The organism is Amedibacillus dolichus DSM 3991 (assembly GCF_000154285.1).
Taxonomy (GTDB): Bacteria; Bacillota_I; Bacilli_A; order Erysipelotrichales; family Erysipelotrichaceae; genus Amedibacillus; species Amedibacillus dolichus.
The window spans coordinates 57,672-286,915 of record NZ_DS483475.1 but is presented as its reverse complement, the minus strand read 5'-3'; the positions used below and the strand labels follow the sequence as shown (position 1 = coordinate 286,915).

Genomic DNA, 229,244 nt, shown 5'->3' with positions numbered 1-229,244 from the left:
CTTTTATAAGCAAATCATAGAATGTGTAAAAATGCTGCCTATATGGTTAGAGAGATTTAAGAATATTTTAGAATCTTATCACATTCCTTATGACTTTCATAGCTTATTGGAACGGAACTCTTTAAAGGAGGGGTCAATGTTCGTTGTTGATACGCTTTGTTCAACCTTTTCAACGGCAATGGATTACGGTGTTGCGTATTTAACCGGTTTTTTTATTTCTATTGATGTAGAGTTTTGGAAACATTGTATTTATAAAGTGTTCAAAAATGCGCATCGTTTCTCTACCTTCTATCACACAGCTAGTAAGATTATCTATCAATATCTTTTAGGAACCTTCTTAGACTTGCTTTTTATTACTGTTAGCACATGGTGTATCTTATCGCTTAGCGGTTTTCCCAATGCTTTTGTGTATGCACTGCTTTTGGCATTGTTGAATTTATTTCCGTATATCGGCGCAAGTATCGGCTTAGTTTTAATAGTCATTGTTGCCTTGTTAAGCTATGAGCATTTTCCTTTTCTTCCGATATTCCTTGTTTGGCTGTTACAACAACTAGAATCTAATGTCATTCAACCGATGATTTTTCATAAAACGATGGACGTACGTCCAATTCTAAGCTTTGCGTTTATTTTTGTATCTGATGCTTTTTTTGGTATTCCGGGAGTGATTTTATCACCGATCTTCGCAGCAATCGCACAGATAGGGTTTCGTAGTTATCTGCATGCGAAAGAAAATGATACAGTTGGTAAATGGGAGGATATTTGGTATGATTTTGATGAAGTGATGCAGGAAGAGAATATGAAAATCTAATTGCGTAATAGTCAGCAATATGTTACAATTATTGCGTTGTAATCAAGACGGTGAAAAAGAGGAGTACATATATTTGTTAGTTTAGAGAGGAAGCGTTTGGTGGAAGCTTTCCTAACGGTATGTGGAAGGCTGCTTTGGAGTCAAGCGTGTACTCGCGTTAAGAGTTAAGTGAGGGTGCCTGTCTATGCACAGGTGAACTGGGATGGTACCGCGTAGTTGATATACGTTCCTAGATATAGGAACGTTTTTTTATTGTTTTGGAGGTAATTTATGAAAGAATTAACAGGAAATCAGATTCGACAAATGTTTTTGGATTATTTTGCATCAAAGGGACATATGATTGAGCCGGGTGCAAGCTTAGTGCCACATAACGATCCGACGCTGCTTTGGATCAATGCCGGTGTTGCGGCTTTAAAAAAGTATTTTGACGGAAGTGAAAAACCTAAGAATAATCGTATTGCGAATGCTCAAAAATCAATTCGTACCAATGATATTGAAAATGTAGGAAAAACCGCACGTCATCATACCTTTTTTGAAATGCTTGGAAATTTCTCTATCGGTGATTATTTTAAAGAAGAAGCAATTCCGTTTGCATGGGAATTTTTAACCAGTCCACAGTGGATCGGTTTTCCGAAAGAAAAATTATATGTATCTGTTTATACCGACGATCACGATGCTTATCGTATTTGGACAGAGGTTTGTGGTGTCGATCCAAGTCATATTTTAAAGACGGAAGGAAACTTTTGGGAAATTGGAGAAGGTCCGGGTGGACCGGATAGCGAGATTTTCTTTGACCGCGGAGAAGAATATGATCCGGAAGGTTTGGAAGAAAAGTTATTCTTTGAAGAAATGGAGAATGATCGCTATATCGAGGTATGGAATGTTGTGTTCTCGCAATTTGACTGTAAGCCTGAACTTGATCGCAGTGAGTATAAGGAATTGCCACAGAAAAACATTGATACCGGTATGGGATTGGAGCGTTTAGTTTGTTTGGTACAGGGAGGTGAAACAAACTTCGATACCGATTTATTCCTACCGATTATTCATGAAACAGAAAAATATACAAGCTGTTCCTACCAAGTGAACGAAAACAAGATGGCATTCCGTGTTATTGCCGATCATATCCGTACGGTAACCTTTGCCCTTGCAGACGGTGCTTTGTTCTCTAATGAGGGCAGAGGTTATGTGCTTCGTCGTGTACTTCGTCGTGCGGTACGCTTTGGTAAAAAACTGAAAATCGAAGGAGCCTTCATGTATAAACTAGTACCGGTAGTTTATGAAATTATGCAGGACTTCTATCCGTATTTAGGAGAAAAATTGGATTATATTGCAAAGCTGGTAAAGGCTGAAGAAGAACGCTTTCAAGCAACCTTAAGCGATGGTGAGAAACTGATGCGAGAGGTTATGGAAAGAAATAAGGAAACGAAAACGATCGACGGAGCAACTGCTTTTAAATTGTACGATACATATGGTTTCCCATTTGAATTGACTTTGGAGATGGCAGAAGAAAGTGGTTATTTTGTAGATAAAGACGGCTTTCAAGCTGAAATGAAGCAGCAGAAGGAGCGTGCTCGTAATGCACGTGAAGAACAGGAATCTATGTCTTCTCAATCTGCTGATTTAATGAATTGTACCTTAGAAAGTACCTTTGTTGGCTATGATGCTTGCTGCTGTGATGCGAGGGTTATCGCTTTATTCAAAGATGGTGTAAAAGTAGATGAGCTTGTGGAAGATGGAGATGTGATGTTTGATCAAACTGTTTTCTATGCCGAGAGCGGCGGACAGGTCGGTGATACGGGAACAATTTCCAAAGCTGTGGAAGCAGTGGTAGAAAATACCGTTAAGGCTCCGCATAAACAGCATCTTCATCGTGTGCATATCAATGCCGGTGCTCTGCATGTCGGTGATGAGGTAAGCTTGAAAGTTGATGAAAAGCGTCGTGCGGTGATTACTTCCAATCACTCATGTACTCACTTATTACAAAGTGCTTTGAAACGTGTTGTCGGAGAACATATCGCTCAAGCCGGTTCTTTTGTAAGCGATGAGTACTTACGTTTTGACTTTACACATTTTGAAAAAGTCAGTGAAGAACAGCTAAGAAATATCGAAAATCTAGTGAATGAATTTATTGCCGGGCATTATTCAGTAAGTAAGGTGGAAATGCCGATTGAGGAAGCGAAGCAAAGTGGGGCAACTGCTCTGTTTGATGAAAAATATGGTGATGTTGTACGCGTAGTCAGCATGGGAGATGTGTCAAAGGAATTTTGTGGTGGCTGCCATGTAAACAATACACAGGAAATCGGTGTTTGTAAGATCATCAGCGAGGAGAGCATCGGTTCCGGTATTCGTCGTATTACAGCGAAAACAGGCTATGATGCGTATAAAGAATTCGCAGCTGGCGATCAAATGCTTCATGCGATTGCCGCAGATTTGAAAATGAAGGGAATTGCTAATCTTGAGGCAAAAGTGGCAAATGTTGTGGAGGAAGCGAATGAATTGAAAAAACAGTTAGCTACTCTACAATCCCAAATGCTTGCTTTAAAGGCAAATGATTTGGAAAATACAATTGAGGAATGCAATGGACACAAACTGCTATTCGCAAATCTGAGTGGTGCCGATGGAAATGCTTTGAAGGATATTGCCAATAATCTGAAAGCAAAATATGAGGATATTGTTGTTTTCTTGGCAAGTGCGAGCGAAGATAAAATCACCTTTGTTGCTGCGGCAGGTAAAGCAGCGGTTGCTAATGGTGTAAAATGCGGCGATTTAGTTCGTCAGGCAGCGATGATATGTGATGGTAAGGGTGGAGGAAGACCGGACTTAGCACAGTCCGGTGGAAAGGATCCATCAAAATGTGAAGAAGCGATGAAATTCGTTAAAAATATGCTTTCTTAATGCTTTTCAATTTTCTAAATATACGTTAAAATAGACATATAAACAAAGGAGGTAATACAATGAAAGATATTACGGAAACAATGGCCTTTTCCGCTGAAGAATTAAAAAGGGATAATATCAAGCATGTATTACGATTGGTGAAGGAAGCCTTAGATGAACGTGGATATAATTCTGTAAATCAGTTAGCCGGATATTTGATTTCCAATGACCCGGCATATATTTCTTCCCATAACAACGCTCGTACGGTAATTCAAAGCATTGAGCGTTATGAAATTATAGAAGAATTGGTACGTGCCTATTTGGAAGAGGAAAAATAAATGCGTGTTTTGGGCTTGGATTTAGGAAGCAGGACACTAGGAGTAAGTGTAAGCGATGCTTTGGGAATGATTGCGCAGCCGGTAACAACCATTCGTTTTGAGGAAGAAGATTATGACAGTGCTTTTGGACAGGTACAAACGTACATAAAAGAATATCAGATCAAAACGGTTGTCTTAGGACTGCCTAAGCACATGAACGGTGATGTTGGTATTCGCGGCGATATTTCGATTATGTTTAAGGAAAGGCTGGAAACTTTAGGTGTAACAGTTGTTTTATGGGACGAACGCTTAACAACTGTTGCGGCTCAGCGTATTTTGATTGCGGCAGATGTATCACGTAAGAAGCGTAAAAAAGTCATTGATCAAATGGCTGCTGTTCAAATTTTGCAGGGGTATTTAGATAGTCAATCATAGAGGCGTTCTAAGCGCCTCTTTTGTGAAGATGGCGATATTTCATAAAAAGATAGGAAAGAGTGTCGATTGTTAATTTGAATATGATAAACTATACAGAGGGTAGAAGGAGGATTTTGGTATGTTAGATTCAAATAGCTTGTATGTAACCGATGAATTAGGTAATGAAAAACGCATGGAGATTTTATTTACTTTTGAAGATGAGGAGCATGGAAAAAAATATGTAGTATTTGCTGATCCCGATGTAGAAAGTGAAGAGGTATTTGCATCGGCGTACGATGATGCCGGAAATTTATTGCCGGTAGAAAGTGATGAAGAATGGGCAATGATTGAAGAAGTTATTTTAGCCTTCCAAGAAGATGAGGAAGCGAGTGATGAATAAGAATTTTTGGAAACAAAAAAAAGTCTTTATTCCGATTGGAATCGTAATTGCTTTAGTTTGTATCATCATTGGATTTATGATTTATTACAATAGCTCAACTGCAGCTGTGAGTGATGAAAAAGATCCAATCGTATTTGTAGTAGAGTCTGGAGAGAGTAGTGAGGTTGTTTTAAACAAGCTTGCAGAACAGGATTTAATTAAAAATTCTTTTGCTGCGAAGCTATGTATGAAATTTAATGGTCTTTCTGATATCAAAGCCGGTAATTTCAGTTTGAATCGTTCAATGTCAACGAAAGAAATTCTAATAACCTTGAATGATATAACAAAGGCAAAGGACGATCAAATTGCGATTACCTTTAAAGAAGGTATGTGGGCGAAAGAGGTTGCTCAGCTGATCGAGGACAATATGGGAATATCGAAAGAAACATTGTTAAATTTATGGAACGATGATGACTATTTGCGATCCCTTATGGGAAAATATGCTTTCTTAAGTGAGGATATTTTAAACACTAACTATAAGGTCAAGCTGGAAGGGTATTTGTTCCCTGAAACCTATATGTTCAAGAAAGACGCAACTGCGCAAGAGATTACCGAAACCTTTTTAGAGCATTTCAATAAAATTTATTTGAAATATCAAGGGGATATCGAAGCAAGTGGATACAGCGTACAGGAGATTATAACCTTGGCTAGTGTTGTTCAATACGAGGCTGCAAAGAAATCGGATATGGATATGATTGCCGGTGTTTTCTATAATCGATTGCAAGAAGGAATGATGCTGCAATCGAGTGTTACGGTATGTTATGCTTTGTATGATGATTTGACCTCCGGAGAGGATTGTGAAGTCAATACACATATCGAATCTCCATACAACACATATTTGCATGAAGGGTTACCGATTGGACCGATTTTAAATCCTGGAGAGGAAGCGATTCATGCGGTTTTAAATCCAAAAGACAATGATTATTTATACTTTGTGGCAGATGTATATGGTGATGGAAGTGTTCATTATGCTAAGACACTTGCCGAACACGAAGCTAATGTCGATAAATACAATCTTCGTAAATAAGTAGTATTCTGTAAAGGATTGTGGTATAATACCATAGCGAATAGGAGTGAAATTATGGCTCAAGAAGAAAAGTTTTTAGTTACCAAGGAAGGTTTAGATGAATTAGTAAAAGAGCATGATCATTTGATTCATGTTGTAAGAGATGAGGTAATCATTGAATTACAGGAAGCACGTGCACAAGGAGACCTTAGTGAAAATGCGGATTACGATGCAGCAAGAGAGCATCAGGCACAGGTTGAAGCGCGTATTCGTGATTTGGAAGCGATGATTGCAAAAGCCGAAATTATCGAAGGAGATAAGAAAACTAAAAAGAAGGCAGTAACATTAGGCTCAACGGTTACGATTTTGGATATGGATTCCAATGAAGAAGAAACATATACCATTGTCGGATCGATAGAGGCGGATCCTTTAAACGGTAAGCTTTCTAATATTACACCATTGGCAGTAGCACTTATGGATCATAAAACAAACGATATTGTTGAGGTCAGTGGTGCAGAAACACCTTATGAAGTAAAAATTCTTTCTATTAAATAATCTGTGCAAACAGGTTATTTTTTTATGATTTTCTATGTTTTCATCGTATTTCCTTAGGGAGGGGTTATGATGAAAAAAATCATTGTACTGTTATTTTTGCTTATCATCTTTTATGGTGAGCTACACTATGTCGATCTTAGACAATTTCAATCAGAAAGCAAGCAGGTAGAAGTAAAGGGAGAGGTAAAAAAGCCGGGAATTTATGAAGTTGCTATACACGCAAGCGTAGAGGAAATTCTTACGTTAGCAGGTGGCTGCACGAAAGAAGGAGATACCTCTAATTTAAACCTAACATTGGATATCGAAAATCATGGTGTTATTGTTGTTGGTAAGCATCAAGCACCAAAGCTTATTTCCATCAACAGTGCAAGCTTGGAGGAACTTGATGAATTGAAGGGGGTAGGTCCCTCTATTGCACAGCGCATTATTGATTATCGTAATCAACAGCCATTTAAGACATTGGAGGAGTTGAAAAATGTAAAAGGAATCGGAGATAGAATGTTTGAAAAGATCAAGGGGCAGATTACGCTATGAATGGAAGCTATTTGTTCATAGGACTAGTAACATTGCTAGCTATATGGGTTCCTTATAAATGGCTGCTTTGTGTGTTTCTAATAGGTATGCTTATTTTTTATCTGCGTCATTTCAAAGTAAAAATAGCAATGCTTGTGTTATTGCTGTCTTTATTGCTGCCAGTGTTTCCGAAGCCTATTGAACCACTAATGAGTAAAATATTAAAAGTACACGAGGTACACACAAATTATGTGATTGCACAAGCTGGTAAGACTAAGGCTTTGGTTTATACAGATACCCCTTTGGGTTTCGATGATATAATTCAGGTAAGCGGAAACTATGAAAGCATCAATACTATACACAATATCAATGATTTTCACTTTCAAACATGGCTAGCAAGAAGGAATATCCATTATCAAATACAAAATAAGAATGTACGTATTTTAAAGGAGGGGACTTCTTTTCGTCATCGTATCTTATCCAATATTCAAAAGAAGAAAGATCAACAGGCAGCAACATGGTTGGAGGCGATGTTGTTTGGTATTCATGAAACAGAACTGTCTTATTTTATAACGTCTAGCGGAATGCATATTGCCTTTTTGATGAGTGCCCTTGAACGCTTTTTAACACGTTATATTCATCGTCAAAAAGCAATGCTATGCGTTATTGTGTTGAGTGGGTGTTTGGGTATATGTACAAGCTTTACAACGGCAATATGGCGCATTTTATGTTTTCGAGGAATACGCTTGGTGTTTGATCGCTTGTCTTATAAAGATCAAGTAGGTCTAGGAATGGTTGTACTGTTACGAATATTTCCTTATATGGCTTATGAATTAGGTTTTTTATTACCGGTGGCATTTATGCTGGTTGGCATTTTTCATCGAGCAAAGCGTCCTCGCTGGGCACTGTCCTTAAGCATTATGATACCCTTCCAATTTTTGTTTTTTCATTCCTGCAATCCGATATCCATACTTATATTCCCATATCTTCGTAAGGCTTATGCTTTTTTATATATTCTTTGTCTGCTTTACGGAATATTCCCATATCCTTATTTTACGGTCTTTTTTACATGGCTCAGCAATGCGCTGTCAACCTTTGAAACAATCGGATTTGAAAGCTTTTATCGAGTTTCTTTTCCATGGCTTCTTTTGTGGCTGGTTTCACTGATTCATTATATAGAAGGAGAGAGGAAAGCGAAATATAAGTTGTGCATTTTGTTTCTTTATACTTTCTTTGCGCCTTATCTTAATCCTTTTGGTGAAATTTATATCATAGATGTAGGACAAGGAGATTGTACTTTGATTTCGCTTCCGTATGGACAGGGCGTAATGCTAGTCGATGTTATGGGGAGTAAGTATAAAAATATCCCGAAGGATATTATTATGGAGCAGCTTCGTATGCGTGGTATTCGAAAAATTGATACGGTATTATTGACCCATGACGATTACGATCACAGTGGTGGTTTAAAGGAATTGCAGGAATGCATACCGATTACACAAATTATTACCGAAAAACAAGAAAAAGGAAGTATTCGGAATTATGAATTTCCGATAGTTCTTTATGATTATCAGCATCCAGACAGTAATGAAAACAGCATCATTACCTATTTTGATTTTTATGGCTTACGTGTCTTGTTGATGGGAGATGCCGGTGTAGGGGCAGAAGCAGAGCTTATGAAGAAATATCCGAAGCTAGAGGTTGATGTTTTAAAGCTCGGACATCACGGTAGTAAGACAAGCAGCTCATTACCTTTTTTGCATCAGCTGCAGCCTAGTCTTGCACTGATATCTGCCGGGCGAAACAATCGCTATGGACACCCACATCAAGAAGTTTTAAAACATCTAAAACAGGAACATATTACCGCTCTTATGACACCTAAAGAGGGAGGAATATCGATAAAATTCTGCAAATTTTTCGCATTTTTCAAGACGGCAAGTGGGGAATTTGGTATAATAAAACACAGGTGATGAAATGAATTATGTCTTGTATGGTACAGAGTCCTATCTGTTGAAGGAGAGCTTAGCGAAAATTTTGTTGCAGCATGGCATTCAAGATGAAATGAACAAGGTGGTTTATGATGCGAGGAAAACAGATGCTTATACGGTTATGGAAGACGCACAAACCTATCCTTTTTTTAGCGAATATAAAGCTATTATCGTACAAAATGCGAATTTCCTATCGCCTAGTGATGATACCAATTGGGATCTGCATGTTTTAGAAGAGTATTTGAAACAGCCATTGGAATCAACGATATTGATCTTTATAGGAAACTTTGAAAAGCTCGATGCACGTAAAAAAATTGTGAAAAAGCTGCAAAGTGTCTGTAAGGTTTTACAGTTTCGTAAGCTAGATGAACAGGGAAAGCGTCGTTTTGTTGATGAACAGCTAAAAAAAAGAAGCATTTCGATAGAACGCAATGCTCGGGAATTGCTGTTATCAAGAATGCCATTTGATATTTTGATGATTCAAAATGAGCTTTCTAAGCTGGAGTTATACGGAGATACCATTACCACGGAGGTTGTATCAAGTATCGTTACTCGTCCACTGGAAGATGATGTTTTTCAATTAGTAAACGCTGTAGTGGAAAAGCGAATAAAAGAAGCCTTTCATATTTGGGAGGATTTATCTACTTTGAATAAAGATGCGGTGTTTTTGATTGCGCTTTTGGCAGGACAGTTTCGTTTTCTTTATCAGGTACGAGAGCTGTTAGATGAGGGAAAACAGCAAAAGGAAATCACAGCTGTTTTAGGTGCACACCCATATCGTGTGCAGCGTTCCATACAAACGGTGATGCATTTATCAACCAATGCAATTTTGAATATATTGGAAAGGCTTGCGACGTTAGATCAACAGATCAAAAGCGGCAAACTGGATAAAAATTTAGGTTTTGAGATGTTTTTATTGCATTTAAGAGGAGTGTAGTTAATTATGAAATCATTAAAAGAATTATATCGTATCGGACCGGGTCCATCTTCTTCTCATACTTTGGGACCACAGCGTGCCACGGTATTGTTTAAACGAAAGTATGCTCAGGCAGTTCGTTATGAGGTAGAATTGTATGGTTCTTTATCTTTAACGGGAAAAGGACATTTGACCGATTACATCATTAAAAAGACAATGGAGCCAAAGCCATGTGGGATCTTTTTTAAGAATCGTGAAGATTTAAAGCACCCAAATACGATGCATTTGATGGCATTCGATGCACAGGATACTTTGTTAGGTGAATGGACAGTTTATTCAGTTGGCGGAGGGGCAATTGAAATAGAAGGTGAGGATAATGGAGAAGGAAAAGAGGTTTATCCGCACCAAAGCCTTGCGCAAATCGAAGAATATTGCAAACAGCATACGATGAAGCTATGGGAATATGTTAATGCCTTTGATGATTTAGATGACTATATGGAGGAGATTCTTTCGCAAATGCTGACAACCGTTGAACAGGGTTTGACAAGAGAGGGTGTTTTACCCGGAAAGCTAGAGCTTTCCCGCATTGCGAAAAGCTTAAAGCAGAAAGCTGATCAAGCGACATCGGCAAGTGAAAAAGAAAAGCTTTTGTTATGTGCCTATGCTTATGCGGCAAGTGAAGAAAATGCTAGTGGAAATATGACGGTAACGGCACCAACCTTAGGTAGTAGCGGCATTATCCCTTCGTTAATATATTATTTCTATAAGGATCTAGGCTATTCAAAAGAAATGATTTTAAATGGCTTGAAGGTAGCGGGATTGTTTGGAAATCTTATTAAAGAAAATGCAACCATTTCCGGTGCACAGGGAGGCTGCCAAGCGGAAATCGGAGCGGCTGTCGCAATGGGTGCAGCTATGTGTGCTTATTTTTGGGGATTGGAGACCTCTCAAATCGAATATGCAGCGGAAATCGGAATCGAGCATCATTTAGGATTAACCTGTGATCCAGTGGGGGGCTATGTGATGATTCCATGTATTGAACGAAATGCGGTAGGGGTATTGCGTGCCCTTGATGCTGCTTTGCTTGCTAAGCATATCAGTGATGTCAGAGAGCATCGTGTAACCTTTGACATGGTCGTTAATACAATGAATTATACCGGAAAGAAAATACCATTGGAGCTAAGGGAAACTTCGCTTGGAGGGCTTGCCAGAGTAGTGCCGTTAAAACGTTAAAGGGACTGTGATTTATTTGACACAGCCCCTTTTTTACATTACAAATACGATTGCGATAAAATGCAGAATACTAGCAATATTGATACATACATGCCATATTGAGTGAAAATAAGCCTTTTGTGGTTTACTATAGAAGAAAGCACCGATGGTATACATTAAGCCACCGCCGATAATTAACGCAAGAAAAGGAATGCTTGCTTTCGATAATAGGGTAGGTAAGAAAAAGATAGCGGTCCAACCCATAACCATATAAATTGTCATACTAAGTTTAGGTAGACTTTTTGTTGAAATTGCTTTTAATAATACACCACATAATACGGCAATCCACTCAATAGCTAGAATTAAGAACCCTTGCCAACCACCAATCAAAGTCAAAGCAATCGGTGTATAACTTCCGGCAATTGCAAAATAGATGCAAATATGATCTAATTTACGAAAGATATATTTATGCGTAGTATCATAAGGCATACAGTGATAAAGCGTCGAAACAGTAAACATTAAAAATAAGCAGAGAATGAAAATAGATACTCCGGCCGCTAATATCGTTCCGCCTTTTGTATAGGAATAAATAGCGCTTGCAGGTAAAGCAAATAGACATAAGAGCGCCATGATACCATGGGTTACACAGTTGGCTACCTCTTCACCAAAACGCAAATGGTACATCTCGCGCATAGAACCACTCATTGCATGCACCTCCGTTTTGCGATTATTTTAACACATACTTTCTCAAAGTACAAATGTATGATATAATTAAACACAGTTTGTAGAAAAGAAAAAAACGCATAGTAAGATGTTAAGGGGCAATGTGATATATGTTTTTGAAACGGATAGAGCTGCAAGGCTTTAAATCCTTTGCGGATAAATCGATTATAACCTTTGATTCCGATGTCATCGGTATTGTCGGACCCAATGGCTGTGGGAAAAGTAATATCAATGATGCCATACGTTGGGTATTGGGAGAACAGAGTGTAAAATCACTGCGCGGAAACAGTATGAGTGATGTTATTTTTAATGGATCTGCACAGCGTAAGCCGGTTAATATGGCAGAGGTTACACTGGTTTTTGATAACAGTCGGCATCTTTTGAATGTTGATTTTGAAGAGGTAGAGGTTACACGTCGCTTGCATCGTCATAGTGGTGAAGGAGAGTATTTTATTAACAAAACGCCTTGTCGTTTAAAGGATATTTTAAATCTTGTCATGGACACCGGTTTAGGACGAGATTCTTTGTCGATTATATCACAGGGGAATATCTCGGCTTTTGCAGATGCGAAGCCAGAGGAGCGGCGTGCTCTTTTTGAGGAAGCGGCAGGTGTTGCGAAATATCGTAAGCGTAAGAGTGAATCTTTATCTAAGCTACATCGCATGGAAGAAAACTTAGCACGCTTAGAGGATATTATCATCGAGTTGGAGCGACAGGTAAATCCATTGAAGCGACAAGCGAAGAAAGCTGAAATTTACCTTGAAAAGAAACAGGAATTGGAAACCATTGAGGTAAGTGTTTTGGTTGATGAAATCGAAACACTGAATGAAAGCATTGAAATGCTGCGTAAAAAGGCTTTTGACTTTGAAGCACAAAAGGCCATGCATGAAACAACAATTCAGGTTGCGGATACGAAAAACCAAGAGCTGCGCAATGAAATGTATCAGTTGGATCGTGAAATCAATCATTTGCAGGGGGAATTTGCGAAGCTGAATGAAGAAAGTCGTATCTTAGAAACACGTAAGGTGGAGCTTGATGAAAAGCGTAAATATGCGCTTGAATTTGCTAGCAATGCCGAAAAAGCAAAGGAATTAAAGACGATGCTGGAGGAAGCACATTACGAATATGAGGATCGAAACAAACGCTTTAAGGATTTGGAAAGGGATATTGCCTTAGCTAAGGAGAACTTGCAAAAGCTAGAAGCTGATCTTGCGTCCTGCATGCAGGAATATACACAGGCTGCAAATATCTTAAATCGTTTGGAAAATCGCAAGAGTGTATTGGAAAATTTGGTAAAGGAGCCATTCAATCATCAGCATGCTGTTCGAGCAATCTTAGATGCTAAAAATACTTTAGATGGTATCTTAGGTGTGGTATCACAGATTTTTAAACCACAGACCAATTATGAAACGGCAATATCCAGCGCCTTGGGTGGTGCAATGTATCATATCGTTACCAAAGATGAGGCAAGTGCAAGACATGCGATCGGCTTTTTGAAACGCAATCAAAGTGGACGTGCCACTTTCTTGCCACTTACGGTTATGAAGCCTAGACGTATGCAGCGTGAACATGAGGTGTTGGCACAAAATCTTACCGGCTATTTGGGAGTTGCTACTGATTTTACAGAATGTGAAGAGACCTTTTATGGTTTACGTGAATCATTGTTGGGAAATGTCATTGTTGCGGATAATTTGGTAAATGCCAATGAGATTGCCAAGGTATTGCGTTACAATTATAAAATTGTTACGTTAGAGGGAGATATCGTGAATAAGGGCGGAAGTATGACGGGTGGAAAAAATCGTAATGCTTCTACCCCAATGACACTTCAAAAAGAGCTGACACAGGTTGAGCAAAGCTTGGAAGGACAACGCTTAAAAAGTGAAGGCTTGTATCAACAGCAGCAAGCCTTATCGGCGAAAAAAGAAGCCGTCAGAGCTTCATTAGTACAAATGCAGATTTCGCATGCTCAGCTTGATCAGATTGTGAAAGCTAAGTGGTCTAAATACGAACATTTGCGTGCTGATTATGAACAGTATGCTCCGGCTGAGGAGCTAAGCGATACTTCTTTGTTGGAAAACGATCTGGTGGTACGTCTAAGTGCTCTGCATTCTCGATTAGATGAAGTTGCTGCTACGATGAAGGCAAAGCGAGAGCGCCGTATGCGTGCGGGGAGTGAGGTAGAACGCAAAGAGGCGAGTATTCGACAGCTGCGTAGAGATTTAAACGTTCTTCAAAATGAAGAACGTGAAGTTGAGGTTGCGAAGGCAAAGGAAGAAACACGTTTGGAAGCCAGTATGGAGCGTTTATCATCAACATATGAAATGACCTTTGAATATGCACAAAGTCAAAAACTGGATACGGATATGAAGGAAGCTAGAAAAAAGGTTCTTCAATTACGAGAAGAAATTTCGGCTTTAGGTAATATCAACTTAGATGCTCCTAGTGAATATCAAGAGGTACGTGAGCGTTTTGAATTTCTGACTCATCAAAAAGAAGATTTGCAGCAGGCGAAAAGCAAAATCTTAGATGCCATTGATGAAATGGACGAAATCATGGTTCGCCAATTTAAAGCAATGTTTGATAAAATCAACAGTGAACTGAATGATGTATTTCGTTCCTTGTTCGGAGGTGGAAAGGCGCGTTTGTTTTTAGTGGATCCCAGTGATATCTTAAATACCGGTATTGACATTGATGTTCAGCCACCCGGTAAAACGGTACAAAACATTCGCTTATTTTCCGGTGGGGAAAAGAGCTTGATTGCGATTTGCGTATTGTTTTCTATTTTGAAGGCAAGAACGATGCCGTTATGTATTTTTGATGAGGTAGAGGCGGCTTTGGATCAGGCGAATGTGGAACGTTTTGCCAAATATATTGCACAGTTTCGGGGAGAAAGTCAATTTATCGTTGTAACGCATCGTCCTGGCACAATGGCACAATGTGATGCCTTATATGGTGTTACGATGCAACAAAATGGGGTTTCTCAGCTTTTGAAGGTCAAGCTTCAAGATGCAATAAATTTTATTGATAAGAAAGAGGTGAAGGCATAATGGGTATTTTTTCAAAGCTAAAAAAATCATTTCAACAAAAAAGTGATAGCGATCGTTATCTCAGTGGCTTGGATAAATCAAAGCGTTCTTTTTCCGAGCGTATCCGTCGTTTATCCCTTGGCTTTCGTGGGATTGATGAAGAGTTTTTAGAGGAATTGATGGTCGCCTTATTAGAGGCTGACTTAGGAATCAAGACAGCTCAAAAGGTCGTTGACGAAGTAGAAAATCGGGCTTTGGATCGCAAGCTTTCCAGCTTTGATGAAATCAGTGAATGCTTGGTAGAGGTACTACGTGATATGTATGTTTCGTATGAAGATGAAGCTATGCATATCAATGAACAGGGAGTTACCGTTATCTATATGGTGGGGGTAAACGGAAGCGGAAAAACAACGACTACAGCAAAGCTTACCAAGTCATTTCTAGATGAAGGAAAAAAAGTGGTGCTTGCGGCTGCCGATACCTTTCGTGCAGGAGCGGTCGATCAATTAGCTACTTGGGCTGATCGCTTAGGTGTTGATTGTATCAAAGGAAGAGAAAACGGAGATCCAAGTGCTGTTATCGTAGACGCTGCACGCTTCGCAAAGGAGCATCATGCGGATTACTTGATTTGCGATACGGCAGGACGTTTACAAAATAAGACCAATCTAATGAATGAGCTTAGTAAGATGCGACGTGTCGTGGAACGTGAAATTGAAGGTGCACCACATGAGGTATGGTTGGTACTTGATGCGACAACCGGACAAAACGGTATCTCACAGGCTAAGATTTTCACTGAAACAACGAACGTTACCGGCATTATCTTAACGAAACTAGATGGTACTGCAAAGGGTGGTATCGTGATTGCGATTCGTGATTTGCTAGGTTTGCCGGTAAAATATATCGGGTTGGGAGAAACCTTAGAGGACTTACGTCCGTTTGATATTGATTCCTACTTGTATGGCTTGTGCGAAGGTTTGGTGCAGCATGATTGATGAAACGCAACGCATCAATTTATTGCTGGATCTTTATGAGCCCTTATTAACACCAAAGCAGCAGCATGTTATGGATCTGCATTTCAAAGAGGATTTTTCCCTTTCGGAAATCAGTGAGCAGTTGGGAATCAGTCGAGCAGCAGTAAATGATCATATCAAGCGCAGCACAGCATTTTTGGAGAATTATGAAAAAAAGCTGCAACTTGTTGTAAATCTCGAGAAAAGAAAGCAGATTTATGATAAAATAAAAGCGGTGAGCAACCAAGAGGTTATTTGTTTGGTTGAGCAATTAGAACAAATGGAATAACAGGAGGATATTATGAGTAAAATTATTTCAGTTAATGCCGGAAGTTCATCATTGAAGTTTCAGCTATTCGAGATGCCAACGGAAGAAGTATTGACAAGTGGCATCATTGAAAAAATTGGTTTTGAGGACGCAATTTTTACCATTAAGGTAAACGGCGAGAAGGTGAAAAAGGTTCTTCCTATTTTGGATCATACCAAAGCGGTTGCTTTATTGTTGGAAGCACTTGTTGAGCATAAAATTGTAAATTCTTTAGATGAAATTACAGGTGCAGGACATCGTGCGGTGCATGGTGGAGAAATCTTTACGGAATCTGTAGCGGTAAATGATGAAGTGGTAGAAAAATTTTCTTCATTAAATGATTTGGCACCATTACATAACCCTGCCGGATTGATTGGTTATAATGCATTTAAGGAAAATTTACCGAATTGCAAGCATGTCTTTGTATTTGATACTGCATTCCATTCTACAATGCCTAGAGAATCTTATATGTATGCGTTGCCTAGAAAGTATTATGATGAATATAAAGTTCGTCGTTATGGCTTCCACGGTACTTCACACATGTATGTTTCACAGCGTTGTGCGGAGGTTATGGGAAAGGATATCAAGGATACCAAAATCATTACCTGCCATTTAGGCAATGGGGCAAGTATCACTGCCGTAGATGGTGGAAAATCCATCAATACCTCTATGGGCTTTACACCACTTGCCGGTGTAATGATGGGAACTCGCTGTGGTGATATTGATCCTGCAATCGTTACCTATTTGATGAAGAAAACCGGAATGACTCCCGATGAAATGGACAATGTGATGAATAAGCAGTCCGGTATGTTGGGTGTCAGTGGAATTTCCAGTGATGCACGTGATATTGAAGATGGATACATGGCAGGAAATGATGATGCTGTTCTAACAACGGAAATGTATGTAAATCGTGTAATCAATGTTGTTGGTGGTTACTATGCGCAGATGGGCGGAGCTGATGCGATTGCCTTTACCGGTGGTATCGGAGAAAATGATACAAACATTCGTAAGCTTGTATGCAATCGTTTAAAGGCAGCTTTTGGAGTTGTGATTGACGAGGAATTAAATGCCAAGTCTCGCGGCAAAGAGGTTCTGTTGAGCAAACCGGAAAGTAAGGTACAGGTATGGTTGTTGCCAACAAATGAAGAATTGATGATTGCGCGTGATACATATCGTTTGATTGAAGCTTAGCAGCATGGATACAAAATTGTTATTTCAACGGATTGAGGAATTTGATACGATTACCTTATTCCGCCATGTTTCTCCCGATGCAGATGCTTTAGGCTCTCAATTCGGCTTGAAACAATGGATTGTAGATCATTATCCTAATAAGCAGGTGTATGCGTTAGGTGAAGAAAGAAGCACAAAATCAGATGCTTTTCCAGGCAGTGATTATTGCGATGATGTAACGCTTCTAAACAGCTTGGCGATCGTTTTAGATACTTCTACAAGTGAGCGTGTAGATGATCAGCGCTTTTTATCCGCAAAGCACATACTTCGTGTCGATCATCATATCAACGCAGAAAATTTTGGACAAGAAGCAATCGTTGCCGATATGTTTGGCGCTACCTGTGAGATTTTAGGCTATTTGATGATGAAGGAAGAAAAAAGCTTATCTGCAATGTGCGCACAGTATTTATACAGCGGTTTAATTGCAGATACTCTTCGCTTTTCGATTCCTACAACAGCTCCTAGAACTTTGGAGGTAGCTGCTTATCTTGTCGGTTTCGGTGTCGATGTTGCGAAAGCCAATGCGGATAATTTTTCAACTTCCTTGCGATTATTTCGTTTTGAAAACTATATTCGCTCCAATGCTACCTTTTTGGAGGAAGGCTTTGCGTATATGATCATCAATCAAGAAGATTATGAACGCTTTGGTTTAAACTTCAATGAAGCAAAGGATAAGGTGTTTGTGCTTGGTGGTGTTGATGAATTTAAAGCGTGGGCAATCTTTACCCAAAAGGAAATAGATGATGAGGGTAATCGCATTTACAATGGCAGCTTGCGCTCTAAGAATATACAAATCAATGATATTGCGGAACGCTATCATGGAGGAGGGCATCGCTTTGCTTGCGGTGTCAAAGGCTTACACGATGAAGATATTAAAAATCTCATACAAGAGCTTTGTGAGCGTATCGGTTAATCAAGACTATAAAGAGTAATTTGCATTTAGCAGGTTGCTCTTTTTTTAAGAAATAGTTTTAGTTTTTTCAGTTATAGTAATCGTTTGTTGGTATAATAATATATCCTCAGAGGAATTAAAAAAAGTTTATATAGAGAAATTTGAAAGAAATATGAAACGTTGGTAATTTTAGGTTTCCTACACGCTTTTCTTTATGCCTTATGAAGTTTATGGTAAAATAAGAGCGAGGTGAAGCGATGAGTGTTCATTTGCATGTTCGAAGTGCTTATACCCTATTACAAAGCACTTTGACAATTCCAAAAATTATAGCTTGTACCAAACAACATGGTTATCAAAGCGTTGCTTTGACAGATAAAAACGTAATGCATGGAGCCATGGCTTTTTATCATGCTTGCATAAAAGAAAATATTAAGCCAATTTTTGGAATGGAAGTCGAAGCTGCGTATGATAATGACAGTCTGGGCTTTATTTTATTAGCAAAAAATGATCAAGGTTATGTAGATTTAATGAAGCTGTCTACGCTTTTAAATACCGGTGAGCATGCAAAACAGGTAAGCTTTGAGGAGCTTTGTCTTTATACAAAGGATTGTGTTGTTTTGACGAACGGTGATCAAAACATCATGGAAACATATTTAGTGAAAGAGGAAATCGGTTTATTATCTAAGCTTCTGCAGCTATGCACACAAAGCTTTACGGATTTTTATGTGTCGATTGCCCGTAATGATTCGGGTTTGCTGAAAAGTAAAAATCCGCGACTGAAATCATTATGTAAAGAAATGAAGATTCGAACAGTAGCATTATCACGGATTTATTTTCAAGATGAAGCGGAAGAGGAAAGCTACAAAACCTTATGTGCTATTCATCAGCAGGTAAGTGTAGATGATCGCATGTTGAATTTTTCTCCCAAGCGATATTATCGCTCCCAAGCGGAAATGGCGCAATTATACGATGAGGAGGATTTGCTTGCAAGTGAGGAAATTGCTGCAAAATGCAATGTAAAAATGCAGTTTCCACAGGCAATTCTTCCTAAATTCAAAAATAAGTATGGGGTATCCAGTGAAGAATTTTTACGTAATTTATGCCATAAGGGACTTGCTAAGCGTATGCATTTTCAAGCAATCCCAAAGGTGTATCAGCAACGCTTGGAATATGAATTAGACGTTATCATCAATATGCATTATGCCGATTATTTTTTGATCGTTTGGGACTTTATTCGCTTTGCAAAATCGCAAAATATTTATATCGGGCCGGGACGAGGGAGTGCTGCGGGCTCACTTGTTTCCTATTGTCTTGGCATTACCCATGTTGATCCGCTACAATACAATTTGCTGTTTGAGCGCTTTTTGAATCCGGAACGAGTATCTATGCCGGATATAGATACAGATTTTCCGGATAATCGCAGAGATGAAGTAATTGAATATGTAAAAGGTTTGTATGGTAGTCATCGTGCATCACATATCATTACCTTTAATACCTTAGCAGCCAAACAGGTACTTCGTGATGTAGGACGAGCAATGAATATTTCTTTGCGTGAAATTGACAGCTTGTGTAAAATGGTTCCCAGTATGCCGAAGGTAACCTTGGATTATACTTATGAAAACAGTGCTCGTTTTAAACAGAAAATCAATTCCTCCCAGTTGTATCGTAAGCTTTTTGCTATTAGTAAGCAATTGGAGGGCTTGCCACGTCATGCGTCCTTGCATGCGGCGGGGATCGTTTTAAGCAACGATGCGATTTCCTCAGTATGTCCTTTGATTGATGTCGATGCCGGTATTAGCGCAACGCAGTTTACAATGGATTATATGGAGGAACTTGGTTTAATTAAAATGGATTTTTTAGGGCTTAGAAACCTTACGATTATTGATGAGGTGGTAAACCTTATCAATCGGGATCATGAAAATAAGCTGGATATTATGCATATTCCATTAAATGATAAAAAGACGTTTGCGCTTATTCAGGCGGTTGATACCGTTGGAGTTTTTCAGTTGGAAAGTGAAGGAATGAAAAATCTTTTGCGTAAAATGAAGCCGACCTGTTTCGAGGATATCGTTGCTACGGTGGCATTGTTTCGACCGGGTCCGATGGAGAATATTCCGGAATATTTAGAACGTCGTGCCAATCCGCAAAAGGTAGATTATATTCACCCATTATTAAAGCCGATCTTAGAAAATACGTATGGTATTATGATTTATCAGGAACAAATCATGCAGGTGGCTCAGGTTATGGCAGGTTTTTCCTTGGGGAAAGCAGATAATCTGCGTAAGGCGATCAGTAAGAAAAAAGGGGAAGAGTTGGCAAGGCTAAAAAATGATTTTATTCAAGGGGCTAAGCAAAAGGGCTTTGAAGAGCAGCTAGCGATTCATGTTTATGAGTTAATTATGAAGTTTGCCAATTATGGCTTTAATCGCTCCCATTCGGTTGCCTATGGAATGATTGCCTATCAGATGGCTTATTTAAAAGCCAATGCACCCTTATACTTCTTTGTTAGTCTGTTAAATAGTATGATTGGTTCAGAAAGTAAGACGAGCGAATATATCTTCGAAGCAAAAAAACGGGGAATTTCGATTTTGTTACCAAGTGTTAATTTTTCCGGTAACGGCTATCGGATAGAAAAGCGATCTTTACGCTTTCCTTTGAATGGTATCAAGGGAATCGGTAATGCTGTTTGTTCGCAGATTTTAAAGGAACGAAACAGTCATGGAAAATTTCGTGATTATTTCGATTTTGTTGCTCGTATGAGCGCTATTCATATTGGCAAGAAAACGATGGAAATTTTGATTTATGCCGGTGCTTTAGATGAGTTTAATATCAATCGCAGCAGTATGATAGCTACCTTAGAAGATGCCTTGCGTTATGGAGAGCTTGTGAAGATCGAAGATGCGGATCAGATTTTGTTTGCCTTTGAGCTTGTCAGCAAGCCGGCAATTATCAGTGTCAAGGAGCATCGTTCCATGTTAGTAGAAAAAGAAAAGGAGTGCTTGGGATTTTATTTATCCTCACACCCAATCGAGCTTTTACGTAAGCGAATGAATGCGCAGCTGGCACCACTAATCGCATTAAAGGCTCAGCGTGGGTATGTCCGTTTCCTTTGTATGATTGAAAGGGTAAAGCAGCATCGTACCAAAAACGGAGCGTTGATGGCATTTGCTGTTTCTGCTGATGAAACGAGCAAAATTGATTTGGTTTGCATGCCGAATATTTATGAGATATATCATGAAAAGCTTGTTCGAGGGAAATACTTTTATATTGAGGGTGTGATTGATAAGGAAAACTCATGCCTTGTTAAGAAAATGACACCGATTGAGGACGAGGAAGCTTAAAGCCATTCGAAATTCAGTTCGGTTATCGAACAGGGAATAGAAAAGCGTTATAGAAAAATCAAAAAATATTTGCTAATACGACTATTTTATGATAAACTAACTACGTTGTATGTCCTCTTGGATTTACAACCGCTCAAAAAAGGTATAAGTATGAGGTTCTCATCACCTTTGATGGCGAGTCTTAAATGTATAGAAGGAGGTGCGATTATGTACGCAATTATCGAAACAGGCGGAAAACAGATCCGTGTAGAAGAAGGTGCTGTAATCTTCGTAGAAAAGTTAGATGTAAATGAAGGTGAAACGGTTGTATTTGACAAGGTAGTAGCTTATTCTGACAAGACTACAAAGATCGGTACTCCTTATGTAGCTGGTGCAAAGGTCAGCGCTAAGGTTGAAAAGCAGGGAAAAGCTAAGAAAATCATCGTTTACAAATACAAAGCGAAGAAAGGTAGCTCACACCGTAAGCAGGGTCATCGTCAGCCATATACTAAGCTAACAATCGAAAAAATCGAGGCTTAATATATGATTAAAGTAGAGGTCTTGCGAGATAAGAAGCTTGTCAAGACGCTAGTTGTAAAAGATCATGCAGGTTATGCACCGAGTGGTCAGGATCTTGTATGTGCAGGAGCGTCCAGCATTGTTGTTGGAATGATGAATGCCTTGGATCTGATGCAAAGCGGTGCTTGTGAATTAGAAGTAAAAGAAGGTTACACAAGGATTCAAGTGATATGTGAAGGACATGGGGTTCAAATGTTGTTGGAGGCTATGCTGATTCAGCTGAAAACCATGGTCGAGGCATATCCGGATTATATAACAATCAGCGAGCAGGAGGTGTAAGTATGAAATTCGTATTAGATATTCAGCTATTTGCGTCTAAAAAAGGTGTAGGTTCTACGAAGAACGGTCGTGATTCAGAATCTAAACGTCTAGGAGCAAAATTGGCTGATGGACAGTATTGCCATGCCGGTTCTATCATTTATCGTCAGCGTGGTACAAAAATTCACCCAGGAACAAATGTTGGTAGAGGTGGAGATGATACCTTGTTTGCAATGGTAAACGGTGTCGTTAAATTCGAACGTTTAGGTAAAGACAAAAAGAAAGTGTCTGTATATCCTCAGGCGTAGAAGCATAAATCCCCGACAGGGGATTTTATTTTTAGAATAGGAGGTGGCAGAATGTTTGTAGATCGTGTAAAGCTACATGTAAAAGCAGGAAAAGGCGGCGATGGCATTGTTGCATTTCGTCGTGAAAAATATGTTGCCTACGGTGGACCAAGCGGTGGTGATGGCGGCAATGGCGGAAATGTTGTTTTCATGGTTGATGAAGGAAGAACAACACTGTTAGATTTACGTTATCAAAAGAAGGTGCTTGCGGAAAACGGCGGCAATGGAAAAACGAAGAAGATGCATGGTGCCAGTGGGAATGATATGATTGTGAAGGTTCCGCAAGGAACGATTGTAAAAGATGCCAAGACCGGTCGTATGATTGCGGATTTGACACGTCATGGGCAAAAAGAAATCATTGCACGCGGTGGTAAAGGCGGAAGAGGTAATTTCCATTTCAAATCAAGTAAAAATACGGCACCGCAATATAGCGAGCTTGGTGCTCCGGGAGAAGAATTCGATATACAGGTAGAACTAAAGGTTTTGGCAGATGTCGGACTTGTCGGTTTCCCATCGGTTGGAAAATCAACTCTGCTGTCCGTTGTCAGCAAGGCGCGTCCTGAAATTGCCGAATACCATTTTACGACCATTGCACCAAATCTTGGAATGGTGCAGGTGCCTGATGGGCGTAGCTTTGTTATGGCAGATTTGCCCGGCTTAATTGAAGGTGCCAGTCAAGGCAAAGGCTTGGGACATCAATTTTTACGTCATATCGAACGCTGTCGTGTCATTCTTCATGTTGTAGACATGGGAGCTAATGATGGTCGCGATCCATTGGAGGATTACCGCATTATCAATGAAGAACTTGCAAATTACGAATATCGTTTGATGGAGCGTCCGCAGATCGTTTTAGCAAATAAAATGGATCTTGAGCATGCGGAAGAAAATCTAAAGCGTTTTAAGGAAGTCTATCCTGATGTTGAGGTATTTGAAACGACGACAATTATTGCAGAGGGACTTGAGCCGGTACTTTATCGTGCTGCTGACTTATTGGAAACAACACCACAGTTCCCACTTTACAATGATGAGGAAGTCGATGCTCAAGCAGAGGGTGTCTTGTATAAATTTGAACCGGAAGCACCTGCCTTTGAGGTTCGTAATCTCGGAAATGGGCAATGGGAGCTGGTCGGTGAGGAATTGGAGCGTTCCTTTAAGATGAGCAAACTGAATAATGAAGAGGATTTCATGCGCTTTGCACGCAAGATGCGTAAGATGGGCATTGATGAAGCCTTGCGAAATGCAGGCTGTCAAGATGGCGATATCGTTTGTATCTGCGATATTGAATTTGAATTTATTGATTAAGATTTCTCGTGTAGAAATCTTTTTTATTGTTCAACAGGAAATTCAAGTTGTATTTAACTGGTATTTTATGCTTTTTTTGCGTATGATATAGCTAGATATTTGGAGGTAGTAGTATGAAGCTGGTATCATGGAATGTAAATGGCATTCGTGCCTGTATGAAAAAAGGATTTATGGATTTCTTTCAAGCGATTGATGCGGATATCTTTTGTATTCAAGAAACCAAAATGCAGCCCGGGCAGTTGGAAATAGAAACAGATGGCTATGTACAATATATGAACAGTGCCGATAAAAAAGGATATAGCGGGGTTATGGTATTTTCTAAAAAAGAACCGCTTTCGGTAAGCTATGGATTGGGAATTGATGAGCATGATCATGAAGGAAGGGTAATTACCTGTGAATATGATACCTTTTATTTGGTTTGTGTATATACGCCAAATTCCAAAGATGGATTGTTAAGGCTAGATTATCGTATGCAGTGGGAAGATGCTTTTCGTGCCTATTTACAGCGTTTAAAGGAAAGCAAGAGCGTCGTGGTTTGCGGTGATCTTAATGTTGCCCACCAAGAGATAGACTTGAAAAATCCGAAAACCAATCGCCGCAATGCCGGCTTTACCGATGAGGAACGTGAAAAGATGACGACCTTATTATCAAGTGGATTTGTAGATAGCTATCGTTACTTATATCCGGATAAAGAAAATGTATATTCTTGGTGGAGCTATCGTTTTTCTGCCCGAGAGAAAAATGCCGGTTGGCGAATTGATTATTTTTTAGTAAGTGAAGATGCGAAGGAGCGTATTGAGGAAGCGCAAATTCATACCGATATTTATGGCAGTGATCACTGTCCGGTATCCTTGAGTTTTAAAGATTTATAAGAAAGACACATCATTTACATGGGTATGTTTAAGTATTGCGTATAGTTCTTTTCTTTCTTTGTATTTCAGATAAAATCATAAAGCCTGTATATGTTCTATTTTGGAATATGTGCAGGTGTTTCTTTCTTGTGGCGCAAGAGTATGATAAAATAAATAAGGTGATAAAGTATGATAGCATTTATTAAGGGAATCATTCATAGCTATAGCAATGATTCATTGATTATAGAAAACAATGGGATTGGTTATCGCATTTATATCAGCAACCCCCAGAGCGTACGCTTGAACAGCGAAGTTATTTTATATACGTATCAGCATGTCCGGGAAGATGCCATTACCTTGTTTGGCTTTACAACCATGGAGGAGCATGATCTTTTTTTACAGCTTATTAGTGTAAAAGGCGTAGGACCGAAAACCGCGCTTGCGATGCTTGCCGTTTGTCCGGTAAAGCAAATGATTGAAGCAATTGAACATAATGATGTGAAGCTGTTGAAAAGTTTACCGGGTATCGGGGCGAAGAGTGCCAGCCAGATTGTATTGGATCTAAAGGGGAAACTGGTAGAGGAAGTAAGTGAAATACAAGTGAAGGAAAACGCTGAACTTGTAGATGCCATTGAGGCATTGAAGGCTTTAGGGTATAAAAACGCTGAAATCAACAGTATAAAAAAAGAGCTGAGTGAGGAAAGCTTTGCGACCAGCGATCAGTATATTCGTAAAGCACTTAGTATTCTAGCGAAAAGAAAAGGGGTATAACACATGGAACGAATTGTATCCGCAGATACACAGGCATTAGATGATGAAGCAACCCTTCGTCCGCAGCATCTTGATGAATATATCGGACAGCGACAGCTAAAAGAAAACCTGCAAATCTTTATTGAGGCGGCGAAGCAACGCAATGAGGCTTTGGATCATGTCTTGTTGTATGGACCACCGGGCTTGGGAAAAACGACCCTATCTTATATTTTAGCCAATGAAATGGGAGGTAATATTAAGACAACAAGCGGACCTTCGATTGAAAAAAGCGGAGATTTGGCAGCGATATTATCCACCTTACAACCGGGAGATGTGCTTTTTATTGATGAGATTCATCGCTTGCCTAAGCAGGTTGAAGAAGTTCTATATCCGGCGATGGAGGATTACTGCATTGATATTTTAGTAGGTAAGGATAGTACCACAACACGCTCCATTCGCTTAGATTTGCCACCGTTTACCTTAGTCGGTGCAACGACACGTGCGGGAGATTTAACAGCACCGCTACGTGATCGTTTCGGAATTGTTTCACAGTTGGAATTTTATGAGCTGGAGGAGCTTCAACAAATCATTGCACGAACGGCACGTGTGATGAATACCGAAATCGAAAGCAGTGCTGTTACAGAAATAGCCTTACGTTCGCGTGGCACACCGCGTATTGCCAATCGCTTATTTCGTCGTGTCCGTGATTTTGCACAGGTCATGAATGATGGTGTTATATCGAAGGAAATTGCTGCTATGGCACTGGATCGCTTGAAGGTCGATCATTTGGGCTTGGATAATGTCGATCATAAATATTTAAAAGGCATTATCGAGCGCTTTAAGGGAGGTCCGGTAGGTTTAGAAGCCCTTGCCAGCAGTATTGGGGAAGAAACGATGACCTTGGAGGACGTCTATGAACCATATCTTTTACAGATCGGATTTATCAATCGTACTCCAAGAGGACGTATTGTAACAGAAAAAGCCTATGCACATTTAGGCTATGACTTAAGAGAAGGCTTATTTAAAGAAGCCTAAACTTTTTTGCGTTTGGTGTAAACGATCATACAAACAACGATATAGGTTAAAAGCTTAGCAAACACTATCAGATAGTTAAGTGGTTTACCGACAGTAATAAACAAAGTCGGGATCGCGAGAAATAGAACCATAACGAAAGCGTGTAACAGCGCTTTTTTTTCAATATATAGTGCAAATACAGCGCCACTGATGGCAAAACATAGAAAACCGCCAATGGTACAAAGCTGTTGGAAAAAAGCAGTGGAAATGATAGCAAAATAGTATAAAGTGGAAAATAGGAGCGAAAATAATAAGGAGCTTATGAGCAGTGCTGCAAATGAATACATATAGCATGAAAGCTTGTTTTTCAAGAAAATCACCTCAATGTATTGTATGCAGCTGTTCAAATGGATATGTTAAGTAGGAGGATTGGTGGAATGGCTACGTATATCACGTTAATGGGAAAATGTTTTGTTGTATATTTTGTCATTATTTTTGCTTTGCGGTTAATGGGAAAGCGAGAGGTTGGAGAGCTTTCCGTATTTGATATTGTCATTTATTTGGTTATGAGTGAGCTATTGGCACTTTCCATAACCGAAACCGATAAAAGTATTTTGCGCTCCATGGTTCCTATTTTTACGCTCTCTTTGTTGCAGATCGTGCTTTCTTGGTGCTTGTTGAAAAGTAAAAAAACAAGGGAGATCTTTGAAGGCAAGCCGGTTATTATTATTCATAACGGACATATCAATCAAGCAGTCATGAAAAAGGAACGCTATAATATTGATGATCTTATGATGCAGATACGCAATCGGGATATTTGTTCACCGGACGAGGTTGCTTTTGCAGTCTTGGAAACCAATGGACAGTTAAGTATCTTAAAAAAGGAGCAATGTAAGGTAAGACACCCGGAGCCGCTGATTAGCGATGGTATTATCAATCAAAGTGTTTTAGATGATCTGCATCAAGATGTAGCATGGTTATTAGCTGCCTTACATAAAGAAGGGGTAGAAAGAAGCGAAGATGTTTTCTTGTGTATGCTGCAAAAAAACGGTCTTTTTGTTATTAAGAAGGAAACATCGACAAGAAATGCGTTTTTTTCTCATCATGCCTAAAGGCAAGTGTTAAGCGAATCGCGTGGGAAATCGTTGTGATCAGCATACCGCCGACAATGCCTAACATGAGCGCTTTTTCCTTTAATAAGGGAGATAATAAGAAGATACATAATATACGCATGAAAGAGCCTAAAAAGGTATCGAGAACCGATTTTTTGCTAAGTGATAGGGCATGTAAAACACTGGAAAGCGGAGCTTGCAGAGAATAAAGTGCAAAAGGCCATGCTAATTGTCGCAAGAGCAATGCCCCATTTGAGCTATGATAAAACAGTTGCAAGATTTCTTCACTATATACATAACAAACAAGACTGCAGCTAAGTCCGATAAAGAAACAACAGCCTAATATGGTATCAAACAGCTTTCTTGCTTTGGCTTGATTGCCACGTGCATAATGATACGTAAAGCTTGGTAAAAGAACATTGCTGAGGGTAACGGTAATAAAGGAAGGCATGGTAATGATTGGTAATACATAGCCATGGAGCTGTCCATAGGCTTGCATCATTCCTAAGGAATCAGCTGCACTAACTCCAGCCATCATAACGATTGGCTCAAGGAAATAAGTTAAAGAGCCAATGAAACGACTTCCCGTCATTGGAATAGATACGGAAAGCACCTCATCAAAAGCCTGACGATTCAGTTGCGAAAAAAGCTTTGGTACATGCAGAGATAACTTTTTCTTTCGTAATAAAACACAAAACATATAGAGGGAGCTGGCAATTTCTCCGACACTGATGGAAAGCATGGCAAGCTGTGCCATTTGTACTGCATGCAGCTGCGGAAGCAGATGAAAAGCAATCATTAAAAATGCGATTCGACTGGCTTCCTCATAAATGGAAGAAGCGGTTGCTTGATGATGGTATTGCATGCCATATAAATATCCTTTTAAAAGACCACTACAGGTTACACAGGGAATTAACATTAAAATCGCATGGAGTACCGGTAAAATTGCATCTTGTCGCAAAACAAGATGTGCCATGATAGGAAGTACAAAAAGAAATGCCAAACTTATGATAAGATTGTTAGCAATGGATAAAAGAATAGCTGCTTTGATAGGCTTTTTCGGTTGTGAACTTTGTGCAATGACCTTGGACAAGGCGCTTGGAATTCCCATTTGCGCTAAAGTAATAATGAACACCATGGTTGGCGATGCTAGGGTATAATAGCTCATTGCAGCTTCACTCAAGGTTCTTGCTAAAAGAATTCGTACAAGAAAAGAAAGAACCTTAGAAACCACAGAAAAGATAATCAACAGCAATGTAGAACGTAAAATTGTTTTTTTCATTCCTCTTCACCTTTCAAATTATGCCTATGGCTTTATCTGCGCTTAATGTAAGTATATGTAAATAAAAGTAACATCATTTACATCGTGCAAATATTACGAAACATGCTATAATACTTTCTATGAAAGTGGTGATGAAGGTATGTGTAATGCAGGTGAATTTGATGAAAAATACGTTCATCTGGCAATTGCCTTAAAGGTCAATGAATTAAAGCGTGAATTGTCATCTTTAACATACGAGCATGTGGAAAGCATGCTACAAGATAAATGGAAGCATAAGAAGCCTAGCAGTATTGCACAGGCTCTTGCAGATATCAATGAACTTACAGTCGGAGAGGTTGTTGCCTTCTTATCCATGCAGGCAATTATTCTCGGCTCTAAGATGAAGCTAAAGGATTTTGATGATATGTTTACACATTGAGGAAACAGGATTGCCTGTTTTTTTTATTTTGATGTACAAAAAATGGAAATATTTTGTGAATGGGCGTAAAATATAAATATAATCTTACACTGGAAAAAAGGGGATTTGTTTTATATTCATGTGTTAGATGAAATATACGCTTATAAAGTAGATCAGATTGATATTATTTTACCTGATGAAATTTCACTTTATTTACAAACGGAAGCTGATAAGGATTGGATTACCTTGATGACCTATACGACCTATGGGGTCAATACCCATCGTTTATTGGTAAGAGGAGAGCGAACCTAATAAAGCACCGGAAGAAGTGAGTGATAAGCAACAGGAGCATTACTTGCTTATATTGGCGGTAGTGGCTGTTCCTGTGATCGTTTTTGTTTTATGAAAAAGAAGGAGAGCACATCATGAATAAATGGGGGTATCGTTTGGTGATATGCTTGTGTATGCTTGGAATCGGTATTCAGTTGTATCCCTTTGTGAAGCAGTATGCGGCTAGGCAAGCCATGCAAGCGGAAATTGCAAGCTTCAATGAAAAGAAAGATAGCTTACAGACAGATGCTTTGTATGAGGAGATGAAGGTGTATAATGAAACGATTTATAAACAAAAGCAAAGCGGATTGGTTGATGCATTCAGCTATTCACAAAATCCGTTTACATTTACACAGTTTAAGGATCATCGCATTGGTTATGTAAAGATTGATAAGTTAGGGCTGAAGGTACCGCTTTATATGGGCGCAAGCTATGAAAACCTGAATAAGGGAGTGGCAGTGCTTTCACAAACAAGTGCACCGATTGGGGGAGAGAATACGAATTGTGTCATAGCAGGGCATCGTGGGGGAACCAATGGAGAACAGCTGTTTAAGCATATCGAGAAGCTGGAAAAGGGAGATGAAATCGAGGTGATCAATCCATGGGAAACTTTGACGTATGTAGTAACCCATAAAATTGTGATTGATCCTAATGACATTGAAGCAATAAAGATTATTCCCAAGCAGGATATGGTTACTCTGTTTAGCTGCCACCCGTATGCCATCAATAGTCATCGCTATGTAGTGTATGCACAGCGAAAAGGGCAACAAAAGGAAATCGAGTATCCGGAAGGGATCGAATATGAATCAAGTACAAAGGAAATAGAAAAAGAGGAGAGTATATAAAAAATTGCCTTATTTGTATCCGTATTATTGAGTGTTGTTTTGATTCTATGCAAAAGGAAAACAAAGTAAAGAAAGAAGTCAGTACGTGATGTGCTGGCTTTTTGTTTATCATCACTTTCTGCATAAGCAATTATACTTTGACATATACTTTAGCGAGGTAGATACGATGAAAAAAAGAATAATGAAACTTGCTTTGGTCGTTTTATGTTTGTCTGCGTCCTTGCTTCCGATAACAGCGAGAAAAGAGGTAAGTGATGTTGGTTTAAAGGGTGATGCGAAAAGTGTATATCTTATGGAATACACAAGTGGAAAGGTCATTTATGCGGAGCATGAGAATAAACGTCTGTATCCGGCAAGTATGACGAAAATGATGGGACTTTTGTTGATTTACGAAGCTTTGCATGATGGACAACTACAATTAGATGATATGGTTACAACAAGTGAATTTGCGGCAAGTATGGGGGGCAGTCAGGTGTTTTTAGAGCCACAGGAAACCTTATCGGCAGAAGATATGATCAAGTCGATTTGCATTGCTTCGGCAAACGATGCGATGGTTGCGATGGGTGAGCATCTAGCCGGTAGTCATGAGGCTTTCGTAAATAAGATGAATCGTAAGGCAAAGGAATTAGGTATGAACAATACACATTTTATGAATGCTACCGGCTTGCATGATGATAAGCATTATACAACTGCCAAGGATATGGCATTGTTAGGACAGGCATTGTTAAAGGAAGGAGGAGAGGAGCTTTTAAAAATTACCTCGACCTATGATGCATATATTCGAGAAGATAGTGATAAGAAGTTTTGGTTAGTAAATACGAATAAGCTTTTGAAGCAGGTAGAGGGTGTCGATGGCTTAAAGACCGGTTTTACGAAGGAAGCTTTATCTTGTATAACGGTAAGTGCAAAGCGTAAGGAACTACGTTTGATTGCAGTAGTTATGGGCGCAAGCAATGCCAAAGCACGAAATGCGATTGCTTCCGGACTATTGGAGTATGGATTTGCACAATATGCACAAGGATTACTGTATGCCAAGGGAACACGATTGGATACACTGAGTTTTGAAAACGGAAAGCCGAAGCAAGCCGATATTGTAGCTTTAGAGGATATTTCCTATGTTTTTGAAAAGGGCAAGGAACCCAAAGAGAAGCATAAAGAAATAACGATTACGAAGAAAAAACTGCCATACCAGAAAAATGAGAAAATCGGAACTGTACGGATTGAAATGAGTGATGGTTATTATATGGAGGCACCAATCGGTGTGAATCGTACAGTTTTGCCATTGGATTTTTCTGATATTCTTTTAAAAACAATGCGAAAGATAATTGCTTAATGTATAGATCTGCTGTTTTGGGATATAGCTAATCTAAAGGTTGGTGAAATGATGATATTTTGGATCGTGTTTGTCGTAGCGTTGCTGCTTATTAGTGTTGTTAGTTTTCTTTATGCACTTGCCAAGGTTGCTCATGATAGTGATCTATATGCAGGCTATGATGAGGATTTGCTGAAATGTGAATATGGTAGTGAACTTACAGAGCTTGAACAAAAGGAAGATGAGAGTGCATAAAGCGGCTTTCATCTTTTTTTGTCGGCTTTTGATAAGCTTTGTCAGATATTCCCAAAAGCAAAGAGGATCGTGCTAAGATGGTCGGGTGGAGGTAGAAGCTATGACATATACATATCAAGATGGAATTTTATATTTTTATTTTTCTGGCGACTTAGATCATCTGCACGTAAGCAGAATGAAGGAGCAATGTATTCAGCTGATTGAGAAATATCAGCCAAAGCAAGTCAAAATGGATTTTCAAGCTGTCAGCTTCGTAGACAGCACCGGTATCGGCTTTGTTTTGGCACGTTATAAGCAGCTTTCCAAATTCCAAGCAAAGCTGACATTATGCAATTTATCAAGAGCTAATGAACGATTGTTTCAAATGTCCGGTATTTTTCAAATTATCGAATTGGAAAGAAATGAGGTAAACGTATGAATGAAATGAAACTGTCTTTTCTTAGCAGATTGGAAAACGAAGCCTTTGCGAGAACAAGTGTCGTTGCCTTTTTGATGCCTTTGAACTTAACACAGGAAGCCCTTATGGAAGTGAAAACGATGCTTGCGGAAGCAGTTGTTAATGCGATGATACATGGCTATGAAAATACTATTGGAACAATCAATGTATCAGTTGCTTATGATGATACATGTATTTATATGAAAATCGAAGATCAAGGCTGTGGTATTGAGGACATCGAACAGGCGATGAAGCCATTATATACAAGCAAGGAACATTTGGAGCGAAGTGGTATGGGAATGACAATCATGCAAGCTTTTTCCGATGAATTTCAAGTGCTATCGAAGCCACAGGGAGGAACCTGTGTGAAAATAACGAAGCTGATACGACATGAACCAGCAAAGCAATGAAGCCCTGTTGGCGGCTATTCGCTATGGTGATGAGGAAGCACTTGAGCAATTCGTAGAGGCGAATCAACCGCTTGTTTATGCGATTGTCAAACGATTTCACAATCGTCGTATTTCGCAGGAGGATCTCTTTCAAATCGGCTGTATCGGGTTGATGAAAGCCATTCATAATTTCGATGCTGCCTATGAGGTGAAATTCTCAACGTATGCCGTACCGATCATTATGGGGGAAATCAAGCGCTTTTTTCGTGATGATGGAAGCATACGAATTTCACGCTCTTTAAAAGAAGGATATTTGCAAATGCTGAAGATAAAAGAACAATTAACCCAAACACTTGGTAAGGAGCCAACGTATGCACAGATTGCACAGGCGATGAATATCGAAGTAGGAGAGGTTATTTTAGCGTTTGAAGCCAACCAATTTATGTATTCTTTAGATGAGCCGATTTATGAAAATGATGGTTCTGCGATTGTACTAGAGGATCGAGTGGAGGATCCCAAGCAAACCGATATCGTAATGAAGCTCTCTTTGCGCAAAGAATTTGCACGCCTTGAACAAAGAGAACAGCTGATTCTGCATTATCGTTATGATTTAAATATGAAACAGGAAGATATTGCCAAGCGTTTGCATATTTCGCAGGTGCAGGTTTCTCGTTTGGAAAAGAAAATTTTATGGAAGCTTAAGGAGCGTCTTGTGGCTAACTAAGTAGCCATACCGGTATTCTTATGGTATAATACTTACCAATGGAATTGAGGTAGATTATATGAACAGTAAACATCGAATACAAAACTTTTGGAAATCCTTTATGCTTGTAAAAGCGGATTTACAGAAGGCGATGAAGGAAGAAAACATTGCCGAATACTCTCATATTTTAAAGGATTTAAATGAAAAACTGAAAACGGTATGTGCGTGTGGAATGGAAATTGAAATGAGCGATACCGGCTTTTATGAAATGACCTTTGATACTGCCGGTAATAAGACAGCGCAGCTATGTGCCGCATTATTAAAAAAAGATGCGCCTAAGGAGCTTGCGGAGGATTGGATCATCAACAGCTATCGTCAGCCCCTCTCTGACAAGGCGATGCATACGGTTTTGGATATTCAGGGAAAATCTTATACCGGTGCGGATTTTAAAGTGTACTATACGATTGAGGACGCACTTGGAACTTTGTCTTTAAAGGTATATTGTGAGGGATTAAAGGAATTGGCACAGGAGCGAAAAGAAAGTATTGTCGCATATATGTTGGAATTATTTATCGGTGAATTGGAATTTGAGGCACGTATTTCACATGTAGATATTCTTGATGCACCATGCGATGAAGAAAACGTCTGCTTGCTTCCGAATTTATATGAAGATATTTGTGATATTATTATTGATAAGGATTGGGTGGAATACCATGATCCGCTTTCCATCTATACAGCGTATAAGCTAGATGAAAAGCCGGTAAGTGAAACCCTGCGTAATGATCGTAAGCTTATTGTAACAACCAATGCACCTTTGCAAGAGGAGCTGATGCGTAAAGAGGACGGTATGTGTCGCGATTTTCTTGCTTTAGGCGGGGAGTATGGCTTCTTATATTATGAGGTGCTGTATGAAGATGAAAAAGAGGCGTTGGTTCGCCAGCAATTAGAAAAGGAAATCAATGATTTGTTGTATCCGATGTCGATTGCCAGAACGATGGGCGGAGCTGTCGGAGAGTATTATTCTTATATTGATATTGCCGTATTCGATAAAGATGGTTTTATGATTGCACTTGAGAAAATCAATGAGCACATGAACTTTAAAATTTATTATAAGTCCTTTCTGTGAGTGATGTTTGCATCACTCTTTTTTTGCATAAATCGACAAGCGGCTTCATATAGTAAAATAGGTGATGAAGATGTTTAGCACATTGTTTGAAATCTTGTCGAATGCATTGGGCTATGTTGGTTATGTTCATAACAATACATTTGCTCAGCCCTTAGATAAAGAAAGTGAAACCAAATATATTGCCGCTTTAGCAAAAGGGAATCAAACGGCACGTGATAAGCTGATTGAGCATAACTTGCGTTTGGTTGCACATATCGTGAAAAAGTATGATTTTAAAAAGGAGGCCACCGAAGATCTTATCAGCATCGGAACGATAGGGTTGATTAAAGCGGTTGATTCCTTTAAGCCGGAGAAGGGACACAAGCTGACAACGTATGCTTCGAAGTGTATTGAAAATGAAATCTTGATGTATTTGCGCAGCTCTAAAAATTATTTTCAAAATGTGTCTTTGAATGAACCGATTGCAACAGATAAGGACGGCAGTGAAATTATGCTTATTGATGCAATTGCATCTCCCTGTGATACCAGTATCATTGATGATATGCTAGTTGCAGATAACATTGTTAAGCTAAAGCAATATATGCATGTTTTAGATGCACGGGAATTGGAAATCATCACCAAGCGCTTTGGCTTATTCGGACAGAAAGAAGCAACCCAACGTGAAATTGCCAAACAGCTGCATATTTCTCGCTCCTATGTTTCAAGAATCGAAAAAAGAGCATTTATGAAGCTTTATCGAGAATTTAAAAAAGGCGAAAAAGCAGGTAAAAGAAGCAATAGATAAAAAAGCAGTCCGCTTCTCGGACTGCTTTGTAGACCTAGTCGTTTGTTAGATATGCGTAGAGCAGCTTAGCGGTTTCTTCTACGGCTTGAATATGGCAGCGCTCCATTCCATGAGAGGAAAAGCAACCCATACCAAAGGCCGCAGCATAGACATTGTTTCCGGCACGCACAGCAGCACTGGCATCGGTTCCATAATGATAAAATACATCAACGCTATAATTGATGTCGTGCTCTTTTGCTAAACGAATAAGCTTACCGGTCAATGCACGATCATAAGGAGTATAGTTGTCCTTCGCACAAATACTTACCTTACATTCGCTGCCGGTATGATCGGGACCAATTAAACCGATATCTAAAGCAACGTATTCTTCTACTTCACTTGGAAGATATGCACCACCATGACCGATTTCTTCATAAAGCGGAAAGGCAAACAGCGTATTATAGCGAGGCTTTTTATGCTCTTTTTGCAGTGCTTCTAAAACCGCAAAAACAGCACCGATAGCCGCTTTATCATCAATAAAACGGGATTTGATATATCCGGAAGAGGTAAAGTGATAATTCGGCTCAATGGAAACGATATCTCCATGCTCAATGCCAAGCTCACGTACCTGTTGTGCACTATAAACCGGTGCATCTAAAACAACCATCATATTTTTTTCTTCACGTGGCATGCTGCGGGCATCGTCAAAGACATGTGTGGAGTGAGCTTTACATACAAGCAGTCCGCTGTACACTTTATTTTCACGTGTGTGAATGTTTACACAGCAGCCATCTACATTGTTATAATTGATGCCGCCTAAATTTCTAACTTCAAGTGTACCGTCTGAGCAAATATGACGAACCATTAAACCGATGGTATCCAAATGAGCACCGACACAAATGGTCTTTGATGGGTTTTCTCCAGTTAGGGAAAGGTAAGCTGTGCGCTTACGATCGTAGGTAAGCGTGTAGCCAAATTCGGCAGCGGTTTTTTCTAATAAAGGGTGGATTTCCTCATAATAGCTGACCGGACTGGGAGTGTTGATCATTTCTCTTGTAATACGTTCGATAGTTTCTTTTGATATATTCATAAAATGCCTCCTTATGTATGCTTCTATTGTAACATATCCTATAATGTTTCTATACATGCTTTTAAGCAGCTTAAAAATATGTTACACTATGTGTGCTGTAAAAGGAGATGTCTATGTTAAAGCTATTTTGTCCGAATTATTATATACATAGCTATCGTGCATTAACCGCAAGCTATTTGAAGGAGCATGGAATTACCATGCTTTTGTGCGATATTGATAATACGATGGTGGCACACGATGAACCTCTGCCGGATAGAGACGTGCATACCTTTGTTGAAAGTATGAAAAATGCGGGAATACGTATCGTGTTCATCAGCAATAATGTGGAAGAGCGAGTGCAGCGCTTTGTAAGTGAACTTGATGTAGCAGGCTATTCTTTTGCGATGAAGCCTCTGCCGAAAACATATCGTAGAATAGTAAAAGATTTTGCGCTTTCCAAGCAGGAAGTGGCGGTACTCGGCGATCAGCTTTTAACGGATATGCTCGGTGCAAATCTAATGGGTTTTTATACGATTTTAAGTGCACCGGTAGTAGAACGGGATTTATCCTTTACAAAATTTAATCGGTTTTTCGAAGCTATTATTTTTCGTTTGCTGAAGCTTAGCGGACGTTTGACGAAAGGAGAATTTGATGACTAGAAAATGCAAGGGGTGTGGGGTTGTCTTACAAAGTGAAGATGCTAAGGCACTTGGCTATACACCAAAAAAAGATGCGGATTTGTGTCAGCGGTGCTTTCGTATCATTCACTATGACGATGTAACGATTTCAATGAAGCAGGGAATTGACAGCTATGAGGTACTTCAAAAAATTCAAGCTATGAATGCTTTGGTACTTTGGGTAGTTGATGTCTTTGATTTTGAGGCAAATATGCTTCATGGCATCAACCGTCATTTGTTGGGAAAGGATATTGTTTTGGTAGCGACCAAGCGCGATCTTTTACCGGCAACCTTGGGGAATGAAAAACTAGGGAAGTTTATTCTATCTCGTTTAAAAGAATTGGGAATCGTTGTTTCGGGCATTGTGATTTGCGGTGATTTGGCAAAGCATGCACATGAAGAATATAATGATAGTATCGAACAGGTAGAGCAAGCCATTGATTACTATCGAAAGGGACGTGATGTAGTGGTCATGGGAATGGCAAATGCCGGAAAAAGTACCCTGCTGAATGCGATGTGTGATAGTCGTCAGCTAACGACCTCCCGCCACCCGGGAACAACCTTAGATGTCAATGCGATTTTGCATCACGATTATCTTTTATACGATACTCCCGGACTTACACGCGAGGATTCTTTATTGACGCATGTCGATGATCGTTTATTGAAGCAAGTCATTCCTTTAAAGCCACTAAAGCCTCGAGTATATCAGCTATACGAAGCTTCTACGATGTCTTTAGGCGGTTTGGTGCGCTTGGATCTTATCGGCTGTGAACAGGTAAGCTGTGTCGCTTATTTCAGCGAAAATCTAAAGCTGCATCGCTCGAAGCAGCCAAAGGCTGAGGAGCTTTGGAAGAAGCATTACGCAGAAATGCTTTCACCGACCATTGCTAGTTTAGAGGAGCAGCAGCGCTTTGAACATCATGGTGTTGATGGAAAGCTTGATGTGGTGATACATGGTCTAGGTTGGTTTTGTATCAGCGGAAAACTTGATGAGATTGTTGTATATGTACCAAAAAACGGTAATGTAACATTTAGAAAGGCAATGATATAAGATGTTAACAGGTAAACAAAAAAGTGAATTGCGTGGTATTGCGCAGACAAGAAAAGCATTGTTTCAAATAGGAAAAGATGCAATTAGCGAGAATTTGATTAAAACGCTGCAAGATTCTTTAGAAGCTCATGAATTGGTGAAACTATCACTATTAAAAACATGTCCGATCACTCCGAATGAGGCGGCAATCGAACTTTCGGCAGCAACGCATAGCGAGGTTGTGCAAATCATCGGACATACGGTTATATTGTATCGCCGCAGTAAGAAAAACAAGTTGGAGATATAATATGCGAATTGCTATATTGGGAGGCAGCTTTGATCCGATTCATCTCGGACATTTGCAAATTGCGAAAACAGCCTTGAAGAAGTTAGCGATTGATGAGGTTTGGTTCATGCCGACCTTCAGCACTCCGTTAAAGCAGGGACAGCAAGCCTCTTTTGCAGATCGCTGTTTTATGATAAAGCGTGCGATTTATGGCTATCGACGTATGAAGGTATGTACCTTGGAACAGCAGCTGGGTGGAACCTCTTATACGATAGATACCGTAAAAAGATTAAAAAAGCAATATCCGATGCATGAATTTTGTTGGCTTATCGGTATGGATCAGGCAATTCGTTTCCCGGATTGGAAAAGCAGTGAAGAATTGAAACAAGAAATCGACTTTTATGTGTTTTCACGCGGTAGCGAAGAAATTGAAGCACCAAATGATTTTCATAAAGTCGCTATGGAACTATACGATGTTTCCAGTCAAGAAATACGACAGGGTAAGAAGCTGTATATGCTTCCCAAATCGGTACGCATGTATATCGGAAAAAAAGGTTTGTATATAGAAGGCATGGTACAGAATGTCATGAGTGAAAAGCGATATCGACATAGTGTAAGTGTAGCAAGACTATGTGTTGAACTAGCTAAGGCACATCATTTAGATGAGCATACGGCATATTTGATGGGATTGGTGCATGATGTATGCAAGGAGCTGCCTTATGAATCCGCAGCTGTGGAAATGAAATATTATTATCCACAGCTTCAACAGGAAGCGCGTGCGATTTGGCATGGGTATATCGGGGCGCATTATATACGGACACAGTATGCTATTTACGATAAGCATATTGGGCAGGCGGTCTTTCATCATGTGAAGGGAAGAAATCGTACAGATTATGATCGTATTCTCTTCGTTGCAGATAAGCTAGATCCTTCGCGTGGGTATGACTCAAGTAAGGAGATTGCGGTATGTAGGAAGGATTTAAAGATCGGCTATGAGCTTGTGAAAAAACAACAGGAAGAATATTTGGAAAAAGAGCGGAAAGGATAGCTTATGGAATTATTAGATGTAATAAAAAAAGCCATTGATGAGAAAAAGGGAGAGCATGTAATCAAATATGATTTTCGTTCCTTAAATCCCTTTATTGATAATGTGATACTTTGCAGTGCCGGAAATATTCGTCAGGTTCATGCCATTGCACAAAATGTAAAGGAGCGGGCACGTGAATACGGATATCCTGTACGTTCAATGGAGGGAAATCATGATTCCCGTTGGGTATTGGTAGATTTGGACAGCGTTGTTGTTCATGTATTTTTAGAGGAAGAGCGGAAGCATTTCCAATTGGAGAAGCTATATGCGGACTTGCCTTGTGAGGATTTCACTCTATGATGTATGGGACATTGGCTCATTATTACGATGCATTGGTAAAAGATGAAGATGCCAGCATGGCTTGGGTTGCGTTTATCGAGCAGCATGTGAAAAAGGGAAAGGTGCTGGAATTGGCATGTGGCAGCGGAGAAATTACGATTGCCCTTGCGAAAAAAGGCTATGAGATGCATGCCAGTGATTTGTCAGCAGAGATGATCAAGGTAGCAAAGCAGAAGCCGGGTGCCGACATTGTGGAGTGGAACGTTATGGATATGCGTAATATGGCTATGCAGGAATGCTATGACGGTATTTTATGCTTGTGTGATAGCTTTAATTACCTATTAAAAAATAGTGAGGTAGAACAGCTGTTTCAAGATGTGTATGACCATTTAAAAAGTGATGGCTGCTTTGTTGTGGATATGCACTCCATGGATCGATTAGCAGAGTTTACTGAAGAATATAATGAAGCAGGGCATGCCTATGATGTAGATATTCAATGGACGATTCAAAGTGAAGAGGATCGTATCTATCAAAATTTTGCTTTTTACTATCCTGATGGAACTATGGATTTGGAACAGCATATTCAACGCGTATATGAACCAAAGTATATTTTAGCGGCTTTGCGACAGGTAGGCTTTGAAGTAAGTATTTATACGGATTTTATACACAAAGGAATTTGTGAAGGAGAAAAGCAGTTTTATATTTGTAGGAGGAAGTAAGAATGATTGCAGTAATAGCAGCCATGGATTTAGAGGTAACAGCCATTACGGAAATTATGGATAGGGTATGCAAGCATACACATTCAGGAATTGATTTTTATGAGGGAAGTATCTATGATAAAGAGCTTCTCGTTATGAAAAGCGGTGTAGGAAAGGGCAATGCCGCAATGGCAACGACCATTCTTATGGAGAATTATCCAATTGATGCGGTTATCAATATCGGAACTGCCGGTGGTTTACGAGAAGAACAGGATATTTTAGATGCGGTTGTAAGTGAGCGTGTTGTTCAGTATGATATGGATACTAGTGCGGTTGATGGAGAAGAAGGAATCGGATTGTATTTTGATGCAAATCAAGAGCTTCTTGAGCGTTGTCAGCAAGCGTTGGAGCACTTGAAAGTGAAGGTGCATTGCGGCTTAATTGCTAGTGGGGATCAATTTGTGGCTAGAAATGATCAGCTGCAAATGATCTTAACCAAGTTTCCACAATCTGTTTGTGCAGAAATGGAAGCTGGTGCGATTGCTCAGGTATGCACGCACTATCATAAGCCTTTTGTTGTTATGCGCTCGTTATCTGATGTTGCGGTAAAGGAGAACTCGCACATGGACTTTTGCGAATATGCTCAAAAGGCAAGTGAACGAAGTGCGGCATTATGTAAGGAATTGTTTCGATAAGATGCTAAATGCATCTTTTATTTTACGCGCATCATAAAATAATGTATAATGAAAGCATTGGAGGTAAGTGAATGAAAATCAATTACAAATCCATTTTAATTACGGTTTTACTTTTGATAGTATTGGGCGTTGTGTTTTTTGTAGAAACCGGAATGTTTATTAGTGGTCCTCAAAGAAAATATGAAGATGATATACGTAAAATAGAAACAACCATAATGAAGAATTATCGTGGTATAAAAAATATTCAACGGCATGTATTCTACTATACGGTCTATGTCGGAGAAAACGACAAGAATATTGTTTGGTTTAATGAACTAGGTGAGGATATTGTTACACGCAAGCTGAAAACGAAGGATTTTGAAAAGGTTGAGAGGACTGTGGAAGAGCGTTATCATGCCAAGCATATAGAGGTATCACTTGGTTATGGATATGATAATCCGGTTTATGTTGTGGAATGTGATAAGGGCTTAATTCTTTTGGATTATGATACTTTAAAAGAGGTTTATTATTTAAAGGACGGAGATGTATAATGGAAAAATGGTGGAGAGAGCGATTTATTGATCGACGAGCATGGATCCTAGATCATTTGGAAGATCTATCACTTAGTAGTGAAGAAGCTATGACGATCTTGCTTATTGATTTTTTTAATGAACATGATATGCCTGTTCATCATGGCGTATTAGCCAATAAATTGAAGTTGGATATGGATCAGGTTGATGATTTGCTAGCGCGTCTAGGTGCTAAGGGATATGTAAGTATTGAAACAAATCATGGTGAGGTTCAGTTTTGCATTGATGGAATCTTTGCCGATGAAAAAGAAACAAGTAGTTTTGATTTATCTTTATTTGAGGTATTTGAAGATGATTTTGCACGTCCGCTTTCTCAAATGGAGGTAGAGCTGTTATCGCAATGGACAATGGAATATGATCAAACACTAATTGTTTATGCCTTACGTGAAGCAATGACGAAAAACAAGCGTAGCTTCGATTATATTGATCGTATTCTTTTGGATTGGAAGCGCAGAGGGTTTAGCGCTGAAGATTATGAAAGGGGAGAGCGCTGATGCATACAGATGAAATTTTGGATATTTTAGAAGCGATGTTTCCCGATGCTCATTGTGAGCTGATTCATAAAAATCCTTTTGAGCTACTAGTGGCAGTTGTATTGTCTGCGCAAACAACTGATGAGGCAGTAAATAAGGTTACTCCCGGATTATTTGCAAAGTTTCCGACACCGGAAGCAATGGCAAATGCAAGTCTTGAGGATATTGAAGCTTGTATTAAGCGAATCGGCTTGTATCGTAATAAAGCAAAATCCGTACAAGCGCTTAGTAAAGCATTGGTGGAGAGATTTCATAGTGAGGTACCTCATGCTCATAAGGATTTAACAAGCTTAGCAGGGGTAGGACGTAAGACGGCTAATGTGGTTCAGAGTGTATGTTTTGATATTCCGGCAATCGCCGTTGATACCCATGTGGAACGAATTAGTAAACGTCTTGGACTTGCAAAGGTTTATGATAATGTGGAAACTGTTGAAAAAAAGCTGAAGCGTAAGATACGTAAAGAGAGATGGAATAAAGCACATCATTTATTTATCTTTTTCGGAAGGTATTATTGTACTGCCAAAAACCCACATTGTGAAGGCTGTCCGTTTGTATCTATATGCAAAAAGGATAAGCTTGATACGTATAAAAGCAATAAGAAAAAGTGATGAGAAAGTAAAAAAACGGAGATTTCTTTTATGGTCATTTCATATAACCATAGCGGAAACTCCGTTTTTTATGTCTATTTCAAAGCAAGTAAGAACTTTGAAATGATCTTCTTTCATTACATTGCTGCATATAATGCATTGGTTTGTGCATCAACCTCTGCTTGAGAAGCATTGGGGTTGTTGTAAACAGACTGGGCGGAGGCAATCAACTGCCTTAATCGGTTTGCCCGATTAGGATCGCTTACGCTCCATTCCGCTGCTTTTCTGCGAGCGATATTGATAGCATTTGCAAGTGCACCTTTGCTTGCTTGTGAGGATTTCTTTACAAGTGCTTGAATTGCATTTTGTACTTGATTGACCGCACTGTTGATTTCTGCTTGAGAAGCGTTAGGATTTTGATAAATCTCACGGGCTTCTTCTACAACAGAAGCCAAGAAACGATAGCTATCGGCAGTATATTCGTTTGGATTTAAAGCAGCAGCTTGATTGATAACAGAAAGAAGTGTATCTTTATGAACGGTTTTTACAAGATTATTTACTGCATTTTGTAGTTTTGTGATAGCGGCATAAACCTCATCATCGCTAGCAGTATCTTCATCAAGCATTCTAGCAACTTCTTCTAAAACACTTTGGAAAGCAGCGAAACTTTCCGCTGTATAATCAGCCGCCTGATATCCTTTTACCTGATCATACAAGGCTTGTAGCTTATCCATTTCCTGTGTTTGATTTGCTTCTGTCATCGGGTTGTTTTTTGCAGCATCTTTTAAGAATTCCTGCTTGATCATACCACCACCGTAAGAAGCTATACCACCCGGATTTTGAATTTTCTGAGGGTTTTTGGAAATGGTTTCTAAAATGTGTTTATTGATCCAACCGGGAATATTCTCTAACAGCAGCTGTTCGGTAACATAGTTGTTTCCATCAGCAACTTCCTGATCAAATCCCGACCATGTTGCAATCGTATATTCACTGGTGTAATTTATCATCCATTCATCACGCATAGCAGTTTCCGGAATACCGCGATCCAAGCCATCGCTAGCCCAATCACTAGTACCGGTCTTTCCATATACCGGAATGCTCCAACCAAGACGACCCATCAAATTCCAGCCTTGATATTTGCCATGAACAGCCTTATATAACAGCTCACTGGTCATGTAAGCTGCTTGTGGAGACATTGCTTGTGTTTCTTTCGGTGTAACAGTGATTGGATCCTTCTTTCCGTCTTTAAATTCGATGGAGCGTACATAATGTGTTTCTTTTACAATTCCCTGATTGGCTAATGCTGAAAACGCACCTGCCATTTGTCGAGGGGAAGTTGATAAGGAGCCACCTAACGCATATCGAATATTGAATTGGTCGGCTTGTTCTTTGCTGAAACCAAGTTTTTGCAAATATTCCTTCATATCTTGCTCGTAACCACGATTTAGGATATCCTCCATGGTTTTCATAGCAGGGGTGTTGAGTGATTGAGCAAGTGCGCGTTCCATGGAAACCTTGCCATAGTATTTACCGTCTGAATTTCGAATAACGGTTCCATCAACGGTCATTTTTTTATCATTGTATACACGAGATGTACAATAGCCTAGATGGTCAAGGGCGTAAGCATAATCGAAAATCGGTTTTACACTGGATCCCGGCATACGTTCTTGATCATCGGCACGATTGCGATAAAATTCGCTTTCATAGTCGCTGCGTCCTGGAATCATGGCAACAATGCCTCCTGTTTTATTATCAATGACCGAAGTCGCAATTTGATAATTTTTGTTAGTATCCAAGGATACTACTTTACCCTCGGCTGCTTCATTTGCAGCAAGCTGTGCTTCTTTATCAAGATAGGTATGAACGACCATCGGTGTGGTTGCCGGATCTAAGCCCGTTAATTCCATAACCTCTTTGGTTACAGCCTTTAAATAATTATCATAAGGATCCTGTGCACTAGCACTTTCACCGACTACTTGGAAAGCCAATTGGGTTGATTTTGCCAACTCATACTCGGTTTGGCTGATATAGCCATGATATTTCATCATATATAGTGTTTCATCACGACGTTTCGTAGCCGCCTCATAGTAGTTGAATTTTATCGGTGAAAGAGCAGTAAAGGCGTGGTTTAACTTTTTTAAAGCTGCTGTTACAGCTTCTTGATTGGTGCTGTTATCTACAACAAGCTGATTTGCTTCTTCACTGGCAATTGCATAGGTCTGCCAACTTTCATCACTAAAGGAGCTGCCGGCATTGTTTGTGAAGGTAGCATACATATTAACGGATTGCTGCAAACGAACAAGATCAGCAGAAGCATCGCTCTTTGCTAAGCCTTCGTAAGCAGCTTGAAGGGCAGCTAAACCATCAGCGTAGGTAGCCTGTGATTCACTTTCCTTTTCTGCCAAGCGCTTGGCGCGATCAAGAGCTTGGACAAAGGCATTCCAGCTTTCTTGCGTATAACCGTCAGAGGATAACTGAGAATAGGTCGAGATAACAGTCGTTAGTTTTGAAAAGTTACCGATTCCTATTCCGGAAGAGCTATATCCATTATAAGGGTTAAAGGTATTTGGGGCGTTAATGCAGCCGGCTAAATAAGCAGCCTCGCTTAAGTTTAGATCTTCAACATCTTTGCCAAAGAAATATTGTGCACCACGCTGAATACCACGGGCTTTGTTTCCGAAATTGATTTGGTTTAAATAGCGTTCCATGATTTCCGCCTTCGATAGTTCCTGTTCAATTCGCATACTCATATAAATTTCACGCATTTTACTTTCAATCTTTTGCAGCGTATTTTGTTGGATTCCCTGTTCTTCCAATTCCTGCTCCTGTTTCTTGATAAAGAAATTATCAATCGTCTGCATGGTTAGCGTAGAGCCTCCCTGTGCTAATGATCCGCTTTTAAGATTTGTAAGAGCACTTGAGATAAAGCGTGGTAAATCAAATCCGTTGTGCTTATAGAAACGTGAGTCCTCAATCGCTAAAAAAGCATCGATGACTGATTGAGGTACTTGTTGGTAGCTTACATTTTCACGACTTTCTAATCCAAGTTCAGCAAATTCTTCACCGTTTTGATCTAAGAAAGTAGATGGTTCGGTATTGTTCATTTGCGAAATTAGATTATCCGTATCTGTGGTAGCTATAATATATCCGATTACAGACAGTCCGCCTGCACCACATAACAGCGCGATTGTTAAAAATACGATCACTATACGATCGAGAACGCTCAATCTGCGTTTTTTATGTTTGATTGCTTTCTTTGCTTTTTTTTCCGTTTGCTTGGAAGTTGTCTTTTTGAAATTCATTTGTCTTCCTCCTTGAAATACACCTGATCAACAGCATCTAAATATTTTAATCGCGGTGTAAGTCCTTGTTGTATGAGAACGCCGCAGCTTTTGACCGTATCATAGGAAATGGATTTACGCTTTTCGCTTTCATACATTGTGATAATGGTGTTGGCATCAATCAGAAAGGTTTCGTCATAGCTTGTAAAGCGAATAATAAAAAAGCCGATTCCCTTTTGATGTAATACGCGTTTGAGATGCAGTATTTGATGTGGGTGGATACTTTTGAAAGGGAAAGAGGTTTTTGAACGTGTTTCCTTTGCTTCAAAATCAATGGCTCTCCCTCGATAAATTCCATTGTAATCCGTTGTAGAAGGTGTTTTGTAATAGGCTTCTACGATTTTAGCAGCACTGCGTTCCGGATAATCTACCCGAACGACCTGAATAGGTGTAGGTTTTTTATGGATTAAAGCGCGGCTGCATTCGTTATAGTAGGTGTTACTGAGGTTTAAATCATGCTCAAGCGACATTCCTCGACCGCTATAACTGTGCATTTGCGAAGCTATCGGCTGCGCAGTTTGTTTTTTATTTGGATATCCAATCACATATATCACCATCTTTTATTATATACAAAATTAGTAATGATTTCCATATAAAGAGTGAAATCTTTACGATTGTAAAATACGCTAAATAAAGCATTTTTATCGAAAAAGCCCCTGTAAAACAAAACGCTTATAGCAGTATCTGTTTTATCAGGGGCAGTTTGATTCAACGAAATAAGGGAAGCTTTGCTTGAAAAAGGTCGTTTAGTTAATCATCAGAATCCTCTGATTCGGGAGTGTCTGGGTTGGGAAGCTCTTCAGGGTTCGATGGTAATGGATTATTTATGCAGTCTTGAATAGCAATATTGATTGCATTGACAGCAGCATCGATTTCAGCTTGGGTCGCATTGCTGTTAGCAGCTAATTGAATTCCGTTGCTGATAGCCTTTTGTAAAGCATCGACCTGTGCTGCGTTATATTTAGAGGTATCAACGTATGTTTTGGCTGTTTCAATCAAATTTTTTAATGCGCTATTATCGACCTTTGGAGCATTTTTCTCTAAGCTGTTATAAGCAGCTTGCAAATCACTGAGTGCCTGCTTGACATCGTCCATATCCGCACTGTCATCTTCTAACACTCTTTTTGCTTTTTCCAAAGCCTGCAATAGTCTTTCATAGCTTTCAGCAGTATATTCTTCGCTATTTAAGGCTTCAATCGTTTTGATAAGATTTTCCAGCTCTTGGGTTTCGTTTGTTGTGTTTACAACTGTTTTAGGGTTATTTTTTGCAGCGTTTTTTAAGAATTCGGTTTTGATATAGCCGCCACCGTATTCACTGATGCCGCTGGGACGAGCGATTTTTTTCACATTACTTGTTGTACATTTATCAAGCAATGCTTTATTAATCAGAGTATTAACATTCATCATGAGATAATCATTGATGTTGGTATTTCCACCTGCTACACCGTAATCGAAGCCGGTCCAGGTAGCTACGGTATATTCACTCGTGTACGTAACGGTCCATTCGTCTTTCATGGCACCGCCATATTTTGCAGCTTCCTCATCGCTCCAGTTAGTAGTACCGGTTTTTCCATACACAGGATAGCTAGAGAAATCGACCATTCCCAATAAATTATAGCCTTTGTAGCTGCCGTTAACAACCTTATACAACAGGTCGGAAACCATAAAGGCTGCTTGTTCGGATAGTGCTTTTGTTGTCTCGGTTTTGGTTTCGTAGGTCGTACCATCTTCCATGACAACCTTACGAACCATGTGTGGCTTATGGTAATTTCCTCCATTGCCAAAGATTGCATAAGCACTAGCTAATTCGATAGGGGAAAGCTGTAGACTAGAGCCGCCGATAGCATATTGGATATCGAAGGCCTCGGCTGTGGTATCAGATAAGCCAAGCTTTTTCAGATATTCGATTTGCGATTCCTTACCCTCACGATTTAAATATTCGTCCATCGTTTGTAGGGCAATCGTGTTTAATGACTGGGCTAAGGCTCTTTCCAAGGAAACATCGCCATAGTATTTTCCATCAGAGTTGGCTACCTTATGTTGAGAATCGATTGCAAACGGCCCATCGTCGGACATAACGCGAGTCGTGCACCAACCCAAATGCTCAAATGCCATTGCATAATCAAGTAGTGGCTTGGCAGTAGAACCGGGCTGCTTTGGCTCCTTGGAACGATCACGGAATTCACCGGTATCAAGACCGGAATCAATATCGGTTCTTCCGCCAATGACAGCCATGATTTCACCATTGGTGTTATTCACCATTGCGCCACCGAGTTGATAATATTGGTTGTTTGGTAAGGTAACTCCATTGCCAGATGCTAAGCTATTTGCCTCATCTTGTGCCGCAATGTTTAAGGAAGTGTAAATTTTCATAGGCGTAGTTGCCGGATCCTTACCGGTTAAATTGATAACTTCTTGCTGTACTTGGGTTAAATAATATTTGTATTTTTCGTTATCAGAGATAACGCTTGTATCGTTTAACTGAAACGCAAGCTTGGTTGATTTTGCCAAATCGTATTCAGTTTCGCTGATATAGCCATGATATTTCATCATATATAAGGTTTCATCACGACGCTGAGTAGCGGCTTCATAGAAATTGTATTTGCCATTGGATTCATCGCCGAGATAAGCACTGTATCCGTTATAGGGGTTAAAGTTGTAGGGAGCATTGATGACACCTGCTAAAAAAGCGCTTTCCGAAAGATTTAAGGCTGTTACATCTTTACCGAAATAATACTGTGCAGCCTTTTGAATACCGAGAGCTCCACCTCCAAAGTTGATTTCGTTTAAGTATTTGGTGATGATAAGCTCCTTTGTCCAATCGGTTTCGAGCTTCATGGAAAGATAGATTTCCTGCACCTTGCGTTCGATTTTTTCAATCGTATTGAAATGTTTTCCCTCCTTTGCCATAGCCTCTTCCACCGGTTTCATCTTGGCATTATCCACCAGCTGCATGGTTAGTGTTGATCCACCCTGAGCTAAGGAACCACTGCGTAAATTGGTGATCGCACTGGAAATAAAACGTGGCAAGTCAAATCCGTTATGTTTAAAATAGCGGGAATCCTCGATTGCCAAAAAGGCATCAATAACGGATTGCGGTATTTGATCATAGGTAACATTTTCACGACTGATACCGCCGAATTCACCGGCTTTTGTGGTACCGTCATCTGCATAGACAGGGCTTGGCTCCTGATTCATAATACTATCGGCTGCATTATCGCGAAGTACATCGGCGATGATGTTGGAAAGCATAAAAAAACCGGAAACACCAACAAGCAGCGTGCCTGTGATCAAGACAATCAATATTTTTTGGAACAGACTGCGCTTCTGCTTAGTTTTTTTCTTGGTTTGGGGTTTGGACACATTTGCTTTTTTTACAGACATGTGATTTCCTCCTTTGTGATTTTTTGGTTCTTTTATAGTTTAATGCATTTTGCTTATGATTTCTATATAGATTACGAAATTGTTTGTATTTTATGAAGATTTCGTAAGGAGGTACTTGCATTTTGAAAGGATTTTTGAGAAACTAATAGGCGGAAGGTGATTCATGATGGAAAAGCGCTTTAAGCTGACTGTTCAAGAGGTGTTGGATAAACAGTTTAATATTGATTTTAAAGGATATTCTTCTCATGAGGTTGATGAGTTTTTGGATTTGGTTATTTCTGATTATCAGGAGTATGATGAAATGATCGAAGGCTTGGGCAAACGTCTGCAGGAGTATGAACAGGCGAATATGGCGTTAAAAGCTAAAATTGTCGAGCTTGAAGGAAAAAACGGCAATATCGAGGAACAAACCCAAGGGAATTTGGATATTTTGAAGCGCTTAACCCGTTTGGAAAACGAAGTATTCCGTAAATAATTGACATTACAGACAGTCGCTGGCTATAAAGCTAGAGGAAAGTCCATGCTCGCACGATCTGTGATGATCGTAGTGTTTGTGCAGAATGAATACATAAGTTCTGGCAGCTGATTGCTGACGGCTGAGGGAAGCCTAAGACTTCGGTTATGGTGTACCTCTGTAAAAGTGCCACAGAAACGAGTCGTATCGGAAACGATACGAATGGAACGGGTAAACCCCGCAAGCGAGAAACCCAAATTTGGTAGGGGAATCCACTAAAGTGAAACGAAACGGCGGTGGGACGTGCATGCACGTAGATAAATGACTGTCACTCATATATATGAGCACAGAACATGGCTTATGTAATGTGATCAAAAAAGAAGCATCGCAAAGGGTGTTTCTTTTTTTACTTTTTACTGTCTGACTTCTTTATAAAATCCCGTTGAAGTAATTTACAGAATACATATTAGTTGTTATAATGATAGTAAATATGCAATTGTTCATACTATCTTTGATATAGTGTTGGAATGCGTGTGCGAAAAGAGGTGCAGCATGGAAGATTTTAGCAAGTTGTTAAAGGAAAAACGTGAGCAGGCAGGACTGAGTATAGATGATGTATGTGAAAAAACACGATTGACACAAAAACATATTAAAGCATTGGAAGATGGTAATATGGAGTTTTTTCGTGATGATCTTTCATATATGCGTTTTTTTGTGAAGTCCTATTGTGAAGCGGTTGGCATGGATTATGAAGATATAAAGGATTTGCTTCGTGATAGCATTGATGATTATACACAGACTATATCTATTTCTGCTTTAAAGGATCATGAAGAAATGGAAAAGAATATTGCGCATAGCGAAAAGCTTACGAAGGTAAGAAATACGCAGGAGCATGCACATGTCCGGACAAGCTTCAAGCAAAACAAAGATAAAAAAATTCATAAGCGGATTGACTTTTCGCTATTATCGTTTGTAGGAGCTGCTGCGGTAGTTGTTTTGGTTGTTGGAATCAGTTTATGGACACTTGGGCAATCCGATGATAAGGACAGTGAGGTAAAAAAGGAACAGCCGATTGCCGATAAGCAGGAAACAAATGAAAAAAAGGACTCTCCTACAGAGGAGAAAGAAGATAAAAAAACGCAGGATATCGAAATTACGAAGGTAGGACTATCGCAGTATACCGTGGAAAATGTAAAAGCAGGAGATGAATTGGATATTGAAATCTATTTTGGTAATGCTTCCTCGGCTTTCAGTATGAGCGTAAACGGAGAGGTGTTGAGCGATCCGGCTGCTAAAGTTTATCAATGGAAGGAAACGATTAAAACGAAGATTACAGCTAAAGAAAATATGAAGATGACTCTTTATTTTGGGTGGTTCAATCAGATTCAAGTAAAAATCAACGGAAAGATTGTGAATATAGATGAATCAATTATGAACAGTGATAGTGCTTGTAATTTAGAATTTACCATGGTGGAGGATAAGTCATGAATGTACCGAATAAGCTATCTTTGTTTCGTATTGCATTGGTTCCGGTTATAGCTGTCGTCTATTTATTTTGCGATTTCGGCAATACCGTATGGAGTGTTTCTAAGGTAAGTCTAGAGGTACCTATTAAGGATCTTGTGGTGTTGGCACTTTTTGCGATTGCTTCGTTTACCGATTTTTTAGATGGAAGCATCGCTAGAAAACGTAATTTGATTACATCATTTGGAAAATTTATCGACCCGATCGCCGATAAGCTTTTAGTAAATACGATGTTTGTGTTATTGGCAGTAGATGGAACGATTCCGGTAATTGCGACACTTTTGATGATTTGGCGTGATACGATGGTAGATGGAATGCGTATGAACGCTAGTGCTGCCGGAAAGGTGGTTGCGGCTGGTCTTTTGGGAAAATTGAAAACCGTTTTGCAGATGTTTGCAATTATCTTTTTGTTGTTGCATAATGCACCGTTTGTTTTTTTGTCAATACCGATTGATGAAATCTTGTTATGGGCAGCGGTTGCGGTATCTTTGATCAGTGGTGTGCAATACTTTATGAAGCTGAAGGATATTTTATTGGAGAGTATGTAATGGAAAGCTTGGTAGCTTTGTTAAAAAGTCGAAATTTAACGATTTCAAGCTGTGAAAGCTTAACGGCAGGAATGTTCAGCGCGGCAATTGCAGCAGTGCCGGGAGCTTCCGGTGTTTTACAGGGTGCCTTGGTAACTTATCAAAATCATATTAAAGAAGAGGTTGCGCATGTTGAAAAGGAAATTATTGATACATATGGTGTGATCAGTGCCCAATGTGCACAAGCAATGGCAATTCATACGAGAGAATTGATGCATAGCGATTTATGTGTATCGTTTACCGGAAATGCGGGACCGGGTTGTATGGAAGGCAAAGAAGCCGGATTGGTTTATTGCTGTATTGCCGGTGAAAAAGGCTTAAAAACTTACGAATTTCATCTTTCCTATGAGCGAAACAGACTTCGTGAAGAGGTCGTAAAGCGCATGGCTGAAAATGTGATATCCTATATTAAATAAGGAAAAAGGAGTACACAATGGAAAAAGTGAATGAAAAGGCAAATCAAGAAAAAAACGCATTGTTAGATGATGCGATAAAAAAAATTGAAAAGCAGTTTGGTAAAGGATCTATTATGAAATTAGGGGATCGCAGCGGTGTAGAGGTTGATGCGATTTCATCTGGATCTATTAAAATTGATGAAGCATTGGGGATCGGTGGATATCCTAAAGGAAGGATTATTGAAATTTACGGTCCGGAATCTAGCGGTAAAACAACACTTGCTTTGCATGCGATTGCGCAGGTACAAAAGCAGGGAGGACGTGCTGCCTTCATCGATGCGGAAAATGCGATTGACCCTAACTATGCGAAAAATCTCGGTGTTAATATTGATGAATTGATTTTATCTCAGCCGGACAGCGGTGAGCAGGGATTGGAAATCACCGATTTGTTAATACGCAGCGGAGCTATTGATTTGGTAGTTGTTGACTCAGTAGCTGCGCTTGTTCCACAAGCAGAGCTTGATGGTGAAATGGGAGATATGCAGGTCGGTGCACAGGCACGTATGATGTCAAAGGCGATGCGTAAGCTAAGCGGTGTTATGAACCGTAGTGAGTGTACGGCTATTTTTATCAATCAGTTGCGTGAAAAGGTGGGGGTAATGTTTGGTAATCCGGAGACGACTCCCGGTGGACGTGCATTGAAATTTTACTCATCTGTACGCTTAGATGTTCGTCGCAGTGAGGCGATTAAAAACGGCACGGAAATCATTGGGAATAAGGTGAATGTGAAGGTTGTGAAAAACAAGGTTGCACCACCATTTAAGACAGCGGCTATTGAAATCATGTATGGGGAAGGCATTTCTTATGTTGCGGAGCTTTTGGACTTGTGTGTTGATCATGAGATTGTTATGAAAAGCGGCGCATGGTTCTCTTATAATGGCGAGAAAATCGGTCAAGGCAAGGAAGCTGCTAAGAACTATATCAAGGCTCGTCCGGAGTTGATGGAAGAATTAGCGGCTAAGCTAAAAGAAAAAACAACGAATAAAGTCGAGGAATAAAGAAAGGGCAGTAACTGGGGTTGCTGCTTTTTGTTTGGGCTGGAAATGAAGCCTATCAATAAGAACCAGTGCGTATATAGAGAAAACAAAGAGGCAGCTTTTCAATAATCGTATACTTAAAAACGCTTACAACAGATTTTGAAAATTAGAGTAAAATATTTATTTTTGTTGAGAAAATCGCTAATTTCATATACAATATATACATGAGAACAAAAATCTCAAGGAAAGACGAATGGAGGATTATGTATGGAAAATACATTGATTATCTTTTTGTCTGGATTGGCAGGTCTTGCTGTGGGAATTATAATCATGATGATTGTTTCCCGTGCAGGTTTAAATAGAAATCAGCAAAAAGCCGCATTGCTTCTAAAAGAAGCGGAATCGAAGGCGGATTCTGTTGTGAAGCAGGCTGTCCTAGACGGACGTACACAGGCACACGAATTAAAAATTGTAGCAGAAAAAGAAATCAAAGAACGCAGACAGGAAATTACCGATATGGAAAATAAACTGTTGCGTCGTGAGGACAACTTAAATTTTCGTGATGAAACACTTACGAGCAAGGAAAAACAAATTGATTTAAAAAATGCACAATTAGCTGATAAAATGGCAATGCTAGACGAAAAAGACAAAGTATTACAAGCCAAAATCGACGGACAGGTAGAAGAACTTGAACGTATTGCGGCAATGACAACGAGTGAAGCAAAGGAAGAATTGCTTGCGATCACTGAAAAACGAATGGATAAAGAGCTTGTTAGCTATATCAAGGAACGTGAAGAAGAAGCAAAAGCGAAAGCAGATGAAACAGCGCGTAATATTGTTGCGTTGAGCATTCAACGGATTGCCAGTGATGAATCCGTTGACCGTACGGTTTCTGTTGTAGCGCTACCAAGCGAAGAAATGAAAGGACGAATTATCGGACGTGAGGGACGTAATATTAAGGCAATCGAACAGGCGACCGGAGTGGATTTAATTATTGATGATACGCCGGAAACGATTACGGTTTCTTGTTTTGATCCGATTCGCCGCGAAATTGCCCGACTTGCGCTTGAACAATTGATTAAAGACGGGCGCATTCAGCCGGGTCGTATTGAAGAAGTGGTAAACAAGATCAAAAATGAAATGGAAGCCAATATCATGAAAACCGGTGAAGATACGGTATTCAAGCTTGGAATCGGTAAAATCGATCGTGAAATCATTCGTTTGATCGGACGTTTGAAATATCGTTTCTCTTATGGTCAAAATGCGTTGCAGCATAGTGTTGAGGTTGCGCATCTTGCTGGAATGATGGCAGCGGAACTAGGATTGAACCAACAGCTTGCCAAACGAGCAGGCTTACTTCATGATATCGGTAAAGCTCTTGATTTTGAAGTCGAGGGAAGCCATATTGAATTGGGTTATAAATTCTGTAAAAAGCATGGAGAGCGCGATGTTGTATTAAATGCAATCCAATCTCACCATGGTGAAGTAGAACCGGCATTCTTGATTAGTAATTTGGTGATTGCTGCGGATACCATCAGTGCTGCTCGTCCAGGGGCACGTTATGAATCTTTACAGAATTATATCAATCGTTTGGAAGATTTGGAAAAGATCACAAAATCATTTGACGGTGTTGAATCAGCATACGCAATTCAAGCAGGACGCGAGGTTCGTGTTATGGCAGTGCCGGACAAGATGGACGATCTTGCCTGCCATAAGTTAGCACGCGATATTCGTGATAAGATCGAAGCGGAATTAACATATCCTGGACAAATAAAAGTAACGGTTATCCGTGAAACACGTGCCAGTGAATTGGCTAGATAATATGAATATTTTATTTTTAGGAGATATCGTGGGAGCGAGTGGAAGAGATGTTGTACGTCAGCATCTCTCTTCTTTAAAAGAGCGATATGAGATTGATTTGGTGGTTGCTAATGGAGAAAACTCCGCACATGGAAAAGGAATTACACAAAAGATTTATCGTCAGCTTCTAGATATGGGAATTGATGTAATAACTATGGGTAATCATACCTTTAGCAAAAATGATATTTTCCAATTCATTGATAATGCTGAGCGCTTAGTGCGTCCTGCCAATATGGAGCCTTTAGCCTATGGTCAGCATACAACGGTCATTGAGGTAAAAGGAAAACGTGTTGCTATCAGCAATTTGTGTGGAGAAATTTGGATGCATGATGTCGTAGATTCGCCGTTCTTTTGCATGGAAGATATTTTAGATAGCGTAGATGCCGATTATTATCTTGTTGATTTACATGCAGAGGCTACAAGTGAAAAAATTGCATTTACGTATGCTTTTGCCGGTCGAGTACAAGCAGTAGTAGGAACACATACACATGTGCAAACTGCTGATGAACGCATTGTGAATGGTACTGCAGGTATTACGGATTTGGGTATGTGCGGAGCGTATGAGAGTGTACTTGGACGTGATGTTGAAGAAATCTTGACACGTTTTACTAGCAATGAAAAAACAAAGTTTAAAATTGCACAGGGTGAAGGAATACTTTGCGGTGCATTTGTACATATTGATGATACAAGTGGCAAAGCAACACATATTGAGCGTATTCAGATACGACCTTAGGTAAGAAAGGGAGAGTCTGTGGTATACAGGCTTTCTTTTTTTGCTTAGAGTATCGTTGTGAAAGGTGAATTGATAAGGTGTATATAAAAGTAAAATAGGAACGAGCTGTTTTGGTAAGCTATCTGTCAACTTTAATAGAAAAAGAGAGATTGGATTTTCTAACGTATATCTATGTGATTTTCCATATAGAATTTGCTTTGTATATATTTGCAACAGAGAAGCATTATGTTATAATAAATGTGTTTAAAAAAGGAGGAATAAGAATGCCAGTTAAAGTAAATGCAGATACTTGCATCGGTTGTGGTGCATGTGTGGGAGTTTGTCCAGTAGGCGCTTTATCAATGAACGCTGATTCTAAATCTGAGTGTGATGAAGGAACTTGTATTGACTGCGGGTCTTGCATTTCTGCTTGCCCAGTTGAAGCAATCTCTCAGTAAACCAAGCAATGCTTGGTTTTTTTAGATAAACTACATCAAAAGATGTTATAAGATAGATAGGAGTTTTTGAATATGGTAAAAAAACAACCGGGTTGGGCATTGCCTGATTTAAAAGAAGCACAAAAAAGAAGCCATCATCAAACAGTAATTGAAAAGGCGCTGTTTGCCATACCTCCACATATTCAAATGATTGGGCAAGGTAAGAAATATTATTTGCGAACTTATGGCTGTCAAGCAAATGAACGCGATAGTGAAACTTTGGCCGGAATTTTGGAAAGTATGCAGTTTACACCTTGTAGTGAGCCGTCTGAAGCTGATGTTATATTACTTAATACATGTGCGATACGTAAGAATGCCGAGGATAAGGTTTTAGGTGAATTGGGCAGCCTAAAGCGTTTGAAAAGCGATAAGCCGGATTTGATTTTCGCAGTTTGTGGCTGTATGGCACAGGAGGAAGAAATTGTAACGTTATTGTTAGAAAAATATCGTCATGTGCAATTGATTTTCGGTACGCATAATATCCATCGCTTGCCAGAACTTTTATATGAAGTGATGAGTGAGGGGAAACGTGTTGTCGAGGTGCTGTCTAAAGAAGGCGAGGTTATTGAAAATCTACCTGTACGCCGCTTTGGAAAGCATAAAGCATGGGTGAATATCATGTATGGTTGTGATAAATTCTGTACATATTGTATTGTTCCGTATACGAGAGGAAAGGAGCGCTCTCGTGCTATGGAGGATATTTTGGACGAAGTACGCATTTTGAAAGAGGAAGGTTATAAAGAGGTTACCTTATTAGGACAAAATGTAAATTCCTATGGCAAGGACGCGGGTATTGTCGGTGGTTTTGCGAGTCTCTTAGAAGAAACTGCCAAAATAGGAATTGAGCGTATTCGTTTCACAACTTCACACCCATGGGATTTTACAGATGAAATGATTGATGTGATTGCTCGTTATGATAATATCATGCCATTCATTCACCTTCCTGTGCAGAGTGGAGATAGTGAGATATTGAAAATTATGGGACGCCGATACACAAGAGAGCAGTATTTGACCTTGTTCCATAAAATCAAAGAACGTATGCCAAATTGTGCCATTTCGACAGATATTATCATCGGTTTTCCAAATGAGAGCGAAGAACAGTTTGAAAATACGTTAAGCTTGGTAGATGAATGTCAGTTTGACAATGCCTTTACATTTATTTATTCACCAAGAGAAGGCACACCGGCTGCGCGTATGGCAGATAATGTCAGCCTAGAGGTCAAACAACATCGTCTTGCACGCTTAAATGAGCGATGGAATCAATATGCTAAGTTGAAAAATGATGCTTATTTAGGAAAAACAGTCCGTGTTTTGGTTGATGGAGCATCAAAGAAAAACGATCAGATTATGAGCGGCTATACGGAAACGAATAAGCTTGTTAATTTTGTTGCGAAAGATGCTAAAGCAGGGGATATCGTTACTGTGAAAATAACTGGCTGTAAGACATTCTCTCTTGATGGGGAACAATGTGAATAAATTGAACTTATAAGAAAAACAAGTAGGGTTGGAATAGCAATGTGTTATTTTCAATTCTGCTTGTTTATTTGTTCAAGACATAGGTAATGATGCATTTTTTGATATGGTATAAACGAAAACGATTACAATTTATAAAAAAGAAGAAATCCCTTAAAAATAGTTGCATTTTCGTGTATTTTATAATAGATAATGGTATAATATGAATAGTTTTTGTACGTATCATAAGGTGTTCATTTATAAACAATCATAATGATAACAATAATGGAGGTATAGTATATGGATCAAGTACGTATTTTTGCGCTTGGCGGATTAGATGAAAATGGAAAGAATATGACAGTTTTAGAAATTAACGATGTTATATTTGTTGTTGAAGCCGGTATGAAGTTTCCGGAATCCGATCAACTGGGTGTTGAATTTATTATTCCTGATTTTCAATATTTAATTGATAACAAGGATAGAATCGGTGGGATTTTTATTACCCATGCACACGATGATGTTGCAGCGGCATTGCCATATTTATTAAAACAGATTGATGCGCCGGTTTATACCGGTAATTTGACTGCTAATATTATTCATGAGCGATTGAAGAAGGAAGGTATCAAGCGTTCGAAAATTCATCGGTTAAAAAGAGTAAGTCGCCAGAAAATAAATGGAATCGAAGTTCGTACGTTCCCGATGACGCATTCGTTTCCGGATAACTTTGGAATTGCTTTTGGAAGCAGTCAGGGCTATATCGTATATACTGGTGAATACATCGTTGATTACGATATGCTGAAAGATGAATATTTATGTGATTTAAATGAGCTTAGTGAAATCGGTAAAAAGGGTGTTTTGTGCTTAATGAGTGAATCACAGGCTGTGGAGCGTGATGGACATAGTGCACCGAATCATCGCATTACGAATTTAATCGAACCGGTATTTGAGAGAAGCAACTCAAGAATTATCGTATCTTGTTATACGGATTCTTTATTTCGTGTCATGGAAATTATTGATTTAGCTAAAAAGCATCAACGCAAGATTTATTTCCATGATAAGGATTTACGTGATTTATTAAAGCACTTAGAGCAGGTAAAGTATTACCAAGTTCCAAAGGAAATGGAATTAACGGATAAAACGTTTCATAATGATATGGAAGATGTTATGGTTGTCATTAGCGGCAGCGGAAAAAACTTGTTCCGTAAATTATCGAATATTGCAAATAAGGAAGATGCTAAGATAAGCTTTCGTACAAGCGATAATATTATTATTGCATCACCGGTGGTATCCGGTACGGAGCTAGATTATAACAACATGGAAAATAATATTTATCGCGAAGGAGGTAAACTGATTACCTTGGATTCCAAGAAGGCATTATCCATGCACCCATCGAGTGAAGATTTAAAAATGATGATGTATTTATTCCGTCCGAAATATTATATTCCGGTAAAGGGAGAATATCGTCATTTATATATGAATGCGAATTTGGCAATGAAGGTTGGATATGGTGCTGATCGTATATTAGTGCTAGATAACGGACAGGTAGCGGTATTTGAAAATAAAATTCTTACTTCGGTATCTGAACGTATTGAGTTAGAGGATACTTTGATTGATGGAAAAGAAAACTGGGACGTAACCGGTGTGGTTTTAAAGGATCGAGAAGTTTTATCGACTGATGGAGTTATGATTGTCGGTGTTGGTGTGAACTTTAAAAATAAAGAAATTATCAATGGTCCTGATGTTCAAACAAGAGGTTTGATTTACCTAAAAGATGCCGATTATATCATTAAGGAAGTCGGAAATATGATGGAAGAGTGTATCATAGCAGCAGTTAAAGAAAAACGCTATGATAATCTGGCAGTACGTGCAGAGGCAAGAGATAAGATTACGAAGTATTTGATGAAGGAGACAGGAAAGCGCCCAATGGTATTGCCTGTTATTTTGGAAATCAATTTATAAGCATTAAATAGGGAGGGAGTACATGGCAAATACAAAAAAAAGAAAGACAAAGAAAAAAAAGCAAGGTCTGGAAAATGAAGTGCTTGTTTATATTTATTCCCTTTTGTTAATTACACTTTCCATCATCGGTGGATTGAGGATAGGCTTTATCGGTGAAATTACCACCGGATTCATTCAATATATTTTCGGTAATCTTTATGGCGTAATTTACGGGATTATCATTGTTTTCTGCGTGTTGTTTATGTTGAAAAAATCTGTACAGGATATTCCCATGAAATATATTGTCGCAGTGGGAGTACTTATGAGCGCTTGGCTACTTGCTGCGGCTGTTCCAAAGGATAGCGGATTAAAAGGAATGGATATCGTTTCTCAATATCTGGCGGATTCGGTGTTGATTTTTAAAGGTGAGGTTGCAAGCAAGGGAGGCTTAATCGGCGCTTTTCTCGTATCCGTATGTACTTTTTTGTTTGATTATATGGGAACGTGGATTGTTATCGGCGCCATGGTTATTTTAGGAGTGATTTTACTTTTGCATGGAGCTCTCTCCCAATATCTTGCGAATGGTTTTGCTTCTATGCGCAAGCCGTTTGAAGAGGCTAAAAAAAGCAATGCAAAGCGAAAAGCAGAGAAGAAACAAAAATCAATAGAGAAAAAGAAACAGCAGGAAAAAAGCAGTGAGCAAGAAACAATATTTGCTCCGATTGATTTGGAGGAGCGTATAAAGCCAGGACAGCTTTCCTTTGTCGATTTAGATGATGAATTTGATGGTGAAAAGGAAAACGAGTCTGATGAAGGAAAGGAATCAAACGACGATTTGATTATCGGCTTTGATAGTTCTAACAAAACGAATTTACAAGATGCACAGAATCAGCAGGTTATTGAAGCAACAATCGGTATGGAGGATACATTTGTTTCGGCATTTACACAAGATTATTCGAAATATCGCTTGCCAAAGCTTACACTGTTAAAAGATATTGCAAAGAAACAACGTTCTTCTAAAAATATCGCGATTGCAAATGAAAACGGAAGGCGTTTAATCGAAATTTTAGATCAATTCGGAGTTAAGACGACCTTAGTTGCAACCCATATCGGACCGACGGTCACCAAATATGAAATTAAACCGGATCTAGGCGTTCGCGTGGATAAAATCAGTAATCTTCATCGCGAAATTAAGATGGCGTTGGCTGCTAAGGATATTCGTATCGAAGCACCGATCCCCGGAAAATCGGCAGTGGGAGTGGAAGTTCCTAATATAGAAAAAACAACAGTGTCTATGCGAGAACTTTTGAAGAATGTACCACAACGTTATCAGGATAGTAAAATGTTGTTTGCACTCGGAAAAGATCTGATGGGAAACAATGTTTATGGTGAATTGAATAAAATGCCGCATTTGCTGATTGCAGGAGCAACAGGATCAGGTAAATCGGTGTGTGTGAATTCGATTATTACAAGCATTTTGATGCGTGCTAAACCTGATGAGGTGAAACTTTTGTTAGTCGATCCGAAAAAGGTTGAATTTACACCGTATAAGGAAATTCCGCATTTGCTTGGTCCGGTAATTACCGATGGAGAAGAAGCCAATCGAGCTTTGAAGGTAATTGTTCATATCATGGACGAACGTTATAAGCTTTTTGCAAAGGTCGGTGTACGTAATTTCGTTGGCTTTAACGAATATATCGAACAGCACCCAAAAGAGCAAATCAATAAGCTTGCAGCAATTGTTGTTATTATCGATGAGCTTGCAGACTTAATGCTTGCTGCTGCAAAGGAGGTAGAAGCAAGTATTCAACGTATTACACAGTTAGCACGAGCTGCCGGAATTCATTTGGTTGTCGCAACACAGCGACCAAGCGTTGATGTTATTACCGGAGTTATTAAGGCGAATATCCCATCACGAATCGCCTTTGCGGTTAGTAGTGCGGTTGATTCAAGAACTATTTTAGATGAAGCCGGTGCAGAAAAGCTTTTAGGGCATGGGGATATGCTTTACATACCAATTGGAGAAACAAATCCAATACGTGTTCAAGGTGTTTTTGTCAGCGATGAAGAAGTAGCGGAAATCAGTGATTATGTTTCCTCACAAGCAAAGCCGAAATTTGAAGATGCGTTTTTACGTTTGGAAATGCTAGATGGAAGTTCTGGCATTGCCGAAGCAGGAAGTTTGAGCGTAGATCCGCTTTTCGAAGAAGTGAAGGAGTTTATTCGTATAACACAAAAGGCTTCTACTTCATTGATTCAACGAAAATTTAGTATTGGCTATGCACGCGCTGCACGTCTGATCGATACACTAGAGGAGAACGGTTTTATAGGTCCTGCAAGAGGAAGTAAGCCAAGAGAGGTTTATCTCAGTGCAGAGAATGAAACGGATAAGGAATAAACAGCATGTTAGCGTGCTGTTTTACACTTTCAATAGGTTAAATGAAATCAATAAAAAAGCATACTTTGTATATACTAACTACAAGGAGGAATGGTTATGCTATTAAAGCAAGGTGTTGGTTTAGAGGTTTTACAAACGAAAAAATTTAAGGATATCGGTATTAGCATACGCTTTCGTTCACCATTAGACGAGAAATCAGCCTGTGTACGCTCATTATTAGCGTTAATGCTATGTGATCGATCACTTCGTTACGATACAAAGCAAAAAATGAGCATGCACTTAGATGCCTTATATGGAGCAAGTTTAAATGCTCAAACCATGGGCTATGGAGCAAGTCATGTGGTAGATATTCGTATGAAGGTCATCAATCCGAAATATTGTGATAATGTAAATTTAAATGAAGAGATTTTTGCTTTTCTGAAAGAAATTTTATTTTTTCCGGCAATCCGAGAAGATGTGTTTATTGAAGCTAAAAAGATGTTAGAAGCAAAGATTAAGCGAAATATTGATGATCCAGCACAGTATTCTATCAGCAAAGCTTTAAAATTAGCGGGAGAAGGTACACCTTTGGAAATTTCATCATTAGGAGAAAGCGAAATTTGTCAAAGTATAACACTGCAAGATGTTGAGAGGGCATATTATAGTTTAATTCATGAAGATGCTGTTGATATTTTGATATGCGGAGATGTAGAAGAACAAAAAGTGCTGGATTATGTCAAAAAGTATTTGGATTTTGCGGCAAGAGAGATAAATCTACTTACTTATTATGCTGTAAAAAGTGATGTAAAAAATCGCTTTGTTGAAGAAAACCGTAACATTTCACAAACAAATATTACAATGATATGGTTTAGTGATACAAGGATCGTTGATGATGATTATTATCCTTTGCGAGTCGGAAATGCTATTTTAGGTCAATATGCTACAAGTCTATTATTTCAAGAGGTACGTGAGAAAAACAGTCTTTGCTATTCTATTTTTTCTAATTTAATCTCTTATGACGGTGCTTTAGGGGTTACGACCGGAATTGATAAGCAACACAGTGAAAAGACAATAGCCTTAATTAAAGAACAGTTCGAACGCATGGTAAACGGTGATTTTTCTGATGAGTTATTTACGGTTAGTAAACAGATGATTGTTAATTCTCTAAGGGCGAGCAATGATAATATGGCATCGCTTATTGCCTTGGCATATCAAAATATTTTGCTTTCCAGAAGGGATACAACACAAGATATTATCACCAAGATTAATGAGGTTACAAAGCAGCAGGTAGTAGATGCAATGGCTAAGTGTCGTTTAAAAATGACATTTCTTTTAACAAAGAGGTAAAATATTATGGAAAAACATATCAATGAAAAGTATCAAGAAAGCTATTATAGTGAAACCTTAAGCAATGGCTTGCATGTGGTTTTATGGAAGAAAGAAGATTATGCGAAAAGCTTATTTATGATGTCCACACCACTTGGAGCAATGGATCTTGAACAGGTTGATGAAGCCGGAAAGCACTATTGCTATCATGCGGGAATTGCTCATTTTTTGGAGCATAAAATGTTTGAAATGGGAGAACAAGATGTTATGGAACTGTTTTCCCGTATGGGTGCGAATGTCAATGCCTTTACTTCTTACAATGAAACAGCATATTATTTTTCCACAAGCAACGACATCAAAAAGCCATTGGAATTGTTGATGAATTTTGTACAGACGTTACAAATTTCTAAAGAAAGTGTAGAAAAAGAAAAAGGGATTATCGTACAAGAACTGAATATGTATCAACAAATGCCGGATAATCGTCTTTTGATGGAAACTTTTTCTTCGCTATTCCAAAATCACCCGTTAAAATATGATATAGGTGGAGATGCGGAAAGTGTCTGTGCTACGACACTTGAAGAACTACAACAATGCTACTGCCGTAATTATCACCCAAGTAACATGGTGTTGTTTGGTATTGGTGATTTTGATGTGGAAGCAGTGATGCAGCTTATTCGTGAAAATCAAGATAAAAAAGAGTTTTCAAACCAACCTCGGTTATATCGAAAAGAAGTTGTAGAGCCCCATGAGGTTGCACGTAAGGAATATCGCTTTGCAATGGACATATCTATAAAAAAACAAGCGATTACTTATAAATTAACAGGTTTGAAAGATTCTAGTATGCGTAATCGAATGGAATGGTGCTTTAAAATCATGCTAGATGCTTATTTTTCTTCATTAAATCCGGAGTTTCAAGCATGGATTGATGGAGGCATTATCAATGATTATATTGGCAGTGAAGTAGACTTTGGTGAAGATCATGGACTGATTATGTTTTATGGAGAAAGCAATGATGAAATGCGTTTTAAAGATATTGTTGCGAAAATATGGAAGCGTATGCAGCAGGAAGCAGTGGATAAAGAAATGGTAGAGCGTTTAAAGCGTCGTTATTTCGGACAATCGCTTCGAAGCTTAAATAGCTTTGATGATATCGCCATTACGTATATTCGTAATTATTTTGAAGGATTGGATATGTTTGATGCATTGGAGTGTATCGATCATATTTGTGAAGAAGATTTTGAACAGGCAAGAGAGATGCTGAAAAATGCAGATATGGCGTATGTCGTAATAGAACCAGAAAATTCATAGTACTATTTTATGTATTTGTCATATTATACAAAAAAAGAATGGTTTTCATTCTTTTTTTGTATATATTTTTAATTGTGATATTGAAGATGACAAATACAGTTATTTGAAGATTTCATTCTTCTAAGGCATAATAGCAAGTGTAAGGAGTGATGCTTATGCGGTAGCTTGACATCACCGGAAAGGAGGTTCCTATGAATGTTGTTGCTTTTGTCGGTGAAATTGCAGAGCTTCCCGTGGTAAAAGAAACTGTAAACGGGAATAAATATGCTAATATGGTGTTGAAAGTGTCCAGGCCTTTTATGAATAATGAGGGGGTCTATGAACAAGACGAATTATCCTGCACGTTATGGAGAGGAATAGCGGAAACAACGGCTAGTGTTGCTCGACTTGGTGATTATGTTGCAATTAAGGGAAGATTACAGTCTCGAAGCTTTGAGGGGAATGATGGCAATATGCATCGAAGCATAGATATCATTGCGGAGCATGTTTCTTTTATCGGTCAAAGGAAGGCTTAAAAAAACCAGTAACGCTGGTTTTTTTATTGGTATGAGATAGAAAAGGAAATGACAGTTATCGTAATGATGGGATTATGATGAATGTATAAATAAAATAAGTCTTATCACTCACAAAACTCTCACAAATGTAAAAGTATAAAAAGAAAAAAGCCCTTAAATAAGGCTTTTTCTTCAACTATTAACGGTTGTAGAATTCTACTACCAATAATTTTATAAGCTTAATAATAGGCAGTTTTCGTGTTTTTCTTTGAATAAAACGGATTAAAAATAAGCTTATCTCTCACAAAACTCTCACAAATCAGATTAATTCAATAGCTTTTCGTAATTCTTCTATATCTTTGTGAGTGTATATTTTCTCGGTTATATCGAAAGAGGAATGCCCAATTAATTTCATGATACTGGTGCTGTTTGCCTCAGCATCATTCAATAAGGTTGCAAACGTGTGCCTACAATCATGAGGGAGGTGCTCCATTTTTAGTTTTATCATAATTTTATCAAAATAGTTATTCCGATAATTTTGATATTTCATACGTGATCCGTTCCTCTTGTTTCTTATGAAATATTTTTGCGCAGGATCATAATGGTTCATTACAAGTGGCATTATAGAAGAATGGATTGGCACGATGCGATCTTTTCCGGCATCTGTTTTAAAACCACCCTTCATCGTTTTATTTTCAATATCGATATTTTTGCAGTTTTCCATTTCTAACAATTCGTTGATTCTGAAACCGGTATAGATCATAATGAGGATCGTGTCTACATAAGGCATATCTTTATGTTCCCATAATATCCTTAATTCTTCTTTAGTAAAAGGTTGATGTAGGTCGGATTGCTTTTCATTGATAGCAGGCAAAAATGAAGCGTAATTTTTATTGATATAATCGTTCATTTCTGCGTACTTGCAAACGGAAACCATGAGGGATTTAATCTTAATTTTCGAACTATCAGACAGACTACAATCATTTATGACGTTTTGAAAATCGATAGTGCGCAAACTTTTGATTTTCCTATTTACTATTTTTTTGCAATGCTGGTATGCGAACAGATGGCCTTTGACTGTATTTTCGCTTATATCCTTTGGTAACATATCAAACCATTCTTCAAAAACATCATTGAAGGTTTTATTCTCTACTTGTTTAGCAAAATTAATATCATCAGGATTTTTGTTATATTCCAAAAGTGCCATTTGAGCTTCTTGCTTTGTAAAATAATATCCAATGGTTTTATATACCTGTCGCATACCTCTTTTAGTCTCAGCTAATTCATTTTGCATAAATACTTTAGCAACCCAAGGCTTACTTCTTCCTTTTCCTAGATTGTAAACTGTTCCTTCTCCATTCCCTCTACGATAAGTTTTTCTTTTCTTTTGCATATCATCACCTCTTTAAAAAATATACATCAGATAGCAGCTCTTTGACGTACACGTTTTGTGAGAGATAATCATATACATTTACAGCGATTTCGATTGGAACACCTTTATAAGTCCATTCCCGCATATTTCCGCCAAGCATAAGGCAAGCAAATACATTGATGTCCCTTTCTCCTTTAGAATTTTTAAGAAAATGAAACTCTCCGTTTTTATGGTCTAATAAGAAGTGTCCGATTTCGTGCCATAAGACAAACTCCTTGCATTGCCAAGGTAAAGCTTTATCAATAATGATAATAGATTTATCATCATTGATTAAAATAACACCATAAGCACTTTCTAAGGGGATAGATAGCAATTCTATGTTGTTATCTTCCATAATTTCATAAACATTTTTCCCTTCACAGTAGGAAAGGGCACTTTGAATTTTATTCGGTAACATTCCATTCACTCCTTTACGTATAAATAATAGAACATAATGTTACCGATAGGTGTAACAATAATAAAAAAAGTTGCAATTTTATATATTATTTGCAACTTAGTTAGAAAATAAACTGATTTTTGTTTCTATATCCTTCCATAAGATAGGGGTAATATCATAGTTTCTAAAGCCTTCTAATACTCCTTTATCTATAGGATTACTATCATTTATTATCACATACATTTTTTCCGTATGATTTCTTTGAGAAACTGTATCTAACCAACCGAATGATGTTATCATACAATTAGATTTAGAAGCTTTATTAATAATATTAACCCAACGTGTTGGATTATCCTTTGTCCTTTGGAAAGAGAGATCGATTTTAAATTGATAACCAGACTGCCCCATTAAAGATATATTTTCGGTGAAGTACAAATTATTTTTCTCGAAGTATTGTTTCACATCTTCATCAAAAAAACTTGCTACACTTTCTCTTGAAACATAGCATAGATCATCAATTTTTACAATACATTGTAGCAGTGAGTCTAATTTAAGACCAAAATTATTTTTATCGGTCTTAACAAATATTTCTTCATTTTCAACTTTTACTCCAAATTGTGCGCAGACACCAGCTACCACTTTATTTCTCTTGTCAGAAAAATTTAATCCGCAAGCTTTTAAATTGCTGATTGTATAGGAATCATCAGTTATTGTAATATCGTCATTATCAATGCTAACATAAACTTGAATAAAATCATTCGAATGATCAAGCAGAGGAGTGGTAATCTCGTGGTAACCATGAATCTCCTTTACTTGGATATTTGATTTTATAAAGTCATAATAATTTTGAATCAAACTATCAATCACGGTTTCACTTCCTCTCTATATTTATATTATACACAACAACATTGTGAAGTAAATACAACTAATTTAATAATAGAGCAGGCTGTTCAATTAAAACAGGATATTCTATGACATTAAATTCTTTTAGGAAAGCTATGCAATTTTCCATTAAAGAGGGGTCGTTTATATCAAATTCAATAGCATAGGGTAAGTTAGTATTTGTGTAATAATATTCTTCTTTATAAATATGCAAATGTGGTCCATTTAAAACTGTTCCGTTAGGATTTCTGTGAGGGCGCGACCCAATATCTAGTCTAAGTAAGTTTATTCCTGTATTCTTATCTCTGACAATATACGTACATTTGTTAGGATTTACAGTTCCTTTTCTTTGCATAACAAAAATAAACTTAAACTTTGGATTATTTATTCCTTTGATCTCGTATTCTTTTGATAATCCTATTTGAGGGATTTCAAAACGTTTCGTAACTAATTCTTTCAATTCGTTAATTAACACTCTTGCTTCTGCATCTGTCATGCTTGTCCCCCACTTACTTTTTCAATTCATTCGCTATTCTAATAATATCTTGTTTGCTTAATTCACTATTTCCAGCTTTTATACTGTTATACATAACATAATCATTTTGTTGCAAGACATTCATAGCCCATAAATAATCATCGAACGCATAAGGAAACGCAGCTTTTAATGTTTCGACCATTCGCTGTCTATCTTCTTGATTTACTTTCTCCATAGCCTTATTGATTTCTAGCACTTCATCGCATAGGGGAGTGCTTTTTTCGTTATCCAGTAAATAATCAATAGATACATCAAAATAGTTGGCTAATTTTATTAAAGAAAACATATCAGGATTACGGTCGCCATTTTCCCATTTTCCATAGGCAGACAAATCTAAACCTAATTCTTTACTAACATTAGATTTAGAAATGCGTCTATGTTCTTTTTGTTCTTTTTGTTTTCTTAATTTTTTTAAATTTTCCGCTAACATATGACACCTCTTTAATAAATTATACCAAGACAATCAGTCTTTTTAAATATTGCTTACTATTTTGAGACAAATCGACCAAAAATAATTGACAAACAAGACAATAGTCCTTATAATATAAATATATCAAGACAAGTAGTCTTGAAAAAAGAGGTGATAAATTGAGAGAATGGCTTATTGATAAGCGTAATAAGAAAGGCTTATCGAAAGCAGAAGTAGGTAGAGAAATCGGTGTAGATGCAACCCTTATTGGTAAATACGAGAGAGGGGAAAGAACACCAAGACCTGCTACTGCGCAGAAGCTAGGCAAGTTGCTTGGCTTTGAATGGACTAAGTTTTATTCGTGAGAAAGGAGGAAACAAATGTCCTTAAAAAATAAAAATGAACCGCACTCCCGACCAAAGTTGTAGCGATTCATTCCTAGGAATAAACAAAACACATATTTTGTTTACACTGATATTATATCAAAGAAACAGTATATTGGAATATACAAAGTGTGATAAAAGGTTTGTTTATTTCTCAAATTGAAAATAAAGATCTTTGAAAACTGAATAAGGTTGCAAAAAAGCACTCAATTAAGAGTGCTGGAGAAATGCTATAATAAATTTAATTTAGCGAGGAGAGCTTCCTGTAAAGCTTGTGAGAAATTAACGCCTTCTTTGGTCGCTTCATCATTTAGCCATTCGGGAATGCTTAAAGTTTTCTTGATTGCTTTGTTCTTATACATACGAGCGTATTTGATATCGTCATATTCGACAAGCACGACAATTTCTTTAGGGAATTGTTCCATTACTTTCGTAATAGATGATGGATCTGGAATGGTACGTTCATAAATATCATCGCTTGTATCAAGATAAAGACCTAAAGCTTCTTTGGCGTGTTCCATTGTATCTTCAATTTGTTCTCCTTGAGAGAAACACCCCGGAAGATCAGGGAATTCAACCCAGTAGCCTCCTACATCGTCAGCAACATGGAATACAGCAGGATAATAGAATTTAGACATAAATGTTAGCCTCACTTTCTTAAATAGTGCAGGAGGACTTATTTAAGTCCCGCCTGCTTGAGAATGGCTTGTTCTAAGCCTTTTCCCAATTCTTTGTTGTGATAAGGAACTATGGTAGTCCTTTTAGAAGTAGGATTATGAAATTTACGATGTCCCGTAGGAGCATGTTTCATTTCAATGAAGCCATTCTTCTTAAGGAGTTTACACATTTCCTTAGACGTCATTGGCATATGTTGTACCTCCTCATCACACTTATATTATATACGTATTATATACGTATGTCAATATATTTATACGTAAAAGTTACGTATTATATAAAAATATAGCATTTCTTCAAAATCCATATAAAAGCCTTGACTTACTTACACACCTATATTATTATATTAGTAGGCACTAAGGTACACATCTATGTGTAAGTGAGGGAAAGGAGTGAAATGGCAGGTGCTACAAAAAAGAAAATGGGGCGTCCTATTATAGGAAAACCCAAAGACATAAGATTACAGATTAAAATTGATGAAGATACAAAAAACAAACTCGATGTCTTATGTGAACAAAAAAAGATTAGTTATGCTGAACTCATCAGACAACTAATCAAGAAAGCAAAATAAAAGAGAGGCACATGAAGTAAGTTTGGCGACTAAGGTCATGTACCTCAACTACAATCTCAAGAGATTGCACAAATAGTATATCATTTTCGATATACATTTTCAAATACGAAATGTGCAACCTCTTGGGCAATTTTCCACAAATTGTGAACAGGAGGTTTTTTATATCCTAAGATGTTAATTTCAAAAATAATCCTAAGACTAATTGACAACCCAAAAAGTATATAGTATATTATGGGTAGCCAAATAGTCAGAAAGGAGGACCATGACAAACAAAACTATGGGTAGACCTAAAGTAGAAAACCCTAGGAATGAAAGGCTGAACATAAGACTGACTAAGGAAGAAAAAGAAAAGATTTTATCAAACGCAAAAAAAAGCGGAATGTCCTTAACGGATTATGTTGTTAGTAAACTACTTAAATAAAAAAGAGTAGCACCTATCGCCAAATAGTCATGTGCTACTCACAGAGCAACCCTCAACGAGGTTAAGGATTACGCTGAAATTATAACATCTTAGTGTATATTAAACAACCTCTTTGAGTTCTTTGATTATGGAAAGGAAAACAGGAGGTTTTTTATATGGAAGAAATCACTTTAACAAAAGAGCAGTTAGAAGAATTGAAAGAACAAATTAAGATAGAAATATTAGCGGAAAAGAAAATATCTGTTTATAACAAACCGCTTGTTTCTGTCCAACGTAAGTATTGGGAACAGCTAATAAGAATCAATATGGGGTCTACTTGGGAAGTTATCCGACGTATGACAGCTTATTTGCTTGGCTATAAGAAGTCAAAAGATATTCCTGAAACTAGATTTGAGGAAGCTGCCAATATTGCTGAAACGCTTTGTATCAAAGTGATAGAGGCATTTAGCAAAGGTGATGAAAGTAACCTTATTCAGACGGAGCGAAAGGAGAAGTAAATTGAATTTAATAAGAGACGCCATTTTGAAGGCGCAAGGAAAAGACAAAGACACATTTAGTGTTAGAAAGATTGCGGAAGCTTGCAGTACAAGTGAATCAACTGTTTATAACTATATGAGCGATAGAAATGCTCCACCGGAATTTGTTGTTAGCTTATCTGCTTATCTTCATGATTTGAATATGCGCGATAGATATTGCGCACAGGAATGTCCTATTGGCAGATGCAAGAACCCGAACGGGTATTGTCAAAGAGATTTGCAGACGCTTGGCTTTATGAGTGGAAAGGCTGCTGATGATATGGAAAAGGTCTTTCATGAAATTTATCAAATGTACGCAGATGGGCAACGAACAACGGAAGAAGAATTGTTATTTAAAGAAAACACACTGCCAACCCTCTATAAAATTTATGAAATTGTCAGAAATCTTATAAATGTAGGTGAAGAGTTTTGAGTACGTTTATCAAGACGAGTGAAGCAGTTGAAATATTGAATCATGAGATTACCAAAGAAACATTACAAACATGGATTCGATATGGTGATTGTCCGCTAGGTGTATATGTAGTTAAAGAGGGGAATAGTCGAGGGTTGTATTTTTGTTTCAAAGATGTGTGTGAGTATGTTAGGGATAACGGAATGTTGAAATTATTGTTGGAAAGGGAGATAAAACATGGACGTGAAAAAGGATAGAAAGATTACAGTATTAACAATATCACTTACTTGCTCTGTAGCTTTGAACTTTGGACTTGGAATTATTTCACATTCAAATGCCAATAAAGCTGCAGATGCTATTGATCAAATTATGATTGCAGAAGAAAAGGTAAGCGATGTTCGTCAAGAGTTAGCTAGTTTAAAAGAAGTGAAACAGGTAGAAGAAGCTAAATGAACTTCACTAGGCACCTTCAAAATCACGCACTACGGAGCTGATTGCATCGGTTGTAGCGGCATCACAGCAACCGGAACAATGCCACAAGAGGGCAGAACCATTGCAACGGATTGGAACATCATTCCTGCCGGCAGCGAAGTGATGATAAATGGAAATATCTATATCGTAGAAGATCGTGGTGGTGCAATTAAAGGAAATGTGATTGACGTGTTCGTCGGAACAGAAGCAGAGAGTATTGAGCGTGGAGTATATTACACAGAAGTGTATATAAAGGAGCAGCCATGAAACAAATTATTTTAGATGAAACGGAAAATAAAATTTTAAATTGTCTTAAGGTAGGCAAATCGAACGCAGTGCGACGCGAAACGATAGTTCAGCTAACAAATACTCATGATAGAAAAGTACGTTCTTGTATCGCTTCTATGCGTCGTAAAGGGGTTGCGATTATTTCTTCATCATCATGTGCAGGTTATTGGTTAGCTGAAAACGACGATGAGAAGAAAGAGTATTTAAAAATGATGGAAAGCTATGGCAAGCATTGTTTCGGTGTCGGCACTACAATGCGCCAAGAGCTTAAGAATACAGGGCAAATGTCCATTGAGGAGTTATTATGATTGATCGTCGTGATCCGGATTATGTTGCACCGAAGTATTCTGATGAAGAATTGATCGACATGAAAGCGGAGTATTTAGAAGAAATTGAAAAAGAAAGGAAGCTTGAGAATGAAAATTACAAATGAATATAATTTACCACAACCAATCATGGCAGCGGTAATGCGAGAACATACATACACACCGAAACAATATAGTGTTACAGCTTTATTGAAGGGAACGTGTCAAACTATTTTGGAACGCAGGCATGATAATGAAATAGAACAAGATGTATCGGAAATGATATGGCTTATCTTTGGAACGGCAGTGCACGGAGTCTTGGAACAATCACAGGAAACGGAAAATCAGTTGAAAGAAAATAAAATTGTTGTCGAATTGACAAACGGGTATAAGCTGAGTGGGATATTTGATCTATACGATGATAAGACGGGAACGGTAACAGATTATAAGACTGCATCGGTCAATAAAGTATTATTCAATGATTGGGATGACTATCGTAAGCAAACACTGATCTATTGCTGGATGCTGCGCAAGATCGGTTTTCATGCACACCGTGGAGAAATCGTAGCAATGTTGAAAGATCATAGTAAGACCAAAGCCTTACAAGGTGGGGATTATCCACAGCACCCTGTATATCCAATCAATTGGGAATTTACTGAAGAAGAATTTAACCAGATTGATGAATGGATTCATGACCGTTTTGAAGAATTAAGCGATTGTGAACAAATGACTGATGATGATTTGCCTGCATGTACTCCGGAAGAGCGATGGCATAAGGAAGATACCTATGCTGTGATGAAGGAAGGTCGTAAATCAGCAGTTAGAGTGTTTAAGACACATGGCGATGCACAGGCATATATTGACAGCAAGATGTTAGATAATAAGCATAGTATCGTGAAACGTGAAGGAACGGATAATCGTTGCGAGAATTATTGCAATGTAAATAAATGGTGCCCTTATTACAAGAGTAAACATGCAGCGTGAGGTAGTAGATATGGAAGAATTCAGAACATTACGCGCCGATGAAATAGACGTTAGAGTGCAATCGGTAAAAAAAGGCAAGAATGTAGGAGCAATCCTATTGCTATATAAAGATGCACGTTGTGATATGAACATTCTTGATGAAAGTGTCGGTCCTATGGGGTGGGAAAGAAAACATGAGTTGATTGGGGATCGATTATATTGCACTGTATCCATACTTGATGAAAACACAGGTAAATGGGTTTCTAAGCAAGATGTAGGAACGGAAAGCAATACAGAAGCGGAGAAAGGGCAAGCGAGCGATGCTTTTAAAAGAGCTTGTTTCAATTGGGGCATCGGTAGAGAATTATACACCGCACCATTTACATACGTAACCTTATCAGAAAATGAATTTTATGAGGATAAGGGGAAATTCAAAGTCAAGAGCGGAGTTAAATTTAGGGTTTCGGCAATTGAGTATGCTTCACGAAGAATTAGTAAGCTATCCATTGTAGATAAAGCAGGAAATCTTCGATATAGCTACGGATATCCGAAACAGGAACAGCAAAATGGCTAAGTCGATCATGCAAACGGAAAGGGAGTGTTATATAACGCACTCCACTTCCAACCTGCATAAGCATCATATTTTCGGAGGAAATGCGAATCGTAAAAAATCCGAGCAGTGGGGTTGTTGGGTTTATCTGAGAGCCGATTATCATAATGCAAGCAATCAAGGTGTCCATTTTGATAAGTCGTTAGATTTGGCTTTAAAACAGGAATGTCAAGCAAAGTTTGAGCAGCTGTATGGTCATAACACATTCATGATGGTGTTTGGAAGGAATTACTTATAATGGCAAAGACAAAAATTATCGGCAACTATAAGCGAAAGAGCATCAATGAAGAAGGCAACCTAGAGATTACTTTTGAAGTAAGTAATTACAATTATCGAAATTATTGCGAAGGGCTGGAAAAGAAAGCATATTCGCTAGAGATCAATGAAGTAAAAAGCAAGCGTTCTATCAATCAAAATAACTATTTGTGGGCGCTGATACACGAGATAGCAGGGCAACACAATGCATCTAGCAATGATGAATGGGAAATGTATTGTTACTTATTATCACAAGCCGGTGCAAAGTATGAATATATGGTGTGCCTAGAGAGTGCATTGGAGACGCTGAAACAGGAAGTAAGAGCAGTTGAGTTACTTGGATATGAACGCCGCGAGAATGGCACGCTATGGGCACGCTGTAAGGTGTTTATCGGAAGCAGCAAGATGAATAAAGAGGAAATGGGAAAGCTCATAGATACAACGCTGGAGTACGCTGAGAAGCTCGGCATTGATACGATGTATTATCGGCAGATGCTGACATGAATTGAGGTGGTTTGATTGCAACCAAACGGATTTATCAAGATACATAGGAAGCTGCGTGAATGGAAATATTATGACGTGCCTAACATGGTGGCGGTGTGGTTAGAATTGCTGCTAAGAGCTAGTTATGAGGGTACAACGTATAGAGGAGTAGAGTTAAAAAAAGGGCAAGTTGTGTTTGGAAGAAAGGAATTAGCGGAAACATTAGGTCTTTCAGAGCAGAACATACGCACATGCATAAACAAGCTAATTTCAGCCAACCAAATAACCATCGAAACAACCAACAGATTTACTGTTGCAACAATAGTAAAATGGGAAGAATATCAGTTTTGTAATGATAATGATAACCAACAAAATAACCAAATATCTAACCAACAAGTAACCAGCAATCAACCAACAACTAACCAACAGCTAACCACAATCAAGAAAGAAAAGAAAGATAAGAAAGATAAGAATAATACATTTATAGGCGCGTGCGCACAGGACGATGTATGGTCCATTCCGTTGTTGTCATTGTTTGAAGAAGAATTTGCTAGAACGATATCATCGAATGAAGCAATGCTTATATCGCAGATGGAAAATGATTACGATGATCTGCTCATACGTTATGCTTTACGCGAAGCAATGACGAGAGGAAAAAAGAGTGTACAGTATATTGACAGAATACTTGGTGATTGGAAACAAAGAGATTTCACCACGAAAGATTATGAGGAGGGGAAACGATGAATCTTAACGGATATATGTTTAAAAATGCAATGATGTATAACTTTATCACAGTAAAGGATCAAGTCATTTCAATTCACAATACAGATGAAGAAGGATATGGCTTCATTACTTACATAAAAACTGATGAAAGAGGAGAATTGACCTTCACGCTATCAAAGAAAGATTATCAAATGCTTTCACGCTTTGATGTATTTGATTTAACGGTATCAAAAGATGTAATCAAGGTAAAAGCCAAAAACAGCAATATCAATTTAGCAAACTTAATTGATGTTAAAGCGGTAATACCTGATACCAAAAATGCCAGAACAGTCGACGTGAAACCGAATGATTTTTTAAAAGGAAAATCATTCGTAGGGAATAGCAAAACGAAAATTCAAGTGAATGGAGTGAATGTCAGTCCCGATGGATATTTGCTAACAGATTCTTATCACTTCTACATGCAGAGGATAAATACAGGTGTCAGCGAATCAATCTGTATTCCTAAAGAAATATTTGGTTTTATCAAAGATATGGCCACTTGTATGACAGATAATAAAACGGTGGTATTTATCAATGATGCTGGTAACCAACTGTTCTATTCATCGCTTCTTTTAAAGGCGCAACCGCTTTTGAAATTAGATATAGATACGCCAGTTGTATTGAAGTGTAAGACAAACGATTTATTGCATCAGTTGTGTATTATGAAGGGTTATACCGATTATGTCAATTTGAAGCAATACGATAATATCTTACATCTGTATTCACATGAAGAAACCGATGTATTTGATCTCGAGGTAGAATCTAAATTTATAAAAGGATCTAAGTTGAACGTAACGGTAAGCCTAGAGCATTTGATCCGAATTATCGAATTGGAGACAAATACAGATATCGAATTACGTTTTGCAGACAGAATGATGCTTTATGTTTGTGGCAATATTTCTGCCGGCGATATGTATGTGGCGCAACAAGAGCCGAGGGAGGTAGAGTAATGAATTTGATGGATATGATAAAACCAGTGGAAGAAACAAAGAGCGAATCGAAAGAGAAGAGGGTAGCTGCTAAAAAAACAGAGTCTAAGAAAACGGAATCTAAAAAAGCAGATAAAGTATTCAAATATCCATTTGAAATTTATCTCGCAGCTGAAAAGAAAGATGTATCGTATATTTTTGAGGAAGGTGTTGAGTATGCACCAGAACAGATAACAAAGAAGATGCTGGAGCATGGTTTCTATGAATTTTCCGGAAATGTAACTTATGATTTCATTGAAAAGGATAATGTGCTTGTTCCGACATTTCAACAGCACAAGAAAGGGTAATTATGAAATATGTATTTGTGATCGTCGGAGTTGGTGGAACAGGTTCGCTTTTAGCAAGAGATATTCCAAAACTAATTTTACATCAAGAGCATCGAATTGTGCTTGTAGACGGGGATAGAGTAGAAGAGAAAAACATGGTACGCCAAAGCTATCAAGAACACGATATCAACGAAAATAAGGCAATAGCTTTAGCTAGAAAGATCAATGCTTTCTACGGTAATAGATGTGGCGTGATAGATAAATATGTAACGAAAGATGAAATATTGCTTATGCTTAGGAAGCAGTATCCAACATTTCTTCCAGTATTGATCGGTTGTGTGGATAATGACAAAACTAGAGAAATCTTAGAACATACATTTCATCAATTGGATAGATGTGTCTATATCGATTCCGCTAATTCGGAATATGAAGGAAATGTATATGTTGTTGCAAAAGAAGATGGGCAAAGAGCGGGGCATCTAAGGAGCGAAGTATATGCGTTAGACAAAGATATCCACCCTACAGAAAAGTCTTGTGAGGCACAAGCGGCGGCAGGGAATACGCAGTATATGGTAACAAATTTAAAAATGGCCATGACAATCATTGAGCATGTTAGCTCCATATTACATGGAGAAATCAAGGAGGGAGTTACGAATGTACGAAGATTTGAGGAAGTACATTACTAAGGAGGAACTTCTAAAAAGGACGGAAGCATGGTATATCAAGCGTCTGTGTGAATGTAGCAAAGATGAAAAATATGTAACTGAATTTATAGAGAGTCTTGTAGAAAACGGAAATCAAATCGACACCGATTTTGGTCCATTTGAATGCATGTTGGAATTTGCATACCATTGGGAAGATATCTTTAATGAAGAATATCCTATATTAAAGCTAATATTATCTTGCTTTCTAGATAAATTTGAAATTCATACAAGTTCAACGGATCCATTTGATATTTTTCTTGATCATACAACAAGAGGAAGGAAAATTATAGGATTAACTCATTCGAATCCGATTGTAAACGTATTTGATCATTGGGAAGAATTCATATCTTTATTTGAAGAATTAAGTGATGAAGATATCAAGGAAAACTATAATAATCCAGTATTTCGAGACGAAGTTTGCGAAGATTTATATTTTAACCATATTGCATTGAATTTTGATGAGTTAGAAGAAACTGCAGAGCTTGATATGGTACTCGATGAACTTTGTTTTTGTAAAGTAAAGCCAGGACAGTATGTATATGCATCAATGAATTTTAGTGGAGAATTTTCTGGATATGACACATTAGGAAAGTCTACATTAGAATATATTGATAGCCAAATTAATAAGAAGCGTGATTTATCGGAATTTGATAGAATGTTTAGCTATTTTGTAGTAGATTTAAATCCTTATTTCTACGATTTATTTGAATTGAAAGGAAGTAATCGGGAGGTAATATTTTGAAACAGATTATATTTAGAGCAGATACAATCAGCGAAGATATAGAGGTATTAAAAGTTGATGAAAATGGTAATGAGTATTTTTCGGCCATTGATATTCAATCTCTCATGGATAAGTTAAAGAAAATGAAACCAATTGCCACAGATAACAAACGCCAAAAGTTAATTTTTTTAGATGATCAGTATATCGCTTTCAATGATAAATGTGTAGTGATTAATCAGCAGGAGCATAAGCGTATTGTTACTTATCAAAATAAAGCCTACAATATCCTATTTCCGAATTCGATTTATTTCATTGATTATGTAGATGGAAAAATAAAAAATATTGAAGCATATTCGTATAAAGAGTATGAGGGCAAAGAAACCGAATTATTTAAATATCCAATGCCTAATATGTTGACAGAAAATAGAATTTGTATCGGATCAGCACCGAGAAGTATTGTAAATAATGATTATGTGAAGGCATTAGAAAATATCATATTTACACAATATACACATTCACATGTAGATAATATTAAATCATTTAAAGAAACAATTAAATATTTCGAATATCTTTCATCAAATAAATTTCCGTATGATTTGTTAATTTCAACCGGATATAAATTGAAGGATATCTTATAGACTAGGAGGTTAAACATGATAAACAGAGTAGTATTAGTCGGTAGAATTACAAAGGATCCGGTACTTCGTAAGACAACGTCAGGAATAAGTGTTGTCGCATTTACCTTAGCAGTTAATCGACGCATCAAAAAAGAAGGGCAGCCGGATGCTGATTTCATCAACTGTCAAGCATGGCAGGGAGTAGCAGATGTATTACATAAATATACTAAAAAAGGCTCACTGATTGGTGTTGAGGGACGCATACAAACGCGCAGCTATGACGATAGAAGCGGTAAGCGTGTATATGTAACTGAGGTAGTTGTGGATAGTGTTCAATTCTTGGAGCCGAAAGACAGCGCAAGTGCAAATGCAAATGTTAGCACAAATACCTATGTTCCTCAAAACAGCTATGAGCCAACTTATGAACCGGGAGCAGGTACCACACCATCTTATTCCAATGATTTTGCGAGCAGTGATACTTTAGATATTGCAAGTGATGATTTGCCATTTTAGGAGGATATTGAAATGAACAAGTATCAAGATGCGTTTGAAAAAGCAAGTTTATGTTGTTTATGTACAGATACAGTAGAAGAAGCACATGAATATTTAGATGTATTAAAGGAATTAGTCGATAAGGCTGTACCGAAGAAACCTGATTATGAAGCTGATGGGTATGATGAGAATGGTGAACTGATATATGACACTTGGATTTGTCCTAATTGCGATAAAAAATATGAAGTTGATTATGATGAATATGACCATTGTCCTAATTGTGGGCAAGCGATTGATTGGAGTGATGAAAATGTTGAGTAAAGAAGAAATACTAAAATGTGCTGATAGATTACAAGAATTAGAAAAATTAGACGTTGTGAAAGAATTTCGATATGTGCTACATGAAGTAGTTAATTATCCACAAGAAGAGCCTAAACAAGAATATTATAAATCATCAAAGATTAGAGATTATTATATTAAGTTACCTTATGAAGAATTTACAATATTGGATAATGGAAAATATGGATTTAAAAAGCATAGTTATGATGCTATTGGAAAGAAAAAAGATAATAAATCAACATTGTATCTTTGTTTATCTTTGTGTAATTATTCAAAAGAACAAATTATGCAATATATAGACAAGCATATAAAAGAGGAGGACGAAGATGTTGAATAAAGAAGAATTTAAAAAAGAAAATTTATTATCTGCTTTAAAAGCGTTAGATTGTAGTAGAAATTGTCCTTGTTGTAAGTGTTTCGATAATAACACTCAAAAGTGTCAAGACCCAACACCCTATGCAGTTGATTTATTGGAAGAATTTATACAAGAACACTTTGAACTTGTTGAAAAGTATGAAATGTTAGACAACACATATAGCATGATTTGTGAAGATTATTTAAACCCACAACCATACAAATTTGAGGATTTGAAAGAAGGTATGTGGGTTTGGGATAGTAAAGAGATGTGGATAAGAAATATAGTAATTCTTTTCAAGCCATGTAAACAATACCCTAAAGGAAGTTTTAAAGCATGGGCAGACTCATGTGAAGAAACTTTAGATTTTGTTGAATTTGAAGAAAATCGTTTCTATCCAGTGTATATTGCGAAATGAGGTGTGAGAGATGACTAATGATGGGAAAATTTTAGATGATATAAATTTAACTGATGAACAATTAGAGAAAATAAAACCAATTCTTGAACAAGAAAAAATAAAAACAAAAGTTATTGAAAAACCAAAACCAAATAGAAAAGAATATGATTTTACAAAAGTCAATCTAAAAAGCTTTTCAAAAAAGCATTTGATTAAGATTATTTATGGATTGCAGGCAGAACTTAATCAGTATAAAGAGGTGTTTAATAATGCTAGCTGATATCGAAAAATTCATATACAATGACAAGATTTATTCGAAGTGCAGTGCTGCGGATAAAGAAATGATTGATACATGCCTTCATGGAGTGCGTCAACAGCTGGAAACATTCAAAGAAGCATATAAACAGGCGCAAGAGGAAATAGCGCTACTGAAGCGTGAAAACAAGGCTCTAGCTGATGATAATGAAATGAAGTGTAATGAAATAGCTAAATTAAAAGCAGAAAATAGAGAATTGAGAGGTGGTAGACGATGATTAATTTTGTCATCCTATTTATCGGGATAATCATTGGGTATGCGATTGCAGCAATATGTATAATTTCATCAATGGAATCTAAAAAGGAAGAAAAGATAGATTCCTCATTATATCGCGAAAAGGAGTGATGTGATGAATTGGAAGGAGGAAGAAACACAGACATCACGCATCACACGGGAATCGCTGCAAAAACGCTTCATTAAAGAAGAATTGATGCGATATTATTTTTATTTAGGGAGAGTCAAAGATATCAACGCAGATATCGAAGAATTTAAACTAGAGTATCAAGAGGAATTGAACAATCCAAGTGTTGGTGGCAGCATTATAAAGATGCCAGATGGATCAATGTGTAGTGATAACAAGGTTATGATCCTCATGCGGAAATTAAATGACATGGAGGAAAACCTCAAATATTACATAAACAAGATGAATGTCCTAGATTCTTGGTTGAATTTCATCACAAAATCACAACAAAAGATCGTTAAGATCTATGTGATTAAATATCAGTGTCAAGAAAGAAGTCATGCTGCAGCTGAATTAAAATGCTCGGAAGAACTAATAATGAAGCAAACAAATCGAGCAATCAACAGAATATACGCAAATTTTAAAGAATTTTCATAAAAGTGTACCCTCGGTGTACCTACTTGACATGATATAATGATATTAGGAATTGGTGGCGAGATAGAGCCTCCCCTCACTCGCTACATTCCTGTTGCAATCAAACTTTCTCAATTCATTTATGGATAATCGTAAAATGGCGATTATCCTAAGTTACTTATGAGCGTATGTTTGTTAGTAACTTAGGGTAAAAAGCATCGAAGGATGCTTTTTTTATTTTGTAATGTTACGTAATATCGTAACATTATGTTGTATATTTAAAAGTGAAAGGATGTGTGATAAAATGTTCTTAAAGAAAAGTAAATTTAGAGGGGATTTTATTATGATGTCTGAGAAGTTAACAATACGTTTTGGAGGAGAAAATGATATTGATTTAGAAACATTATCTGCTTCTCTTAGCGCTACTGTTTGTACTTTAAAGAATCTTGCAGATAATCTTATTAATGAGAATGATTTTTGCAAATTTAAAGTATTAAACATCGAAAAAGGAAGTTTTGTAATAGATATCGAACAGATTATACAATTAGCACCAACTATTTTTCCTTATGTCCCGACTGTAATAACAGCTTTTAAAGACATATTAAAAATTAGAACTTTTTTAAAGGGGTTACCACCAAAAGGATTTGAGCAACAGGATGATAAAGTTAAAATAATAAATGAAAGAGGAAATGTATATTATGCAGATACGATGACAGTAAATATATATAATAATATCGTCGAGAAAGGAATGGCTGAAGCGGTTAAAGCAGTTTTGAATGACCATGATAGAACTGATCTATCTTATGAATTTGATGATGGTAAAGGATCCAAAGAAACGATAAATTTAGATAGAGAAAGCTTATCATACTTGTCGACACCACAAGATGTGGAAAAATTTAATAAAGAAATTGAGGAAAACGAAATCATAACAGTAGTAAAAGTGAATAAACCTGATTTAAGTGGCAAATCAAAATGGGGAGTAACCCTAAACGGAAGTAAAATATGGTGCAGTATTTCCGATGAGGATTTCATAAATAAAGTACATAACAATGAAATTCATTTTGCGCATAATACAAAATTAAAAATAAAAATGATTGTTAGATATAAAGAGGCAAATCTTCAAAATAACAAATCATCTGAAATAATAAGCCAGAATATTGCTAAGGTGTATGAAATTATTAACGATTAAAAATTTTTCACTAAATAAAACCATTATATTGATGATTTGATAGAAGCACCCAATGAGGTGCTTTTCTTATACCTAAAAAGGAGGTGGTGATATGAATGCCTAGACAAAGAAGTCCAAACAGAGATAAAGCAAAAGAACTCTATATATCCGGTAAAGGAAAGCTCTTATTGAAGGATATAGCAGAGCAGTTAAATATTAGTGATACACAGATAAGAAAATGGAAATCACAAGATAAATGGGACGAAGAATTGAAAGGTAATGTTACTAAAACAAAAAGTAACGTTACCAAACAAAAGAAAGGCATAAATATCCAGCCTTTAAATGAATTAAACCCCGAAGATATAGAGACGCTTGAAGCAGATGGATTAAACGAAAAACAGCGTCTTTTTTGTTTGTTGTATTCAAGGACGTTTAATGCTACAAAATCTTATCAAAAGGTTTACGGTGTATCGTATCAAGTAGCAATGGCATGTGGGCCTAGGCTGCTTGGTAAAGATAGAATAAAAGCCGAAATCATGAAGTTAAAGCAAGAGCGATGTAAAAGGGATCTGCTTACAAAGGAAGATATCTTTCAGAAGTATATGGATATTGCTTTTGCGGATTTGAATGATTATATTGAATTTGGCCAAGAAGAAACCATTGTCATGTCTGCTTTCGGTCCTGTAATGGAAGATGGTAACCCGGTAACGAAGATGGTCAATACAGTTCGATTTAAAGAGTCTGATGAGGTAGACGGAACAATCTTAAGTGAAGTCAAAAAAGGAAAAGACGGTGTTTCTATCAAACTTGCAGATCGAATGAAAGCACTTGAATGGTTAGCTGATCATATCGGTTGGGCTACAGACGAACAAAAGGCAAAAGTTGAATTGTTGCAGGCACAGAAGAAAAAGTTGGAAGTAGAAAGTGTGCAAGAGGATGATGAAGGTGTGGTGATTATCAATGACATCAAATAAAAAAACAGTAAAACTCAGTGATATTATTATTCCTAAATTTCAACCATTGGTAAACGATCGAGAACACATGCACCAAATACTTACATCGGGTCGTGCCGGTACAAAATCCTCGGCAATGGCGATTATGGCAGATTTTCTTATTGTATCAGAAGATGACTCCGCTGCAGTTATTATGCGTAAGCATCATAATAAATTACGAAAAACAGTATATCAAGAATGCGTACGTGCAATTGGGCGCTTGGGATTATCCAAAAAACATTTCACGATTACTCGAAGTCCGATGCAAATTACTTACAAAAAGAATGGTAACACTATATATTTCACCGGATCAGATAGCATCGATGATACAAAAGGTATGATAGATGAGAAAAATCATATACGTTTAGTGGTACTAGATGAACTTACTGAATTTTTCGATAAAGGAGAGGGAGAGGATGAGATCCTTAACATAGTTGCAACATTTGTGCGTGGTAATGATGAAGATTTTAGAATGATGTATCTGTATAATCCGCCTAAAAATCCAAAAGCACCTGTCAATGAATGGTGCCGTAAGATGGAGCAGCGTGCAGATTGCATTCATATTCATACGGATTATCGTGATGTTCCGATGAAGTGGTTAGGGCGAAAGCTGATTGATGAAGCGGAAGCAATGAAATTGGCTGATTTTAAAATGTATCGTTGGATATGGTTAGGAGAAGCGGTTGGACTTGATGATTTAATTTATTATATGTTCGATGAAGAACACCATGTACGTAAAACCAATAGTGAAGATAATATAACACTGTATGGGGTAGGTGTTGATTATGGACAAATGAATCCTACAACATATCAAGTCGTTGGATTAGACTTCAGTAATAAACGAATTCAAGGATTAGATGAGTATTATCATTGTGGTAGAACGAGCGGAAGGCAGAAAAGTCCAAGTGAGTATGCGAAGGACTTCAAAGACTTGATAGATAGTATTTACGAGCAATACGGGCATAAGCCTGTTTTTTGTTTTATTGATCCTTCAGCAAGAGGATTGAAAGAAGAAATTAAACGACTATGTCCGGAGATACAATTTCCCGATGTTGATAATTCAGTAGAGCTAGGAATAAGCAGAGTACAAAAATTGTTAATATATAACGCATTATCATTCACAAACAAGCAAAAAGAATTGAAAAGTGAAATATATATTTATGGTTATGATCCTGATTCTATTGAACGAGGAATAGAAAAACCATTAAAAGAAAACGATCATTGTATGGATGCGTTGAGATATGTTGTTATGGGGTTGTGGAAATACATTGTAAACATGTTACCAATTTTACGAAAGGAGTAATGCTTATGGTTGTGAGTGAAGTGAGAGATTTTCTTGAGCAGATGGGATATCAAGTGCAAACGACTATAACACATAGGGAACATATGCAGCTATGGCGTGAATGGTATCGAGGGAAGGTAGATGCTTTTCATAATTATAAAGTGTATAACGGTGTCAAAGAGGTTAAGAAAACAAAAAAATCACTAGGTATGGCAAAAAAAGCGTGCGAGGATTGGGCAGATTTATTATTGAATGAGAAAGTTAAAATAACAATAGATTCTATGCAAGAGCATCTAGATGGCATTTTAAAAGAAAATGATTTTCGTGAGCAAGCTAATGTATTGTTAGAAAAAACATTTGCGCTTGGAACGGGAGCTTTTGTAGAGTATAAATCATCAGATATAAACAATAATTGTTGTATCAATTATATTTCTGCTGATATGATTTTCCCTTTACGCATAGCAAACGGAAGAATTGTAGACGTAGCTTTTGCTAGTGAAATATCAAATGGAAAATATTACGTCAATATACACGAAAAGAAAGGGGATAAATATCGCATTGAAAATATTATTATCAGCTCTAAACGATATGGAAAGTATCAAATAAGCGAACTTCCGAAAGGCATAGAGAATGTATATTATAGTCCTGTTCCATTATTTCAAATAATAAAACCTAACATAGCAAATAATTCTGATATGGATGAACCTATGGGATTGTCCGTATTCGCCAATGCAACAGATGAAATGATGGATGTTGATGAGAAGTTTGACTCTTATTTTAATGAGTTTCAATTAGGAAAAAAAAGGATATTTGTTGATCCGTCATCAATCAATGTTGTACCAACAGTCGATAATGAAAATACAAAACCGGTATTTGATCCCGATGATATCGCATTTTATGGTGTAGCTGGTCTTGGTGAAGATAATAAGAGGAAAATTGAACAAACGGATTTTGATTTGCGTGTTGAACAACATAGCTTAGGTTTGCAAGATTCCTTGAATTTGTTTAGTGATAAGGTGGGCTTCGGTACTAATTATTACGTTTTTAAGGAAGGAAAGATATATACGAATACAACAGATATTATCAGTAGCAACTCTAAGATGTTTCGTCGTTTAAAAAAACACGAAATTATTCTACGTAGAGCATTAGAAGAACTTGTGCGCGCAGTTTTATATATTTCCGTGGGACAAGTATATTCAGGAATTATCACAATAGACTTTGACGATTCTATTATTGAAGATAAGGAAGCAGAAAGAAAACAATATAAAGAAGATGTCGCTTTAGGGGCTATGAGTCTTTTAGAGTATCGTATGAAAGTATACAATGAAGACAAAAATACAGCTCAATCAATGCTCCCTCAGCAAGCAGATGTGATGCAATGATTACGCATAATCAAATGGAATCCTATGGATATGGTGGAGAAGCAATTTTCATTAAATTAGAACAACGAATCATGTTAGATATTGTAAGACGTATTTACAATGCAGGTGTTATAACGCGTTCAGCGGATTTCCAGATCAATCAGTTGTATAACATAGGATATAGTAGTGAAGATATTAAAAAAATGCTAAAAGAGACAATTAAATATTCTGATGAATATGTAGATTATTTATATGATATGGCAATTAAAACGGACTATATCGGGAATAAAGAATTGTATAAACAGATTAACGGTAACTTTATTCCTTATGAGAAAAATACTTTTTTGCAAGGGATTGTAAAAGCAGCAAAACAGAAAACACATGAAAAAATGCAAAATTTGACACAATCATTAGGATTTGTATTAAACGAAAAAAACGGATTAGTTGAAGTTAGTTTGACAGAGTATTTTAAAAAAGTCTTAGATAGAATAGTTGTTGACATACAGACAGGTGCTTTTGATTATAATACGACGTTAAGAAAAGCAGTACAAGAAATGACAAACTCAGGCGTTCGGTGGATAGATTATGAAAGTAAATATCACAATCGAATTACTGTCGCGGCCAGAAGAGCGGTAATGTCGTCGATTTCAGACATTTGTAATATGACAGCCAGAGATACTGCTGCTAAATTAGGTATAGATACTTTTGAGGTAACCGCCCACCCTAATGCGCGACCTACTCATGCGATTTGGCAAGGAGGCATTTATACGTCTGCGGAATTAGAAAGTACTTGTGGATTAGGCACGGTAACAGGACTTCAAGGAGCAAATTGTTATCATCTATATTATCCGTTTGTACCTGGGGTATCTAAAAGGGCCTATACCGAGCATCAACTTAGAGAATGGCGTTCTCAAGATGTAAAAATGTATTTGGGAAAAACATATACAGGATATGAAGCAACACAACATATGAGACGAATGGAAACCAATATACGAGCAATGAGAGAAAGGATTACATTATTAAAAGAAGGCAAAGGTGATCCGCTTGATATCATGTATGCGCAAGCAAGGTATCGTACTGCAATGGACGAATACGTAAAATTTGCAAAAGTAATGGGTTTGAAACAGCAGAAAGAACGCATTTATATGGATGGGTTAGGAAGAATATCAAACTCTATATCCAACAAGCAATTAGAAAAGAATATTCTACTTTACGAGGGATATAAAAAGGCAATAAATAAGGGAGATATATCATCTTTCATAACATTTGAAATTTATCAAGATACTGCTAAACAAATCGAAAAAGAACTTGTTGGTGTTACTACAAAAGATGGTATAATGATAACAGGGTATAAAACACATTTTGTTGATCGTATCATTGGGCAATATGAGAGTAGCAATTACCCCGTAAAAGGAAAGCGTAAGGGAGTGTCAGTAGGTGATGTTTTGGCGACTTTGAAGAATCCTGATAAGATTTCTGAAAAGAATACGGCAAGCGGAAAAAGCAGAAACTATCATTCGAATAGTTGTATCATCACTGTAAATCCTAATACAGGAAATCTAATACAGACAACTCCTAAAAAATAAGAGGCAGATAGTATGGTAAAATTAAGGAAAGAAGAAATTGAATTTATAAAAGGATATATTAATGATGCAGAAAATTTATTGAATTCAAACGATCCTAACGAACTTATCGAAGCATTACACGATTTTACAGTAGAGTATTTAATGCAAGACATAGTAAATGATAAAGTGAGAACCGCTGAAAGAATTATAGACAGGATAGTGTATGAAGAATAGTGTTTTGAAAAACATTGTTAAATTCAAAATTATTTAACGCTCAATAAGGGCGTTTTTATTTTTAGGGGAGTGATGAGGTGTGTAATCATGCGTATGTAACCAATGCAAGAATTTATTATGATCGAAAACTTGATTGCAGGGTTCGTAAGGAAACGGATACCTGCATTTTTTGTGGCAAAAAGTTAAAAGAAAGGGTGATTTGGATGAACGATCCACCACGGAGAAAGTTACCGTATTTTGGAACAAGATTAAAGTAGCCCTGAAGGAATGGCATATAAACTACTTAAGCACCCAATTGCACGGGATATAAATTGCTGCCTAGCGGAGAGAACCGAATATAAAAAACACAGGAGGAAAAAATGGAATTTTTAAAAGAATTATTAGGTGATGACTTATATTCTCAAGTTGAAGCGAAGCTAAAAGATAACAAAGATGTTAAATTGGCCAATTTAGCGAGTGGAGAATATGTTTCAAAAGCTAAATATGATGATAAAGAAGCTGAGTTGGTAAAAGCAAACAATACGATTACCTCACTTCAAGATGCTGCATCTAAATTCGAAGGAACTGATATCGAAAATTTGAAAACACAAATTACAGATAATAAAGCTAAGTATGATGCTGATATTGCAAAATTACAAGAAGATATGAAAAAGCGTGATGCAATAGATGCTTGGCTTGATGCACATCCGACCAAACACAGAGCATTGATTCGCTCGCAGTTTGATTATTCAAAGTTACAAATTGAAAATGATACTGTTAAAGGAATTGATGAAATCGGTAAAACATTAACAGAGAGCTATGCAGATATGTTTGAAAGTACAAATGATGGAGGAAATGGAGGTATGCCACACGGTAAACCGCCTGTAGAAAAAGATCCATCTAAAATGTCTATGGAAGAATATAAAGCATGGCGCAGCAAACAATAAGAAGGAGAATATAAATTATGAATGAAATTTTAACACCACAAATTATTGCGCGAGAGGCGCTAATGGTACTAGAGAATAATTTAGTAATGGCTAATTTGGTTCATCGTGATTATAATGATGAATTTGTTGCAGGAGTAGGCGATACGATTTCTATTCGTAAACCTGCTAAATTTGTTGCACATAATTTCACCGGCGAAATCAATGTGCAAGATGCGGTTGAGGGTAAAACATCAGTAAAGCTGGATCATTTCCGCGATGTATCTTTTACGGTTTCTTCCAAAGAAATGACGTTAGATATCAAAAATTTTTCCGAACAGTTTTTACAGCCTGCACTTATGGCCATTGCACAAACAATGGACGAAGATTTATTAAATACAGTTGCCGAAGTAACGAATAGTGTTTCTGCAACAGCAAAGCCAACCAATTTAGAGGATATTGCAAAAATTGCAAAGCACATGGATATTAATAAGGCTCCGATGTCTATGCGACGTCTTGTATTAAACCCCGAGCATAAATATCGTTATGCACTTACTGATAATTTATCTAAAGTTTCGTATGCAGGTACGGGCGATACGTTACGCAATGCTGAATTAGGAAAGATTTATTCACTTGATACATATATGGATCAAAATGCGCCATATTCCTACTCTGATAAACCGGGGACTATGACAGAATGTAACGTAACAGGGAAAGTAAACGCCAAAGAAGTTGCGGTAAGTGGGGCTAAAGCAGAAAACGCAACTTTGAAAAAAGGAGACGGACTTATTATTGATGGGCGTATGTATCGTATAGAGGAAGATGCTACAGCGGCTTCTGGTGCTATTGCAAAAGTAAAATTGGATATGCCATTGCATTTAACAATGGATAGTCCAATGAAAGCTTATATTGTAAATAAGCATCACTCTCTTGCGTTCCACCGAAATGCTATTTGTTTAGTAACTCGTCCATTAGAGTTGCCTATGGGAAATAAAAACGCTGCCGTTATTCAGCATAATGGTTTAGGTATTCGCGTTGTATATGATTATGATCAAAAGACTAAGAAAGATTATATTTCTTTAGATATCCTTTATGGCATTAAGTTGCTTTATCCGGAACTTGCTTGCAAGCTAGTTGGATAATGGAAGCAATAACTTATAAGTACTACCAAGAAAAGTACTACGGAAATATACTTAATGAGGAAGATTTTAAAAGATACGAAAAGAAAGCTCGGCGAAAGTTGTCGAGCTTTACTTTTGGACGTATTGATTGTTTGCAAAACGTGCCTGATGAAGTAGGTGATTGTATCTGTGATATGGCTGAAAAGATAAGCCTTGAAGAAAGCAAAGAAAACTTTTCCGGAATTGTTAGTGAATCAACTGATGGACATTCTGTTACATTTGAAAAAAAGCAAAGTATAGAGCAAATGAATAAAGAACTATACTTAATCGCTGTTGGTTATTTGAATAACACAGGGTTGCTTTATGGAGGTGTGTGCTTATGCTCGACTGCACGGAATTGGTAACTCATTGCCATAAAGTATATGATGCCAACACTCGACAAAATAAAATTGTAACAGCGTTAATAGAAAACGTTTCATGGTTTCGCGAAGAACGATGTGTGCAAAGCGATAAGCAAGTATCGACTACCGATATCGTAAAGGTCAGAATTCCGCTTATCAAAAGAGATGATGTGCCGCAAATTGCAAAGGGAGATATTTTGATTCACGGAAAAGCTGAAATTGAGGGATTAACGCTTGGAGAGTTGCGTAATGAGTATCCGGATAGTATGGAAGTCCAATCGGTTACTTATAACACTCACAGCAATTCATATAGTCGGCATATCAGGTGTAGCGGTATATGATAAAAACCCCTAAAAATACAACATATCAAAGAAATACAAAAAACGGAAAAATACAATGTCAGTTAAAATGGCGAGCTGATTTTGGTATGACAAAAACAAAAGCATATCACAAGGCACAGATTTTTGTAGACAGCGAGGTATTAAGATTAAACGATCCGTTAACACCTATGCGCAGTAAAGAGTTGATACGTTCCGTTATGCGAGCAACAGATGTAGGAAGCGGCTTGGTAGAATATAGAACCCCTTATGCACGTTATCATTATTATGGCAAACTTATGGTTGGAAGAGCGCCAAAACGATTGACAAATAAAACTATGACATATCAAGGTGCACCGCAGCGAGGGCCAAAATGGTTTGAGCGTATGAAAGTGCAGCATAAAAAAGATATTTTGAAGGGAGCTGGTAAGATTGCAAGCAAGTAGGGTTGAAGCAATACGCAGCTTTTTTGGGAAATGCCCATTTTTGAAAGATGGTGCATTGAATATAGACTATAGCGGAGAAAAGCCAATACAGTATTCCATAGATACCATGCCCGTCGCTGATCCTGTTGTTCGGAAATATAGCGATGGTGGCACGTTACGACAACAAGCTTTTGCATTCACATCAACTGAGTTTTATTCAGAGGATATAATTGATCAAATCAATGCTTGTGGATTTTATGAACAGTTGGAAGAATGGATAGAAATACAAAGTAAAAAAGGAAATTTACCGAGTATTAAAGGAATACAAAGTATGGAGGTCTTGTCGCCTGGTTATTTATTCGACGCAGAACAAGGAATAGCAAGATACCAAATACAATGTAGAATTTTATATTTAAAGGAGATTTAGTATATGAGTAAATTAGTAACACGTGAAAAGAAAGTAGCATTTATGGGCTGTACAAAAGAATTAACAACGACATTTCATCGAATGAAGCATTTTACTTCAATGAGCCGATCTAGTAACCCAAATGAATATTCTAGAAAATACGTTGATGAAAAGGGAGAAAATACCGACGTTACAGGGTATTCACCATCAATTGCCTATGGGTTTGATCAGTATACAGAAGATCCGGTGCACGAAGAAATTATTGGTATTACCGATGGAGAAAAAGTAGGAGATGATGCAATTCGTACTATTATCAATGTTGATTTTACTCGCAAAGGAAAAAAAGATGGTAATTTCGTAGGAATTAAACGAGAATATGCAATCATTCCTGATTCTGATGGAGATGATGAAAATACATATACATATTCTGGTAACTTCAAATCAAAGTCGGATATGGAAGAGGTGGAAGTATCCTCTAAAGACGAATGGCAAACTTGTGAAATTGTTACATCAGTAGAAGAGCCATAGTAAATAAAAGAGAGAGAGGAGTGCCTATGAGCCAATTTAAAATACCCCAATGGGAAGTAAATGGTATGAAGCTACCATTTGATTTTGATGATGCAGATACAATGGATCGATATATGGAAGCGATAATGCAACTTCAAGAAGATGCAAAAAATATTGCTACAGAAGGCACAAGAGCTGATGAAATACGTTCTTATTGTGCGTTATTCGATAAGATGTATGATCATATTTTCGGAGCCGGGACTGCGGATAAAATTTTTGAAGGACGCAAAAATATTCGTTTATATGACAAGACTTATGATGATTTTATTGGTTTTGTAAAACGCTGTCGCATGCAGACGCAGCAAGCAATGATGAATAAAGTGAATAAGTACAGTGGTAAAAGAAATCAGCAAAAAAGGAATTTTCACTAATGTTTAATGCTCTGCTGGAAAATTATCCTGATGAACTTGTTATAAGTGGACGTAATTATCCTATTTATACAGATTTTACTGTATGGTTAGGTTTGAATGAAGCAATGCAGGATATCACACTTACGCAAGAAGAAAAAGGATATATAATTTTAGGTGTTTTTAAAGAAACGATACCTGAAGATTATGAATCTATGATTGTCGCTGTCATGCAATTTTTACAAGGAAATATTTACTATGATAAACGGAAAACAAAAAAGAAAAATAAATCACGATATGTTTTTTCTTTTACTTATGATCAGGATTATATTATCGGCGGATTTATGGAATGTTACGGTATTGATTTGTTATCTACGTCCATGCATTGGTGGAAATTTAATGCGCTTTTGAATGCTTTGAATGATTCATGTGAATTAAAAAAACGAATTTATTACCGGTCTATATGTTTATCTGAAATAAAGGATAAAAAAGAAAGAAGGCAAATACAGAAAATACAGCGACAAATAGCAATACCTGCGGCAGAGTTATCCGATGAAGATATTGCATCGGCATTTTAATGAAAATAAAAAAAGCACCGATAACACAACGCTGGTTTCGATGCCCCTTCTGCGGAAAAAAACTTTTTTATTACGATAATACGGCATACTGTGAAGGGGTATATATGATGTGTAAACAATGCCGTGAAATTATTGAAATAAGAATTAAATAAATGTACTAGTGAGCCTGTGAGCCGTACATGCACAAGAAGAAAGGAAGTGTAATGTATGGCAGTAGATGGATCATTAAAGTTTGATACAAAACTAGATTCTAACGGGCTAGAAAAAGGAATAGAAAAAATTGGAAATATGGCCGCTAAAGGTATGGCGGTCGTAACAACGGCATTAGCCGGAGCAAGTACATATGCTATTAAAGTCGGGGCAGACTTTGAAGAAGGAATGTCAAAAGTATCGGCTATTTCCGGAGTAACAGGTGAGGAATTAACAGCATTAACAGAAAAAGCAAAAGAAATGGGCGCTAAGACTAAATTCAGTGCTACAGAATCTGCGGAAGCGATGAAATACATGGCGATGGCTGGGTGGAAATCTGCTGATATGCTCAGCGGTATTGATGGTGTGATGAATTTAGCAGCTGCGTCCGGAGAGGAATTGGCATTAGTTTCAGATATTGTTACTGATGCTCTAACCGCATTCGGATTGCAGGCAAAGGATAGTGCTCATTTTGCTGATGTACTTGCTAAGGCATCTTCTAATTCTAATACAAATGTTGCGATGATGGGTGCTACTTTTAAGTATGCGGCACCACTTGCAGGAGCTTTAAAATATTCAATTGAAGATGTAGCTTTAGCAACAGGACTTATGGCTAATGCAGGTATTAAAGGCGAGCAAGCAGGTACCGCTTTACGTTCAATGTTTACTCGTCTAGCAAAGCCAACCGATGAATGTGCGGAAGCAATGGCAGTGTTGAATATCAGCATTAAAAATGCAGATGGTTCCGCTAAACCATTAAAACAGACATTGCTTGAAATGAGAGAAAGTTTCGCTAAGCTTACAGATACTGAAAAAACGCAATATGCTTCTATGATAGCAGGGCAAGAAGCTATGTCCGGACTTCTTGCAATAGTAAATGCTAGTGAATCTGATTTTAACAAATTAGCATCTGCAATTAACGATTCAGATGGTGCAGCACAAGAAATGGCAGAAACTATGCAAGATAATTTGAAAGGTCAGATTGTCATTTTAGGGAGTTCGTTAGAGGGTCTTGGAATCCAAGCATATGAGAAGTTTGAAAAACCAATGAAAAAAGCTGTCCAAGCTTCCATAGAAAAAGTTGAAGATCTTTCTAAAGAAATGGAATCCGGTAAGCTATCTAAATCTTTAGATACGTGTGCAGATGGTCTTGGCACTATGGCGGAAGTGGCGATTGATTTAGCTACTGATGCTATACCTCTTGTTATTGATGGATTTGCTTTTATTGTAGATCATGGGAAGCAAATTGTTACTACTGCAGGAGCAATTGGCGGAGCGATGCTTGGTATGAAAATTGCCGATCCTGTTTTAAAAGGTGTAAAAGCATTTAAGGCAGCGAAAGATGCAGTTGATCTATACAATATTAAATTAATAGCTAGTACAGCAGCAGGGAAGAAATTTGCAGGATCTTTGACATTGGGGCAAGCTGCGGTCGGGGTACTTACCGGAAAAGTTACTTTAGCTACTGCAGCAACAACAGCTTGGAATGCAGCATGTACGGCTTTAGGCGGACCGATTGGTGTTTTGGTTACTGCCATTGCTGCAGTTGGTGCCGGTATTGTCGCATATTCTTTTGCGACAAGAGATTCTATTGAAGAAACTAATGCCAACGTGCTTGCTACGGAAAAGATTATCAGTGAATATGAAAAACTGAGTGAAACGTTTAAAACCAATAAAGAAGCTCGCCAAGATGCAATGGCTTCATCACAAGCGGAAATAGAATCAGCTGATATCCTTAGTCAAAAGTTGGACGAGTTGAGCAATAAGGAAAATAAATCTAATGCTGAAAAAGAAATGATGAAGTATTATGTTGAAGAATTGAACAACATACTCCCGGATTTAAATCTTCAATATGATGCTGAGAAAGATGCATTGAATATGTCTACCGAGGCAATTCGTGAGAATATTACTGCACAAAAAGAATTAGTGCTTGCAAAAGCAGCTCAACAAAATCTTCAAAAAATAGCTGAGGATATGGCTAGCGCTGAAATAGCATTAGACAAAGCAACACAGCAACATATTAAAAATGAAAAAGCACTTAATGAAGCTAAGAAGGAAACAATCAAAACAGCAAAAGCTTGGAGAGAAGCTGGAAAACCCTTTGATGGAGAAATAGCCGATGCTTACTATAAAGCGAGCAATGCAGAAGCTGACTTGCGTAGTGCTTATGAAGAATCCGGGGAGATTGTTGATAAGTATAAAAATAAGGTAAAAGGTCTAAATAAAGAATTTGATGATACTTCAAAATATGCACAAACGAAATTAAATTCCGCAGGTATTCAAAAACAATTAGATGAAATGATTGTGAATGCGAAAGCACAAGGAATAAAGATACCGCAAGCTGTAGCAAGTGGAATACTTGAGGGTAAATATGCTTTGCCACAATCAGTTGAAGAAATGAAGTCATTAGTTACTTATGATGACCTACTGAAGAAAACATCTGATGCAGGGATTGTATTACCGAGTATGTTTGCTGCAGGAATAACCAGTGGTGAAATTGTTCCATCACAAGCAGTAAAGCAAATGAATAATCTTATCACTTTTAGTGATTTACTTGCTAAAAGCAGTGCAGCAGGGATAAAGGTTCCGGAATCTTTAAGCCAAGCTATACTTGACGGGAAAATTCAGCCAAGTGCTGCTGTAGAACAGATGAAGGATTTAGTAACATATTATGATATGGTTGCTGAAGCTGATGCTGCAGGTATTGCTATTCCTAAAGAAATTTCCGATGGAGTAACTTCAGGTAAACTATTACCTGCTGATGCAGCTAAAAAACTTGCCAAATTGACTAAAGATGAATTGAATAAAATTCCTGATGGTATGTATAGTGTTGGTATATCAGCTGGTGATGGACTTGCGAATGGCCTATGGGGATCTGTTGGTAAAGTCGCTAATGCAGCGGCGGATATCATTCATTCGGCAATCGAAAGTGCTAAAAGAGCGCAAGACTCACATTCGCCATCGCGTGTATGGCGTGATCAAATCGGTTTAATGGCAGGTGAGGGATATGCAGTCGGGTTAGATAACAGCATACCTACTGTTAAAAAAACAATTATTCGTTTTGCCGATACTGCAATCAGTACTATGTCTGACGGAGTCAAGAAAATGCCCGGTTTTAATATAAAAGCTATAGAGATGTTAGAAGATGCTGCTAGAATGAGAAACATGCGACCTTTTGATACTTTAAATACGGCAAGCGGGTATTCTTCGAATACGAATGATAATTCCGTTAAATACGAAGTACATCAAACATTCAATGGTAACGGGCCTATAAAACCAAGTGAAGCTGCGAGAGAGATGCAAGATACTATCAGGAGAATGGAGTGGGAAAGGAAATGAGAAGATACATATATAAAAACGAATATGGTAAAGAAATAGAATTTTCTAAAAAGTCAGGGTTTCGCTTTACTGCTATAGATGGCTTATCGACCAACACTATAGCAATTAATGAAGTTTCTGGTAATTCTCAAATCGGTGCGACTTCTACAAATAAAAAAATAGAGTCTAAGGACATAACGTTTGAAGGTGATTTCAAGGCAACTTATGAAAATAGACGTTTATTGATTGATACACTAGCTCCTGGTCTTATGGCTACTATTCGCATAATCGATGAAGATATTAATTTAGATGTATATGCTGAAGGAACACCTGTAAGAACTCCGATTTTATCTGAAGATCAAGTATATCAAAAGTTTCAATTCGTATTTCATTTACCTTTTCCGTTTTGGTCTATGACAATGGTGCAAGAAACATCTTTTACAAGTTATATTTCACATTTTCGATTTCCGCGTTCTTTTTCAAATGAAATATCGTGGAAGATTTCGGAAAGACGATTGCTTATGATAGAAAATATCAAAAATAACGGAACATTAAAAACCGGATTTACTGTAGTTTTTAGAGCCGTTACTCCTGTTACATCGCCGGAATTATTAAAAATAAAAACACAAGAAATACTTAAAATGAATAGTGATTTTGTTTTGGATACCGGTGATGTTTTGAAAGTTAGTACATTGAGCGGAAGAAAAAAAGTAATTCTTATTCGCGCAAAAGATGGAAGAGAGATAAATGCATTTCCGTACCTTTCCGATGTCTCTGTTTTTTGGCAACTTGATCCGGGTGATAATATTGTTCGTTATGGAGCGGATAATAATTACGAAGGGCTTGAAGTAAGTATTATTGTCAGCACAACCTTGGCAGGTGTTTGATATGGAATACTATATTTATGATCAACGGAACAGACGTATAGGAGTTCTTCAAAATTACGAATCTATTCAATGGAAAAAAGCGTACGATACTACCGGAACTTTTGAAATTCATGCAATTGAAAATGAGGAAAATTTAAAAAACTTAATAGAAGAAAATCGTATTGTGAGGAACGATGATAAGACCATTGGGTTTATTAAATATGTCAATTGCAAAAATGGAAAAGTTGAAGTACGAGGATACCTTGATAATTTGAATGAACGCATCAATCCTACAACGTCTCATATTAAAAAGGTAGAAGAAGATTTATATGCTCTCGTAAACAAAAATAAGCGTGGCTTAAATATAGTTACTATGAAGCCGAAAGGAATAGTGGAAGAAGTTGATATCGAGACGACTTGGCAAGAATTATCTGCAACTTTTCATGAGGTCTGCCAACTTAGCGGCTGTGGATATCAAATGATAATGACAGAGCAAAACTCTAATATGGTGGAAATTTATAAAAGAGATAAGAATTACGATGTTTCATTTTCTGAAGATATTGGAAATGTTGTTATAAATTCATATTTACAAGATATAAGTAAATATAAAAATTATGCGTATGTAGCTGGTGAAGGAGAAGGGAAAGAACGGATAGTAGTTGAGGTTGACCGCAGTGGAAAGGGAAAACGCTATGAAATATATGTAGATGCAAAAGATATACAACGTACTTGGGTGGATAGTAGCGGCTCTTCACATACATACTCAGATGAAGAATATAAAAAAATATTGGAGCAACGAGGGAATTTAAAACTTGATGAGCAAGAACGTATTATAGAATTTTCTTGTGATGTTGATTTGAGTAATGAATCATTTATTTTTGGTAAAGATTATTTTTTAGGAGATATTGTTAAAATACGATCACTTAAATATAATGTCTCGAAATGGTTTAGAATTTCTGAAATAAATGATATTGACGAGAGTGGGCATTCTATCGTTGCGACTTTTACAGAGTATGAAGGAGGTTAAAAAAATGGCACAAAAATGCTTTCCACTTAATGATGTAGATTATCTAGCGGAAGATTTGAGATTATTCCATGCAGGGCGAACAGTTGGCGTCATGCAAGTTACTGGTAATGATTTTCATACGGTTGCCGGAGCAGGAATGCAAACGATTGTCGGCAAAGGGGTAGCATATTTATTAACGCAGATTGACGGACTAGGTGGTGTTGTCTATGCGAACACAGATAATGTGGTTTTTAATCATGATGTTGCAGATGCGTTGTTTAATCGGTATGATGCAATTATTATTCGTTATGATAAAGAGACAAACGCTTGTGCGTTGAAGCTTATAAAAGGGACACCTTCTAGTGAACCGACAAAATATATACCTAAACGATCAGAGACAGAGTATGAATTAGTTATTAAATACGTGTATATTGTGGCAGGTGTAGGAACTATTACAAATTCAGATATCAAAGATGCAATTCTTAATGAAGAATTATGCGGAATTGCTGTTGATACTTTAGCGAAAATTCCAACAAAACAGTATGACGATCAAATGAAGTCTTGGATTAGTAATTCACAAGCAGATTTTAAAAAATGGTTTGATGATATAAAAAATCAATTAACAGAAGATGCAGCAGGTAATTTACAAAATCAAATAAATAGCCTGAATAATAAGGTAAATGATTTGAAAGACATATTTGTCGTAATGGAAGAAGATAGTTATATACCACCGGAAGAAAGAAAAATAGGTAGATTATATTTCAATACCACAGATAGAGTCGAAAGTGGTTTTAATAATGAAATAAGAGTGAGTCCGAATATGGGACTTAAGAAAGTGTGAGGATTAGAAAATGGCAAAACAAAAAGTACAAATTCAGCTATTGAATGAATCGAGCGGAGAAGTTATTGGAGATGTAGATCCATTAACAAGTGCGGATTGCGTAAGCTTTTCAGACGGAAAGACGTTTCAGCAAAAATATGACGCAGGAGAATTAAGAGGAGCAACAGGAGCAAAGGGAGATAAAGGGGAAACCGGTCCGCAAGGTCCTCAAGGCGCTAAAGGAAGTACTGGCGAACGAGGACCACAAGGAGTACAAGGACCGCAGGGACCGGCAGGAGAAGCGTTTAAAATCGCAAAGACGTATGCCTCTGTAAGTGCAATGAACGCAGGTTTTGCAAGCGATGGAGTAAAGCAAGGGCAATTTGTAATGATTGACACAGGCAATGTGAATGATGCGGATAACGCTAAATTATATGTTAAAGGTGCTTCTTCATATACGTATATCACAGACTTATCCGGTGCAACTGGTTTAACAGGTCCTCAAGGACCTCGTGGTTTACAAGGAGTAAAAGGAGATCCGGGTGCGGCTGGTCCTAAAGGAGAGCAAGGCATTCAAGGACCGGCAGGTCCTAAAGGCGCGACAGGCGCTCAAGGAGCAACGGGACCAGCGGGTCCTCGAGGGGCAACAGGAGCAAAGGGAGATAAGGGAGATCCGGGGGGTTCTATCAAAGTAGGAACTACACCTGAAAGCGCAACATCAAGAAAATTGTTTTTTAAGGTTATAAATTAAGGTGGTGCGTCATGAGCATTTTAAAAGGACAGTTGGAAACGGATAAAGGAGATGTGTTGTTCCCTAGAACATCGGCAGATATGGTGGAAGGGATAAACACTAAACAATTATTATTAAATAATGATTTTCAAGTAAACCAACGAGGGCAGAACATTTATGACTACACTAACAAATCGGGACATACCGTTGATATGTGGTTGGCAAGTATATTGAAAGTTAGTGTCTTGAGTGATGGCTGGGTGAAAGTAGAAAATTTACATACTGCCGGTCATTACTTTCAACAAAAGTTCGGGTTTTTGAGAAAAGGAAAATATGCGGTTGCCTTAAATGTCAGAAATATTAAGGGGAGTGTAAGTTTGCATTATGAACAAGAAGGAGGTTCTGTAATCAAAATCGGAAACCTTAAAAATGGCCGTAATACATTTACTTTTACAGCCGCTAATATGAAAAATATAGCTATATATATAAACACCGGTTCAAGTGTTGAAATTGAGTACATCGATCTATTTGAGGGAGATGCTGCCTTTCATCATGTGAAAGAACTCTATGATATCGAATTATTAAGATGTCAGACTACTCTATTGCCGATTTGCAGCGGAGAAAATTTTATACCATGCCAAAAAATGATAGGAGGCGGATTGTATGCTTACGTATATGCTCCGAACATGATTAGAAACCCTAAACTGATCTCATCGAATATTCAAGTTATGGACAATACAGGAAAATTTAAAAACACCACTATTATTTCGTCAATGTATATCGGTGGTTATGTGAGAATAGAAATCACTTCAAGCGGTTTAAGTGTAGATCCCAAGATGAATTATGCGGTTAGAGGAATCAATTTTTTAACGTGTGAGCCGATTTAGGAGGGTGGATATGGATATTGAATTGATTGTATATGCGAAATACGATGAACAGGGTTCTGTTATTGCCATTGATTCAAATATATTTCTTGATGATTTGAAAGAGTGGAAAGAGATAGACCGTTGGAAAGATGGCGATAGATACCTTTATAGTCATGCTGGCAACGGCGATTATGTAATGCAGAAGCATGGAAAGCCTCTGTATGATGAACAGGGCAAGCCAAATTTCCATGATGATTTTGTAGAATGGAGCGTGGAAGAAAAAAAGCAGCACTATCCGACACCTGTTCCGGCGGCTACCTTTGAGGAAACACAGAACGATATTAATATTGACATTGATTACAGATTGTCAATGTTGGAGCTAGGAATTTAACAGAAAGAGAGGAAAATGAAATGACAACATTTGAAATGCTATGTAGAAGTATCGAAGCAAAGAAAAAAAGAGGACAGCTTACACAAGAATACATTGAAGATACAGAAATGAAGATGGACGTGTTCTTGATGAATGATCGTATCACACAAGATCAATACAACGAACTTGTAGCAATGCTTAAATAAGACACTCGAATAGGGTGTCTTATTTAATGTCCTAGAACGACATTAAACTTAGCTAGAAAAGAGGAAAAGGAAATGAATAACATTAACTGGGAGGTACGCATTAAAAATAAGCAATTTTGGATTACGTTGATTCCAGCTGTACTATTACTTATTCAAGTGATCGCTGCTGTATTTGGTTTTACACTTGATTTAGGAGATTTAGGAAATAAGCTACTGGCTGTGGTAAATGCTTTGTTTGCGGTGTTATCTATTCTCGGCATCGTTGTTGACCCCAATACCGAAGGCATTGCAGATAGTGAAAGAGCTCTGCAATATAGAGTGCCAGCTAAAAACTGCAATCATGTAGGTGAGTAATGTGCAGGATTTAGAAGTGTTAGGCGGGTTGATAACGTGGCTTGTTCCGCTCATTGCGGTAGCTGCTCCCGTTTTAAAATTAAATGGGAACATTACAAGGCTAAATACGATATTGGAGCAAGCCCTAAAGACAATCGAAAAGCAAGGTAATAGTATTGAAAAATTGAATAATGAGCTATATGAAGTAAAGCATATTCAATCGAATCACGAAACAAGATTGATAAGTATTGAAAAAAGAATGGATAAAAAAGGATGCTGAAATGGCGTCCTTTTTTGATGAAAAAGAAAGAGAGGAAAATAATGTGACAAAATCATTTAACGAATTTAGAAATCAAGTATTGGGAAAAGGGTATAATATTGATGGAGCATACGGAAATCAGTGTTGGGACGGATATGCAAAATATTGTCAGTATCTTGGATATCCATACGCAAACTGTACCACTTCCGGATATGTTAAAGATATTTGGAACAACAGAAAAACAAATGGCATGCTGAAAAACTTTGTAGAGGTAGAAATTATGCAGCCGGGAGATATTGCTGTGTTCAAAGAAGTAAAAGGTTGGACACCGCTTAGCCATATCGCAATTTTCGTGAAAGATTTAGGAAATGGTTATGGTTTATTCTTAGGGCAGAACCAAGGAGGAGCTAATGGCAATTTTAATGAAGTTAAATTCCCATATAGTGCTACGTTTGCAACAGCATTTAGACCTAAAATGTTCGCAAATTCTTCCGAAACAGTATTAAATAAAATTCCTAATGACTTCATCAAAGAAAGTGCAACATTCTATTGTAATGTCGATAAAATCAATATCAGACTTGCACCAAGCTTGAAAGGACAGCTGACAGGAGATTGGTACGAGAATGGAATGACAGTTAAATATGATGGCTATGTTAAACGTGAAGGATATGTATGGATCAGTTGGGTTAGCTCCAAAACTAAGAATCGTCATTGGATGGCAGTTGGCGAGCTTAACAAGAACGGCTATAATACCAAACCTTACGGAACATTTAAATAAAAATTTATCCCTACTCTCATTGCGAGGGTAGGGATCTTTTTTTTGGTGTAGATTTCACAGTTTTTTTCATGTAAATAAAAAATATATTTACAATACCAAAAATAAACAAATTACTTTATAATTATATTTATAAAAAATATTGGAGGTATAGATATCAATGTATATTTTTTTAAATAAACTTCGGGGGAATAATAATGTGGAGAGATAGGCCCACTGTTATAGAAGAGTGGATAGAAGGAGCGACCCATGTAGCCTTTTTTGATGAAAATGGTGATGCTGATATGAGTTATATAACTAAATGTAAATTGAAAGGGAAAAAAATTGATGAATTTTCAAAATACTTTGGATTAACTTCTGTTTTACTTGAACAAAATAATTTTATTGATATAATGTTCAGTATTAATGCATTTAAAGAAAAATATTGGCCTGACAATGGGTGTTATGATTTTAATGGTAAGTATCAAAAAGTATGTTTACATTCTAGGGAAATAAGGAAACAAACAGGTCCATTTAGTAAAAATATTATAGGTGCTACAAATTTCATGGAAGATTTAAATAGTTTAATGGGTTCGCTACCAATGTCAATTACTTCTAGTTTTATTGATAAGGAGAGATTAGAACAAAGATATGGTAGCTATGCTCAATCACCATATAATATTTCAGTTACATTTATCTTAGAAAGATTAGTCGAAAGGCAATTAAAAGATACAGACAAAGTAATAATAATTTTGGAATCTCGAGGCAGGAAAGAAGATGCAATTATTTTAGATACTATAGTGCGCTTGATTAAGTATGGGACTCGATATGTTAGTGAGAAACAGTTTAAAAAAATTATAGGAGTATATTTTAATCCAAAAAGATGCCAAAGTGATTGTAAAAAAAGTTACTTTGGATTAGAGATCGCTGATTTGTGTGCGTATCCGATTTTTAAATATTGTAGAAATCATAAAGAGGATAAAGCATTTGAAATAATAAAGTCGAAGATTTATGGGTATCCAGAACATTTAAATTATGGAATAAAACGATTCCCATAAAAAAAGCTGTTAAACAACAGCTTTTCCGCCCGCGCAGTTACGAGCCCAATAAGGATAGCATTATCCTTTCTACTCATATTATATGTAATTTCTTAAAAAAATCAACAATTTTGTGTAAAATCACATAATTTGTTGATTTTATGCAAAAGAAGTTGTATGATATATGACATGTTTTTTCAAATTTGCTATTCTTTTGACAGAGAATAGTTTTTTTATTTTGACGTTTTAATAATATAGATATTATTCATATCTCATTCTCTTAATTACACCTAGGTTCATCAACTGAAATTCAAAGGCTTTGAAATTAGATAATATGATTGAGATCCTTAAGCATTAGTAAATATCTTAAGGATCTTTTTTTGGTGTAATTTTGGTGTAAATTTATTTTTTGAGTATTAAATTTAAGCGAAAAGGCCTTTATAATTTCATATAAAAAATATTTGTGAGAGTTTATTTTTGCTAAAAATGGGCTTAAAACATACAAAATAAGGTCCTATCACTCACAAAACTCTCACAAATGTAAAAGTATAAAAAGAAAAAAGCCCTTAAATAAGGCTTTTTCTTCAACTATTAACGGTTGTAGAATTCTACTACCAATAATTCATTAATTTCAGAGTTCAACTCATTGCGTTCTGGTAAACGAAGGTAAGTACCTTTTTTAGCATCTTTGTTTACATCTACAAATGCTACTGTATTTAGAGATGCTTCTAAGGCTTCATTGATTACCTGAAGGTTTTTAGATTTTTCTTTAACTTCGATTACTGCTCCCGGTTTTGCAATATAGCTAGGGATATCAACTTTCTTGCCATTTACAAGAATATGTCCGTGGTTTACAAGCTGACGAGCAGCACGACGAGTGCGGGCAAATCCCATACGATACACAAGGTTATCCAAGCGAGATTCCAATAATGCAAGGAAGTTATCACCCTTAACACCTTTCATTTTACTTGCTTTTGTGAACAGATTGTAGAACTGACGTTCATTTAATCCATACATGAAACGGATTTTCTGTTTTTCACGAAGCTGTAAACCGTACTGAGTTAGCTTTACACGTTTTGTAGGTCCGTGCTGACCAGGTGCATAAGCACGACGCTGAAGTTCTTCTCCAGTTTCCAGAATTGAGAATCCTAAACGACGAGAGGTTTTCCAAACTGGTCCATTAATTCTTGACATCTTATGTCCTCCTTATTGTTTTATAGCTATAAAACAATAACGAAGCTGTAAACTCCCTATAAGGTGTTTCCACTAACGGTATTTCACCCTAGCAGTGGGTTACTTTTCACCACGTAATTACACGTTGGAAACGCTTCTAAATAAGGCTTTACAATCCGCTATCCATTTTATTGCCACTCTACTATAACAAACATTATTTCGAATGTCAAATAAAAATGCCTGAAATCAACTGTATCGAGTGATGAAAAGTTATCAAAATATAATTACGAAAACAGCATATTTATGATACAATATAGACAACGATTTTGAATTGAAGAGGTGCTCTATGGATAAGCTTGTAAGTAACATGAAGAATATTATAACGCCACGGATTTTGCTTTATATGGGAATAGCACTTGTTGCTATTTTGATTTTAAGTATTGTGATGATGGTAATGCGCAAAAAGCAAACGATCAAGCAGTTGGAACAATTGGAACAGCGCTACAATACCTTAAAGGGGATTCCATTGGCTTTTAAGTTGAATAAAGCAGTTGCTTTATCACGTGTAAATGAAGCGATGTCAACGGTTGTTGAAGAGTGTAAGACGGACTTTGATGAAGTGCAGGAAAAATTGAAAACCTGCAGTGTTGATTTAGCTGAGTGTGATGATTTGATTTACGGCCATAAGGTTAAAGCGGCTCGGCGCAGACTTAACGAACTGTCTGATGACTTAGCTTTATGTGAGACAGATGTAAATAAAATTCATACTGTTTTAGATGATATTTTAGAACAGGAAAATGAACAGCGTGTTCATATCAATGCTTTAAAGGAAACTTTCCGTAAGGTTAAAAAGACGATTCATGAAAATCGCACAGCATACTCACAAAGCTATGAATATTTAGAAACGGAAATTATTGCAATTGAAAAAATGTTTTCCAAATTTGAGGAATGGATGTTTGCTTCGGAATTTAATAAAGCGGCAGATCAGCAAAAGGAAATCAAAGAGAGCATTACGCGTTTAAATGAGATTGTTGAAGCATTGCCTAGTCTTTATGAGCGAGCAAAAGGAATTCTGCCAAGAGCAATTGATGAGGTAGGATACAATTATGCAAGGGCTAAAAATAAGGGTGTTTTGCTGGAACATTTGGAGGTTTCTAAAAATCTAGATGTAATCAGTGATATGTTAAAAAACGACTTGAATCGTTTGCATAGTGGCACTCCGGAAAATGTGAAAGAGGATTTAGATGATTTAGAGGTTCGAATTGCACAGCTTGCCGAGCAAATTCGTTTAGAGGAGGAAGCCTTTGACGAAGTAAATGATGGCTTAACAGCTTTATTTGATTCTATTCGTGAAGTGAATTGTGAATTTGATGATATTAAATCGCTGTATGCAAGAGTGTATGAGCGCTTTGGCTTTGAAAACTGGACACAACGCTTGCAGGATACTCAAACACGGCTTGATGTTTTGAATGATATGCAAAGGCGGTTAGATAAAATCGTTCTTGATAAGCAGGTGCCTTATACAACTATTTTGATTGCGTATAAAGAGTTAGCACAAAGCAATGCGGGCTTTTCGAAGGAAGTTGAGTTGATGAAGGAAAAGCTTAACAATGCCTGCAGTGATGAAGAACGTGCTAAAAAACAGCTTATTAAGCTACAGCTGATTATTAACGAGATTCGGGTAAAAATGCTAAAACATCGATTGCCGAATGTTTCTGCACAATATGAGAAGGATTTATGCAAAGGGGAAGATATGATGCATGATGTACGCGATATCTTGGAACATTCTCCGCTAGATGTTACTCAGTTGAATGCAAAGTTGCGGGAAGCAATTGATTTTATCTATACCTTGTATAACAATGTTAATAATTTGGTGGGAATGGCAATCATGGTCGAAAATACGATCGTGTTTGGCAATCGCTATCGATCAAGCTGCCCGGAAATTGATTCCGAGCTTACAAGATGTGAGCTTTGCTTCCGTGATGGTCAATATACTAAGGCTTTGAAAATTGGTATCCAATGTATTGAAAAGATGCACCCGGGAGCTTATGAGAAACTGGTTAATCGTAAAGATCCAAGCATTATGAATATGGAAGGGTAATATGATTTATTTAGATTATGCTTCTACTACGCCTATTCGTAAAGAGGTGTTGAATACCTATGAAAAGCTGTTGGAAAGGTATTATGCCAACAGCGATTCGCTTCACGATTTAGGACGCGAAAGTGCAAAGCTTATGGAACAAAGCCGTGCAAATATTGCGCAGCTTTTCCATGTTCTAGAAGAAGAAATTATATTTACATCTTGCGCAAGTGAGTCAAACAACTATGCGATTAAAGGATATGCTTGGAAGTATATGCATAGAGGAAAACATTTGATTACAACTTGTGTTGAACATTCTAGTGTTCATAGCGCTTGTAAGCAGCTTGCGGAACATTTCGGTTTTGAGGTTACTTATTTACCGGTACTTGAAAATGGCTGTGTTGACGTAAAAGCCTTAAAAAAAGCGCTGCGCAAGGATACGATTTTAGTAAGTATTATGATGGTGAATAATGAAACTGGTGCTATTAATCCTATTAAAGAGTGCGCAGATTATGTACATGCGAATTCTCGAGCGGCTTTTCATGTAGATGCTGTGCAAGCGTTAGGTAAGATTCCGGTTGATTTGTCTTATATAGATATGGCAACATTTTCAGCGCATAAAATTTACGGTTTGAAAGGCAGTGCGATTTTATACAAGAAAAAAATGATTGAATTATTACCTTTAATTAGCGCAGGACAGCAAGAATTTAACTTGCGTGGCGGAACGAGCAATGTATGTACGAATATTGTGTTCGCGAAGACACTGCGCTTAATCTTAGAGGAACAACAAGCGCATTTTGACTATGTATCTAGGCTGAATAAGCGATTACGCAAGTCATTGAAGGAAGAAAACGATATTTTGATTAACAGCGATATACAGGGCTCCCCGTATATTTTAAATGTTTCTGCGAGGTATGTTGGCAGCGAGATTTTACTCAATGCCTTAAATGAACGTGGATTTGCGGTATCTGCGAAAAGTACTTGTGCATCAAAAAGTAAAGCAATTTCACATGTACTCATGGCGATGGGATTGGGAGAGCAACGAGCGACACATTCCATTCGTATATCATTATCGCATTTAACAACAGATGCAGAGGTTGATAGCTTTGCGTCTGCACTCAAGGAGGTTTGTCATGTCTATCGAACAAAATAAATTGGTTTATGATCATATTCTTGTCCGTTTCGGAGAACTTTCGACAAAAGGAAAGAATAAGAAGGATTTTATTAAAAAGCTGCAGATCAATGTAAAGAATGCACTTCGTAGCTTTGAAAAGCTGAGCTATGAAAGAACACATGATCGTTTATATATCATGCTACATGGCGAAGATCCACAAGCGGTCGCCAAGCCACTCTCCAAGGTGTTTGGAATTTCTTCTTTTTCTTTTGCTTTACGTGTAGACAGTGATATAGAGGTCATTAAGGAATGTGCACTTCATGTTGCAAAATTCAGTGATGCAAAAACATTTAAAATCGAAGCACGTAGAAGCTTTAAGCAGTTCCCGATGATTTCTGATGAAATTAATCGTACGGTAGCTACTGAGATTTTACGTCATACCGATTTAAAGGTAAATGTTAAAACACCGGATTTGCGCATACAGATTGAATTACATGAAACACATACATATATCATGACGAATAAAATTCATGGTGCCGGAGGATATCCGGTAGGGGTAGGCGGAAAGGCACTTGTTATGCTATCCGGTGGAATCGATTCACCGGTAGCGGGGTATTTAACAATGAAACGCGGTATTGCCATTGAGTGCATTCATTATGCTTCACCGCCTTATACCTCCAAAGCCGCTCAGGATAAGGTGCTGGAGCTAGCTCGTTTGATTGCACCATATCAAGGGCATATTCGTGTACATATTGTGCCCTTTACTGATTTGCAGTTAGCTATTTATAAAAATTGCGATGAAAGCTATGCGATTACCATCATGCGTCGTATGATGTATCGTATTGCGGAAAAAATTTGCGAAAAGCAAAATGCACTCGCTATTGTAAATGGTGAAAGCATCGGTCAGGTAGCAAGTCAGACTTTGGAAAGCATGCAAACAATTAATTGTGTAACGCAGCTTCCTGTGATTCGTCCGGTGGCATGTATGGATAAATTGGAAATTATAGATTTGGCAAAGCATATCGGAACCTATGAAACAAGTATTTTGCCTTTTGAAGATTGTTGTACGATTTTCACTCCCAAAAATCCGGTTACAAAACCAACGAAGCGCCGTTCACAAGCCTTGGAGGCACGCTTTGATTTTGAAGCATTGATTGATGAGTGTGTTGAAAAATGCGAATTTGTTGATGTCTATCCAAACCAAAAAATGGCAGAAGATATCGAAGATATTTTCTAGTATAATTTTTTATCACCAACACAAAATATTTGTGAGGTGATAAAAATGGAACGTAAGAATCAACATAACCGAAATCAGATTGAACAGGATTTATTTCAATACGAGATGGGTATTGAATTAGGTGCGGAAATTGAACAGGAAAAACGTAAGCATCAAAAGGAATTTGATCGTGAACGTGCTTCCGGTGATTTTAAAGAACAACGCAACAATTCAATCAACCAAAGAAATCGCAAATAATTCTTATATTTGTGTGAAAAGATATCCTCGCGATATCTTTTTTTATGGTATAATGCTTGACGAAAGTGAGTTTTGATTATGTATCGATGTCCCAAATGTAACAAAAAGCTGTTACAAAGAAATAACAGCTACCAATGCGAAAATCGTCATACCTTTGATATTGCAAGACGAGGGTATGTAAATTTTGTTGTCGGCTCTTCACGGCAGCACGGTGATGACAAAGAAATGATTCGTTCAAGAACAGAATTTTTGACGCTTGATCATTATGCTATATTAAGAAATAAGCTTGCACAACTGCTTGTTGAGTTACAGCCTTCGACTGTTGTTGATGCAGGCTGTGGAGAAGGATACTATACGAATTATTTGGCAAAGCAAATTCCAGATGCAGAAATCTATGGTTTTGATTTATCTAAGGTTGGAATTGATTATGCGTGTCGTGCAAAAACCAAGGTGCATTATGCCGTTGCTAATGTTGTACATCTGCCTTTGGTAAATGATTTTGCCGATGTCTTACTATCCGTATTTGCTCCTTATGAGATTTCAGAGGTAAAGCGCATTGTTCATAAAGACGGTTATTTTATTAAGGTGGGACCGGGAGCAAGGCACTTGTACCAGTTAAAAGAAATTTTATATAAAGAGGTATATGAAAATGTTGAGGATACATTAGATTGTGAAGATTTTGAATTATGGAAAGAGATTTGCTTAACCGATGAAATTCATGTGGTTGGACAAAAAGCAATTCATGCCCTTTTTCAAATGACTCCGTATTATTGGAAATCACCGAAAGAGGGAAGTGAGCGTTTGCGACAGGTAGAAGTACTTGATAGTGAGATTGCATTTGTTATTCAAATTTATAAACGGAAATAACCCGTTTTCAAAACCTATGCAGCTATGCTATAATTGCGATAGAGATTTTTAGAAAGGCGGAAAATATAATGGCATTTGAATCGTTAAGTGATCGCTTGACAAAAGCGTTTAAAAATATCACCGGCAAAGGAAAGCTGACTGAAAAAAACATGAATGATATGCTTCGAGAGGTACGTATGTCTCTTTTGGAAGCAGATGTAAATTATGGTGTTGTAAAGGATTTTATTGCACGCATTAAGGAAAAAGCTTTAGGCGAAGAAGTACTGGGGTCTTTAAATCCCGGACAAATGGTTGTGAAAATCGTTCATGATGAGATTGTAGATTTACTTGGAAGTGAAGATGCTCCAATCAATTATAAAGCAAATGGCATTACAACGATTATGATGGTCGGTTTGCAAGGAACTGGTAAAACAACTGCATCGGCGAAGATTGCTAATGTAATGCAAAAAAAACAGGCACGTAAGCCTTTGCTTGTTGCATGTGATGTTGTTCGTCCGGCAGCTATTGAGCAGCTAAAGACTTTGGGGAAAAGTATTGGTGTTGAGGTATTCTCACTTGGAATTGAAACAAAAGCACTTGATACAGCGAAAGCGGCGATGGAGTATGCACGGGAGCATGGCTATGATACGGTATTGTTGGATACTGCCGGTCGTTTGCATATTGATGATGCGCTAATGCAGGAGCTTGCGGATATAAAGTCTTTTGTTCAACCAGATGATATTTTATTAACGGTTGATGCAATGACGGGGCAAGATATTGTGAATGTTGCTAGCAGCTTTCATGAACAGCTACAGGTTAGCGGACTTGTTGTAACGAAGCTTGACGGTGATTCTCGCGGCGGTGGTGTGTTGTCGGTAAGAAGTATTACCGGTGTTCCGGTGAAATTTGTCGGACTTGGTGAAAAAATCGAGGATTTAGATGTTTTCCACCCTAGTCGTATGGCTGATCGCATTCTTGGCATGGGAGATATCATGTCATTGGTAGAGCAAGCACAGGAAAAGATGGATATCGAAGCTGCAAATAAAACGGCAAACCGAATGATGAGCGGTACGTTTACATTGAATGATATGCTTATGCAGTTCCAACAGATGAAAAAAATGGGTTCTTTGGGAAACTTAATGAAAATGATCCCGGGTATGAACCAGTTTGCCGGACAGATCGATGAGGCAAAGGCTGATGATAAGATGAAAAAGAACGAAGCGATTATTTTAAGTATGACACCGGAAGAGCGTGAAAATCCTGATATTATGCGAGCTTCCCGTAAAAATCGTGTTGCGAATGGAAGCGGAACAACGGTTGCTGATGTTAATCGCTTGTTAAATGACTATAATAAAATGAAAACTATGATGAAGCAAATGGGAAATCTTAGCAAAGGCGGTATGCCGGCAATGGGAAATATGTCAAAGCTAGGTGCTATGAAGCAAATGCGTAATATGAATAAGATGATGCGTCAATCGAAAAAGGGTGGACGAAGATTTTAAAAAAACAAAGGTGTCAAGGAAAAATACTTGACACCTGATTTCTTTATGCTATACTTATCAAGTAAAAACATTAGGAGGAATACACATGGCTGTAAAATTAAGACTTAAAAGAATGGGATCTAAGGGAAAACCTTTCTACCGTATCGTAGCGGCAGATTCACGTTTCCCAAGAGATGGTCGTTTTATTGAAACTATCGGAACATACAATCCAACAACTAACCCTGCAAGTGTAAGCGTTGATGAGGAATTGGCAATGAAATGGTTGAAGAACGGTGCTCAGCCAAGCGATACTGTTCGTAATCTATTGTCTAAACAGGGAGTTATGAAACGCCTACACGATGAAAAAAACGCAAAGTAATTGAACATGATCGATTATGAAAAAGCGTTGCTGGATTTAGTAACACCGATGGTCGAGGATAAGACCAATGTATCTGTTAAACTAATGCCTACATTAGAAGAAAATGAGGTATTGCTGTATGTATATGCAAATAGTGAGGACGTAGCTCGTTTGATTGGGCGTCGTGGAATGATGGCTACAAGCATTCGCCAAATGATGTCTGTTGCCTCTCGTAAAGAGGATAAACGCGTTATGATCAAATTTGAAGCGTATTAACCAAGCTATACAGATGCACAAGCATAGACAATGCGTAATATGAATGCGCCTTGTCTTTTTTTTAAAGTTGCTTAAGAAAGCGTAATATCCGTAGATTTGTATGATATAATACGAATAATAAAAGGAGGGTATATGGAGAAAATCAAGATAGGTATTTTAACCAACACGCATGGTTTGCGAGGAGAAGTAAAAGTAAAAATTACGAGCGATTTTTGGGAAGAACGCTTTGCTAAAAACGCTGTGCTGTATATAGATGTCGATGGGCATACAAAAGAACTTTGTGTTGTGAATGCACGGCTTCATAAGGGTATGCTGATTGTGAAATTTAAAGATTATGATGATATCAATCAAGTGGAGCATTGGAAAGGAAATGCGCTTTACATTTTCAAGGAGCAATTACATGAACTAAATGAAGATGAAGCATATTACCATGAAATGATGAATGCTCGGGTACAGGACATTGATGGGAATGAAATCGGTACAGTGGTTGAATTGATTGAAACCGGTGCGAATCTTGTTTTGCGTGTTCGAGGTGAAAAACGCGAATTCCTCATTCCGTTTGTGAAAGCATTTGTAACGATGTTCGATAAAGAAAAGAAGATTATGCAGGTTACTATGATGGAGGGATTGTAGTGAAAATCACAATTGTAACGTTATTTCCGGAATATTTTGATAGTTTTCAGACAACTTCGATTATCAAGCGTGCTTTAGAGCATCAAAGAGTAGAACTAGAGCTTGTTAATTTCCGTGATTATACATTAGATAAGCATCATAATGTAGATGATACTCCATGTGGGGGCGGAGCGGGAATGCTGCTTTCGGTACAGCCGGTTGCAGATTGCTTAAAGGCGATTCGAGAAAAGGATTCTCTTGTGGTCATGATGACACCGCAGGGAAAGGTTTTTCATCAAGGACTTGCTCGTGAATTGGTTGGAAGCTATGAGCACATCATTTTGTTGTGTGGACATTATGAAGGTTTTGATGAGCGAATCCGCAGCTATGTTGATATGGAGCTTTCGCTCGGTGATTTTGTTTTAACAGGCGGAGAGGCGGCTGCATTGGTAATAAGTGATGCCTTGATACGCTTGGTTGACGGAGTTATTCAGGAGGATAGCCACTTAGATGATTCTTTTGAAAATGGATTGTTGGAGTATCCGCAATACACGCGTCCTGTTGAATTTGATGGCCAAAGAGTTCCTGATGTGTTGTTGAGTGGGCATCATGAAAATATCCGTAAATGGCGTTTAAAGGAATCCTTGCGTAAGACGAAACTGAAGCGTCCGGACTTGCTAGCTAAACGTACGTTTACCAAAGAGGAACGAAAGCTTATGGCTGAAATCGAGGGAGAAATGTAACTGATTTTCATTTTCTGTAAATACTTGTCATTTTATTGAAATATTAAGAATTTTCTGTGGATTAGGATTTCCTAAATATCAAAAAAATGGTATGATAAGAAAAGGAAAGTACCCGAGCTTTCTTAAACTCGAAAGAAGTATAAAATCTGTTTTGTTTATAAGAAAAAGCTTTACATTATCCTTCGGTTATGCTATTATAAATTAGCTTAACGGCAACGCGGTTCCGCTGAACTTAGGATTCAAGAGCCTCAACGTTTATAGATGACGAAAGGAGTGCCTAATTATGAACATGCAGTTGGTTAATGAAGTTACGAAATCACAGTTGAAGAAAGATGTACCATTCTTCAAGCCAGGGTGCACTGTACGCGTTCACGTAAAAATTAAGGAAGGCGACAAATCACGTATTCAGGTATTTGAAGGTTTGGTAATCGAAAAACATGGTGGAGGAATTTCTGAAGCATTTACAGTGCGTAAGATTTCTAACCAGATTGGTGTAGAAAGAACATTCCCAATCCATTCTCCAATTATTGATAAGATTGAAGTTATCCGTCATGGTAAGGTTAGAAGAAATAAATTGTTCTACCTACGTGGTCGTTCTGGAAAAGCTTCACGTATCAAAGAAATTCGTAAGTAAGAAAAGTCGGGTGAAATACCCGTCTTTTTATTTATTATAGGATAGGAAGGAGGCACGTATGACATGAACGAAGCTGCAAGAAGAAAACATCGGCAGGATTCTAAGGAAACCTTAGGAAAGGTTATTGTGAGCAATGTTTTGTCTTTGTTTAAGATTATTTTGTTATGCTTTGTGCTTGTCTTTTTTGTCTACGGATACGGAGTTCGACCGGTTCGTGTAGATGGTGCCAGTATGTATCCGACATTAGATGATGAACGTGATCGCTTTGTTTTAACCAATGCCTTTGCGGGTAAATTTCTCGATATTGAACGTGGTGATATCGTTGTAGCCTATGAGGAGGCGCTGCATCGAAACATTATAAAAAGGGTAATCGGATTACCGGGAGATACCGTGCATGCGGAAAATGAAACGGTATATGTAAACGGAGAGGTATTGTTTGAACCTTATCTTGATAATGAATTTGCGAACGATGTGCTTAGCTCGAATACCACCTTTACACGTGATTTCGGTCCGGTAACGCTTGACGAAGATGAATATTGGTTATTGGGTGATAATCGTTGGATATCTAAAGATTCTATTGATTTTGGTCCGGTTGAACGCGAGGATATCAAGGCACGAGGTGCTTTTGTTTTAATTCCGTTTTCCAGAATGAGGGTTGTGAAATGAAAAAAAAGCGTGATACAGCATTTGAATTAGGAAAAGTGTATTCGACTTTGTCCTTTTTGCGAACATTTTTAATTTGTTTTGTAATAGCTTGCTTGTTGTTGACATTTGTTGTGCGACGAGAGGTTGTAAAGGGCGGATCAATGGAACCTACCTTACATGATGGACAATCGGTGTTTATCAATGTTTTGGCATCATATACACAGGAAATCGAGCGTTTTGATGTTGTTGTGGCGAAAAACTATGAAACGGATTCCTTGTGGGTAAAGCGTGTTATTGCACTACCGAATGAAACAGTGGCCTATAAGAATGATTGTTTATACATTGATGGGAAAAAGGTTGAAGAATCATTTTTAGATATGGACTATGTTGAACAGCGAAAAAAAACAGGAAACAGTCGGCTTTTTACCGAGGATATGGAAGCTAAGAAGCTAGGCGATGATGAATACTTGTTGGTAGGTGATAATCGTATGGATTCTTTGGATTCGCGTTTTGAAAGTGTCGGCGCCTTTAAAAGAGAACAAATTATTGCCAATGGAATGCTGGTGGTTTCCCCATTTGAAGATATCCGTTGGGTAGGTAAGTAGTGTAGGTATAAGAATAAAAAAGGAAGTGATCGTATGGAAGAACAAAATGGCTCAAAAATCAATATCCAATGGTTTCCGGGGCATATGACAAAAGCAAAGCGTGAGATGCAGGAAAAACTGAAAATGGTTGATTTTGTCATTGAATTACGCGATGCTAGGATTCCCAATGCCAGCCGCAATCCGATGTTAGATGAACTTTGTAAACAAAAACCGCGCTTGATTATTTTATCGAAACGAGATAAAGCGCAAGCGTCTTATACAAAGCAATGGATTGCCCATTTGTCAAATGAAACGACAAAGGTATTGGCACTTGATATCCTGAAGGATTCGGTTACGCAAATGGTTGTTGATGCATCTCAACAGCTAATGAAAGCAAAAATTGAGCGAATGATTCGCCGTGGAATTCGTCCACGTGCGATGCGAGCTATGGTTGTCGGTGTTCCCAATGTTGGAAAATCAACATTTATCAATCGTATTTCTAAAAAGAAAATTGCGACAACCGGCGATCGTCCGGGAGTAACGAAGGCGCTTCAGTGGTCAAGAGTAAATAAAGATTTGGAGCTTTTGGATACGCCGGGCGTATTGTGGCCGAAGTTCGAAGATGAACAGGTCGGCTTATTGCTTGCTGTTACTGGGGCTATTCGCGATGAGGTTTTACCGATTGACGAAATTGCGCTGTGGGCAATGCGTTGGCTTTTAGAAAATCATTCGGAAGCATTAACAAAGCGATACGATATCCCTTTAAAGTCGGATCCGTATACAATGTTGGAAGCTATTGCGTGGAAGCGGGGATTTCTAAAAAACGGACAAGAGGTTGATTGGAAACGTACCATTGAAACCTTCTTGCGGGAAATCCGTGATGATCGTTTAGGCAGTATTACATGGGAGATACCTGATGAAAACAGCAAATGAATATGAAAAGGCTTGGTATAAGGAGGGGAAACAAGCGATTGTCGGCATTGATGAGGCAGGACGTGGGCCGATTGCCGGTCCGTTGGTGGTAGCGGCGGTAAGCTTTCCCGATGACTATGACGATGATGAAATTTATGACTCTAAAAAGCTAAGTGAGAAAAAACGGGAGCTACTGTTTCGTAAAATCATTAAAGAGGCACGTGAATATCATATTCTTATCGTTGATACCAAAACAATTGATACTGAAAATATTTATCGAGCGACACAAAATGCGATGCAAAGACTATGCGATGAATTTCAAATGATCGATGGGGTTTTGACCGATGCGATGCCACTTCCTTTCTGCAAGCAGGATTGTATATCCTTAGTGAAAGGGGATCAAAAGAGTGTTAGTATTGCGGCAGCGAGTATTTTGGCAAAAGTAACAAGAGATCATATTATGATGGCTTATGATCTTCAATATCCGCAATATGGATTTGCAAAGCATAAGGGATACCCAACGAAAGTACATTTGGAAGCCTTACATCGTTATGGTGTGATAGACGGTCTTTATCGTCATTCCTATGGTCCGGTTGCGAAAATGGATCAATTACAGCTTTCTTTAGATTAGCGGTTATGACCGCTTTTTTTTTATATCTATGTAGAGGGTTTTCTGTAATCATAAAGGAAAATAAGCGATTTAAAAATGAAAACTCAATTATAAGTACATAGTATTTAGGAGGAAAGTGATTTTTTCGTATATATATTATGAGGAGGTGCTTTATGAGAGAGCAAATATTATGCTATGCTATTCGTTATCATGGAGAATGGCATGCAATCAAGCAGGCTATTTTACGCAATGAGGAATGGGAACGCTGCGATTATGATGGGTACTATGTAACGATTTATGATAAGGAATATCCGCAATGCTTTTTGCAGTTGGAGTATCCTCCATGGATTTTATTTTATGCAGGAAGGCTGGAGCTTTGTTCACTTCCGAGTTGTGCGGTAATCGGAAGTCGTATGCCTACACAACGAAGTATTCATATTACACAGCAAGTTGTTAAACAGTTAGCCGATCGCTATGTAATCGTTTCCGGACTGGCGAAGGGAATTGATGCCGGCGCACATACTGCAGCATGCAATAAACATACGATTGGTGTTATTGGTTGTGGACTTGATGTCGTTTATCCAAAGGAAAATGCAAGGCTGTATGCATACATGAAGCAATCACAATTGATTCTCAGTGAATATCCCAAAGGCACAAAGCCTCTTGCTTATCATTTCCCATGGCGAAATCGTTTGATTGCTGCTTTGTCGGATAGTATCGTTGTGATAGAGGCAAAAAAACGCAGTGGGACACTGCTTACGGTTAATGAAGCGTTGAATTTATCAAAACCGATTTATTGCATTCCGCATGCATTCGCAGATCCTGCCGGATATGGGTGCAATTTGCTGATTTCACAAGGTGCGAATATACTTGTTGATGAAACAGACATTGCGTTGATTTGAGCGAAAATGTTTGACAAATTTAAAAATTATGCAAAAATAGGATACGTATTTACGTAGGCAGGAGGATATAGATGAAAAACTTGGTTATCGTGGAATCACCTTCCAAATCGAAAACAATTGAAAAATACTTGGGAAATGACTATATGGTTGTTTCCTCCAAGGGACATATACGCGATTTAGCAACAACAGGCAAAGGTGGCTTGGGTATTGATGTAGAGCATGATTTCGAGCCAACCTATAAAATCAGTGCAGATAAGCGAAGTGTAGTAAAGGAATTAAAGGATTTAGCAAAAAAAAGCGATCATATTTATTTGGCAAGCGATCCTGACCGTGAAGGAGAGGCGATTGCTTGGCATTTGGCACAGGTGCTGGGTCTTGATGTGAATGATGAAAATCGCATCGTTTTTAATGAGATTACGAAAGGGGCAGTTACGGAAGCATTGAAGCACCCACGTACGATTGACATTCCGATGGTAAAATCACAGGAAACACGTCGTATGTTGGATCGTATCATCGGTTTTAAGCTGTCCAAGCTATTGCAGAGTAAAATTAAGTCAAAATCTGCCGGACGCGTACAATCGGTCGCTTTGCGCTTGATTGTGGAGCGTGAACAGGAAATTCGGGCTTTCAAAAGTGAGGAATATTGGACACTGGCAGCACTTGTAGATAAGGATAGCAAGAAGTTTAATGCCAATTTGATTCGTATCGGTGGGAAGAAAGCGGAGTTAAAAACGCAGCAAGAAGTCGATGCGATTATTTCCCGTTGTCATGAATTTAAAGTTTCCAGCATTGAAAAAAAGGTACGCAAAAAGGAACCGCGCATGCCATTTATTACATCGACACTTCAGCAGGAGGCCAGCACAAAGCTTGGCTTCGGGGCGAAAAAAACAATGCAGATTGCCCAAAAGCTATATGAAGGAATTGCTTTGCAGGGCGGTAATGCCGAGGGTTTGATTTCTTATATGCGTACAGACTCTACGCGCTTGAGCGAGCAGTTTGTGCGTGATGCCGAGCAGTACATTGAAGATACTTATGGCAAAGCGTATTGTGGACGTGCGCGTCAGAAAAATAGTGAAAATGCGCAAGATGCGCATGAGGCTATCCGTCCGACGAATATTCAGCATACACCGGAAAGTATAAAAAACTATTTAACAAATGATCAATATAAGCTTTATAAGCTTATTTACGCAAGAACGCTGGCATCGCTTATGGCTCCAAGCAAAAGCAATGTTGTGAATGCCATAATCGTGAGCGAGGATTGCGAGTTTAGTGCAAACGGCTCTATTTTGGCGTTTGATGGATACTTAAAGATTTATCATGATTATGAAACGGTGAAAGACGAGATGCTTCCGGTGCTTGAAGAAGGAGAAAAGCTGGAAAAGGTAAGGCTGGAGGGAAAACAGCATTTTACCGAACCGCCACTGCGTTATAGTGAGGCACGTTTGATTAAGGATCTTGAGGAAAAAGGGATTGGACGACCTTCAACGTATGCTATTATTATTGACACTTTGCAAGCAAGAGGCTATGTTTCCTTAGAAAAGAGCAGCGAAGGAAGTAAAACCAAGGTGTTTTTTCCAAGTGAGCAGGGAGAACTTACCGATGCAAAACTTAAAGAGTTTTTCAGTAATCTGATCAATGTTACTTATACTGCCGAAATGGAGGCAAAGCTTGATGAAATTGCTGCCAACACGTTAGATAATATCGAGGAGCTGAAACGGTTTTATGCAAAATTCGAACCGCTTTTGGAAAATGCTTATGAACACATGGAGAAAAAAGAGCTTGAACGAACCGGTGAGCTTTGTCCGGAATGTGGAAGTGAGTTGGTGTATCGTGTGGGACGTTATGGCAAGTTTATTTCTTGTATCAATTTCCCAAGCTGTCGTTATACCAAAAGTGAAGAGGAAGAAGAAAATGCAAGCGATGAGGTTTGTCCGCATTGCGGCAGCAAAATGGTGATGAAAAAAGGTCGCTATGGGTCTTTTTTAGCTTGCAGTAATTATCCGACCTGCAAGTATATCAAAAATAATAAGCCAAAGGAAGAACCGGTGCCAACCGGAGAGAATTGTCCGGAATGCGGACACCCGCTTGTTAAACGAAAATCACGTTTTGGTACAACTTTTGTAGGCTGCAGCAATTATCCTAAATGTCGCTATATAAAGAAGGAACCGAAAAAAGCAAAGGAGAAAAAATCCGATAAAGAAGCAGTAGGTGAGAAAAATGAAGAATAAGGTAACAATTGTTGGTGCGGGACTTGCCGGTAGTGAGGCTTGTTGGCAGCTTGTAAAGCGAGGGATTCCGGTACGCTTAGTAGAAATGCGGCCGCAGAAATCATCTTTGGCACATCATAGTGAGTTATTTGGGGAATTGGTTTGTTCTAATTCTTTGCGTAGTGATTCATTGCTGAATGCAGTAGGAATCTTAAAGGAAGAAATGCGTAAGTTTGATTCGTTGATCATGAAATGTGCAGATGCTACACGTGTTCCGGCAGGAAGTGCTCTTGCGGTGGACCGCCATAGCTTTTCTAAGATGATTACAGATACTTTGAAAAGCCACCCATTGGTGGAGGTTGTGCATGAGGAAATGAAGTATATTCCCGATGGGCCGGTAATCATAGCCAGTGGTCCTTTAACAAGCGATGCACTTTCACAGGCGATAAAGGACTATACACATGCAGATTATTTTCATTTCTATGATGCAGCAGCTCCGATTGTTGAAAAGGATAGTATCGATTTTGATAAGGCGTATATCAAATCACGCTATGATAAAGGGGAGGCAGCATATATCAACTGTCCGATGAGCAAGGAAGAATTTGATGCTTTTTATGAAGCTTTGATCCATGCCGAAACAGCTGAATTGCATGATTTTGAAGAAACCTATTTTGAAGGGTGTATGCCCTTTGAGGAAATGGCAAGGCGAGGAGAAAAGACTTTACTGTTTGGACCGATGAAGCCGGTAGGCTTAGAAAAAAACGATGGAACGCTTCCTTATGCAGTTGTTCAGCTGCGACAAGATGATGCGGTGGCATCACTTTATAATATAGTCGGATTTCAAACGCATTTGAAATGGGGAGAACAAAAGCGTATTTTGTCAATGATTCCCGGCTTGGAAAATGTTTCTATCGTTCGCTATGGGGTAATGCATCGAAATTCCTATTTGTGTGCACCGAAAGTGTTGCGCCCGACGTATCAGCACTGCACCCGTGATGATTTATTTTTCGCAGGGCAATTATGTGGGGTTGAGGGATATGTGGAAAGTGCAGCCAGTGGTCTTTTGGCAGGCTTGAATATGGCGAACCTTATACGTGGAAAAGCCTGTGTGGAATTACCGAGTACCTGCGTTATGGGTTCTATGGTAAATTATATTACACATGCTAATCCAAATTATTTTCAGCCTATGAATGCGAATTTCGGAATTATGCAGCTCATGGAGAAGGTCAAGAAAAAGGATCGTAAAGAGGCTTTCGCAAGACAAGCATTGAAGGTAATTGAGGAATCGCTTGAGGAATTTGCATAATGGAGGATTTATTGGAGCGGTTTTTGCAATATATTATGCAAGTAAATAGCGGAAGTGAGCATACCAAAGCGGCATATCAGCGCGATATTCAAGAATTTATAATGTATATAAGAGAACAGGCGATTGACAGTTTTGAAGATGTCGATCGCATTGTTGTTATGAATTATATTGCTTTCTTACGTGATAAAGGTGGCAAGGGATATTCCGGTATGAAAAATACTACAATTGCTCGCAAGCTATCCTCCTTGCGTTCTTTTTATCACTATTTAAATGAATATATCGGTATTGCAAATAATCCTTTTGTATATTTTAAAACGCCAAAGATAGCTAAACGTATTCCGGAGTTTCTGTTTTACGATGAAATTGAAATTTTTTTAGAAAGCTTTGATTTAAACAGCATGCAAGGGTTAAGGGATCGAACGATGTTCGAATTGATGTATGCATGCGGTTTGCGTGTAAGTGAGGCAGTATCGCTACGGACAAGAGATGTTGATTTTGCCGATAATATTTTACATATTCATGGCAAAGGTGATAAAGAGCGTTTGGTTCCTTTTTACGATTTGGCCAAGGAACTTTTGGTAAGCTATATCAAAGATGTTCGTGATGTATGGGCAACTAGTGATGAAACAGCATTGTTTGTGAATCAACGAGGGAAAAAGCTGACTACACGAGGAGTGCAATATCTTATGAATAAAGCGGTGGAGAAATGCGATTTGCATGTGCATGTTCACCCACACATGTTTCGTCATAGCTTTGCGACGCATTTGTTGGATAACGGTGCGGATTTACGTTATGTCCAAGAATTGCTGGGGCATTCCAGTTTATCAACAACGCAAATTTATGTGCACGTCAGCAAGGAAAGATTAAAAGCGGCTTATGAGCATGCACACCCAAGGGCAAAAGAGTAGAGCTTAATAAGTGCATAATATTTATGTATGGGCGAAAAAGCTTTCAAGTGTAAAAAAGAAAAAAGCTTTGAAATCATAAAAAAATATGCTATAATAAAAAACGTGCGCAAGACAGCACAAATACACACACCATGGATTCATCGGCCCGTGCTTTAGATGCAAGATAATGCGTCAATGATAAGTTGCTGATTTTCGAAATGGTGGAGGCGTAACGGAAAGAGAGGACTTTATCAATGTCAGTAGTAACAATGAGAAAACTATTGGAATCTGGTGTTCACTTTGGTCATCAGACACGTAGATGGAACCCTAAAATGAAACCAAACATCTACGCATCAAGAAATGGTGTTTATATCATCAATCTTGAAAAAACTTTGGAACAAATCGAAACTGCTTATGCAGCAATGAAGGAAATTGCTGAAAACGGCGGTAAGGTATTGTTCGTAGGTACGAAAAAACAGGCACAGGCTACTGTTGTAGAAGAAGCGCTTCGCTCAGGAAGTTTCTTTGTAAATCAGAGATGGCTTGGAGGTTTATTAACAAACTATCGTACAATTCAGAAACGTGTAAAACGTTTGGTTGAAATCGAAGAGATGGAAGCAAACGGTACATTAGATTTATATCCTAAGAAAGAAATCGCACAGGTTAAAAAGCAAAAAGCACGTTTGGAAAACTTCTTAGGCGGTATCAAAGAAATGAAGAAGCTTCCAAATGCAATCTTCGTTATTGATCCAAAGGAAGAACACAATGCAGTTGCGGAAGCTAAAAAGCTTGGAATTCCTGTATTTGCTATGGTAGATACTAACTGTGATCCAGAAATGGTAGATTATCCAATTGCTTCAAACGATGATGCTGTACGTTCTGTTAAATTGATTACAACACTTATGGCTGATGCAATCGTAGAAGCTAAGGGTGGATTGTTAAGCGTTGCACATAATGTCGATGAAAATGAAGCTGATGTAACAATGGCTGATGTTATCGTAAATGTTGAAGAGCAGATTGCAGAAAACGAAAGACGTCGTCGTCAAAGAAATGAAGAACGTCGTAATCGTCGTCCGATGAACCGTGGCGGCAGAGGAAACGGAAGAGCTCCATTTGTAAAGCGTGAAAACAAGCCTGCTGAGGAAAAGGCAGAAGCTAAGACAGAAGGAACAGCTAGTGCTGAATAAATAAACAAAGGAGAAAGAATATGATTACTGCTAGTCAAGTAAAAGAATTGCGCGAAATGACAGGCGCAGGTATGATGGATTGTAAAAAAGCTTTAACAGAATGTGATGGCGATATGACAAAAGCAGTTGATTGGCTGCGTGAAAAGGGTATCGCTAAGGCTGCTAAAAAAAGTGATCGTATCGCTGCTGAAGGTTTATCACGTGCTGCAGTCGAAGGTAATGTTGCAGTTGTGTTTGAAGTAAACTCTGAAACGGATTTCGTTGCTAAAAACGAACAATTCTTGGGTTTATTAGATACTATTCAAAATGTGTTATTAACACAGAAGCCAGCGGATTTAGATGCTGCTTTGGCATGTACAGTTGATGGTGCTAGTGTGGCTGATTTGATTACAAACGCTACGGCTACTATCGGAGAAAAAATTTCTCTTCGTCGTATTGCTGTTGTCGAGAAAGCTGATGATGAATTCTTCGGAAGCTATATCCACATGGGTGGAAAGATTTCTGCTCTTGCGGTATTAAAAGGTAAGGAAGATGCAAAGGTTGCAAAAGATGTAGTTATGCAGATTGCAAGTATGAATCCTAAATACATCACTCGTGATGATATGCCTGCCGATGTTGTTGAGCATGAACGTAAGGTTCAAACCGAAATCGTTGCAAATGACGAAAAATTGGCTAATAAGCCTGAAAAGGTTTTGGCTGGTATCATTGAAGGGAAGGTTTCTAAGAATTTGAAGGATCTTTGCCTAGTTGAACAGGAATTTTTCCTAAATCCAGACCAAAAAGTTGGTCAGTACCTAAAGGAAAATGGTGCAGAGGTTGTAAGCTTTGTACGTTATGCTGTTGGTGAAGGTATCGAAAAACGTGAAGATAACTTTGCTGAAGAGGTAATGAGCCAAGCATTTGGTGGTTAATTTGCCGAATGAGAAATCTGCATTGTCAGATTTCTTTTTCTTTGTAATGGGAAGGTAATTTTATGATATCTATTTGGATTTTTACTTTCTTTTTTTCATCATTCCCATTATAATAGAAGAGGTGGTATTATTTCCCTCAATGTATAGAATAAAGGTGGATAAAAGTATGTATAAAAGAGTATTGTTAAAATTAAGTGGTGAAGCTTTATCTTCACCGGGAAATTCCTTTGATCCTGCAATTTTGCGTTCCTTAGCGCAGGAATTAAAAGAGATTCATGACTTAGGTATTGATTTGGCTATTGTTGTCGGGGGAGGAAACTTCATTCGTGGAAAAATGATTGAACAAATGGGCGTAGATCGAGTGCAAGGCGACTATATGGGAATGCTGGGTACGGTAATCAATGCATTGGCAGTACAAAATGCACTTGAGAAGATCGGTGTTCCTACACGTGTACAGACGGCAATCGAAATGCAAAAGGTTGCAGAGCCCTTTATTGTTCGCAAGGCGATTCGTCATTTAGAAAAGGGACGTGTTGTTATTTTCGGTGCAGGAACCGGAAATCCATATTTCTCTACCGATACAACTGCAGCATTGCGTGCAAGTGAAATCAATGCAGATGTTATTTTAATGGCAAAAAACGGTGTTGACGGCGTTTATAATGCCGATCCGAAAACACACCCGGAAGCCACAAAATATGATAATCTGACCTATATGGATCTTATTCAGGAGGGCTTGCAGGTAATGGACACTACGGCCACTAGTATGTGTATGGATAATGACATTGATTTGGTTGTATTTAATATGAATGAAAAGGGTAATATTATAAAAGCAGTACGCGGTGAGATCACCGGTACGGTAATTTCAAAGGACGGTAAATGATATGACAGTAATGCAAACAGCGGAACATAAAATGCAAAGCGCAGTTGAAGTGTTGGAACAAGAACTAAAAACCATTCGTACGGGAATGGCGAACGCGGCTATTCTAGAGCATGTAACATTTGAATATTACGGTAGTCCGATGCCAATTAATCAAATGGCAGGTATTAAGGTAGTTGAAGGGCGTCAGCTGATGATCACACCTTATGATAAAGGAACGTTAAAGGACATTGAACGTGCTATTGCAATGTCTGATATCGGTTTAGTACCGCAAAATGACGGAGATTGCATTCGTTTAAATGTGCCGGCTCTTACCGAAGAACGTCGTAAAGAATTTGTAAAGGACGCAAGTAAGATGGGTGAAAATGCGAAGATTGCAATTCGTAATGTACGTCGTGATGCAAATGATACAATTAAGAAAGATAAAGAATTAACAGAGGACGAAAGCAAGGATTTACAGGATAAGATTCAAAAGCTGACCGATAAGTTTGTAAAGCTTGTCGAACAGGCAGTAGATGCCAAGTCTAAAGAAATTTTGAAGGTTTAATGATAAGGCTCATCTAGGTGAGCCTTATTTGTATGTGTGCAGGTGTAAAGTATGCTATAATAGTAGCGTTAAAACAAAAATAGGAGAATGTACTATGACAGATAAAATAATGCCACGTCATATTGCGATCATTATGGACGGCAATGGGCGATGGGCAAAGAAAAGAGGATTGCCGCGTACTGCCGGACATAAGCAGGGAGCAGAGAATATACGCAAAATTGCGATTGCCTGCAATGATTTAGGAATAGAAGCATTGACTTGTTATGCTTTTTCAACGGAAAACTGGAAACGACCGGAAGAAGAAGTAGACTATTTGTGCAAACTGCCAAAATTATTTTTTCATCGCTACCTCGCTGAGTTAATAAAAAATAATATTCGTGTTACTTTTTTAGGAGAAATCGAGCGGTTCCCACAGGAAACAAGAAATGTGATTGAAACAGCAGTTGAAAAAACCAAAATGAATACCGGTTTGAATTTATGCTTAGCTGTTAATTACGGAGGACAACGTGAAATTGTTCTGGCTGTGAGAAAATATACGCGAGAGGTTATAGATGGAAAGCGCAAGAATGATGTAACAGAGGAAGAGTTTTCTTCTTATTTGATGACGAAAGGCATGCCTGAGGTTGATTTGATGATTCGTACGAGTGGAGAAGAAAGAATCAGTAATTTTTTACTATATCAGCTTGCTTACTCGGAATTGGTTTTTACGGAAACTGCTTGGCCGGATTTTGATCGTGATGCTTTGGAAAAAGCAATCGAGATTTATCAGCATCGCAATCGGAGATTTGGAGGCTTGGCATCATGAAAACCCGAATTTTGACAGCACTCGGTATTATTTTATGTGTAATTCCTCCACTTGTATTCGGTGGGTGGCTAATGGCATTATTGATTGGTTTTATTATTTGTGCAGGCGCAGTAGAATGGCTGTCCTTAAAGCATTCGAATACACCACTGCCGATTTTTCCCAAGTTGCTTGCGATTGCTTGTGTAGTCGGATTGTTGTTTTTAGAGGATAGCTATATTTCCAGTGTTTTAGCGGTTATTTGCTTGTTGTTTTTATCAATTCCGGTATTTACGGACGAATTTGCTGCAACAGATAGCTTCTTATGCATTACCTATGTTGTGTTCTTTTATACCGTTGCGCGAGCGGTTATCCATATCTATACAAGCGATGCTTTATTGGTTTGGTATATTATAATTGCAACTTATGGTACGGATACAGGTGCTTATTTTTGCGGCCGCTTTTTTGGAAAGCATAAGCTGAATGAGCGAATATCGCCAAAAAAAACAATCGAGGGTTCGATTGGTGGGTGCATAATGGGAATCGTGTTATCTTTTGCATTTGCTTATTTCATGCTACCAAAGCTTTCTACCACTGCTATGCTAATCGGAAGTATTGTTATGAGTATTACGGGACAAATTGGTGATTTGGCATTTAGCGCAATCAAACGTAATTTTAAAATCAAAGATTTTTCCGATTTGTTGCCGGGACATGGCGGTGTCTTAGATCGCGTAGATTCTTTATTATTTAATTTTGTTTGTTTTTATATGGTTATGGTGGTGTTTATGTTATGAAACGTATTGTATTGATAGGCGCTAGCGGTTCGATTGGTGAACAAAGCTTAAATGTGATGGAACATCATCGTGAGGATTTTGAACTGGTTGCGGTTGGTGTTGGCAGACAAGTTGATAAATTGCATGCAATGATTAAAAAATTTCCAAGTATTCGTCATATCGCTTTTGCAGAAGCGAAGCATCTTTCAAAATTTGAAATGCAGTATCCCGATATTTGTTTTTATGTCGGAGATGATGGGTTAAAGCAGCTCGCTGCATTACAAGATTATGATTTGTTTGTAAATGCAGTTGTAGGATTTCGTGGCTTGATACCGACATTGACGGCAATAGAGCATGATCATGATGTTGCCTTGGCGAATAAGGAAAGCTTGGTAGCCGGTGGTGATTTGGTAAAAAAAGCATTAAAAGAGCATCAGAGAACACTGTATCCGATTGATTCCGAACATAGTGCTATTTTTCAATGCTTACAAGGCAGTAAGCATGAAGAAATCGACAAGCTTATCATTACCGCAAGCGGTGGCTCCTTTCGTGATAAGAAGCGTGAGGATTTAGCAAATGTCAGTGTTCAGGAAGCACTGAAGCACCCTAATTGGAATATGGGAGGACGTATTACGATTGATAGTGCAACAATGATGAACAAAGGTTTTGAGGTCATTGAAGCACATTATCTTTTCGATATTGCATACGATGATATTGATGTAGTTCTGCATAAGGAAAGCGTGATTCACTCTATGATTCAATTTTGCGATCATGCCATTTTAGCACAGTTGGGAACTGCGGATATGCGTCTGCCGATTCAGTATGCCTTGTCTTATCCAAAGCGTTTAGCAATGCTTGATGCAAAGCCTTTTTGTTTTTGGGATTATCCGCAGCTGCATTTTGCGAAACCCGATGAACATTTTTATCCATTGTTAAAGCTTGCTTACGAAGTAGGACGCAAGGGAGGCAATTTGGGTGCTGTTTTAAATGGGGCTGATGAAGAAGCAGTTGCTTTATTCTTGAAGGAAGAAATTGCATTTTTAGATATTGAACGCTTAGTTAAGGCAGCTGTCGAGCATGCCGATTATATTAGTGATCCTACACTTGATGATGTAATCGAGGCAGATCGCTATGCAAGAGAATTTGTCAGAGAAATGGCAAAAGGAGGTCCTGTTTCTGCATGAGTGTAATTGTTAGTTTGATTTATTTTATTTTAATTTTGAGTGTCATTGTTATCGTTCATGAGTTCGGTCATCTTATAGCTGCTAAAAAATTCGGGGTGTATTGCAAAGAATTTTCGATAGGAATGGGGCCGGTCATTTGGAAGCGACAAAAGGGTGAAACACAATGGTCTATTCGTGCACTTCCTATTGGCGGATTTGTTGCTATGGCTGGTGAAGATGAAGAAGGCGAAGAAGAAAAGTTAGAGATCCCTTTTGAACGAACGATTCCGGGAATAAAAAAATGGAAACAAATTGTTGTCATGGCAGCAGGGGCAATCATGAATGTCTTGCTTGCATGGGTGCTTTTTATCGGCGTTAGTGCTTATCAAGGACAAGTTGTTATTGATAAGGGGGCAGTTGTAGGAGATACGGCTGTCGGACAACCGGCAGAGAAAGCGGGTATTCAAAAAGGTGATGTAATCGTAGAAATCAGTCAAAGGGATACACACGAAACGATTAACTCTTGGACGGACGTTTCCAGCTTTTTGTTATATAATCAAGGAGAGGTTACTTTGACGATTGAGCGTGATGGTAATCGAATGCAGGTTGCGCTTACACCTTATCAAGATAAAGAAACCGGTGGTTATTTGCTTGGTGTTACACAAGGGGCGGGTAGCTATGAGGTAAAGGATATATCTTTTTTAGAGGCTGTTAAATACGGAACACTGGAAATGTTTGATGGTATGACGACAATCTTTGAATCTCTTGGTAAACTGCTTCAAGGAATCGGCTTGAATAACTTAAGTGGACCGGTTGGCATTTATAAGGCAACTGCGGAAATAACACAGCAGGGGTGGATTTCAACCATTGCCTTTACGGCATTGCTATCTGTGAATGTGGGGATCTTCAATTTGCTTCCAATTCCGATTTTGGACGGTGGACGTATCCTTATTCTTGTTCTTGAAACTATCACGCGTCGCAAGTTCAGTGAAAAAACACAAACTGCCATAATGATGGTTGGCTTGTTTATGCTGATTGGCTTGATGGTATTTGCAACATGGAATGATCTTGTTCGTCTTTTTATGTAAGAGTATAAAAAGAAGCTTTGTATGAGGAATGTATATTTCCATACAGAGCTTTTTTGACGTAAGGAAGGTTATCTACAAATTGGAATTGTATATGTGTAAATATCAAATACTTGTTATTTTAAGTTTTTCTGCTTTTAACAAGGCATGATTGAAAATTGTAATAAAATAATTTGATAAATCGGTTATAGTATCGCTGATAGTTGTTTCCCACGGTGGTTGGGCAGATGAATTTTGAATATCCCTTACTACTTTATCGAAAGAGTATTTTGTTAATCCTTGTTTTATCTGCCTCAATTTATTGATTGCTACAGGAATATGAGAACTGTTTAACTCACTTAAATACAATTCGTTCATAATGATTGAGAATTTAGTTCCCCATTTTTCGTTTTTCAAATTATAAGCAACTGTTGAAAAAAAGAAAATAAAAAATCTGCACTTCCTATTTGAAAGCAATAATACTTTACTTTAAAACCAACCATAGCGCTTTCTCCCTATACTTTACGCCATTTTAACTACGCAACTTTCACTTTATCACTATCTTGGTTAAAAATCAGGTAGTCATTTTTATCGGAATATTTTATGGAATTGATATGTTTTCTATAAGTCATCATATAAGACTCTTTCATTTGTTGTAACTTTTCTGCATAAAAAAAAACAGAACCGTAGTTCTGTCCTTTTCATAATTAGTTAGCTGAAATAGAATGAACAGCCTTAGCTAAACGTGATTTTTGACGGATTGCATAGTTTTTGTGATGAATCCCTTTAGCAACTGCTTTATCTAATTTAGAGTTTGCATTGTTAAGTGCAGCAACAGCAGCAGTAGCATCGTTTGCTTCAACAGCAGCTAATACAGCCTTGATAGAAGTTTTCAGTGCAGATTTCTGAGCGCTTACCATCATATGTCTCTTGTTATTTGTTTTTACACGTTTTTTCTGTGATTGGATCTGTGGCATATTGCACCTCCTAGTCTTTAATTGCCATTAAATTATAGCAAAAACAATTATAAAAAGCAATAATAACTATATAAAAATCCATACTAAACCTGAGGTGTGAATATGAAAAAAGGATATACCGTACGTTCGGATTTTGCAGATGAATTTATAACTAAGGATATTCATTCGAAAACGTATGAACATGTTGAAAAAGTAAATGACTATATTCAAATGAATACAATTCATGTTTTAAGTGATGAAAATGAATTAGGAAAAGCGAAGGGGGATTATGTTTCTATTGAAAGTCAAAGCATCAATGATCGAATTGCCCGAGAGTATATGATTGAAGCTTTGTATGAAAGTCTTATAGATATGCAAATGAAGATGAATTTAGAGCCGCATAAAATTTTGGTTGTCGGACTAGGAAATCGCTTTATTACCTCTGATGCACTCGGACCTAGAGTGGCATCGAATGTTTTGGTAACCTCCCATTTGTATCGCTTGCAGAGCACTAAAAAATGGAAGGGAACAAAAAATGTAGCGGTTTTACAACCGGGAGTGATGGGACAGACAGGATTGGAAACCTTTACGATTATCAAAAGTGTTGCGGAAGCTTTTGAGCCTGATCTCATTGTAGCAATCGACGCATTGGCAACTAGAAATATTGCACGTATCAATCGTGTGGTTCAGATCAATAACACCGGTATTCAGCCGGGAAGTGGAGTTGGAAATCATCGGCATGCTTTGAGTTATGAAACCTTAAAAGTACCCTTGATCGCCATTGGCGTCGCCACGGTAACAAGCATCGGAGCTATTTTGACAGAGGCTTTGGAGAATAGCGGTATAGATAGTAAGGAGCTTTTTGAGCATTTCCAAGAAACTACAAGACTAGAGCTTGTCGTTACTCCGAAATCCATGGACGATGAATTGAAGCATTTGGTGTATGTTGTTTCACAAGGACTAAACCGATTTCTACACCCCGATTTTGTAAATTTATAAGTCGTTTTTTGTCAAATGCTTTATACATGCTATTTGCATCACCTTCATACACTGTATAAGGAGGTGCTTTTTTTATGAAAACATCAATAAAAATTACTGCTAAGCTGCTGTTGCTTTGTCTTTTCTTGTTGTTTACTCCATTTGTTCATGGTCTGAAGCAAAGCTTAGAAGCCTCAAGTGATTGGCTGCAATCTCTTGTTTACAGACAAAGAACATATACACAAAATATGCATTTAAAGGAAAGCTTAAACATTCTTTCATATAATACGAATATAACCTTACCTAAGGAAGAAATTTCCGTAGAAACCACAAAAGAGCACCCAAGTGTTGTCCCCAATACAGCAGTACCATCAACTAAACAGCAGAAAAAAATATATATTTACAATACCCATCAATCAGAAGCTTATCAAGATGGAAAAACGGTATTGGACGCTGCTCTCATTCTCGGTAAAAAGCTAGAAGAAAAAGGATATAAGGTAGTGGTGGAAACCAATGACTTTATTGCTTATATGCGAAGTCAAGGCTGGGATTATAATAGCTCCTATAAGGTTTCTTATAAATATTTAAACGATGCTTTGGTAAATTACGGAGGCTTTGATTTAGTGATTGATTTTCATCGTGATAGTGTACCACGTTCAGCAAGCGTTTTAACCTACAACAATAAGAATTATGCAAAGACCATGATGGTGGTTGGCGGATTGGGGAAAAATGCACAAAGTGCAACGGCTGTTTCTACGACACTAACCGACATAATCAACACTAAGGTGAATGGTATGATGAAGTCTGTAATGATACGAGAGGCATATTATAACCAAGAGGTACATGAGAATATTGTGCTAATGGAGGTCGGCTCAGATGCCAATACCTTTTCGGAAGTTCAAAACAGTATTGATGTTTTGGCGGAAGGGATTGATGAGTTGTTGAAAGGAGAAGATCGATGAAGCGGTTTTTAGCAGATGCGGTACTAGTTTTCATCTTAATTTCTATCGGTTCGTATATGTTGGAGAAAGATGAACGTAGCGGATATAATCAATTAGAATTAGAAAAGGATCGCTTTGAAGAAAGTATCGCTAAAGAAAAGAATTTACCTATCCATCAGCGAAAGGTCGTCTTGAATGATATTGAAGAAAATAAGGCGGGGCAATTCGCTAAAACAAGCAGTGAGCTAGTTATTGACGTAATGGAGGGAGGGGTAAAGCTGTTTTCGGCTATCTTTGGCAGCATTACAAAATAGATGTATTTTTATAGGGAGTATGCTATAATTTCAGCGAGGTGAAGTACCATGAAGAAAGTAAATATATTGTTTATGGGTACTCCAGAGATTGCGGTGGCAATGCTTTCGCGTCTGTTGGAGGATAAATATCGTATTGTAGGTGTGGTAACACAGCCGGATAAAAAAATCGGAAGAAAGCAGCTTTTGACAATGCCGCCGGTGAAAGAATTGGCATTGGCACATGATATACCGGTATATCAGCCCGGTTCCATCAAGGAGGAATATGAACAGCTGATGGAACTGGATATTGATGTATTGATTACCTGTGCGTATGGACAATTCATTCCCAAAGCACTTTTAGAGTATCCGAAATTCGGAAGCTTTAATGTGCATACCAGTCTTTTGCCAAAGCTTCGTGGAGGTGCTCCGATTCATAGAGCAATTATGACAGGAGAATCTTTCAGTGGTGTTTCGATTCAGCGTATGGTAGCGAAAATGGACGCCGGTGCAGTATGTGCGCAACAAAAAGTGGAGATTACACAAGAGGACACTATGGGTACCTTATATGATAAATTGGCACAGGTCGGAGCGGATTTATTAGCAAAAACACTTCCGAAAATTATAAACAACGAAGCTTGCTTTGTAGAACAAAGGGAAGAGGAGGCAACCTTTGCTTACAATATTACAAAGGAAGAGGAGCTTGTTGATTTTGAATGTGATGTTCAAACGGTTTATAACCATATTCGTGCTTTGATTCCACAGCCCTGCGCATATGCGTATGTGCATCAAAAGAAATTAAAGTTTCATAAGGCTCGTATGATACGTGATAATCAGCCTCATGTTTGCGGACAAATCGAAGGATTGATAGATCAGGGAATTGCGATTGGAGCAATGAACGGTTATGTTCTCATTGATGAGCTGCAAATGGAGGGAAAGGCTAAAACAGATGCAAAGAGTTTTTATAACGGTATTGGAAAAAATTTAATCGGCTATATTATAAATAGTGAACAATAAAAAAAGCAGAAAAGATTCCTGCTTTTTTTATTATCGGAAAGCTCTCTCATTCTTTCCAAAATAACTTTATCACTGTGCTTGCTTGAAGTCAAGAAACATTCTTGCATTTGTCTGTTTTCTACGATTCGAAAATGCCGTATTTCAAGCTGTTTTTGTATAATTTTTAATATTTATATGTTTTTTAGAATTTCTTTGTTATAATATGTAGGTTATTAGGAGCGTGAAGCAAATGGATCAAAAACATATACGTAATTTTTCGATTATCGCCCATATCGACCATGGAAAATCTACCTTGGCTGACCGTATTCTTGAAATTACGGAAACCGTAGAACAACGAGAGATGAAGGAACAGCTATTGGATAGTATGGATCTTGAGCGCGAACGTGGAATTACGATTAAGTTAAATGCAGTGCAGTTAAAATATACGGCATTGAATGGGGAGGATTATATTTTTCATTTAATTGATACACCGGGACATGTCGATTTTACTTATGAGGTTTCCCGTTCGCTTGCAGCTTGTGAGGGAGCTGTGTTGGTCGTTGATGCGGCACAGGGAATTGAGGCGCAGACCTTAGCAAATGTGTATTTAGCACTCGACAATGAGTTGGAAATCGTGCCGGTTATCAATAAGATTGATTTACCTAGTGCACAGCCAGATGTCGTACGTCAGGAAATTGAAGATGTGATTGGCTTGGAGGCAGAGGATTGTCCGCTGATTTCCGCCAAAAACGGTTTGAATATCCGTGATGTGTTGGAGGCAGTAGTAGAACGTGTACCGGCACCAAATGGAGATATCAATGCTCCATTGCAGGCTTTGGTATTTGATTCTTTGTACGATGCATATCGTGGTGTTGTTGCCTTTGTGCGAGTAAAGGAAGGCAATATTCGTGTAGGGGATAAGATTCGTTTTATGGCAACCGGTGCCGAATACGAGGTACTAGAGGTAGGGATTCGAAATCCAAAGGAAGTAAAAAAAGATATGTTGGAATGCGGAGAGGTCGGCTGGCTTTGTGCGTCTATTAAATCAATTCGCGATGTACGTGTCGGTGATACGATTACTTCTGCTGCACGTCCGGCACAAAATCCACTTGTAGGCTATCGTGAAATGAACCCAATGGTCTATTGTGGACTATATCCAATTGATTCTGCCAAATATAATGATTTGCGTGATGCCTTGGAAAAGCTTCAGTTAAACGATGCGTCTTTACAGTTTGAGGCAGAAACCTCTCAAGCCTTAGGCTTTGGTTTTCGCTGTGGCTTTTTAGGACTTTTGCACATGGACGTTGTACAAGAGAGAATCGAGCGTGAATATCATATTGATTTGATTGCGACTGCCCCAAGTGTTGTATATCATGTTTATACAACCGATGGAAATATGCAGCATATTGAAAATCCTTCCATGATGCCGGAGGTTCAGAAAATCGATCATATTGAAGAACCGTTTGTGCGTGCAAGCATTATGACACCGAATGAATATGTTGGAGCAATCATGGATCTTTGTCAGCGTAAGCGTGGGAATTATAAGGATATGATCTATATTGATGCCAATCGTATGAATGTAGTATATGAGCTTCCGTTGGGAGAAATCGTTTTTGATTTTTTTGATAAATTGAAATCTTGTACGAAGGGATATGCGTCATTTGATTATGAATTGATCGGATATCAAACGAATAAATTGTCAAAGATGGATATTTTATTAAATGGAGAAATTGTCGATGCCTTAAGTGCGATCGTACATCGCGATTTTGCCTATCCGCGCGGACGTGCGATTTGCGAAAAGCTGAAGAAGCTGATTCCAAAGCAGCAGTTTGAAATCCCGATTCAAGCGGCTATCAATGGTAAGATCATAGCACGTGCAGATATTAAATCCTTGCGTAAAAATGTTCTTGCCAAGTGCTATGGCGGAGATATTTCACGTAAAAAGAAACTGTTGGAAAAGCAAAAGGAAGGAAAGAAGCGTATGAAGGCAGTTGGTAGCGTGGAAGTCCCACAAGAAGCGTTTATGGCTGTTTTATCTATGGACGATGATGAAAAGTAGAGTGTGCCTCTACTTTTTTTGTCGGTTTTTGACATTGTTTAGCGAATGAACGGGAATTGTCTTTTTTTCGTGCTATACTCATCAAGAGGTGTTATGTGTGGAGCTAATCGAACGATTTACGGAAGAAAAGTATTATAGCTTACAGGAGCTATATAAGGAATACAATGCTACGATTGCCAATGCGATGTGGAAGGAAATCACAGCATATCGCAAGGGTTTTCAAATGTGTTTTTCTTTTTTCTCGACATCTGTGTTTATCGTATTATGCAAGCAGGTTATGATGAAAACCATTTTAGCTGAGGAAAGCTTCATGCGTTTTTTATTAACAGCAGCAGATGATGTTGCTTTGTCCAAAAGCGAACAACTGCTTTATGAGTTACATTTAGATTATGAAAATGTGGAAGAACTACGCTATGCTTGTAATTTATTGGGAATGGATCATGTGTTGGAATGCCTTACTCTTTTGTCGATGGAGATACCTTTTTTATTACGCGTGTTTTTGATCCTTCAATCGGATTTTCAATATAAGGAGCAGCTGTTGTTTCTAGCCTGTAACAAGCAGCATAACCTTTCAATCCTTCCTATTTTGCTTACCTTATCGCTTCCAATGACATCAAAAAAGGATAAAACAAGGGATTATTTGACATTTCTTGCAGATTTTGACTTGCAAATAAAGCAAGCCATGGTATCATGTAACCATAGCGATAGCTGCTATTGTGAGCTATCAGCAGCGGCATTGGGACAGCGCTATCCGGATATCAGCCAACAGGCTTTGCAATTTTTTGTAGCACATCGTAAGACGAATCACTATTATACCATTGCACAATATATGGAGGTATGTGATGTCTGCTATGAAACAGCACGTAAGAGCATGGAGCGTTTTGTCGCAATGCAATGGTATAATAAACGAAAAATGGGAAAGAAATTCGTTTATTATATTCGTAAGCAATAAAAGGGGGAAGGGACACATAGGTGTCAAAGGGTATGAGCAATGTATATTTACGCATGCATAATTTTATACGTATGAAGGAATTGATGGATTGTCTTGAACAATATAACGATCTACATATTATCGGTATATCGAGTGATGGCACATTGGATTTTCAATGCCTGCAAGCGAAACAGGTTGATGTTTTGGTAATTGAAGTCGATCATTGTCTGCATGAATTTCAACAGCTTTTGAAAAACTATGAAGCATTTATAAGGGTACATAGAATGCAAATTTTGCCATTGTTTCAAGAATTAAGCAATGAGGCGATTAGGTTGCTGTTACAATATGAATTAAGTGGCTTTTTGGTAGAGCCGATTACAAGTGAAATGATTGTATCTGCGCTTCGCAAAGAGAGCAGGGTACAAGCTTTTGAAGATAAGGTATGTTGGAGTCCGGATATTTTCGCAACCAATGTATTGTTGGAACTTGGATTACCGATGCATTTGTATGGCTTTGCATATATCAAAAGCTGTGCTGAGCTATTATTAGAGGAAGCGGATCGGTTGCATACACAAATGCAGGAGGTTTATGAGGCCTGTGCGAGAAAATATGAAACAACTTCTTCGAGTGTAGAAAAATGTATTCGTACAGCGATCAATTACGTATATCGAAGACAACCGGAGAAAATTTGTATTTATAATGATAAGCCGACAAGTTCACAGATTATTTTGTTTGTAAGTGAGCGGTTGCGTTTGTATCATAGAAGGTAGGTAAGATGTTATGAGCTTTGTTTATGTCCATGTTCCGTTTTGTAAAACGATTTGCAGCTATTGTGATTTTGTACGCTGTGGCTATCATCAAGGCTTAGCGGATAAATGGCTGCAAGCAATACAAAAAGAAATCAAAGAAAAGCTAAGAAATGAAAAGATCACAACCTTGTATTTAGGGGGAGGAACACCGACTAGTTTGACAATCGCACAAATGGAAGTCTTATTGGAGTGTTTAGGGGAGTATAGCGCTGATGTTGAGGAATATACAGTAGAAGCCAATGTAGAATCATTAGATGATTCCATGTTGGAGCTGCTTGCCGGATATGGAGTGAATCGCATTTCACTAGGTGTGCAATCGATTGATGCTACACTTATCAAACGTATGAATCGCCATCATGATAAGCAAATGGTGATTGATACGATTCAACGAATTCATCATCATGGTATTCATAACATTTCCTGTGATTTGATTTATGGTCTGCCTGCCCAAACACCTGCGCTGTGGCAAGAGGATTTGCGAGTGCTTTGCGAACAGGATATTCAGCATATTTCGCTTTATGCTTTAACGATCGAAGAACATAGTGCCTTTGGTAGAGAAAAAGTAGCGGCGATGGAAGAAGATGAGGAAGCAGATTTTTATGAAGCAGCTATTACGTATTTGCAATCGCAGGGTTTTGAACAATATGAAATTAGTAATTTTGCACGTCATAAGCACTATTCAAAGCATAATCAAGCGTACTGGCACTACGAGGATTTTATCGGGATTGGCTGTGGTGCCAGTGGTAAACAAAAGCATGCACGCTATGATAATACACGTAATTTAGAAACCTATCTTCGACAAGGTCCATCGCCTTCCTATATTGCCTTAACAAGTAAAGACGAACGTTTTGAGATGATTATGATGGGATTGCGCTTGACGCAAGGAATTTCACTTTCAAAATTTTCTAAACGTTTTGGCTGTGAACTACTTTCCTGTTATGAAAATGCCGTTCAAAAAAATATAAAACTAGACTTATTGCGTATGGAAAATGGTTTTATAAAAGCAACCGATAAAGGCTTGCATGTATTAAATAGCGTACTTTTGGATTTTATGGAAGGCTAAGCGTTTGCGATAAGAAAAAGAAGGCAGCTTTTTGCTTACTTGCAATCATGTATAAATTTCTTTATAATGATTGAGGATAAAACAATTGAAGTAGAGGGAAAAACTATATGGAATTTCATATTCAAAAGCAAGAACAGAAATATCTCATTAAGGAAGATGGAAGAATTGTATTTTACGGGGATTATGAAATCGAGGAAAAACTGATTTCTTTGTATTTGCGCAATATTTACAGTGATGAAGCGATTGGCTTGTATCAGGTAAAAAAATGGTATACCGGAATTTTTCCGAAGCTTTCTCAAGCCTATACGATTTATGAGCAGGAAAATAAATTAGGGGAGCTTCAAAATGCCTCTAAAGGTATTCGACTTATGGAATATCAAGGTGTTACGTATCGTTTCTATGGTGGAGTTCATGGATCTTCTTATGAAATGCTTTGTTACGAACGTAATCGGCTTTGTGCGAAAATGCTTTTCGACGATGAGGTTACGGTAGAGTTTTATAATTCAAGTATGGGTGCCTTGTTTGCTGCACTCGCTGTCTTATGTAAAGAATTTCGTTTGTATGAGGGGTTATCTCAAACAGCTTTTATGGAAAAACTGCGTACGATAAAGGAATAAAATAGGTATAAAAAAGCATCTTACAGGCTATACTGAAACAGGTGATTTCATGGAGCTTGCAGATGCTTTTCTTTTATGGCAAGATATCGGTTTACTGCTGTATGCCACATTAAAGGCTTTTTTGCCATTACCTTCTTTAGAAGTCATGCTTGTACCACTTTGCTTAAGTCAGCCATCACATTGGATTCTTTATTCCTTAGAGGGAGCACTTGGAACATGCGTAGGCGGTATGATCGGATATGCTATCAGCTATCGTTACGGCCGACGGGCATTGCGTCATTTGGCAAATGAAAAGGAAATGAACAAAGGGGAAGAGTTAATGCAACGTTATGGTTTATGGGCGGTATTTATCGGAGGAATTACACCGATACCGGATTTTTTGTTAGCTTATTTAGCAGGCTTATCTCGTATGAATTTGTGGAGATTTTCACTTTGTGATGGATTGGCAAGACTTTTGCGAAGTTTGCTTGTATGTTACATGTTCAATCGTTTAGGTATATTGCTGGATTTCGATCAAATCGGAATATGGCTTTCTGTCTTGGTTGTAGTATGGCTTTTGCTACGGTATTTTAAACAGAAACGTGATAGTCATTCAAAAGGTGGATAAAATAAGGAAGAATACGATCGTTTGAAAGCTTTTCCGGGTGCCATTGAACAGCGATGATCGGATAGGTTGTATGATAAATGGCTTCCATGATGCCATCTTCACTTGTTCCACAACAGATGAGTTGTTTGCCAAGCGAATGGACGGCTTGATGATGGAAACTATTTACCGTAATATTGGTTGCATATAATTTTGATAAAAAGCCGTTTTTAGAAATTTGTAATGAGTGGGTATCGTTTGAAGCATGCGTAGCTTTGTCGATATCCTGATGGAGCGTGCCGTGAAAATAAACGTTTAATAACTGCATTCCCCGACAGATCCCCAAGATCGGCTTTTTCTGTTTCATGAATGCATCAATGCAGCAAAAATCAAAGTGATCCATCGGATAAGGATAAAGCTTAGCGGTGCTGGATTGTTCCTCTTGCCAATAGCCAGAGGAAATATCATAGCCACCGGGAACAATAAGTCCATGACATATTTCTTGTGCGTAGGAAAGAGAGGCATAATCACAAATCGGAAAGATTATGGCATTAAGCTTTTGCAGTGCGGTTATATAGGCTTCATTTACAAACCATTTTTCACATTGTTCAAAGCTTTCCTTACGCATGATAATACCAATTATTTTCATAGTTTCACCCTAGTGTATGCTATGCTTAAAAAGAAAAAAAGCTACTTTTTTAATAGCTTTCCTTGCCAAGTATTTCTACGCTTCATTTCTTTGTCGATTTCATTAAGGACAACGACTTTTTTAAGTGTCCAATCTGGAGTGATCAAAGCTTCCTTTACGCCATCTCCGGTTAAACGCTGAATTACGATATGAGCAGGTATTCTTTCCAACTGCTTAATTACGATATCAACATATTCTTCTCTTGTTAGAACAGGAAAGGGAGAGGTAAGGTATTCTTCAGCCAATTTGGTGTTTTCCATGATATGAAGCATGTGGATTTTTACGGCATGAATAGGAAGCAGACCGACTGCACTAGCCGTTTCCAGCATCATTTTTTCACTTTCATTGGGTAATGAATTGATGAGGTGAACACAGATTTTAAGATCGGTGTCCTTTAATAATGCAATAGCATCTAAGAACTGTTGGTAGGTATGTCCTCGATTGATACGCTTAGCAGTGCTATCGTGAATGCTTTGTAACCCTAATTCGATCCAAATTTCCTTCTCTTTTGTCAGGCTTTGGAGATAGGTGATTTTTTCCTCATCTAAGCAATCGGCACGTGTGGCAATGCTGATTGCACAAATATCCTTTCGAGCCGCAAAGGGATCGAAAGTAGCCTTTAAAACATCGCAAGGAGCATAGGTATTGGAATACGCCTGAAAGTAGGCAATGGATTTTCCATTCGGCCATTTTTTCAGCATCATTTCCTGTCCCTTTGTGAATTGGATAGCTAAATCATCATGAATGTTACCGGCATATTCTCCGCTGCCCAGTGCTCCACAAAAGCTGCACCCACCAACACCGCAGGTTCCATCTCGATTGGGACAGGAAAAATTGGCATTTAATGCAACCTTAAAAACTTTGCTGTGAAAGCGATGCTTTAAATAATAATTCCAGGTGTGATAACGCTTGTTATCATCGCTGTATGGAAATGGATTTTGATATGTCATAAGTATCACCGTTGCTATTTTAGCATTTTCTTATATTTATTTCGAGTAGCTATTTATTTTTTTACAACATTATGAGATAATCATTACTCGAAAGGTTAGGGATTTTATGATTGCTGAGAGAACAATTAAACAATGTAAAAAGTATCCTCTTACATATACTCTTGTGATCAAACAGGTGAAAAATATAAATATGCGAATTGCTCATAATGGGGAGGTTATCGTAAGTGCAAACCCGTTTGTACCAATGGAAAAGATCGATGAATTTGTTTCGCAAAAAGCGGCATGGATTCTAGCGCATCAAAAACAGATGGAGCAGCGGCAAGGCTATTGTGAAATGAATGAGCATCAGCTGATGCTGTTCGGTAATTCCTTGCGTATTAAAACAAGCGTTGCCCAATATAACCATGTAAGTTATGATAAAACAACCTTATATGTGCAGCATAAGGAGGGTGCTGATGTAGAGCGTGTCATTCGTCGTTTTTTGGATAAATTATGCAAAGATGTATTTTTGGACGTTGCACAGCTCACGCACCGCACTTTAAAGGAGTATCAGTTGGAATTTCCGCAGATTAAGCTGCGGGATATGAAAAGTCGCTGGGGAACATGCACGCCGGCGAAAAATCAAATTACGCTGAATAAGCGTTTGATTCATTATCCTTTTGAATTTATCGAATATGTAGTGCTGCATGAATTTGTACATTTTATTCAGCCAAATCATTCAAAGGCGTTCTATCATGTGATTGAGAATTACATGCCGGATTATAAACAGCGAATGGAATTAATCAATCATTAGAGTGGAGGGTCTTCACTCTTTTTTTGTTGAAAGGGGATTTTATATGGAAGCAGTTGAGAAAAAACAGAACGATATGACCAGTGGTGTTATTTGGAAGCATATCGTTTATTTTGCAATGCCGTTGTTTTTGGGAAATTTATTTCAACAGTTGTATAATACAGCGGATTCCTTGATTGTTGGTAATTTCTTAGGCAGCAATGCTCTTGCTGCTGTAAGTTCATCAGGAAATTTGATTTTTTTAATGATCGGATTTTTTAATGGGATTGCGTTAGGTGCGGGAGTTGTGATTGCACGCTATTTTGGTGCTCGCCAATACGATAAGCTACAGGACGCAATGCATACAACCGTTGCGTTTGGCTTGGTTACCAGTGTGGTATTGACAATTCTTGGTGTTTGGAGTGCTCCATGGCTTTTGGAGCTAATGGATACGCCGCTCAATGTCATGCCGGAGTCTGTAAGCTATTTTCGAGTCTATTTCATGGGAAGTCTTGGTATGGTCATGTATAATATTTTTGTCGGTATTTTACAAGCGGTTGGAGATAGTAAGCACCCTTTGTATTACTTGGTAATTTCAAGTATTGTAAATATTATCTTGGATATTTTGTTTGTTGCGGTTTTCCATTGGGGTGTTGGAGCTGCTGCATTAGCAACCATTCTATCGCAATTTGTCAGTGCTTTTCTATGTATGGTTCAGCTGCTGCGTAGCAAAAGCGTGTATCGTATGGAATTAGCAAAGATTCGTTTTCATAAAGATGCCATGAAACTGATTATACGCTATGGGCTTCCAAGCGGTTTACAAAATTCAATCATTGCGATTGCCAATGTTGTAGTGCAGTCGAATATCAATGCATTTGGTGAAATGGCTATGGCCGGTTGCGGTGCTTTTTCGAAAATTGAAGGTTTTGCTTTTTTACCGGTAACTAGCTTTACCATGGCACTTACGACTTTTGTAGGTCAAAATTTAGGAGCATCACAATATGAGCGTACACGCAAGGGTGCAAAATTCGGAATTCTTTGTTCAATGATCTTAGCGGAAATCATCGGCATATTGATTTTTATCTTTGCCCCGGTATTGATTGCGGCTTTCAACAATGAACCACAGGTAGTGCTTTATGGTACGCAGCGTGCAAGGTATGCAGCCTTATTTTTCTGTCTGCTATCCTATTCTCACTGTGTATCTGCTATTTTGCGTGGGGCAGGAAAGTCTATGGTTCCAATGCTTGTTATGTTGGTCTGCTGGTGTTTGATTCGTGTTTCCTTCTTAGAAATCGTAGGTGCGTTCTATCCGCATATTGATATTGTATATTGGGTATATCCGCTTACTTGGACATTAAGCTCGATTGTATTTTTCATTTATTATCAAAAAGCCGATTGGCTGCATGGATTCGGTGGTCGGGCATAATAAAAATGAACCTGAAATGAAGGTTCATTTTTATATGCTTATCAATCGTATAGATTACATTTCTCGTCCGATCACATGGGCGATTTTACGACCTTTCTCAATGACCTCTTGGAAACGCTGCGGCTTTAGGGATTGCGCTCCATCGCTCCATGCATTTTCCGGATCGTTATGTACTTCGATAATCAATCCATCGGCACCGGCAGCAATAGCGGCCAAAGAAGCGGACTCTACTAAACGCCAATCGCCTGTTGCATGACTTGGGTCAATAATAATCGGAAGATGTGTTTTTTCTTTGATAATCGGAATGACGCTTAAATCTAATGTATTTCTTGTGTATGGCTCAAAGGTACGAATGCCACGTTCACAAAATATAACATTTTCATTTCCTTCGGACATAATGTATTCGGCTGCCATGATCCATTCCTCAATCGTATTGGATAAGCCTCGTTTTAATAAAATCGGTTTGTTTGTTTTACCCACGGCTTTTAATAAATCGAAGTTTTGCATATTTCGGGCACCGATTTGAATGACATCGACATGCTCAACAAATTCTTCTAGCTTATCGCTGCTCATCAGTTCTGAAACGATCGGCAAATGATAGCGTTCCTTTGCATGCTCAAGATATGCAATGCCCTTACTGCCTAATCCTTGGAAAGCATAAGGGCTTGTTCTTGGTTTATACGCACCTCCGCGAAGCATATCACCACCGGCTTGTTTTACTTCCTTAGCAATTTCCATGACCTGTTCTTCTCCCTCTACGGAGCAAGGACCTCCGATAACTACGATTTTTTCATGACCGCCAATCTTAATGCCTTGAACATCAATGATACTATCTTCTGGGTGGAATAAACGATTGGCTTTTTTATAGGGAGCTGCAATACGAGTTACATTTTGAACAAAATGATTCGCACGTATTAGCTTTTCATCAAGCTTACTGGTATCACCGACCAAACCAAAGACATTGTAATTATCTCCGTTGATCATAGTTACCGATAATCCTTTTTCTTCAAAACTGTGAATAAGCTTATCAACCTCTTGCTTTGGAGCATCTTTTTTTAATGTAATAATCATATATTTTCGTCCTTTCTGCTTGTTATCCATTGTTTTAGCTGTGTGCGAATTGCTTTTACGCAGGTCGCAAGATCCTCGTTATTTTTGATTGTTATCATTGCATAGCGCTGATAGAGAGGAAGCCGCTGTCGATACATTTGTTTAAGTGTTTGCGGATCCTTGGATAATGGGCGTGTAGCATCGCAGGTAAGCTTTTCGATATTGCGATCAAGAAATACGATAATGCCGTTTTGAGCTAAGGCATTCATATTAGCTTCGTTAAGTATTGCACCACCACCGGTCGCAAGAACACAATGATTTCGCAAGGCGATAGAAGCAATTATAGCTTGTTCCTTTTGACGAAAGCCTGCTTCGCCTTCCTGTGTAAAAATTTCAGGAATGCTTTGTCGATAGGTTTTCACGATTTCTTCATCACTGTCAAGATAGGTCATCTGCATTGCCTTGGATAGCTCTTTGGCAATAGAACTTTTCCCGGCACTTGGCATACCGATGAGAACAATGTTTATTTTCTCCCACAAAATCTTCTGATACAAACGATCGATATCCGCATTTGTGAAGCTGGCATCAAGGAAATAATTGACTGCATAAACAGCTTGAGCTACTAACATTTCTAAACCGCCGACAAACGGAATACCGTATTTTTTTGCTTGCAGACCAAGCCTTGTTACAAGCGGATTGTAAATGATATCAAGAACTGCCTCACAACTTGGAAAATCCTGTAAACCAATAGGAGCTTCATCGACATGCGGATACATTCCTTTCGGAGAGGTGTTGATAATAATTTGCACATCTCGATGTTTAGCATAAACTTCCGCAAAGCTGATAGCTCCGTTTTTAGCACTAGGGGAAACTACAATGAGCTCTTTTGCATCTGCATCTTTTATGACAGCCTGAACAGCAGCACTTGCTCCGCCGTTGCCTAAGATGAGAACCTTTTTATCAGAAACCTTAATATGGTGCTTTATGAGCATATAACGAAAGCCGTCATAGTCGGTGTTATAGCCTTTTAGCTTTCCGTTTTTATGGACGATGGTATTCACTGCACCAATCGTTTTGGCGGCTGTATCAATCTCGTCCAAATAAGGAAGTACCTCTTTTTTATATGGAATGGTTACATTGATAGCTTTGAATTGTCGTGCCTGCATGAATGCATGAAATTCTTTTGGATTCAAAGGACAAAGCTCATAGCTGTAATCGGCTAAGGCTTCGTGTATTTCTTTTGAAAAACTATGTCCGAGCTTTTCTCCTATAAGTCCGTAATTCATAAAATTCTCCCTTCGTAAAAAAGAAAAAGCATCAACGAATGTTCATGCCTTTAAGAAAATGCCCAGAAAACAAAAACCAAGGTATTTTACAATGGTGTTTTCCGGGCTATTGAAAGTAAAAGTAAAAATGATTTGGAATCAAAAACATTCTATCACTCCTATGCTCATAGGATACATCATTTTTCTGTGATTTGCAATATTTTTTCATAAAAATGTAAATATTTGCAAGTTATGATGATTTCTTGAAGGATTATGATATAATGATTGCGAGGTGAGCTTATGAAGCAATACAATATAAAGGGATACCGCATAGATTGTACACAGCCCTTGTTATGTGCACCAATTATCGGTACAAGCGTTGAGGAAGTAAAAGCGGAAATAAAACGCATTGAGGAAAGTGATGTAGAGGTCGTTGAATGGCGTATAGATTTATTTCTTACACATGAACCGGCTTACAAGCTTTTGGAAATGAGCAGCTATCTGTATCAAGAACTTTCTGATAGGATCTTGCTTTATACGCTTCGCTCGCAAGCTGAGGGAGGCGAGTGTGGGCTGTCTGCACAAGAAAAAGCAGAACTTCTTAAAGAACTGATTTCCTATCATCATGCGGATCTTATTGATTTGGAAGATGCTTTCCTTCAGACAGGAAATACTGCATTGCTTCAAAAGGCTCATAAGCAGCAAATGAAAGTGATTGTTTCTCATCACGATTTCCTGCAAACACCGAAGCGTGAGGAATTGTGTGAAAAACTGTTGGTTATGTCAAAGCGTGGCGGAGATATCGTTAAGTTGGCATGTATGCCGCAAAGTCATGAAGATGTGCTGACATTGGCACAGGTAGGTCAATGGGCAAGAAAAGAACTTGATTGTGCATTGATTATGATTTCTATGGGAACTTTGGGAATGCCTGCTCGGGTGTTTCCGACGTTGTTTTCCAGTGTTTTAAGCTTTGCGGGGGTGAGTGGAAGCAGTGCTCCTGGACAACTTTCGGTGCAAGAGATGCGCTCGATATGGAAAAGCTTACAAGAAAACGAGAAGAAAGGTGTGGACGAATATGTATAAAATTATTAAAAAGGAAGTCTTAAATCCGACGGTTACGAAAATGATTGTAGAGGCACCGCTGGTTGCGAAAAAAGCGAAAGCTGGACAATTTATTATCTTGCGTGTTCATGAATCCGGAGAACGGATTCCGCTGACGATTGCCGATTATGATCGAAAAGAGGGAACGATTACGATTATTTTTCAAGTTGTCGGAAAGACGACGATGCTGTTAAATCAGTTGGAAGAAAACGATTTGATTCATGATTTTGTCGGGCCATTGGGAAAACCGAGTCATATCGAAGGCTTGAAAAAGGTTTGTGTGATCGGTGGAGGTGTTGGCAGTGCCATTGCTTATCCGGTTGCTAAGGCGCTGCATGAGCAGGGCAGCGAGGTAAGTGTCATAGCCGGTTTTCGCAATAAAGATTTGGTTATTTTGGAAAAAGAATTTGCGGCTGTCAGCGAGCGTTTTTATTTGGTTAGCGATGATGGAAGTACCGGTACCAAGGGCTTGGTAACCGATATATTGGAACAATTGATTCAACAGGGCGAATGCTTTGATGAGGTAATTGCGATCGGACCGCTGATCATGATGAAATTTGTTTGTGAATTAACTAAAAAGCACCATATAAAAACGATTGTCAGTATGAATCCGATTATGATCGATGGCACCGGTATGTGCGGAGGGTGTCGTTTAAGCGTTGGCGGAGAAGTGAAGTTTGCTTGCGTTGATGGTCCGGACTTTGACGGACATTTAATTGACTTTGATGAGGCAATAAAACGAAGTGCAACATATCGGGATTTTGAAATGCACCAGCGCGAGGCTGCGTGCAATCTATTTCATAAGGAGGTATAATCATGGCAAATATGTCGCTTAAAAAGGTAGAGATGCCACTATTAGATCCTAAACAAAGAAGTACGAATTTTGAAGAGGTTGCTTTGGGATACAGTGAAGAAATGGCAATGGAGGAAGCAGGGCGTTGTTTGCATTGCCCGACTAAGCCTTGTGTGAGCGGGTGTCCGGTTTCTGTAAAAATCCCCCAATTTATTGAAAAGGTGGCACAGGGGAAATTTGAGGAGGCTTATCATATCATTCATGAAACAAGCGCTTTGCCTGCGGTATGTGGTCGTGTATGCCCACAGGAAACACAGTGTGAACAAAAATGTGTTCGAGGTTTAAAGGGAGAAAGTGTTGCGATCGGTCGTTTGGAACGCTTTGTTGCTGATTGGTATCGTGAGCATATTGATACAGCTATCCAAAAGCCCCAAAGCAATGGACATAAGGTCGCGATTGTCGGATCCGGTCCTGCCGGGTTGACATGTGCCGGTGATTTAGCGAAAGAAGGCTATCAAGTATCGGTATTTGAAGCATTGCATGTAGCCGGTGGTGTTTTGATGTATGGAATACCGGAATTTCGCTTGCCTAAAGATATCGTACAAAACGAAATCGAGGGTTTGAAGCAAATGGGAGTTGATATTCAAACCAATGTAGTAATCGGGCGCAGCGAAAGTGTCGATGATCTTTTTGAAGCTGGATATGAAGCAGTATTTATCGGCAGTGGAGCCGGTTTGCCTAACTTTATGAATATGCCAGGAGAAAATCTAAATGGGGTATATAGCGCAAATGAGTTTTTGACCCGCTGCAATTTAATGAAGGCTTATAAGGAAGATTCGGATACACCGATTCAACGTCCTAAAAAAGCTGTGATTGTCGGAGGTGGCAATGTGGCGATGGACGCAGCACGTTGTGCAAAGCGTTTGGGTGTTGAAGAGGTTATGATTGTATATCGGCGCAGTATGGAGGAGCTTCCCGCACGTAAAGAGGAAGTGGAGCATGCGATGGAGGAGGGAATTCAATTTCATCTTCTAACCAATCCGGTACGTGTACTTGGTGATGAACAAGGTTGGGTTTGCGGTGTTGAATGCGTTGAAATGGAACTAGGAGAGCCAGATGAAAGCGGACGTCGCCGCCCTGTCGAGATAAAAGATAGCAATTTTGTACTTTCAGCCGATTGTATGATCATGGCAATCGGAACTTCACCTAATCCGTTAATTCGCTCAACAACTGCCAATTTAGAAACTAATCGCAAAGGGTGCATTATCAGCGATGAGCAAGGACAAACAACCAGAGAAGGAGTGTTTGCTGGTGGAGATGCGGTAACCGGAGCTGCAACGGTCATTCTTGCCATGGGGGCAGGTAAAAAGGCAGCTGCGGCAATAGATGGCTATATTCAAAACAAAAAGTAATGATGAATATCAAAAAAGATGTCACCGACATCTTTTTTGGTAGGTTATCGAAAGGAAATCGATAGGAATAAATACTAGAAATATGTGCTTTTACCAATGAAAGGAAGGAATGTTAGATGACACATATTTCGCACTCATGATAAGCATACTACCATGAATAGAAATAATTTCTTATTTCTGCATTACTATTATACTATACCACACCATTGTTGTAAACCCTTACAACGAAAGATTAAAAATTAGCGCCGCTTGGTTTTTTTCGGATACTATGCTATCCTATTGGCAGGTGATACTATGAAAAAGAAGAAGAATAAATTAGTTATTGGCGCATCTCTTGCAATTCTTGCAATGTTTCTTATGTCAATCGTATGGCCTGCAACGCAGCAGATTGCCAAACTTATATCTATTGTGATTTTTGCGATTGCTTGCTTTGCACCTTTGCACAAGGAACAAAGGGAGGGCAAGGATATTACAGCATACGTTATATTTTATATATGTGTGATTGGATTTCTTGCCTATCTACTTTTCTTTTGACAATCTGTAGGTTGTTTGATATACTAAAGCTCGATAGAAAAGCGATGAATTAAAGTAGTAAATTCTGAAATTTGAAAAAGAGAGTCGATGGTTGGTGAAAATCGAACAAAGGAAGGAATCGAACTTGTTAAGGAGCTGATCGTGGATTCGTTTTCTCGCGTTAAGAGATTTGAGTGCATCGTTTACGATGAACTAAGGTGGTACCGCGTGAATTTACGTCCTTAGAGTAGCTGAGGGCGTTTTTTATTTGTAAAGGAGAATAAATATGGGATTTGATCACAAGAGTATTGAGAAAAAATGGCAAGCATATTGGGAAGAAAACAAAACCTTTGTATGTGATGTTTGGGATTTTTCAAAGCCGAAGTTTTATGCTGTGGATATGTTTCCGTATCCAAGCGGTCATGGTTTGCATGTCGGACACCCGGAAGGTTATACAGCAAGCGATATTGTTTGTCGTATGAAAATGATGCAGGGCTATAATGTCCTTCACCCAATGGGGTTTGATTCCTTTGGATTACCGGCGGAGCAATATGCGATTCAGACCGGAAATCACCCGGAAGGCTTTACATTGGAAAACATTGCGACGTTTACTCGTCAGCTGAAAATGCTAGGCTTTGGTTTAGATTGGGAGCGTCAGGTGTCAACCTGTGATCCAAGCTATTACAAATGGACGCAATGGATTTTCAAGCAGTTATATAATGATGGTTTGGCACGTTTGGTAAATATTCCTGTTAATTGGTGTGAGGAATTGGGAACGGTACTTGCCAATGATGAAATTATTGATGGCAAAAGCGAGCGTGGGGGATATCCGGTCATTCGTAAAAATATGCTTCAGTGGGTGATTGATATTCCTAAATATGCAGATCGTTTGTTGGAGGGCTTAGAGGAAATCGACTGGCCGAACTCTACCAAGGAAATGCAGCGCAATTGGATTGGTAAATCTATCGGTGCACATGTTGATTTTAAGGTAGATGGCTTTGAGGAAGGTTTTACGGTTTTTACCACACGCTGTGATACTTTATTTGGAGCTACCTATTGTGTGTTGGCTCCAGAACATGACTTGGTAGAAAAAATTACCACACCGCAGCAAAAAGCAGCAGTAGATGCTTATGTGAAGCTATGTGCTACAAAATCCGAATTAGAGCGTACCGAATTGAATAAAGAAAAGACCGGCTGCTTTACTGGCGCCTATGCTATCAATCCGGTTAATCAGAAGAAAATACCGATTTGGATTTCGGATTATGTTTTAGCAAGCTATGGAACCGGTGCGATTATGGCCGTTCCGGCACACGATACGCGTGATTATGCATTTGCGAAGGCCTTTGGCTTGGAAATTATTCCGGTGCTTGAAGGCGGCGATATCAGTAAGGAAGCTTGGACAGAAGATGGCGTACATATCAATTCCGATTTTTTGAATGGTTTGAATAAGGAAGATGCGATTGCGGCAATGATTGCTTTCTTGGAAACTCATAAGTGTGGACGTCAGCAGGTGAATTATCGCTTACGTGAATGGATTTTTGCTCGTCAGCGTTATTGGGGAGAGCCGATTCCGATCGTACACATGGAAGATGGTACGACTCAGGTGTTGGAAGATGATGAATTACCGCTTGTATTGCCGAAGCTAGATGATTATTCACCAAGCAAGAGCGGTGCCAGTCCATTAGAAAAAGCAAGTGCTTGGGTAAATGTGGAGCGCAATGGCATGCATGGAAAGCGTGAAACTAGCACTATGCCAGGAAGTGCAGGTTCCAGTTGGTATTTCTTACGCTATATTGATCCGCAAAATGATCAGGTGTTTGCTGATAAGAAATTGTTGGAGCATTGGATGCCGGTGGATTTGTATATTGGCGGCAGTGAGCATGCGGTAGGTCATTTATTATATTCTCGTATGTGGAACAATTACTTGTATGATAAAGGGTTAGTACCGGTAAAGGAACCATTCAAAAAGCTGTTCCATCAAGGTATGATCCTCGGTGAGAATAATGAAAAAATGTCAAAATCACGTGGAAATGTCGTAAATCCCGATGATATCGTTCATGCTTATGGTGCAGATACCTTGCGCCTGTATGAAATGTTTATGGGACCACTTGAATCCGCAAAGCCTTGGAGTGAATCCGGTGTAGAGGGAGCACGAAAATGGTTGGATCGTGTATATCGCTTATTTATAGAGATGGATGTATTAAGTGATGAAAATGACGGTGCATTGGATTATAGCTTTCATTTCACTGTGAAGAAGGTTACAGATGATTTTGAAAGTCTAAACATGAATACCGCAATTTCACAAATGATGATTTTTATTAACGATGCTTATAAAGCAGGAAAGGTATATCGTCCATATGCGATTGATTTCATTAAGATGCTTTCCTGTGTTGCCCCTCATGTATGTGAGGAAATGTATCAGATCATAACCGGAAAAACATGTCTTGTGCATGAAAGCTGGCCAACTTATGATGAAAGCAAGCTTGTTAAAAATGAGGTTGAAGTCATTGTACAGGTGAATGGTAAGTTACGTGGGAAATTCAGCGTACCAACCGGTAGCGATGATGATGTATTGAAGGAAGAAGCAATGAAGATTCCGGCAGTAGTTTCTCAGTTGGAAGGAAAAACCGTACGCAAGGTGATTGTTGTTAAAGGCAAGCTGGTAAATATTGTTGCGAATTAAGCGCAGTATTTCTAATTGCATGTATTTAACTGATTATGATATACTTATGTAGAAAATTTGGAAGGTGATTACAAATGGGTAGACATTTTGAGGTTCGTGCTGCATCTATGCAGAAAACGGCAAATGCAAAAGCAAAACTATATTCACGTTTTGGAAAAGAAATTTTGGTAGCCGCAAAGGCAGGAGTTCCGGATCCGGAAATGAACATGCCTTTGAAAAAGGTTATTGAACGTGCTAAGGCCAATCAAGTGCCGGCAGATGTTATTAAGCGTGCAATCGAAAAGGCAAAAGGAGGAAGTACGGAAAATTATTCCAGTGCAACCTATGAGGGCTTTGGTTCCGGCGGTGGAGCAACGGTCATCATTGATTGTTTGACAGATAATGCCAATCGTACCATTGCGGACTTGCGTGCATGCTTTAATAAATCTCATGCGAAATTAGGGGTTGCGGGAAGTGTTTCCTTTAACTATGAGCATGTTGGCTTGATCGTTATTAAATATAATGATGAAGAAGCGATGATGGACGCTTTGATTATGGGTGAAGTTGATTTGAAGGATATTGAAGTTGATGAGGATATGATGACGATTACCGTAGAACCAACCGATTTAAACAAAGCCAAAGATGCAATCGAAGAGCTTATACCTGATGTTGAATTTGATGTATTGGAAACAACCATGTTGCCAAATGAATATATCACGTTAGAAGGTGAAGATTTGAAGCTGTTCCAACGCTTAGTTACTTTGTTAGATGATGTAGACGATGTGCAGCAGGTGTATCACAACGTACAAAATATCAATGATCCGGTAGAATAAAGTTTACGAAAAAGAAGTCAATCGGCTTCTTTTTTGTTGACATTGGAAAATAAGCTTAGTAAACTATACATAGTCCTAAGATTAAGAAAGTTTCTTATGCAAGCATCGTAGAGAGAGGGCGTGTGGTGAAAGCTCTTATGTAAGATAAGAAATTGACACTTATGAGGAATTATCAGGAAATGGATAATCGTATCTCGGCGTTAACGAAAAAAGAGCACTTAATAAGTGAAGTAAGGTGGCACCGCGTTTTTAACGTCCTTATCGTGAGGGCGTTTTTTTATATAAGGAGGGATTTTATGAGCTATCAGGTACCAAAGGGAACACAGGATATTCTTCCAAGTGAAATCGGCAAATGGCATCGCTTGGAGGAATTGATACGACAATTTTGTTATGTATATAACTACAAGGAAATTCGTACACCGATTTTCGAACATACGAATGTTTTTAAACGAGGCAATGATTCCAGTGATATGGTCAATAAGGAAATGTATACCTTTCAGTTGGAAAACAGTGCAACCTCATTAACCTTACGACCGGAAGGAACTGCAGGGGTTGCCAGAGCTTTTGTAGAGCATAAACTGTATGGAAATGCGGATTTACCAATGAAAATGTATTATGTCGGACCACAATTTCGCCATGAGCGTCCGCAAAAGGGAAGAATGCGAATCTTTAATCAGTTTGGGGTTGAAGTAATCGGAGCAAAAAGTGCCATGTTAGATGTAGAAGCGATTGCACTAGGTTGGAGCTTTGTTTCTGCATTAGGCTTACAGGATATGAAGGTTCTTATCAATACCTTAGGAGATGATGCATCAAGAGCAGCCTATCGCAAGGCTTTAAAGGAACATTTTAAAGCGGATATTGATACGATGTGTGCGGATTGCAAGCGCCGTTATGAGCAAAATCCATTGCGTATTTTGGATTGCAAGGTAGATAAGGATAAGGACATCATGAAAAATGTACCACGTATGGCAGATTATCTTAATGAAGAATCCAAAGCCTACTTTGATGAAGTATTGGCAGGCTTAGATGCGTTAGGTATTCCTTATGAGGTCGATGATCGTTTGGTGCGTGGTCTTGATTATTATACTCACACAGTGTTTGAAGTGGTTTCGGTCAATAAAGAAATGGGAGCACAATCGACAGTTTTTGCCGGTGGTCGCTATGACGGTCTTGTGGAATATTTCGGTGGACCAACAAGCATGAGCGGAATCGGTTGGGCGATGGGCTTAGAACGTTTGATTCTTGCTTGTGAAGCGGAAGGTATCGAGCTGGCAGATGAAGAAAGCTTAGATGCTTATGTCGTATGTCTTTCATCAAGCGTGCGTAAGCAGGTTTTACAGCTTGTTACACAGCTTCGTGCAGCAGGATACAGCACGGATACGGATTATTTGGATCGCTCCTTTAAGGCACAGTTTAAAACCGTTGCACGTACAAGAGCCAAGGCGGCAATTGTTGTAGGAGAGGACGATATAGAGAAGGGCAGTGTAACAATCAAACGTGTTGCGGATCAAAAAAAGCTAGAGGTTAAGCTAGAGGATATTGTAGAAGGCATGGATACATTGTTTCAGGAGGAAGCATGTAGCTGTCATGAGGAAGGAAGTAAGCATGAATAGAACACATACAAATGGAGAATTGCGTCTAAGCGACGTAAATAAAAAAGTAACCCTTTTGGGATGGGTAGCAAAGCGTAGAAATTTCGGTTCTTTGGTTTTTATTGATTTGCGTGATCGCAGTGGTATTACCCAGCTTGTTTTTGATGAAACAAGCAGTGAAGCAATCAAAGAGGTACGCAATGAGTATATCCTCGAGGTAGAAGGAACGGTACACGAGCGCAAGGATAAAAATCCGAATTTGGAAACCGGAGAGATTGAAGTAGTGGTAGATAAGGTAGAGATTATCAACAGTGCGAAAACGACACCTTTGATTATCGCCGATGAAACCGATGCTTTGGAGGACACCCGTTTAAAATATCGTTATTTGGATTTGCGTCGTCCGATCATGCAAAAGAAGCTTTTGATGCGTCATGCGATTACCAAGAGCTTACGTGGCTATTTAGATGACCATGGTTTTGTGGAAATCGAAACACCGGTCCTTGGAAAATCAACACCGGAGGGAGCTCGTGATTATTTGGTTCCTTCACGTGTTCACCCGGGCTGCTTTTATGCATTGCCACAATCTCCTCAGCTGTTTAAACAGTTGTTGATGATTTCCGGCTTTGAGCGTTATTATCAGTTTGCTCGTTGCTTCCGTGATGAAGATTTACGAGCAGATCGTCAAACCGATTTCACCCAGTTGGATATGGAAATGAGCTTTTTAAGTGATGTGGAAATTCAGACGATGATGGAAGAAATGCTGGCGAAGCTTATGAAAGATGTCAAAGGCTTGGATATTCCGACTCCGTTTTTACGTTTAAGCTATGAGGAAGCGATGAATCGCTATGGAAGCGATAAGCCGGATAATCGCTTTGGTATGGAATTGCAGGAAATTACGGATATCTTTACAGATTGCGGATTTCAGGTATTCAAGGATTGTATCGCAAAGGGTGGTTCAATCAAGGCGGTTGTTGTTCCTGATAAAGCAGATATGACACGCAAGGAAATTGATAAAATTACCGAATTAGCAAAGAAAAACGGTGCAAAGGGACTTGTTACTTTGAAATATATGCATGAGGAAATCAGTGGTTCGATTGTAAAATTCCTAACGGAAAAAGAATTGAATGCGTTAAAGGAAACATTGGCTTTAAAAGAAAACGATTTGATCTTAATTGTGTCTGATGCTTGGGAAACGACATGTAATGTATTAGGAGCATTGCGTAATCATTTCGGAACAGTATTAGGATTGAAGAAAAAAGATGAATTTTCTTTCCTATGGGTTACCGATTTTCCAATGTTTGAATATAGTGAAGAGGACGGACGCTATTATGCTAAACACCATCCATTCACTCGCCCTAAGCAGGAGGATATGAAATATATTGATGAAGATCCGTCAAAGGTTCATGCGATTGCTTATGATGTTGTGTTAAATGGCTATGAGCTAGGTGGAGGCTCTTTACGTATCTATGATTCCAAGATGCAGGAAAAAATGTTTGAAGTCATGGGCTTTACAGAGGAACAAATTCATGAACGCTTCGGCTTCTTTGTAGATGCTTTCCAATATGGTACACCACCTCATGGTGGCTTGGCTTTTGGTTTGGATCGTATTGCGATGATTTTAAGTGAAAGTGATTCCATTCGTGATGTTATCGCCTTCCCGAAAAATGCAAATGCAAAATGTCCGATGAGTGATGCACCTACGCCGGTAGATCCTCAACAGTTGGAGGAGTTACATATTAAAATTGACAATGAATAATAGGTGATAAAAGGCGGTATTTCAAAAGTATCGTCTTTTATCATACTTGCGGCGCTTTAAAAGGTAGAGAAAATACAAAATATTGATTCATATAGGTAAGAATTTCCATGCTTTATGAAGGGAAACTTTTAAGAATACCGCTTGGTTGCCAGGTGCAGCTAACGGATAGCGAGATGAAGCAAAAAATTTTATAAAGTCAAGAGTATTATTTTAGTTTCTACGTGTTATACTATAACTGTCCAGAGGATATAAATTTTTCCTACACTTAGAGATACGGGAGATCGGACGTTGTGCTTTGGTGTGAAAACTTGCTACGCGCAGGGATCCTAAAAATGCACACAGATCACCCACCTGTTCATACAGGGAAAGATCTCTTCCTCTGGATTTTTTTATTTATAAGCGGTTTTTTCCGCTTTTTTCATGATATAATGAGAAAAACGGAGGATTGGGAAATGGACGCTAAAGAACGCTTTGTTAGTTTATATAAACAATACATTAAACGGGAAGGAAGCGAACGGTTACTTGATTACTTGCTTAAGAGTGATTTCTTTACTGCACCTGCCAGCACACGATTTCATGGTGCCTATGCCGGAGGCTTGGTAGAGCATAGTTTAAATGTATTTGATTGTCTAAGTGATTACTTACAACGGGAACGTGTCAAAGAGGTGTATCAGTTATCCTGCGATATGGAAACCGTTGCGATTGTTGCCCTGCTACATGATGTTTGTAAGATTGATTGCTATAAGGAATCTATGCGCAATCAGAAAATCAATGGTACTTGGCAGCAAGTTCCTTATTATGAGTTTGATGATAAAATGCCATACGGGCATGGTGAGAAAAGTGTTTATATTATAAATGGCTTTTTGCGTTTAACACGTGAAGAAGCCTTTGCAATCCGCTATCACATGGGTTTTAGCGGTAGTGAGGAAACAAGAAATGTCGGTGCTGCTTTTGAAATGTATCCATTGGCTTTTGCTTTAAGTACAGCGGATATGGAAGCAACCTATTTCTTAGAGGGAAAGAAATAAGCTATAAAAGACATTTTGTTTAGATTATAGGAGAATCCAAACAGATTTTCTGTTTATTGATGCTTTGTTAGAATCTGCATACGGTTTAAAAAGATGTTGTGAGAATGCTTCCTTGAATCATGATGAGCATTGTCATGACATTTTTATTTTATCTACTTTCAAAACTGTAAGTGTAGCTGCTTAGCAGCCTTGTTATAATTTATGTGTATTCCAAAGTTAATCAATGCGGTGGAAGGGAGCGATTTTAATGGAACATATTTTAAATTTAGAGCAAGTAAAAAAGTATTATGGAAGTAATAGCGGAAATATCACCAAAGCGGTAGATGGTATTTCCATGTATGTAGACAAAGGTGAATTTGTTGCTATTATGGGTGCTAGTGGCTCGGGAAAGACAACACTATTAAATTGCATCTCCACGATTGATACCGTAACGAGTGGACATATTACAGTCAACAATCAAGATATTACCAAAATCAAGGATAAAGATTTTGCGGATTTCAGACGTGAAAATTTAGGTTTTATTTTTCAGGACTTTAATCTTTTGGATACCTTGACAATGGAAGAAAATATTTCGCTGTCCTTGGTTATCAACAAAGCGAACCCTGCCGATATTGAGAAAAGGGTTCATGCTATTGCGGATAAGCTTGGTATTCAAGATATTTTATCAAAATTTCCTTATGAGGTTTCGGGCGGACAAAAACAGCGTTGTGCTTGCGCTAGGGCATTGATCAACGAGCCGAAACTGATCTTAGCAGATGAACCAACGGGGGCTTTGGACTCAAAATCATCAAGATTATTATTGGAAACTATGTCTGACATCAACAAGAAAATGCAGGCTACTATTTTAATGGTAACACATGACCCGTTTAGTGCGTCTTTCTGTGAACGTATTCTGTTCTTAAAAGACGGTAAACTATTCAATGAAATTTTCAGAGGAGAAAAAAGTCGAAAAGATTTCTTCAATGAAATATTGGATATATTAACCTTGCTCGGAGGTGAAGTGGGAAATGTTAGGTAAATTAGCTCTTAGAAATACCAAAAGAAATTTAAAAGATTATTTGATTTATCTGATAACCATTACAATTTCATTTTCACTCATACTGGCATTTAATCTGATAGTAAGTTCTGAGGAAGTTGTAAAGCTATCATCTGGTATGGACTCATTTAAAAATGTTTTAACTTTTGTGAATATTGTTATTGTATTTGTTGTATGTTTCTTGATTAACTATACGACAAGATTTATGTTTGAAAAACGAAGCAAAGAATTGGGGACTTACATGCTTCTTGGAATAAAGAAAAAAGAAATTGCCCGTTTGTTAGTTCTGGAAAATATTTTACTAGGATTTTTGGCATTTGTATTGTCTATTCCTTTAGGGTTTTTGTTCAGTCAGTTTGTATCATTAGTCATTGTAAAAATGTTGGGTATTCCAGAGGTTATATTTATTTCTTTAAATCTTATCTCCATAGGATTGCTTGCAATATATTTTTTGGTAATCTATGTATTAGTTTTGCTTAATCTTTTGAGAAGAATTAGAAACATGACGGTACATGATTTCCTTTATTTTGATAAGCAAAATGAAAAGAAAATGTTCCGTAATGATAAAAAGAGAAATGTTATCTTTATGGTTAGTGCTATACTGGGGATTTTCTCACTTCTGCTTTGGAACTCACGTTGCAGTTTTGAAAATTTCAGTGATGAGTCTACCATGACTTATTTAATGATTTGTGTGATTATGTTAATAATCAGTATTTATGGTATTTCTGCAACTTGTGCTGATATGTTATTATCAATTCTGCTAAAAAGTAAAAAAATGAAATATCAAAAAGATAATCTCTTTGTTACAAGAACTTTTGCGTCGAAGGCAAGAACGATGAATTTTACGTTTGGGACGCTTTCCATGCTATGTCTGAATTTTTCTAGTATCAATAAAGGTGTGTATAAGAGCAGTATAGAGCAGACTGCACCGTATGATGTGCATGTCTTTGACCCAAAACAACCATTTGATGACTTTAATGAATATGTAGCTGTGATTGATGAAGATTATACAATTAATAAAACCTTTGAATATAATGTTTATAAAGATTCAAATCATCAATTACAAAGTCTTTATGGAGACGAACAATTTTATAAATTTGATCCAGTAATGAAGTTAAGTGATTACAATACCTTATTGAAATTAAGAGGAATGGATACAATAGAGTTAAAAGAGAATGAGTATTTTCTTTTAACTGATAGTCAATCACTTTATATAGTTGAAGATAACAATGATATAAAAAATCTTAAAATTTCTAATAGAGATTTACATTTAAAAGGAATTGACACAAAATCTTTTTGGCTTAGCATGACAAGTAGAGGCAGATTTATAGCTGTTATTCCTGATGAATATGTGGAAGGATTGGAAATATTAGAAGAACACTTAATCGTTGATACAAAAGAGGAAACGACTGCAAAATTAGAAGAAAAGTTAGCAACGGAATTAAATCATTTATTGGTAGTAGAAGATGAAGGTGGAACAACACATAATGAATATTATAGAGTATCCATAAGAGGTACTGTTATAGAAGAACAAAATACTATGACTGCTATTATGGCAAGTATCTGCTTATATATTGCTTTTATTTTAATCTCTGCTGTTGGAACAATTCTTGCTATTCAATCATTAAGTGATTCTACAAAGTACAAATATCGTTATCAAACATTGCAAAGATTAGGTGTAAATGATAAATCTTTATTTAAAACAATCAGAAAACAATTGTTGATATTATTTGGTGTTCCGGTTGTTTATTCGATTCTTGCAAGTTTCTGTATGTTAGCTTCACTTAACAATGTTTATAAAGTCCTTTTGGCAAATGAATTTATTTACTTGTTCTATTTCATAGGTGGTTTGGCAATTTTCTTCTTCGTTTACGGAATTTATTGGATAGCAACCTATATCGGTTTCAAACGAAATATCAATGAGGAGAGTTAGAATTATCTAGCTCTCCTATTATGAATTTTATATAATAAGGTGTAAAGGAAGTGAGAAAATGAAAATAGCGATTATCGAAGATGATGAAATCACTCGTTTGGAGCTTTCTAAGCTATTGCGCACACAAGGCTACGAAACGCTTTTATTAACTGATTTTGAAAAGCTGATAGAGGAATTAAGAAAATATAGCGTAGACTTAGTCTTGCTTGATATTAATCTGCCGTATGAAAATGGTTATGAAGTATGTAGGAAAATAAAACAAGTCATGTCAGTACCGATTATCTTTGTAACTAGCAGAGATACAAATGCCGATGAATTAAAAAGTATTCAAGCCGGTGGAATTGACTTTATCACTAAGCCGTACGACACGCTTATTCTGCTTGAAAAGATCAAGCGTGCATTGAAACTATCAAACCTGAACAATTTCCGTAAGCTTGTGAAAAAAGGGCTGCACTCTTGATTTACATTTATCTGTTTTGAAATATCAGGAGCAAAGCATTGAACTGACAAGAAATGAATTTCGTATTTTGTATTACTTCTTTATGAATGAAGATAAAATTATTGATGCTAGAATAAAAACCGTATCAGTTAAATGTGAGAGTTAAAGCATCTTATGGTATACTGTCATAAATTATTAACACAGAAAGAAGAGGAATTTAATTATGGCTAAACCTACATTTACAGATGAATTTAAACAAGGAGTTGTTCAGTATGTACTTGATCATCCTGATGAATCTAAACTTTCTATTGCTAAACGTTTTGACATTGCTGACAGTACTGTTCATAAATGGGTGAAAGATGCTGATAAAAATAATGGTACTATTGTTTCCAGAGGTTCTGGTAATTTCTCTAGTGATGAAGCTAAAGAAATTGCTCGTTTGCGTAAGGAGCTTAAAGATACACAGGATGCGCTTGATGTCTTAAAAAAGGCTATTGGCATACTGGGAAAATAACGAAACAGGAACTTTATTATCAAATCAAAATAAAAAAGCAGAATGATAATAATGCTTCGATTTCCGGTATGCTCGATAAACTTAATGTCAGTAAATCAGGATATTATGATTATGTTAACAGAAAACCTTCTAAACAAAAAGTTAGAAAACAAGAACTCAGTAAAAAAATAAAAGCAATTCATGAAGAATCACATGAAATTTATGGAGCACCGAAAATAACTGTAAAACTGAATCAGTCAGGAATAAAAGTCAGCGAAAAATATGTGGGCAATATTATGCGTGAGATGGGTATTAAAGCCCATTATATCAGACCATGCACAATAACCACTAAGGACAGTGATTTTTCATCAAAACTGAAGAATATTCTAAAACGTAATTTCAATCCTGAAAAGCCGAATTCAGCCTGGTGTACAGATATAACCTATATTTGGACACAGGAAGAAGGATTTGTGTATCTGACAAGTATAATGGATTTATACTCAAGAAAAATAATAGCCTGGAAACTAACAAAAACAATGGAAGTAGAGGAAGTATTAAAATGTCTGGAAGAAGCAAAAAGGAGGAGAAAAACAGATAATCCGGTAGTAATACACAGTGACAGAGGTGTTCAATTCACATCAAAAAAATACTATAATCTAACGGTAGGAATGATCGGCAGTTACTCTAAAAAAGGGAATCCATGGGATAATGCATGCATAGAATCATTTCATGCATTGATAAAAAGAGAATGGCTAAACAGAAAAAAGATAAATGACTATTCAGAAGCTTATCAGATGGTATTTGAATACATAGAAGGATTTTACAATACAGTAAGAATACATTCTCATTGTGATTACCAATCTCCAAACAAATATGAAAAAAACTACTACCAGAATAATTTAAACTAAAAATTGAAAATTCTTATATTTTAGTTGTCCGAAATCTTGACATAGTACCATATCGGTAAGGAAGAGCTGCTCGAAAAGCTATGGAATGATAGATATTATTTAGATGAGAATGTATTATTGGTTAATATGACCCGTCTAAAGAAGAAAATGAAGGAAATCGGAATCGTTCATTTATTAGAGAATATACGCGGAAAGGGTTGGAAGCTATGAGTTTTTTTACATACTTAGAAGAAAAAATAACAGAGCTATTGTTTCAGCTTTTCTTTCTTTCCTTGGTTTCAGTTGTTTTACTTTTCTATGGTGTAGACATGCTGTTTGTTGTATTGCTTATAATTGTGTTCATCAGCATACAAGGACTTTTGGAGTGGTGCATGTATCAAAAGAAGCGAAGTGCATCAAGACAGATTATTGACTTAGTAGATGGATTACAAGAAGCTTACTATATTGCAGATATTTTACCAAAGCCAAAGGAATTTCAAAATGAAGCCTATTATTATGCACTAAAAAAAGCTTGTAAAGCTATGAATGATGAAATCAGTAGAATCACAGAGGAAAAGCAAGCGTATCAAGACTATGTGGAAGGCTTTGCGCATGAAATCAAAATACCGATTGGTGCTTTGTCCTTGACGTTTGACAATATGAAAAATTATTCGTTAAAAAAAGAAACCGATAAGATATTTCAATTGGTGGAACAAATGCTCTACTATGCAAGAAGCGAAAACACGGAAAAAGACTATTTTGTAAAACAATTATACTTAGATGAAGTAATCCATAAGGTTATTTTGAAGTTTCGTTATTCGCTTATGGAGCATAAAGTAACGATTGATATTCGAGATATTGAGAAGATCGTTTATACTGATGAAAAATGGCTGATTTTTATTTTATCTCAAATCATGCAAAATGCGATCAAATATTTTGATAAGCAGGAAAACAAGCTTACGATATACAGTCAGGATAACGAAACCAATATTTTGCTTATGATTGAGGATAACGGCTGTGGAATCGAAGCATCGGATATATCCCGCGTGTTTGAAAAGGGGTTTACCGGTTCAAACAGAAACAAAGCAAATGCAATGGGTATGGGGCTGTATCTATCAAAAAGGCTGTGTGATAGATTAGGATTGCATTTGGATATTGCTTCTAAAGAAAAGGAATATACAAGATTGATAATTACATTTCCCAAAGGTACGGTTCATAACTTTTCGAAATAATTTGAAAAATCATGAATTTGGATAATATTTGTAAAAGCTATATTGGTTGTTTATGTGTATGATTTGTATAGGATTCTTTTAAATCAAAAGATTTAGAAAGAAAATATAAAAAAATCGAGAATTAATCCCGATTTTTATAAATCCAATTCTGCTTTGATGCTTTCCATATAGTCATGAAGCGTTAGCTGTTTGGATAACAGCCTATCTGCGTCGCTATGTGGTATTTTTTTGTGATGTCGCAAATCCGGAAGTTGCTTTGGTGAATAGATCAAAAAGAAATGTCTGCCACGCTGACCAAGCTGTAAATCCTGCTCCTCCAATAAAATTTGCATGGGCTTATCATGATTGCGCTTTGCGACACGTGCTGTGGTTTTATGCCATAGCTCTACTTGTTCTTCATTGGAAAGCATATTTTGGAAATTATAGCGTGCCATCGGATATTTTTTATAAAATTCATGAAGCATCTCCTTCATTTCCTGACGCTGTGTAAAGCCATCGTTTGGACAGGTGCTTTCTACATAAGGAATATTATTTTTTTGTTGGGCAATGAGAATATCCTCTTCGAATGCATAAATCAATGGACGAATGAAAGTGATATCGGTTCTTGACATATACATTTTCGGTAAAAAGACAGCAAGCTTACCGCCGAAAATAGCATTCATCAGTAGGGTTTCAACCGCATCATCACTGTGATGGCCAAACGCGACCTTATGACAGTTGAATTGCTTAGCAGCTTCGATAACGGTTGCTTTTTTAAATTTACTGCAAAGACTGCATTTGATGTTGCCATTCGCATCGGGGTGCTTTTGTAAGATTTCATATACCTTGGAATCAATGATATGAAATTCAATGCCGAGCTGTTCACAATACGATACGACCTCTCGAAAATCCATGTTTGGAAAACCAAGCTTTATATGAATGCCGACAACCTGAAAATTTTTACCTTTAAATTTTGAATACATGTGTAAGGCACTTAGTAAAACCATACTATCCTTGCCACCACTTACACCGACAGCAATACGATCGCCATCTGCGATTAAATCATAATCGATATCCGCTCTGCGAATACTACGTAAAATTGTTTGTAAATCCATGCGACACACTCCTTAAGGCACTTATTATAGCATAAGTCATACAATTATGGAAAGTTGTGTGATTTGTTATTCTAGTAGGCTAAAAGTAAGATTTATAGTATAATGGGAAAGGTGATTAAAAATGGACGGAGTTTTATTGATTCGCAAAGAAGCGGAAATGACATCACACGATGTGGTTGCCCGCTTGCGGCATATATTGAAAACTAAAAAAATCGGTCATAGCGGTACATTGGACCCGAATGCGACCGGGGTACTTTTGGTGTTGATTGGACGAGCCTGTAAGGTACTGCCGTTTCTTGAGGATACGGATAAGGAATACATAGCGGAATTGGAATTGGGTAAGCAAACCCTCGGTGATGATATTTGGAGCGAGGTTTTAGCGGAAAAAGAAATTACTCCGATTATCGATTTGCAAGCGCTGTTACATACCTTTTTAGGAAAACAAAAGCAACTTCCGCCAATGCTTTCCAGTATTAAAGTAAATGGGAAAAAGTTGTATGAATATGCACGAAACAAGGAAGCGGTAGAGGTGCCTATGCGCGATGTTACTTTTTACGAGCTAGAAGTTTTAGATGAAGAAAGCATGCGCTTTCGAGTTGCTTGCAGCAGTGGTACCTATATTCGTTCACTTTGTCGCGATGTTGCGCAAGCAAGTGGAAATCTAGGCTGTATGAAATCACTGGTTCGAACAAAGGTCGGTCGTTTTTCCTTGGCGGACTGTGTAACGTTGGAAGATGTCGAAGCAGGACATTTTTCCTTACATAGTGTGGCAGAGGTGTTGGCGCATTTGCCACAAATTACTTATGAACCGATGAAGGATATTTATAATGGAAAGCACGTACGATTGGATTGTAAGGAAGATAGGGCTGTTATTATGGATCACCTAGAGGCAGTTGCTATCTATGAAAGAGACCATGGAAATGTGTTTCGTTGTGTGCGTGGATTGTGGTAGGTGAAACTATGGAAATAATACATTTTGATTTACGACACCCGATACAGCCGGATACTCCTTTGGTGGCATGTATTGGGTATTTTGATGGCTTGCATGTAGGGCATCGACAGCTGATAACTCATGTGCTTGCTCATGCCAAGGCTCAAAATGCCAAACCGGCATTGATTACTTTTGAGCCGGATCCATGGGCGGTAATCAAGCAAATGGACGATCTGGAGCATTTAACGCCGATGCATAAGCGTATCGAAATTGCCGAAGAATTAGGAATTGAAACATGGATCATTCTTACTTTTGAAAAGGATATGCAGCAGTTGCGTGTTGAGGATTTTCATGAACTTGTTTTAAAGCCGTTGAAGCTAAAAACCTTAGTATGCGGCTATGATTTTCATTACGGCTATCGGGGTGAGGGAAATAGCGAAAGTCTTAAAAAACAACCATATTTTACAGTTGATGTTGTGGCGCAAGTTAGCAGCGATGCAAAGAAGATCAGTTCCTCTCGAATCGAAGAACTTTTGCGACAAGGAAACATCGAGCAGGCAAATGTATTTTTACAGCGCCCCTATGAATTGGAGGGGATTGTTGTTAAAGGAAATCAATTCGGACGAAGGTATGGATTTCCGACTGCCAATTTAAAGCTAAGCTATCGCTATGTTATTCCGGCAGGCGGTGTTTATATCGGAGAGGTGAAGGTGCAAGGACGATGGTATGAGGCGATTATCAATATCGGGCATAATCCGACCTATAATTATCAAAAGAATATTTCTATCGAAGCACATTTGTTGGATTTTGATACGACTATTTATGAACAGAGGGTTATCTTTCGTTTCCTAAGCTATTTACGCAAAGAAGAAAAATTTTCTGATGCGCAGGCTTTGCAAAGACAGCTTGCACAGGATAAGCAAGTCGCAAGAAAGTATTTTCAAGAAAGAGTAGGTGAGGTTTTGTGCGATTAAAGGTATTTGATACAATTGATGATACGTTACGGCTTTTGGATTCCAATATGCCCTTGTATCGTGAGGCGGTAGAAGAAATTCATGATTATTTGAAATATTTATTTGTCGGACAGGACATGATCGTTGATATGAATTCTCGTATCAAATCGAAGGAAAGTCTACGGGAAAAGATTATTCGCAATCGTTTTTATGTGGAAAACGATACCGCTCAGCAAATTCTCGATCATTTAAGCGATTTGATTGGCTTTATTATCGAATGTCGTTTTATCGAAGATGAATTTCATGTTTTAAAGCATTTACGTGAAACCCTGAATCAAAAAAATGCAGAGGACGGTTATTATTATCATGAACAGAATCCAAATTTCTTTTTAGATGTGCAATCCCGCCAACCGCAAATTCAAAAGAACGGCTTTGCCATTTATCGAATAGATGGATATTATTTGAAAAATGGACATAAAATCAATGTCGAATTACAAATCAAGGCCTTGGTACACTCCTTTTGGGGAGATATCGAGCATAAGTTGGTATATAAAAATACCAATTATTATGTATATGATGATTTTATGAAGGAACTGTTAGGCTCTATCAAAGCCAATTTAACACTGACGGATCATCAGCTGAAAATTATCTATGATCAAATGCAAGAGGAATCACGACTTGATACCGGAATTACCGAAAATTCCTTTGAACAACTGATTTCAAAAGAAATTAACGATTTGTTTGCTTTAAAGCTAAATGAAAGCATTGGCTTCACTTTGAATTTAAAAAAGACATCAGCGATTTTAGGACATTATATTTTTATTAAGGATATTCGCTATGACGGAGGAAACAATGATCGTATCTCCGCATTGTTTCGCACCTTTCGAAAAATGAATGCTATAAAAATGGATTTTGAAAACGAAATCGAAATGGACGCAAATTTCCATTCCCAAGATATTTTCATTCATACACTAGGAAATCATTTGATATCTGTTCTAAATAAGGATTACGATTGGTTTGTGTTTTTTAAGATGCTGTTTGCTATCGAGCCGGGAAATAATATGGAGGATTTTACACTGTTCTTAAATGTTATTAAGAATTATTTGGTAGATAATTATTGGCTCAATACCAGCTTCTTAAAACTTCCGATGGAGGAGGCGGAACTGGTGCATAATGAATGCGCAAAGATCCTAGCGGTTTCTTTGTGTGAAATCGGTCGGATTGATATTATTCATGATGATAAGATGATTGCCATCAACAAAGCCTTTGTTACATTTATTGAGGAATTGGAAACACGAGTCATTTCATATCATGATTTTATGCAGTATCAGCAGGCTTATTATGAAGAATGGCTAAATCGTTTGAAGGAAATCTTTTCTTAGGTATAGGAAAAGCTCTCTTTGCATAGTATGTAGCAAGGAGGGCTTTTTATGAATAAACAAGCACTTGCATTTTTAACGATGTTTTCCTTTGTTCTTATGCTATCTGTATATTATGTAACCTTACCAGACGATCAGGTTACCGCTTCGATTCAAAATACCAGTGAAAAAGAAGTGGCAAAAACGAAGGATACATCAGAAAATCAAAAGCAGGAGGATCCAGTTGGTAAGTTGCAGGAAACCATCAATCAAAAGCTAGAGGTAGAATATAATAAGCAAAGTGAAAGTGTTGCTGATGAAAACGCAAGTGAGGAAGTAAAGAAGCAGGCAATTGCCGCAATGGACGATGTTGAAAAACGAAAACAGATGCAAGAGGAAATCGTTAAAAAATTGGAAGAATCCGGTTATAAATGTGCAGTGGAAATCAAGGATACAACCTGTATTGTAAATGTTTTTGAGCCGAAGGAATCCAAAGAGGTCGCAAAGGATATTTTAATTAAAACCAGCAGTATTACAAACAATGCCTATTTTGTGGAGGTTACTTTTAAGAAATAGCGACTTTTATAAATTGCATATTGTTTTTAATGATGAGCGAATGATGGTTGCTCATCGTTTTTTATATTCAGATAAAAATATAGAGGCGAGAGGAAATATGTTTGAAAGTATGTACTTAAGTTAATGTATTGATGAATATTAAGGAAATAATTGACTGCTATTTGTTTTATGTTTTATAATATAAACAGGAAGATAGTTACGCTTTCATTATCACAATATATACTAAAAACAATAATCTAATTAAACTTTCGTATTTATAATTTTGAATAATCGGTCATGTAATCTTTAAGATAGGCGGTTATTTCTTCGCAAAGTAACACCTATCTTTTATACTAATTATGATAGAGGGAAGAAGGTACTGATATGATTGAACTAAAAAAACATTACGATTGAAACAAGACACCCGATTTTAACGAATGTAGACTATACATTTCATGATGATATCATATACGGTGTCGTTGCGGAAAACGGAACGGGGAAAACAACGCTCTTTCGTACGATGGTAAATTTATTACATGCAAAGGGCGGAGAGGTTCTTTTTGATGGTGTCGATGCGGAAAAGAAAATGCAGGATATTTTCTATTTTGAAAGTGTGGAATGGCTTGATAAGAACCTAAGCGGCTTAGATTATCTTCGCTTTGTGAAGAATACATGGAAATCCGATGTAGACATCAATCAGATCATTGAGGAATGGGATATGGGCGGCTATATCAAGATACCGACAAGGAAATATTCTCTAGGTATGAAACAGCGATTGGTTATTGGCTTATATCTGGTAAGTGATGCGAAATATTTGATCATGGACGAAATCACGAACGGACTTGACGAGGATAATCGTAAGCATTTCTTCCAACAGATCTTAAACCTAAAAAAACAAGGCAAAACGATTTTATTATCTTCCCATTATAAAGACGAGATTGTTGCATATTGCGATACCGTTCTGCAAATACATGACCGTACGCTTATTGAGGTAAAGGCATGAATTTCTTTACTTTTTTAATCAAAAAGAATGGGAAGAAGAAGCTTAATATAATCTTATTGTTGTTGGTGATTTTTTTTATTACTTTCATGTATAAAGGTGAAATAAATGTTGCTTATACATTTGAAAATACAGAAAATCGTGAACAAGAGTTAGCAGGCATAGAGCAGAGTATAAAAGGTTCTGAAGAATGGCTTGATACGTATGAAAAAGGCTCTGAAACATACAACCTTATATCAAAACAATTAGATATACTGCAAAAGGAAAAGAAATATCACGAAATACGTTCACAGAGTCTGTTAGATCGAGATTGGAAAAGTTATTATGAAGCTGATGCTAAACTAATAGATCTTGGCGTCGAATTTAATGAATCGGTAGGACATATTGATGAAGAAATGAATGATGTGAATAGAGTAAATAAAAAGTTTGCATTGTATATGGCAGAAAACGGATCATATTTTGAAACACGTTTCGGTTCTATTCATGGGTTTTCTTTTTTAGTAGATATGATTAATAATTATTTTCCGCTCATCTTTGCTATCTTGATTGTTTTTCTTGCCTCTAATCTGTATTGTTCTTCTTATGTAGATCGCATTGATGTGCATAAGACCTTACCGCTAAGCAAATTTAAAAAGCTAGGTTCAAAAATGTTAGCTAATGTAGCTTTGGGGTTTGGACTGTTTATATTTTTTGCTACCTTCATCTTGTTATATGCCGGTGTGATCGAAGGCATCGGAACGATACATTCACCTGTTTTAACTTATACATTAAAGGGAGATGATGTGTATGTTTCCTTCATGACATTACTTCCACAATTAGCATTGCTTGGAACTTTAGTTGTTCTATTCATCATAAATACAGTTTCTGTTATTTCTACTTTCTTAAAGAGAAATATCGTATGTTTACTTTTCTCTTTGGCGGTGATTCTAGGTGGTATGTGGGTTACAACCAACATTGTTCCATTGTATGATGTAGCACACTTGTTCCCGACAACCTATTTTAATTCCTTACAGGTAATCAGCGGAGAGATGATGTTCACGTTAGGAAATGCCAATATCAATTTCATAAACGGTGTTATTGTGCTTACTATAAGCAACCTTGTGTTAATGGCAGCATACTATTTCTTCTGTGATTTCTCATGGAAGAAAAAAGAGAAAGTCATGGTTGTTTCCAATGAATCAAAAGAAACCTATCACAATGATAAAGCAACGAAAGGAATATGGGGATATATCAAGTTCACGAGCAAGCGGGTATTATGCAGAAAGTCCAACATCGTGATGATACTACTTACGGTTGTTGTGGCAGTTGTATTCCTTTTGATGAATATGGGGAATCAATCAAAATTAGAAGAAACAATAAAAGGACAGATCATAAACAATGAAAAATATATACAAGAGGTGCAAAAAGAACAGTCAGAGCATAAGAAAGGCAGTGCTGAATATATAAATTATGGGAATCTAATAAAAGATTCTAAAAATGATAATGAAGATTACAAAAAAGTGTTAAGCAGTATTGAAAAAGAGGATTGGGAAACAGTCTATACTCTCTATCCTAAGATATTGGAAAAACAAATAACTGATTTAAAGCATAACGAAAGCGAAAATATAGATGGTATTCAATTCTTCCAACAACAGATTGCTTATTTCGAATATTTACAAGAGCATGATCTTGCATACGAGAACATAGACTTCCCAATCTATGGTTTAAGCTTTACCACATCGCTTACTAAGCTCATTTTACCAATCATTCTTACGATTTGTTGCATCTATCTTTTAGCGCAGTTCTTTACTTTAGATTATGTAAAGGGATTGGACATCAGTGTTTTATATCCTTTACAAAGCAAAAAGACCTTTTTAACGAAACTTATGCTTGGCATCGTATTTACGGTTGCCATGTATTCCGTATTGTTACTTTCTATTCTTTTGATTACAACCCTATTTACAGGCAATGCTGGACTACAACAGCCGTTCATGCTTCAAAACAGTGAAGGAGTATGGCAAGCGGTAAGCATGATTAGTATGTTCAAGAAGTGGTTCTTCCTTGGTGTTTTATTTACGATCAACTTAAGTATTTTCGTATATATACTATCGTTCTTGATACGAGAAGATATGTTTGTGCTTATTACCGCATTGCTAGTAATTTTGGGATTTGTATATTTACCGAAGTTAGTCAGAGGCATAGCACAGTATGCACATCTGTTCCCTACGACCTATATGGACAGTGTCAATGTGGCAGATGGCTTCCTTGCACAGCAATACGGCAATACAAGCATTAGTATATCCACCGGTATATCGGTTTTATTAGTTTCTATTGTTGTGCAATTCATCATTTGTATTATTTTAAACAATGCATATAAGCTTAGAAAGATAAGAAAGAGATAATACAGCTATCTACAAGCTTCCGCCATATCGGTGGAGGCTTTTGTTTTGTATGATTTTGATGATAAATTGTAAATAATTAAAAATAGAATAAAAGGTTTATAAGATTTTAAATATTACTTGATAAGTATAATAGATAACCGATGTCATCGGAATATATTTTAATATATGAAAGCTATTTATAGCTTGGAAAATATTTATTTAAGTTACTTTCAAATCCTCCTTTTTTTTGATATAATAGCAATAGAAAGCGAGTGATAATATGGCGCAGGAATATATAGTATTAAAAGACAATAACAAGATTGGTGTAATAGCTTTGAACAAATCGGCTTTTCAGACAATTGCGAAAAATGTGATTGAAGAGGACGAACGTTTAAAGTTAGCGGAGAGCAATGCTCCTTTCAAGTATGCGATTACTTGTAAGATTGTGAATGATCAGCTGTTGTTGAGTGCTGATGTGAAAGTGAATTATAATGCAAACGTGAATCAAGTTTGTGTAGACGTGCAAGGCAAGATCTTTGAAAATATTGAACATATGACCGGATATACACCAGATATGATTGATATCCGTGTTGTCGGCTTTATATTTTAAGAGAAATCCTTACGGGTTTCTTTTTTCGTTTTTTGAAAGGGTGTGATGGTTTGGGATTGAATCTAAAGGATTATCTTGTTGTCGGAATTTCTTCGCGGGCATTGTTTGATTTAGATGAAGAAAATCGAATTTATGAGGAGCAGGGATTGGCGGCATACAGTGAATATCAAATTGCTCATGAAGATGAGGTGCTGGCACCTGGAAGTGGTTTTGCGTTGGTTAAAGCATTGTTGAATTTGAATACGATTAGTGATAAACGCTATGTTGAGGTTATCATAATGTCAAGAAATAGTGCGGATACCAGCCTTCGTATTTTTCATTCTATTGAGCATTACGGCTTGGATATATCACGTGCAGTGCTAAGTGGTGGCAGCTCCTTATCCAATTATTTGGAAGCCTTTGATGTCGATTTGTTTTTATCTGCCGACAGCCATGATGTAGAGCAGGCGATTAACAGTGGTTTTGCGGCAGGACGTATTTATACCGATCCGATTCTTAACTACGATCCAAAGCATCAAATCGACCAGATTCGTATTGCTTTCGATGGAGATGCGGTTTTGTTTAGTGATGATTCCGAAAAGATCTATCAGCAAAAGGGACTTTCCGCTTTCGTACAAAATGAAAAGGAAAATGCTCGCAACAATTTAAACAAAGGACCGTTTGCGCAGTTTTTAAAAACCATTTCTGATTTGCAGAAAAATTTTGATGAAACAAATTCACCGATTCGTACAGCATTGGTTACGGCTCGTAACGCACCTGCTCACGAACGGGTCATTCGTACACTGCGTGCTTGGAATGTACGCATTGATGAAGCTTTTTTCCTTGGTGGAATCACCAAGAAAGATGTGTTAAAGGCATTTGATCCGCATATTTTTTTCGACGATCAGCCAACGCATGCCAAACCGGCAAGTGAGGTTGTGCCAAGTGCACAGGTGCCTTATAAAAATATAAATTAACAGGAGGACTATATGACATTAAGCAGACATAAGCTACGGGAAATCGCAATGACTTCTCTTTATCAGCATTTTTTATTATCAAAGGATATCAAGGAGTGTGTATATGAAAATACACAGAGCAATGAAATCGATCCGTTTCTTTATACGATAACGATAGATGCTATTCGCTATAAGGATACTTATGTAGGACATATCGATGAAACCCTACGTGATGATTGGACCTTTGAGCGTCTTGGTTATGTTGAAAAAGCAATTCTTTTAATGGCAGCTTGTGAGCTGGATTTTGAAACTGCTCCTAAAGCAATTGTTATTGATGAGGCGGTTAATTTAGCAAAGAAATATTGTGATGAAGATACGTATCGTTTGATCAATGGGGTATTGGATCGTCTATGAGCCAAGTCATGCATAGTGTTACTTCTTTGGTACACTATATTAAAAGCTCTTTAGATCAGGATATGCGCCTTCGCTCCCTTAAAATCAAAGGGGAAATATCCAATCTTACGAAGCATCGCAGCGGACATTGGTATTTTTCCTTAAAGGATACGCGTGCCAAAATCAGCTGTGTGATGTTTGCGAGCAATGCCGCACGCTGCACCATTGATGTGAAAGAAGGAATGCAGGTTATCGTCAGCGGCTCTGTTTCTATGTATGAAGCAGGAGGGAGCCTGCAGCTGTATGTAACGGCAATTCAAAATGACGGCTTAGGTGATTTGTTTTTACAGCTTGAGGCAATTAAGAAAAAACTGGCAGCGGAGGGCTTGTTTGCACCTGAACGGAAAAAGCCGTTGCCGCTTTATCCGATGAGTATTGGCTTGGTAACTGCCAAAAGCGGAGCCGCTTTACAGGATATGATTGCGACGATTGCCAGACGATGGCCGATAGCAAACGTTTCCTTGTATCCTGCACAGGTACAAGGAATACAAGCCAGCCAATCCATTATCACAATGTTGAAGGAAGCTGATGCGATGGGGCACGATGTGATTTTGTTGGCAAGAGGCGGCGGTGCGATTGAAGATTTATGGTGTTTTAACGATGAATCCTTAGCGCGTGTTATTGCGGATATGCAAACAGTTCTTGTTAGTGGAGTGGGACATGAAAGTGATACCACCTTGGTAGATTATGTCAGTGATGCCAGAGCCGCTACACCTACGGCAGCAGCAGAGTTGATTACACCGGATATTTATGAGGTAAAGCAACAGCTTGCACAGATACAAACAAAGCTGCTACATAAAATTGAAAATCAGTTGATACTGCAACGTCAGCATCTTGAGCACATCAAGGCTTCCCGCTATCTTCAAGATCCGTTAAGCTATATCGATCAGGAACGCTTGAAGCTTGCGATGCACATCAAGGCATTTGGATATATGCAGCAAAACCTTGCGGTTACACGAAAACAGCTTAGTAAGCTACAAAACGATCTGGCTGTTTATTCGCAGAAAATGACCGTAAGCTCCTCACAGCACTTAAAAGAACAAAAGCGTGCTATGAGCTTGCAAATGGAGAAATTATATGCTGATGCACAAGCCAATATTATAAAAAACAGTGCTTTATTGGACGCTTACAGTCCATTGAAAATACTGTCAAGAGGATACCAGATCGTTTATCAGAAGGATCAGGTAATAAAATCAATTCATGATCTTGATTTACAAAAGATGATTCGTATTCGTATGCAGGACGGCTTTGCGACTGCATCGGTATTGGAAAAGGAGGAAATCGAATGGAAGAAAAATTAGCATTTCGTGCTTCTATGACGCGTTTAGAGGAAATTGTCTCATTGTTGGAAAAAAACGATATCGAATTGGAGGAAGCAATTGCGCTTTTTGAAGAAGGATTAAAGTTGGTAAACTCCTGCAATACGCAGCTTCAGGGTTTTGAAAGTCGTGTGAATGAGCTGATTCATACATATCAAAAGGTGAATGGTGATGAATAGCTTTGAAGAGTATTTACAAAACTGTCTAAATGACATTAAGGATAGTAAAGTAAAGGAAGCAATGCTGTATTCCTTATTGGCAGGTGGGAAAAGAATTCGCCCGCAGCTGTTGTTTTCAGCTTTAAAAGCCTATGGTATCGCAGAGGAAAAAGGTTTTCCATGTGCGGCGGCAATCGAGATGATTCATACCTATTCGCTTATTCATGATGATCTTCCGGCAATGGACGATGATACCTTGCGAAGAGGAAGGCCGACCTGCCATATTCAATTTGACGAAGCAACGGCAATCTTGGCCGGAGATGCTTTGCTTACCCAAGCGTTTCATGAGGTTTTAAAAAGCGATGCCACTGCAAGTCAGCTTGTATCCTTAGAATCACTTATTTCATCATATAGCGGAGCAAATGGCATGGTGTTAGGACAGATTTACGATTTGGAGGCAGAGGGAAGATGTGATGTTTCCATTGAAGCTTTGCAAAGGGTGCATGAATATAAAACCGGAAAGCTGATCACACTACCGCTTTTGTGTGCTGCGGTATTGGCCAATCATGAAGAGGACTTTGAAGTCTGGAAAAGTATCGGTTATGCGATGGGATTATCTTTTCAAATTCAAGATGATGTTTTTGATGTTACAAGCACCTGTGAGGAACTTGGAAAAGATATTATGAGTGATGCTGGTAATCATAAATCAACTTATGTTTCTCTGCTTGGTGTTGAAAGAGCTACACAGCTGGCTCAAGAATACTATGATCAAGCATGGCAGCATTGCTTGGCATTGCGCATTGATCACTCAGCCATGAAGCCGGTGTTTGATGCTTTGATAAAGCGTAAGAAGTAAAGAGAGGAGGATTGTGATGAACCTGTATGATATCAAAGAGCCTTGTGATATCAAGAGCTGCAGCTTTGAGGAGTTAAATGAACTTGCCGGGGATATTCGGGAATTTTTAATTCAAAGTATTTCCAAAACCGGAGGACATTTATCCTCCAATCTCGGTATTGTCGAGCTTACTTTGGCATTGCATTATGTGTTTGATTCCCCAAAGGATAAATTTATCTTTGATGTAGGTCATCAGTCCTATGTTCATAAGATGTTGACAGGGCGCTTAAAAGATTTTTCCAATCTGCGTCAATATAAGGGAATTGCCGGCTTTCAAAAACGTGGAGAAAGTGTCCATGATCCATGGGAGGCAGGACATTCCTCAACATCGTTGTCGGCTGCCTTGGGAATGGCGGTGGCTCGTGATTTAGACGGTTCGCATTTTCATATTTTGCCGATTATCGGTGATGGGGCATTATCCGGTGGTATGGCTATGGAGGCACTTAATCAAATAGGTAGTGAGCAGCGGAATATGATTATTATTTTCAATGATAATAATATGTCGATTTCCAAAAATGTCGGTGCCATGGACGAGGCTTTTACAAGACTTAGGACAAGTCGTTCTTATACGCACTTAAAAGATGATTTAAAGCATTCCTTGTCAACAACAAGGTTGGGAAGCAATGTGCTTGACACCATGAAGCGAGTAAAAAATGCAGTAAAGGATAATATTGTAGATACTTCGATTTTCGGAGAATTTAACATTGATTATTTGGGGCCGGTTGATGGGCATAATATTAAAAATTTGGTAAAGGTATTAAAAATTGCGAAACAGCATGAAGGACCGATCGTACTGCATGTGATTACCCAAAAGGGAAAAGGTTATTCTTTTGCCGAACATGATGAAGAGGGAGCTTGGCATGGGGTTTCACAGTTTGATCCGAAAACCGGACAATCTCTTGCGAAAAATCCCCCACAGCATAAAAGCTGGAGTGAGGTCATTTCCGCAACAGTGTTGGATTTAGCACATGACAATCAAGATATTGTGGCAATTACACCGGCAATGAAAAGCGGGTCGAAGCTACAAAAGTTTTTTGAAGCCTATCCACAGCGTTCCTTTGATTGTGGTATTGCTGAGGAGCATGCCATGACTTTTGCGGCTGGTCTTGCGGCTGCGGGAAAACGTCCGTTTATTTCTGTATATTCTTCGTTTTTACAAAGAGCTTATGATCAGATTCATCACGATGTCGCGCGTATGAAGCTGCCGGTCGTTATCGGGATCGACCGTTGTGGTCTTGTAGGTGAAGATGGTGAAACGCATCATGGCGTGTTTGATATTGCAATGCTGCGGCCGATTCCTAATATGATTTTGGCACAGCCGAAGGATAGTGAGGAAGCGCAAAATTTAATCTATTCCGCTTTTCAACAGAATCAATATCCGTATGCAATTCGTTACCCAAGAGGGAGTGTTCCTTATAAGAAGCTGTCTGCTTATTCCTATATTGAAGCCGGAACGTGGAGCTATCAGGATACGGGAGAGCCACAGCTGGTCGTTATCAGTTATGGCAGTGATGTTGATAAAATCGTTCAAAAGGCTGAGGCTAATCAGCTTTCACTGCGAGTTGTAAATGCACGTTTTTTCAAACCCTTCGATACTGAAATGTTAGAAGAACTTTGTGCTATGCAGCTGCCAATCATTGTGTATGAGAGTGATGTTCAAATTGGAGGCTTATCCAGTGCAATTGTAGAGTATGCCAATGATCATGGTTTGAAAAATACGTTTGTGCGTATCGGGCTGCGAGATCATTTTGTAGAGCATGGCAGCATACCAAAGCTGCGTAAGGTCGAGCAAGTGGATCTGGGAACCTTATTTCAAGTAATTAAAGATATGTTAAAGGAGCATTCATGCGAATAGATCAGTATTTAGTAGAAAAAGGATATTTCACAACTCGTACACGTGCGCAGGACGCTATTAAAAAAGGCTGTGTTTCGGTTGATGGAAAAACGATCATGAAAAACAGCTTTGTCATCGAGGAAGGAAAGGAAGTAACGGTTTTTCAAGAGGAGCTGGTGTTGGCAAGTCGTGCCGGCTTTAAACTCTATGATGTGCTAAAGGATTTTGAAATATGCTTGCAGGATCGTATTTGCATTGATGTCGGTGCTAGTACCGGTGGATTTAGTGATGTTTGTTTACGACAAGGTGCAAAACGTGTTTATGCGGTTGATGTAGGACATGATCAGCTGCTAGAGCATTTGAAGCAAGATCCACGTATTGTCAATATGGAGGGAGTAAACTGCCGTTATTTAACGAAGGATATGTTCTCTCCTCAACCGGATTTTGCTTGTATGGACGTTTCCTTTATTTCCGTAAAGCTGATTTTACCGGCATTGATCAGCTGTATGAAACATAAGGAATTGGTGATATTGATTAAGCCGCAATTCGAAGCTGGAAATGCTTATGTAAACAAGCATGGTATTGTCAAAGAGGAGCGGGTACATGTTCAAGTTTTAAAGGATATGTTGGCCTATGTTTGCTCCTTACAACTTTATGTGCATCATTTGCAGGCAAGCTCGATTTTAGGACGGGGAGGCAATAAGGAGTTTGTAATGCATATTAAGGAAGAACCCTGCCATCGCAGCTTTGATTTGGTAAAAATAGTAAGAGAATATCATGTAAAGAGGTGGTAAAATGATACTGGAAATGTATGTGAAGGACTTTGTATTGATTGATGAAATACGTATTTCTTTTGATGAAGCAATGTCTGCCTTTACGGGTGAAACCGGTGCCGGTAAATCCTTGTTAATGGACGCTATTGGTATTTTAAAGGGCGATCGCATTCAGACGAGCTTGATTCGTGAAGGAAGTGAAAAGGCAATCATCGAAGGAGTATTTCGTGTCCGAGAAAACTCCCGCTGTTATCAGCTGCTATCAGAAGCCGGTTATGATTTAGAGGATACTACCTTTATCGCATCACGTGAATTTACACGGGCCGGGAAAAGTGTTGCCCGTATCAATCAGCGTATGGTAAATGTGGGATTTTTAAAGGAAGTCGTTTCCGGTGTTGTCGATATCCATAGTCAGCATGATACTCAATATCTCCTCAATCAGCGTTATCATCTTCAGCTACTCGACGCTTTTGCAGACTGTGCTCAGCAAAAAAAAGAGACGGCAGCTGCCTTTAAGGAATATCGCATGTTGGCTGATGAACTGGAATCGGCACTGCATAACGATTACAATGAAGAGGATTTGGAGCTTTTGACCTATCAGCTTAACGAAATTGATCAGGCTCAGCTATCAGAAAATGAATTAGAACAGATAGATGAAGAAGTAAAACGCATGCAGGCACATGAAAAAATTACGTCAAGAGTACATTCCGCTTTATCGCTTCTAGAAGATGAACAGCATGGTACGGCTTCTATTTATGAGGCATATCGTGAATTGGACTCGCTTAGTGAGGATCGTTTTTTTCAAGAGCAGGCACAGCGTTTGTTGGATCTTTACTATAATCTTGATGAGTGCATCGGTGATATTCGAGAGCATTATGAAACATTAAGCTTTGATGAGGAGCGTTTTCACGAGCTGCAGGAACGTAGCTTTTTGATTCATAAGATATTGCGTAAATATGGAGGAAGTTTTCAAGCGGTCATGCGTAAGCGTGAGGATTTGGAACAAAAGATCGATCGTATCTTGCATCGAAATGATTTTCTTAAGAAGCATGAGGTGCTATGTGAGAAAGCGCATCGACAATATATGCAAAAAGCAAAGACACTGCATGACATTCGTGTTGCAAAGGCAAAGGATTTGGAGACGCAAATCTTGGCACAGTTGCATGATTTGCAGTTAGAAAATGCTAAATTCCATGTGCAAATTGATGAATTTGAAGGGAATCGTGATGGGATTGATAGGATTGCATTTTATATATCTATGAATCCGGGAGAAGCTTTAAAACCATTATCACAAACTGCTAGTGGCGGTGAATTATCCCGTTTCATGCTTGGCTTAAAAACGGTATTCAGTGAGCTGCAGGGAATCGAAACGATTGTTTTCGATGAAATTGATACCGGAGTCAGTGGTGCAGTTGCTTTTGCGGTCGGAAAGAAAATGCAAGAATTGGGAAAGCATATCCAAGTGTTTTGTGTTACCCATCTTGCAAGTGTTGCGGCTTGTGCAAATCATCACTATATGGTTGAAAAGCATCAAGCAGCTGCTTCTACATCAACTACAATTCGTTTGTTGAGCGAACAGGAGCGCTTTGAGGCATTGGCACTTATTTCCAATAACTCGCTTTCTTCCTCTGCGTTGGAGGCAGCAAAGGAGCTATATAACGCAGCACAACAAAATAGGTAATAATTTCATATACGCATGATGGAAACTCGTGGCAGACTAAAGTACAGGAGGTGAAATCATGCGTAAATATTTTATGGCAGTTATTCTTGCTGCTTCGATCTGCTTTGGAAACTTTTTGCCGCTGCATGCTGCCGATGAGATTTACCTTGGCGGAGACAGCATCGGTATTGAGCTTACGTACGATGGAGTTATGGTAAGTGGAACTTATCGCTTTACGATTGATAATACCACGTATGATCCATCAAATGTTCTTCGCTCTGGGGATATCATCGAATCAATTGATGGCAAACGCATACACTCGATAGATGAACTGTTTGCGGTGTTACGTTCCTTCAATAAGCAAGGCAGTCCTCTTGTTTCCATTGGTTTTCTACGCAATAATGAGCATTTGGAAGCAAGCATTCCGATTGTCTTTGATACAGCCAGTAATTCCTATAAAACCGGTCTGTATGTCAAGGACAAGCTTACCGGTGTAGGTACTTTAACCTATTATGATCCAAGCAATCAAAGCTATGGAGCATTAGGACATGAAATTTACGATGTTGAAATCAAACAGCTGGCACAGGCATCACAGGGCAGTATATATCCGGCAATCGTTACTTCGATTCAAAAGGCACAAAACAATGTCCCGGGTGAAAAGCATGCGAATATTTTATATAGTGATCGCTTGGGTGATGTAAAAACAAATTCCACCCTCGGTATTTATGGCACTTACACGGCATTACCGAAGCAGGTAAAACGTTTGCCATGGGCGAAGCAGGAGGAGATAGAGCTAGGTGAGGCAACACTTTATACAGTTATAAAAGGACAAAAGATAGAAGCCTTTACCATTGAGATCACGAAGCTGCATAAACAAAGCGAGCCCTCTGTTAAAGGGATTGAATTTGTTGTTAAAGATGAACGCTTGAAGCAAGCATCAAATGGGATCGTTCAGGGCATGAGTGGATCACCAATCGTGCAAAACGGGAAAATCATCGGAGCAATCACCCATGTAGTAACAAGCAATCCTATGAGTGGCTATGGACTATACATTGAATTTATGCTGAATGCTTCAAGAAACCTATAAAAAGTGTTCGACCCTTTTCGACCTTGTTGTGGTAAGAAAGCTGAAAGAGCGACGATTGCGGTCGTTCTTTTTATTGTTTTAAACAAATTTCTTAAAAAGAACAACGCTTTCGACAAAAGAACTGTTATTGTGCGGCAATCCTTACTATAATAGTGCGTAGGAGGAAGAAATAATGGAAAACAAAATGAGTGTTTATGCTGTTGATGATAGTACAGAGATTCTTAACAGCATAAAGGAAGTGTTTAAAAACAGCAATTACCGCATCATCGGAAGTGCAGCAAATGGGGAAGATTGCATACGGGAATTGCGAGGTAAACACATTGATGTGTTGATTCTTGATTTGATTATGCCAAAGAAGGACGGAATCAGTGTTTTATACGATTTGAAAAAGCAGCATATTGAGGTGGATCATATCATTTGTACGACGCCGTTTATCAACGATATGATTGTAAGCGCTATACATAAATTTCGGGTTGATTATATTTTGATGAAGCCTTTTGAAATCAGTCAGCTATTGGCACGTCTTAATGGAATCGTCGGCTATCAAGGAGCTGCACAATCGTTAGCGGATAATCAGCTGGATCTTAATGCCGATGAGGGAAAGCGCAGAGCCAAGCTGGAATTGGAATCTGAAATAACCGAGTTGTTACATGAAATCGGTATTCCCGCACATATCAAAGGCTATATGTATTTGCGAACAGCGATTTTGGAAACCTATATCAATGTCGATTTCTTAGGGCAGATTACAAAGGTGTTGTATCCGGAAATTGCCAAGAAGTATGCAACGACACCATCAAGGGTAGAGCGTGCCATTCGTCATGCGATTGAGGTAGCGTGGAATCGTGGCAATATTGATGCGATTGATGATATTTTCGGCTATACGATATCGGCTAGTAAGGCAAAGCCAACCAATTCCGAATTTATTGCGATGATTTCCGATAAACTTCGCTTAGAACATCGTATGAAAAATAAAATGCATGTCATGGAGAGCTATCGCTAGTAATTTTTAACAAATTCCGTTATACTATCTGATGAGGCGATGATATGGCAGGAAGAGTAATATTTCATATAGATTTGAATTCCTTTTTTGCAAGTGCAGAGGTTTTAAAAAACTCTGCCTTGGAGGGACAGCCGGTTGTGGTTGCCGGAATGCATCGCAGAAGCGTTGTATCAACCGCCAGCTATGAAGCAAGAAATTATGGAGTCCATAGTGCTATGCCATTGCATATGGCATTGGAAAAATGTCCACAGCTTGTTGTTGTACAAGGAGATTATGCATGGTATGAGGAGCTGAGCAGACGTTTTTTCAACTATGTAAAACGCTTTTCTCCCTATCTTGAGCCGGCTAGTATTGATGAATGCTATATTGATGTTACTGAGGCAATTCGTGCATACAAGCGTCCGTTGGACTTGGCATGGAGGATTCAGAAAGGAGTTTATGAGGATCTGCGACTTCCTTGCAGCATCGGTGTAGGCCCCAGTAAATTTTTGGCAAAGATGGCTAGTGATATGCGCAAGCCCATGGGAATCACGGTACTTCGTCGTCAGGAAATCGAGCGGAAGCTTTGGCCGTTGTCCATTGCGGATATGTTTGGAATCGGAAAAAAAACCGTACCTTTACTAGAACGACAGGGAATTTATACGATCGGTGATTTTGCAAATCCTGCAAATGAAGCGAAAATCATGGCATTGATGGGAAAGCATGCGTATCAGCTCATACAAAACGCACGAGGCTTTGGTAGTAATCGGTTGGATTACAATACAAGTGTACAATCAATTTCCCAATCAACGACCCTAGATACCAATATCGTAGAATATGAGGAGGTAAAGAGCGTATTCAAACGCCTGGCCAATAAGCTTTCACAAAGAGCTAAGCAGGAGGATTTACGTGGTGCTTTGATTTCGATTTCGATTCGTTATGCCGATTTTACCAATGCCGTGCGCAGTACAACGATTAGTGAATATACCAATGATGCCGATGTCTTATTAGAACATGCGCTTTTATTGTTTGATCAGCATAACAATGGTAAGGAAATTCGACATTTGGGTATTGGACTTGGTTCTTTATTTTCAAAAACGCGAACGGTGGATCAAATCAATTTATTTCAAGACGTAAAGGCAGAGCCTACGGATAGTACGGATATCTTAAAGCAGTTGAATAAACAACTATCAACGGGAAAGTTGATGAAAGCCAGCGAACTTTTAAAAAAATGACAGATTATGACGAAGGAAAGAACGGATAAGTTTCTTTCTTTTTTCATATAGTGAATTGGGTGATAAAATGAAGAAGCATCGCTATCATGGCTTTTTGCGTAAGTATAAAAATGTTTATCTTTATATTGCAGTGCTTGTTTTCTGCGGCTCTTTAATGGGACTTTTTTTATCAAGCTTTATCAATCTATCCGATATTCAACAGCTTTCCAGCTTTTTAACAACCATTGATGCCGGCGTAGAGAAATACGACTATTTTATATCGCAGTTTTTTCTAGGTATCTTATTTATTCTCTTTGTTTTTCTATTAGGAACCAGCTTTATCGGGATTCCATTGATCAGCTTGGTTATTTTTACGAAAGGAGTACAGATTGGCTTTTCTTGTGCTTTGTTTATTCTTACATACGAATGGAAGGGAATCCTCGGTATTCTTTTAGCCCTGATTCCACAGGTGTTATTTGATTTGATGTTTACCTTTTTGATTGCTGCCAGTGCGATACAGCTTTCGATGTATATCATTTACAGCACCACCAACCGAGAGCGCTTAGACTACAAGCGACTTTTAAATTCGATTTTAAATGATATTTTTCTTTGCTTCGTCATTGTTCTGATTGGAAGCTATTTGAAATCAACCATCGGAATCGAATGTATTCGTCTATTCAATCTCTTATAAATACGTTATAATTAAAGCATTGCAGGTGATAGTATGGATAAGAATTTAACCTATGAATATTTACATGGTACGGATATATATTTATATCAACGTAGGGATATGTTTCGTATGAATACCGATACGGCATTGTTGGCAGAATTCATGAAGATCAACAAGGGGGAACGCGTATTAGATGTCGGAACGAACAACGGCGCATTGCTTCTGGCTGCCAATCGCTATGAGCCAAGCTATTTATATGGGGTTGAAATTCAAGAAGAAGCGGCAGAGCTTGCACGTATGAATATGCGACATCATGGCATTGTGCATGCCGATATTCTTTGTGCGGATTATAAGGAAGCCTCGCTTCCGGCAGTTGATGTGGTTGTATGCAATCCACCTTATTTTAAGGTAGGAGAGCATTCACATCTCAATGAAAGGGAAAGTCTAAAAATCGCCCGTCATGAAGCATATTTAAGCTTTCCGGAGTTTTGCGAAAAAACAAGCTCGCTATTAGCGGAAAAGGGGCGTTGCTATATCGTTCATCGTGCTGCTCGGGTTGCAGAGCTGTGTACAGAACTTACTTTGCATCGGCTTTCCCCTAAAACGCTGCAATTTGTATATGATGAAAATAAGGAAGAAGCAGTCAGCGTATTGATAGAAGCCGTTAAAGATGGAAACAACGGTTGCCATGTGTTGAAGCCCTATTATCTTCGACGTTAAAATTTGAAGTTTTATAAGGTTTGTTTTATAATATACAAGGTGATGAAATTTGAAGCTAACCGATGTATGTCAGGATTACCTGCATTATATTCAAGCCATTGATCGCAAAGCAGAAGCAACCATTGCTTCTTATACAAATGATTTGCGTCAATATGTTCAATATATGCAAACATGCAAGATCGAAGAGGTAGAGAATATTGATTATTCGCATGTGCAGGATTTCTTGGAATATTTACGACAAGATCACTATGATGAAAAAGGTCAATGTATCCATAAAAAGAAATCATCGGCATCAATCAATCACATGATTACAAGCCTACATGTATTTCATCGCTATTTGAGCATGACCTATCCAAAGCTTCTCAATCCCGTACAAAATATTCGTACTAAAAAAGCAGTGCAGCATCTTCCTGTTTACTTTAATATGCAGGATATTGAGAGGCTGCTTGATAGCTTTAGAGACAGTGATGCGGAAATCATGGATAAAGCAATCGTGGAGCTGTTGTATGGCTGTGGCTTACGTGTCAGTGAATGCTGTAGTCTTATGCTCCAACAGGTTTATCTTGAGCAAGGCTTTTTAAGAGTCATCGGAAAAGGAAATAAGGAGCGCATGGTGCCTATGCATGCACGTTGTAAAAAAGCCTTAGAGAACTATTTGACAAAGGTAAGAAAACAGCGGTATGCACGCAGCAATTTTGTGTTTATAAACGCCAAAGGACAGGAAATCACACGTCAATATATTCACGTTATGATAAAGAAAAGGTTATTGGCACTAGGTCTTGATGAGCGTTTATCTGCACATAGCTTTCGACATAGCTTTGCCTCTCATTTATTAGATGGCGGAGCGGATTTGCGTGTTGTTCAAGAGCTGTTAGGACATAGCGATATTTCCACAACACAGATTTACACACATGTGCAAAACAAGCGTTTGCAAAGTGTTTATACTTCGTTCCACCCACGAGCGAAGAAGCATAAGGAGGATTAAGAAATGAGTAATTGTAATACTTGTCCCAGCAAGGGAAATTGTCAAAAGAGCGAAGATGCCTGCGGTATCACAAACAATCCGAAAAACAAAATCAAACATGTTATCGGTGTGATGAGCGGCAAAGGGGGAGTCGGAAAATCCAGTATGACAACCCTGTTGGCAAAGGAATTAAATAAACAAGGATATCGTGTCGGTGTTATGGACGCCGATATTACCGGACCAAGCATTCCACGCTTATTCGGTCTTGAAAAGGAAGCTGCCTATGGCTCTAATGATGCTATCCAGCCGGTTGTGGATAAGGACGGTATCGAAGTCATGTCTTTAAACTTTTTGATGGAAGATGAAATGCAACCGGTTATTTGGCGTGGTCCAATCGTTGGGAATGCCGTTAAACAGTTTTGGACTGATGTTATTTGGGGAGAATTGGATTTCTTGTTGATTGATATGCCTCCGGGAACCGGTGATGTTGCCTTGACCGTTATGCAAAGCATTCCGTTAAACGGTGTAGTTATGGTGTCTACACCACAGCCGATGGTTTCTATGATCGTTTCCAAAGCCATCAATATGTGTAAACAGGCGAATGTTGAGGTGCTTGGCATTATCGAAAACATGAGCTATGTTCAATGTCCGGATTGCGGTAAACGAATTGAGATCTTCGCACATAAAGATGTAGAGCATTTCCTAGAAGTTAACGGTGTAGAATTATGGGCAGAGCTTCCGATGATGGACAGTGTCAGTCAAATTTATAAAGACGATGACTTCACAAGTGAATATCGTGAACAGATTCGCTCTAGCATTGCTCCGGCAGTAGAAAAGCTGCTTGCAAAGTTTGAAAAGTAGTAGAAAACATTGCTGAAAGGAAGATGAGCCATGCAGGATAACAAGGATTTCGATAAAAGCAAGCAAATACCAAAGGTTGATGAGAAGAAGGACGATGATGAGTCAAAGAATATCATTGTCCTCTTCGGACATAGGATTTCTAAGAAAAAAGCAATCTTAGCAGGCATCGCGATGCTGTTAATTGCTTGCCTCATCATAGGCGGCGTGTGGTATGCTATGCACAATCAGCCTCAAGATAAGCCTTCAACCAAACAGTCGGAGAAACAGAAGCATCAAACCACAAGCAATAAGGAAAAAAACAACAAGCAGAATAAGGCTTCTAAACCCGATAACAACAAAGCTGAAAACCAAAGTAATACAAACGATAGCTCTGATAAACAAGATCAAAGCAGCCATGCTAACAACAATACTGTGAACTCCAACTCCGTTGATAGCTCACAAAATCAAAATCACACAAACAACGCTAGCAACTCCAATCCTTCCATTGGAGGAAATAACGGAGGCAACACAACCAAGCCACAGCATATACATAATTGGGTACCTCAAACCACAGTCGTGCATCATGATGCGGTGTATGGTACTGTTTGTGTTTGCAACGGTTGTAATGCACAATTTGAAACTGATAATGCTTGGGGAGTACATAGTGAATCTCAACTTCTTGCAGGTAATTATAATTGTGGTAGCTATCATACTATCAATATAGTGGTACAGGAGGCTTGGGACGAAACGATTACAACAGGTTATATCTGCTCCGGTTGTGGTGCTGTTAAATAACGAAAAATTGATATCCTTAACATAGTTGAATAAGTAATAAAAAACCGCAGGATTTTATGTTCTTGCGGTTTCATTTAGCTTTATTCCTTATTTTCCTAGAATAATGTTTGTTAGATCAACCGGATCAACGATGCTGCCGTCTTTATAAACGCGCATATTTCCGGAAGCAATTTCATCAATTAGGATAACTTCATCGTTGTTGTATCCGAATTCAAATTTAATATCGTAAAGATCAAGACCTTTTTTCTTTAAATCGCCAGCAACGATTTTTGTAATTTTCAAAGTCTGTTCTTTCATGCTTTCATACATTTCGGTAGTCATAATTCCCAAAGCAGCTAAGCCATCGCTTGTGATTAGCGGATCACCTTTTGCATCGTCTTTAAGGGTAGTTTCTACATAACCACCTTCAAGCACAGTACCATCTTCCATATAATCACCATAACGGCGAATGAAGCTACCTGTTGCAACTAAACGGCAGATTACTTCTAATCCTTTACCGAATACTTTAGCCGGAAGAACTTCCATTGTTGCGTTTTCTACATCTGCACTTACATAATGTGTTTTAATCCCGGCATCTTTTAAAATCTCAAAGAAGTGAATTGAAGTTTCAAGGTTCGCTTTTCCAATACCTTCAATGGTTAGACCTACAGCATTTTCACCTGGATCGAATACACCGTCTTTTCCGGTACAGTCATCTTTGAACTTCAGCATGACGTTTCCATTTTCTAATGCATAAACATCTTTTGTTTTACCTTCGTAGATTTTTTTCATGTTAAACCTCCATATCGAATAACGTAAATATTATAACACCATTTCCATATATTTCTACTTATTTTTTTCGTCTTAGGTAAAAAAATATGAAATAATCTGCTTCGTATTTCTATAATGGGTACCTTTTTTATCAATTTCATGTATAATGATATAGAAATATTGAAAAGCCATACTATATATGTTGATGAGAAGGCAAGGAGGATATATATGAAGATCATTGCCATTATGATAACAAAATTAGCAGCATTCGGATTGCGATTGATTGGCAGAGGAGGCTCGCTGCCTGGAACCATTGCTTTAAAAATAGATCCTAATATATTGCAAAAGCTGCAAATGAGCGGGCCGATTGTTCTTGTTACCGGTACGAATGGGAAAACCTCAACGGCTAATATGCTGACGGAAGCTTTTTTGGCTGATGGAAAGCACGTCATCAGCAATCGAAAAGGGGATAACCTTTTAGCTGGTGTTACGACGACAATGCTTACCAATGCCGACTTACGAGGAAGAATAAAGGCAGATGCTGCTGTTTTAGAGGTCGATGAATTGAATATCCCTTATATTATAAAGGGGTTGCCGGTTTCTGCATTGGTTGTTACTAATTTTTTTCGTGATCAGTTGGATCGGGCAAAAGAAATGGAGCAGCTTATTTCACGTATTGAAAACAGTATCAGCGATTTCAAGGGAATGCTTATTTTAAACGCTAATGATCCTAATGTTGTACGTTTGTCTGATGTGGCAAAGCATGCAAAGGCACTTTATTATGGCATAAAGCGTTGCAAGAGCAGTCTTATTGAAACAAGTGAAGCAAGTGAAGGAAAGTTTTGTCCGCGTTGTGGTTCTCGCTTGCATTATCGTTTTTATCAATATTCTCATATCGGCGAGTTTGCTTGTGAAGCATGTGATTTCTCGACACCGCCACTTGATGCTGTCGGAGAAGTGGTTTCGATTCCCAAGCGTACTTTTCTTTATGATGGTATGAGCTTTGAAGCCCCACAAGGTGGACTTTATACGATGTATAACTGCATGGCAGTATTGTGCTGTGCAAAATATTTTGGTGTATCTCAAGAAGCAGTAAAGCAAGGCTTTGCGAATTTTGTTGTCCCAGATGGTAGAAACGAAACATTTACGAGGGAAAGACAAACGCTTATTTTGAATTTGATTAAAAATCCTACCGGTGCAAATGAGGTTATGAAGGTAATCGAAGAAGATGCAGAAGAACGTTCTGTTTTGGTTGTTTTAAATGATAATACTCAAGATGGTTGTGATATATCTTGGATTTATGATACACATTTTGAAAAACTGTTAAGCACGAGTACAAAACATATCATCATTTCCGGTACACGTTGCTACGACATGGCATTGCGTTTGAAATACAGTGGTTATGATCCTGATAAATTGATTATAAAGGAGAGCCTTTCTGAAGCCGTTGAGGCACTTTTCGACTGCGATGGGAAATTGTATGTGGTTGCGACATATACCGCCCTACAACCGGTTAGAACTCTGATAGTTAATAAGATTAAGGGAGGGAAATCATAATGGATTTGAAAATATGCTGGTTATACCATGATATTATGGATTTATACGGAGATAAAGGAAATATGTTGGTACTCCGCAAGCGTTGTGAAGATCGAGGAATTCAGGTCATAATCGACACTTTAAGCATCGGTCAGGAATGTGATTTATCTTCCTACGATATATTGTTTCTTGGCGGTGGGGCAGATAAAGAACAGATGATTTTAATTTCGGATTTATTAGCTCGCAAGGATAACATTCAAAAGGCGATGGAGGAAGGAAGCTTTGTTCTTTTGATTTGTGGGGGTTATCAATTATTCGGACAATATTATATCAATGCACATCATGAGAAAATCGAAGCCTTGAAATTCTTTGATTATTATACAGATACCGGAGAAAACGGAAGGCGTTGTATCGGAGATATTGCGATTTCCTGTGATTTAGACGGAAATACCTATACGGTTGTTGGTTTTGAAAATCACGGCGGACAGACGAAAAATGTAAATAGCACTCTCGGTAAGGTGTTGCATGGCTTTGGAAATAGTTTTGAGGGCAAACAGGAAGGATTTTACAATGGAAAAGTATTAGCTACCTATATGCATGGTCCGCTTTTACCGAAAAATCCGGAAATTGCTGATTTTGTAATTTATAAAGGATTGAAAAAACGAAATCCAAATATTCGATTGCAGGATTTACAGCCATTAGATGATACCTTAGAGTTAAAAGCCAAACAAGCTATGTTAAAGCGCTTGAATATATTGAAATGAAAGAGGACAAATGTCCTTTTTATTATACTGTCAAATATCTATTAAAATTACATAACATACATTATGCGAAGTAATATATATTTGATAAAATGGCAATTAAGCCATTTGTTTTTATCGTAAATATTGCAAAATAAGTTTATTTATCTACATAAACGATTGCATAATTGTTTATCCCATCTAAAGATAAGCTTACATTAAACAAGCTTGTATCTGTATGGTATCCATTTTCATCAGCCAAATTCATAATATCCGCAATATCAAATAGATTTATAGATTCATTGATATTAAATAGATGAATACATATTTTTTTATCAATTTGGGACTGTTCAATCATTTTTAACAATTCATTTTTAGTATTCCAACCAGATGCAATCTTTGTATAATTCCATGTTTCATTTTCATACATTGTTAAATCATCAAAATCTTCAAAATAAATAAGTGATTGTTTTTGCATAGTATTTAGCAATTCTGCTATTTTATCTGTTTTTTTATTAAAATTTAGACACAAATTATTTCCATGTATAGATAGATTCAATTTATTATGTTTTGATTCTACATTCAGCAAATGCTGTTTGTTAAATTTATTAACGGTTTCTTCTAATTTCATTTTATCCTCCTGATATGTATGGATTAGATTTTCTATTGAATTGACGATTTGTTTTTGTTCGTTTAGTTTCATATTTAAAATACCGATCACTTCATCATCACTTTTGTTTTTACATGCTTTAATTTCTTTAATGGACAATCCACAACTTTGAAGTTGTTTAATCCTATAAAAATCTAAAGCTTGTTCACTTTGATAATACCTATATCCTGTTAAATCATCAATATAACATGGAACTAATATTCCATGCGAATCGTAATATCTTAATAGTGAAGCCTTGCAATGACATAACTTTGCAAATTTATTTATCTGTAACATATTATTTCACCTCCTCTATTAACATATCATTAAAGTATGGAAGAAAGTAAAGAAATAAATGAGGATTTTGCTAATTATATTATTTATTGATATGCGCAGTATATTATTTTGGTGGTTGAACGTAAGCAGGTGATATTTTATGGAAAACAAAAAAATTCTTCCTAATATCTTTATTGTCGTGTTGCCGTATGTGTTAGTATTAAATACTTATATCAATATGCCAATTTATAATGAATTGACTGAATACACTGTAAGCCTTAATTTATTATTGAATATGGCTATATACTTTCTTATTATGTGTATTTATATCTATTGCTTCTTTATAAGAAAAATAGTTTTCAATGCTATAACGGTGTATATAGGCATAGGTGAAATTCTTTCGATTGTATTCTTATCAAAATATCTTCCTTTTGCATTGCGTAATCTAATGTATAGTCAAATACAATTAAATATATTTGTATTTGGAAGTTTCTTAGTGTTATATATCATGCTACTTATTTTGCATTATAAACAAAAGTTCTATATTCATGATTGATTTTCATTAAATGGGGTTAGTACAAACAATCAAGACTAACCTCGTTTCTCGTTTATTGAATAGGTATATATAAATTTGCCGGAAGTTTATAAATAAAATGACAAGCTTTGTGCTTGTCATGGAGTCTTTTTTGTTAGAGCTTTTATTACTTTACAGCATCTTTTAAAGCTTTAGCAGCTTTGAATTTTGGGGCTTTTGAAGCAGCAATTTTAATCTGTTCCTTTGTAGCGGGGTTGATTCCCATACGTTCAGGTCTTTCTGCAACTTCAAATTTTCCAAAACCGGAAATTTCAACTTTTCCGCCTTTTGCAAGAATGGCAGTAATTTCTTCAAACACTGTATCAACAGCGACACCAGCATCTTTTTTTGTCATTTCTAATTTTTCAGCTAAGCTTTCTGCTAACGCTTTTTTGTTAAGAATTTCACTCATGTTTTATACCTCCAACATACTTATATGATACCATTGAACGTGAACTATTTCAATAAAAAACACAAAGAATATGATTTCACATAGTATGCGTAAATGTGGTATTAAAGCACTACGGCAATAACATTTCCCTTACCTTTATTAACGAGCTTCGTAAGGATATCCTGAAGCTTTAAGCGTGCAGCTTCCGGTATCATGGATAGCTTGGCATTGAGTCCATCACGTATTAAATCGGAAAGTTTGCGACCGAAAATTTCAGAATCCCAAATCGCTTGTTCGTTTTCTCCTTCATCACGTAGTAAATAATGGATCAGCTCTTCACTTTGTTGTTTAGAGCCGATAATCGGTTCGAAGCTGCTTTCAACATCTACTTTGATCATGTGAATGCTTGGGGCAACCGCTTTTAAGCGTACTCCATAGCGATTGCCTTGTTTGATGATTTCGGGCTTGCTTAGCTCAATATCGCTAAGGGAAGCACTGGCAAAGCCATAACCGGTTTGTTTCACCATTTTCAAAGCACTGGAAACAGTATCATATTCCCTCTTTGCTTTGCTGTAATCCTGCATCAAAGAAATAAGTTCGGCTTTATCATGGATTTCAACTCCCATAATCTCCTTTAAAATTTCGTTATACAACCCATTTCGAATGCTGATATCAACAGCAACACAACCACTGCCTGCATCAATGGTTGCAAGATTACTACCATCAATATATTCGTTTTCGGCAAGTATAGCTGCAATGTTTTCAACTTCACGAAGTTTTTCGACACTTGCCATACTATTTGCGATGGTTTCATTAAAGCTTTGCTTCAGCCAATGATCGTCATTTAAAACAGCAACCCATTTCGGCATATTGATATTGATTTCCGACACCGGAAATTCATACAGTGCTTCCCGCAGAAGATTATGAATATCTGCTTCGCTTAATTGATTTGCTCGAATTGCTAGTACCGGTACATTGTATTTTTCCTTTAGCTTTTCAACAACAGCATTACAAGCCATCGAATGAACATCGGCACTATTTACAATGATAATGAATGGCTTTCCGATACTTTGCAATTCATCAATAACCTCGGCTTCTGCTTCAATATAGGCCTCACGACTTAAATCTGATATCGATCCATCTGTTGTGATTACAACTCCGATTGTAGAATGATCTTGGATAACCTTTTGTGTTCCCAACTTAGCAGCTTCGTTAAATGGCATCGGTTCTTCACTCCATGGTGTTCGAACCATGCGTACACCATCTTCATCTTTATATCCTTTTGCTTCGGGTATGACAAAGCCGACACAATCTACCAATCGTACATTTACTTTAAATCCATCATCAAATTCAATGGTTGCTGCATTGTTTGGTACAAATTTCGGTTCTGTAGTCATGATCGTTTTACCAATTCCCGCTTGTGGCAGTTCATCAATCATACGTGCTTTTTCATATTCATCAGGAACATACGGAAGCACTGCTTTATCCATAAATTCTTTAATAAATGTTGATTTTCCGACACGAACCGGACCGACAATACCTAAGTATATATCACCGCCACATCGCTGTGCTATATTTTTCATAATCTCTGTGGTATTCATGATGTTACCTCCCTTAGTCATTCTAAGCTTATGAATAAACACTCAAGATTATGCTTAAAGAAAAGAACAGCATAAGCTGTCCTTTGGATTACTCAATAGTTCCGACATCACTGAGAGATAAGTTTTTGTTTTGATCAAGTGCCCACTTGATTCCCCAATTGTTCATGAAAATAATCAGATTACGTCCTTTTAGATCACGAACTCGTTTGGAATCTTGGGTTAAATTTAAAGTGTTTGGATCGAGGCTTTGATCATCAATCCAGCGAACACATTGATAAGGTAAAATCTCCAGCTTGATATCGACATTATATTCACTTTTTAAGCGCTGTTCTAATACGTCAAACTGTAAGACACCTACTCCACCGACAATGATTTCTTCCATACCGATGTTGATCTCTTGAAAGACTTGAATAGCACCCTCTTGGGCAATTTGGGTAATCCCCTTCATGAACTGTTTACGCTTCATGGTATCCTTTTGTGTTACACGTGCGAAATGCTCTGGCGCAAAGGTCGGAATTTTTTTAAATTCAAATTTTTCTTTGCTACAAAGCGTATCTCCGATAGAGAAAATTCCCGGATCAAAGACACCGATGACATCACCGGCATAGGCCTCTTCGACAATTTCACGATCCTGTGCCATAAATTGCTGTGGCTGTGAAAGTTTGATTTTCTTATTTTGTTGAACAAGAGTAACCTCCATGCCCTTTTCAAATTTTCCGCTGCAAATACGCATAAAGGCGATACGATCGCGATGTGCTTTATTCATATTGGCTTGAATTTTAAAAACAAAGGCAGAGAAGTTATCTTGAAAAGGATCAATCATTCCTTTGCTGCTTTCACGTGGTAAAGGAGATGAAGTCATGGATAAAAAGTGTTCTAAAAAAGGCTGAACTCCAAAATTGGTTAAAGCACTACCGAAAAAGACCGGTGTCAGTTCTCCTTTCGCAATGGCTTCAGGATCAAATTCTGTTGCGGCAATGTCCAAAAGCTCACTATCTTCCTTAAGCTTTTCAAAGAAATGATCGCCTAAAATATCACGGAAGGATTCGTCCTCCAAGCTTCCTTCGGAAATATCCGCTGCTCGTTGTCCATGATCTCCGCCATGAAAAGCAATGATACGCTGATGATCACGTTCATATACACCTTTAAATTCTTTGCCAGATCCAATTGGCCAATTCATCGCATAAGTAGCAATACCAAGCTCTTGTTCAATATGCTCCATAAGTTCAAAAGGATCTTTGGCTTGACGATCCATTTTGTTGATAAAGGTAAAGATTGGAATTTTGCGTAATAAGCAAACCTTAAATAGTTTTTTTGTCTGTGCTTCAACACCTTTGCTGGCATCAATTACCATAACGGCGGAATCCGCTGCCATAAGTGTGCGATAGGTATCTTCGGAAAAGTCTTGGTGTCCGGGTGTATCTAGGATATTGATACAGCAATTATCATATTCAAATTGCAATACGCTGCTGGTAACCGAAATTCCTCTTTGTTTCTCGATTTCCATCCAATCACTGACAGCATGCTTATTGGCCTTTCGTCCTTTTACACTACCTGCCTGTTGAATAGCCCCACCATACAATAGCAGCTTTTCCGTAAGCGTTGTTTTCCCGGCATCGGGGTGGGAAATAATGGCAAAGGTTCTTCTGCGTTTGATTTCTTCTATGATATTTGCCATACAATACCTCCTTTAAATTCCAAATGCTGTCCTATTATAGCATGAACGGACGGTTAAAATCTATAATAGGAATGAAAAATGATACCATAAGGTACCATTAGTTGTTCTTCTCACGGGCGATAATACGCAATGTTGTGCCTTTAAATCCAAATGCTTCACGCAGACGATTTTCTAAATAGCGGCTGTAACTGAAATGCAGCAGCTCCGGATCATTCACAAATAAAACAAGTGTCGGCGGTGCTGTTGAAACCTGTGAAGCATAATAAATTTTTAACCGCTGCCCTTTATGTGTCGGAGGTGGTGTCATAAGTTGAGCGTCCATAATAACCTCATTTAATACATTGGTTGGAATGCGCAGCAAAGAATAATCATGTACTTCATCAATCATCGGAAGCAGTGTATGAATGCGTTGTTTTTTTAATGCAGATACAAAAACGATCGGTGCATAATTCAAATATAGAAAATGTGCATAAATTTCTTTTTCGATTTTTACCATGGTTCGCTCATCTTTTTCAACAGCGTCCCATTTGTTATAAACGATAATAACGCCTTTGCCTGCTTCATGGGCATAACCGGCAACATGCTTATCCTGTTCTCGAATACCGGTTTCACCATCAATCACTACTAAGACGACATCACTGCGCTCAATCGCACTCATCGCACGTAGAACAGAGTATTTTTCGATATTTTCATAAACCTTTCCGCGACGGCGAATACCGGCCGTATCAATTACGACATAATCCTTTCCTTCTCTTGTAAAAGGAGTATCAATTGCATCGCGTGTTGTTCCCTCAATATTGGAAACAATTACTCTGTCTTGATCAAGAATGGCATTTACCAAAGAACTTTTTCCGACATTCGGACGTCCAATCAAACAAAAACGCGTCATACCTTCATATTCATTAAAAGCTTTTTTTGGAAAGCTGTGGACGATTTCATCTAAAATATCACCGATTCCAATGCCATGGGACCCAGAAACGGCAATTGGATCACCAACACCAAGCTGATAAAATTCATAAATGCTTGGCTGTAAACTTTCATCATCAATTTTATTAACAGCTAAGATGATTTTTTTATTTGTTTTCTGCAATAGGCGGGCAATGTATTCATCATCTCGGGTAACCCCTTCACGACCGCTGACAACAAAAACGATCGCATCGGCTTCTTCAATAGCGATTTCCACCTGCATTTGAATTTCTTGTTGGAAATCCTGATCTTCCAATTGAATACCGCCGGTATCAATCAATCGAAATTCTTTTGTCAGCCATTCGGCTTTTCCATATATGCGATCTCTTGTTACTCCAGGGGTATCCTCTACAATGCTTTTTCGTTCGCCGATGATGCGATTAAAAATCGTTGATTTTCCGACATTCGGACGTCCGACAATTGCGACAACTCCATGTATCATTGATATCAGCCTCCTATCCTAGCTTTGCGGATATATAGCTTTGAATTGCAATAACGACCTCATCAATCGACATGGCAGAAGTGTCGATTTCAAGTGCGTCCTCTGCTTTTTTTAAAGGCGAGGTCGCACGATGAGTGTCTTGATAATCCCTTGTTTCGATATCCTTATAAATGACATCGTAATCCGCTTCGATTTGTTTATCTAAATATTCCTTATAACGACGCTTTGCTCGTGCCTCAACACTGGCAACCATGAAAATTTTAATCTCCGCATCAGGCAAGACAACTGTACCGATGTCTCGGCCATCTAAAATATACCCTTTATTTGCTGCAATTTTTTGTTGTAGATTCACCAAATGTGCCCTTACCTTCGGAAATGCCGATACGTTGCTGGCCATCATAGAAATATCGTTTTGACGGATTTCCGTAGATACGTCCTCTTGGTTGATAAATACATGTCCATCGGAATCAAAGGCGATTTCCATCTCTTTCATCATCGCTACCAACGCATCTTCGTCCTTTTGATCGACGTGATGAAGTTTAGAATAATAGCCCACACAGCGATACATTGCACCGGTATCCAAATGAGCATAGCCTAATTCCTTTGCTAAAATTTTCGCAATGGTACTTTTTCCAGCCGCACTTGGACCGTCAATGGCAATATTAAAACGGATCATGACAGCATTCCACCTTTCCAAATATAATAAGCAATAAAGCCAATAATAGCTAATAAAATAAAAATCAAAAATGCAAGAATGAAATTTAAAATACGATTGTTTTTCTCAACACCATCGGATAAGTCTGTCAGTTCTTCTTCATATTCGTCCATTTGAACGCGAAGCTGCTGAGTTTCCTCCATTAGTTTGCGATGCATTGTATCGTTTTCAAAATTCGTTTCTTCATTATCTATATCTTCTGTATCCTCACTTACAGCTGTTTCCTCATCTGCCGTTGGCAATGGCTGTGTCTTTTGCAAAGATTCTACCATATCCTCAAGAGAGGTCTGTGAATTTGTATCATTATCGAGCAACATTTCGGTAGTAGCATATAGATCCTCATGTTCTACAGAAGCCTGAGAAGAATTGTTATCATCTTCGACAAGATTGGCAACTGCCTGTGCAAGATCAGAAGGAACAGCCTCCTTGATATCTTCAATCTGTTCGACATAATGTGCTCGTTTTGCACGATTGGCAGCACTTAGCTGTGATAAAATATCAATTTGGGTATCCTCGTTTTCACGAGTTCCTTTTTTTATATTATATTCACGTACCTCACGAATAAAATCATCTAAATATTCATTGGTAAAAGTATCCTCGACATCGCTAGCTTCCCTTTGCTGCAGCGGTTCGTTTTTTTCACGCTTCGGTGTGGTTTCGTTTTCAATATTGGCACGCTTTAAAATCGAAGAATCAAATTTTTTCAACGCCTCCTGCTGCTCACTGCTCATTGCATCGCGCGATACATCACTGATTGCATTTTCGGTTTCTATTGATTTTCGAAGCTCTGCGTATTTTTTTACACGTGAAAGTTTTTCCATGAAAAGCCCTCCTAATTCTTAAGTTTAATTATATCAAAAAGCCCGCTGCTTTTGTATCATTATCCGCATTTTTATACGAAAAAAAGAACGATACGGTAATTTTGTTCCCGCATCGTTTTAAAAAACATTAATCTTTGGCTCTTCCGGAATATTTTCCATCGGAAGTATTGATTAGGATAATTTCATCTTGTGAAATGAAAAGCGGCACCTTTACCTCTAAGCCGGATTCTACTACTGCATTTTTGCTAGCGGCGGTTGCGGTATCGCCTTTTACAGCCGGCTCACATTCGACAACGCGTAAAGCAACTTTATCCGGTAAAATAATACCGAGAATTTCCGATTCATACATGGAAATATTCACATTATCATTTGCTTTCAGGAAATTAATTTCCCACTTTAAGCGTTCTTTGGCAATTTCAATCTGTTCATAAGTTTCATTATCCATAAATACAAGTGCTTCATCTGTATCATATAAATACTGCATTTCACGTTTGTCAATCAAAGCGGGAGTAACCTTATCTCCCCCACCCCATGACAATTCTACATTGGCTCCTGTCCTTAAGTTTCTTACCTTTGCCTTTACAACCATCGCAGAACGAGCTGTCTTATTTTGACTTTGTTCAAGAATGGTATAAATCTCACCGTCCTGTTGAATGGTCATACCCGGCTTTAAATCATTGGAACTGATCATACTCTATTCACCTTTCTCTTTTTATATCCTATCCTATTGTAATCAATTTCTCTTATTTGTCAAATCCTTTTGTAGTCAAAAAAGCCTGCTAAAGCAGTAGAAAACATCATTGCAGGCTTTTGAAGCGTCTGTTTCCGGCATAAAGCTCTATGGCAACAAAAACAGATAGATATATATACCAAAACAAAACATAGGAAAGCGACACCTGCCAAAAATACAACAGAACAAGAAAGAACAGCGTAAGTATCAACGCAATCCCATAATCCTTCCATTCCAATGGTTTACAATTCGCCTTTCGATAAATGTGCGAAAGTGGTAGTAAGGAAAGTGCAAAGAAAGGAATCAGTCCATATACAACGGAAGTTACAAACATCAAAACATTACCAAGCAGCAGAAAACAGCTAAATATTAAGCAGCTAATCAAAACAGTAAGCATAGCATACCTCCATCTTTAATATGCGCGCCAAAATCTAAATATATTCATAGCTCATGATTTCATCGGCATCATTTAGCATACAAACAATTGTATGATGTTGATAGCGAATCTTGATTTCATTTTCCGATCTGCTAAAGACAATCGTTTCTCCATGATATACCTCCTGCCAATGTGTCGTGCTTTCTTCCTCTGTAAGTTCTTCTCCTTCAACGATATTTTCATCAGTTTCTTGCTTGGCAATTTGTGATTTGATTGACTGCAAGATATAAAGATCAATTGGTGAATCTGCCATTGCAGCATTTTGAAGGGTCGTAATGCGCAAGGAAAATAAGGAAATTGTCATAAGCACGATTTGTAAAACAATCAACGCATAAACACTGATAAATCCCTTATTCCCGATAGGTAAGCAGCGCATGCTTTTCATCTTGTTCTCGCCTCCAATATAAATAAATTTGGTTTCCCTTTTGTTTGAAATGGATTGCATCAAGATCCTTTAAATAAATAATATAACCTTCTTGGCGTACTAAACGATGATTGTGGAGAAGAAGCTTTGCTTCATTTCCATGATAGCGAAATGTAAGCTTATCTTCATCGACCTGAAGATGATAGCTTTGTGCTAAAAGCAATCGTAATTGACGAATACCTAAAATATCCTCGCTTATATAAGAGGGTTCTTGAATTGAAAGGAGTGGTTTTAAAATTCCGGTAAGTAGCAAAAGACTAATAGCAATACAAAACATTGCGACAAGCATTTCCAGCAATGTATAGCCCTTACGATTCATAGATTTCCCTTATCTCCTCATCATGAAACCAATCGCGTTTCACGCTATCACGCTGATGCAGTGCCAAAGCGCACCTGAAGATCAGTGCGGTTAGCAGCATACAAAGCATGAAGAATAAGCAGCTTTCCAATAAAATCATTCCCTTTTTATCGAACATACAGCCTTCCGCTTCCTAATTCTACAACAATTACGCGTTGTTCACTTCCTATGGCACAGGTGATGGAGAGCGCTTTGGAGGGATTGCCAAAAGTATTAAAATGAAATTGATGATAGCCGCAATCGGTCGATAGCTTTAAGGAAGCCCCATCAATGCTCATGCGATTGCCTTGGAAATCTACAAAAACTCTCCTTTTTTGCGTCATAGCGGTTGTTTGTGCTTGTAAAAGTCTTTCATAAATACTTTGACTCCAATAGGTTGTATTCTCTTTTAAAGAGCGATAAGAAAAAGCAAATAGCAGCGTGAGCATGCTTAAAATCGATAAAACAACGAGCATTTCTACTAATGTATAGCCCTTATTTTGCATACGCCTGTCCATCGCGAATCTGAATGCTTGCGCCATCGGGACAACGCTTTTGACTTTCTTTCAAATAGCCACCCTTAATCAATTGAGAAATGTTTGTAGGTGGTACGAGATGGTCGATTTCATATAACAGAATCTGTGCATTCACAACTTCAACCAACGCTTCACACCCTTTTTTACGAATAATATCTTCTTTTTGTTGAATGTTTGGCAGCGTCAATAAAAATATCAGGGCAATAATCGAAAGTACGATCATCATTTCCAAAATGGTAAAACCTTTTTCATTTTTCATTTTTTTCTCCTTTCACATGTTCTCTAGCATACTTAGAGGAACAAGCATGATTTGATAAACTAAGAAAACAACCAAACCGACAAAGCTATAAGCAATAAGTTGAATCCAAATACTTACTTTTTTTAATTGCTTTTGCCATTGATGAAGCTGTTGCTTTTGGTACCCTTCCAAAAAATCATCTAGGCGATTACTTGCCATGCCGATTGGAAAGATTTGCAAAAAGCGAGAAGTAAAGCATTCTAGCTGCATAAGGCTTTGATATAGCTCATTGCCTTCCGAAAGCAGTTGATTTAAACGCTTCATATACATACTGAATAGTTGCTGTTTTGCTAAGGTATCGAAATAGCACATCATTTGCTGCGTGGAAATCCCACAACGTTGTAGTTGAAGAATATAGGTTGCAAAGCGATAAGAAAGATATTCTTTAACCGGTTTTATGGGATATTTCATGAGCAATCGAAGAAGCAGCGGTTTGTGGGAATAAAGATACAGCAATGCAATGCCCATTAGCACTAGAAGGAATACGAATAGCAGGCATATAGAACGAACAAGCTGCACCAACAACGATAATGTCTTAAAATCATTCATATCGGAAAATGTCTGCATCATAGTTGGAATAATGGCATTGGTAAAAAAGAATAGTAAAACAAATGCAGAAAGCAGCAGTACACAAGGATAGACAGCACTTTTTTTCAAGGTACTTTTGATATTCTCAAAGGCTGCGCTAAGCTGAACGGACTGTATGATGGCATCTTCTAAGGGAAGCAGCTTCACAAAGAAGCGGACATGCTCATAAAAACTGCCTTGTCCATCGCAAAAAAGTGCATCGCTTACCTTATAGCCTTGCTTCAAACGTTGTTTGATGGTTTCACTAGGAAGCTCAAGAAAATCCAATGCTACTTCTAAGGGATATCCATTGCGTAAGATATGTGCTAAAAATTCCCATTCATCAAGGGGTATTTTCAAGGTCGATGAGTGCTGCCTCTTTACTGATCCATTGGCATTCGACTGCTTCTTGAATCTTATCAAAAATGGTGGCATGCGTGTTAGACAGTTCCTTTTTTTGAAGGTAGTATTGCAGCTCATCAAGTTCCAAAATCTCATAAATACAAACCCTCCCCTCTGTTTGTAAAGACGGATATAAACGCTGTGCGCAAACAGCAGTCAAGGTATGCAACAGCTCCTCATTGGAAATTCCGAATTCATTGAGGCGTTTGATTGCTTCGCTGCAGCACTTGGCATGCAATGTTGTAAACACCATATGCCCACTTAATGCACAGCGAAGCACCATTTGGGCAGTGCTAGGATCGCGGACCTCACCGATCATGATAACGTCCGGGTCATGACGCAAAAGCTGACGTATCCCCTGCTCGTATGTAAAATTGTTTTTTTCATTGATTTGCAGCTGTAAATAAGCATCATCATGGATTTCAATGGGATCCTCTAAAGAAACAACCTGCAGTCTATGTGTTGTGGCAATTCTTTTTAAAAGTGCATGCAGCGTTGTTGATTTTCCACTCCCCGTAGGGCCACATAAGATGCAAAGCCCGCTGCGCATACGTGTCCAACGTAAAAAGCTTTCATATTGACGCTCCTCACGGCTTAAATCTTCTAATAAAATTTCATCGTGATTGTTTAAAATACGTAAAACTCCGGTTTCCGTATCCATATTGGAAATCGTAGAAAAACGAAAATAATATGGTTTTTCTTGATAACTGAAGGTAAAATTGCCACTTTGTGGCAGGCTGGCTGCCGCTAGATCGAGATTAGCGATAAATTTTAAATAACGAAAAAAAGCCGCAGATAAAGCCATGTGTTTGATTTCCTTCATGCCATAGGCAGTTCGCAGTTGTACATCAAGCCGCTCCTTTCGCAAAACGAAATGTGCATCACTTGCATCATATTTCAGCATAAACGTAATCAATAATTCCATTTCATCATTCATATAAAATTCCTCCTTACATATATCTAATACGTAAAAAAGACAAAAAAAGTAAAAAAAGGATAAAAAAACACTCACAAAGAGTGTTTCAGACTGTTGACAAAGTGGTACTCCAAATAGAGTATCGCTTTTCTGATGCTAGAATAAAAACCGTATCAGTTAAATGTGAGAGTTAAAGCATCTTATGGTATACTGTCATAAATTATTAACACAGAAAGAAGAGGAATTTAATTATGGCTAAACCTACATTTACAGATGAATTTAAACAAGGAGTTGTTCAGTATGTACTTGATCATCCTGATGAATCTAAACTTTCTATTGCTAAACGTTTTGACATTGCTGACAGTACTGTTCATAAATGGGTGAAAGATGCTGATAAAAATAATGGTACTATTGTTTCCAGAGGTTCTGGTAATTTCTCTAGTGATGAAGCTAAAGAAATTGCTCGTTTGCGTAAGGAGCTTAAAGATACACAGGATGCGCTTGATGTCTTAAAAAAGGCTATTGGCATACTGGGAAAATAACGAAACAGGAACTTTATTATCAAATCAAAATAAAAAAGCAGAATGATAATAATGCTTCGATTTCCGGTATGCTCGATAAACTTAATGTCAGTAAATCAGGATATTATGATTATGTTAACAGAAAACCTTCTAAACAAAAAGTTAGAAAACAGGAACTCAGTAAAAAAATAAAAGCAATTTATGAGGAATCACATGAAATTTATGGAGCACCGAAAATAACTGTAAAACTGAATCAGTCAGGAATAAAAGTCAGCGAAAAATATGTGGGCAATATTATGCGTGAGATGGGTATTAAAGCCCATTATATCAGACCATGCACAATAACCACTAAGGACAGTGATTTTTCATCAAAACTGAAGAATATTCTAAAACGTAATTTCAATCCTGAAAAGCCGAATTCAGCCTGGTGTACAGATATAACCTATATTTGGACACAGGAAGAAGGATTTGTGTATCTGACAAGTATAATGGATTTATACTCAAGAAAAATAATAGCCTGGAAACTAACAAAAACAATGGAAGTAGAGGAAGTATTAAAATGTCTGGAAGAAGCAAAAAGGAGGAGAAAAACAGATAATCCGGTAGTAATACACAGTGACAGAGGTGTTCAATTCACATCAAAAAAATACTATAATCTAACGGTAGGAATGATCGGCAGTTACTCTAAAAAAGGGAATCCATGGGATAATGCATGCATAGAATCATTTCATGCATTGATAAAAAGAGAATGGCTAAACAGAAAAAAGATAAATGACTATTCAGAAGCCTATCAGATGGTATTTGAATACATAGAAGGATTTTACAATACAGTAAGAATACATTCTCATTGTGATTACCAATCTCCAAACAAATATGAAAAAAACTACTACCAGAATAATTTAAACTAAAAATTGAAAATTCTTATATTTTAGTTGTCCGAAATCTTGACATAGTACCAATAATTTGGTACTTGTTCATCCATGGAGATTCCTAAAAACCACCGATATGCCAAATTTACCTGAATTTCTTTACAGGTCTTTCTCATAGAGCCTATTCCAAACACGATATTTATAAAAAGCATTTTAAAAAGTACCACAGGATCAATACTTGGTCTGCCAAAATCGCTATATAGATGTTCTACCAAAGGATAGATAAAACTCCAGTCTATACAGGATTCTAGTTTTCGTACTTCATGATCTTGTGGTACTAATCCTTCTATTGTATTCAATATGATCGTATCATTTTTACAATTTCTTCTTGTCATTGCCATATGGTATCACTCCTAATTTACCCTTCATTATTATACTATTTTTGGCATTATAAAAGGCAAAAAGAGTCATATGGTTTTGGGTAAATTAGTCATCTTTTTGCCTTTTTTATTTTATCATATTAAAAAATGACTGTCGACCCTTTTGTCAACAGTCTCAAACACTCACAAAGAGTGTTTACATGATAATTTTATAAACCAACGGCGTTTTTGAAATCGCAGTTGATTGAATTGAGTAAGCGGCATAGAAATCCGCAAGCCATTCTTTTGACAGCTTTTTTTGTGTATGAATCGTTGCTAGTGTTTCGCCTTCACAAACATAATCCGCACATTTTTTATGCAGTACAATTCCGACAGCAGGATCAATGTTATCTTCTAATCGTATTCTTCCGGCACCTAATCGCATAGCTAACTTTCCTAAAGCAAGTGCATGGATTTCATGAATATAACCTGTTTGTTTTGCAGGGATATCAATCGTATAAGCAGCCTGAGGAAGCAATTCTACGTGCTTCAACTGATTGCTGTCTCCACCTTGTAAGGCTACCATATCCAATAGCTTATCCAATGCTTTACCGTTTTCAATTACTTCTAAAAGCATCGCTCTTGCAGTTGTATCGTCCTTTGCAAGCTTTGCCTGTTGAAGCATTTGTGAACCGGCACATAGGCATAGCTCTAAGAAATCCTTAGGTCCCTTCCCCTTAAGTGTTTCCACCGCCTCTTTTACCTCAAGTGCATTGCCGATTGCAAAGCCAAGTGGTTCATTCATATTGGAAATAAGTGCTCGGACATCTTTATGAAAATGTTTACCGATATCCAACATTGCCTCTGCTAGCTCCAAAGCCTTTTGCGGAGTTGGCATAAAAGCTCCTTTTCCATATTTCACATCTAAAAGAATGGTATCGCTGCCACATGCCAGCTTTTTAGACATGATGCTAGAGGCAATTAACGGTATGGATTGAACCGTTGCGGTTACATCGCGTAAAGCATATAGCTTTTTATCAGCCGGAACTAGATTTTTACTTTGACCGATAATGGCAAGACCTAATGTATTAACTTGATTAAGAAAGGCTTCCTCACTCATTTGAACATTAAAGCCCTTTATAGCCTCCAGTTTATCCAGTGTCCCTCCGGTATGGCCCAATCCCCGGCCAGACATTTTTGCTACTCTAGCACCACAAGCTACAACCATCGGTGTTAAAGCAAGTGTTGTTTTATCACCGACGCCACCGGTGGAATGCTTATCGCAGGTAATACCTTGAATCTTTGGTAGATCCATTCGCTCTCCGCTATTTAACATCGCCGCTGTTAAATCAGCAGTTTCTCTTGCGGTCATAGATTGTAAACAAATTGCCATCAATAAAGCACTTATTTGATAATCAGGTAATCGGTTTTCTGTGTATCCCGATACAAAATAATCAATTTCTTCCTTTGAAAGTTCAAAGCCCTGCTTCTTTTTCTCAATAATATCGAGTATTTGCATAGCCATCATCTCCGATCCTTAAAATGATATAAAACAAAGCCATTCATAGGTATTTTTTGTTTCTGTTGAAATAGCGAAAAATCCATTGGCGGCAAATAGCAATCTCCTTGGTATTCTCCGTCAATGACAGAAACATACGCTTCTGAACAAAAAGGGAATGCCTGTTGATAAATGCTAGCTCCTCCGCAAACAAACAAGGTTTTCTCACTTGTCTGCCATTGCTTTAAGAAGGCAGATAAATCTGTGCATATACGAATGTTGTCCTGCTCTTTGATTGTTTGATGTGTAACAACATGCACTACATTATCTTTTAATCGGATACTATCAAAGGTTCGCTTACCCATTAAAAGCTCATGATTTTTAATAGTTCGATAAAAATGTTTTAGATCTTCCGGGCAGTGCCATGGCAAACGGTTTTTATTCCCAATCAATCCGTTTTTATCCACTGCGACAATCATCGCAATCATTGTTTAAGCCCTCGTATTTCTTCCTCACTGAGATAACGCCACTCTCCGGGTGCTAAGCTTTTATCTAGCTGCAAAGAACCCATGGATATTCTTTTTAAATAACAAACCTTATTTCCACATGCCTGCAGCATACGCTTGACTTGATGGAATTTTCCTTCCTGTATGGTAAGATATAAGCTGTTTGCGGAAATACGCTTTGCTTGGGCTGGTAAAACATGTTCTTTGTCCAATTGAATCGTTCCGCTTTCCAAAAGCTGAAGATCCTCTGATGAAAGAGTTTTTTCGCACTCAACATAATAGGTCTTATCGACATGCTTTTTCGGAGATAGAAGCTGATGAGCAAGTTGTCCGTCGTTTGTTATCAGCAGCAAGCCTTCACTGTCAATATCTAAGCGTCCAACCGGAAAACAATTCTTAGGTAAGGGAGCATCAAAGATGTCCATGACCGTTGTATGCACACGATCCTCTGTGGCGCTGATAACTCCTTGTGGTTTATAGAGCATTAGATAAACAAGCTCATCATAAACCAACAGTTCATCATCAACATAGACACAATCCTCTTTTTGCAGCTGTCGATCCTCTTTTGTGCAAATTTCATCATTCACACGTACACGCTTGGAACGTATCAATTTTTTTACTTCTTTGCGTGTTCCAAGCTGTGCATGAGCCAAATACTTATCTAATCGCATACTATCCCCTCTTTCGTTTGCTTATCATCGTTGTTAAATCAATATGCAGCAACAGCTGAGGAAGCTGGAAGCAATAGGTAATGCCGAAGTAGACTAGTACACTGCATAAGCCGACAACAGCCAATTCGGTGAAATTGGTAACCCAGCTTCCACCATAGCCATTTATGCCGAAAAGATTGAAAAGAGTCGCAATTGCTGCCATACCACCAAGTCCTAAAACAATAAAGGCAAGCTTGCGTAAGGTATAAACCCATTGAACATGATACTGCTTCGTTAAAGCATAGATATTTAAGGAAATTAATAATGTATAGCCAAGTGCAGAGGATACAACCAACCCCGGATAGCCCAACCATTTTAAGAAGAAATAGCTAGAGCCTACCTTACAAACAGCAAATATCAATAGATTGCGTAAGCCGACACGACGAAGCCGTAATGCCATCATCAATGAAGTAATGATCGGAGCGATGGTTGAAAACAATGCCTCTAAAGAAAACCAAGCGGTAATATCTGCACCTAAGTTAAGAATATCCATTGCCTGCTTGCCACCTGCCGGATAAAGCACACCGTAAATTCCCTTGGAGAATAGAAATAAACAGAAGCAAACTGGAATACCGATATACAAAACAATGTCAATGCAATCACGAATATTTTTACGAATCAGCTTAAGATTGTTTTCCTCTAATGCTATGGTAATATGCGGAATAATTGCACTGGAAAAACCGGGAGCTAAAATCTGCGGAATATTGATGATTTTCGAAACATTGCTGTTAATGATACCGGTTATGGTTGTGTATTCCTGAAAGGTATTGCCATGTGCCAAAAGACCGCTTTTCATAAATAATGTATTAACGATCATATCCGAATAACCAAATACAGAAACCAATAGAAAGGGAACCGTTATAAAAATCAATTCTTTTATCAGCTCGGCTTTGTCCTTATTTGGCACACACTCCTGCTTTGCAGCTAAGTGTTTTAACTCGCGCAGTTTTGTACGATCATGATATTTCAAATGCAGATAAGCAACAATGGCAGAAATACTAGCGGCAGCTAAGCCTAAATAAACACCCCAAACACGATCAAGCTTTAACACATAAACCGCAAAAGCACTTGTTGCCAGCAAGAAGCCTACGCGTACAAGCTGTTCGATAATTTGAGATATTGCATAGACCTGCATTTCCTTCATTCCTTGATAAAAGCCGCGAATACTTGATAAAAATGGCACAAAGAATAAAGCAAATGAGATAATGATCAATACATTACGGGTAACACTTATATCACTGTTTCCATCTCCCATCATCAACTTTGCTAGCGGAGAGGAAAACAGAATAACGATGATCATGGTCGTAAATCCCAAAGCAATCATCAATCTGCTAGATAGCCGTTTGATTAACAAAACGGTTTTATAATCGCCACGCGAAGCATACTTGGCAACAAGAGTCGCAATCGCAAATGGAAAACCTGCCGTAGCAATCATTAACAGGTAGGCATAGATATTATAACCTAAGCCGTAATTGGCAAGATTCTCACTACCTGCCCCACCCAAAATAATGGAATAGGGGGACATATAAAATAAACCGATAAATTTGGACAGAAAAAGACCGGCAGCGGAAATAAGCCCACCGGCAATCAACGATTGACTCCGCGATGACATCGTTTTTCTATTCTCACTCATATTTTAAAAACCTCACTCTTCACTTCGTACTCTGGTTTCTTTCTCACCCACAGCGGTATCATCTGCTTCTAAAGCAAAATGTACATTAAAAAACACACGCTGTTCCTTCAGCAAGGCACTGTCTTTCCAACAAACCATGACCTGTAAAGTAAACTGACTTTCGGTGGAAATTCCTTCTAAAACAAACCCACGATAAAATCCCTTTTGGGGATTGGATTGATAAGGGACCATGTGAAAGCTCTCTTGAGCATCTGCCCCTAAAATCCCAAGGCAGGGGTGCACGTTGGTATTGCTGTCAAGTTCGGGATTAACAGCGATGGCAGTAATATTATACATAGCAACACTTGGGTCAAAGATTGCAATTTCGTATTCATAGGTATCATCTTCCATTTTATACACATGAAAATCATAATCAAAAGGAATCATAGTGGATTCGATCCCTTGATTACTGATAACAGCATCAATATAGCTTTCATAAGTTTTCATGCTTTCTTCATCACCGGTACGAGGATAGCTACAGCCCATCAACAAAACGGCAGCGACAAGACACAGCACGCCAAATTTGCGCATGAAATCACCTCGCTAGTATTATAACATACAACTGAAAAATACCAAAATGAAAACGACCCATAGGTCGTTTCGTTAGCGTTCGATTTTATTACGAAATGATTTACACTCCGTTTCACTGCAACGATGCGGCAATACGCAATTATCACAAGCAACGGAAATCGTTTCTGCTTCACAACGATTATCCTTATGATAAACACAGCTTGCCACACTGCATAAAATCTCGGTTTTTTTCTGCATTTTCAACACCTCCGTACTGCTAGTATGGTAAATATGTGCAGAATTATCATAAATAAATCAAAAGCACCGTAAATAGCGTCAGTGTATCCTCTTCATCTTCTAGTATATCGGTAGAAAGCTTGATATCACAAACGCGTATATCCGCATGCTCTTGCAAAAATGTATTTATCACCTCGCTTAAATCATCTTCATCTTCTTCTTGAAAAACCTTTACTCGCATCATATCCCCTTTTTCATTATTGCATATCCTATGAAAGAAGATTGTCGTTTTTTTGAAGCCATTGATCAATGAAACGCTGTTTTTCAGCATCAATTTCCACTAGGGGCAGGCGTACCTTTGGTGTACAAAATCCTTTGCGATACAGCATATATTTTACCGGTGCAGGAGAAGCATCGCAAAAGCATAAGGCAGCACATTCCTTACATATCGTACCTGCAGCTTCCTTCCCCATTAACAACTCCCGCATATTGGGAAGAATGATATGCGACATAACCGAAACAATACCACACATTCCACAAGCTATGCCTTCTTTTACTAAGCTGTCCTCTCCGCTATAAACCTGAAAAGAAGGATATATGGCATGAAGCTCTTTAATCAATGTTAAATCACATGAGGCATGCTTTAATGCTTTGATATTTGCACAATGTTCAATTAAATAACAAATACTTTTAAGCTCCAAGCCAACACCGCATCGCTTTGGCACATTATACAGCATGACAGCATGCTTTGTAGAATGTGCGGCTTTTTCAAAATGTTGACATAAACCTGCTTGATTCGGTCGATTATAATACGGAACTACTAGCAACACGCCCTGTATGGCTTTTTCCTCTACCTCTTTTAAGGCTTCGATGGTTGTTTGCGTATTGTTGGTGCCACAGCCATACCATAGTTCTACGCGTCCTTGATTACATTCGATTACCGTATCTAAAACATGCAATCGTTCTTGCTTGCTAAGGGTCGCAGCTTCTCCGGTTGTTCCACAGATTACAAAGCCATCAACGCCTTTTTTGATTTGATCCTTCACCAAACATATAAGTGCCGTATCATCAACATTTCCGTTTTTATCAAATGGTGTGATAAGTGCTGTTAATATCTTTTTCATTGCTTACTCCCTAACAAAAGCGGTTGTAGTTGTTTGTTGATAAGTGCTTGATCTAAGGATTCCTCTAACAGCTCCCATTTTGCTACCACACTTCGTTCCTTCTGAAATGGAGCATCTTGACGAAACGGAATTGCATAAAACTGTTTGAATGACAATAACTTCATAATATTTACACCGCTGATGCCTAAGCCATCATTCGTTGCAATACCGAATACGATATTTTTCCCGTTTCGTAGCATCGCTTTTGCCGCAAGTGTGATCGGGTGATCGTAGATTCCGTTTGCCAGCTTAGCAGCCACCGTTGCACTCATAGGCGCAATTACCATGATATCCTGTTGATTTGACGGACCGATTGCTTCTGCCTCAATGATCGTATGCCAAACCTTATGGGTGCTAATTGTCTCCAATGTCTTTAAAAATTCGTCGTGCTTAAAAAAACGTGTATCACAGGTATAGACATTTTCGCTGACAATAACTTGTACGTCATTATCCATACAAAGCTTTTTTAGTTGCTTTAAAATCGCCTGATGATTGCAAAAGGAACCACAGATTCCAAATAGAATATGTTTATTTTTCACAAAGCTTCCCCCTTATAAAACGATAAATAATATTCCCTGCTGTAATGCTTGCATATTTCGCAGGTATGTTTTTCATTTTCTTAACTTGAATCCCTTTCTGTTTTGCATAATCAAGATCAATGACCTGCGGTGTTGCGATATCAAAAATAATCGGATACGTTCTCCATCGCTGCATTCGCTCCTTATTCAACACTTCACCAACCGCTGTATGAATAATTATGTCATTTGGTTGATCCCATTTTGCTAATGGAAAGAAATCCCCTTCTTGTTGACAGCTTCTGCGAATGACACGCACCTCCATTTGTAAATGTTTCAGCATTTCATAAATCGCTTTTCCGCAATAGCCATATCCAACGATATCAACTTTTAAGTCATAAATGCTTCTTGCACTGCAGCTAAGGATTTCATTTAATATTCCCTCAGCAGTTAAAATAGCATTCTCTTGAATAACGATTTCCTCCAGCATATAAAAGTAAATTTGATGAAAATGGGTTTTTAGTTCTGCATCGTAAAGACCACTGAACACGATAACATTTTCTTTCATTTTCTTTATATCCGAAAGCAGAATATCCGTTTCCATCAATCCATGAATCGGTAAGATGCAGACATCAATTTTGTTACTGCAAGATAGAAAATCTGCTCTATTACAAATGAATTGAACATGATAATCCTTAGCCAATTGATCTGCTACCTGCTGCATTCGCTCATCTTTGCATACTACTCCTATGAACAATGTTTCCCCTCCCTAGGCTATACTATGAGCAGTTTTCTAATTTGACAATCAATAAAAAAGAGCCTGCAACGCAAGCTCCTGATATAGTTTATTTCTGTGTAATTACAAAATAGTTTCGTTTTCCACGTTTGATCAATGTATCCTTATGACAAAGGGCATGCTCACTTGATACAACAAAGTCTACATCGGTAATTTTTTCACCGTTTACCTGAATAGAATTTCCCTTGATCCATTCTCTTGCTTCTCGTTTACTTGAGGCGATCCCACTGGAAACCAAAGCTTCTGTTAATGTGATATGATCCGCTACTTCACGTTTTTCAAAGCCTTTTAAGGCATCTGATGCTTCTTCTGAGGATAATGTTTTCACATCACCTTTGAACAAAGCTTCGGAAATTTTGATTGCTTTGTTATATTCGTTTTCTCCATGCAAGAAGGTTACAACCTCTTTAGCTAATGCTTTTTGTGCTTCACGAAGATGAGGGGCTGTTTTTACACATTCCTCTAAGGTATCAATTTCTTCTTTTTTCAAGAAGGTTAACTTTTTAAGATAGTCAATGACCTTTTCATCTTCGGAATTTAATAGGAATTGATACATTTCATAAGCAGAGGTTTTGTTTTTATCCAACCAAACCGTTCCGGTTTCACTCTTTCCGAATTTCGTTCCATCGGCTTTGGTAATCAATGGCATGGTCAAACCATAGCATTCAACATCGGCACCATGCTTTTTACGAATCAACTCTAAACCACTGGTAATATTTCCCCACTGATCCTGTCCGCCGATTTGCAATGTACAGCCTTTTTCTTCATAAAGATGTAAGAAGTCATGTGCCTGTAGGATCATGTAAGAAAATTCTGTATAGCTAATGCCGGATTCCAAACGACGTTTAACGGTTTCCTTATTCATCATATAGCTAACATTAAATAGCTTACCAATGTCGCGCAAAAAATCAATGATCGTGATATCTTTTGTCCAATCAAGATTATTTACCATTTCAAAGCCAAACAATTCTTCAATCTGCTTGCTTAAGCAGTGATAGTTATGCTCCAGTACCTCTTTGGTAAGCATGCTGCGCTCTCCGGTTGCTTTAGGATCTCCGATAAAGCCGGTTGCCCCTCCAACAAGCATCAAGGGGTGATGACCATGCTCCTTTAAACGCTTTGCACATAGCAAACTGGAATAATGTCCGATGTGTAGACTATCACCGGTTGGATCGGTTCCGATATAAAAGGTTAATCCTCCGTTGTTTAATTTTTCCTCTAATTCCGGACTGGTAACGTTATCAATCAGTCCTCGCCATTTTAATTCATCAAATAACTTCATGCTCTAATCCTTCCTCCAAATAAAAAACGCCCCTTTCCAAGGGCGTTAAACATACGCGGTACCACCTTAGTTTACCTGACTGGCAGGATACTCTATCTCGTAACGTGAGTAACGGTCTTACTTTGCATAAGACTGCTCCAAGGTGTATGCATGATTTCCATCTACGGTTTTTCACCAACCAACCGTCTCTCTGCGCATTTTCATCATGCTCTTTTCTTTTCATCGCATTGTCTTTAGTATAAAAAGCTTTTTATGATTTGTCAATCTATTTTGTTGATTTTCGCGGAGTGAAAATATAGCTTAACTCTATTTCTTTATCGCTCACTTCATTTTCTTCATGCAGCATTTTTGTCAATAGACGCATAGCTACCGCACCTAGATCGTAATCCGGAATTTTAAATCCGGAAATTTGCGGACGAGCCATCGCATTGTATTTGCTATCAAGAATACATACTAGCTCCATTTCCTCCGGAATCGAAATTCCTGCTTCCTTTGCTGTGTTCATGACAGCCATAGCTTGGGAATCACGATACGTAATGACAACCTCCGGACGATTTTCCTTAGTTAAATATTCCTTTAAAAACAAGTAGCTGGAGCGATATTCTTTTGGAATTTCAATATAATTTTCGAATGTCATGCCATTTTCTTCAAAAGCTCTGGTAAGCCCTTCACGCAGCTGTTTGATCATGGCAGGATTCTTACGATCCTCAATTAAAGCAATCTGCTTTTTCCCCTGTTTGATGCAGTCGCAAGCGTAATCAAAAGCCAGCTTAGCATAATCGACATAGACAGATCCTACGGTTTCATCACTCATACGATTTCCAATGACTACGATTGGTACCTGATAGCGAGTTAATTGATTTAATTCTTCTTTATTCAGCTTATCATTAAAAATAACAACGCCATCAACACGAGATTTGATAATATTTTCAATAATATCATTCATTTCGGTAATGCCTTCTGTTGTTGTATGAAGCATAATATTGTACTTATAAATCTTTGCTACATCAATCAGTCCGTTAATGATTTGTCCGGTATAGAAATAGCTAGCTTCCGGTACAATCAAACCAATCGTTGTTGTTTTGGATAATGCCAATCCTTGTGCAATCGCATTAGGTTTATATCCTAGCTTTTCAATTGCTTCCTGTACCTTGATTCGTGTATCCTCGCGAACAACTTCACTGCCATTGATAACGCGGGAAACCGTAGCTAGTGATACATCGGCTTCTTTTGCTACATCGTAAATGGTAATTCTCTTCATAATTTAATCCTCCTGCTCGTCCTCATCTAAAACATGCTTTAAGCCTTCATAGGCGCGCTTTGCAACCGATAAGGTTCCCTTCTTTAATTTTTTTATACCGCTTTTCACACGTTCATCTTGACGCACCTGTTCGATGGTATCACTGATTCCGTCAACAACTTTGGATACGTGTTCGTTTTGAAGCAAATCCTCTACCCCGTTATTGAAATCATCAACCATCTTAGCGCCGAAAGCCTTTGCTTTTTGCTTTCCCGCATGCACATCATCTCGCTCTTGAAAGGCATCTATTTTTTCTTTTGCCTGTGCTAATAGCCTAGCGCTTTCTTGCTTTACTCTAGCAAAATAAATAGCCGCCTCCTCATTTGAAGCATTATTTTTCAGCCATTCACGAAAATCTCTGTATAGCCGTGAAATTTGTTCAAGAACATCATCGACGATACGTTTGCTTTCTTCGTTCTCATCTTCCGCTAGTGTGATAATATTAAATTTGGTTTCCTGTTCTGCGGCATCAATATTTTCTTTAAAATCGTGTGTATTATTCATGGGATATATCCTCACTTGTTTCTGCATCGCTACTGCTCTTGTTTGCTTTTCCTAAAAACCAATCTTTAATCACTGAAAAATTCTCAATGATCGTTACCAGTGTTGAACGAACCGCATGCTTTCCCGCCTCATGAACATAATCAACGGTTTCACTTAATTCGTTTAAGGTATTCAGTGGTTTATCCAAAGCATTTAGCTGTCTTTCGGTGGTATCTAATGTCGCTTTTAAGCTTTGTACGGTTTTGTTTGCTTCCTTTACTACGGTAATCAGGTGCTTAAAGAAAATCGCAAGATAAACCAAGACAATACAACCGATAATCGGCAGCGCAGTGCTTGCTACCTGACTTGTTAATTCAAATAATTCATTTAATCCCATCAAAACACCTCGCATTCTATTTTAACGCATATTGTAAACTTTTACAACACTATTGAAAAGTTTTTACAATATTTTTCAATTTATAAATATCTTTACTGGACATAAACAGATAAACAGCAGGACCGCGCTTTGCCAGCATACGTGCTGCGGCTTCATCTTCCTCAATGACAACTGCTTTTTCAATCTTATCAGCTAAGTCTTGAATGGTAATATCAATACCTTCCTCCTTTGCTGCATTTTCTGGAAAGTTACACAAAAATACTTCGTCAGCTAAATTCAAGGCTTGTGCGAAACGATCCATGAAATAATAAATACGTGAATATCGATCCGGTTTGAATAACGCAATGATTTTGCGGTTTGGATATTTTGTTCTAGCTGCTTCAATCATATACTGTACAGCTGTCGGGTGGTGCGCATAATCATCAATATAAACATTGCCATGATTTTCCTCAATCGTAAAACGGCGCTTTACGCCAGGAAAGCTGGCTAGCCCTTCCTGCAATATTTGTGCACTTAAGCCCTCCATGATACCCAAGGCAATAACACCCAAGGAATTCCATAATAAAGGCTTCCCTACAAACGGTAATTTAAAACTGCCAAATACTGTATTTTGATAAATGACATCAAAAGACATACCATTCTCATTTTGAATTACATTAACTGCCCGAACGTCATTATCTTCCTCTAACCCATAGTATAGGTGCTTAGTTGTTACCTTAAGCGAGCGTACATTGGCATCATCACCAAACATCACGATTCCTTTTTTCACTTGGTTGGCAAATGCTTCGAAGGCATCACAATAATCGGCTAGATCTTTATAATAGTCAACATGATCCAATTCAATGTTTGTCAAAATCGCATAGTTTGGACGATAAGCTAAGAAATGACGTTTATACTCACATGATTCAACGATAAAATATTTGCTGTCTTGCGGCATTTCTCCGGTTCCATCACCAATCAAATATCCCGTTGGTGCAACAAGGCTCATCATATGAGAAACCATGCCGGTGGTTGTCGTTTTTCCGTGTGTACCGGCAACCGAAACAGAGGTATATTCTTCAATCAGCTTACCTAAAAATTCATGATACCAATAGGTAGTTACCGAAGGCATGGACATTGCCTGCTTTACCTCTGGATTGCTTTCATCAAAAGCATTTCCGATGATAACAACGGAATTTTCACAAATGTTTTCCTTAGCAAATTCACGAATAACAATGCCTCGCTCCTCTAACGGTTTCTGTGTAAAAATATATTTTGCAATATCAGAACCGCTTACCTCATCTCCACGATCAGCAACAATCGTTGCTAAGGAAGCCATTCCCGATCCTTTAATTCCAATAAAATGATAATGCATACTATTACACCTTCTTATTCTCGTTATCGCTTTCCTTAATTGGTGTGCTGTCGCCAAACAAGGAAATCTGCATCATATCTTCTTCATCTTCCTCTGTATCGTTATCTACAATCAAATCATCTAACGGTATGCTGTCTAAATCGGTTTCATCAAGTTCAATCTTTTCACTTTCTTCGAAAGCAACAAAATCTTCCTCGCTTTCCATTTCTTCTTCTGCCTTACGCAGAATATCCTCTTTTGCTTGCTCCTCCATTTCCTCTAATTCCCCCAAACCATAGTAAGGAGAAATCACTGTTCCCAGTGGATTTTGCTTTTTGCTTTTTGGTAAGAGTACACTTGTATTTTTCTTTGCTTTATCTGTTTCAACATCACTAGCACCGAAGATTGGAGAAATTACCGGGGTAAATTCAAATTCCTTTTGTTCTTCTAAAACCGTGCTGCGATGAGAAACACTTGAATAGGAACGCTTTGATGCAGTGGCTTTTTTAGAATCTTTCTCTTCTTTTAAATCAATACGTACCGCTTTTTTCAACTCCGAAGAGTCCTCAAGCTTTGCTTCCTGCTTTTTAGGCTGTGGCTGTTGATTCGCTGCTGTCTGCTTTGCCTCTTTTTCCGCCGCTGCGGCTTTTGCCAGGCGCTTTTCCTTCTGCTTTTCTTCCTCTTGTAAAGAAATATCTTCTAATTCGTCCTCAGCTATAACATCAACATCGTTTTCTTCAAATAACAGATTGGTAATTTTTTGAAATATTGACATATTTACTTCTCCTCTCCATGCGGTAATTCAGAAAGAAATGTATCAATTTCATCTTTCGTCTTACGAAGACGAGAAACAAATCTTGCGATTTCTTCGCCCTTAGAATAAGCCACAAAGCTTGGAATCCCCATAATTTGTAATTGTAGACAAATATCCATACATGTATCGCGATCAACATAATAAAAAGCGATTTGCTTATATTTGGTAATTAGCTCCGGCATAAAGGGTGTGATAAAATGACAATCCGGACACCAATTCGCAGAAAATACAAAAACGCTCAATTTATCTTGCGCTGCCGCTTCAAATTCTTCCAAGGAATGGATTTCCTTCATATATTCTTTCATGCTATCTAGCTCCTTATATTGATAAATATCTGTATTTATTATACCATTCATTTTATGAAAAACAAAAACATCTTTTCATAAATTATGCATTCTCTTTCATTTTCTTTTTCCAAACTGCACGATAGATGGGCTGCCCTTTTTCCATGAAGCGATGTTCGTATTCCGTAATTACATCTTCCGCATGCTCACAGCGGCGAAAATCAACGCTTACGTCCCATAGAAACCACCCGGCGTTTTGAAATTCCAACAGGGAGTATTCAAAAAGCGAAGAATTATCGGTTTTCATTTGAATTTCTCCGTTTTCATTAAGGATATGTGCGTATTGTTCGATAAATTTTCGATTGGACAAACGTTTCTTATGTGCGCGTTTTTTAGGCCAAGGATCGGAAAAATTCAAATGTAGGACATCGATCTCACCTTCAGCAAACCAGCTTTGAATGCTCTCGGCATCATTTTGAATATACAGCATATTTTTACCGGGGTTTTCAAGCTTGGTATATTTACGTACAGCTAAAGCAGCTACACTGCTGTTTTTCTCAATTCCGATCCAGCCTTCATCAGCATACTGTTGTGCCATCTGAATCCAATAATCCCCTTTTCCGGTTCCAACCTCAACATGCAAGGTTTCACATGCTAAAAGCTGTTTCCATTTGCCTGCATTATCCTGCGGTTTTTTTACGACTACCTCAGCTTCGGCAAGAAATTCCTCTGCCCATGGAAGTTTACGCATTCTCATATTGATTTCCTCCTGCTAAATGTGCAATTGCTTCTGTATAAATCGCAGTTGCGGTAAATAGATCGGACAGAGCAATTCCTTCATCAGCCTGATGGCAGCCACCGACAACAAGCCCTTTGGGCTTATCCTGCTTTGGAAACAGTGGACCATAAGCAACGAAATGCTCGAATTTCTTGGCATAGGTTCCTCCGCCAATCGTCATATTTTTAGTTTCGTAGTCATTGGAATAAGCTTGATAAACACTCGTTAAAGTTTGCACAAGCTCTGAATTCGGATCTACGAATAAAGGATTTGCCTTGTTATAAACATGTGGTGTCAGCTCATATCCCTGACAAGCTTCTTCAATGGCTTTACGCATAGTATGCACATCGGCATCGTTAGGATAGCGGATATCCAATTGCAGTTTTGCCTTTCCGTTTTCGATATCCACCTTGCCAAGATTCATCGTTAAAAAGCCCATATCCGCACCATCGATGAGGATACCTAGCTCTTTCCCTTGCCAATTCGCTAAAAGCTGATATGTTTTTTTCGCAAACGTATCCCCCATCGCAGTACCGACAAAATTAAATAAATGTAAGGCAGCATTTACTCCCATATACGGCTCCATGGCATGCGCCGCTTTTCCTTCAATATGAAGCGTTGCATGAGAATTTTCATAAGTAACTTCGCCTTTTAAATCATAGCATTGCAAATAAAAATCAAAAAGCGCTGCGTATTCTTCTTTCCAGTTATGCACCTGCATATCAGCTTTACCGATCACAATATTCAAGGCTTCTCCGGCATGAATTTCTTCAATCACACTGTTGTCGATTTCACCTAACAAATCAACATGTAAACCGCCTTTTTCTCCGTAAATAACCGGAAAATCAGCATCAGGTGTAAATCCCAATGTCGGAATTTCCCCGTGCTTTTTATAATGCTCCATACATTGCATGCCGCTTTCCTCATCACAGCCTAAAATCAACATTACTTTACGCTGTAGCTGTATTCCCTGATCCTTCAGCATCTTCATTGCATAATATGCAGCCATTGCCGGTCCTTTATCATCTTCACTGCCACGCCCAAACAAATAGCCATCTACAATTTCACCACCAAAAGGGTCCTTACTCCACCCTTCACCGATAGGAACAATATCCAAATGTGCCAAGACACCAACACTTTCCTCACCATCGCCATAGCAAATTACACCGGCATAACCATCATAGTCCTGATACATAAAGCCATCGCGTTTTGCTAACGCAAACATATAATCCAAAGCTTGGCGACACCCCTTTCCAAAAGGAGCGTTGATTGTGGCACTACTATCATCTCGCGTAGAATCAATCGCCAACAGCCCACGTAAATCATTTATAAATGCATCTTGATAAGATGTGAAACATTTTTTCCAATCCATATTCTTCACCTCTGCTTTATTTTAACACAAGACACCCTTATTCCCTATTAAATTTTTCAAAATTTTCATAAAAGATCCTTAAGGGGAGAGCTTTCAAAATTCATTTAAACCATCTTTTCGCATACGCTTCTTCTTTTCTGTTTAAACTTTTAAAAAGCTTGTGTATCGATATAGCCAATACACAAGCTTTATTTAATACCATTCAACCTCTAAGACCAAATCTTTTTCACTGGTTCTTCCATGCCCGTCATCAGCAATTATCTTCACATGATGAATGCCTTCATCAAAATCACATGTGGAATTTCCATCACAACGATACATATAACCGGCATCGGTTACATACATTTGTTTATCGTCGCTGAGATTATACACTGATTCCGTAAGGCTGTCTTTACAGGTTAGCGGATACTTCTCTGCGGTAGTATCTCCAATGTCATAGACCTCTAGGTAATCCTCTAAACGAAAATCATTCATATCCGCATGCTTGATAACTTTTGGACCATGATACTCAATAACCGGATCTTTTTCATCTTTAATAAGCAACCGATATTCTTTTTTCGCAAACGTATGACGATCCTCTTGTGAAATTGCCGAGATAACTAAAGGCTGCTCTACATTTACTAACATGATTTCAAAATTACTAGCCAAGTAAACAGCATCTTCATCATAAGCAGAAACAAAGTCCTTGGGATTGATTGCCTGCTCTCGTTCTTCCCAATCGATTGTAATTACTTCCTCGATTTCCTTAAATTCAATTTGATTTTTTTCATAAGTAAGCATATTATAAGCGATTAGTCCAAATGTAAACAGACATGCAGTGAATAAAAAGATATTAGCTTTGTTTTTCATAGGTTCACCTCCATTAGATAAAAGCAAAAATATGTTAATGCAATAATTAAGTGTGGACTACAAATATGATTCACTCATATTTCATTTTATCTCTTGATCCTGAATCTTAAGCAACTGCCTGCTTAGCAGCATGATCAGCTTTCTCAAGCACGATCACTTTATCTGCAATTTCCATAAGCTCTTTATCATGTGTTACAACAACAATTGTTTTGCCGCTTGCTTGTAGCTGCTTCAAAAGTGAAAAGATTTCCTGCTTATTATTTTCATCAAGACTACCGGTTGGTTCATCTGCAAGGATCAGCTCACAAGGTTTTAACAACAATCGCGCAATAGCGATTCTTTGTTGCTCACCTCCGGAACATTCAAAAACCTCCTTTTGCTCATATCCGATTAAACCAACTTTCGCAAGAGCATTCCGTATTTTTTCGGCTTTAACAACTTTCTTTTCTTTATCAAAAGCTAGATTCAAATTATAAGCAACACTTTTTTCTTCAATCAAGGCAAAATTTTGAAACAAATAGCCGATTTTTGTTTTTAATAGCCTTTGTGCTTGGAAAGAAAAAGGTTTCACATTCACATTCCCAAATAAAGTTATATCTCCGCTTTCCGGACGATCCAGCAGACCAAGCATATTCAAGAGTGTCGATTTACCCGATCCCGATTCTCCGACGATTGCAACAAAGGTATGTTCTTCAATATCTAAGCTAAAGTCATGAAAAACTCGCTTTGAACCAAATGACTTTGCAATATTTTTTACTTCGATTACACTCATGATTGTTCTCCTTTCAAAATAGCGATTACTTTATGCTTTTCAAAATAATGGATCATATAATAAGCAACCAATATATCCACGATGATTGCGCAAAGCAAATATGCCAATAATTGGAAATATGTCATCTGTGCAAAGAAAATCCCATAAATAAGCACAAAGCTATACATTAAGATGTTGTTGTTTAAAATATTACCATATCGCTGCCAAAACGTTTTCCCTAATAGATAATTTATCGCATATTCATGCTTACACTGATCAAATTGGATATAAATACTTTGATATTGGAAAATAAATGCCAACAGAATATAAAGCAAGAACACTATGCTATATCTTACAAACAGGGTATTACTTTCATTTTTTGCTAATTCATAATAATCATCGGTTGTTTTCAGGTGCACGGTTTCTAATAAACCATTTGTTTTCAAATAGCTATGAAGTGCCTGCTTATTTTTATCCGTATTCTTCAACAGCATATTTGTCGCAGACCAATTAGGAATCTCTCCTACAACAAGTACGATCGGATCCTTGCGATTAAGTGTCATATCTACGGAGTATGCATGATGGTTAATGAAACGGTTCCCGTTTTTAATCATAACTACATCACAAGAAGTATTCGGGCAATAATAGCTTGTATCCACCCCTTCATATTTTTGTGGTATAAGCAAAGTATCCGGTGGAAGCTTTTCTATATCAACGGCTACATTCTTAACATCAATAACGGAGTAATCCTTCAAGTACGCTTTATTAACAATAATATACGGATAAATAGTTGTATGCTGTAAGCTTGTATCAAATTCCTTCATATTTTCAAAAAGAATGTTTTGTTCAAAGTCTTGATAAACAGCTCCTTGTTCATCAAAAAATTGCATAATTTTGGTTGGATCATAATCAAAGCTTGCTATACCGGAAACCCCTACATATCCCCTTAAATGCTCTTGATAAGCACGAAGTGCATAAGCATTGTAGGCGATGTTCTTCCATTCCAAAACATAGTTTACAAATGGTGCAAACGCTACAACAATAAACACTATCTTTACAACAATACTAGCGTATGAGAAAAAATTTCGATTTCCTTGGCGTTTCATTTCTCCGCTATCCTTTACCTTCACAATGCAAAAACAAATATAAAAACAGCTTATGATTAAAAAGATAAGAAAAATTAAAAAATCATGCCAGCTTTTCATAAGGAGCGGAAAAGTTACGCTATTGAAGCTATGCACATAAAAGGCATAGGACAATATTTGAACGACTATATAAAATAAAATACAAAGGAAAAGCTGCGTTATAAACATTTCCTTAAAAATACGCACGAAAGAGTGCCCCATCATTTTGCGTATGATAATTTCTTTTTTTGATCTGAATATTTGACAAGTCAAAAGAATAGCGATTGCTAATACGCACAAGCCTATCATTTGAAATGCAAAGCTTCGATCCTTTAAAAGTCCCTTATAAGAAGAACCGACATGCTCTTTGAATCCAACCTCAGCATCGACATAATTATAAATTTCACTATTCATTACCATTGCTTGAGTAAGTAAACGATCTTTTGATAGAAGGTTTAATTCAAGGTCAATATCAATTCCCTCACGAACTGTTGCATATTGTTTATAAGATGAAAAATGTCGTATTTCCAAAGTATCTTGATAAGGCTGATTGTTTACAGAATCAATATAAGCAATATAATCATAAGCATTCGGATCATTTACCATATTGCTGAAATATAGATTCGACTCCTTGGTAAAATCAATGCGCTTTGTATGCAAAGTATCAAAAAAATCAAATGTATACAAAGCATTGCTCCCCATAATATACAAATAATTTTCATCTTTGTAGTTTTCTTGACTTGTGCTTGTATAAAATAAAGCATAGCAATCCTTATCTTCTAAGAAATCTATCAATTGTCCATATCTTTCTTTTCTAGTCGAAACATCATTACCTAAGTGATACTGAAAGTTCAGTATTTCTAAATCTTCATGCTCTGCAAAGCTTTCACTTGCATGACCTATCTTACTTGTTTGAATAATGGATTGATTTTCAAAATTGGTTAGAAAGATAAAAAAAGAACAAAGTATTGTAAGGATATAAATAAATTTCTTCATAGGATATCCCTCCTGCAATCAGTTTTAGGTAAACTTCCATATTTGCAGTGAATGAATGATATTCTTTTCTAGTTTGAAAATAGTGGTGTAACAGAAAAAAGTTGTAAAATACTGATATAACCAGCAGATTTTTATAAAAGCTATTTTGCCGCCATTATAAGCCTATTATACTCAAGTCCAGCTTATTATAATTTTCATAGTGCTTTTTCATAATAATATCTCCCATCTCTATCTAAATAAACAATACAAGAAAATATTAAAAATTGCAACAATATAATAGAAAACTACTTACTTTTACTGACAAGCATGAAAAAAAGAAGCCTTAAGCTTCTTTCAAAATTTGAATAAAATGATTTAAATTTATTGCTTTTCATAATTCGTAAAACAAATTAAAAGTGAGCTTTTTTTACTCACGGTCATGATCGAATCCATAACAAGAACACTCATCATCAGAAGATGATGTACAATCACAAACAGTAATCGCACAACCGGCTTTATCATTTTCTAAAGCCTTGATACTTGTTTCGCAAACTGTAAGACCTCCAACAAAAATAAATGCTACCCAAACTATATGAACTATTCTTTTTTTCATACTCTTACCTCCAAATCAAACACTAATATTATACCATTTAAAAGCTAAAAAGAGATAAGAAAATCCTTGTTGTATGTATGCCGACAAAAGTGTGTATATGCTTGTTTTTATTCGATTTTCCTATTTAAATAAGAAATATTTGCTAACCAATATGGATTACCACAAATATTTCTTATGCTCATATTGCAGAATTATTTTTCCGAAACACTTTATGTATTAACATTGCATTTCTAAATCACACTCCTTATAATACACTTAAAGGAGGCTGTTTATGACTATTCTAAATGAAACAAAACTTTCATCGGAGTTAAAACGTAAACTTACAGGAGCATTGCTTCGTTATTATCGTGAAGATGAAAACATGACTATCAACTTTGTAGCCGAAAGCTTAGGCATCAATAAAGGCTATCTAAGTGAAATCGAACGTGGTCGAAAAGAGCCATCTTCACAAATGCTGGAAAAGCTTACAAACTTCATGGATATACGCTTTAATACCGATGAATCTCTGTACTTTAATTTAAAAGATAAATTCCAATATTTGTATCAGCTATATGTCGATCTGAAAGAGGAGGAAGAAAAAGCTCTTTATCAAGAAATACTTAAGCATTCTTCAATGTATGAAAATAGCTACGGCTTCTTTTATTATAAGTTAATTGAATATATGTATTGTGTGCATTTTAAAAAAACCATTGCAGAAGAAAAGATATTAAATTATTACTTAATGTTTAAGAAAATTTTACATCTATTTACAAATGATGAAATCGGTATTTTCTATGATGTTTTCGCAGCATATTATATCGGAAAGAATAATACTACAAAGACACTCGAACAGCTTAAGATTGCAGAACATTACTTACTAACATGCACTTCTAAAAGTTTGAAAGCCATGGTATTATACCATCACATTTCGGCTTATGAAAATCGCAATAAAGCAGCTAAGGCTTTAATTTACTGCGATGAAGCATCTAAGCTGTTTATGGAAACCATGAATTTCAGTCGGATAATTCAAATTGCACTCCGAAAAGCTGCATGTTATTCATGTATGCGTTTATACAGCGAAGCAGAAGAATTGTTATTAGATACAATAGAGAAAATGAAACAAAATCCTTCAAGATTTATCGCTGTTGCTTACAACAACCTATCTTGGAATGCTTTAGTAAATAAGGAATATGACAAGGCACTTGAATATGCACACCTGGCAATAGAACATGACACAAGATATTATGAAATTCCTTTGTTTATTTCTTATAGCTTATATAAGCTTAAGCGTTATGAAGAATGTAAACAATATATAGCTTCGACTTTAGATACATGCGAGTTACGTATTGAAATCAAAATATTCTTAGAGATGCTGCAATATGCACTAGCTAATGATCATCAAAGCTATATTCGTTATGCGCTAAACTATTATGAACTGATGAAGAAGGATAATAATCAGGAAATGAGCTTATTCATCTTAAAGATTATTTGTGATTATTATCGTAAAAGAAACAATTTTAAAGAGCTTTGCTATTATCAAGAACAAGAAATCAATCTGCTTACATAGAAATATAAAGGAATATAATCAACTATCTTTAGTTAAAGATATATCTAAAACAATTAAAAATAGGAGATCTCGATATGGTTGAATGAAATAACCATATACAAAATCTCCTTTTTAATTATTTATCTTAAAGTAAGAGAAAACTTAAGCCTTCTTATTCTTCTATTTTTTCCTCCGCTGCATTTGCAGCTTCCTTAATCTCCTGCTTTTTGTGCTCAGGGCGTGGAAGAAGTGCTTTGGCGCTAACATTAACACGTCCGCGATCATCAATTTCCATGACCTTTACTTTAATCGTATCTCCGATTTTCAGGACATCTTCTACTTTTTCTACACGTTCATGGCTGATTTTTGAAATATGTAGCAAGCCATCAGTTCCCGGGAATAGATTTACAAAAGCTCCGAATTTTTCAATACGCACAACCGTTGCATCATAGATATCTCCAACTTCCGCAACCTTAACGATTCCGCGAATCATATCCGCAGCCTTATTGATAGCTGTACGATCCATGTGATAGATAATCACATGTCCGTCGTCCTCAATATCAATCTTAACATCATCGCATTCTTCAATGATTTTATTGATCATTTTACCATTTGGACCAATAACCTCACGAATCTTCTCCGGATCGATATAGAATTGTTCAAGCTTCGGTGCGTATTTACCAACATCTGCACGTGGCTCACTGATTGCTGCTAACATATTCTCTAAGATTTGACCACGAGCAACCTTGGCTTGCGCCAAAGCCTCACGAAAGATATCTTCCGTAATACCGGTTACCTTGATATCCATTTGCAAAGCAGTAATTCCTTCACTTGTGCCTGCAACCTTAAAGTCCATATCTCCGAAA

Annotated in this window: 259 protein-coding genes, 2 other RNA genes, 1 pseudogene and 4 other annotated features (2 of these 266 cut by a window edge); of the genes and pseudogenes, 198 read left to right on the top strand and 64 right to left on the bottom strand. The window is 37.9% G+C overall.

Annotated features, from left to right (window positions below):
- The 11 genes from EUBDOL_RS06390 to EUBDOL_RS06340 all read left to right on the top strand — a co-directional run.
- Positions 1–808, top strand: partial view of an AI-2E family transporter gene (locus EUBDOL_RS06390; protein WP_004799755.1) — the 3' portion only. 287 nt of this gene lie to the left of the window's left edge; 808 of the gene's 1,095 nt are visible here — the last part of the coding sequence; its start codon lies off the left edge, out of view; its stop codon occupies positions 806–808.
- Positions 809–849: 41 nt separating this feature from the next.
- Positions 850–1,042 (top strand) — a binding site (T-box leader).
- A 36-nt stretch (positions 1,043–1,078) separates the two neighbouring features.
- Positions 1,079–3,703: an alanine--tRNA ligase gene (gene alaS, locus EUBDOL_RS06385; RefSeq protein ID WP_004799754.1), complete on the top strand. Its 2,625-nt coding sequence runs from the start codon at positions 1,079–1,081 to the stop codon at positions 3,701–3,703.
- Between the two features lie 59 nt (positions 3,704–3,762).
- Positions 3,763–4,020, top strand: a complete 258-nt coding sequence (locus EUBDOL_RS06380; protein ID WP_004799751.1) for an IreB family regulatory phosphoprotein — start codon at positions 3,763–3,765, stop codon at positions 4,018–4,020.
- Positions 4,021–4,434, top strand: a complete 414-nt coding sequence (gene ruvX, locus EUBDOL_RS06375; RefSeq protein ID WP_004799750.1) for a Holliday junction resolvase RuvX — start codon at positions 4,021–4,023, stop codon at positions 4,432–4,434.
- Positions 4,435–4,552: 118 nt separating this feature from the next.
- Positions 4,553–4,813, top strand: coding sequence for a DUF1292 domain-containing protein (locus tag EUBDOL_RS06370; protein WP_004799747.1), 261 nt, complete (start codon positions 4,553–4,555; stop codon positions 4,811–4,813).
- Positions 4,806–5,879 carry an endolytic transglycosylase MltG gene (gene mltG, locus EUBDOL_RS06365; RefSeq protein WP_004799745.1) on the top strand — a complete coding sequence of 358 codons (1,074 nt, stop codon included), beginning with the start codon at positions 4,806–4,808 and terminating at the stop codon, positions 5,877–5,879. The genes EUBDOL_RS06370 and mltG overlap by 8 nt, the downstream gene beginning before the upstream one ends.
- Before the next feature lie 54 nt (positions 5,880–5,933).
- Entirely contained in the window at positions 5,934–6,413 is a 480-nt protein-coding gene (gene greA / locus EUBDOL_RS06360; protein ID WP_004799743.1) for a transcription elongation factor GreA, read from the top strand.
- Between the two features lie 69 nt (positions 6,414–6,482).
- Positions 6,483–6,947 carry a helix-hairpin-helix domain-containing protein gene (locus tag EUBDOL_RS06355; protein ID WP_040463312.1) on the top strand — a complete coding sequence of 155 codons (465 nt, stop codon included), beginning with the start codon at positions 6,483–6,485 and terminating at the stop codon, positions 6,945–6,947.
- The gene (locus EUBDOL_RS06350) at positions 6,944–8,893 is read left to right on the top strand and encodes a ComEC/Rec2 family competence protein (protein ID WP_004799740.1); all 1,950 of its coding nucleotides are present in this window, start codon (positions 6,944–6,946) and stop codon (positions 8,891–8,893) included. The genes EUBDOL_RS06355 and EUBDOL_RS06350 overlap by 4 nt, the downstream gene beginning before the upstream one ends.
- A gap of 4 nt (positions 8,894–8,897) precedes the next feature.
- Complete coding sequence (gene holA / locus EUBDOL_RS06345; protein ID WP_004799738.1) at positions 8,898–9,848, top strand: DNA polymerase III subunit delta; 951 nt, start codon at positions 8,898–8,900, stop codon at positions 9,846–9,848.
- Between the two features lie 6 nt (positions 9,849–9,854).
- The gene (locus EUBDOL_RS06340) at positions 9,855–11,060 is read left to right on the top strand and encodes an L-serine ammonia-lyase, iron-sulfur-dependent, subunit alpha (protein WP_004799736.1); all 1,206 of its coding nucleotides are present in this window, start codon (positions 9,855–9,857) and stop codon (positions 11,058–11,060) included.
- Positions 11,061–11,093: 33 nt separating this feature from the next.
- On the opposite strand, the gene trhA is transcribed toward EUBDOL_RS06340, so the two are convergent.
- A complete protein-coding gene (gene trhA / locus EUBDOL_RS06335) occupies positions 11,094–11,744 on the bottom strand; it encodes a PAQR family membrane homeostasis protein TrhA (protein WP_004799734.1) in 651 nt (216 codons plus the stop codon).
- Between the two features lie 128 nt (positions 11,745–11,872).
- Here trhA and EUBDOL_RS06330 point away from each other — a divergent pair, with 128 nt between their 5' ends.
- From EUBDOL_RS06330 to ruvB, 13 genes are all read left to right on the top strand, one after another.
- A complete protein-coding gene (locus EUBDOL_RS06330) occupies positions 11,873–14,809 on the top strand; it encodes a chromosome segregation protein SMC (protein WP_004799733.1) in 2,937 nt (978 codons plus the stop codon).
- The gene (ftsY, locus tag EUBDOL_RS06325; protein WP_004799730.1) at positions 14,809–15,780 is read left to right on the top strand and encodes a signal recognition particle-docking protein FtsY; all 972 of its coding nucleotides are present in this window, start codon (positions 14,809–14,811) and stop codon (positions 15,778–15,780) included. The genes EUBDOL_RS06330 and ftsY overlap by 1 nt, the downstream gene beginning before the upstream one ends.
- Positions 15,773–16,087 carry a YlxM family DNA-binding protein gene (ylxM, locus tag EUBDOL_RS06320; protein WP_004799729.1) on the top strand — a complete coding sequence of 105 codons (315 nt, stop codon included), beginning with the start codon at positions 15,773–15,775 and terminating at the stop codon, positions 16,085–16,087. Before ftsY ends, ylxM begins: the two co-directional genes overlap by 8 nt.
- 12 nt (positions 16,088–16,099) lie before the next feature.
- Positions 16,100–17,296, top strand: a complete 1,197-nt coding sequence (locus EUBDOL_RS06315; RefSeq protein ID WP_004799727.1) for an acetate/propionate family kinase — start codon at positions 16,100–16,102, stop codon at positions 17,294–17,296.
- A gap of 4 nt (positions 17,297–17,300) precedes the next feature.
- On the top strand, positions 17,301–18,248 hold the full coding sequence (locus tag EUBDOL_RS06310) for a DHH family phosphoesterase (RefSeq protein ID WP_004799725.1): 948 nt from the start codon (positions 17,301–17,303) through the stop codon (positions 18,246–18,248).
- A 236-nt stretch (positions 18,249–18,484) separates the two neighbouring features.
- Positions 18,485–21,568 carry a DNA polymerase III subunit alpha gene (gene dnaE, locus EUBDOL_RS06305; protein WP_004799724.1) on the top strand — a complete coding sequence of 1,028 codons (3,084 nt, stop codon included), beginning with the start codon at positions 18,485–18,487 and terminating at the stop codon, positions 21,566–21,568.
- Positions 21,569–21,685: 117 nt separating this feature from the next.
- Positions 21,686–21,760: a sequence feature (ribosomal protein L21 leader region), on the top strand.
- Between the two features lie 15 nt (positions 21,761–21,775).
- Positions 21,776–22,087 (top strand): 50S ribosomal protein L21, encoded by a 312-nt coding sequence (gene rplU, locus EUBDOL_RS06300; protein WP_022420507.1) that lies wholly within the window; start codon positions 21,776–21,778, stop codon positions 22,085–22,087.
- Positions 22,088–22,090: 3 nt separating this feature from the next.
- A complete protein-coding gene (locus EUBDOL_RS06295; RefSeq protein WP_004799719.1) occupies positions 22,091–22,405 on the top strand; it encodes a ribosomal-processing cysteine protease Prp in 315 nt (104 codons plus the stop codon).
- A 2-nt stretch (positions 22,406–22,407) separates the two neighbouring features.
- Positions 22,408–22,692 carry a 50S ribosomal protein L27 gene (gene rpmA / locus EUBDOL_RS06290; protein WP_004799717.1) on the top strand — a complete coding sequence of 95 codons (285 nt, stop codon included), beginning with the start codon at positions 22,408–22,410 and terminating at the stop codon, positions 22,690–22,692.
- Positions 22,693–22,743: 51 nt separating this feature from the next.
- On the top strand, positions 22,744–24,033 hold the full coding sequence (obgE, locus tag EUBDOL_RS06285) for a GTPase ObgE (protein ID WP_004799716.1): 1,290 nt from the start codon (positions 22,744–22,746) through the stop codon (positions 24,031–24,033).
- Positions 24,034–24,146: 113 nt separating this feature from the next.
- Positions 24,147–24,905: an exodeoxyribonuclease III gene (locus tag EUBDOL_RS06280; RefSeq protein ID WP_004799714.1), complete on the top strand. Its 759-nt coding sequence runs from the start codon at positions 24,147–24,149 to the stop codon at positions 24,903–24,905.
- Positions 24,906–25,073: 168 nt separating this feature from the next.
- Positions 25,074–25,655: a Holliday junction branch migration protein RuvA gene (gene ruvA / locus EUBDOL_RS06275; protein WP_004799711.1), complete on the top strand. Its 582-nt coding sequence runs from the start codon at positions 25,074–25,076 to the stop codon at positions 25,653–25,655.
- Positions 25,656–25,658: 3 nt separating this feature from the next.
- Complete coding sequence (ruvB, locus tag EUBDOL_RS06270; protein WP_004799709.1) at positions 25,659–26,669, top strand: Holliday junction branch migration DNA helicase RuvB; 1,011 nt, start codon at positions 25,659–25,661, stop codon at positions 26,667–26,669.
- Here the strand turns inward: ruvB and EUBDOL_RS06265 are convergent.
- Positions 26,666–27,019 carry a hypothetical protein gene (locus EUBDOL_RS06265; protein ID WP_050750080.1) on the bottom strand — a complete coding sequence of 118 codons (354 nt, stop codon included), beginning with the start codon at positions 27,017–27,019 and terminating at the stop codon, positions 26,666–26,668. The genes ruvB and EUBDOL_RS06265 overlap by 4 nt on opposite strands.
- 66 nt (positions 27,020–27,085) lie before the next feature.
- Between EUBDOL_RS06265 and EUBDOL_RS06260 the strand changes: the two genes are divergently transcribed.
- Positions 27,086–27,760 carry a DUF421 domain-containing protein gene (locus tag EUBDOL_RS06260; RefSeq protein WP_040463308.1) on the top strand — a complete coding sequence of 225 codons (675 nt, stop codon included), beginning with the start codon at positions 27,086–27,088 and terminating at the stop codon, positions 27,758–27,760.
- On the opposite strand, the gene EUBDOL_RS06255 is transcribed toward EUBDOL_RS06260, so the two are convergent.
- Entirely contained in the window at positions 27,711–29,042 is a 1,332-nt protein-coding gene (locus EUBDOL_RS06255; protein WP_004799703.1) for an oligosaccharide flippase family protein, read from the bottom strand. The two genes, EUBDOL_RS06260 and EUBDOL_RS06255, sit on opposite strands and share 50 nt — an antisense overlap.
- A 139-nt stretch (positions 29,043–29,181) precedes the next feature.
- Here EUBDOL_RS06255 and EUBDOL_RS06250 point away from each other — a divergent pair, with 139 nt between their 5' ends.
- The 10 genes from EUBDOL_RS06250 (at position 29,182) to sigK (ending at position 35,619) form a co-directional block, all read left to right on the top strand.
- Complete coding sequence (locus tag EUBDOL_RS06250) at positions 29,182–29,460, top strand: post-transcriptional regulator (RefSeq protein WP_004799701.1); 279 nt, start codon at positions 29,182–29,184, stop codon at positions 29,458–29,460.
- A 72-nt stretch (positions 29,461–29,532) separates the two neighbouring features.
- Positions 29,533–29,751: a sortase gene (locus tag EUBDOL_RS06245; protein ID WP_083781343.1), complete on the top strand. Its 219-nt coding sequence runs from the start codon at positions 29,533–29,535 to the stop codon at positions 29,749–29,751.
- 113 nt (positions 29,752–29,864) lie between these two features.
- Positions 29,865–30,614, top strand: coding sequence for a class C sortase (locus EUBDOL_RS06240; RefSeq protein ID WP_022419736.1), 750 nt, complete (start codon positions 29,865–29,867; stop codon positions 30,612–30,614).
- A 166-nt stretch (positions 30,615–30,780) separates the two neighbouring features.
- The gene (locus EUBDOL_RS06235) at positions 30,781–31,947 is read left to right on the top strand and encodes a D-alanyl-D-alanine carboxypeptidase family protein (protein WP_040463303.1); all 1,167 of its coding nucleotides are present in this window, start codon (positions 30,781–30,783) and stop codon (positions 31,945–31,947) included.
- 48 nt (positions 31,948–31,995) lie between these two features.
- Positions 31,996–32,181, top strand: coding sequence for a hypothetical protein (locus tag EUBDOL_RS06230; RefSeq protein ID WP_004799695.1), 186 nt, complete (start codon positions 31,996–31,998; stop codon positions 32,179–32,181).
- A 100-nt stretch (positions 32,182–32,281) separates the two neighbouring features.
- Positions 32,282–32,599 (top strand): anti-sigma factor antagonist, encoded by a 318-nt coding sequence (locus tag EUBDOL_RS06225; protein ID WP_022419738.1) that lies wholly within the window; start codon positions 32,282–32,284, stop codon positions 32,597–32,599.
- Complete coding sequence (spoIIAB, locus tag EUBDOL_RS06220; protein WP_004799692.1) at positions 32,596–33,027, top strand: anti-sigma F factor; 432 nt, start codon at positions 32,596–32,598, stop codon at positions 33,025–33,027. Before EUBDOL_RS06225 ends, spoIIAB begins: the two co-directional genes overlap by 4 nt.
- Positions 33,008–33,730: a SigB/SigF/SigG family RNA polymerase sigma factor gene (locus EUBDOL_RS06215; protein WP_004799690.1), complete on the top strand. Its 723-nt coding sequence runs from the start codon at positions 33,008–33,010 to the stop codon at positions 33,728–33,730. Before spoIIAB ends, EUBDOL_RS06215 begins: the two co-directional genes overlap by 20 nt.
- 58 nt (positions 33,731–33,788) lie before the next feature.
- Complete coding sequence (locus EUBDOL_RS06210) at positions 33,789–34,835, top strand: hypothetical protein (protein ID WP_004799688.1); 1,047 nt, start codon at positions 33,789–33,791, stop codon at positions 34,833–34,835.
- Positions 34,836–34,905: 70 nt separating this feature from the next.
- Positions 34,906–35,619, top strand: a complete 714-nt coding sequence (gene sigK, locus EUBDOL_RS06205; RefSeq protein WP_040463298.1) for an RNA polymerase sporulation sigma factor SigK — start codon at positions 34,906–34,908, stop codon at positions 35,617–35,619.
- 34 nt (positions 35,620–35,653) lie between these two features.
- Here sigK and EUBDOL_RS06200 read toward each other — a convergent pair whose 3' ends face one another.
- Positions 35,654–36,688 carry a M42 family metallopeptidase gene (locus EUBDOL_RS06200; protein ID WP_040463296.1) on the bottom strand — a complete coding sequence of 345 codons (1,035 nt, stop codon included), beginning with the start codon at positions 36,686–36,688 and terminating at the stop codon, positions 35,654–35,656.
- A 113-nt stretch (positions 36,689–36,801) separates the two neighbouring features.
- Here EUBDOL_RS06200 and EUBDOL_RS06195 point away from each other — a divergent pair, with 113 nt between their 5' ends.
- The 10 genes from EUBDOL_RS06195 (at position 36,802) to nth (ending at position 43,129) form a co-directional block, all read left to right on the top strand.
- A complete protein-coding gene (locus EUBDOL_RS06195) occupies positions 36,802–37,326 on the top strand; it encodes a YqeG family HAD IIIA-type phosphatase (RefSeq protein ID WP_022419741.1) in 525 nt (174 codons plus the stop codon).
- Positions 37,319–38,395 (top strand): GTPase, encoded by a 1,077-nt coding sequence (locus EUBDOL_RS06190; RefSeq protein ID WP_004799682.1) that lies wholly within the window; start codon positions 37,319–37,321, stop codon positions 38,393–38,395. The genes EUBDOL_RS06195 and EUBDOL_RS06190 overlap by 8 nt, the downstream gene beginning before the upstream one ends.
- A 1-nt stretch (position 38,396) precedes the next feature.
- Positions 38,397–38,681: a YhbY family RNA-binding protein gene (locus EUBDOL_RS06185; RefSeq protein WP_004799681.1), complete on the top strand. Its 285-nt coding sequence runs from the start codon at positions 38,397–38,399 to the stop codon at positions 38,679–38,681.
- A 1-nt stretch (position 38,682) separates the two neighbouring features.
- The gene (gene nadD, locus EUBDOL_RS06180) at positions 38,683–39,708 is read left to right on the top strand and encodes a nicotinate (nicotinamide) nucleotide adenylyltransferase (RefSeq protein WP_004799679.1); all 1,026 of its coding nucleotides are present in this window, start codon (positions 38,683–38,685) and stop codon (positions 39,706–39,708) included.
- Positions 39,709–39,711: 3 nt separating this feature from the next.
- On the top strand, positions 39,712–40,047 hold the full coding sequence (rsfS, locus tag EUBDOL_RS06175) for a ribosome silencing factor (RefSeq protein ID WP_004799678.1): 336 nt from the start codon (positions 39,712–39,714) through the stop codon (positions 40,045–40,047).
- Positions 40,044–40,745, top strand: coding sequence for a class I SAM-dependent DNA methyltransferase (locus EUBDOL_RS06170; protein WP_004799676.1), 702 nt, complete (start codon positions 40,044–40,046; stop codon positions 40,743–40,745). Before rsfS ends, EUBDOL_RS06170 begins: the two co-directional genes overlap by 4 nt.
- Positions 40,746–40,747: 2 nt before the next feature.
- A complete protein-coding gene (locus EUBDOL_RS06165; RefSeq protein WP_004799674.1) occupies positions 40,748–41,419 on the top strand; it encodes a 5'-methylthioadenosine/adenosylhomocysteine nucleosidase in 672 nt (223 codons plus the stop codon).
- Between the two features lie 71 nt (positions 41,420–41,490).
- A complete protein-coding gene (locus tag EUBDOL_RS06160) occupies positions 41,491–41,949 on the top strand; it encodes a hypothetical protein (RefSeq protein WP_004799673.1) in 459 nt (152 codons plus the stop codon).
- Entirely contained in the window at positions 41,949–42,482 is a 534-nt protein-coding gene (locus EUBDOL_RS06155) for a DnaD domain-containing protein (RefSeq protein ID WP_004799672.1), read from the top strand. The genes EUBDOL_RS06160 and EUBDOL_RS06155 overlap by 1 nt, the downstream gene beginning before the upstream one ends.
- Positions 42,482–43,129 carry an endonuclease III gene (nth, locus tag EUBDOL_RS06150; protein ID WP_004799670.1) on the top strand — a complete coding sequence of 216 codons (648 nt, stop codon included), beginning with the start codon at positions 42,482–42,484 and terminating at the stop codon, positions 43,127–43,129. The genes EUBDOL_RS06155 and nth overlap by 1 nt, the downstream gene beginning before the upstream one ends.
- A 116-nt stretch (positions 43,130–43,245) precedes the next feature.
- Here the strand turns inward: nth and EUBDOL_RS10985 are convergent, their stop codons facing one another.
- From EUBDOL_RS10985 to EUBDOL_RS06130, 3 genes are all read right to left on the bottom strand, one after another.
- Positions 43,246–46,410, bottom strand: coding sequence for a transglycosylase domain-containing protein (locus tag EUBDOL_RS10985; protein ID WP_004799668.1), 3,165 nt, complete (start codon positions 46,408–46,410; stop codon positions 43,246–43,248).
- The gene (gene recU, locus EUBDOL_RS06135; protein WP_040463293.1) at positions 46,407–46,994 is read right to left on the bottom strand and encodes a Holliday junction resolvase RecU; all 588 of its coding nucleotides are present in this window, start codon (positions 46,992–46,994) and stop codon (positions 46,407–46,409) included. The genes EUBDOL_RS10985 and recU overlap by 4 nt, the downstream gene beginning before the upstream one ends.
- A gap of 205 nt (positions 46,995–47,199) precedes the next feature.
- A complete protein-coding gene (locus EUBDOL_RS06130; protein ID WP_004799663.1) occupies positions 47,200–49,833 on the bottom strand; it encodes a transglycosylase domain-containing protein in 2,634 nt (877 codons plus the stop codon).
- 166 nt (positions 49,834–49,999) lie between these two features.
- Between EUBDOL_RS06130 and EUBDOL_RS06125 the strand changes: the two genes are divergently transcribed.
- The 15 genes from EUBDOL_RS06125 (at position 50,000) to EUBDOL_RS06055 (ending at position 65,815) form a co-directional block, all read left to right on the top strand.
- Positions 50,000–50,308, top strand: a complete 309-nt coding sequence (locus tag EUBDOL_RS06125; protein ID WP_040463290.1) for a DivIVA domain-containing protein — start codon at positions 50,000–50,002, stop codon at positions 50,306–50,308.
- A 4-nt stretch (positions 50,309–50,312) separates the two neighbouring features.
- Positions 50,313–50,652, top strand: an RNA gene (gene rnpB / locus EUBDOL_RS11240) — RNase P RNA component class B.
- A 187-nt stretch (positions 50,653–50,839) separates the two neighbouring features.
- Positions 50,840–51,775 carry a helix-turn-helix domain-containing protein gene (locus EUBDOL_RS06115; protein ID WP_004799660.1) on the top strand — a complete coding sequence of 312 codons (936 nt, stop codon included), beginning with the start codon at positions 50,840–50,842 and terminating at the stop codon, positions 51,773–51,775.
- Positions 51,772–52,359: a CDP-diacylglycerol--glycerol-3-phosphate 3-phosphatidyltransferase gene (gene pgsA, locus EUBDOL_RS06110; protein WP_004799658.1), complete on the top strand. Its 588-nt coding sequence runs from the start codon at positions 51,772–51,774 to the stop codon at positions 52,357–52,359. The genes EUBDOL_RS06115 and pgsA overlap by 4 nt, the downstream gene beginning before the upstream one ends.
- Positions 52,359–52,814, top strand: coding sequence for a CinA family protein (locus EUBDOL_RS06105; RefSeq protein ID WP_004799657.1), 456 nt, complete (start codon positions 52,359–52,361; stop codon positions 52,812–52,814). Before pgsA ends, EUBDOL_RS06105 begins: the two co-directional genes overlap by 1 nt.
- A 17-nt stretch (positions 52,815–52,831) precedes the next feature.
- Entirely contained in the window at positions 52,832–53,851 is a 1,020-nt protein-coding gene (recA, locus tag EUBDOL_RS06100; protein ID WP_004799655.1) for a recombinase RecA, read from the top strand.
- Positions 53,852–54,097: 246 nt separating this feature from the next.
- On the top strand, positions 54,098–55,651 hold the full coding sequence (gene rny, locus EUBDOL_RS06095) for a ribonuclease Y (RefSeq protein WP_004799653.1): 1,554 nt from the start codon (positions 54,098–54,100) through the stop codon (positions 55,649–55,651).
- A gap of 1 nt (position 55,652) precedes the next feature.
- Positions 55,653–56,423 (top strand): TIGR00282 family metallophosphoesterase, encoded by a 771-nt coding sequence (locus EUBDOL_RS06090; RefSeq protein ID WP_040463284.1) that lies wholly within the window; start codon positions 55,653–55,655, stop codon positions 56,421–56,423.
- 263 nt (positions 56,424–56,686) lie between these two features.
- Positions 56,687–56,860, top strand: coding sequence for a 4Fe-4S binding protein (locus tag EUBDOL_RS06085; protein ID WP_040463282.1), 174 nt, complete (start codon positions 56,687–56,689; stop codon positions 56,858–56,860).
- Between the two features lie 72 nt (positions 56,861–56,932).
- Positions 56,933–58,375, top strand: coding sequence for a tRNA (N6-isopentenyl adenosine(37)-C2)-methylthiotransferase MiaB (gene miaB, locus EUBDOL_RS06080; RefSeq protein WP_004799646.1), 1,443 nt, complete (start codon positions 56,933–56,935; stop codon positions 58,373–58,375).
- 276 nt (positions 58,376–58,651) lie between these two features.
- Positions 58,652–60,310, top strand: a complete 1,659-nt coding sequence (locus EUBDOL_RS06075) for a ribonuclease J (protein WP_004799644.1) — start codon at positions 58,652–58,654, stop codon at positions 60,308–60,310.
- A 22-nt stretch (positions 60,311–60,332) separates the two neighbouring features.
- Positions 60,333–62,687, top strand: a complete 2,355-nt coding sequence (locus tag EUBDOL_RS06070) for a DNA translocase FtsK (protein WP_004799642.1) — start codon at positions 60,333–60,335, stop codon at positions 62,685–62,687.
- Positions 62,688–62,783: 96 nt separating this feature from the next.
- Entirely contained in the window at positions 62,784–64,013 is a 1,230-nt protein-coding gene (gene yfmF, locus EUBDOL_RS06065; RefSeq protein WP_040463280.1) for an EF-P 5-aminopentanol modification-associated protein YfmF, read from the top strand.
- Between the two features lie 6 nt (positions 64,014–64,019).
- A complete protein-coding gene (gene yfmH / locus EUBDOL_RS06060) occupies positions 64,020–65,300 on the top strand; it encodes an EF-P 5-aminopentanol modification-associated protein YfmH (RefSeq protein WP_004799640.1) in 1,281 nt (426 codons plus the stop codon).
- Between the two features lie 191 nt (positions 65,301–65,491).
- Positions 65,492–65,815, top strand: coding sequence for a single-stranded DNA-binding protein (locus EUBDOL_RS06055; RefSeq protein WP_004799638.1), 324 nt, complete (start codon positions 65,492–65,494; stop codon positions 65,813–65,815).
- 298 nt (positions 65,816–66,113) lie between these two features.
- On the opposite strand, the gene EUBDOL_RS06050 is transcribed toward EUBDOL_RS06055, so the two are convergent.
- The 5 genes from EUBDOL_RS06050 to EUBDOL_RS10980 form a co-directional block, all read right to left on the bottom strand.
- Positions 66,114–67,187, bottom strand: a complete 1,074-nt coding sequence (locus EUBDOL_RS06050) for a tyrosine-type recombinase/integrase (protein ID WP_004799636.1) — start codon at positions 67,185–67,187, stop codon at positions 66,114–66,116.
- Between the two features lie 4 nt (positions 67,188–67,191).
- Positions 67,192–67,623 (bottom strand): ImmA/IrrE family metallo-endopeptidase, encoded by a 432-nt coding sequence (locus tag EUBDOL_RS06045; protein ID WP_004799635.1) that lies wholly within the window; start codon positions 67,621–67,623, stop codon positions 67,192–67,194.
- Between the two features lie 96 nt (positions 67,624–67,719).
- Positions 67,720–68,469: a DUF1828 domain-containing protein gene (locus tag EUBDOL_RS06040; RefSeq protein WP_004799633.1), complete on the bottom strand. Its 750-nt coding sequence runs from the start codon at positions 68,467–68,469 to the stop codon at positions 67,720–67,722.
- A 58-nt stretch (positions 68,470–68,527) separates the two neighbouring features.
- Positions 68,528–68,980: a DUF6978 family protein gene (locus tag EUBDOL_RS06035; protein ID WP_004799630.1), complete on the bottom strand. Its 453-nt coding sequence runs from the start codon at positions 68,978–68,980 to the stop codon at positions 68,528–68,530.
- Positions 68,981–68,993: 13 nt separating this feature from the next.
- Positions 68,994–69,449, bottom strand: a complete 456-nt coding sequence (locus tag EUBDOL_RS10980; RefSeq protein WP_004799628.1) for a helix-turn-helix domain-containing protein — start codon at positions 69,447–69,449, stop codon at positions 68,994–68,996.
- A gap of 158 nt (positions 69,450–69,607) precedes the next feature.
- On the opposite strand from EUBDOL_RS10980, the gene EUBDOL_RS06025 reads away from it, so the two are divergent.
- A complete protein-coding gene (locus EUBDOL_RS06025; RefSeq protein ID WP_004799627.1) occupies positions 69,608–69,793 on the top strand; it encodes a helix-turn-helix domain-containing protein in 186 nt (61 codons plus the stop codon).
- Positions 69,794–70,041: 248 nt separating this feature from the next.
- Here EUBDOL_RS06025 and EUBDOL_RS06020 read toward each other — a convergent pair whose 3' ends face one another.
- Positions 70,042–70,449: a type II toxin-antitoxin system HicB family antitoxin gene (locus EUBDOL_RS06020; RefSeq protein ID WP_004799625.1), complete on the bottom strand. Its 408-nt coding sequence runs from the start codon at positions 70,447–70,449 to the stop codon at positions 70,042–70,044.
- A gap of 38 nt (positions 70,450–70,487) precedes the next feature.
- Positions 70,488–70,679, bottom strand: coding sequence for a type II toxin-antitoxin system HicA family toxin (locus EUBDOL_RS06015; RefSeq protein ID WP_004799624.1), 192 nt, complete (start codon positions 70,677–70,679; stop codon positions 70,488–70,490).
- Between the two features lie 204 nt (positions 70,680–70,883).
- Between EUBDOL_RS06015 and EUBDOL_RS06010 the strand changes: the two genes are divergently transcribed.
- The 53 genes from EUBDOL_RS06010 (at position 70,884) to EUBDOL_RS05760 (ending at position 104,993) form a co-directional block, all read left to right on the top strand.
- Positions 70,884–71,057 (top strand): ribbon-helix-helix protein, CopG family, encoded by a 174-nt coding sequence (locus tag EUBDOL_RS06010; RefSeq protein WP_004799623.1) that lies wholly within the window; start codon positions 70,884–70,886, stop codon positions 71,055–71,057.
- A 262-nt stretch (positions 71,058–71,319) separates the two neighbouring features.
- On the top strand, positions 71,320–71,478 hold the full coding sequence (locus EUBDOL_RS11235) for a plasmid mobilization protein (protein ID WP_004799622.1): 159 nt from the start codon (positions 71,320–71,322) through the stop codon (positions 71,476–71,478).
- Positions 71,479–71,633: 155 nt separating this feature from the next.
- Positions 71,634–71,975: a hypothetical protein gene (locus tag EUBDOL_RS06005; RefSeq protein ID WP_004799620.1), complete on the top strand. Its 342-nt coding sequence runs from the start codon at positions 71,634–71,636 to the stop codon at positions 71,973–71,975.
- Position 71,976: 1 nt separating this feature from the next.
- Positions 71,977–72,426 (top strand): hypothetical protein, encoded by a 450-nt coding sequence (locus tag EUBDOL_RS06000; RefSeq protein ID WP_004799618.1) that lies wholly within the window; start codon positions 71,977–71,979, stop codon positions 72,424–72,426.
- Positions 72,423–72,662: a hypothetical protein gene (locus EUBDOL_RS05995; protein WP_004799616.1), complete on the top strand. Its 240-nt coding sequence runs from the start codon at positions 72,423–72,425 to the stop codon at positions 72,660–72,662. Before EUBDOL_RS06000 ends, EUBDOL_RS05995 begins: the two co-directional genes overlap by 4 nt.
- Positions 72,643–72,858 carry a hypothetical protein gene (locus EUBDOL_RS05990; protein WP_004799613.1) on the top strand — a complete coding sequence of 72 codons (216 nt, stop codon included), beginning with the start codon at positions 72,643–72,645 and terminating at the stop codon, positions 72,856–72,858. Before EUBDOL_RS05995 ends, EUBDOL_RS05990 begins: the two co-directional genes overlap by 20 nt.
- Before the next feature lie 78 nt (positions 72,859–72,936).
- Positions 72,937–73,143 (top strand): 3D domain-containing protein, encoded by a 207-nt coding sequence (locus EUBDOL_RS05985; protein ID WP_004799609.1) that lies wholly within the window; start codon positions 72,937–72,939, stop codon positions 73,141–73,143.
- Complete coding sequence (locus tag EUBDOL_RS05980; RefSeq protein ID WP_004799608.1) at positions 73,140–73,472, top strand: hypothetical protein; 333 nt, start codon at positions 73,140–73,142, stop codon at positions 73,470–73,472. Before EUBDOL_RS05985 ends, EUBDOL_RS05980 begins: the two co-directional genes overlap by 4 nt.
- Positions 73,469–73,597, top strand: coding sequence for a hypothetical protein (locus tag EUBDOL_RS11810; RefSeq protein WP_004799607.1), 129 nt, complete (start codon positions 73,469–73,471; stop codon positions 73,595–73,597). The genes EUBDOL_RS05980 and EUBDOL_RS11810 overlap by 4 nt, the downstream gene beginning before the upstream one ends.
- Positions 73,581–74,453 (top strand): PD-(D/E)XK nuclease family protein, encoded by an 873-nt coding sequence (locus EUBDOL_RS05975; protein WP_004799605.1) that lies wholly within the window; start codon positions 73,581–73,583, stop codon positions 74,451–74,453. Before EUBDOL_RS11810 ends, EUBDOL_RS05975 begins: the two co-directional genes overlap by 17 nt.
- A gap of 10 nt (positions 74,454–74,463) precedes the next feature.
- Complete coding sequence (locus tag EUBDOL_RS11370) at positions 74,464–75,006, top strand: Rad52/Rad22 family DNA repair protein (RefSeq protein ID WP_148495287.1); 543 nt, start codon at positions 74,464–74,466, stop codon at positions 75,004–75,006.
- Positions 74,999–75,280 (top strand): hypothetical protein, encoded by a 282-nt coding sequence (locus EUBDOL_RS05965; protein ID WP_004799602.1) that lies wholly within the window; start codon positions 74,999–75,001, stop codon positions 75,278–75,280. Before EUBDOL_RS11370 ends, EUBDOL_RS05965 begins: the two co-directional genes overlap by 8 nt.
- The gene (locus EUBDOL_RS05960; protein ID WP_004799599.1) at positions 75,280–75,801 is read left to right on the top strand and encodes a hypothetical protein; all 522 of its coding nucleotides are present in this window, start codon (positions 75,280–75,282) and stop codon (positions 75,799–75,801) included. The genes EUBDOL_RS05965 and EUBDOL_RS05960 overlap by 1 nt, the downstream gene beginning before the upstream one ends.
- Before the next feature lie 15 nt (positions 75,802–75,816).
- Positions 75,817–76,524, top strand: a complete 708-nt coding sequence (locus tag EUBDOL_RS05955) for a DnaD domain-containing protein (protein WP_004799597.1) — start codon at positions 75,817–75,819, stop codon at positions 76,522–76,524.
- The gene (locus EUBDOL_RS05950) at positions 76,521–77,492 is read left to right on the top strand and encodes a hypothetical protein (RefSeq protein ID WP_004799595.1); all 972 of its coding nucleotides are present in this window, start codon (positions 76,521–76,523) and stop codon (positions 77,490–77,492) included. The genes EUBDOL_RS05955 and EUBDOL_RS05950 overlap by 4 nt, the downstream gene beginning before the upstream one ends.
- Positions 77,492–77,818 carry a hypothetical protein gene (locus EUBDOL_RS05945; protein WP_004799593.1) on the top strand — a complete coding sequence of 109 codons (327 nt, stop codon included), beginning with the start codon at positions 77,492–77,494 and terminating at the stop codon, positions 77,816–77,818. The genes EUBDOL_RS05950 and EUBDOL_RS05945 overlap by 1 nt, the downstream gene beginning before the upstream one ends.
- A gap of 2 nt (positions 77,819–77,820) precedes the next feature.
- On the top strand, positions 77,821–78,483 hold the full coding sequence (locus EUBDOL_RS05940; RefSeq protein WP_004799592.1) for a ThiF family adenylyltransferase: 663 nt from the start codon (positions 77,821–77,823) through the stop codon (positions 78,481–78,483).
- The gene (locus EUBDOL_RS05935; RefSeq protein ID WP_004799589.1) at positions 78,452–79,243 is read left to right on the top strand and encodes a hypothetical protein; all 792 of its coding nucleotides are present in this window, start codon (positions 78,452–78,454) and stop codon (positions 79,241–79,243) included. The genes EUBDOL_RS05940 and EUBDOL_RS05935 overlap by 32 nt, the downstream gene beginning before the upstream one ends.
- Entirely contained in the window at positions 79,240–79,860 is a 621-nt protein-coding gene (locus EUBDOL_RS05930) for a hypothetical protein (RefSeq protein WP_004799587.1), read from the top strand. The genes EUBDOL_RS05935 and EUBDOL_RS05930 overlap by 4 nt, the downstream gene beginning before the upstream one ends.
- A 15-nt stretch (positions 79,861–79,875) precedes the next feature.
- On the top strand, positions 79,876–80,352 hold the full coding sequence (gene ssb / locus EUBDOL_RS05925) for a single-stranded DNA-binding protein (protein ID WP_004799586.1): 477 nt from the start codon (positions 79,876–79,878) through the stop codon (positions 80,350–80,352).
- Between the two features lie 12 nt (positions 80,353–80,364).
- On the top strand, positions 80,365–80,652 hold the full coding sequence (locus tag EUBDOL_RS05920) for a hypothetical protein (protein ID WP_004799584.1): 288 nt from the start codon (positions 80,365–80,367) through the stop codon (positions 80,650–80,652).
- Positions 80,642–81,007 carry a hypothetical protein gene (locus EUBDOL_RS05915; protein ID WP_040463277.1) on the top strand — a complete coding sequence of 122 codons (366 nt, stop codon included), beginning with the start codon at positions 80,642–80,644 and terminating at the stop codon, positions 81,005–81,007. Before EUBDOL_RS05920 ends, EUBDOL_RS05915 begins: the two co-directional genes overlap by 11 nt.
- Positions 80,997–81,443, top strand: coding sequence for a hypothetical protein (locus tag EUBDOL_RS05910; protein ID WP_004799580.1), 447 nt, complete (start codon positions 80,997–80,999; stop codon positions 81,441–81,443). The genes EUBDOL_RS05915 and EUBDOL_RS05910 overlap by 11 nt, the downstream gene beginning before the upstream one ends.
- A 10-nt stretch (positions 81,444–81,453) precedes the next feature.
- Positions 81,454–81,702: a hypothetical protein gene (locus tag EUBDOL_RS05905; protein WP_004799579.1), complete on the top strand. Its 249-nt coding sequence runs from the start codon at positions 81,454–81,456 to the stop codon at positions 81,700–81,702.
- Complete coding sequence (locus EUBDOL_RS05900; RefSeq protein ID WP_004799577.1) at positions 81,692–81,955, top strand: hypothetical protein; 264 nt, start codon at positions 81,692–81,694, stop codon at positions 81,953–81,955. Before EUBDOL_RS05905 ends, EUBDOL_RS05900 begins: the two co-directional genes overlap by 11 nt.
- 132 nt (positions 81,956–82,087) lie before the next feature.
- A complete protein-coding gene (locus EUBDOL_RS05895) occupies positions 82,088–82,576 on the top strand; it encodes a hypothetical protein (RefSeq protein ID WP_004799572.1) in 489 nt (162 codons plus the stop codon).
- Positions 82,577–82,895: 319 nt separating this feature from the next.
- The gene (locus EUBDOL_RS05890; RefSeq protein WP_235713698.1) at positions 82,896–83,741 is read left to right on the top strand and encodes a hypothetical protein; all 846 of its coding nucleotides are present in this window, start codon (positions 82,896–82,898) and stop codon (positions 83,739–83,741) included.
- A 95-nt stretch (positions 83,742–83,836) separates the two neighbouring features.
- Positions 83,837–84,694 carry a terminase small subunit gene (locus EUBDOL_RS05885; protein ID WP_004799568.1) on the top strand — a complete coding sequence of 286 codons (858 nt, stop codon included), beginning with the start codon at positions 83,837–83,839 and terminating at the stop codon, positions 84,692–84,694.
- Positions 84,681–86,015: a PBSX family phage terminase large subunit gene (locus tag EUBDOL_RS05880; protein ID WP_004799566.1), complete on the top strand. Its 1,335-nt coding sequence runs from the start codon at positions 84,681–84,683 to the stop codon at positions 86,013–86,015. Before EUBDOL_RS05885 ends, EUBDOL_RS05880 begins: the two co-directional genes overlap by 14 nt.
- Positions 86,016–86,020: 5 nt before the next feature.
- On the top strand, positions 86,021–87,376 hold the full coding sequence (locus EUBDOL_RS05875; RefSeq protein WP_040463274.1) for a phage portal protein: 1,356 nt from the start codon (positions 86,021–86,023) through the stop codon (positions 87,374–87,376).
- The gene (locus EUBDOL_RS05870; RefSeq protein ID WP_004799563.1) at positions 87,373–88,941 is read left to right on the top strand and encodes a phage minor capsid protein; all 1,569 of its coding nucleotides are present in this window, start codon (positions 87,373–87,375) and stop codon (positions 88,939–88,941) included. The genes EUBDOL_RS05875 and EUBDOL_RS05870 overlap by 4 nt, the downstream gene beginning before the upstream one ends.
- A gap of 12 nt (positions 88,942–88,953) precedes the next feature.
- Entirely contained in the window at positions 88,954–89,154 is a 201-nt protein-coding gene (locus EUBDOL_RS05865) for a hypothetical protein (RefSeq protein ID WP_004799561.1), read from the top strand.
- Between the two features lie 359 nt (positions 89,155–89,513).
- Positions 89,514–90,080, top strand: coding sequence for a phage scaffolding protein (locus tag EUBDOL_RS10975; RefSeq protein ID WP_004799557.1), 567 nt, complete (start codon positions 89,514–89,516; stop codon positions 90,078–90,080).
- A 17-nt stretch (positions 90,081–90,097) separates the two neighbouring features.
- On the top strand, positions 90,098–91,198 hold the full coding sequence (locus EUBDOL_RS05850) for a P22 phage major capsid protein family protein (protein WP_004799554.1): 1,101 nt from the start codon (positions 90,098–90,100) through the stop codon (positions 91,196–91,198).
- Positions 91,198–91,581, top strand: a complete 384-nt coding sequence (locus tag EUBDOL_RS05845; RefSeq protein ID WP_004799552.1) for a head-tail connector protein — start codon at positions 91,198–91,200, stop codon at positions 91,579–91,581. The genes EUBDOL_RS05850 and EUBDOL_RS05845 overlap by 1 nt, the downstream gene beginning before the upstream one ends.
- Positions 91,557–91,919, top strand: a complete 363-nt coding sequence (locus EUBDOL_RS05840; protein ID WP_040463270.1) for a DUF6751 family protein — start codon at positions 91,557–91,559, stop codon at positions 91,917–91,919. The genes EUBDOL_RS05845 and EUBDOL_RS05840 overlap by 25 nt, the downstream gene beginning before the upstream one ends.
- Positions 91,916–92,341 (top strand): minor capsid protein, encoded by a 426-nt coding sequence (locus EUBDOL_RS05835; RefSeq protein WP_004799548.1) that lies wholly within the window; start codon positions 91,916–91,918, stop codon positions 92,339–92,341. The genes EUBDOL_RS05840 and EUBDOL_RS05835 overlap by 4 nt, the downstream gene beginning before the upstream one ends.
- On the top strand, positions 92,328–92,747 hold the full coding sequence (locus EUBDOL_RS05830; RefSeq protein ID WP_004799546.1) for a hypothetical protein: 420 nt from the start codon (positions 92,328–92,330) through the stop codon (positions 92,745–92,747). Before EUBDOL_RS05835 ends, EUBDOL_RS05830 begins: the two co-directional genes overlap by 14 nt.
- 3 nt (positions 92,748–92,750) lie before the next feature.
- On the top strand, positions 92,751–93,254 hold the full coding sequence (locus EUBDOL_RS05825) for a hypothetical protein (RefSeq protein ID WP_004799544.1): 504 nt from the start codon (positions 92,751–92,753) through the stop codon (positions 93,252–93,254).
- 26 nt (positions 93,255–93,280) lie between these two features.
- The gene (locus EUBDOL_RS05820; RefSeq protein WP_004799542.1) at positions 93,281–93,664 is read left to right on the top strand and encodes a DUF6673 family protein; all 384 of its coding nucleotides are present in this window, start codon (positions 93,281–93,283) and stop codon (positions 93,662–93,664) included.
- Positions 93,664–94,218, top strand: coding sequence for a Gp15 family bacteriophage protein (locus EUBDOL_RS05815; RefSeq protein WP_004799541.1), 555 nt, complete (start codon positions 93,664–93,666; stop codon positions 94,216–94,218). The genes EUBDOL_RS05820 and EUBDOL_RS05815 overlap by 1 nt, the downstream gene beginning before the upstream one ends.
- A 207-nt stretch (positions 94,219–94,425) precedes the next feature.
- Positions 94,426–97,746, top strand: coding sequence for a phage tail tape measure protein (locus tag EUBDOL_RS10970; protein WP_004799536.1), 3,321 nt, complete (start codon positions 94,426–94,428; stop codon positions 97,744–97,746).
- Complete coding sequence (locus tag EUBDOL_RS10965) at positions 97,731–98,612, top strand: phage distal tail protein (RefSeq protein WP_050750079.1); 882 nt, start codon at positions 97,731–97,733, stop codon at positions 98,610–98,612. The genes EUBDOL_RS10970 and EUBDOL_RS10965 overlap by 16 nt, the downstream gene beginning before the upstream one ends.
- Before the next feature lies 1 nt (position 98,613).
- Positions 98,614–99,618, top strand: a complete 1,005-nt coding sequence (locus tag EUBDOL_RS05800) for a siphovirus ReqiPepy6 Gp37-like family protein (protein ID WP_040463266.1) — start codon at positions 98,614–98,616, stop codon at positions 99,616–99,618.
- A 4-nt stretch (positions 99,619–99,622) separates the two neighbouring features.
- Positions 99,623–100,438 (top strand): hypothetical protein, encoded by an 816-nt coding sequence (locus tag EUBDOL_RS05795; protein ID WP_040463264.1) that lies wholly within the window; start codon positions 99,623–99,625, stop codon positions 100,436–100,438.
- A 10-nt stretch (positions 100,439–100,448) separates the two neighbouring features.
- Positions 100,449–101,168, top strand: coding sequence for a collagen-like domain-containing protein (locus tag EUBDOL_RS05790; protein WP_004799529.1), 720 nt, complete (start codon positions 100,449–100,451; stop codon positions 101,166–101,168).
- 11 nt (positions 101,169–101,179) lie between these two features.
- Entirely contained in the window at positions 101,180–102,034 is an 855-nt protein-coding gene (locus EUBDOL_RS05785) for a hypothetical protein (protein ID WP_004799527.1), read from the top strand.
- 10 nt (positions 102,035–102,044) lie between these two features.
- Complete coding sequence (locus EUBDOL_RS05780; RefSeq protein ID WP_004799524.1) at positions 102,045–102,404, top strand: hypothetical protein; 360 nt, start codon at positions 102,045–102,047, stop codon at positions 102,402–102,404.
- A gap of 20 nt (positions 102,405–102,424) precedes the next feature.
- Entirely contained in the window at positions 102,425–102,589 is a 165-nt protein-coding gene (locus EUBDOL_RS11450; protein WP_004799522.1) for a hypothetical protein, read from the top strand.
- A 72-nt stretch (positions 102,590–102,661) separates the two neighbouring features.
- Complete coding sequence (locus EUBDOL_RS05775; protein ID WP_004799521.1) at positions 102,662–102,943, top strand: phage holin; 282 nt, start codon at positions 102,662–102,664, stop codon at positions 102,941–102,943.
- A 1-nt stretch (position 102,944) separates the two neighbouring features.
- The gene (locus tag EUBDOL_RS05770) at positions 102,945–103,202 is read left to right on the top strand and encodes a hypothetical protein (RefSeq protein ID WP_040463262.1); all 258 of its coding nucleotides are present in this window, start codon (positions 102,945–102,947) and stop codon (positions 103,200–103,202) included.
- A gap of 1 nt (position 103,203) precedes the next feature.
- Positions 103,204–103,959: an SH3 domain-containing protein gene (locus EUBDOL_RS10960; RefSeq protein WP_050750078.1), complete on the top strand. Its 756-nt coding sequence runs from the start codon at positions 103,204–103,206 to the stop codon at positions 103,957–103,959.
- A 194-nt stretch (positions 103,960–104,153) separates the two neighbouring features.
- A complete protein-coding gene (locus EUBDOL_RS05760) occupies positions 104,154–104,993 on the top strand; it encodes a DUF3800 domain-containing protein (RefSeq protein ID WP_004799516.1) in 840 nt (279 codons plus the stop codon).
- Positions 104,994–105,563: 570 nt separating this feature from the next.
- On the opposite strand, the gene rpsD is transcribed toward EUBDOL_RS05760, so the two are convergent.
- Entirely contained in the window at positions 105,564–106,166 is a 603-nt protein-coding gene (gene rpsD / locus EUBDOL_RS05755; RefSeq protein ID WP_004799515.1) for a 30S ribosomal protein S4, read from the bottom strand.
- Between the two features lie 325 nt (positions 106,167–106,491).
- On the opposite strand from rpsD, the gene EUBDOL_RS05750 reads away from it, so the two are divergent.
- The 27 genes from EUBDOL_RS05750 to rseP all read left to right on the top strand — a co-directional run bounded on the left by EUBDOL_RS05750 (position 106,492) and on the right by rseP (position 131,143).
- Entirely contained in the window at positions 106,492–108,246 is a 1,755-nt protein-coding gene (locus tag EUBDOL_RS05750) for a septation ring formation regulator EzrA (RefSeq protein ID WP_004799514.1), read from the top strand.
- A 1-nt stretch (position 108,247) separates the two neighbouring features.
- Positions 108,248–109,378: a cysteine desulfurase family protein gene (locus EUBDOL_RS05745; RefSeq protein ID WP_004799513.1), complete on the top strand. Its 1,131-nt coding sequence runs from the start codon at positions 108,248–108,250 to the stop codon at positions 109,376–109,378.
- On the top strand, positions 109,359–110,576 hold the full coding sequence (gene thiI / locus EUBDOL_RS05740) for a tRNA uracil 4-sulfurtransferase ThiI (RefSeq protein WP_004799511.1): 1,218 nt from the start codon (positions 109,359–109,361) through the stop codon (positions 110,574–110,576). Before EUBDOL_RS05745 ends, thiI begins: the two co-directional genes overlap by 20 nt.
- Before the next feature lie 45 nt (positions 110,577–110,621).
- On the top strand, positions 110,622–110,813 hold the full coding sequence (locus tag EUBDOL_RS05735) for a hypothetical protein (RefSeq protein WP_004799510.1): 192 nt from the start codon (positions 110,622–110,624) through the stop codon (positions 110,811–110,813).
- A gap of 78 nt (positions 110,814–110,891) precedes the next feature.
- Positions 110,892–111,680 (top strand): putative RNA methyltransferase, encoded by a 789-nt coding sequence (locus tag EUBDOL_RS05730; RefSeq protein WP_004799509.1) that lies wholly within the window; start codon positions 110,892–110,894, stop codon positions 111,678–111,680.
- Positions 111,681–111,748: 68 nt separating this feature from the next.
- Positions 111,749–113,161, top strand: coding sequence for a signal recognition particle protein (ffh, locus tag EUBDOL_RS05725; RefSeq protein WP_004799507.1), 1,413 nt, complete (start codon positions 111,749–111,751; stop codon positions 113,159–113,161).
- Positions 113,162–113,246: 85 nt separating this feature from the next.
- A complete protein-coding gene (rpsP, locus tag EUBDOL_RS05720; RefSeq protein ID WP_004799505.1) occupies positions 113,247–113,519 on the top strand; it encodes a 30S ribosomal protein S16 in 273 nt (90 codons plus the stop codon).
- A gap of 6 nt (positions 113,520–113,525) precedes the next feature.
- The gene (locus EUBDOL_RS05715) at positions 113,526–113,774 is read left to right on the top strand and encodes a KH domain-containing protein (protein ID WP_004799503.1); all 249 of its coding nucleotides are present in this window, start codon (positions 113,526–113,528) and stop codon (positions 113,772–113,774) included.
- Positions 113,775–113,906: 132 nt separating this feature from the next.
- Positions 113,907–114,407, top strand: coding sequence for a ribosome maturation factor RimM (gene rimM / locus EUBDOL_RS05710; RefSeq protein ID WP_004799501.1), 501 nt, complete (start codon positions 113,907–113,909; stop codon positions 114,405–114,407).
- On the top strand, positions 114,407–115,129 hold the full coding sequence (gene trmD / locus EUBDOL_RS05705; RefSeq protein WP_004799498.1) for a tRNA (guanosine(37)-N1)-methyltransferase TrmD: 723 nt from the start codon (positions 114,407–114,409) through the stop codon (positions 115,127–115,129). Before rimM ends, trmD begins: the two co-directional genes overlap by 1 nt.
- Before the next feature lie 283 nt (positions 115,130–115,412).
- On the top strand, positions 115,413–115,763 hold the full coding sequence (gene rplS / locus EUBDOL_RS05700) for a 50S ribosomal protein L19 (RefSeq protein WP_004799496.1): 351 nt from the start codon (positions 115,413–115,415) through the stop codon (positions 115,761–115,763).
- Between the two features lie 63 nt (positions 115,764–115,826).
- Complete coding sequence (gene lepB / locus EUBDOL_RS05695; protein WP_004799494.1) at positions 115,827–116,429, top strand: signal peptidase I; 603 nt, start codon at positions 115,827–115,829, stop codon at positions 116,427–116,429.
- A complete protein-coding gene (gene lepB, locus EUBDOL_RS05690) occupies positions 116,426–117,013 on the top strand; it encodes a signal peptidase I (RefSeq protein WP_004799492.1) in 588 nt (195 codons plus the stop codon). The genes lepB (EUBDOL_RS05695) and lepB (EUBDOL_RS05690) overlap by 4 nt, the downstream gene beginning before the upstream one ends.
- Positions 117,014–117,046: 33 nt before the next feature.
- A complete protein-coding gene (gene ylqF / locus EUBDOL_RS05685) occupies positions 117,047–117,925 on the top strand; it encodes a ribosome biogenesis GTPase YlqF (protein WP_004799490.1) in 879 nt (292 codons plus the stop codon).
- Complete coding sequence (locus tag EUBDOL_RS05680; protein WP_004799488.1) at positions 117,909–118,535, top strand: ribonuclease HII; 627 nt, start codon at positions 117,909–117,911, stop codon at positions 118,533–118,535. The genes ylqF and EUBDOL_RS05680 overlap by 17 nt, the downstream gene beginning before the upstream one ends.
- 152 nt (positions 118,536–118,687) lie before the next feature.
- Positions 118,688–119,416: a DNA-processing protein DprA gene (gene dprA, locus EUBDOL_RS05675; RefSeq protein WP_004799487.1), complete on the top strand. Its 729-nt coding sequence runs from the start codon at positions 118,688–118,690 to the stop codon at positions 119,414–119,416.
- Between the two features lie 71 nt (positions 119,417–119,487).
- A complete protein-coding gene (gene topA, locus EUBDOL_RS05670) occupies positions 119,488–121,644 on the top strand; it encodes a type I DNA topoisomerase (protein ID WP_004799485.1) in 2,157 nt (718 codons plus the stop codon).
- Positions 121,634–122,929 carry a methylenetetrahydrofolate--tRNA-(uracil(54)-C(5))-methyltransferase (FADH(2)-oxidizing) TrmFO gene (trmFO, locus tag EUBDOL_RS05665; RefSeq protein ID WP_004799483.1) on the top strand — a complete coding sequence of 432 codons (1,296 nt, stop codon included), beginning with the start codon at positions 121,634–121,636 and terminating at the stop codon, positions 122,927–122,929. Before topA ends, trmFO begins: the two co-directional genes overlap by 11 nt.
- On the top strand, positions 122,929–123,837 hold the full coding sequence (gene xerA, locus EUBDOL_RS05660) for a site-specific tyrosine recombinase/integron integrase (protein WP_004799482.1): 909 nt from the start codon (positions 122,929–122,931) through the stop codon (positions 123,835–123,837). The genes trmFO and xerA overlap by 1 nt, the downstream gene beginning before the upstream one ends.
- A 233-nt stretch (positions 123,838–124,070) precedes the next feature.
- A complete protein-coding gene (gene rpsB / locus EUBDOL_RS05655) occupies positions 124,071–125,003 on the top strand; it encodes a 30S ribosomal protein S2 (RefSeq protein ID WP_004799479.1) in 933 nt (310 codons plus the stop codon).
- Between the two features lie 20 nt (positions 125,004–125,023).
- Complete coding sequence (gene tsf, locus EUBDOL_RS05650) at positions 125,024–125,914, top strand: translation elongation factor Ts (protein WP_004799477.1); 891 nt, start codon at positions 125,024–125,026, stop codon at positions 125,912–125,914.
- A 166-nt stretch (positions 125,915–126,080) separates the two neighbouring features.
- Positions 126,081–126,794, top strand: a complete 714-nt coding sequence (gene pyrH / locus EUBDOL_RS05645; protein ID WP_040463259.1) for a UMP kinase — start codon at positions 126,081–126,083, stop codon at positions 126,792–126,794.
- 1 nt (position 126,795) lies between these two features.
- On the top strand, positions 126,796–127,338 hold the full coding sequence (gene frr / locus EUBDOL_RS05640) for a ribosome recycling factor (RefSeq protein WP_004799473.1): 543 nt from the start codon (positions 126,796–126,798) through the stop codon (positions 127,336–127,338).
- A 94-nt stretch (positions 127,339–127,432) separates the two neighbouring features.
- Complete coding sequence (locus tag EUBDOL_RS05635; protein ID WP_004799470.1) at positions 127,433–128,143, top strand: isoprenyl transferase; 711 nt, start codon at positions 127,433–127,435, stop codon at positions 128,141–128,143.
- Positions 128,140–128,913, top strand: coding sequence for a phosphatidate cytidylyltransferase (locus tag EUBDOL_RS05630; protein ID WP_004799469.1), 774 nt, complete (start codon positions 128,140–128,142; stop codon positions 128,911–128,913). The genes EUBDOL_RS05635 and EUBDOL_RS05630 overlap by 4 nt, the downstream gene beginning before the upstream one ends.
- Positions 128,910–130,076 (top strand): 1-deoxy-D-xylulose-5-phosphate reductoisomerase, encoded by a 1,167-nt coding sequence (locus tag EUBDOL_RS05625; RefSeq protein WP_004799467.1) that lies wholly within the window; start codon positions 128,910–128,912, stop codon positions 130,074–130,076. Before EUBDOL_RS05630 ends, EUBDOL_RS05625 begins: the two co-directional genes overlap by 4 nt.
- Complete coding sequence (gene rseP, locus EUBDOL_RS05620) at positions 130,073–131,143, top strand: RIP metalloprotease RseP (RefSeq protein ID WP_004799465.1); 1,071 nt, start codon at positions 130,073–130,075, stop codon at positions 131,141–131,143. Before EUBDOL_RS05625 ends, rseP begins: the two co-directional genes overlap by 4 nt.
- 102 nt (positions 131,144–131,245) lie before the next feature.
- Here the strand turns inward: rseP and EUBDOL_RS05615 are convergent, their stop codons facing one another.
- Together EUBDOL_RS05615 and rpsT are read right to left on the bottom strand one after the other, a co-directional pair.
- The gene (locus EUBDOL_RS05615) at positions 131,246–131,596 is read right to left on the bottom strand and encodes an Imm70 family immunity protein (protein ID WP_226811625.1); all 351 of its coding nucleotides are present in this window, start codon (positions 131,594–131,596) and stop codon (positions 131,246–131,248) included.
- 230 nt (positions 131,597–131,826) lie between these two features.
- Positions 131,827–132,096, bottom strand: coding sequence for a 30S ribosomal protein S20 (gene rpsT / locus EUBDOL_RS05610; protein WP_004799460.1), 270 nt, complete (start codon positions 132,094–132,096; stop codon positions 131,827–131,829).
- A 102-nt stretch (positions 132,097–132,198) separates the two neighbouring features.
- On the opposite strand from rpsT, the gene gpr reads away from it, so the two are divergent.
- The 10 genes from gpr (at position 132,199) to EUBDOL_RS05560 (ending at position 141,366) form a co-directional block, all read left to right on the top strand.
- On the top strand, positions 132,199–133,074 hold the full coding sequence (gene gpr / locus EUBDOL_RS05605) for a GPR endopeptidase (RefSeq protein WP_004799459.1): 876 nt from the start codon (positions 132,199–132,201) through the stop codon (positions 133,072–133,074).
- 74 nt (positions 133,075–133,148) lie between these two features.
- The gene (locus EUBDOL_RS05600; protein ID WP_004799457.1) at positions 133,149–134,015 is read left to right on the top strand and encodes a stage II sporulation protein P; all 867 of its coding nucleotides are present in this window, start codon (positions 133,149–133,151) and stop codon (positions 134,013–134,015) included.
- On the top strand, positions 134,012–134,308 hold the full coding sequence (locus tag EUBDOL_RS05595) for a hypothetical protein (RefSeq protein WP_004799456.1): 297 nt from the start codon (positions 134,012–134,014) through the stop codon (positions 134,306–134,308). The genes EUBDOL_RS05600 and EUBDOL_RS05595 overlap by 4 nt, the downstream gene beginning before the upstream one ends.
- Before the next feature lie 48 nt (positions 134,309–134,356).
- Positions 134,357–135,301 (top strand): methionyl-tRNA formyltransferase, encoded by a 945-nt coding sequence (gene fmt / locus EUBDOL_RS05590; protein ID WP_004799454.1) that lies wholly within the window; start codon positions 134,357–134,359, stop codon positions 135,299–135,301.
- Between the two features lie 229 nt (positions 135,302–135,530).
- A complete protein-coding gene (gene lepA, locus EUBDOL_RS05585; RefSeq protein WP_004799452.1) occupies positions 135,531–137,339 on the top strand; it encodes a translation elongation factor 4 in 1,809 nt (602 codons plus the stop codon).
- Positions 137,340–137,436: 97 nt separating this feature from the next.
- Positions 137,437–138,291, top strand: a complete 855-nt coding sequence (locus EUBDOL_RS05580; RefSeq protein WP_004799450.1) for a hypothetical protein — start codon at positions 137,437–137,439, stop codon at positions 138,289–138,291.
- 32 nt (positions 138,292–138,323) lie between these two features.
- Positions 138,324–139,040 carry a sporulation initiation factor Spo0A C-terminal domain-containing protein gene (locus tag EUBDOL_RS05575; protein WP_040463255.1) on the top strand — a complete coding sequence of 239 codons (717 nt, stop codon included), beginning with the start codon at positions 138,324–138,326 and terminating at the stop codon, positions 139,038–139,040.
- A gap of 10 nt (positions 139,041–139,050) precedes the next feature.
- A complete protein-coding gene (hemW, locus tag EUBDOL_RS05570) occupies positions 139,051–140,142 on the top strand; it encodes a radical SAM family heme chaperone HemW (protein ID WP_004799446.1) in 1,092 nt (363 codons plus the stop codon).
- A gap of 107 nt (positions 140,143–140,249) precedes the next feature.
- Positions 140,250–140,759, top strand: coding sequence for a hypothetical protein (locus EUBDOL_RS05565; protein ID WP_004799444.1), 510 nt, complete (start codon positions 140,250–140,252; stop codon positions 140,757–140,759).
- Between the two features lie 49 nt (positions 140,760–140,808).
- Positions 140,809–141,366, top strand: coding sequence for a YqaA family protein (locus EUBDOL_RS05560; protein WP_004799442.1), 558 nt, complete (start codon positions 140,809–140,811; stop codon positions 141,364–141,366).
- On the opposite strand, the gene EUBDOL_RS05555 is transcribed toward EUBDOL_RS05560, so the two are convergent.
- A complete protein-coding gene (locus EUBDOL_RS05555; protein WP_004799440.1) occupies positions 141,329–141,991 on the bottom strand; it encodes a gamma-glutamyl-gamma-aminobutyrate hydrolase family protein in 663 nt (220 codons plus the stop codon). The two genes, EUBDOL_RS05560 and EUBDOL_RS05555, sit on opposite strands and share 38 nt — an antisense overlap.
- 41 nt (positions 141,992–142,032) lie before the next feature.
- Positions 142,033–142,980: a TIGR01212 family radical SAM protein gene (locus tag EUBDOL_RS05550; RefSeq protein WP_004799438.1), complete on the bottom strand. Its 948-nt coding sequence runs from the start codon at positions 142,978–142,980 to the stop codon at positions 142,033–142,035.
- Between the two features lie 190 nt (positions 142,981–143,170).
- Between EUBDOL_RS05550 and EUBDOL_RS05545 the strand changes: the two genes are divergently transcribed.
- Together EUBDOL_RS05545 and EUBDOL_RS05540 are read left to right on the top strand one after the other, a co-directional pair.
- On the top strand, positions 143,171–143,773 hold the full coding sequence (locus EUBDOL_RS05545) for a M48 family metallopeptidase (RefSeq protein ID WP_235713697.1): 603 nt from the start codon (positions 143,171–143,173) through the stop codon (positions 143,771–143,773).
- A gap of 43 nt (positions 143,774–143,816) precedes the next feature.
- Positions 143,817–145,175, top strand: coding sequence for an MATE family efflux transporter (locus EUBDOL_RS05540; RefSeq protein WP_040463252.1), 1,359 nt, complete (start codon positions 143,817–143,819; stop codon positions 145,173–145,175).
- Between the two features lie 54 nt (positions 145,176–145,229).
- Here EUBDOL_RS05540 and aroF read toward each other — a convergent pair whose 3' ends face one another.
- Together aroF and EUBDOL_RS05530 are read right to left on the bottom strand one after the other, a co-directional pair.
- Positions 145,230–146,246: a 3-deoxy-7-phosphoheptulonate synthase gene (aroF, locus tag EUBDOL_RS05535; RefSeq protein WP_022420105.1), complete on the bottom strand. Its 1,017-nt coding sequence runs from the start codon at positions 146,244–146,246 to the stop codon at positions 145,230–145,232.
- Complete coding sequence (locus EUBDOL_RS05530; protein ID WP_004799430.1) at positions 146,243–147,511, bottom strand: shikimate kinase; 1,269 nt, start codon at positions 147,509–147,511, stop codon at positions 146,243–146,245. Before EUBDOL_RS05530 ends, aroF begins: the two co-directional genes overlap by 4 nt.
- A gap of 279 nt (positions 147,512–147,790) precedes the next feature.
- On the opposite strand from EUBDOL_RS05530, the gene aroD reads away from it, so the two are divergent.
- From aroD to EUBDOL_RS05455, 17 genes are all read left to right on the top strand, one after another.
- Positions 147,791–148,573, top strand: coding sequence for a type I 3-dehydroquinate dehydratase (aroD, locus tag EUBDOL_RS05525; RefSeq protein WP_004799428.1), 783 nt, complete (start codon positions 147,791–147,793; stop codon positions 148,571–148,573).
- On the top strand, positions 148,566–149,405 hold the full coding sequence (locus EUBDOL_RS05520) for a sulfide/dihydroorotate dehydrogenase-like FAD/NAD-binding protein (RefSeq protein ID WP_004799426.1): 840 nt from the start codon (positions 148,566–148,568) through the stop codon (positions 149,403–149,405). The genes aroD and EUBDOL_RS05520 overlap by 8 nt, the downstream gene beginning before the upstream one ends.
- Before the next feature lie 2 nt (positions 149,406–149,407).
- Complete coding sequence (gene gltA, locus EUBDOL_RS05515; protein ID WP_004799425.1) at positions 149,408–150,796, top strand: NADPH-dependent glutamate synthase; 1,389 nt, start codon at positions 149,408–149,410, stop codon at positions 150,794–150,796.
- A gap of 294 nt (positions 150,797–151,090) precedes the next feature.
- A complete protein-coding gene (locus EUBDOL_RS05510; protein WP_040463249.1) occupies positions 151,091–151,330 on the top strand; it encodes a hypothetical protein in 240 nt (79 codons plus the stop codon).
- A gap of 35 nt (positions 151,331–151,365) precedes the next feature.
- Positions 151,366–151,556, top strand: a binding site (T-box leader).
- A 39-nt stretch (positions 151,557–151,595) separates the two neighbouring features.
- On the top strand, positions 151,596–153,992 hold the full coding sequence (gene leuS / locus EUBDOL_RS05505; RefSeq protein WP_004799421.1) for a leucine--tRNA ligase: 2,397 nt from the start codon (positions 151,596–151,598) through the stop codon (positions 153,990–153,992).
- Between the two features lie 74 nt (positions 153,993–154,066).
- A complete protein-coding gene (locus tag EUBDOL_RS05500; protein ID WP_004799419.1) occupies positions 154,067–154,804 on the top strand; it encodes a YebC/PmpR family DNA-binding transcriptional regulator in 738 nt (245 codons plus the stop codon).
- Between the two features lie 68 nt (positions 154,805–154,872).
- Positions 154,873–155,067 (top strand) — a binding site (T-box leader).
- 33 nt (positions 155,068–155,100) lie between these two features.
- A complete protein-coding gene (gene hisS, locus EUBDOL_RS05495) occupies positions 155,101–156,417 on the top strand; it encodes a histidine--tRNA ligase (RefSeq protein ID WP_022420098.1) in 1,317 nt (438 codons plus the stop codon).
- Entirely contained in the window at positions 156,410–158,152 is a 1,743-nt protein-coding gene (gene aspS, locus EUBDOL_RS05490) for an aspartate--tRNA ligase (RefSeq protein ID WP_004799415.1), read from the top strand. The genes hisS and aspS overlap by 8 nt, the downstream gene beginning before the upstream one ends.
- Positions 158,153–158,385: 233 nt before the next feature.
- Positions 158,386–158,542: non-coding RNA, 6S RNA (gene ssrS / locus EUBDOL_RS11230), on the top strand.
- Between the two features lie 62 nt (positions 158,543–158,604).
- Positions 158,605–159,180 (top strand): HD domain-containing protein, encoded by a 576-nt coding sequence (locus EUBDOL_RS05485; RefSeq protein ID WP_040463247.1) that lies wholly within the window; start codon positions 158,605–158,607, stop codon positions 159,178–159,180.
- 247 nt (positions 159,181–159,427) lie between these two features.
- Positions 159,428–160,198: an ABC transporter ATP-binding protein gene (locus EUBDOL_RS05480; protein WP_040463245.1), complete on the top strand. Its 771-nt coding sequence runs from the start codon at positions 159,428–159,430 to the stop codon at positions 160,196–160,198.
- A complete protein-coding gene (locus EUBDOL_RS05475) occupies positions 160,188–162,149 on the top strand; it encodes an FtsX-like permease family protein (RefSeq protein WP_004799407.1) in 1,962 nt (653 codons plus the stop codon). Before EUBDOL_RS05480 ends, EUBDOL_RS05475 begins: the two co-directional genes overlap by 11 nt.
- Before the next feature lie 58 nt (positions 162,150–162,207).
- Positions 162,208–162,609, top strand: coding sequence for a response regulator (locus EUBDOL_RS05470; RefSeq protein WP_004799406.1), 402 nt, complete (start codon positions 162,208–162,210; stop codon positions 162,607–162,609).
- 202 nt (positions 162,610–162,811) lie between these two features.
- Positions 162,812–163,102, top strand: coding sequence for a transposase (locus EUBDOL_RS05465; RefSeq protein ID WP_004798671.1), 291 nt, complete (start codon positions 162,812–162,814; stop codon positions 163,100–163,102).
- Positions 163,099–163,989, top strand: coding sequence for an IS3 family transposase (locus EUBDOL_RS05460; protein ID WP_303395100.1), 891 nt, complete (start codon positions 163,099–163,101; stop codon positions 163,987–163,989). Before EUBDOL_RS05465 ends, EUBDOL_RS05460 begins: the two co-directional genes overlap by 4 nt.
- A gap of 51 nt (positions 163,990–164,040) precedes the next feature.
- On the top strand, positions 164,041–164,199 hold the full coding sequence (locus tag EUBDOL_RS11225; RefSeq protein ID WP_083781342.1) for a winged helix-turn-helix domain-containing protein: 159 nt from the start codon (positions 164,041–164,043) through the stop codon (positions 164,197–164,199).
- The gene (locus EUBDOL_RS05455; RefSeq protein ID WP_004799401.1) at positions 164,196–165,200 is read left to right on the top strand and encodes a sensor histidine kinase; all 1,005 of its coding nucleotides are present in this window, start codon (positions 164,196–164,198) and stop codon (positions 165,198–165,200) included. Before EUBDOL_RS11225 ends, EUBDOL_RS05455 begins: the two co-directional genes overlap by 4 nt.
- 134 nt (positions 165,201–165,334) lie before the next feature.
- On the opposite strand, the gene EUBDOL_RS05450 is transcribed toward EUBDOL_RS05455, so the two are convergent.
- A complete protein-coding gene (locus tag EUBDOL_RS05450; RefSeq protein ID WP_004799399.1) occupies positions 165,335–166,294 on the bottom strand; it encodes a tRNA lysidine(34) synthetase in 960 nt (319 codons plus the stop codon).
- A gap of 121 nt (positions 166,295–166,415) precedes the next feature.
- Here EUBDOL_RS05450 and truB point away from each other — a divergent pair, with 121 nt between their 5' ends.
- The 23 genes from truB to EUBDOL_RS05335 all read left to right on the top strand — a co-directional run bounded on the left by truB (position 166,416) and on the right by EUBDOL_RS05335 (position 189,357).
- Positions 166,416–167,246, top strand: a complete 831-nt coding sequence (gene truB, locus EUBDOL_RS05445) for a tRNA pseudouridine(55) synthase TruB (RefSeq protein ID WP_004799397.1) — start codon at positions 166,416–166,418, stop codon at positions 167,244–167,246.
- A gap of 8 nt (positions 167,247–167,254) precedes the next feature.
- Positions 167,255–168,199 (top strand): bifunctional riboflavin kinase/FAD synthetase, encoded by a 945-nt coding sequence (locus EUBDOL_RS05440; RefSeq protein WP_022420027.1) that lies wholly within the window; start codon positions 167,255–167,257, stop codon positions 168,197–168,199.
- Positions 168,190–169,560 carry a hypothetical protein gene (locus EUBDOL_RS05435; RefSeq protein ID WP_004799394.1) on the top strand — a complete coding sequence of 457 codons (1,371 nt, stop codon included), beginning with the start codon at positions 168,190–168,192 and terminating at the stop codon, positions 169,558–169,560. The genes EUBDOL_RS05440 and EUBDOL_RS05435 overlap by 10 nt, the downstream gene beginning before the upstream one ends.
- A gap of 48 nt (positions 169,561–169,608) precedes the next feature.
- Complete coding sequence (locus EUBDOL_RS05430) at positions 169,609–170,112, top strand: hypothetical protein (protein ID WP_004799392.1); 504 nt, start codon at positions 169,609–169,611, stop codon at positions 170,110–170,112.
- A gap of 382 nt (positions 170,113–170,494) precedes the next feature.
- Complete coding sequence (locus EUBDOL_RS05425) at positions 170,495–171,094, top strand: ATP-binding cassette domain-containing protein (protein ID WP_040463242.1); 600 nt, start codon at positions 170,495–170,497, stop codon at positions 171,092–171,094.
- The gene (locus EUBDOL_RS05420; RefSeq protein ID WP_004799386.1) at positions 171,091–173,472 is read left to right on the top strand and encodes an ABC transporter permease; all 2,382 of its coding nucleotides are present in this window, start codon (positions 171,091–171,093) and stop codon (positions 173,470–173,472) included. Before EUBDOL_RS05425 ends, EUBDOL_RS05420 begins: the two co-directional genes overlap by 4 nt.
- A 259-nt stretch (positions 173,473–173,731) precedes the next feature.
- A complete protein-coding gene (locus tag EUBDOL_RS05415) occupies positions 173,732–174,061 on the top strand; it encodes an Asp23/Gls24 family envelope stress response protein (protein WP_004799384.1) in 330 nt (109 codons plus the stop codon).
- Positions 174,062–174,111: 50 nt separating this feature from the next.
- Positions 174,112–175,017: a 5'-nucleotidase gene (locus EUBDOL_RS05410; RefSeq protein WP_040463238.1), complete on the top strand. Its 906-nt coding sequence runs from the start codon at positions 174,112–174,114 to the stop codon at positions 175,015–175,017.
- A gap of 12 nt (positions 175,018–175,029) precedes the next feature.
- Positions 175,030–175,410, top strand: coding sequence for a transcription antitermination factor NusB (gene nusB / locus EUBDOL_RS05405; RefSeq protein WP_004799380.1), 381 nt, complete (start codon positions 175,030–175,032; stop codon positions 175,408–175,410).
- Positions 175,407–176,750: an exodeoxyribonuclease VII large subunit gene (gene xseA, locus EUBDOL_RS05400; RefSeq protein WP_004799379.1), complete on the top strand. Its 1,344-nt coding sequence runs from the start codon at positions 175,407–175,409 to the stop codon at positions 176,748–176,750. Before nusB ends, xseA begins: the two co-directional genes overlap by 4 nt.
- Complete coding sequence (gene xseB, locus EUBDOL_RS05395) at positions 176,735–176,947, top strand: exodeoxyribonuclease VII small subunit (protein WP_004799377.1); 213 nt, start codon at positions 176,735–176,737, stop codon at positions 176,945–176,947. The genes xseA and xseB overlap by 16 nt, the downstream gene beginning before the upstream one ends.
- Positions 176,940–177,782: a polyprenyl synthetase family protein gene (locus EUBDOL_RS05390; RefSeq protein WP_004799375.1), complete on the top strand. Its 843-nt coding sequence runs from the start codon at positions 176,940–176,942 to the stop codon at positions 177,780–177,782. Before xseB ends, EUBDOL_RS05390 begins: the two co-directional genes overlap by 8 nt.
- Positions 177,783–177,798: 16 nt before the next feature.
- Positions 177,799–179,676: a 1-deoxy-D-xylulose-5-phosphate synthase gene (gene dxs, locus EUBDOL_RS05385; RefSeq protein ID WP_004799373.1), complete on the top strand. Its 1,878-nt coding sequence runs from the start codon at positions 177,799–177,801 to the stop codon at positions 179,674–179,676.
- Positions 179,667–180,449 (top strand): TlyA family RNA methyltransferase, encoded by a 783-nt coding sequence (locus tag EUBDOL_RS05380; RefSeq protein WP_004799372.1) that lies wholly within the window; start codon positions 179,667–179,669, stop codon positions 180,447–180,449. The genes dxs and EUBDOL_RS05380 overlap by 10 nt, the downstream gene beginning before the upstream one ends.
- Before the next feature lies 1 nt (position 180,450).
- Complete coding sequence (gene recN, locus EUBDOL_RS05375) at positions 180,451–182,109, top strand: DNA repair protein RecN (RefSeq protein ID WP_004799369.1); 1,659 nt, start codon at positions 180,451–180,453, stop codon at positions 182,107–182,109.
- Positions 182,110–182,167: 58 nt separating this feature from the next.
- Complete coding sequence (locus EUBDOL_RS05370) at positions 182,168–183,175, top strand: SpoIVB peptidase S55 domain-containing protein (RefSeq protein ID WP_004799366.1); 1,008 nt, start codon at positions 182,168–182,170, stop codon at positions 183,173–183,175.
- Positions 183,176–183,347: 172 nt separating this feature from the next.
- Positions 183,348–184,175, top strand: coding sequence for a sporulation transcription factor Spo0A (gene spo0A, locus EUBDOL_RS05365; RefSeq protein ID WP_004799364.1), 828 nt, complete (start codon positions 183,348–183,350; stop codon positions 184,173–184,175).
- A 44-nt stretch (positions 184,176–184,219) separates the two neighbouring features.
- Positions 184,220–185,389, top strand: a complete 1,170-nt coding sequence (gene dinB, locus EUBDOL_RS05360; protein ID WP_004799362.1) for a DNA polymerase IV — start codon at positions 184,220–184,222, stop codon at positions 185,387–185,389.
- Positions 185,390–185,456: 67 nt separating this feature from the next.
- Positions 185,457–186,059: a stage II sporulation protein M gene (locus EUBDOL_RS05355; protein ID WP_004799360.1), complete on the top strand. Its 603-nt coding sequence runs from the start codon at positions 185,457–185,459 to the stop codon at positions 186,057–186,059.
- Positions 186,060–186,092: 33 nt separating this feature from the next.
- Entirely contained in the window at positions 186,093–186,758 is a 666-nt protein-coding gene (locus tag EUBDOL_RS05350; protein ID WP_004799359.1) for a tRNA1(Val) (adenine(37)-N6)-methyltransferase, read from the top strand.
- 49 nt (positions 186,759–186,807) lie between these two features.
- Positions 186,808–187,743 (top strand): tyrosine recombinase, encoded by a 936-nt coding sequence (locus tag EUBDOL_RS05345; protein ID WP_004799356.1) that lies wholly within the window; start codon positions 186,808–186,810, stop codon positions 187,741–187,743.
- 3 nt (positions 187,744–187,746) lie between these two features.
- On the top strand, positions 187,747–188,583 hold the full coding sequence (locus EUBDOL_RS05340; RefSeq protein ID WP_004799354.1) for an Mrp/NBP35 family ATP-binding protein: 837 nt from the start codon (positions 187,747–187,749) through the stop codon (positions 188,581–188,583).
- A 30-nt stretch (positions 188,584–188,613) separates the two neighbouring features.
- On the top strand, positions 188,614–189,357 hold the full coding sequence (locus EUBDOL_RS05335; protein WP_004799352.1) for a hypothetical protein: 744 nt from the start codon (positions 188,614–188,616) through the stop codon (positions 189,355–189,357).
- Positions 189,358–189,444: 87 nt separating this feature from the next.
- On the opposite strand, the gene EUBDOL_RS05330 is transcribed toward EUBDOL_RS05335, so the two are convergent.
- Positions 189,445–190,128: a phosphoribosylaminoimidazolesuccinocarboxamide synthase gene (locus EUBDOL_RS05330; protein ID WP_004799351.1), complete on the bottom strand. Its 684-nt coding sequence runs from the start codon at positions 190,126–190,128 to the stop codon at positions 189,445–189,447.
- A gap of 207 nt (positions 190,129–190,335) precedes the next feature.
- Here EUBDOL_RS05330 and EUBDOL_RS05325 point away from each other — a divergent pair, with 207 nt between their 5' ends.
- Both EUBDOL_RS05325 and EUBDOL_RS05320 read left to right on the top strand, forming a co-directional pair.
- The gene (locus EUBDOL_RS05325) at positions 190,336–191,664 is read left to right on the top strand and encodes a Mur ligase family protein (protein ID WP_040463235.1); all 1,329 of its coding nucleotides are present in this window, start codon (positions 190,336–190,338) and stop codon (positions 191,662–191,664) included.
- Complete coding sequence (locus EUBDOL_RS05320; RefSeq protein ID WP_004799346.1) at positions 191,664–192,407, top strand: type 1 glutamine amidotransferase; 744 nt, start codon at positions 191,664–191,666, stop codon at positions 192,405–192,407. Before EUBDOL_RS05325 ends, EUBDOL_RS05320 begins: the two co-directional genes overlap by 1 nt.
- 136 nt (positions 192,408–192,543) lie before the next feature.
- On the opposite strand, the gene EUBDOL_RS05315 is transcribed toward EUBDOL_RS05320, so the two are convergent.
- The 16 genes from EUBDOL_RS05315 to EUBDOL_RS05240 all read right to left on the bottom strand — a co-directional run bounded on the left by EUBDOL_RS05315 (position 192,544) and on the right by EUBDOL_RS05240 (position 205,163).
- Positions 192,544–193,329, bottom strand: a complete 786-nt coding sequence (locus EUBDOL_RS05315) for a MerR family transcriptional regulator (protein WP_004799345.1) — start codon at positions 193,327–193,329, stop codon at positions 192,544–192,546.
- A gap of 680 nt (positions 193,330–194,009) precedes the next feature.
- The gene (locus EUBDOL_RS05305) at positions 194,010–194,294 is read right to left on the bottom strand and encodes an HU family DNA-binding protein (protein WP_004799341.1); all 285 of its coding nucleotides are present in this window, start codon (positions 194,292–194,294) and stop codon (positions 194,010–194,012) included.
- A 101-nt stretch (positions 194,295–194,395) separates the two neighbouring features.
- Positions 194,396–195,874 (bottom strand): stage IV sporulation protein A, encoded by a 1,479-nt coding sequence (spoIVA, locus tag EUBDOL_RS05300; protein ID WP_040463232.1) that lies wholly within the window; start codon positions 195,872–195,874, stop codon positions 194,396–194,398.
- An 88-nt stretch (positions 195,875–195,962) separates the two neighbouring features.
- Positions 195,963–197,552: a peptide chain release factor 3 gene (locus EUBDOL_RS05295; protein WP_004799338.1), complete on the bottom strand. Its 1,590-nt coding sequence runs from the start codon at positions 197,550–197,552 to the stop codon at positions 195,963–195,965.
- A gap of 97 nt (positions 197,553–197,649) precedes the next feature.
- Positions 197,650–198,960 (bottom strand): ribosome biogenesis GTPase Der, encoded by a 1,311-nt coding sequence (gene der, locus EUBDOL_RS05290; protein ID WP_004799336.1) that lies wholly within the window; start codon positions 198,958–198,960, stop codon positions 197,650–197,652.
- 13 nt (positions 198,961–198,973) lie between these two features.
- Complete coding sequence (gene cmk / locus EUBDOL_RS05285; RefSeq protein ID WP_004799335.1) at positions 198,974–199,636, bottom strand: (d)CMP kinase; 663 nt, start codon at positions 199,634–199,636, stop codon at positions 198,974–198,976.
- Positions 199,633–200,496 carry a hypothetical protein gene (locus EUBDOL_RS05280; RefSeq protein WP_004799334.1) on the bottom strand — a complete coding sequence of 288 codons (864 nt, stop codon included), beginning with the start codon at positions 200,494–200,496 and terminating at the stop codon, positions 199,633–199,635. Before EUBDOL_RS05280 ends, cmk begins: the two co-directional genes overlap by 4 nt.
- 127 nt (positions 200,497–200,623) lie before the next feature.
- Positions 200,624–201,187 carry an elongation factor P gene (efp, locus tag EUBDOL_RS05275; RefSeq protein ID WP_004799332.1) on the bottom strand — a complete coding sequence of 188 codons (564 nt, stop codon included), beginning with the start codon at positions 201,185–201,187 and terminating at the stop codon, positions 200,624–200,626.
- Between the two features lie 106 nt (positions 201,188–201,293).
- Positions 201,294–201,623: a hypothetical protein gene (locus EUBDOL_RS05270; protein WP_040463229.1), complete on the bottom strand. Its 330-nt coding sequence runs from the start codon at positions 201,621–201,623 to the stop codon at positions 201,294–201,296.
- Between the two features lie 34 nt (positions 201,624–201,657).
- Positions 201,658–202,047 (bottom strand): hypothetical protein, encoded by a 390-nt coding sequence (locus EUBDOL_RS05265; protein ID WP_040463226.1) that lies wholly within the window; start codon positions 202,045–202,047, stop codon positions 201,658–201,660.
- Positions 202,013–202,405 (bottom strand): prepilin-type N-terminal cleavage/methylation domain-containing protein, encoded by a 393-nt coding sequence (locus EUBDOL_RS05260; RefSeq protein ID WP_004799325.1) that lies wholly within the window; start codon positions 202,403–202,405, stop codon positions 202,013–202,015. Before EUBDOL_RS05260 ends, EUBDOL_RS05265 begins: the two co-directional genes overlap by 35 nt.
- Entirely contained in the window at positions 202,395–202,562 is a 168-nt protein-coding gene (locus tag EUBDOL_RS11445) for a hypothetical protein (protein WP_004799323.1), read from the bottom strand. Before EUBDOL_RS11445 ends, EUBDOL_RS05260 begins: the two co-directional genes overlap by 11 nt.
- The gene (locus EUBDOL_RS05255) at positions 202,552–202,929 is read right to left on the bottom strand and encodes a type II secretion system protein (RefSeq protein ID WP_004799320.1); all 378 of its coding nucleotides are present in this window, start codon (positions 202,927–202,929) and stop codon (positions 202,552–202,554) included. The genes EUBDOL_RS11445 and EUBDOL_RS05255 overlap by 11 nt, the downstream gene beginning before the upstream one ends.
- Positions 202,919–203,218, bottom strand: a complete 300-nt coding sequence (gene comGC, locus EUBDOL_RS05250) for a competence type IV pilus major pilin ComGC (protein ID WP_004799318.1) — start codon at positions 203,216–203,218, stop codon at positions 202,919–202,921. The genes EUBDOL_RS05255 and comGC overlap by 11 nt, the downstream gene beginning before the upstream one ends.
- A gap of 12 nt (positions 203,219–203,230) precedes the next feature.
- Positions 203,231–204,184 (bottom strand): type II secretion system F family protein, encoded by a 954-nt coding sequence (locus EUBDOL_RS05245; RefSeq protein ID WP_004799317.1) that lies wholly within the window; start codon positions 204,182–204,184, stop codon positions 203,231–203,233.
- Positions 204,168–205,163: an ATPase, T2SS/T4P/T4SS family gene (locus tag EUBDOL_RS05240; protein ID WP_004799316.1), complete on the bottom strand. Its 996-nt coding sequence runs from the start codon at positions 205,161–205,163 to the stop codon at positions 204,168–204,170. The genes EUBDOL_RS05245 and EUBDOL_RS05240 overlap by 17 nt, the downstream gene beginning before the upstream one ends.
- A gap of 230 nt (positions 205,164–205,393) precedes the next feature.
- On the opposite strand from EUBDOL_RS05240, the gene EUBDOL_RS05235 reads away from it, so the two are divergent.
- Together EUBDOL_RS05235 and EUBDOL_RS05230 are read left to right on the top strand one after the other, a co-directional pair.
- Positions 205,394–205,684, top strand: a complete 291-nt coding sequence (locus EUBDOL_RS05235) for a transposase (protein ID WP_004798671.1) — start codon at positions 205,394–205,396, stop codon at positions 205,682–205,684.
- Positions 205,681–206,571 carry an IS3 family transposase gene (locus EUBDOL_RS05230; RefSeq protein ID WP_328284343.1) on the top strand — a complete coding sequence of 297 codons (891 nt, stop codon included), beginning with the start codon at positions 205,681–205,683 and terminating at the stop codon, positions 206,569–206,571. Before EUBDOL_RS05235 ends, EUBDOL_RS05230 begins: the two co-directional genes overlap by 4 nt.
- Before the next feature lie 50 nt (positions 206,572–206,621).
- Here EUBDOL_RS05230 and EUBDOL_RS05225 read toward each other — a convergent pair.
- From EUBDOL_RS05225 to EUBDOL_RS05115, 24 genes and pseudogenes are all read right to left on the bottom strand, one after another.
- Positions 206,622–206,927 (bottom strand): annotated as a pseudogene (locus EUBDOL_RS05225) (transposase); the annotation flags it as partial.
- A 181-nt stretch (positions 206,928–207,108) separates the two neighbouring features.
- A complete protein-coding gene (locus EUBDOL_RS05220) occupies positions 207,109–208,410 on the bottom strand; it encodes a pyrimidine-nucleoside phosphorylase (protein WP_040463223.1) in 1,302 nt (433 codons plus the stop codon).
- Positions 208,411–208,415: 5 nt separating this feature from the next.
- Positions 208,416–208,877, bottom strand: coding sequence for a dihydrofolate reductase (locus EUBDOL_RS05215; RefSeq protein ID WP_004799309.1), 462 nt, complete (start codon positions 208,875–208,877; stop codon positions 208,416–208,418).
- Complete coding sequence (locus tag EUBDOL_RS05210; RefSeq protein ID WP_004799307.1) at positions 208,874–209,566, bottom strand: pseudouridine synthase; 693 nt, start codon at positions 209,564–209,566, stop codon at positions 208,874–208,876. Before EUBDOL_RS05210 ends, EUBDOL_RS05215 begins: the two co-directional genes overlap by 4 nt.
- 1 nt (position 209,567) lies before the next feature.
- Positions 209,568–211,238 (bottom strand): oligosaccharide flippase family protein, encoded by a 1,671-nt coding sequence (locus tag EUBDOL_RS05205; RefSeq protein WP_004799306.1) that lies wholly within the window; start codon positions 211,236–211,238, stop codon positions 209,568–209,570.
- Between the two features lie 12 nt (positions 211,239–211,250).
- Entirely contained in the window at positions 211,251–211,808 is a 558-nt protein-coding gene (locus EUBDOL_RS05200) for a hypothetical protein (RefSeq protein ID WP_004799304.1), read from the bottom strand.
- Between the two features lie 72 nt (positions 211,809–211,880).
- On the bottom strand, positions 211,881–212,045 hold the full coding sequence (locus EUBDOL_RS11220; RefSeq protein WP_004799302.1) for a DUF1540 domain-containing protein: 165 nt from the start codon (positions 212,043–212,045) through the stop codon (positions 211,881–211,883).
- Positions 212,046–212,091: 46 nt separating this feature from the next.
- Positions 212,092–212,265: a sporulation protein Cse60 gene (locus EUBDOL_RS05195; RefSeq protein ID WP_004799300.1), complete on the bottom strand. Its 174-nt coding sequence runs from the start codon at positions 212,263–212,265 to the stop codon at positions 212,092–212,094.
- A 28-nt stretch (positions 212,266–212,293) separates the two neighbouring features.
- Positions 212,294–213,148: a 4-hydroxy-tetrahydrodipicolinate synthase gene (gene dapA / locus EUBDOL_RS05190; RefSeq protein WP_004799298.1), complete on the bottom strand. Its 855-nt coding sequence runs from the start codon at positions 213,146–213,148 to the stop codon at positions 212,294–212,296.
- Complete coding sequence (locus EUBDOL_RS05185) at positions 213,145–213,726, bottom strand: dipicolinate synthase subunit B (RefSeq protein ID WP_004799296.1); 582 nt, start codon at positions 213,724–213,726, stop codon at positions 213,145–213,147. Before EUBDOL_RS05185 ends, dapA begins: the two co-directional genes overlap by 4 nt.
- Positions 213,716–214,459, bottom strand: coding sequence for a hypothetical protein (locus tag EUBDOL_RS05180; protein ID WP_040463217.1), 744 nt, complete (start codon positions 214,457–214,459; stop codon positions 213,716–213,718). Before EUBDOL_RS05180 ends, EUBDOL_RS05185 begins: the two co-directional genes overlap by 11 nt.
- Positions 214,460–214,547: 88 nt before the next feature.
- On the bottom strand, positions 214,548–215,780 hold the full coding sequence (gene tyrS, locus EUBDOL_RS05175) for a tyrosine--tRNA ligase (protein WP_004799293.1): 1,233 nt from the start codon (positions 215,778–215,780) through the stop codon (positions 214,548–214,550).
- Positions 215,781–216,045: 265 nt separating this feature from the next.
- Complete coding sequence (locus EUBDOL_RS05170) at positions 216,046–217,041, bottom strand: LacI family DNA-binding transcriptional regulator (RefSeq protein WP_004799290.1); 996 nt, start codon at positions 217,039–217,041, stop codon at positions 216,046–216,048.
- A gap of 3 nt (positions 217,042–217,044) precedes the next feature.
- Positions 217,045–217,584 (bottom strand): hypothetical protein, encoded by a 540-nt coding sequence (locus tag EUBDOL_RS05165; RefSeq protein WP_004799288.1) that lies wholly within the window; start codon positions 217,582–217,584, stop codon positions 217,045–217,047.
- The gene (locus EUBDOL_RS05160; RefSeq protein WP_050750077.1) at positions 217,577–217,960 is read right to left on the bottom strand and encodes a DUF948 domain-containing protein; all 384 of its coding nucleotides are present in this window, start codon (positions 217,958–217,960) and stop codon (positions 217,577–217,579) included. The genes EUBDOL_RS05165 and EUBDOL_RS05160 overlap by 8 nt, the downstream gene beginning before the upstream one ends.
- Before the next feature lie 49 nt (positions 217,961–218,009).
- Entirely contained in the window at positions 218,010–219,314 is a 1,305-nt protein-coding gene (gene murC, locus EUBDOL_RS05155; RefSeq protein ID WP_004799285.1) for a UDP-N-acetylmuramate--L-alanine ligase, read from the bottom strand.
- Between the two features lie 4 nt (positions 219,315–219,318).
- Entirely contained in the window at positions 219,319–220,068 is a 750-nt protein-coding gene (locus EUBDOL_RS05150; RefSeq protein ID WP_004799282.1) for a hypothetical protein, read from the bottom strand.
- A 2-nt stretch (positions 220,069–220,070) separates the two neighbouring features.
- Entirely contained in the window at positions 220,071–220,463 is a 393-nt protein-coding gene (locus EUBDOL_RS05145; RefSeq protein WP_004799280.1) for a thioredoxin family protein, read from the bottom strand.
- A 31-nt stretch (positions 220,464–220,494) separates the two neighbouring features.
- The gene (gene trmB, locus EUBDOL_RS05140; RefSeq protein ID WP_004799278.1) at positions 220,495–221,148 is read right to left on the bottom strand and encodes a tRNA (guanosine(46)-N7)-methyltransferase TrmB; all 654 of its coding nucleotides are present in this window, start codon (positions 221,146–221,148) and stop codon (positions 220,495–220,497) included.
- Positions 221,135–222,541 (bottom strand): dipeptidase PepV, encoded by a 1,407-nt coding sequence (gene pepV / locus EUBDOL_RS05135; RefSeq protein WP_004799277.1) that lies wholly within the window; start codon positions 222,539–222,541, stop codon positions 221,135–221,137. The genes trmB and pepV overlap by 14 nt, the downstream gene beginning before the upstream one ends.
- A gap of 192 nt (positions 222,542–222,733) precedes the next feature.
- Positions 222,734–223,390: a hypothetical protein gene (locus tag EUBDOL_RS05130; RefSeq protein WP_004799275.1), complete on the bottom strand. Its 657-nt coding sequence runs from the start codon at positions 223,388–223,390 to the stop codon at positions 222,734–222,736.
- Positions 223,391–223,496: 106 nt separating this feature from the next.
- Entirely contained in the window at positions 223,497–224,162 is a 666-nt protein-coding gene (locus tag EUBDOL_RS05125; RefSeq protein ID WP_004799274.1) for a putative bacteriocin export ABC transporter, read from the bottom strand.
- Positions 224,159–226,261 (bottom strand): FtsX-like permease family protein, encoded by a 2,103-nt coding sequence (locus EUBDOL_RS05120; RefSeq protein ID WP_004799272.1) that lies wholly within the window; start codon positions 226,259–226,261, stop codon positions 224,159–224,161. The genes EUBDOL_RS05125 and EUBDOL_RS05120 overlap by 4 nt, the downstream gene beginning before the upstream one ends.
- 406 nt (positions 226,262–226,667) lie before the next feature.
- Positions 226,668–226,853: a hypothetical protein gene (locus tag EUBDOL_RS05115; RefSeq protein ID WP_004799271.1), complete on the bottom strand. Its 186-nt coding sequence runs from the start codon at positions 226,851–226,853 to the stop codon at positions 226,668–226,670.
- A 271-nt stretch (positions 226,854–227,124) separates the two neighbouring features.
- Between EUBDOL_RS05115 and EUBDOL_RS10955 the strand changes: the two genes are divergently transcribed.
- Positions 227,125–228,399 carry a helix-turn-helix domain-containing protein gene (locus EUBDOL_RS10955; protein WP_004799268.1) on the top strand — a complete coding sequence of 425 codons (1,275 nt, stop codon included), beginning with the start codon at positions 227,125–227,127 and terminating at the stop codon, positions 228,397–228,399.
- Between the two features lie 151 nt (positions 228,400–228,550).
- Here the strand turns inward: EUBDOL_RS10955 and pnp are convergent, their stop codons facing one another.
- Positions 228,551–229,244, bottom strand: the 3' portion of a protein-coding gene (gene pnp / locus EUBDOL_RS05105; protein WP_040463214.1) for a polyribonucleotide nucleotidyltransferase. 1,481 nt of this gene lie beyond the right edge of the window; 694 of the gene's 2,175 nt are visible here — the last part of the coding sequence; its start codon lies off the right edge, out of view — the gene reads right to left on this strand; it ends in the stop codon at positions 228,551–228,553.

Coding starts and splice junctions, on each gene's coding strand:
- alaS (WP_004799754.1), top strand. CDS start 1,079: ATGAAAGAATTAACAGGAAATCAGATTCGACAAATGTTTTTGGATTAT.
- EUBDOL_RS06380 (WP_004799751.1), top strand. CDS start 3,763: ATGAAAGATATTACGGAAACAATGGCCTTTTCCGCTGAAGAATTAAAA.
- ruvX (WP_004799750.1), top strand. CDS start 4,021: ATGCGTGTTTTGGGCTTGGATTTAGGAAGCAGGACACTAGGAGTAAGT.
- EUBDOL_RS06370 (WP_004799747.1), top strand. CDS start 4,553: ATGTTAGATTCAAATAGCTTGTATGTAACCGATGAATTAGGTAATGAA.
- mltG (WP_004799745.1), top strand. CDS start 4,806: ATGAATAAGAATTTTTGGAAACAAAAAAAAGTCTTTATTCCGATTGGA.
- greA (WP_004799743.1), top strand. CDS start 5,934: ATGGCTCAAGAAGAAAAGTTTTTAGTTACCAAGGAAGGTTTAGATGAA.
- EUBDOL_RS06355 (WP_040463312.1), top strand. CDS start 6,483: ATGAAAAAAATCATTGTACTGTTATTTTTGCTTATCATCTTTTATGGT.
- EUBDOL_RS06350 (WP_004799740.1), top strand. CDS start 6,944: ATGAATGGAAGCTATTTGTTCATAGGACTAGTAACATTGCTAGCTATA.
- holA (WP_004799738.1), top strand. CDS start 8,898: ATGAATTATGTCTTGTATGGTACAGAGTCCTATCTGTTGAAGGAGAGC.
- EUBDOL_RS06340 (WP_004799736.1), top strand. CDS start 9,855: ATGAAATCATTAAAAGAATTATATCGTATCGGACCGGGTCCATCTTCT.
- trhA (WP_004799734.1), bottom strand. CDS start 11,744: ATGAGTGGTTCTATGCGCGAGATGTACCATTTGCGTTTTGGTGAAGAG.
- EUBDOL_RS06330 (WP_004799733.1), top strand. CDS start 11,873: ATGTTTTTGAAACGGATAGAGCTGCAAGGCTTTAAATCCTTTGCGGAT.
- ftsY (WP_004799730.1), top strand. CDS start 14,809: ATGGGTATTTTTTCAAAGCTAAAAAAATCATTTCAACAAAAAAGTGAT.
- ylxM (WP_004799729.1), top strand. CDS start 15,773: ATGATTGATGAAACGCAACGCATCAATTTATTGCTGGATCTTTATGAG.
- EUBDOL_RS06315 (WP_004799727.1), top strand. CDS start 16,100: ATGAGTAAAATTATTTCAGTTAATGCCGGAAGTTCATCATTGAAGTTT.
- EUBDOL_RS06310 (WP_004799725.1), top strand. CDS start 17,301: ATGGATACAAAATTGTTATTTCAACGGATTGAGGAATTTGATACGATT.
- dnaE (WP_004799724.1), top strand. CDS start 18,485: ATGAGTGTTCATTTGCATGTTCGAAGTGCTTATACCCTATTACAAAGC.
- rplU (WP_022420507.1), top strand. CDS start 21,776: ATGTACGCAATTATCGAAACAGGCGGAAAACAGATCCGTGTAGAAGAA.
- EUBDOL_RS06295 (WP_004799719.1), top strand. CDS start 22,091: ATGATTAAAGTAGAGGTCTTGCGAGATAAGAAGCTTGTCAAGACGCTA.
- rpmA (WP_004799717.1), top strand. CDS start 22,408: ATGAAATTCGTATTAGATATTCAGCTATTTGCGTCTAAAAAAGGTGTA.
- obgE (WP_004799716.1), top strand. CDS start 22,744: ATGTTTGTAGATCGTGTAAAGCTACATGTAAAAGCAGGAAAAGGCGGC.
- EUBDOL_RS06280 (WP_004799714.1), top strand. CDS start 24,147: ATGAAGCTGGTATCATGGAATGTAAATGGCATTCGTGCCTGTATGAAA.
- ruvA (WP_004799711.1), top strand. CDS start 25,074: ATGATAGCATTTATTAAGGGAATCATTCATAGCTATAGCAATGATTCA.
- ruvB (WP_004799709.1), top strand. CDS start 25,659: ATGGAACGAATTGTATCCGCAGATACACAGGCATTAGATGATGAAGCA.
- EUBDOL_RS06260 (WP_040463308.1), top strand. CDS start 27,086: ATGGCTACGTATATCACGTTAATGGGAAAATGTTTTGTTGTATATTTT.
- EUBDOL_RS06255 (WP_004799703.1), bottom strand. CDS start 29,042: ATGAAAAAAACAATTTTACGTTCTACATTGCTGTTGATTATCTTTTCT.
- EUBDOL_RS06250 (WP_004799701.1), top strand. CDS start 29,182: ATGTGTAATGCAGGTGAATTTGATGAAAAATACGTTCATCTGGCAATT.
- EUBDOL_RS06240 (WP_022419736.1), top strand. CDS start 29,865: ATGAATAAATGGGGGTATCGTTTGGTGATATGCTTGTGTATGCTTGGA.
- EUBDOL_RS06235 (WP_040463303.1), top strand. CDS start 30,781: ATGAAAAAAAGAATAATGAAACTTGCTTTGGTCGTTTTATGTTTGTCT.
- EUBDOL_RS06230 (WP_004799695.1), top strand. CDS start 31,996: ATGATGATATTTTGGATCGTGTTTGTCGTAGCGTTGCTGCTTATTAGT.
- EUBDOL_RS06225 (WP_022419738.1), top strand. CDS start 32,282: ATGACATATACATATCAAGATGGAATTTTATATTTTTATTTTTCTGGC.
- spoIIAB (WP_004799692.1), top strand. CDS start 32,596: ATGAATGAAATGAAACTGTCTTTTCTTAGCAGATTGGAAAACGAAGCC.
- EUBDOL_RS06215 (WP_004799690.1), top strand. CDS start 33,008: ATGAACCAGCAAAGCAATGAAGCCCTGTTGGCGGCTATTCGCTATGGT.
- EUBDOL_RS06210 (WP_004799688.1), top strand. CDS start 33,789: ATGAACAGTAAACATCGAATACAAAACTTTTGGAAATCCTTTATGCTT.
- sigK (WP_040463298.1), top strand. CDS start 34,906: ATGTTTAGCACATTGTTTGAAATCTTGTCGAATGCATTGGGCTATGTT.
- EUBDOL_RS06200 (WP_040463296.1), bottom strand. CDS start 36,688: ATGAATATATCAAAAGAAACTATCGAACGTATTACAAGAGAAATGATC.
- EUBDOL_RS06195 (WP_022419741.1), top strand. CDS start 36,802: ATGTTAAAGCTATTTTGTCCGAATTATTATATACATAGCTATCGTGCA.
- EUBDOL_RS06190 (WP_004799682.1), top strand. CDS start 37,319: ATGACTAGAAAATGCAAGGGGTGTGGGGTTGTCTTACAAAGTGAAGAT.
- EUBDOL_RS06185 (WP_004799681.1), top strand. CDS start 38,397: ATGTTAACAGGTAAACAAAAAAGTGAATTGCGTGGTATTGCGCAGACA.
- nadD (WP_004799679.1), top strand. CDS start 38,683: ATGCGAATTGCTATATTGGGAGGCAGCTTTGATCCGATTCATCTCGGA.
- rsfS (WP_004799678.1), top strand. CDS start 39,712: ATGGAATTATTAGATGTAATAAAAAAAGCCATTGATGAGAAAAAGGGA.
- EUBDOL_RS06170 (WP_004799676.1), top strand. CDS start 40,044: ATGATGTATGGGACATTGGCTCATTATTACGATGCATTGGTAAAAGAT.
- EUBDOL_RS06165 (WP_004799674.1), top strand. CDS start 40,748: ATGATTGCAGTAATAGCAGCCATGGATTTAGAGGTAACAGCCATTACG.
- EUBDOL_RS06160 (WP_004799673.1), top strand. CDS start 41,491: ATGAAAATCAATTACAAATCCATTTTAATTACGGTTTTACTTTTGATA.
- EUBDOL_RS06155 (WP_004799672.1), top strand. CDS start 41,949: ATGGAAAAATGGTGGAGAGAGCGATTTATTGATCGACGAGCATGGATC.
- nth (WP_004799670.1), top strand. CDS start 42,482: ATGCATACAGATGAAATTTTGGATATTTTAGAAGCGATGTTTCCCGAT.
- EUBDOL_RS10985 (WP_004799668.1), bottom strand. CDS start 46,410: ATGAATTTCAAAAAGACAACTTCCAAGCAAACGGAAAAAAAAGCAAAG.
- EUBDOL_RS06130 (WP_004799663.1), bottom strand. CDS start 49,833: ATGTCTGTAAAAAAAGCAAATGTGTCCAAACCCCAAACCAAGAAAAAA.
- EUBDOL_RS06125 (WP_040463290.1), top strand. CDS start 50,000: ATGGAAAAGCGCTTTAAGCTGACTGTTCAAGAGGTGTTGGATAAACAG.
- EUBDOL_RS06115 (WP_004799660.1), top strand. CDS start 50,840: ATGGAAGATTTTAGCAAGTTGTTAAAGGAAAAACGTGAGCAGGCAGGA.
- pgsA (WP_004799658.1), top strand. CDS start 51,772: ATGAATGTACCGAATAAGCTATCTTTGTTTCGTATTGCATTGGTTCCG.
- EUBDOL_RS06105 (WP_004799657.1), top strand. CDS start 52,359: ATGGAAAGCTTGGTAGCTTTGTTAAAAAGTCGAAATTTAACGATTTCA.
- recA (WP_004799655.1), top strand. CDS start 52,832: ATGGAAAAAGTGAATGAAAAGGCAAATCAAGAAAAAAACGCATTGTTA.
- rny (WP_004799653.1), top strand. CDS start 54,098: ATGGAAAATACATTGATTATCTTTTTGTCTGGATTGGCAGGTCTTGCT.
- EUBDOL_RS06090 (WP_040463284.1), top strand. CDS start 55,653: ATGAATATTTTATTTTTAGGAGATATCGTGGGAGCGAGTGGAAGAGAT.
- EUBDOL_RS06085 (WP_040463282.1), top strand. CDS start 56,687: ATGCCAGTTAAAGTAAATGCAGATACTTGCATCGGTTGTGGTGCATGT.
- miaB (WP_004799646.1), top strand. CDS start 56,933: ATGGTAAAAAAACAACCGGGTTGGGCATTGCCTGATTTAAAAGAAGCA.
- EUBDOL_RS06075 (WP_004799644.1), top strand. CDS start 58,652: ATGGATCAAGTACGTATTTTTGCGCTTGGCGGATTAGATGAAAATGGA.
- EUBDOL_RS06070 (WP_004799642.1), top strand. CDS start 60,333: ATGGCAAATACAAAAAAAAGAAAGACAAAGAAAAAAAAGCAAGGTCTG.
- yfmF (WP_040463280.1), top strand. CDS start 62,784: ATGCTATTAAAGCAAGGTGTTGGTTTAGAGGTTTTACAAACGAAAAAA.
- yfmH (WP_004799640.1), top strand. CDS start 64,020: ATGGAAAAACATATCAATGAAAAGTATCAAGAAAGCTATTATAGTGAA.
- EUBDOL_RS06055 (WP_004799638.1), top strand. CDS start 65,492: ATGAATGTTGTTGCTTTTGTCGGTGAAATTGCAGAGCTTCCCGTGGTA.
- EUBDOL_RS06050 (WP_004799636.1), bottom strand. CDS start 67,187: ATGCAAAAGAAAAGAAAAACTTATCGTAGAGGGAATGGAGAAGGAACA.
- EUBDOL_RS06045 (WP_004799635.1), bottom strand. CDS start 67,623: ATGTTACCGAATAAAATTCAAAGTGCCCTTTCCTACTGTGAAGGGAAA.
- EUBDOL_RS06035 (WP_004799630.1), bottom strand. CDS start 68,980: ATGACAGATGCAGAAGCAAGAGTGTTAATTAACGAATTGAAAGAATTA.
- EUBDOL_RS10980 (WP_004799628.1), bottom strand. CDS start 69,449: ATGTTAGCGGAAAATTTAAAAAAATTAAGAAAACAAAAAGAACAAAAA.
- EUBDOL_RS06020 (WP_004799625.1), bottom strand. CDS start 70,449: ATGTCTAAATTCTATTATCCTGCTGTATTCCATGTTGCTGACGATGTA.
- EUBDOL_RS06015 (WP_004799624.1), bottom strand. CDS start 70,679: ATGCCAATGACGTCTAAGGAAATGTGTAAACTCCTTAAGAAGAATGGC.
- EUBDOL_RS06010 (WP_004799623.1), top strand. CDS start 70,884: ATGGCAGGTGCTACAAAAAAGAAAATGGGGCGTCCTATTATAGGAAAA.
- EUBDOL_RS11235 (WP_004799622.1), top strand. CDS start 71,320: ATGACAAACAAAACTATGGGTAGACCTAAAGTAGAAAACCCTAGGAAT.
- EUBDOL_RS06005 (WP_004799620.1), top strand. CDS start 71,634: ATGGAAGAAATCACTTTAACAAAAGAGCAGTTAGAAGAATTGAAAGAA.
- EUBDOL_RS05990 (WP_004799613.1), top strand. CDS start 72,643: ATGGACGTGAAAAAGGATAGAAAGATTACAGTATTAACAATATCACTT.
- EUBDOL_RS05985 (WP_004799609.1), top strand. CDS start 72,937: ATGCCACAAGAGGGCAGAACCATTGCAACGGATTGGAACATCATTCCT.
- EUBDOL_RS05980 (WP_004799608.1), top strand. CDS start 73,140: ATGAAACAAATTATTTTAGATGAAACGGAAAATAAAATTTTAAATTGT.
- EUBDOL_RS11810 (WP_004799607.1), top strand. CDS start 73,469: ATGATTGATCGTCGTGATCCGGATTATGTTGCACCGAAGTATTCTGAT.
- EUBDOL_RS05975 (WP_004799605.1), top strand. CDS start 73,581: ATGAAAATTACAAATGAATATAATTTACCACAACCAATCATGGCAGCG.
- EUBDOL_RS11370 (WP_148495287.1), top strand. CDS start 74,464: ATGGAAGAATTCAGAACATTACGCGCCGATGAAATAGACGTTAGAGTG.
- EUBDOL_RS05965 (WP_004799602.1), top strand. CDS start 74,999: ATGGCTAAGTCGATCATGCAAACGGAAAGGGAGTGTTATATAACGCAC.
- EUBDOL_RS05960 (WP_004799599.1), top strand. CDS start 75,280: ATGGCAAAGACAAAAATTATCGGCAACTATAAGCGAAAGAGCATCAAT.
- EUBDOL_RS05950 (WP_004799595.1), top strand. CDS start 76,521: ATGAATCTTAACGGATATATGTTTAAAAATGCAATGATGTATAACTTT.
- EUBDOL_RS05945 (WP_004799593.1), top strand. CDS start 77,492: ATGAATTTGATGGATATGATAAAACCAGTGGAAGAAACAAAGAGCGAA.
- EUBDOL_RS05940 (WP_004799592.1), top strand. CDS start 77,821: ATGAAATATGTATTTGTGATCGTCGGAGTTGGTGGAACAGGTTCGCTT.
- EUBDOL_RS05935 (WP_004799589.1), top strand. CDS start 78,452: ATGTACGAAGATTTGAGGAAGTACATTACTAAGGAGGAACTTCTAAAA.
- ssb (WP_004799586.1), top strand. CDS start 79,876: ATGATAAACAGAGTAGTATTAGTCGGTAGAATTACAAAGGATCCGGTA.
- EUBDOL_RS05920 (WP_004799584.1), top strand. CDS start 80,365: ATGAACAAGTATCAAGATGCGTTTGAAAAAGCAAGTTTATGTTGTTTA.
- EUBDOL_RS05915 (WP_040463277.1), top strand. CDS start 80,642: ATGTTGAGTAAAGAAGAAATACTAAAATGTGCTGATAGATTACAAGAA.
- EUBDOL_RS05910 (WP_004799580.1), top strand. CDS start 80,997: ATGTTGAATAAAGAAGAATTTAAAAAAGAAAATTTATTATCTGCTTTA.
- EUBDOL_RS05905 (WP_004799579.1), top strand. CDS start 81,454: ATGACTAATGATGGGAAAATTTTAGATGATATAAATTTAACTGATGAA.
- EUBDOL_RS05900 (WP_004799577.1), top strand. CDS start 81,692: ATGCTAGCTGATATCGAAAAATTCATATACAATGACAAGATTTATTCG.
- EUBDOL_RS05895 (WP_004799572.1), top strand. CDS start 82,088: ATGAATTGGAAGGAGGAAGAAACACAGACATCACGCATCACACGGGAA.
- EUBDOL_RS05890 (WP_235713698.1), top strand. CDS start 82,896: ATGATGTCTGAGAAGTTAACAATACGTTTTGGAGGAGAAAATGATATT.
- EUBDOL_RS05885 (WP_004799568.1), top strand. CDS start 83,837: ATGCCTAGACAAAGAAGTCCAAACAGAGATAAAGCAAAAGAACTCTAT.
- EUBDOL_RS05880 (WP_004799566.1), top strand. CDS start 84,681: ATGACATCAAATAAAAAAACAGTAAAACTCAGTGATATTATTATTCCT.
- EUBDOL_RS05875 (WP_040463274.1), top strand. CDS start 86,021: ATGGTTGTGAGTGAAGTGAGAGATTTTCTTGAGCAGATGGGATATCAA.
- EUBDOL_RS05870 (WP_004799563.1), top strand. CDS start 87,373: ATGATTACGCATAATCAAATGGAATCCTATGGATATGGTGGAGAAGCA.
- EUBDOL_RS05865 (WP_004799561.1), top strand. CDS start 88,954: ATGGTAAAATTAAGGAAAGAAGAAATTGAATTTATAAAAGGATATATT.
- EUBDOL_RS10975 (WP_004799557.1), top strand. CDS start 89,514: ATGGAATTTTTAAAAGAATTATTAGGTGATGACTTATATTCTCAAGTT.
- EUBDOL_RS05850 (WP_004799554.1), top strand. CDS start 90,098: ATGAATGAAATTTTAACACCACAAATTATTGCGCGAGAGGCGCTAATG.
- EUBDOL_RS05845 (WP_004799552.1), top strand. CDS start 91,198: ATGGAAGCAATAACTTATAAGTACTACCAAGAAAAGTACTACGGAAAT.
- EUBDOL_RS05840 (WP_040463270.1), top strand. CDS start 91,557: ATGCTCGACTGCACGGAATTGGTAACTCATTGCCATAAAGTATATGAT.
- EUBDOL_RS05835 (WP_004799548.1), top strand. CDS start 91,916: ATGATAAAAACCCCTAAAAATACAACATATCAAAGAAATACAAAAAAC.
- EUBDOL_RS05825 (WP_004799544.1), top strand. CDS start 92,751: ATGAGTAAATTAGTAACACGTGAAAAGAAAGTAGCATTTATGGGCTGT.
- EUBDOL_RS05820 (WP_004799542.1), top strand. CDS start 93,281: ATGAGCCAATTTAAAATACCCCAATGGGAAGTAAATGGTATGAAGCTA.
- EUBDOL_RS05815 (WP_004799541.1), top strand. CDS start 93,664: ATGTTTAATGCTCTGCTGGAAAATTATCCTGATGAACTTGTTATAAGT.
- EUBDOL_RS10970 (WP_004799536.1), top strand. CDS start 94,426: ATGGCAGTAGATGGATCATTAAAGTTTGATACAAAACTAGATTCTAAC.
- EUBDOL_RS05800 (WP_040463266.1), top strand. CDS start 98,614: ATGGAATACTATATTTATGATCAACGGAACAGACGTATAGGAGTTCTT.
- EUBDOL_RS05795 (WP_040463264.1), top strand. CDS start 99,623: ATGGCACAAAAATGCTTTCCACTTAATGATGTAGATTATCTAGCGGAA.
- EUBDOL_RS05790 (WP_004799529.1), top strand. CDS start 100,449: ATGGCAAAACAAAAAGTACAAATTCAGCTATTGAATGAATCGAGCGGA.
- EUBDOL_RS05785 (WP_004799527.1), top strand. CDS start 101,180: ATGAGCATTTTAAAAGGACAGTTGGAAACGGATAAAGGAGATGTGTTG.
- EUBDOL_RS05780 (WP_004799524.1), top strand. CDS start 102,045: ATGGATATTGAATTGATTGTATATGCGAAATACGATGAACAGGGTTCT.
- EUBDOL_RS11450 (WP_004799522.1), top strand. CDS start 102,425: ATGACAACATTTGAAATGCTATGTAGAAGTATCGAAGCAAAGAAAAAA.
- EUBDOL_RS05775 (WP_004799521.1), top strand. CDS start 102,662: ATGAATAACATTAACTGGGAGGTACGCATTAAAAATAAGCAATTTTGG.
- EUBDOL_RS10960 (WP_050750078.1), top strand. CDS start 103,204: ATGGCGTCCTTTTTTGATGAAAAAGAAAGAGAGGAAAATAATGTGACA.
- EUBDOL_RS05760 (WP_004799516.1), top strand. CDS start 104,154: ATGTGGAGAGATAGGCCCACTGTTATAGAAGAGTGGATAGAAGGAGCG.
- rpsD (WP_004799515.1), bottom strand. CDS start 106,166: ATGTCAAGAATTAATGGACCAGTTTGGAAAACCTCTCGTCGTTTAGGA.
- EUBDOL_RS05750 (WP_004799514.1), top strand. CDS start 106,492: ATGGATAAGCTTGTAAGTAACATGAAGAATATTATAACGCCACGGATT.
- EUBDOL_RS05745 (WP_004799513.1), top strand. CDS start 108,248: ATGATTTATTTAGATTATGCTTCTACTACGCCTATTCGTAAAGAGGTG.
- thiI (WP_004799511.1), top strand. CDS start 109,359: ATGTCTATCGAACAAAATAAATTGGTTTATGATCATATTCTTGTCCGT.
- EUBDOL_RS05735 (WP_004799510.1), top strand. CDS start 110,622: ATGGAACGTAAGAATCAACATAACCGAAATCAGATTGAACAGGATTTA.
- EUBDOL_RS05730 (WP_004799509.1), top strand. CDS start 110,892: ATGTATCGATGTCCCAAATGTAACAAAAAGCTGTTACAAAGAAATAAC.
- ffh (WP_004799507.1), top strand. CDS start 111,749: ATGGCATTTGAATCGTTAAGTGATCGCTTGACAAAAGCGTTTAAAAAT.
- rpsP (WP_004799505.1), top strand. CDS start 113,247: ATGGCTGTAAAATTAAGACTTAAAAGAATGGGATCTAAGGGAAAACCT.
- EUBDOL_RS05715 (WP_004799503.1), top strand. CDS start 113,526: ATGATCGATTATGAAAAAGCGTTGCTGGATTTAGTAACACCGATGGTC.
- rimM (WP_004799501.1), top strand. CDS start 113,907: ATGGAGAAAATCAAGATAGGTATTTTAACCAACACGCATGGTTTGCGA.
- rplS (WP_004799496.1), top strand. CDS start 115,413: ATGAACATGCAGTTGGTTAATGAAGTTACGAAATCACAGTTGAAGAAA.
- lepB (WP_004799494.1), top strand. CDS start 115,827: ATGAACGAAGCTGCAAGAAGAAAACATCGGCAGGATTCTAAGGAAACC.
- lepB (WP_004799492.1), top strand. CDS start 116,426: ATGAAAAAAAAGCGTGATACAGCATTTGAATTAGGAAAAGTGTATTCG.
- ylqF (WP_004799490.1), top strand. CDS start 117,047: ATGGAAGAACAAAATGGCTCAAAAATCAATATCCAATGGTTTCCGGGG.
- EUBDOL_RS05680 (WP_004799488.1), top strand. CDS start 117,909: ATGAAAACAGCAAATGAATATGAAAAGGCTTGGTATAAGGAGGGGAAA.
- dprA (WP_004799487.1), top strand. CDS start 118,688: ATGAGAGAGCAAATATTATGCTATGCTATTCGTTATCATGGAGAATGG.
- topA (WP_004799485.1), top strand. CDS start 119,488: ATGAAAAACTTGGTTATCGTGGAATCACCTTCCAAATCGAAAACAATT.
- trmFO (WP_004799483.1), top strand. CDS start 121,634: ATGAAGAATAAGGTAACAATTGTTGGTGCGGGACTTGCCGGTAGTGAG.
- xerA (WP_004799482.1), top strand. CDS start 122,929: ATGGAGGATTTATTGGAGCGGTTTTTGCAATATATTATGCAAGTAAAT.
- rpsB (WP_004799479.1), top strand. CDS start 124,071: ATGTCAGTAGTAACAATGAGAAAACTATTGGAATCTGGTGTTCACTTT.
- tsf (WP_004799477.1), top strand. CDS start 125,024: ATGATTACTGCTAGTCAAGTAAAAGAATTGCGCGAAATGACAGGCGCA.
- pyrH (WP_040463259.1), top strand. CDS start 126,081: ATGTATAAAAGAGTATTGTTAAAATTAAGTGGTGAAGCTTTATCTTCA.
- frr (WP_004799473.1), top strand. CDS start 126,796: ATGACAGTAATGCAAACAGCGGAACATAAAATGCAAAGCGCAGTTGAA.
- EUBDOL_RS05635 (WP_004799470.1), top strand. CDS start 127,433: ATGACAGATAAAATAATGCCACGTCATATTGCGATCATTATGGACGGC.
- EUBDOL_RS05630 (WP_004799469.1), top strand. CDS start 128,140: ATGAAAACCCGAATTTTGACAGCACTCGGTATTATTTTATGTGTAATT.
- EUBDOL_RS05625 (WP_004799467.1), top strand. CDS start 128,910: ATGAAACGTATTGTATTGATAGGCGCTAGCGGTTCGATTGGTGAACAA.
- rseP (WP_004799465.1), top strand. CDS start 130,073: ATGAGTGTAATTGTTAGTTTGATTTATTTTATTTTAATTTTGAGTGTC.
- rpsT (WP_004799460.1), bottom strand. CDS start 132,096: ATGCCACAGATCCAATCACAGAAAAAACGTGTAAAAACAAATAACAAG.
- gpr (WP_004799459.1), top strand. CDS start 132,199: ATGAAAAAAGGATATACCGTACGTTCGGATTTTGCAGATGAATTTATA.
- EUBDOL_RS05600 (WP_004799457.1), top strand. CDS start 133,149: ATGAAAACATCAATAAAAATTACTGCTAAGCTGCTGTTGCTTTGTCTT.
- EUBDOL_RS05595 (WP_004799456.1), top strand. CDS start 134,012: ATGAAGCGGTTTTTAGCAGATGCGGTACTAGTTTTCATCTTAATTTCT.
- fmt (WP_004799454.1), top strand. CDS start 134,357: ATGAAGAAAGTAAATATATTGTTTATGGGTACTCCAGAGATTGCGGTG.
- lepA (WP_004799452.1), top strand. CDS start 135,531: ATGGATCAAAAACATATACGTAATTTTTCGATTATCGCCCATATCGAC.
- EUBDOL_RS05575 (WP_040463255.1), top strand. CDS start 138,324: ATGAGCAATGTATATTTACGCATGCATAATTTTATACGTATGAAGGAA.
- hemW (WP_004799446.1), top strand. CDS start 139,051: ATGAGCTTTGTTTATGTCCATGTTCCGTTTTGTAAAACGATTTGCAGC.
- EUBDOL_RS05565 (WP_004799444.1), top strand. CDS start 140,250: ATGGAATTTCATATTCAAAAGCAAGAACAGAAATATCTCATTAAGGAA.
- EUBDOL_RS05560 (WP_004799442.1), top strand. CDS start 140,809: ATGGAGCTTGCAGATGCTTTTCTTTTATGGCAAGATATCGGTTTACTG.
- EUBDOL_RS05555 (WP_004799440.1), bottom strand. CDS start 141,991: ATGAAAATAATTGGTATTATCATGCGTAAGGAAAGCTTTGAACAATGT.
- EUBDOL_RS05550 (WP_004799438.1), bottom strand. CDS start 142,980: ATGACATATCAAAATCCATTTCCATACAGCGATGATAACAAGCGTTAT.
- EUBDOL_RS05545 (WP_235713697.1), top strand. CDS start 143,171: ATGCGAATTGCTCATAATGGGGAGGTTATCGTAAGTGCAAACCCGTTT.
- EUBDOL_RS05540 (WP_040463252.1), top strand. CDS start 143,817: ATGGAAGCAGTTGAGAAAAAACAGAACGATATGACCAGTGGTGTTATT.
- aroF (WP_022420105.1), bottom strand. CDS start 146,246: ATGATTATTACATTAAAAAAAGATGCTCCAAAGCAAGAGGTTGATAAG.
- EUBDOL_RS05530 (WP_004799430.1), bottom strand. CDS start 147,511: ATGAATTACGGACTTATAGGAGAAAAGCTCGGACATAGTTTTTCAAAA.
- aroD (WP_004799428.1), top strand. CDS start 147,791: ATGAAGCAATACAATATAAAGGGATACCGCATAGATTGTACACAGCCC.
- EUBDOL_RS05520 (WP_004799426.1), top strand. CDS start 148,566: ATGTATAAAATTATTAAAAAGGAAGTCTTAAATCCGACGGTTACGAAA.
- gltA (WP_004799425.1), top strand. CDS start 149,408: ATGGCAAATATGTCGCTTAAAAAGGTAGAGATGCCACTATTAGATCCT.
- EUBDOL_RS05510 (WP_040463249.1), top strand. CDS start 151,091: ATGAAAAAGAAGAAGAATAAATTAGTTATTGGCGCATCTCTTGCAATT.
- leuS (WP_004799421.1), top strand. CDS start 151,596: ATGGGATTTGATCACAAGAGTATTGAGAAAAAATGGCAAGCATATTGG.
- EUBDOL_RS05500 (WP_004799419.1), top strand. CDS start 154,067: ATGGGTAGACATTTTGAGGTTCGTGCTGCATCTATGCAGAAAACGGCA.
- hisS (WP_022420098.1), top strand. CDS start 155,101: ATGAGCTATCAGGTACCAAAGGGAACACAGGATATTCTTCCAAGTGAA.
- aspS (WP_004799415.1), top strand. CDS start 156,410: ATGAATAGAACACATACAAATGGAGAATTGCGTCTAAGCGACGTAAAT.
- EUBDOL_RS05485 (WP_040463247.1), top strand. CDS start 158,605: ATGGACGCTAAAGAACGCTTTGTTAGTTTATATAAACAATACATTAAA.
- EUBDOL_RS05480 (WP_040463245.1), top strand. CDS start 159,428: ATGGAACATATTTTAAATTTAGAGCAAGTAAAAAAGTATTATGGAAGT.
- EUBDOL_RS05475 (WP_004799407.1), top strand. CDS start 160,188: ATGTTAGGTAAATTAGCTCTTAGAAATACCAAAAGAAATTTAAAAGAT.
- EUBDOL_RS05470 (WP_004799406.1), top strand. CDS start 162,208: ATGAAAATAGCGATTATCGAAGATGATGAAATCACTCGTTTGGAGCTT.
- EUBDOL_RS05465 (WP_004798671.1), top strand. CDS start 162,812: ATGGCTAAACCTACATTTACAGATGAATTTAAACAAGGAGTTGTTCAG.
- EUBDOL_RS05455 (WP_004799401.1), top strand. CDS start 164,196: ATGAGTTTTTTTACATACTTAGAAGAAAAAATAACAGAGCTATTGTTT.
- EUBDOL_RS05450 (WP_004799399.1), bottom strand. CDS start 166,294: ATGGATTTACAAACAATTTTACGTAGTATTCGCAGAGCGGATATCGAT.
- truB (WP_004799397.1), top strand. CDS start 166,416: ATGGACGGAGTTTTATTGATTCGCAAAGAAGCGGAAATGACATCACAC.
- EUBDOL_RS05440 (WP_022420027.1), top strand. CDS start 167,255: ATGGAAATAATACATTTTGATTTACGACACCCGATACAGCCGGATACT.
- EUBDOL_RS05430 (WP_004799392.1), top strand. CDS start 169,609: ATGAATAAACAAGCACTTGCATTTTTAACGATGTTTTCCTTTGTTCTT.
- EUBDOL_RS05420 (WP_004799386.1), top strand. CDS start 171,091: ATGAATTTCTTTACTTTTTTAATCAAAAAGAATGGGAAGAAGAAGCTT.
- EUBDOL_RS05415 (WP_004799384.1), top strand. CDS start 173,732: ATGGCGCAGGAATATATAGTATTAAAAGACAATAACAAGATTGGTGTA.
- nusB (WP_004799380.1), top strand. CDS start 175,030: ATGACATTAAGCAGACATAAGCTACGGGAAATCGCAATGACTTCTCTT.
- xseA (WP_004799379.1), top strand. CDS start 175,407: ATGAGCCAAGTCATGCATAGTGTTACTTCTTTGGTACACTATATTAAA.
- xseB (WP_004799377.1), top strand. CDS start 176,735: ATGGAAGAAAAATTAGCATTTCGTGCTTCTATGACGCGTTTAGAGGAA.
- EUBDOL_RS05390 (WP_004799375.1), top strand. CDS start 176,940: ATGAATAGCTTTGAAGAGTATTTACAAAACTGTCTAAATGACATTAAG.
- dxs (WP_004799373.1), top strand. CDS start 177,799: ATGAACCTGTATGATATCAAAGAGCCTTGTGATATCAAGAGCTGCAGC.
- EUBDOL_RS05380 (WP_004799372.1), top strand. CDS start 179,667: ATGCGAATAGATCAGTATTTAGTAGAAAAAGGATATTTCACAACTCGT.
- recN (WP_004799369.1), top strand. CDS start 180,451: ATGATACTGGAAATGTATGTGAAGGACTTTGTATTGATTGATGAAATA.
- EUBDOL_RS05370 (WP_004799366.1), top strand. CDS start 182,168: ATGCGTAAATATTTTATGGCAGTTATTCTTGCTGCTTCGATCTGCTTT.
- spo0A (WP_004799364.1), top strand. CDS start 183,348: ATGGAAAACAAAATGAGTGTTTATGCTGTTGATGATAGTACAGAGATT.
- dinB (WP_004799362.1), top strand. CDS start 184,220: ATGGCAGGAAGAGTAATATTTCATATAGATTTGAATTCCTTTTTTGCA.
- EUBDOL_RS05355 (WP_004799360.1), top strand. CDS start 185,457: ATGAAGAAGCATCGCTATCATGGCTTTTTGCGTAAGTATAAAAATGTT.
- EUBDOL_RS05350 (WP_004799359.1), top strand. CDS start 186,093: ATGGATAAGAATTTAACCTATGAATATTTACATGGTACGGATATATAT.
- EUBDOL_RS05340 (WP_004799354.1), top strand. CDS start 187,747: ATGAGTAATTGTAATACTTGTCCCAGCAAGGGAAATTGTCAAAAGAGC.
- EUBDOL_RS05335 (WP_004799352.1), top strand. CDS start 188,614: ATGCAGGATAACAAGGATTTCGATAAAAGCAAGCAAATACCAAAGGTT.
- EUBDOL_RS05330 (WP_004799351.1), bottom strand. CDS start 190,128: ATGAAAAAAATCTACGAAGGTAAAACAAAAGATGTTTATGCATTAGAA.
- EUBDOL_RS05325 (WP_040463235.1), top strand. CDS start 190,336: ATGAAGATCATTGCCATTATGATAACAAAATTAGCAGCATTCGGATTG.
- EUBDOL_RS05320 (WP_004799346.1), top strand. CDS start 191,664: ATGGATTTGAAAATATGCTGGTTATACCATGATATTATGGATTTATAC.
- EUBDOL_RS05315 (WP_004799345.1), bottom strand. CDS start 193,329: ATGTTACAGATAAATAAATTTGCAAAGTTATGTCATTGCAAGGCTTCA.
- EUBDOL_RS05305 (WP_004799341.1), bottom strand. CDS start 194,294: ATGAGTGAAATTCTTAACAAAAAAGCGTTAGCAGAAAGCTTAGCTGAA.
- spoIVA (WP_040463232.1), bottom strand. CDS start 195,874: ATGAATACCACAGAGATTATGAAAAATATAGCACAGCGATGTGGCGGT.
- EUBDOL_RS05295 (WP_004799338.1), bottom strand. CDS start 197,552: ATGGCAAATATCATAGAAGAAATCAAACGCAGAAGAACCTTTGCCATT.
- der (WP_004799336.1), bottom strand. CDS start 198,960: ATGATACATGGAGTTGTCGCAATTGTCGGACGTCCGAATGTCGGAAAA.
- cmk (WP_004799335.1), bottom strand. CDS start 199,636: ATGATCCGTTTTAATATTGCCATTGACGGTCCAAGTGCGGCTGGAAAA.
- EUBDOL_RS05280 (WP_004799334.1), bottom strand. CDS start 200,496: ATGGAAAAACTTTCACGTGTAAAAAAATACGCAGAGCTTCGAAAATCA.
- efp (WP_004799332.1), bottom strand. CDS start 201,187: ATGATCAGTTCCAATGATTTAAAGCCGGGTATGACCATTCAACAGGAC.
- EUBDOL_RS05270 (WP_040463229.1), bottom strand. CDS start 201,623: ATGCTTACTGTTTTGATTAGCTGCTTAATATTTAGCTGTTTTCTGCTG.
- EUBDOL_RS05265 (WP_040463226.1), bottom strand. CDS start 202,047: ATGAAAAGCATGCGCTGCTTACCTATCGGGAATAAGGGATTTATCAGT.
- EUBDOL_RS05260 (WP_004799325.1), bottom strand. CDS start 202,405: ATGAATCGTAAGGGCTATACATTGCTGGAAATGCTTGTCGCAATGTTT.
- EUBDOL_RS11445 (WP_004799323.1), bottom strand. CDS start 202,562: ATGTTCGATAAAAAGGGAATGATTTTATTGGAAAGCTGCTTATTCTTC.
- EUBDOL_RS05255 (WP_004799320.1), bottom strand. CDS start 202,929: ATGCAAAATAAGGGCTATACATTAGTAGAAATGCTCGTTGTTTTATCG.
- comGC (WP_004799318.1), bottom strand. CDS start 203,218: ATGAAAAATGAAAAAGGTTTTACCATTTTGGAAATGATGATCGTACTT.
- EUBDOL_RS05240 (WP_004799316.1), bottom strand. CDS start 205,163: ATGAATGATGAAATGGAATTATTGATTACGTTTATGCTGAAATATGAT.
- EUBDOL_RS05235 (WP_004798671.1), top strand. CDS start 205,394: ATGGCTAAACCTACATTTACAGATGAATTTAAACAAGGAGTTGTTCAG.
- EUBDOL_RS05220 (WP_040463223.1), bottom strand. CDS start 208,410: ATGCAAATACTCGATATTATTGAGAAAAAGAAGCAGGGCTTTGAACTT.
- EUBDOL_RS05215 (WP_004799309.1), bottom strand. CDS start 208,877: ATGATTGCGATGATTGTCGCAGTGGATAAAAACGGATTGATTGGGAAT.
- EUBDOL_RS05210 (WP_004799307.1), bottom strand. CDS start 209,566: ATGCGATTAGATAAGTATTTGGCTCATGCACAGCTTGGAACACGCAAA.
- EUBDOL_RS05205 (WP_004799306.1), bottom strand. CDS start 211,238: ATGAGTGAGAATAGAAAAACGATGTCATCGCGGAGTCAATCGTTGATT.
- EUBDOL_RS05200 (WP_004799304.1), bottom strand. CDS start 211,808: ATGCGCAAATTTGGCGTGCTGTGTCTTGTCGCTGCCGTTTTGTTGATG.
- EUBDOL_RS11220 (WP_004799302.1), bottom strand. CDS start 212,045: ATGCAGAAAAAAACCGAGATTTTATGCAGTGTGGCAAGCTGTGTTTAT.
- EUBDOL_RS05195 (WP_004799300.1), bottom strand. CDS start 212,265: ATGCGAGTAAAGGTTTTTCAAGAAGAAGATGAAGATGATTTAAGCGAG.
- dapA (WP_004799298.1), bottom strand. CDS start 213,148: ATGAAAAAGATATTAACAGCACTTATCACACCATTTGATAAAAACGGA.
- tyrS (WP_004799293.1), bottom strand. CDS start 215,780: ATGAAGTTATTTGATGAATTAAAATGGCGAGGACTGATTGATAACGTT.
- EUBDOL_RS05170 (WP_004799290.1), bottom strand. CDS start 217,041: ATGAAGAGAATTACCATTTACGATGTAGCAAAAGAAGCCGATGTATCA.
- EUBDOL_RS05165 (WP_004799288.1), bottom strand. CDS start 217,584: ATGAATAATACACACGATTTTAAAGAAAATATTGATGCCGCAGAACAG.
- EUBDOL_RS05160 (WP_050750077.1), bottom strand. CDS start 217,960: ATGGGATTAAATGAATTATTTGAATTAACAAGTCAGGTAGCAAGCACT.
- murC (WP_004799285.1), bottom strand. CDS start 219,314: ATGCATTATCATTTTATTGGAATTAAAGGATCGGGAATGGCTTCCTTA.
- EUBDOL_RS05150 (WP_004799282.1), bottom strand. CDS start 220,068: ATGTCAATATTTCAAAAAATTACCAATCTGTTATTTGAAGAAAACGAT.
- EUBDOL_RS05145 (WP_004799280.1), bottom strand. CDS start 220,463: ATGAATGGTATAATAAATACAGATATTTATCAATATAAGGAGCTAGAT.
- trmB (WP_004799278.1), bottom strand. CDS start 221,148: ATGAGAATGCGTAAACTTCCATGGGCAGAGGAATTTCTTGCCGAAGCT.
- pepV (WP_004799277.1), bottom strand. CDS start 222,541: ATGGATTGGAAAAAATGTTTCACATCTTATCAAGATGCATTTATAAAT.
- EUBDOL_RS05130 (WP_004799275.1), bottom strand. CDS start 223,390: ATGAAAAACAAAGCTAATATCTTTTTATTCACTGCATGTCTGTTTACA.
- EUBDOL_RS05125 (WP_004799274.1), bottom strand. CDS start 224,162: ATGAGTGTAATCGAAGTAAAAAATATTGCAAAGTCATTTGGTTCAAAG.
- EUBDOL_RS05120 (WP_004799272.1), bottom strand. CDS start 226,261: ATGAAGAAATTTATTTATATCCTTACAATACTTTGTTCTTTTTTTATC.
- EUBDOL_RS05115 (WP_004799271.1), bottom strand. CDS start 226,853: ATGAAAAAAAGAATAGTTCATATAGTTTGGGTAGCATTTATTTTTGTT.
- EUBDOL_RS10955 (WP_004799268.1), top strand. CDS start 227,125: ATGACTATTCTAAATGAAACAAAACTTTCATCGGAGTTAAAACGTAAA.